General features: G+C 65.0%; 193 protein-coding genes, 3 tRNA genes, 2 other RNA genes and 1 pseudogene (1 of these 199 cut by a window edge). 106 read left to right on the top strand and 93 right to left on the bottom strand.

The annotated features are described in order from the left end of the window. The 3 genes from G572_RS0114215 to G572_RS0114205 form a co-directional block, all read right to left on the bottom strand. Nucleotides 1–498 carry the 5' portion of a LysR family transcriptional regulator gene (locus G572_RS0114215; protein WP_029059042.1) on the bottom strand. It extends 393 nt beyond the left edge of the window, so 498 of the gene's 891 nt are visible here — the first part of the coding sequence; it begins with the start codon at nt 496–498; its stop codon lies off the left edge, out of view. A 47-nt stretch (nt 499–545) separates the two neighbouring features. Next, on the bottom strand, nt 546–1,511 hold the full coding sequence (gene trxB, locus G572_RS0114210; protein WP_029059041.1) for a thioredoxin-disulfide reductase: 966 nt from the start codon (nt 1,509–1,511) through the stop codon (nt 546–548). 80 nt (nt 1,512–1,591) lie between these two features. Continuing rightward, a complete protein-coding gene (locus G572_RS0114205; RefSeq protein WP_029059040.1) occupies nt 1,592–2,596 on the bottom strand; it encodes a mitochondrial fission ELM1 family protein in 1,005 nt (334 codons plus the stop codon). A gap of 180 nt (nt 2,597–2,776) precedes the next feature. Between G572_RS0114205 and G572_RS0114200 the strand changes: the two genes are divergently transcribed. Further along, nucleotides 2,777–3,253, top strand: a complete 477-nt coding sequence (locus tag G572_RS0114200) for an Lrp/AsnC family transcriptional regulator (protein WP_029059039.1) — start codon at nt 2,777–2,779, stop codon at nt 3,251–3,253. A 1,312-nt stretch (nt 3,254–4,565) separates the two neighbouring features. On the opposite strand, the gene greA is transcribed toward G572_RS0114200, so the two are convergent. The 3 genes from greA to G572_RS23980 all read right to left on the bottom strand — a co-directional run bounded on the left by greA (nt 4,566) and on the right by G572_RS23980 (nt 8,928). Next, nucleotides 4,566–5,039, bottom strand: coding sequence for a transcription elongation factor GreA (greA, locus tag G572_RS0114195; RefSeq protein ID WP_029059038.1), 474 nt, complete (start codon nt 5,037–5,039; stop codon nt 4,566–4,568). Between the two features lie 93 nt (nt 5,040–5,132). Further along, entirely contained in the window at nt 5,133–8,447 is a 3,315-nt protein-coding gene (gene carB / locus G572_RS0114190; RefSeq protein ID WP_029059037.1) for a carbamoyl-phosphate synthase large subunit, read from the bottom strand. Nucleotides 8,448–8,613: 166 nt separating this feature from the next. Continuing rightward, complete coding sequence (locus G572_RS23980) at nt 8,614–8,928, bottom strand: helix-turn-helix domain-containing protein (RefSeq protein WP_245566225.1); 315 nt, start codon at nt 8,926–8,928, stop codon at nt 8,614–8,616. 328 nt (nt 8,929–9,256) lie between these two features. Here G572_RS23980 and G572_RS0114180 point away from each other — a divergent pair, with 328 nt between their 5' ends. Together G572_RS0114180 and G572_RS0114175 are read left to right on the top strand one after the other, a co-directional pair. Further along, complete coding sequence (locus tag G572_RS0114180) at nt 9,257–10,405, top strand: helix-turn-helix transcriptional regulator (RefSeq protein ID WP_169391322.1); 1,149 nt, start codon at nt 9,257–9,259, stop codon at nt 10,403–10,405. 483 nt (nt 10,406–10,888) lie between these two features. Continuing rightward, complete coding sequence (locus G572_RS0114175) at nt 10,889–11,341, top strand: MerR family transcriptional regulator (protein ID WP_051242625.1); 453 nt, start codon at nt 10,889–10,891, stop codon at nt 11,339–11,341. A gap of 129 nt (nt 11,342–11,470) precedes the next feature. On the opposite strand, the gene carA is transcribed toward G572_RS0114175, so the two are convergent. Next, nucleotides 11,471–12,682 carry a glutamine-hydrolyzing carbamoyl-phosphate synthase small subunit gene (gene carA, locus G572_RS0114170; RefSeq protein ID WP_029059034.1) on the bottom strand — a complete coding sequence of 404 codons (1,212 nt, stop codon included), beginning with the start codon at nt 12,680–12,682 and terminating at the stop codon, nt 11,471–11,473. 244 nt (nt 12,683–12,926) lie between these two features. On the opposite strand from carA, the gene G572_RS0114165 reads away from it, so the two are divergent. From G572_RS0114165 to G572_RS23970, 4 genes are all read left to right on the top strand, one after another. Next, entirely contained in the window at nt 12,927–13,382 is a 456-nt protein-coding gene (locus tag G572_RS0114165; RefSeq protein WP_029059033.1) for a GatB/YqeY domain-containing protein, read from the top strand. A 172-nt stretch (nt 13,383–13,554) separates the two neighbouring features. Next, a complete protein-coding gene (gene dnaG, locus G572_RS23975) occupies nt 13,555–15,567 on the top strand; it encodes a DNA primase (protein ID WP_051242398.1) in 2,013 nt (670 codons plus the stop codon). A gap of 486 nt (nt 15,568–16,053) precedes the next feature. After that, on the top strand, nt 16,054–18,096 hold the full coding sequence (gene rpoD / locus G572_RS0114155; protein WP_029059032.1) for an RNA polymerase sigma factor RpoD: 2,043 nt from the start codon (nt 16,054–16,056) through the stop codon (nt 18,094–18,096). Between the two features lie 160 nt (nt 18,097–18,256). Then, nucleotides 18,257–19,717 carry a DUF930 domain-containing protein gene (locus tag G572_RS23970; protein ID WP_037546889.1) on the top strand — a complete coding sequence of 487 codons (1,461 nt, stop codon included), beginning with the start codon at nt 18,257–18,259 and terminating at the stop codon, nt 19,715–19,717. Between the two features lie 375 nt (nt 19,718–20,092). Here the strand turns inward: G572_RS23970 and G572_RS0114135 are convergent, their stop codons facing one another. Continuing rightward, complete coding sequence (locus G572_RS0114135) at nt 20,093–20,476, bottom strand: GFA family protein (RefSeq protein WP_029059030.1); 384 nt, start codon at nt 20,474–20,476, stop codon at nt 20,093–20,095. Nucleotides 20,477–20,658: 182 nt separating this feature from the next. Between G572_RS0114135 and G572_RS0114130 the strand changes: the two genes are divergently transcribed. The 3 genes from G572_RS0114130 to G572_RS0114120 all read left to right on the top strand — a co-directional run bounded on the left by G572_RS0114130 (nt 20,659) and on the right by G572_RS0114120 (nt 22,627). Then, nucleotides 20,659–21,000, top strand: coding sequence for an ArsR/SmtB family transcription factor (locus tag G572_RS0114130; protein WP_037546887.1), 342 nt, complete (start codon nt 20,659–20,661; stop codon nt 20,998–21,000). Next, nucleotides 20,993–22,108 carry a permease gene (locus G572_RS0114125; protein ID WP_084650146.1) on the top strand — a complete coding sequence of 372 codons (1,116 nt, stop codon included), beginning with the start codon at nt 20,993–20,995 and terminating at the stop codon, nt 22,106–22,108. The genes G572_RS0114130 and G572_RS0114125 overlap by 8 nt, the downstream gene beginning before the upstream one ends. 108 nt (nt 22,109–22,216) lie before the next feature. Beyond that, complete coding sequence (locus G572_RS0114120) at nt 22,217–22,627, top strand: ketosteroid isomerase-related protein (protein WP_029059027.1); 411 nt, start codon at nt 22,217–22,219, stop codon at nt 22,625–22,627. A gap of 13 nt (nt 22,628–22,640) precedes the next feature. Here the strand turns inward: G572_RS0114120 and G572_RS0114115 are convergent, their stop codons facing one another. Then, nucleotides 22,641–23,303, bottom strand: a complete 663-nt coding sequence (locus tag G572_RS0114115) for a dimethylsulfonioproprionate lyase family protein (RefSeq protein WP_029059026.1) — start codon at nt 23,301–23,303, stop codon at nt 22,641–22,643. Nucleotides 23,304–23,485: 182 nt separating this feature from the next. Here G572_RS0114115 and G572_RS0114110 point away from each other — a divergent pair, with 182 nt between their 5' ends. Continuing rightward, nucleotides 23,486–24,583 (top strand): NAD(P)/FAD-dependent oxidoreductase, encoded by a 1,098-nt coding sequence (locus tag G572_RS0114110; RefSeq protein ID WP_029059025.1) that lies wholly within the window; start codon nt 23,486–23,488, stop codon nt 24,581–24,583. A gap of 104 nt (nt 24,584–24,687) precedes the next feature. On the opposite strand, the gene G572_RS23965 is transcribed toward G572_RS0114110, so the two are convergent. The 4 genes from G572_RS23965 to speD all read right to left on the bottom strand — a co-directional run bounded on the left by G572_RS23965 (nt 24,688) and on the right by speD (nt 26,963). Beyond that, nucleotides 24,688–25,035: a helix-turn-helix domain-containing protein gene (locus G572_RS23965; protein WP_037546883.1), complete on the bottom strand. Its 348-nt coding sequence runs from the start codon at nt 25,033–25,035 to the stop codon at nt 24,688–24,690. Between the two features lies 1 nt (nt 25,036). Further along, a complete protein-coding gene (locus G572_RS0114100; protein ID WP_029059024.1) occupies nt 25,037–25,381 on the bottom strand; it encodes a type II toxin-antitoxin system RelE/ParE family toxin in 345 nt (114 codons plus the stop codon). Nucleotides 25,382–25,593: 212 nt separating this feature from the next. Then, nucleotides 25,594–26,469 (bottom strand): polyamine aminopropyltransferase, encoded by an 876-nt coding sequence (gene speE / locus G572_RS0114095; RefSeq protein WP_029059023.1) that lies wholly within the window; start codon nt 26,467–26,469, stop codon nt 25,594–25,596. After that, a complete protein-coding gene (gene speD / locus G572_RS0114090) occupies nt 26,466–26,963 on the bottom strand; it encodes an adenosylmethionine decarboxylase (RefSeq protein ID WP_425423442.1) in 498 nt (165 codons plus the stop codon). Before speD ends, speE begins: the two co-directional genes overlap by 4 nt. Before the next feature lie 203 nt (nt 26,964–27,166). Here speD and G572_RS0114085 point away from each other — a divergent pair, with 203 nt between their 5' ends. Then, nucleotides 27,167–27,748, top strand: a complete 582-nt coding sequence (locus tag G572_RS0114085) for a GNAT family N-acetyltransferase (RefSeq protein WP_245566224.1) — start codon at nt 27,167–27,169, stop codon at nt 27,746–27,748. Nucleotides 27,749–27,812: 64 nt separating this feature from the next. Here G572_RS0114085 and G572_RS0114080 read toward each other — a convergent pair whose 3' ends face one another. Continuing rightward, nucleotides 27,813–28,547 carry an SIMPL domain-containing protein gene (locus G572_RS0114080; RefSeq protein WP_029059020.1) on the bottom strand — a complete coding sequence of 245 codons (735 nt, stop codon included), beginning with the start codon at nt 28,545–28,547 and terminating at the stop codon, nt 27,813–27,815. An 83-nt stretch (nt 28,548–28,630) separates the two neighbouring features. After that, nucleotides 28,631–29,704 (bottom strand): AI-2E family transporter, encoded by a 1,074-nt coding sequence (locus G572_RS0114075; RefSeq protein WP_029059019.1) that lies wholly within the window; start codon nt 29,702–29,704, stop codon nt 28,631–28,633. 229 nt (nt 29,705–29,933) lie between these two features. Here G572_RS0114075 and G572_RS0114070 point away from each other — a divergent pair. The 7 genes from G572_RS0114070 (at nt 29,934) to G572_RS0114035 (ending at nt 37,410) form a co-directional block, all read left to right on the top strand. Beyond that, nucleotides 29,934–30,010: transfer RNA gene (locus G572_RS0114070), tRNA-Ile, on the top strand. A 585-nt stretch (nt 30,011–30,595) separates the two neighbouring features. Continuing rightward, nucleotides 30,596–31,645, top strand: a complete 1,050-nt coding sequence (locus tag G572_RS25535; RefSeq protein WP_029059018.1) for a helix-turn-helix domain-containing protein — start codon at nt 30,596–30,598, stop codon at nt 31,643–31,645. Nucleotides 31,646–31,701: 56 nt separating this feature from the next. Further along, nucleotides 31,702–32,451 (top strand): DUF481 domain-containing protein, encoded by a 750-nt coding sequence (locus G572_RS26285; RefSeq protein ID WP_156884618.1) that lies wholly within the window; start codon nt 31,702–31,704, stop codon nt 32,449–32,451. A gap of 64 nt (nt 32,452–32,515) precedes the next feature. Then, the gene (locus G572_RS23955) at nt 32,516–33,241 is read left to right on the top strand and encodes a DUF2092 domain-containing protein (RefSeq protein WP_051242393.1); all 726 of its coding nucleotides are present in this window, start codon (nt 32,516–32,518) and stop codon (nt 33,239–33,241) included. Between the two features lie 5 nt (nt 33,242–33,246). Beyond that, nucleotides 33,247–33,570 carry a DUF6515 family protein gene (locus tag G572_RS0114045; RefSeq protein ID WP_037547133.1) on the top strand — a complete coding sequence of 108 codons (324 nt, stop codon included), beginning with the start codon at nt 33,247–33,249 and terminating at the stop codon, nt 33,568–33,570. A gap of 66 nt (nt 33,571–33,636) precedes the next feature. After that, nucleotides 33,637–36,153 (top strand): arylsulfatase, encoded by a 2,517-nt coding sequence (locus G572_RS0114040; RefSeq protein ID WP_051242620.1) that lies wholly within the window; start codon nt 33,637–33,639, stop codon nt 36,151–36,153. Between the two features lie 15 nt (nt 36,154–36,168). Further along, complete coding sequence (locus G572_RS0114035; RefSeq protein ID WP_245566223.1) at nt 36,169–37,410, top strand: formylglycine-generating enzyme family protein; 1,242 nt, start codon at nt 36,169–36,171, stop codon at nt 37,408–37,410. 555 nt (nt 37,411–37,965) lie between these two features. Here the strand turns inward: G572_RS0114035 and G572_RS25530 are convergent. Then, a complete protein-coding gene (locus G572_RS25530; RefSeq protein WP_051242391.1) occupies nt 37,966–41,193 on the bottom strand; it encodes a sensor domain-containing protein in 3,228 nt (1,075 codons plus the stop codon). 309 nt (nt 41,194–41,502) lie between these two features. Between G572_RS25530 and G572_RS0114020 the strand changes: the two genes are divergently transcribed. After that, nucleotides 41,503–41,579 (top strand) — tRNA-Arg (locus G572_RS0114020). A 484-nt stretch (nt 41,580–42,063) separates the two neighbouring features. Here the strand turns inward: G572_RS0114020 and G572_RS0114015 are convergent. Next, the gene (locus tag G572_RS0114015; RefSeq protein WP_037546881.1) at nt 42,064–42,321 is read right to left on the bottom strand and encodes a hypothetical protein; all 258 of its coding nucleotides are present in this window, start codon (nt 42,319–42,321) and stop codon (nt 42,064–42,066) included. 204 nt (nt 42,322–42,525) lie between these two features. Between G572_RS0114015 and ettA the strand changes: the two genes are divergently transcribed. Together ettA and G572_RS0114005 are read left to right on the top strand one after the other, a co-directional pair. After that, nucleotides 42,526–44,181 (top strand): energy-dependent translational throttle protein EttA, encoded by a 1,656-nt coding sequence (ettA, locus tag G572_RS0114010; RefSeq protein WP_029059012.1) that lies wholly within the window; start codon nt 42,526–42,528, stop codon nt 44,179–44,181. Between the two features lie 189 nt (nt 44,182–44,370). Beyond that, complete coding sequence (locus tag G572_RS0114005; RefSeq protein ID WP_029059011.1) at nt 44,371–44,988, top strand: MOSC domain-containing protein; 618 nt, start codon at nt 44,371–44,373, stop codon at nt 44,986–44,988. A 4-nt stretch (nt 44,989–44,992) separates the two neighbouring features. Here the strand turns inward: G572_RS0114005 and G572_RS0114000 are convergent, their stop codons facing one another. From G572_RS0114000 to G572_RS23940, 3 genes are read right to left on the bottom strand one after another with little or no spacing between them, the layout of a single operon-like run. Continuing rightward, nucleotides 44,993–45,277: a DUF2293 domain-containing protein gene (locus tag G572_RS0114000; RefSeq protein WP_245566222.1), complete on the bottom strand. Its 285-nt coding sequence runs from the start codon at nt 45,275–45,277 to the stop codon at nt 44,993–44,995. Nucleotides 45,278–45,320: 43 nt separating this feature from the next. Further along, nucleotides 45,321–45,941 (bottom strand): helix-turn-helix transcriptional regulator, encoded by a 621-nt coding sequence (locus G572_RS25525; protein ID WP_029059009.1) that lies wholly within the window; start codon nt 45,939–45,941, stop codon nt 45,321–45,323. Nucleotides 45,942–45,973: 32 nt separating this feature from the next. Beyond that, nucleotides 45,974–46,915, bottom strand: a complete 942-nt coding sequence (locus tag G572_RS23940) for a hydrogen peroxide-inducible genes activator (protein WP_051242387.1) — start codon at nt 46,913–46,915, stop codon at nt 45,974–45,976. A gap of 154 nt (nt 46,916–47,069) precedes the next feature. Between G572_RS23940 and G572_RS23935 the strand changes: the two genes are divergently transcribed. Further along, nucleotides 47,070–48,137: an acyltransferase family protein gene (locus G572_RS23935; RefSeq protein WP_051242385.1), complete on the top strand. Its 1,068-nt coding sequence runs from the start codon at nt 47,070–47,072 to the stop codon at nt 48,135–48,137. 4 nt (nt 48,138–48,141) lie between these two features. Here the strand turns inward: G572_RS23935 and tsaA are convergent, their stop codons facing one another. Further along, nucleotides 48,142–48,579, bottom strand: coding sequence for a tRNA (N6-threonylcarbamoyladenosine(37)-N6)-methyltransferase TrmO (gene tsaA / locus G572_RS0113980; protein ID WP_245566221.1), 438 nt, complete (start codon nt 48,577–48,579; stop codon nt 48,142–48,144). Between the two features lie 356 nt (nt 48,580–48,935). On the opposite strand from tsaA, the gene G572_RS0113975 reads away from it, so the two are divergent. From G572_RS0113975 to G572_RS23930, 7 genes are all read left to right on the top strand, one after another. Continuing rightward, the gene (locus G572_RS0113975) at nt 48,936–49,958 is read left to right on the top strand and encodes a DUF2336 domain-containing protein (protein ID WP_208979119.1); all 1,023 of its coding nucleotides are present in this window, start codon (nt 48,936–48,938) and stop codon (nt 49,956–49,958) included. A 148-nt stretch (nt 49,959–50,106) separates the two neighbouring features. After that, entirely contained in the window at nt 50,107–52,407 is a 2,301-nt protein-coding gene (locus G572_RS0113970; RefSeq protein WP_051242383.1) for a mechanosensitive ion channel family protein, read from the top strand. Nucleotides 52,408–52,810: 403 nt separating this feature from the next. Further along, nucleotides 52,811–53,836 (top strand): ArsR/SmtB family transcription factor, encoded by a 1,026-nt coding sequence (locus G572_RS0113965; RefSeq protein WP_029059005.1) that lies wholly within the window; start codon nt 52,811–52,813, stop codon nt 53,834–53,836. A 1-nt stretch (nt 53,837) separates the two neighbouring features. Further along, on the top strand, nt 53,838–54,752 hold the full coding sequence (metF, locus tag G572_RS0113960) for a methylenetetrahydrofolate reductase [NAD(P)H] (protein ID WP_029059004.1): 915 nt from the start codon (nt 53,838–53,840) through the stop codon (nt 54,750–54,752). 8 nt (nt 54,753–54,760) lie between these two features. Then, nucleotides 54,761–58,492, top strand: a complete 3,732-nt coding sequence (gene metH / locus G572_RS0113955) for a methionine synthase (protein ID WP_029059003.1) — start codon at nt 54,761–54,763, stop codon at nt 58,490–58,492. A 189-nt stretch (nt 58,493–58,681) separates the two neighbouring features. Next, the gene (locus G572_RS0113950; RefSeq protein WP_029059002.1) at nt 58,682–59,296 is read left to right on the top strand and encodes an FMN-dependent NADH-azoreductase; all 615 of its coding nucleotides are present in this window, start codon (nt 58,682–58,684) and stop codon (nt 59,294–59,296) included. Nucleotides 59,297–59,982: 686 nt separating this feature from the next. Then, nucleotides 59,983–61,059, top strand: a complete 1,077-nt coding sequence (locus tag G572_RS23930) for a DUF2336 domain-containing protein (protein ID WP_051242382.1) — start codon at nt 59,983–59,985, stop codon at nt 61,057–61,059. Between the two features lie 24 nt (nt 61,060–61,083). Here G572_RS23930 and G572_RS0113935 read toward each other — a convergent pair whose 3' ends face one another. From G572_RS0113935 to G572_RS25985, 4 genes are all read right to left on the bottom strand, one after another. Continuing rightward, the gene (locus G572_RS0113935; RefSeq protein ID WP_029059001.1) at nt 61,084–62,346 is read right to left on the bottom strand and encodes an amidase; all 1,263 of its coding nucleotides are present in this window, start codon (nt 62,344–62,346) and stop codon (nt 61,084–61,086) included. Between the two features lie 66 nt (nt 62,347–62,412). After that, the gene (gene ppk2 / locus G572_RS0113930) at nt 62,413–63,465 is read right to left on the bottom strand and encodes a polyphosphate kinase 2 (RefSeq protein WP_037546880.1); all 1,053 of its coding nucleotides are present in this window, start codon (nt 63,463–63,465) and stop codon (nt 62,413–62,415) included. Between the two features lie 184 nt (nt 63,466–63,649). Continuing rightward, complete coding sequence (locus tag G572_RS0113925) at nt 63,650–64,180, bottom strand: BA14K family protein (RefSeq protein ID WP_029058999.1); 531 nt, start codon at nt 64,178–64,180, stop codon at nt 63,650–63,652. A 112-nt stretch (nt 64,181–64,292) separates the two neighbouring features. After that, nucleotides 64,293–64,844, bottom strand: coding sequence for a BA14K family protein (locus G572_RS25985; protein ID WP_245566220.1), 552 nt, complete (start codon nt 64,842–64,844; stop codon nt 64,293–64,295). Nucleotides 64,845–65,083: 239 nt separating this feature from the next. On the opposite strand from G572_RS25985, the gene G572_RS0113915 reads away from it, so the two are divergent. From G572_RS0113915 to G572_RS0113905, 3 genes are all read left to right on the top strand, one after another. Further along, nucleotides 65,084–65,872: a HugZ family pyridoxamine 5'-phosphate oxidase gene (locus G572_RS0113915; RefSeq protein ID WP_245566219.1), complete on the top strand. Its 789-nt coding sequence runs from the start codon at nt 65,084–65,086 to the stop codon at nt 65,870–65,872. Between the two features lie 53 nt (nt 65,873–65,925). Next, a complete protein-coding gene (locus tag G572_RS23920; RefSeq protein WP_037547120.1) occupies nt 65,926–66,858 on the top strand; it encodes a phospholipase in 933 nt (310 codons plus the stop codon). A gap of 64 nt (nt 66,859–66,922) precedes the next feature. Continuing rightward, nucleotides 66,923–67,309 carry an MAPEG family protein gene (locus tag G572_RS0113905; protein ID WP_029058997.1) on the top strand — a complete coding sequence of 129 codons (387 nt, stop codon included), beginning with the start codon at nt 66,923–66,925 and terminating at the stop codon, nt 67,307–67,309. Between the two features lie 70 nt (nt 67,310–67,379). Here the strand turns inward: G572_RS0113905 and G572_RS0113900 are convergent, their stop codons facing one another. The 6 genes from G572_RS0113900 to G572_RS0113875 form a co-directional block, all read right to left on the bottom strand. Further along, the gene (locus tag G572_RS0113900; RefSeq protein ID WP_208979118.1) at nt 67,380–69,143 is read right to left on the bottom strand and encodes a methyl-accepting chemotaxis protein; all 1,764 of its coding nucleotides are present in this window, start codon (nt 69,141–69,143) and stop codon (nt 67,380–67,382) included. A gap of 346 nt (nt 69,144–69,489) precedes the next feature. Continuing rightward, nucleotides 69,490–73,092, bottom strand: coding sequence for a hydantoinase B/oxoprolinase family protein (locus tag G572_RS0113895; RefSeq protein WP_029058995.1), 3,603 nt, complete (start codon nt 73,090–73,092; stop codon nt 69,490–69,492). Between the two features lie 226 nt (nt 73,093–73,318). After that, nucleotides 73,319–74,626: a TRAP transporter large permease gene (locus G572_RS0113890; protein WP_029058994.1), complete on the bottom strand. Its 1,308-nt coding sequence runs from the start codon at nt 74,624–74,626 to the stop codon at nt 73,319–73,321. 5 nt (nt 74,627–74,631) lie between these two features. Continuing rightward, complete coding sequence (locus tag G572_RS0113885; RefSeq protein ID WP_029058993.1) at nt 74,632–75,165, bottom strand: TRAP transporter small permease; 534 nt, start codon at nt 75,163–75,165, stop codon at nt 74,632–74,634. 108 nt (nt 75,166–75,273) lie between these two features. Further along, complete coding sequence (locus G572_RS0113880; RefSeq protein ID WP_029058992.1) at nt 75,274–76,272, bottom strand: TRAP transporter substrate-binding protein; 999 nt, start codon at nt 76,270–76,272, stop codon at nt 75,274–75,276. Nucleotides 76,273–76,395: 123 nt separating this feature from the next. Next, complete coding sequence (locus G572_RS0113875; RefSeq protein WP_029058991.1) at nt 76,396–77,649, bottom strand: NAD(P)/FAD-dependent oxidoreductase; 1,254 nt, start codon at nt 77,647–77,649, stop codon at nt 76,396–76,398. A gap of 242 nt (nt 77,650–77,891) precedes the next feature. Between G572_RS0113875 and G572_RS0113870 the strand changes: the two genes are divergently transcribed. Both G572_RS0113870 and G572_RS0113865 read left to right on the top strand, forming a co-directional pair. Further along, nucleotides 77,892–78,611 (top strand): aspartate/glutamate racemase family protein, encoded by a 720-nt coding sequence (locus tag G572_RS0113870; protein ID WP_029058990.1) that lies wholly within the window; start codon nt 77,892–77,894, stop codon nt 78,609–78,611. 69 nt (nt 78,612–78,680) lie between these two features. Next, on the top strand, nt 78,681–79,223 hold the full coding sequence (locus G572_RS0113865) for a winged helix DNA-binding protein (RefSeq protein WP_029058989.1): 543 nt from the start codon (nt 78,681–78,683) through the stop codon (nt 79,221–79,223). A 50-nt stretch (nt 79,224–79,273) separates the two neighbouring features. On the opposite strand, the gene G572_RS25520 is transcribed toward G572_RS0113865, so the two are convergent. After that, entirely contained in the window at nt 79,274–81,409 is a 2,136-nt protein-coding gene (locus G572_RS25520; RefSeq protein ID WP_208979117.1) for a putative bifunctional diguanylate cyclase/phosphodiesterase, read from the bottom strand. A 161-nt stretch (nt 81,410–81,570) separates the two neighbouring features. On the opposite strand from G572_RS25520, the gene G572_RS0113855 reads away from it, so the two are divergent. The 4 genes from G572_RS0113855 (at nt 81,571) to G572_RS23910 (ending at nt 85,440) form a co-directional block, all read left to right on the top strand. Continuing rightward, a complete protein-coding gene (locus G572_RS0113855) occupies nt 81,571–82,986 on the top strand; it encodes a class II fumarate hydratase (protein ID WP_037547113.1) in 1,416 nt (471 codons plus the stop codon). Nucleotides 82,987–83,191: 205 nt separating this feature from the next. Further along, a complete protein-coding gene (locus G572_RS0113850) occupies nt 83,192–83,890 on the top strand; it encodes a J domain-containing protein (RefSeq protein WP_029058987.1) in 699 nt (232 codons plus the stop codon). Nucleotides 83,891–83,966: 76 nt separating this feature from the next. Continuing rightward, the gene (locus G572_RS0113845; RefSeq protein WP_029058986.1) at nt 83,967–84,728 is read left to right on the top strand and encodes an N-acetylmuramoyl-L-alanine amidase; all 762 of its coding nucleotides are present in this window, start codon (nt 83,967–83,969) and stop codon (nt 84,726–84,728) included. Nucleotides 84,729–84,942: 214 nt separating this feature from the next. Further along, nucleotides 84,943–85,440 carry a lytic transglycosylase domain-containing protein gene (locus G572_RS23910; RefSeq protein WP_084650266.1) on the top strand — a complete coding sequence of 166 codons (498 nt, stop codon included), beginning with the start codon at nt 84,943–84,945 and terminating at the stop codon, nt 85,438–85,440. 5 nt (nt 85,441–85,445) lie between these two features. Here the strand turns inward: G572_RS23910 and G572_RS0113835 are convergent, their stop codons facing one another. Together G572_RS0113835 and G572_RS23905 are read right to left on the bottom strand one after the other, a co-directional pair. Continuing rightward, on the bottom strand, nt 85,446–86,084 hold the full coding sequence (locus G572_RS0113835; RefSeq protein ID WP_029058985.1) for an FMN-binding negative transcriptional regulator: 639 nt from the start codon (nt 86,082–86,084) through the stop codon (nt 85,446–85,448). Then, a complete protein-coding gene (locus G572_RS23905; RefSeq protein WP_084650138.1) occupies nt 86,084–86,794 on the bottom strand; it encodes a pyridoxamine 5'-phosphate oxidase family protein in 711 nt (236 codons plus the stop codon). The genes G572_RS0113835 and G572_RS23905 overlap by 1 nt, the downstream gene beginning before the upstream one ends. Nucleotides 86,795–86,903: 109 nt before the next feature. Here G572_RS23905 and pdxR point away from each other — a divergent pair, with 109 nt between their 5' ends. The 22 genes from pdxR to G572_RS0113720 all read left to right on the top strand — a co-directional run bounded on the left by pdxR (nt 86,904) and on the right by G572_RS0113720 (nt 118,049). Next, nucleotides 86,904–88,358, top strand: coding sequence for a MocR-like pyridoxine biosynthesis transcription factor PdxR (gene pdxR, locus G572_RS23900; RefSeq protein WP_029058984.1), 1,455 nt, complete (start codon nt 86,904–86,906; stop codon nt 88,356–88,358). Between the two features lie 62 nt (nt 88,359–88,420). Further along, nucleotides 88,421–88,816: RNase P RNA component class A (gene rnpB / locus G572_RS25615), an RNA gene on the top strand. Between the two features lie 518 nt (nt 88,817–89,334). Then, the gene (locus tag G572_RS0113820) at nt 89,335–89,796 is read left to right on the top strand and encodes a division/cell wall cluster transcriptional repressor MraZ (protein ID WP_029058983.1); all 462 of its coding nucleotides are present in this window, start codon (nt 89,335–89,337) and stop codon (nt 89,794–89,796) included. Continuing rightward, nucleotides 89,793–90,833: a 16S rRNA (cytosine(1402)-N(4))-methyltransferase RsmH gene (gene rsmH / locus G572_RS0113815; protein ID WP_029058982.1), complete on the top strand. Its 1,041-nt coding sequence runs from the start codon at nt 89,793–89,795 to the stop codon at nt 90,831–90,833. The genes G572_RS0113820 and rsmH overlap by 4 nt, the downstream gene beginning before the upstream one ends. A 4-nt stretch (nt 90,834–90,837) precedes the next feature. Next, on the top strand, nt 90,838–91,194 hold the full coding sequence (gene ftsL / locus G572_RS0113810; protein ID WP_029058981.1) for a cell division protein FtsL: 357 nt from the start codon (nt 90,838–90,840) through the stop codon (nt 91,192–91,194). A gap of 10 nt (nt 91,195–91,204) precedes the next feature. Next, the gene (locus tag G572_RS0113805; protein WP_029058980.1) at nt 91,205–92,920 is read left to right on the top strand and encodes a peptidoglycan D,D-transpeptidase FtsI family protein; all 1,716 of its coding nucleotides are present in this window, start codon (nt 91,205–91,207) and stop codon (nt 92,918–92,920) included. An 82-nt stretch (nt 92,921–93,002) separates the two neighbouring features. Continuing rightward, a complete protein-coding gene (locus G572_RS26780) occupies nt 93,003–96,716 on the top strand; it encodes a UDP-N-acetylmuramoylalanyl-D-glutamyl-2,6-diaminopimelate--D-alanyl-D-alanine ligase (protein ID WP_037546877.1) in 3,714 nt (1,237 codons plus the stop codon). A gap of 8 nt (nt 96,717–96,724) precedes the next feature. Then, entirely contained in the window at nt 96,725–97,810 is a 1,086-nt protein-coding gene (mraY, locus tag G572_RS0113790) for a phospho-N-acetylmuramoyl-pentapeptide-transferase (RefSeq protein ID WP_029058979.1), read from the top strand. 4 nt (nt 97,811–97,814) lie between these two features. Then, entirely contained in the window at nt 97,815–99,224 is a 1,410-nt protein-coding gene (gene murD, locus G572_RS23890) for a UDP-N-acetylmuramoyl-L-alanine--D-glutamate ligase (RefSeq protein ID WP_037546875.1), read from the top strand. Then, nucleotides 99,224–100,381 (top strand): FtsW/RodA/SpoVE family cell cycle protein, encoded by a 1,158-nt coding sequence (locus G572_RS0113780; RefSeq protein ID WP_029058978.1) that lies wholly within the window; start codon nt 99,224–99,226, stop codon nt 100,379–100,381. Before murD ends, G572_RS0113780 begins: the two co-directional genes overlap by 1 nt. Nucleotides 100,382–100,389: 8 nt before the next feature. Further along, entirely contained in the window at nt 100,390–101,535 is a 1,146-nt protein-coding gene (gene murG, locus G572_RS23885; protein WP_051242377.1) for an undecaprenyldiphospho-muramoylpentapeptide beta-N-acetylglucosaminyltransferase, read from the top strand. Next, entirely contained in the window at nt 101,532–102,962 is a 1,431-nt protein-coding gene (gene murC / locus G572_RS0113770; RefSeq protein ID WP_029058977.1) for a UDP-N-acetylmuramate--L-alanine ligase, read from the top strand. The genes murG and murC overlap by 4 nt, the downstream gene beginning before the upstream one ends. Next, nucleotides 102,959–103,945 (top strand): UDP-N-acetylmuramate dehydrogenase, encoded by a 987-nt coding sequence (gene murB / locus G572_RS0113765; RefSeq protein WP_029058976.1) that lies wholly within the window; start codon nt 102,959–102,961, stop codon nt 103,943–103,945. The genes murC and murB overlap by 4 nt, the downstream gene beginning before the upstream one ends. Then, nucleotides 103,938–104,867 carry a D-alanine--D-alanine ligase gene (locus tag G572_RS0113760; protein WP_029058975.1) on the top strand — a complete coding sequence of 310 codons (930 nt, stop codon included), beginning with the start codon at nt 103,938–103,940 and terminating at the stop codon, nt 104,865–104,867. Before murB ends, G572_RS0113760 begins: the two co-directional genes overlap by 8 nt. Beyond that, the gene (locus tag G572_RS23880) at nt 104,855–105,769 is read left to right on the top strand and encodes a cell division protein FtsQ/DivIB (protein ID WP_029058974.1); all 915 of its coding nucleotides are present in this window, start codon (nt 104,855–104,857) and stop codon (nt 105,767–105,769) included. The genes G572_RS0113760 and G572_RS23880 overlap by 13 nt, the downstream gene beginning before the upstream one ends. Then, the gene (gene ftsA / locus G572_RS0113750; RefSeq protein ID WP_029058973.1) at nt 105,766–107,088 is read left to right on the top strand and encodes a cell division protein FtsA; all 1,323 of its coding nucleotides are present in this window, start codon (nt 105,766–105,768) and stop codon (nt 107,086–107,088) included. Before G572_RS23880 ends, ftsA begins: the two co-directional genes overlap by 4 nt. A gap of 104 nt (nt 107,089–107,192) precedes the next feature. Further along, nucleotides 107,193–108,974 carry a cell division protein FtsZ gene (gene ftsZ, locus G572_RS0113745; RefSeq protein WP_029058972.1) on the top strand — a complete coding sequence of 594 codons (1,782 nt, stop codon included), beginning with the start codon at nt 107,193–107,195 and terminating at the stop codon, nt 108,972–108,974. Nucleotides 108,975–109,250: 276 nt separating this feature from the next. Continuing rightward, nucleotides 109,251–110,207: a UDP-3-O-acyl-N-acetylglucosamine deacetylase gene (gene lpxC, locus G572_RS0113740; RefSeq protein ID WP_029058971.1), complete on the top strand. Its 957-nt coding sequence runs from the start codon at nt 109,251–109,253 to the stop codon at nt 110,205–110,207. A gap of 321 nt (nt 110,208–110,528) precedes the next feature. Next, nucleotides 110,529–111,347 carry an outer membrane protein assembly factor BamD gene (locus tag G572_RS0113735; RefSeq protein WP_029058970.1) on the top strand — a complete coding sequence of 273 codons (819 nt, stop codon included), beginning with the start codon at nt 110,529–110,531 and terminating at the stop codon, nt 111,345–111,347. A gap of 87 nt (nt 111,348–111,434) precedes the next feature. Beyond that, entirely contained in the window at nt 111,435–113,111 is a 1,677-nt protein-coding gene (gene recN, locus G572_RS0113730) for a DNA repair protein RecN (RefSeq protein ID WP_029058969.1), read from the top strand. 179 nt (nt 113,112–113,290) lie between these two features. Beyond that, on the top strand, nt 113,291–115,477 hold the full coding sequence (ligA, locus tag G572_RS0113725; RefSeq protein ID WP_029058968.1) for an NAD-dependent DNA ligase LigA: 2,187 nt from the start codon (nt 113,291–113,293) through the stop codon (nt 115,475–115,477). A gap of 124 nt (nt 115,478–115,601) precedes the next feature. Continuing rightward, the gene (locus G572_RS0113720; RefSeq protein ID WP_029058967.1) at nt 115,602–118,049 is read left to right on the top strand and encodes an ATP-dependent helicase; all 2,448 of its coding nucleotides are present in this window, start codon (nt 115,602–115,604) and stop codon (nt 118,047–118,049) included. Nucleotides 118,050–118,064: 15 nt separating this feature from the next. Here the strand turns inward: G572_RS0113720 and G572_RS23875 are convergent, their stop codons facing one another. Continuing rightward, entirely contained in the window at nt 118,065–118,682 is a 618-nt protein-coding gene (locus tag G572_RS23875) for a tetratricopeptide repeat protein (protein WP_169391319.1), read from the bottom strand. A gap of 143 nt (nt 118,683–118,825) precedes the next feature. Between G572_RS23875 and G572_RS0113710 the strand changes: the two genes are divergently transcribed. Beyond that, nucleotides 118,826–120,625 carry a cation:proton antiporter gene (locus tag G572_RS0113710; RefSeq protein WP_029058966.1) on the top strand — a complete coding sequence of 600 codons (1,800 nt, stop codon included), beginning with the start codon at nt 118,826–118,828 and terminating at the stop codon, nt 120,623–120,625. Between the two features lie 75 nt (nt 120,626–120,700). Continuing rightward, nucleotides 120,701–121,591, top strand: coding sequence for a 50S ribosomal protein L11 methyltransferase (locus G572_RS0113705; RefSeq protein ID WP_029058965.1), 891 nt, complete (start codon nt 120,701–120,703; stop codon nt 121,589–121,591). Nucleotides 121,592–121,678: 87 nt separating this feature from the next. On the opposite strand, the gene G572_RS23870 is transcribed toward G572_RS0113705, so the two are convergent. Further along, a complete protein-coding gene (locus G572_RS23870; protein ID WP_037546872.1) occupies nt 121,679–121,903 on the bottom strand; it encodes a hypothetical protein in 225 nt (74 codons plus the stop codon). Nucleotides 121,904–122,180: 277 nt separating this feature from the next. Between G572_RS23870 and G572_RS0113695 the strand changes: the two genes are divergently transcribed. Further along, a complete protein-coding gene (locus G572_RS0113695; RefSeq protein WP_029058964.1) occupies nt 122,181–123,995 on the top strand; it encodes an aminopeptidase P family protein in 1,815 nt (604 codons plus the stop codon). A gap of 21 nt (nt 123,996–124,016) precedes the next feature. On the opposite strand, the gene G572_RS0113690 is transcribed toward G572_RS0113695, so the two are convergent. Both G572_RS0113690 and G572_RS0113685 read right to left on the bottom strand, forming a co-directional pair. Further along, on the bottom strand, nt 124,017–125,660 hold the full coding sequence (locus G572_RS0113690) for a chloride channel protein (protein ID WP_037546869.1): 1,644 nt from the start codon (nt 125,658–125,660) through the stop codon (nt 124,017–124,019). 34 nt (nt 125,661–125,694) lie between these two features. Next, nucleotides 125,695–126,189, bottom strand: coding sequence for a thioesterase family protein (locus G572_RS0113685; RefSeq protein WP_029058962.1), 495 nt, complete (start codon nt 126,187–126,189; stop codon nt 125,695–125,697). Nucleotides 126,190–126,387: 198 nt separating this feature from the next. On the opposite strand from G572_RS0113685, the gene G572_RS0113680 reads away from it, so the two are divergent. Both G572_RS0113680 and G572_RS23865 read left to right on the top strand, forming a co-directional pair. Next, nucleotides 126,388–127,803 (top strand): FAD-binding oxidoreductase, encoded by a 1,416-nt coding sequence (locus tag G572_RS0113680; protein ID WP_029058961.1) that lies wholly within the window; start codon nt 126,388–126,390, stop codon nt 127,801–127,803. 43 nt (nt 127,804–127,846) lie between these two features. Beyond that, nucleotides 127,847–131,743, top strand: a complete 3,897-nt coding sequence (locus G572_RS23865; RefSeq protein WP_342664769.1) for an AsmA family protein — start codon at nt 127,847–127,849, stop codon at nt 131,741–131,743. Between the two features lie 48 nt (nt 131,744–131,791). On the opposite strand, the gene G572_RS25980 is transcribed toward G572_RS23865, so the two are convergent. The 4 genes from G572_RS25980 to ssrA all read right to left on the bottom strand — a co-directional run bounded on the left by G572_RS25980 (nt 131,792) and on the right by ssrA (nt 133,526). Further along, nucleotides 131,792–132,031: a ribbon-helix-helix domain-containing protein gene (locus G572_RS25980; protein WP_029058960.1), complete on the bottom strand. Its 240-nt coding sequence runs from the start codon at nt 132,029–132,031 to the stop codon at nt 131,792–131,794. Nucleotides 132,032–132,074: 43 nt separating this feature from the next. Next, the gene (locus G572_RS23860; protein WP_037546865.1) at nt 132,075–132,335 is read right to left on the bottom strand and encodes a DUF4169 family protein; all 261 of its coding nucleotides are present in this window, start codon (nt 132,333–132,335) and stop codon (nt 132,075–132,077) included. A gap of 22 nt (nt 132,336–132,357) precedes the next feature. Next, a complete protein-coding gene (locus tag G572_RS0113660) occupies nt 132,358–132,972 on the bottom strand; it encodes an SspB family protein (protein WP_029058959.1) in 615 nt (204 codons plus the stop codon). Between the two features lie 186 nt (nt 132,973–133,158). Then, nucleotides 133,159–133,526: a transfer-messenger RNA gene (gene ssrA / locus G572_RS25975) on the bottom strand. A gap of 113 nt (nt 133,527–133,639) precedes the next feature. Here ssrA and G572_RS0113655 point away from each other — a divergent pair. Both G572_RS0113655 and G572_RS0113650 read left to right on the top strand, forming a co-directional pair. Further along, nucleotides 133,640–134,140 carry a YHS domain-containing (seleno)protein gene (locus G572_RS0113655; protein ID WP_029058958.1) on the top strand — a complete coding sequence of 167 codons (501 nt, stop codon included), beginning with the start codon at nt 133,640–133,642 and terminating at the stop codon, nt 134,138–134,140. A 152-nt stretch (nt 134,141–134,292) separates the two neighbouring features. After that, nucleotides 134,293–135,087 carry a thymidylate synthase gene (locus tag G572_RS0113650; RefSeq protein WP_029058957.1) on the top strand — a complete coding sequence of 265 codons (795 nt, stop codon included), beginning with the start codon at nt 134,293–134,295 and terminating at the stop codon, nt 135,085–135,087. A gap of 116 nt (nt 135,088–135,203) precedes the next feature. Here G572_RS0113650 and G572_RS0113645 read toward each other — a convergent pair whose 3' ends face one another. From G572_RS0113645 to G572_RS0113620, 6 genes are all read right to left on the bottom strand, one after another. Next, nucleotides 135,204–136,475 (bottom strand): adenylate/guanylate cyclase domain-containing protein, encoded by a 1,272-nt coding sequence (locus G572_RS0113645; RefSeq protein WP_029058956.1) that lies wholly within the window; start codon nt 136,473–136,475, stop codon nt 135,204–135,206. A 48-nt stretch (nt 136,476–136,523) separates the two neighbouring features. Beyond that, nucleotides 136,524–137,285, bottom strand: a complete 762-nt coding sequence (locus G572_RS0113640; RefSeq protein WP_029058955.1) for an ABC transporter permease — start codon at nt 137,283–137,285, stop codon at nt 136,524–136,526. Beyond that, nucleotides 137,282–138,208, bottom strand: a complete 927-nt coding sequence (locus G572_RS0113635; RefSeq protein ID WP_029058954.1) for an ABC transporter ATP-binding protein — start codon at nt 138,206–138,208, stop codon at nt 137,282–137,284. Before G572_RS0113635 ends, G572_RS0113640 begins: the two co-directional genes overlap by 4 nt. A gap of 148 nt (nt 138,209–138,356) precedes the next feature. Further along, complete coding sequence (locus G572_RS0113630) at nt 138,357–138,746, bottom strand: hypothetical protein (RefSeq protein ID WP_029058953.1); 390 nt, start codon at nt 138,744–138,746, stop codon at nt 138,357–138,359. 140 nt (nt 138,747–138,886) lie between these two features. Beyond that, nucleotides 138,887–139,477, bottom strand: a complete 591-nt coding sequence (locus G572_RS0113625; RefSeq protein WP_037546863.1) for an OmpA family protein — start codon at nt 139,475–139,477, stop codon at nt 138,887–138,889. Nucleotides 139,478–139,517: 40 nt separating this feature from the next. Continuing rightward, entirely contained in the window at nt 139,518–139,943 is a 426-nt protein-coding gene (locus G572_RS0113620) for a cysteine rich repeat-containing protein (RefSeq protein ID WP_037546860.1), read from the bottom strand. A gap of 175 nt (nt 139,944–140,118) precedes the next feature. Between G572_RS0113620 and speB the strand changes: the two genes are divergently transcribed. Beyond that, a complete protein-coding gene (speB, locus tag G572_RS0113615) occupies nt 140,119–141,090 on the top strand; it encodes an agmatinase (RefSeq protein WP_029058950.1) in 972 nt (323 codons plus the stop codon). An 87-nt stretch (nt 141,091–141,177) separates the two neighbouring features. On the opposite strand, the gene G572_RS0113610 is transcribed toward speB, so the two are convergent. Then, nucleotides 141,178–141,253: transfer RNA gene (locus G572_RS0113610), tRNA-Lys, on the bottom strand. 603 nt (nt 141,254–141,856) lie between these two features. On the opposite strand from G572_RS0113610, the gene G572_RS0113605 reads away from it, so the two are divergent. The 4 genes from G572_RS0113605 (at nt 141,857) to G572_RS0113590 (ending at nt 146,143) form a co-directional block, all read left to right on the top strand. Further along, a complete protein-coding gene (locus tag G572_RS0113605) occupies nt 141,857–143,623 on the top strand; it encodes an acetolactate synthase 3 large subunit (RefSeq protein ID WP_029058949.1) in 1,767 nt (588 codons plus the stop codon). A gap of 27 nt (nt 143,624–143,650) precedes the next feature. Next, nucleotides 143,651–144,223, top strand: coding sequence for an acetolactate synthase small subunit (gene ilvN / locus G572_RS0113600; RefSeq protein ID WP_029058948.1), 573 nt, complete (start codon nt 143,651–143,653; stop codon nt 144,221–144,223). 89 nt (nt 144,224–144,312) lie between these two features. Beyond that, nucleotides 144,313–144,462 carry a hypothetical protein gene (locus G572_RS26280; RefSeq protein ID WP_156884612.1) on the top strand — a complete coding sequence of 50 codons (150 nt, stop codon included), beginning with the start codon at nt 144,313–144,315 and terminating at the stop codon, nt 144,460–144,462. Nucleotides 144,463–144,595: 133 nt separating this feature from the next. Continuing rightward, on the top strand, nt 144,596–146,143 hold the full coding sequence (locus G572_RS0113590; protein ID WP_029058947.1) for a 2-isopropylmalate synthase: 1,548 nt from the start codon (nt 144,596–144,598) through the stop codon (nt 146,141–146,143). A 111-nt stretch (nt 146,144–146,254) separates the two neighbouring features. On the opposite strand, the gene G572_RS0113585 is transcribed toward G572_RS0113590, so the two are convergent. Both G572_RS0113585 and miaA read right to left on the bottom strand, forming a co-directional pair. Next, nucleotides 146,255–146,824 (bottom strand): GNAT family N-acetyltransferase, encoded by a 570-nt coding sequence (locus G572_RS0113585; RefSeq protein ID WP_051242369.1) that lies wholly within the window; start codon nt 146,822–146,824, stop codon nt 146,255–146,257. A gap of 219 nt (nt 146,825–147,043) precedes the next feature. Further along, on the bottom strand, nt 147,044–147,967 hold the full coding sequence (miaA, locus tag G572_RS0113580) for a tRNA (adenosine(37)-N6)-dimethylallyltransferase MiaA (RefSeq protein WP_029058945.1): 924 nt from the start codon (nt 147,965–147,967) through the stop codon (nt 147,044–147,046). Nucleotides 147,968–147,996: 29 nt separating this feature from the next. Here miaA and serB point away from each other — a divergent pair, with 29 nt between their 5' ends. Further along, entirely contained in the window at nt 147,997–148,890 is an 894-nt protein-coding gene (gene serB / locus G572_RS0113575) for a phosphoserine phosphatase SerB (protein ID WP_029058944.1), read from the top strand. Nucleotides 148,891–148,985: 95 nt separating this feature from the next. On the opposite strand, the gene G572_RS0113570 is transcribed toward serB, so the two are convergent. From G572_RS0113570 to G572_RS0113515, 12 genes are all read right to left on the bottom strand, one after another. Continuing rightward, entirely contained in the window at nt 148,986–150,515 is a 1,530-nt protein-coding gene (locus G572_RS0113570; RefSeq protein WP_084650260.1) for a DegQ family serine endoprotease, read from the bottom strand. A 138-nt stretch (nt 150,516–150,653) separates the two neighbouring features. Further along, the gene (locus G572_RS0113565; RefSeq protein ID WP_029058942.1) at nt 150,654–150,839 is read right to left on the bottom strand and encodes a DUF2065 domain-containing protein; all 186 of its coding nucleotides are present in this window, start codon (nt 150,837–150,839) and stop codon (nt 150,654–150,656) included. Continuing rightward, complete coding sequence (hflC, locus tag G572_RS23855; protein ID WP_037546859.1) at nt 150,836–151,789, bottom strand: protease modulator HflC; 954 nt, start codon at nt 151,787–151,789, stop codon at nt 150,836–150,838. Before hflC ends, G572_RS0113565 begins: the two co-directional genes overlap by 4 nt. Beyond that, nucleotides 151,789–152,973, bottom strand: coding sequence for an FtsH protease activity modulator HflK (gene hflK, locus G572_RS0113555; RefSeq protein ID WP_029058941.1), 1,185 nt, complete (start codon nt 152,971–152,973; stop codon nt 151,789–151,791). Before hflK ends, hflC begins: the two co-directional genes overlap by 1 nt. 236 nt (nt 152,974–153,209) lie before the next feature. Continuing rightward, a complete protein-coding gene (locus G572_RS0113550) occupies nt 153,210–154,463 on the bottom strand; it encodes a flavin monoamine oxidase family protein (RefSeq protein ID WP_029058940.1) in 1,254 nt (417 codons plus the stop codon). A 28-nt stretch (nt 154,464–154,491) separates the two neighbouring features. After that, nucleotides 154,492–155,334: an S-formylglutathione hydrolase gene (gene fghA, locus G572_RS0113545; protein ID WP_029058939.1), complete on the bottom strand. Its 843-nt coding sequence runs from the start codon at nt 155,332–155,334 to the stop codon at nt 154,492–154,494. Beyond that, the gene (locus tag G572_RS23850; RefSeq protein WP_245566217.1) at nt 155,331–155,882 is read right to left on the bottom strand and encodes a GNAT family N-acetyltransferase; all 552 of its coding nucleotides are present in this window, start codon (nt 155,880–155,882) and stop codon (nt 155,331–155,333) included. The genes fghA and G572_RS23850 overlap by 4 nt, the downstream gene beginning before the upstream one ends. Further along, nucleotides 155,879–156,295 carry a helix-turn-helix domain-containing protein gene (locus tag G572_RS0113535; protein WP_029058938.1) on the bottom strand — a complete coding sequence of 139 codons (417 nt, stop codon included), beginning with the start codon at nt 156,293–156,295 and terminating at the stop codon, nt 155,879–155,881. Before G572_RS0113535 ends, G572_RS23850 begins: the two co-directional genes overlap by 4 nt. Before the next feature lie 58 nt (nt 156,296–156,353). Next, nucleotides 156,354–157,466: an S-(hydroxymethyl)glutathione dehydrogenase/class III alcohol dehydrogenase gene (locus tag G572_RS0113530; RefSeq protein ID WP_029058937.1), complete on the bottom strand. Its 1,113-nt coding sequence runs from the start codon at nt 157,464–157,466 to the stop codon at nt 156,354–156,356. A 178-nt stretch (nt 157,467–157,644) separates the two neighbouring features. Next, nucleotides 157,645–158,199 carry a dihydrofolate reductase gene (locus G572_RS0113525; RefSeq protein WP_156884610.1) on the bottom strand — a complete coding sequence of 185 codons (555 nt, stop codon included), beginning with the start codon at nt 158,197–158,199 and terminating at the stop codon, nt 157,645–157,647. A 320-nt stretch (nt 158,200–158,519) separates the two neighbouring features. After that, the gene (gene ilvC, locus G572_RS0113520) at nt 158,520–159,539 is read right to left on the bottom strand and encodes a ketol-acid reductoisomerase (protein ID WP_029058935.1); all 1,020 of its coding nucleotides are present in this window, start codon (nt 159,537–159,539) and stop codon (nt 158,520–158,522) included. 66 nt (nt 159,540–159,605) lie between these two features. Continuing rightward, nucleotides 159,606–160,253, bottom strand: a complete 648-nt coding sequence (locus G572_RS0113515) for a TetR/AcrR family transcriptional regulator (RefSeq protein WP_029058934.1) — start codon at nt 160,251–160,253, stop codon at nt 159,606–159,608. 1,210 nt (nt 160,254–161,463) lie between these two features. Here G572_RS0113515 and G572_RS0113505 point away from each other — a divergent pair. From G572_RS0113505 to G572_RS26830, 7 genes and pseudogenes are all read left to right on the top strand, one after another. Further along, nucleotides 161,464–162,219, top strand: a complete 756-nt coding sequence (locus G572_RS0113505) for a class I SAM-dependent methyltransferase (protein WP_029058933.1) — start codon at nt 161,464–161,466, stop codon at nt 162,217–162,219. Nucleotides 162,220–162,251: 32 nt separating this feature from the next. After that, a complete protein-coding gene (locus G572_RS23845; RefSeq protein WP_208979115.1) occupies nt 162,252–163,397 on the top strand; it encodes a peptidogalycan biosysnthesis protein in 1,146 nt (381 codons plus the stop codon). 11 nt (nt 163,398–163,408) lie between these two features. Further along, entirely contained in the window at nt 163,409–163,765 is a 357-nt protein-coding gene (locus G572_RS25970; RefSeq protein ID WP_084650132.1) for a hypothetical protein, read from the top strand. Further along, nucleotides 163,758–164,306: a pyridoxamine 5'-phosphate oxidase family protein gene (locus G572_RS0113490; RefSeq protein ID WP_051242608.1), complete on the top strand. Its 549-nt coding sequence runs from the start codon at nt 163,758–163,760 to the stop codon at nt 164,304–164,306. The genes G572_RS25970 and G572_RS0113490 overlap by 8 nt, the downstream gene beginning before the upstream one ends. Beyond that, nucleotides 164,306–165,001, top strand: coding sequence for an N-acetylmannosamine-6-phosphate 2-epimerase (locus G572_RS0113485; RefSeq protein ID WP_208979114.1), 696 nt, complete (start codon nt 164,306–164,308; stop codon nt 164,999–165,001). Before G572_RS0113490 ends, G572_RS0113485 begins: the two co-directional genes overlap by 1 nt. A 96-nt stretch (nt 165,002–165,097) precedes the next feature. Beyond that, nucleotides 165,098–165,279: pseudogene (locus G572_RS26835) on the top strand (transposase); the annotation flags it as partial. Continuing rightward, nucleotides 165,252–165,416, top strand: a complete 165-nt coding sequence (locus tag G572_RS26830; RefSeq protein WP_037546852.1) for a transposase — start codon at nt 165,252–165,254, stop codon at nt 165,414–165,416. The pseudogene G572_RS26835 and the gene G572_RS26830, both read left to right, overlap by 28 nt. A 1-nt stretch (nt 165,417) precedes the next feature. Here G572_RS26830 and G572_RS0113470 read toward each other — a convergent pair whose 3' ends face one another. After that, entirely contained in the window at nt 165,418–166,329 is a 912-nt protein-coding gene (locus G572_RS0113470) for a PhzF family phenazine biosynthesis protein (RefSeq protein WP_029058928.1), read from the bottom strand. A 234-nt stretch (nt 166,330–166,563) separates the two neighbouring features. Between G572_RS0113470 and G572_RS0113465 the strand changes: the two genes are divergently transcribed. Together G572_RS0113465 and trhO are read left to right on the top strand one after the other, a co-directional pair. After that, nucleotides 166,564–167,277 (top strand): SDR family NAD(P)-dependent oxidoreductase, encoded by a 714-nt coding sequence (locus G572_RS0113465; protein ID WP_029058927.1) that lies wholly within the window; start codon nt 166,564–166,566, stop codon nt 167,275–167,277. A gap of 98 nt (nt 167,278–167,375) precedes the next feature. After that, entirely contained in the window at nt 167,376–168,164 is a 789-nt protein-coding gene (gene trhO, locus G572_RS23830; RefSeq protein WP_084650257.1) for an oxygen-dependent tRNA uridine(34) hydroxylase TrhO, read from the top strand. A gap of 46 nt (nt 168,165–168,210) precedes the next feature. Here trhO and G572_RS0113455 read toward each other — a convergent pair whose 3' ends face one another. The 4 genes from G572_RS0113455 to G572_RS0113440 all read right to left on the bottom strand — a co-directional run bounded on the left by G572_RS0113455 (nt 168,211) and on the right by G572_RS0113440 (nt 171,077). Continuing rightward, a complete protein-coding gene (locus G572_RS0113455; RefSeq protein ID WP_029058926.1) occupies nt 168,211–168,591 on the bottom strand; it encodes a SpoIIAA family protein in 381 nt (126 codons plus the stop codon). A 328-nt stretch (nt 168,592–168,919) separates the two neighbouring features. Beyond that, nucleotides 168,920–169,819: an SMP-30/gluconolactonase/LRE family protein gene (locus G572_RS23825; protein WP_051242365.1), complete on the bottom strand. Its 900-nt coding sequence runs from the start codon at nt 169,817–169,819 to the stop codon at nt 168,920–168,922. Between the two features lie 155 nt (nt 169,820–169,974). Continuing rightward, a complete protein-coding gene (locus G572_RS23820) occupies nt 169,975–170,466 on the bottom strand; it encodes a response regulator (RefSeq protein ID WP_084650130.1) in 492 nt (163 codons plus the stop codon). Between the two features lie 113 nt (nt 170,467–170,579). Further along, the gene (locus G572_RS0113440; RefSeq protein WP_029058925.1) at nt 170,580–171,077 is read right to left on the bottom strand and encodes an Lrp/AsnC family transcriptional regulator; all 498 of its coding nucleotides are present in this window, start codon (nt 171,075–171,077) and stop codon (nt 170,580–170,582) included. Nucleotides 171,078–171,238: 161 nt separating this feature from the next. Here G572_RS0113440 and ald point away from each other — a divergent pair, with 161 nt between their 5' ends. Then, nucleotides 171,239–172,372, top strand: coding sequence for an alanine dehydrogenase (gene ald, locus G572_RS0113435; RefSeq protein WP_029058924.1), 1,134 nt, complete (start codon nt 171,239–171,241; stop codon nt 172,370–172,372). A gap of 139 nt (nt 172,373–172,511) precedes the next feature. On the opposite strand, the gene G572_RS0113430 is transcribed toward ald, so the two are convergent. The 13 genes from G572_RS0113430 to G572_RS0113370 all read right to left on the bottom strand — a co-directional run bounded on the left by G572_RS0113430 (nt 172,512) and on the right by G572_RS0113370 (nt 184,978). Continuing rightward, nucleotides 172,512–172,781, bottom strand: a complete 270-nt coding sequence (locus G572_RS0113430; RefSeq protein ID WP_029058923.1) for a glycine zipper domain-containing protein — start codon at nt 172,779–172,781, stop codon at nt 172,512–172,514. Between the two features lie 97 nt (nt 172,782–172,878). Next, on the bottom strand, nt 172,879–173,148 hold the full coding sequence (locus G572_RS0113425) for a glycine zipper domain-containing protein (protein WP_029058922.1): 270 nt from the start codon (nt 173,146–173,148) through the stop codon (nt 172,879–172,881). Between the two features lie 157 nt (nt 173,149–173,305). Continuing rightward, nucleotides 173,306–174,946, bottom strand: coding sequence for a glucose-6-phosphate isomerase (gene pgi, locus G572_RS0113420; RefSeq protein WP_029058921.1), 1,641 nt, complete (start codon nt 174,944–174,946; stop codon nt 173,306–173,308). A gap of 45 nt (nt 174,947–174,991) precedes the next feature. Continuing rightward, complete coding sequence (locus G572_RS26560; RefSeq protein ID WP_029058920.1) at nt 174,992–175,216, bottom strand: hypothetical protein; 225 nt, start codon at nt 175,214–175,216, stop codon at nt 174,992–174,994. Next, nucleotides 175,213–175,512, bottom strand: coding sequence for a hypothetical protein (locus tag G572_RS26555; RefSeq protein ID WP_208979113.1), 300 nt, complete (start codon nt 175,510–175,512; stop codon nt 175,213–175,215). The genes G572_RS26560 and G572_RS26555 overlap by 4 nt, the downstream gene beginning before the upstream one ends. A 127-nt stretch (nt 175,513–175,639) precedes the next feature. Continuing rightward, nucleotides 175,640–176,275: a bifunctional 4-hydroxy-2-oxoglutarate aldolase/2-dehydro-3-deoxy-phosphogluconate aldolase gene (gene eda / locus G572_RS0113405; protein ID WP_029058918.1), complete on the bottom strand. Its 636-nt coding sequence runs from the start codon at nt 176,273–176,275 to the stop codon at nt 175,640–175,642. 27 nt (nt 176,276–176,302) lie between these two features. After that, nucleotides 176,303–178,123, bottom strand: a complete 1,821-nt coding sequence (edd, locus tag G572_RS0113400; protein WP_029058917.1) for a phosphogluconate dehydratase — start codon at nt 178,121–178,123, stop codon at nt 176,303–176,305. 154 nt (nt 178,124–178,277) lie between these two features. Continuing rightward, on the bottom strand, nt 178,278–179,750 hold the full coding sequence (gene zwf / locus G572_RS0113395; protein ID WP_029058916.1) for a glucose-6-phosphate dehydrogenase: 1,473 nt from the start codon (nt 179,748–179,750) through the stop codon (nt 178,278–178,280). A 10-nt stretch (nt 179,751–179,760) separates the two neighbouring features. After that, the gene (locus G572_RS0113390; protein WP_029058915.1) at nt 179,761–180,705 is read right to left on the bottom strand and encodes a carbohydrate kinase family protein; all 945 of its coding nucleotides are present in this window, start codon (nt 180,703–180,705) and stop codon (nt 179,761–179,763) included. Next, a complete protein-coding gene (locus G572_RS0113385) occupies nt 180,702–181,505 on the bottom strand; it encodes an ATP-binding cassette domain-containing protein (protein WP_029058914.1) in 804 nt (267 codons plus the stop codon). The genes G572_RS0113390 and G572_RS0113385 overlap by 4 nt, the downstream gene beginning before the upstream one ends. Beyond that, complete coding sequence (locus G572_RS0113380) at nt 181,502–182,578, bottom strand: ABC transporter permease (RefSeq protein WP_029058913.1); 1,077 nt, start codon at nt 182,576–182,578, stop codon at nt 181,502–181,504. The genes G572_RS0113385 and G572_RS0113380 overlap by 4 nt, the downstream gene beginning before the upstream one ends. A gap of 104 nt (nt 182,579–182,682) precedes the next feature. Beyond that, nucleotides 182,683–183,699 (bottom strand): sugar ABC transporter substrate-binding protein, encoded by a 1,017-nt coding sequence (locus tag G572_RS0113375; protein ID WP_029058912.1) that lies wholly within the window; start codon nt 183,697–183,699, stop codon nt 182,683–182,685. 64 nt (nt 183,700–183,763) lie between these two features. Next, a complete protein-coding gene (locus tag G572_RS0113370) occupies nt 183,764–184,978 on the bottom strand; it encodes an ROK family protein (RefSeq protein WP_245566216.1) in 1,215 nt (404 codons plus the stop codon). Between the two features lie 367 nt (nt 184,979–185,345). On the opposite strand from G572_RS0113370, the gene ade reads away from it, so the two are divergent. The 3 genes from ade (at nt 185,346) to G572_RS0113355 (ending at nt 189,932) form a co-directional block, all read left to right on the top strand. Next, entirely contained in the window at nt 185,346–187,067 is a 1,722-nt protein-coding gene (gene ade, locus G572_RS0113365) for an adenine deaminase (protein ID WP_029058910.1), read from the top strand. A gap of 202 nt (nt 187,068–187,269) precedes the next feature. After that, nucleotides 187,270–188,943 (top strand): long-chain-fatty-acid--CoA ligase, encoded by a 1,674-nt coding sequence (locus tag G572_RS0113360; protein ID WP_029058909.1) that lies wholly within the window; start codon nt 187,270–187,272, stop codon nt 188,941–188,943. A gap of 119 nt (nt 188,944–189,062) precedes the next feature. Next, nucleotides 189,063–189,932 (top strand): helix-turn-helix transcriptional regulator, encoded by an 870-nt coding sequence (locus G572_RS0113355; RefSeq protein WP_029058908.1) that lies wholly within the window; start codon nt 189,063–189,065, stop codon nt 189,930–189,932. Between the two features lie 94 nt (nt 189,933–190,026). On the opposite strand, the gene G572_RS23815 is transcribed toward G572_RS0113355, so the two are convergent. Beyond that, on the bottom strand, nt 190,027–190,992 hold the full coding sequence (locus tag G572_RS23815) for a DMT family transporter (RefSeq protein WP_037546847.1): 966 nt from the start codon (nt 190,990–190,992) through the stop codon (nt 190,027–190,029). Nucleotides 190,993–191,398: 406 nt separating this feature from the next. Here G572_RS23815 and G572_RS0113345 point away from each other — a divergent pair, with 406 nt between their 5' ends. Together G572_RS0113345 and G572_RS0113340 are read left to right on the top strand one after the other, a co-directional pair. Next, the gene (locus G572_RS0113345; protein WP_029058907.1) at nt 191,399–193,702 is read left to right on the top strand and encodes a xanthine dehydrogenase family protein molybdopterin-binding subunit; all 2,304 of its coding nucleotides are present in this window, start codon (nt 191,399–191,401) and stop codon (nt 193,700–193,702) included. Between the two features lie 230 nt (nt 193,703–193,932). Continuing rightward, entirely contained in the window at nt 193,933–194,883 is a 951-nt protein-coding gene (locus tag G572_RS0113340; RefSeq protein WP_051242361.1) for a DMT family transporter, read from the top strand. Between the two features lie 37 nt (nt 194,884–194,920). Here the strand turns inward: G572_RS0113340 and G572_RS0113335 are convergent, their stop codons facing one another. Then, the gene (locus G572_RS0113335) at nt 194,921–195,157 is read right to left on the bottom strand and encodes an Lrp/AsnC ligand binding domain-containing protein (protein WP_029058905.1); all 237 of its coding nucleotides are present in this window, start codon (nt 195,155–195,157) and stop codon (nt 194,921–194,923) included. 287 nt (nt 195,158–195,444) lie between these two features. Here G572_RS0113335 and G572_RS0113330 point away from each other — a divergent pair, with 287 nt between their 5' ends. Continuing rightward, entirely contained in the window at nt 195,445–196,632 is a 1,188-nt protein-coding gene (locus G572_RS0113330) for a TRAP transporter substrate-binding protein (RefSeq protein ID WP_084650255.1), read from the top strand. 54 nt (nt 196,633–196,686) lie between these two features. Here G572_RS0113330 and G572_RS23810 read toward each other — a convergent pair whose 3' ends face one another. Then, complete coding sequence (locus tag G572_RS23810) at nt 196,687–197,391, bottom strand: TetR/AcrR family transcriptional regulator (RefSeq protein WP_051242358.1); 705 nt, start codon at nt 197,389–197,391, stop codon at nt 196,687–196,689. Between the two features lie 325 nt (nt 197,392–197,716). Here G572_RS23810 and G572_RS23805 point away from each other — a divergent pair, with 325 nt between their 5' ends. The 3 genes from G572_RS23805 (at nt 197,717) to G572_RS23800 (ending at nt 203,827) form a co-directional block, all read left to right on the top strand. Further along, the gene (locus tag G572_RS23805; RefSeq protein WP_169391317.1) at nt 197,717–198,868 is read left to right on the top strand and encodes an efflux RND transporter periplasmic adaptor subunit; all 1,152 of its coding nucleotides are present in this window, start codon (nt 197,717–197,719) and stop codon (nt 198,866–198,868) included. After that, nucleotides 198,865–202,047 (top strand): efflux RND transporter permease subunit, encoded by a 3,183-nt coding sequence (locus G572_RS0113315; protein ID WP_029058903.1) that lies wholly within the window; start codon nt 198,865–198,867, stop codon nt 202,045–202,047. The genes G572_RS23805 and G572_RS0113315 overlap by 4 nt, the downstream gene beginning before the upstream one ends. A 457-nt stretch (nt 202,048–202,504) precedes the next feature. Further along, nucleotides 202,505–203,827 carry an OmpP1/FadL family transporter gene (locus tag G572_RS23800; RefSeq protein WP_051242355.1) on the top strand — a complete coding sequence of 441 codons (1,323 nt, stop codon included), beginning with the start codon at nt 202,505–202,507 and terminating at the stop codon, nt 203,825–203,827. Nucleotides 203,828–203,895: 68 nt separating this feature from the next. Here the strand turns inward: G572_RS23800 and G572_RS0113305 are convergent, their stop codons facing one another. Continuing rightward, the gene (locus tag G572_RS0113305) at nt 203,896–204,675 is read right to left on the bottom strand and encodes an SDR family oxidoreductase (RefSeq protein WP_029058902.1); all 780 of its coding nucleotides are present in this window, start codon (nt 204,673–204,675) and stop codon (nt 203,896–203,898) included. A 183-nt stretch (nt 204,676–204,858) separates the two neighbouring features. Between G572_RS0113305 and G572_RS0113300 the strand changes: the two genes are divergently transcribed. The 3 genes from G572_RS0113300 (at nt 204,859) to G572_RS0113290 (ending at nt 207,774) form a co-directional block, all read left to right on the top strand. Continuing rightward, nucleotides 204,859–205,662 (top strand): UDP-2,3-diacylglucosamine diphosphatase, encoded by an 804-nt coding sequence (locus G572_RS0113300; protein ID WP_029058901.1) that lies wholly within the window; start codon nt 204,859–204,861, stop codon nt 205,660–205,662. After that, a complete protein-coding gene (locus G572_RS0113295) occupies nt 205,659–206,693 on the top strand; it encodes a glycosyltransferase family 4 protein (RefSeq protein WP_029058900.1) in 1,035 nt (344 codons plus the stop codon). The genes G572_RS0113300 and G572_RS0113295 overlap by 4 nt, the downstream gene beginning before the upstream one ends. A gap of 88 nt (nt 206,694–206,781) precedes the next feature. Beyond that, entirely contained in the window at nt 206,782–207,774 is a 993-nt protein-coding gene (locus G572_RS0113290; RefSeq protein ID WP_425423436.1) for a threonine ammonia-lyase, read from the top strand. 12 nt (nt 207,775–207,786) lie between these two features. Here the strand turns inward: G572_RS0113290 and G572_RS23795 are convergent, their stop codons facing one another. Together G572_RS23795 and G572_RS0113280 are read right to left on the bottom strand one after the other, a co-directional pair. Next, nucleotides 207,787–208,836: a DUF2336 domain-containing protein gene (locus G572_RS23795; protein ID WP_051242354.1), complete on the bottom strand. Its 1,050-nt coding sequence runs from the start codon at nt 208,834–208,836 to the stop codon at nt 207,787–207,789. A 254-nt stretch (nt 208,837–209,090) separates the two neighbouring features. After that, nucleotides 209,091–210,302 (bottom strand): protein phosphatase CheZ, encoded by a 1,212-nt coding sequence (locus G572_RS0113280; protein WP_029058898.1) that lies wholly within the window; start codon nt 210,300–210,302, stop codon nt 209,091–209,093. Between the two features lie 122 nt (nt 210,303–210,424). Here G572_RS0113280 and G572_RS23790 point away from each other — a divergent pair, with 122 nt between their 5' ends. Further along, nucleotides 210,425–211,582, top strand: a complete 1,158-nt coding sequence (locus G572_RS23790) for an MFS transporter (protein WP_051242351.1) — start codon at nt 210,425–210,427, stop codon at nt 211,580–211,582. A gap of 43 nt (nt 211,583–211,625) precedes the next feature. Here G572_RS23790 and dgcA read toward each other — a convergent pair whose 3' ends face one another. Together dgcA and dgcN are read right to left on the bottom strand one after the other, a co-directional pair. After that, the gene (dgcA, locus tag G572_RS0113270; protein WP_029058897.1) at nt 211,626–212,609 is read right to left on the bottom strand and encodes an N-acetyl-D-Glu racemase DgcA; all 984 of its coding nucleotides are present in this window, start codon (nt 212,607–212,609) and stop codon (nt 211,626–211,628) included. Further along, entirely contained in the window at nt 212,606–213,619 is a 1,014-nt protein-coding gene (dgcN, locus tag G572_RS0113265) for an N-acetyltransferase DgcN (protein ID WP_029058896.1), read from the bottom strand. The genes dgcA and dgcN overlap by 4 nt, the downstream gene beginning before the upstream one ends. Before the next feature lie 228 nt (nt 213,620–213,847). On the opposite strand from dgcN, the gene G572_RS0113260 reads away from it, so the two are divergent. From G572_RS0113260 to G572_RS26275, 6 genes are all read left to right on the top strand, one after another. Continuing rightward, nucleotides 213,848–214,993 carry an ABC transporter permease gene (locus tag G572_RS0113260; protein WP_029058895.1) on the top strand — a complete coding sequence of 382 codons (1,146 nt, stop codon included), beginning with the start codon at nt 213,848–213,850 and terminating at the stop codon, nt 214,991–214,993. Next, a complete protein-coding gene (locus tag G572_RS0113255; RefSeq protein ID WP_084650124.1) occupies nt 214,994–215,824 on the top strand; it encodes an ABC transporter ATP-binding protein in 831 nt (276 codons plus the stop codon). It abuts the gene before it with no gap. Nucleotides 215,825–215,857: 33 nt separating this feature from the next. Further along, nucleotides 215,858–217,507 (top strand): MlaD family protein, encoded by a 1,650-nt coding sequence (locus G572_RS0113250; RefSeq protein WP_029058893.1) that lies wholly within the window; start codon nt 215,858–215,860, stop codon nt 217,505–217,507. 118 nt (nt 217,508–217,625) lie between these two features. Continuing rightward, nucleotides 217,626–218,228: an ABC-type transport auxiliary lipoprotein family protein gene (locus G572_RS0113245; protein ID WP_029058892.1), complete on the top strand. Its 603-nt coding sequence runs from the start codon at nt 217,626–217,628 to the stop codon at nt 218,226–218,228. 412 nt (nt 218,229–218,640) lie between these two features. Further along, a complete protein-coding gene (locus G572_RS0113240) occupies nt 218,641–219,807 on the top strand; it encodes a hypothetical protein (protein WP_051242349.1) in 1,167 nt (388 codons plus the stop codon). Further along, on the top strand, nt 219,807–220,952 hold the full coding sequence (locus G572_RS26275; RefSeq protein ID WP_156884608.1) for a hypothetical protein: 1,146 nt from the start codon (nt 219,807–219,809) through the stop codon (nt 220,950–220,952). Before G572_RS0113240 ends, G572_RS26275 begins: the two co-directional genes overlap by 1 nt. A gap of 135 nt (nt 220,953–221,087) precedes the next feature. Here the strand turns inward: G572_RS26275 and G572_RS0113225 are convergent, their stop codons facing one another. Next, complete coding sequence (locus tag G572_RS0113225; protein ID WP_029058889.1) at nt 221,088–226,646, bottom strand: apolipoprotein A-IV repeat region-like domain-containing protein; 5,559 nt, start codon at nt 226,644–226,646, stop codon at nt 221,088–221,090. A gap of 38 nt (nt 226,647–226,684) precedes the next feature. Between G572_RS0113225 and G572_RS26550 the strand changes: the two genes are divergently transcribed. The 3 genes from G572_RS26550 (at nt 226,685) to G572_RS0113210 (ending at nt 228,259) form a co-directional block, all read left to right on the top strand. Next, nucleotides 226,685–227,203, top strand: coding sequence for a hypothetical protein (locus tag G572_RS26550; RefSeq protein ID WP_208979112.1), 519 nt, complete (start codon nt 226,685–226,687; stop codon nt 227,201–227,203). Nucleotides 227,204–227,473: 270 nt separating this feature from the next. Beyond that, a complete protein-coding gene (locus G572_RS0113215) occupies nt 227,474–227,824 on the top strand; it encodes an Hpt domain-containing protein (protein WP_156884606.1) in 351 nt (116 codons plus the stop codon). Nucleotides 227,825–227,938: 114 nt separating this feature from the next. Beyond that, nucleotides 227,939–228,259, top strand: coding sequence for a 2Fe-2S iron-sulfur cluster-binding protein (locus G572_RS0113210; RefSeq protein ID WP_029058886.1), 321 nt, complete (start codon nt 227,939–227,941; stop codon nt 228,257–228,259). Between the two features lie 34 nt (nt 228,260–228,293). Here G572_RS0113210 and G572_RS0113205 read toward each other — a convergent pair whose 3' ends face one another. From G572_RS0113205 to G572_RS0113195, 3 genes are all read right to left on the bottom strand, one after another. Then, nucleotides 228,294–229,592, bottom strand: coding sequence for an MFS transporter (locus G572_RS0113205; RefSeq protein ID WP_208979111.1), 1,299 nt, complete (start codon nt 229,590–229,592; stop codon nt 228,294–228,296). Nucleotides 229,593–229,777: 185 nt separating this feature from the next. Continuing rightward, complete coding sequence (locus G572_RS26270) at nt 229,778–229,939, bottom strand: hypothetical protein (protein ID WP_156884604.1); 162 nt, start codon at nt 229,937–229,939, stop codon at nt 229,778–229,780. A gap of 3 nt (nt 229,940–229,942) precedes the next feature. Next, nucleotides 229,943–230,371 (bottom strand): hypothetical protein, encoded by a 429-nt coding sequence (locus tag G572_RS0113195; protein WP_029058884.1) that lies wholly within the window; start codon nt 230,369–230,371, stop codon nt 229,943–229,945. Between the last annotated feature and the right edge of the window lie 315 nt (nt 230,372–230,686).

Genomic DNA, 230,686 nt, shown 5'->3' with positions numbered 1-230,686 from the left:
CGCGAACAGATGGAAATGCACCGTGAACAGCTTGCGCTGGATCAGGTCCGGCTGGGTCGGCTGGCGCAGGCGGATGGCGACATCGGCCTCGCGCATGCCGAGATCGAGCTCGTCGTCGTCGAAAATGAGCCTGAGTTCCATCTCCGGATAGAGATCCAAGAACTCGTTCAGCCGCTGTGTCAGCCAGGTCGAGCCGAGGCCCACCGTGGTGGTGATCCGCAGAACGCCGCTCGGTTTCTCGCGGCTGTCGGTGAGGCGCGACTGCGCGGCCTCCAGCTTCATGAAGACCTCGCGCGCGGTGCGGTAAAGCACCTCGCCCTGTTCGGTCAGCAAGAGCCCGCGCGCATGGCGATGGAACAGCGGGACCTTGAGGTCGTGCTCCAGCGCGCTCACCTGCCGGCTGACCGCCGACTGGCTCATGTTCAGCGTGTCGCCCGCGTGGGTGAAACTTCCCGCTTGCGCCGCAGCATGAAAGATGCGGAGTTTGTCCCAGTCCAACGGCACAGTGACCAGCCTTTGTTCGTTCTTTTGCGTAGGTCGGAAGTCTATTCGGCCGCTTCGGCTTCTGCAACGTCCAGTGCGGCGAGATAGCGTTCGGCTTCAAGTGCTGCCATGCAGCCCATTCCGGCCGCGGTGACCGCCTGGCGGTAGATCTCGTCGGTGACGTCGCCGGCGGCGTAAACGCCGGGGATCGAGGTCTGCGTGCTGTCCGGCGCGGTCCAGATGTAGCCCGACGGCTTCATCTCGATCTGGTCCTTGAAGAGCTCCACGGCCGGGGCGTGGCCGATGGCGACGAAGAAGCCGTCGCCCGCGATCTCGCTGGTCTCGCCGGTCTTGACGTTGCGGATCCGTGCGCCGGTCACCGCCTTGGGAACCCCGCCACCGAGCACCTCTTCCACCACGCTGTCCCAGACCACCTCGATCTTGGGGTTCTTCTCCAGCCGGTCCTGCAGGATGCGTTCGGCGCGGAATTCGTCGCGCCGGTGCACGACCGTCACCTTGGAGGCGAGATTGGCGAGGTAGAGCGCCTCTTCCACGGCGGTGTTGCCGCCGCCGACCACGATGACCTCCTTGCCCCGGTAGAAGAAGCCGTCGCAGGTGGCGCAGGCCGAGACGCCGGCGCCCATGAAGGCGTCCTCGGAGGGAATGCCGAGCCACTTGGCCTGCGCGCCGGTCGCGATCACCAGCGCGTCGGTGGTGTAGACCGTGCCGCTGTCGCCGGTCAGGCGCACGGGGCGGGTGGAGAGATCGGCCTCGAGGATCGTGTCGTAGATGATTTCGGTGCCGACGTTTTCCGCCTGCTTGCGCATTTCCTCCATCAGCCAGGGGCCCTGGATCGGATCGGCGAAGCCTGGATAGTTTTCCACCTCGGTGGTGATCGTGAGCTGGCCGCCGGGCTGGATGCCGGTGACGAGCGCCGGCTCGAGCATGGCGCGCGCGGCATAGACGGCGGCGGTATAGCCGGCCGGGCCGGATCCGACGATCAGGAGCTTGTGATGCTGTTCGGTCATGGTCGCACTCTCCTTAAAAAGCCGGGCCTTCGAAAAGGCGGGGTCTCCGGCGTCTCCCGGTGGCTGGCGTGCGGCGCCGGCTAGCGGATGCCGGCGCGATGCGTCGCGTAGGCCCATTTGATCGCCTGGGCGATCCGCGGGGTTGAATCGATTGGCTCGTAGGTAGTCGTTTTCAATCGTCCAGGGAAGGGGTGGACGGCACCAATGCGCGTCAATGCCTCCAGAAACACGTTGAATTTTCTGTGTCCGCCGGACGGATGAAACACATGGACCGGCCGACCGGTCGCCAGGGCCTCGCCGATCATGTTGGCGGAGTCGGCGGTGGCGACGATGGCATCGGCATTGGCCAGGTACTGAAGCAGCGGATTTTCGCCTTCGCCCGACCACGCCACATGGTCCGGCGATGTGGCAAGGGGCGCGAGTGCGTCCAGCAGCGGCTGTGGCGTGCGCCGGGACGGCGTGATCATCAAGCGCGCACCGTCGTCGGCGATCCGCTCCAGCCCCTCGACAAACCGGGTGACGTCCAGATCCAGGAACCGGTGCGTGCGGCTGTCGCCACCGACCAGCACCGCGACGCGCGGATGCGCCAGGGCGGCGATGTCGGGGAGGGGGGCTGCGCGCGCGGCCTCGATGCGCGCCTGCGAAAAGCGGTGCGGGCCGCTTGCCGTCACCAGCACGTTGTCGCCGCGCAATCTGTCATGCTCGGCGACCCAGATCAGGTCGGCCGCCTTGGTGCCGATGCGCGGGTCCTTGAGAAACACGGTGAAGGTCCGCCCCCCGCTGTCGCGCTTGATCCGCGCCAGATAGGCCACGGCGCGCCTGCCCGAGGCAATCGCGATGTCGGGGAAGGGCGGCGCGATCGGCGAGCCGGGCTTGTCGGGCGCGTCGCGCGGGTCGATGCCGGTCCAGGGCATCAGCCAGCTCCAGGGCGCGCGCGGCGCCACGCGGCGGAGTTCATGGGGGCGGCCCCCGAGCGCTTCCGCCACGCCAATGCACTGGGTCTCGTCGCCGGCCTTGCCGTCGCTGACGATCCAGATCCTTGCGTCGTCCACAGCCGTTTCGCTTTCGTGATATTTCTTGTTCATGCCGCTCGTTGTTACACTATTGCAGACTTACGCAAAAAATCATAAGCCGCTAAGAAAGAAGACGAGGTTCGCCGCCTGTCCGGCGCGGAGCCTGAAAGCCGCTGCGTGAGGCGTGCGCCAGGCATGACTGCGTGCCCGCGCGCCGCCCGTCTGTGCCAGTGATTTGCAAAGGAGACCAGTGTGAAAATCCGCCTCGATGCGATTGATTGGCACATTTTGAACGAGCTGCAGGCCGATGGACGCATCACCAATGTGGAGCTTGCGCGCCGCGTCGGAATTTCCGCGCCGCCCTGCCTTCGCCGGGTGCGGGCGCTGGAGGAGGCCGGCCTCATTCGCGGCTACCGCACGCTGCTCGACGAAAAGCAGCTCGGCTACGAGGTCACCGCCTTTGCCATGGTCGGCCTGCACAGCCAGACCGAGGCCGACCTCATTGCCTTCGAGAAGACGGCGAACGGCTGGCCCGAGGTGCGCGAATGCTACATGCTGTCGGGCGAGGTCGACTTTTTGCTCAAATGCGTGGTGCCGGACCTGCAGAGCTTCCAGAACTTTATCATCCGCGACCTCACCGCCGCCTCCAACGTCGACAGCGTCCGCACGGCGCTGACGATCCGCCAGACCAAGAACGACCCGGTCGTGCCGATGAAGGAACTGGGGTGAGGGGGGCTGCGCCTTCTGTTTTCTCGTCCTATCGACATCCTTCGATTTCAGCAGATCCAAACTCCGTCACACGGTCGCATCCGAAGAGGCGGCGGACACCTGTCTGCCTTCGCCCGACGCAGGCTCACCGCTGGCCCCACACCCCTTTCCTCCCCAACCCAAGGACGGTTGGTTCGGTTGGCGGGGCGCTCGACCACCCTCCGCCGTCATCGGCAGGATCGTGGGCGCCGCCCGCGCCGCGCGCCCCACTTCGGTCGAGGTTGCCAATGGATCCCGGATCGGGTCCGGGATGACGCCGGTGTGTGGAGCAGCACCTGCGGTTCTCATGTTTGCTGTGCGTCTCTGCGGCTGGAACCGGCGTGAACGCGGGGCAGGGGCGTTGAGCGGCTTTGCGCCTTCTTTCAGAATAGCGAGATGATCGTCGAACACCGCGCGGTCTCTTTGGTGTTTGGCGGCGCTTCGACGCTATCCCGGACCCGATGCCATTGACTTCGCTGGGGGCTTCGACCGTGCCCACTCTCCGCCCGTCATCCCGGACCCGATCCGGGATCCATTCGTTTGCAGAGCGATTGCGGTGTGAAGGGGCGGACCGGCTTGTGTCCTGAGTTGACCGCGTAGCGGCGGGATCCGCTTGTCGGCACCGAATTGGATGTGAGCCTGGCACCCAATAGCGGCGTCAACCGACAGCCTCCCTTCGCCGGCATGTCCGCGCAGACTGCCAGCGCCGCGCGCCCCCACTTCGGCCGAGGTTGCCAATGGATCCCGGATCGGGTCCGGGATGACGCCGGTGCGCGGGGCGGTCGTCGTGCCTGTCGGGTGCCGGTCGCGACATCCGTTCCTCCGGGCTGCCGGCTTGCCGGTCAGTCTTGCGGGAGGACGACAGGGGCGGGGATACCGCGTGTGACGGATGTCGTACAGGACCCGGCCGGCGCGTGCCGTTGCAAGGCGCGTGCATCCGGTTCGGAGTGGCGATGTTATCCCCGATTTGGCGGTTCGGCGGGCGCGGGGACAAGTTCTCGCGGGTCATTTTTCTGGGCGACAGCAGGGCCTCGGGGACAAGTCCGCCTGTGGCCGCCGGTCCCGGGCCGGACCGATCCGCACCACCCGAACGGCAACTCGATCAATATCGCCAACCGGACTCGCAACTTTCGCAAAATCGCGCGCAAAACTACGCGATCTTGCAAGCGCCGCGATCAACCGCGCGCAAGTGCCTCGCCGAAAACGTAAAACGCCGCCCGGAAGTTTTCCGCGCGGCGTTTCGTTACGTGTCTCGTTCGCGCCGGAGGGGCACAGCTCGGGCGCGGCTCCGACGTCAGCTGTAGGTGACGTTGATGATCTCATAGGCGTGCGCGCCGCCGGGGGCCGTGACCTCGACGGTGTCGCCGATGGCCTTGCCGATGAGCGCGCGGGCGATCGGCGAGGAGATCGAGATGCGGCCGAGCTTCACGTCGGCCTCGACGTCGCCGACGATCATGTATTTCTTCTCTTCCTCGGTGTCCTCGTCGACGAGGGTCACCGTGGCGCCGAACTTCACCGTGTCACCCGACAGCTTGGTCACATCGATGACCTCGGCGCGGCCGAGCTTGTCCTCAAGCTCGCTGATGCGGCCCTCGTTCAGGCTCTGCTGTTCCTTCGCGGCATGATATTCCGCGTTTTCCGAAAGGTCGCCGTGCGCGCGCGCCTCCGAGATCGCCTGAATGATGCGCGGCCGCTCCTCGGAAGTGCGCTGCTTCAGTTCCTTCTCCAGCATGGTGTAGCCGGCGCTTGTCATCGGAACTTTTTCCATAGGTCTCCGACCCTTCACTTGCGCACGCCGAATTGCCGGCGCGCGATAAAAGACACTCGCCCGGCCGGGATTCCCGGTCGGGACGCTCTGAATTCAGGTCTGCGCGAAATAGGCCTGCAAGGGGAACACTTCAAGGTGGCCTGAAGCGTATGCCTCGATCCCTTTCGCCGCCGCGATGGCGCCCGCCAAGGTCGTGTAGTAGGGAACCTTGTGCAAGAGGGCCGCGCGGCGCATTGACCGGCTGTCGGAGAGGGCCTGCGCCCCTTCGGTCGTGTTAAAGACCAGCTGAACCTCTCCGTTCTTGATAGCATCGACGATGTGCGGTCGCCCTTCAAGCACCTTGTTCACCTTGTCGCAGGAAATTCCGCGTTCCTCCAGGAAGGCCTGTGTGCCGTGCGTGGCGATGACCCGAAAGCCCAGCCCGGCGAGCCGGCCGATGGGATCGAGAACCCGCTCCTTGTCGGCATCGCGCACGGAGACGAAGACCGTGCCGCTGGTCGGAACGCGGGCGCCGGCGCCGAGCTGCGACTTGGCGAAGGCGACCTCGAAGCTCCGGCTCAGGCCCATCACCTCGCCGGTGGAGCGCATCTCCGGGCCGAGCACCGTGTCGACGCCCTGGAAGCGGGCGAAGGGGAAGACGGCCTCCTTGACCGCGACATGCTTCAACTCCGGCAGCTCGAGCGCGAAATCGGCGAGCTTTTCACCCGCCATGACGCGCGCCGCGATCTTGGCGATGGGATGGCCGATGGTCTTGGCGACGAAGGGCACCGTGCGCGATGCGCGCGGATTGACCTCGAGCACGAAGATGTCGCCGTTTCGGATCGCGAATTGCACGTTCATCAGACCGCCGACGCCGAGGCCCTTGGCGAGCGCCTTGGCCTGGCGGGTGAGCTCCTCGATGGTGTCCGCCGACAGGGAATGCGGCGGCAGCGAGCAGGCGCTGTCGCCGGAGTGGATGCCGGCTTCCTCGATGTGCTCCATGATGCCGCAGACGAAGACATCCGTTCCGTCCGAAATCGCGTCGACATCGACCTCGATGGCGCCGTCGAGATAACGGTCGAACAAGAGCGGGTTCTTGCCGAGAACCGTGTTGATCTGCCCCGTCTTGTCGTTGGGGTACTTGGCGCGCACGTCGCCCGGCACCAGCTCGGGGAGCGTGCCGAGCAGATAGGCGTTGAGCGCATCCTCGTCGCGGATGATCTGCATCGCGCGTCCGCCCAGCACATAGGAGGGGCGCACGACGAGCGGCAGGCCGAGGTCGGCGACGATCAGACGGCTCTGCTCGACCGAATAGGCGATGCCGTTCTGCGGCTGCTTGAGGCCGAGCTTGTGCAACAGCTTCTGGAAGCGGTCGCGGTCTTCCGCCAGATCGATCATGTCGGGCGATGTGCCGAGGATCGGCACGTCGGCATCCAGCAGCGCCTGGGCGAGCTTCAGCGGCGTTTGGCCGCCGAACTGCACGATGACGCCGTGCAGCGTGCCCTTGGTCTTTTCGACCTTGATGATCTCCAGCACGTCTTCCGCCGTCAGCGGCTCGAAATAGAGCCGGTCGGAGGTGTCGTAGTCGGTCGACACGGTCTCCGGGTTGCAGTTGATCATGATGGTTTCGAAGCCGGCGTCCTGCAGCGCGAAGGCGGCGTGACAGCAGCAATAGTCGAACTCGATGCCCTGGCCGATCCGGTTGGGACCGCCGCCCAGGATCACCACCTTCTTGCGGTCGCTCGGATCGGCCTCGTCGGCCAGCTTGCCGGCGAAAGACGGCTCGTAGCTGGAATACATATAGGCGGTCGGCGAGGCGAATTCGGCCGCGCAGGTGTCGATGCGCTTGTAGACCGGATGCACGTCGAGGCGCGTGCGCAAGGCCTGCACGTCGCGCTCCTCCAGCCCGGCGAGCGAGGCGAGCCGCGCATCGGCAAAGCCCATCGACTTCAGCTTGCGCATCCCTTCCGCGTGATCGGGCAGGCCGTGGGTGCGGATCTTCTCCTCCATCTCGACGATCCCCTGGATCTGTCGCAGGAACCACGGGTCGATGTGGCAGGAGCGGTAGATCTGGTCGAGGTCCATGCCGAGCCGCACGGCCTGTGCCACCTTGAGCAGGCGGTCGGGCGTGGGCGAGGCGAGGGCCGCGCGAATGGCATTCTTGTCGTCGTTCTGACCGAGCCCCGGGATCTCGACCTCATTCAGGCCGTCGAGGCCGGTTTCCAGGCCGCGCAGGGCCTTTTGCAGGCTTTCGGCAAAGGTCCGGCCGATGGCCATCACCTCGCCGACGGATTTCATCGCGGTGGTCAGCAGCGGTTCGGCGCCCGGGAACTTCTCGAAGGCGAAGCGCGGGATCTTGGTGACGACATAGTCGATGGACGGCTCGAAGGAGGCCGGCGTCGCACCGCCGGTGATGTCGTTCTCCAACTCGTCGAGCGTATAGCCGACGGCGAGCTTCGCCGCGATCTTGGCGATCGGGAAGCCGGTTGCCTTGGAGGCAAGCGCGGAGGAGCGCGACACGCGCGGGTTCATCTCGATGACGATCAGCCGGCCGTTTTCCGGATTGACCGCGAACTGCACGTTCGAGCCGCCGGTCTCGACACCGATCTCGCGCAGGACCGCCAGCGAGGCGTCGCGCATGATCTGGTATTCCTTGTCGGTCAGCGTCAGTGCCGGCGCGACGGTGATGCTGTCGCCGGTGTGAACGCCCATCGGGTCGATGTTCTCGATGGAGCAGATGATGATGCAATTGTCCGCCTTGTCGCGGACGACCTCCATCTCGTACTCCTTCCAGCCGATCACCGATTCCTCGACGAGCACCTCGGTCGTCGGCGAGGCGTCGAGGCCGCGCTCGATGATGTCGAGGTACTCTTCCCGATTGTAGGCGATGCCGCCGCCGGTGCCGCCGAGCGTGAAGGAGGGCCGGATGATCGTCGGCAGGCCGATGTCGTCGAGCGCGTCGAGCGCCTCCGACAGCGAATGGGCAAGCCGGGAGCGCGGTGTCTCAAGGCCGATCTTGTCCATCGCCTGGCGGAAGAGTTCGCGGTCCTCGGCCTTGTCGATAGCCTCCGCCGTCGCGCCGATCATCTCGACGCCGAATTTTTCCAGGACGCCCATCTTGCGCAGGGACAGCGCGCAGTTGAGCGCGGTCTGGCCGCCCATCGTGGGAAGCAGCGCGTCGGGACGCTCCTTCTCGATGATCTGGGCGACGATTTCCGGCGTGATCGGCTCGATGTAGGTCGCATCCGCCAGATCCGGGTCGGTCATGATCGTTGCCGGATTGGAGTTCACCAGAATCGTGCGGTAGCCTTCCTCGCGCAGCGCCTTGCAGGCCTGGGTCCCGGAGTAGTCGAACTCGCAGGCTTGCCCGATGACGATCGGCCCTGCTCCGATGATCAGAATTGAGGAAATATCTGTGCGTTTGGGCATGTGTGGCTCGCAAGACTTCGCCCGCATCCGCCGCTTTGCGGCGGGACGGGAGGGTGAGGTGACGGCAAATGGGTCGGCTGAACGGGGCTTATAGGCAAAAAGCGCGGGTTGCGAAACCCCATCGCTGGCATGATACCATGTCTAAATCGGTGTTCGGAGCGGGACGTCAGTCCCGCCCGGAGGATTCCGCATCCGGATCGGCTTCCGGCGGCTGCGCCGGGGCGGGGATCGCGACCGTCGCGCTGCCGTTGAAATCGTCGATGCCGCTGGAAATGGCGAAACAGGCAAGGCGGACCGACTTGGGGATCTCGACCGGCCGTCCGTCCCGGTCGCCCTTTTCGTAATACTGGATCATCCGCTTCTTCAAGCCGAGCCGATCGGCCGCGTCTTTCTGCTTCAGTCCCAGCGCCTTGCGCCACAGGCGAAACCGTTCCGGCGTCATGGTCTCGAAGCTTTCATCAAAACCCGTCGTCGCTTTCATTCTCGTTTCCGGACCCGAAGACGCTCGGTTCCTGCTCCCGTGGTCGTTTCCCCCCGCGTCAGTCCTGCCCGCGCGATCAGGACGCGTGCATGACCAAGGGTGCGCCAATGAATCGACCCTCTTCGGGAAAATGTCAAACCCACCCCCGCGGCGCGCGATGTTTACCCCGTTTGGGGATAGAGCCCGGCCCGGATCATTCCGGACTGGACCTCATCGAGAATTTGTTGATAAATACTTAAGTCTGGCTTGACGAGGTTGCCGGTTTGCCACCCGCGCTCCGGTCGTTGTCTTGAACGCCCGGCGATTTCCGATCGATGGAACAATGCTCATGTCCGCGCGCAATGGCCCTCCGGCCTTGAGTGATACGCTTCTTATCCATTCGCGGGCCCAGGCGGGGCTGGCGGATTACTGCAGCGTGCGCGGCGTTCCCTACGAGCGGGTGATGCGCGAGAACGGTCTCGATGAGCTGCGCGCGCCGATGACTCTCGGCGATCACATCAGCCTGCGTGCCCATGCACGCGCGCTGGAGGTCTGCGCCGCCTATTCCGGAGACGAGACCTTCGCGCTCAATTGGTCGAAATTTGCCGGTCCGGGGCGCGACGACACGGTTTCGCTTGCCTTGCGCTATGCGCCGGACTTCCTGACGGCGCTGCAGACGACCGCGAGATTCATTTGCATCGTGCTCGACCTGGCAGAGGTTCGCGCCAAACACGCGAGCGGCCATGCCTCGATCGCCTTCGCCCTGTCGCCGGAAATCGTCTGTCGCGACCAGTTGACCGACCGGACCGTCAGCAAGACCTTCATGCGTCTGCAACAGGTCAGCAGCGAAGGCGTGCGGCTGTCCAAGGTGACGCTTGCACGCAGTCGTCCGGCATCGGTCCAGGCCTATGAAGACTTTTTCGGCGTGCCGGTCAGTTTCGATGCGCCGGTAAACTGCCTTCGCTACGAAGTCGGCGATGCCCGGCAGTCCAACCCGATGCGCCACGACGATCTCTTCGCCGCCCTTTGCGAGTTGAACCGGCGCCGCCTCGACGACAGGCGCAGGGCCGAGGACTTTACCGCAAGGGTCTGCGACGCCATTGCGGAGCGGGTTTCCGATCCCGGACTGACCGCTTCCACCGTGGCCGGTGCGCTGGCGATCAGCGTGCGGGCATTGCAGCGCCGTTTGCAGGAGCGCGGACAGACGTTCCAGGGGCTTCACGATGCGGTGCGCCAGCGCATGGCCGTCGATCTTCTCGGGTATACCGGTATGCCGGTGTCTGAAATCGCCTACCGGCTCGGGTTTTCGGCAACCGGCAATTTTTCGCGCGCGGCACGTCGCTGGTTCGGGTGCCCGCCGTCGGCATGGCGACTGGGCCAGAGCGGCGCAAGCAGCATCGGCCGACGGTTGCCGCCCCGTCTTGCGGGCGCCGAAACGCAAGCCATGGTTTCATGTTGCGACGGTATACCGTTGTCGGATGGCGACACGCATTCCTGATTCGGCCGGCCTTCATGATGCCCTCTCTATGCGGTCGATAGAATCGATATTCCGTTTTTTATGTTCGCAATCCAAGTTTTTTGATTTTCGATTATTCCCTTTGGCAAGTTGATTCCTTTTCATTCAGGGCGAATTCTTTTGTGAATACAACGTGAGGTTATGATAAAAAATTATTGAGACATAATTCAATTTTATTGATCGATGCGATTTTTTCATATCTTGCGCGGCAGCTCGGGTTTTTCTCGAGTTTGTGCGCTATCTGGTTTGCGCGGATAAAAATCTGGCGCGTTCGGAGAACGTGCTTGACCGTCTTCGATGGCATACTGCCGTTTGGGAATGTCTGATGCCTCCTGTAACCCGGTTACGACCGGTGGGGTGGCTGGGATGTTCGCCGAGGGTGACCGCGCTTGCGGTCGGGTGCGGAGGATCCTCCGCAATCTTCGTCGCACGACGCGACAGATCGGGAAAACGATGAGTATCGGAATGCTGAAATTGTCGGAAAACTCAGTCGCAGTACCGGACCTGGCTGGTCCGATCCGTATTGATCCGTCCGATGACGCAAAGCTGTCCATCGCCGAAATGGCGGACACATTCGGTGTGACGTTGCGCGCATTGCGTTTCTATGAGGAGAAGGGGTTGCTGAACCCTGAGCGTCGTGGCGCCCGGCGACACTATGGCCCGCGTGATGTGGGCCGCATGCGCGTGATCCTTCAGGCCAAGCGGGTTGGCCTGACCCTGACGGAAATCCGCGAAGTCATTTCCCTGGTCGAGGGCAGGCAGGCGCGTGAAACGCAGCTCAAGGCGCTGCGCGAAATCTGTGCGCGCCAGGACGAGATCCTGAAGGAACAGCAGGCGCAGATCGTCGAGCAGGTCGATGAAATGAACGGCGTGCTGGGTGCGCTCGACGACCTGATCAAGTCCGGAGCAAATGCCTGAGACCTGCAGGGGCGCCCGGACCGGGCGGCATCGGCGGGTTTGACTGATGACAATCTGAAACAAAAAAGCGCCGCGGGTTCACCGCGGCGCTTTTTTGTCGTTCCCCCATGAGCGGGGGAGGCAGGTCGATCAGGCGACGGCGTCCTTTTCCGGCAGCGCGGTCTCGCCCCTGCGCGCGCGCATCAGGTTCGTGAAGCGGCGGAAGAGGTAGTGGCTGTCGCGCGGACCGGGCGAGGCCTCCGGATGATACTGGACGGAGAACACCGGCTGGCCCTTGAGCCGCAGGCCGCAATTGGAGCCGTCGAACAGCGACACATGCGTCTCCTCGACGGTCTCGGGAAGCGAAGCGCCGTCGACGGCGAAGCCGTGGTTCATCGAGGTGATCTCGACCTTGCCGGTGGTGCGGTCGAACACCGGATGGTTCGCGCCGTGATGGCCCTGATGCATCTTGACGGTGCCCGCGCCCAGCGCCAGCGCCAGCATCTGGTGACCGAGGCAGATTCCGAAGACAGGAAGGCCGCTGTCGACCAGGTCGCGAATGACCGGCACCGCGTAATCGCCGGTTGCGGCCGGGTCGCCGGGACCGTTCGACAGGAAAATTCCGTCGGCATCGCGTGCCAGAACGTCCTGTGCGCTCGCGGTGGCGGGAAGCACGGTGACCTCGCAGCCGGCGTCCGTCAGGAGCCGCAGGATGTTGCGCTTGATGCCATAGTCGATCGCGACGACCTTGAACGGGCCGCCGTCGCGCGTCGCATAGCCCTTTTCCCATTCCCAGGGCGTTTCGGACCAGGGATAGCTCTGGCCTGCGGTGACATCCTTCGCCAGGTCCATGCCGACAAGGCCGGGCCAGTTCGCCGCGGCAAGCTTGAGCGCGTCGAGATCGAAGTTGCCGTCGGGATCATGGGCGATCACGGCGTTGGCTGAACCGCTCTCGCGAATGAGCGCGGTCAGCGCGCGCGTGTCGACGCCCGAGAGGCCGACAATGCCACGTGCCTTCATCCAGTCGTTGAAGTGACGCGTCGCGCGGTAGTTTGCAGGCTCGGTCACATCCGCGCGCACGATCGCGCCGCGCACGCCGGAGGCCGCCGCCATGTTGACCGTCTCGACGTCTTCCTCGTTGGTCCCCACGTTGCCGATGTGGGGAAACGTGAAAGTGACGATCTGGCCGGCGTAGGACGGATCCGTGAGGATCTCCTCGTAGCCGGTCAGCGCGGTGTTGAAACAGACTTCGGCACAGGCCTGGCCGGTGGCGCCAAAGCCCTGGCCCTCGATCACGGTCCCGTCGGCCAGGACCAATACGGCCGTGGTCGGCGTCGCAGACCAGACGTCAGCGGTCGTCATATCTTGCTTTCTCGATCACAAAGGTGACAAGGTTGAGCGCTCGAGGCGCCTTGACTGTGCACGGCTGAAGTGTCAACGGTGCGTCAATCGCGGCACTTTATGGGATGCCAGCGCAGTGGTCAACACTCGGACTGTTAAAAATAATCATAAGAAATCAAATAGATAGGTCTATATCTCGCTTGGACATGCTGCCGTGTGACGGTTTTTGGCAGCGCCCATCGGCGAGCAAACGGCAGGGCAGGTCATGCGGGAACGGATTGATGCGGCGCTTCGCCAGGCGGTGGAGACCAACGACAAGCGCCGGGCTGCAACACTGCGGCTGCTGCTTGCGGCGATCCAGGATCGGGAGTCGCGCTCTCGCGAGCTCGGTCGCGACGGGATCAAGGACGCCGACCTTCAGGAAATCCTCGACAAGATGGTGGCTCAGCGCAGCCGCTCGATCCGGGATTTCGAGGAGGCCGGCCAGCTCGAGCTTGCCGAACAGGAGCGCGACGAGGTCGCCGTGATCCGCGAGTTCCTGCCGAAGCAGTTCGACGATCACGCCATGCGCGAGGCCTGCGAGGACATCGTGCGCGACATCAGCGCCAAGGGCCTGCGTGACATGGGGCGCTGCATGAGCGCGCTGAAGACCCGTTATCCGGGCCAGATGGATTTCGTCCGGGCGAGCTGCGTCGTGAAGGACCTTCTGCGCAGCGAGTAGGCGGCCCCTGCGCCGCCCTGTATGTGCGCACAGGCTTTCCACCGCTATGCATCGCTGGTGAAACCGCCGGCGCGTTGCTGTAAACTCTCCGCCAGAGGTTCGCTCCGCCGCGCATCGGTGGAGCCTGCCGACAGATACCGGCCCTGAACCCGGCCTCCTGACAGGACCCGATATGCGCTTTTCGCCCGGCTTGCTCGACGAGATCCGAGACCGTCTCCCGTTGTCGGAGGTGGTGGCGCGGCGCGTGAGCTGGGACCGCCGCAAGACCCAGGCCGCGCGCGGCGACTATTGGGCCTGCTGTCCGTTTCACCAGGAAAAGACGCCGAGTTTTCACGTCGACGACCGGCGTGGCCGCTACAAGTGTTTCGGCTGCGGCGCGTCGGGCGATCACTTTCGCTTCCTGACGGAAACCGAGGGCCTGTCGTTTCCCGAAGCCGTCGAGCGGCTGGCCGATCAGTCCGGGGTGTCCTTGCCCGCGCCCGATCCGCGCGAAGCCGCGCGCGCCCAGCAACGTGCGAGCCTTGCCGAGATCTGCGAGATGGCGGCGCGTTTCTTTCAGGACAATCTCGCGACATCCGGCGGCGAGGCGGCGCGTGCCTATGTGCGCAAGCGTCGCCTGTTGCCGGAGACCTTGCGTGAATTCCGCTTCGGCTATGCCCCGAACGGGCGCGACGCGCTGAAACGGCACCTCATCGGCAAGGGGGTCGAGGAGGCGGCGATGATCGAGGCGGGGCTCGTCATTCGCCCCGACGACGGACGCCCCACCTACGACCGGTTCCGCAACCGGCTGATGATCCCGATCCAGGACGATCGCGGCCGCGTTATCGCCTTCGGCGGACGCACGCTCGATCCCGACGGCCAGCCCAAATACCTGAACTCCCCGGAAACGCCGCTGTTTCACAAGGGCGCGATGGTCTTCAACTTTCACCGCGCCCGCGAACCGGCCCACAAGAGCGGGCAGGCCATCGTGGTGGAAGGCTATATGGACGCCATCGCCATCTGGCAGGCGGGCATGCGCAATGTGGTCGCGGCGCTCGGTACGGCCTTCACCGAGGAGCAGATCGGCCGGCTGTGGCGGCTGGCGCCGGAGCCGACGATCTGTTTCGACGGCGATGCGGCCGGTGTCGCCGCCGCACATCGGGCGGTCGACCGGATTCTGCCGGGGCTCAAGAGCGGCTATTCCTTCGGCTTCGTCTTCCTGCCCGACGGCAAGGACCCTGACGACCTGATTTCCGCCGGCGGCGCCGACGCCTTTGCCCGCGAGCTCGACGCAAGCCTTCCGCTGATCGACGTGCTGTGGGCGCGCGAGGTCGATGCCGCGCGCATCGACACGCCGGAACGCCGCGCGGCGCTGGAAAAGAGCCTCGACGACCTGACCCGCACCATCGCCGAGGAGAGGGTCAAGCGCGGATACCAGCTCGACATCCGGCTCAGGCTGTCCAACCTGTTTTACCGCCAGGCACGGGCCCAGCGCGCGGGCGGCAGTCCCGGACGTGGCGGCGGAGGCGGCAGGCGCCCGGGCGATCCGGCGGCCGAACCCTCGGTGCCGGCGCGCGGCGGCGATCTTCCCGACGGCACGATGTTCGGCAACGAGCGCATTCTGTGCGGGCTTTGCCTGAAGTATCCCGACCTTCTGGAACACAACGTGGAGCGCATCAGCACGGCCGGACTGAGCGATCCGCTGCATGCGCGCTTTCGCGACGAATTGTGCCGCATCGCCACCGAGCTTCAGGAAGTCCCGGTGAGTGCCTTTTTCGAAACGCTGGATTCAAGTTTCTACCAGATCCTGTCCGAGGTCTTCGAAGAGGAAGAGCGCACGGCGGGCGTTCCGCTGCGCGGCGATCCGAAGCTTCGTGCCCGGTTTCAGGATCTCAAGCAGCGGCTGCCGATCCTGCGCCACGATCCGCCTCTCGACTTCATCGAGGATCTGTTCGCGCATTATCTGGATGCGCTGGAGGTGCGGGCGCTGGAGCAGGAGCTCGACGCGGAAATGGCGGCGCTGGAGGACGGGCTGGAGGAAGCCGACTGGCAGCGCATTCGCGCGCAGTCGCAGGATCTCGCCCGCCGGCGCGAGGAATGCGCGCGCGACGAGCAGGAATTGGCGGAAAAGGCGCGTGGCCTGCGCTCCTCGCGTCAGACTGTCGGCGCCGGTGCGGCGGCCGCCGCGGTCGCCTCGTCGCGTTGAGGCCCGGGCGTGACAAGGCGGACGGACGCGATCGTCGGGGAAACAGGCGTCGAATCGATTGACGTGCGACGAATCACTCTTGCGAATCCGGCGTGTTGCGCTAAATACAGCTAAGTGACAGCGTCCCGAGCCGCGCCCCGCCCATGTCCAATGCGAGACTGGCACCCAAGCGGCCTGAAATCACCTTGCTGTCCGACGCCCTTATGCGAAGCCGGTTGCCGACACGGATGCGTGCGCGCGACGCTGGTACGGGTTGCGGCTTGTCGAATCGATCTGCAGGGTTAAGTGGCACTTAACGGACACCGACTAGAGATAATGTTTCAAAGCCTGGAAACGTTCCGAGGAACGAAAGCCGGGCAAGGATAAACGTGCGTGGCGCGACAGGGCATGGCGGCGATGGACCCCGCAGCCCGGCCGGACGCTGATGCACCGAGACGAAACGCGACAGCGCCAGGCCCCGCGAGGCCGGCGGCGCCGGAGAAAAATATGGCAGTGAAAGCAACCCAGGCGGACGAATCCCAGGAACCTTCCGGCGAGACGACCGACGGCCCCCTGCTCGATCTCTCCGATGCCGCCGTCAAGCGGATGATCAAGCTCGCCAAGAAGCGCGGCTACGTCACCTATGAAGAGCTGAACGAGGTTCTGCCGTCCGAAGAGGTCACTTCGGAGCAGATCGAGGACACGATGTCGATGCTCTCCGACATGGGCATCAATGTCATCGAGGAAGAAGAGGCGGAAGAGGCCGCCGGCGAGGGCGCTGCCGGCACCGATGTCGTGGAGGCTGCGCCGACCGCCGTTGCCAAGACCACGACCAAGGAGCCGACCGACAGGACCGACGATCCCGTGCGCATGTACCTGCGCGAGATGGGGTCGGTGGAGCTTCTGTCGCGCGAGGGCGAGATCGCCATCGCCAAGCGCATCGAGGCCGGCCGCGAGGCGATGATCGCCGGGCTGTGCGAAAGCCCGTTGACCTTCCAGGCCATCATCATCTGGCGCGACGAACTCAACGAGGGCAAGGTCCTTCTGCGCGACATCATCGACCTGGAAGCGACCTATTCCGGCCCGGACTTCAAGCCCGAGGGCGCCGAGGACGAAACCGACGGCGACGGGGAAGAGAACGGCGAGGCGGCGTCCGGCTCGCCGGCGGCCGCTGCTCCCGGCGCGCGCCCCGCGCCCGCCGGTGAGGCCGAGGCCAAGACCGAGGGCGAGACCGACGGCGACGCCGACAATGGCGATGACGATGACGACGAGTTCGAGGCCAACATCTCGCTTTCCGCGATGGAGGCCGAGCTGAAGCCGAAGGTCCTGGAGACCTTCGACAGCATCGCCGACGAATACAAGAAGCTGCGCCGCCTGCAGGACCAGCTTGTCGAGAACAAGCTCGCCAACAAGACGCTGACGCCCTCGCAGGAACGCCGCTACAAGAAGCTCAAGGAAGACATCGTCGTCGATGTGAAGAGCCTGTCGCTCAACCAGCAGCGTATCGACAATCTGGTCGCGCAGCTCTACGACATCAACAAGCGTCTGATGGGCTACGAGGGCCGTCTGCTGCGGCTCGCCGACAGCCATGGCGTCGATCGCACCGACTTCCTCAAGCAGTATCAGGGCAACGAGCTCGACCCGAACTGGATCCGCAAGGTTGCGAACCTGTCGTCCAGGGGCTGGAAGAACTTCGTCGCCGGCGAGAAGGAAGGGATCCGCGATCTGCGTCAGGAGATCCAGAACCTCGCCTCGCAGACCGGGCTGGAGACGACGGAGTTCCGCCGCATCGTCTCCATGGTCCAGAAGGGCGAGCGCGAGGCGCGCATCGCCAAGAAGGAAATGGTCGAGGCGAACCTCAGGCTCGTGATCTCGATTGCCAAGAAATACACCAACCGCGGCCTGCAGTTCCTGGATCTCATCCAGGAAGGCAACATCGGGTTGATGAAGGCGGTCGACAAGTTCGAGTACCGGCGCGGCTACAAGTTCTCCACCTATGCCACCTGGTGGATCCGGCAGGCGATCACCCGTTCTATCGCCGATCAGGCCCGCACGATCCGCATTCCGGTGCACATGATAGAGACGATCAACAAGATCGTGCGCACCTCGCGCCAGATGCTGCATGAGATCGGCCGCGAGCCGACCCCGGAGGAGCTGGCCGAAAAGCTGCAGATGCCGCTGGAGAAGGTCCGCAAGGTTCTCAAGATCGCCAAGGAGCCGATCTCGCTCGAAACGCCGATCGGCGACGAGGAGGACAGCCACCTCGGCGATTTCATCGAGGACAAGAACGCGGTCCTGCCGATCGACGCGGCGATCCAGTCGAACCTGCGCGAGACGACGACGCGCGTGCTCGCCTCGCTCACGCCGCGCGAGGAGCGCGTGCTGCGCATGCGCTTCGGCATCGGCATGAACACCGATCACACGCTGGAAGAGGTCGGCCAGCAGTTCTCGGTCACCCGCGAGCGTATCCGCCAGATCGAGGCCAAGGCGCTCAGGAAGCTCAAGCACCCGAGCCGCTCGCGCAAGCTGCGCTCGTTCCTCGACAGCTGATCGGCTCTTGCGCTTGATACAGAAAGAACCCGGCGGCGACGCCGGGTTTTTCATTTTGATGCCCCCTTCGGCTGCGTTATTGACTCCGTCGTGCCGCTCCACGAGCCTTGCGGCCTTGCATCTCTCCTGACCCGGCTTGCAGCCAGAAGGTGCCGCCCCCGTGGTTTCCACGCCCTCCGATTTGCCCGAGATCGTGCCCGGCCCCGCGCCCCCGCGCGAGGACGGCCGGCCGGGTTCCAGGCTCTTTCTTGTCGGCGTCGCCGCATCTCTGTTGTTGCACGCACTGATCGTGCTCCTTTTCATCGAGACGCCGCCGCGCGACATGGAAACGCCGGAAGCCGAAGAGCCGATCGAGGTGGTGCTGGTGCCGCCGCCGCAAGCCCCCACGCCGGAAGAGGAGCAGGCCGAAGAAGAGCCTGCCGCCGAAGAGCCTGCGCCAGAACCGGAACCCGAGCCGGAACAGGAAGAAGAGGACGCGGAAGAGCCCGCGCCTGAACCTGCTCCGGAGGAAATCCAGGAAGAGCCGGACCCCGAGCAGCCGGAACCCGAGGCGCCGCCGGCATCGGTTCCGGACGCTGACAGCCTGCCGGTGTTGCAGCCGGTCGAGGAGTTTGCAGAGGAAGCAAGCGAGGCCGCCGGCGGGGAAGACGGCGAGCCGCGCGACGGGGCACTGACACCCGCCGAGGACGAAACGCCGCCGGACGAGCCGGCCGGCGAGGACGGGGATGCCGAGGCCGCCGAGACGCTTGAGACGCCGCAGCCCGATGAGGCGGAGCCGGTCGTGCCGGATCCGGTGACGGAGACGCCGGCCGAGACCGAAGCCGAGACCGAAGCCGGGACGGAGGCCGATCCCGCCGCAGCCGAAGAGCCACTGGTGGAAGACGCGCCGGCGGACGAAACGCCCGCCGAGGACGTATCAGCCGAGGAAGCGTCTGCCGAGGAAGAGGCCGAGACGGCAGAGGCGGTCGCGGAGCCGGCACCCGAGGAGGTCTCGCCGGAGAGCGATATCATTGCGGGACCGGAGGAAGAGGGCGAAACGGCCCCGGTCGGCGAGACGGTTGTGGAGGAGGCGCCTGCGAGCGCACCGGAGGCCGACGGGCTGTCTGGCGCCATTGCGACCACCTTGCCGCGCGCCAAGCCGCCGCTGCCGCCGGGGGCCTTGCGGGCCGCGGAGCGGGCGGCCGAGCAAGGCGATCTGCCACCGGGCGTCCGGCTGCCCGGAAATGCGGCGGAACCGGCGCGGCGGCCCGGCGCACCGCGCCTTGCCCGCTCGCGGGAGCTCTTTTCCGACCGGATTCTCGGAGATTCCCGCACGCGCACGGCGATGGCCGGCATGTCGGGGCCGCAGCGGCTCAATCTCCTGTGCCTGACGGAGTTGCGCGCGCAGATCCGCGATCTCTACCCCGACCGCCCGGCGGAAATCCTGCCCTCCTTCCGCCCGCAACCGGGAACGGTGCTGGCGCCTGTGCGCGCCGCCTATCGCTCGCGCGGGGTCTGGTACGACCTCGATTTCCGCTGCGAGACCGACCCGGCCGTGACGCGCGTGGAAACCTTCTCCTTCCGCGTCGGCCCGCCGGTGCCTAGGAGCCAGTGGCAGTCGCGCGGCTTCCCGCAGAATTGAGGGGGGAGGGCGGCGGCGTGGCCGCCGAGGCTGAGGGCGCGAAGGGACAGCGGGTCGCGGCTCACGCGCTGTTTGGGACGGCCGCGCGCACCGCAGTCCCGTGCAGCGGTCCGTGGTTGCCCGATCATCACGGCACGAGGAACGGCGTTCGGCCTTGGCGAGCCGTGTTTCGCAGCAGTTAGCCCCATCCTCCGGGGATGGAGCCCGGCGTTTCGCTGGCGCTTGCCCGGGGTGACGCTGAGGAGGAAGCGGCCTCTGTCGACACCCCTTGCACGACCAATTGGAACACGCGAAACTCGCCGCGTTTTCAATCGAGGCGCGCGTATTGGCCGACAAGGATTTCGCCGACTGGTTCTGGTGAGATCACCGCTCGGGCTAGCTCCCATCCTCCTCCCGGTCCCTCTCATGGCGCGTCAGGCCGGGGAAGGGCGGGAGCCAGGTTTCGCGGCGGGTGGTCCAGAGTTCGTAGGTCGGGGTGAAGCGGTTCGGGTCGTCGAGCACGCCGAGGTTGATTTCGATCTCGTTGCCGCTTCTGGAGAAGACCGAGGAGCCGCAGCGCGGGCAGAAGCAGCGGCCCTCGTAGTCGCCAAAGGCGCCGTCGACCGTGACGGCGTCCGCCGGGTAGACGGCAGAGGCATGAAACAGTGCGCCGTGGAACTTGCGGCAGTCGAGGCAATGGCACAGGCCGACCCGATCCGGTTCGCCGTGTGCCGAGATCCGCAAGCCGCCGCACAGGCATCCGCCTCTGGTCTCGTCCATCCCGGTGATCCTTCCGATGCGTCGTCGACGCTATCTGACCCGCGTCGTGGCGCGAAATCAAATGCATCTCCTGCCCGGCGTCCGTGCAAGGTCCGGTCGGGCCGGCATGAAGGACTGGCGCCCGTTCCGGCGCGGCCGGTTTTGCGCTTGCATTCGGCAAATAAAACTATAAAACTAGTTTTATGGAAAAAGAGAGACTTCACATCGAGGAAGCGGCCCAGGGGTTTGCGGCCATCGGATCGGAGGCGCGGCTGGCCGTTGTGCTTGCGCTCGTTCGGGCCGGGCGGGCGGGGCTGACTGTCGGCGACATTCAGGAGCGCACCGGCATGGCCGCCTCGACGCTTGCCCATCACCTGCGGTTCCTCGCCGCCGGCGGGCTGATTGCGCAGGAAAAGGCCGGCCGCTCCGTGATCAACCGGGCGGCGTTCGACCGGCTGAAGGATCTGGCCGGCTTCATCCTTTCGCAATGCTGCGCCGACGAATGGTCGCCGGGCGCGGAGCAGAAGGACACGACAGATGGCTGACACGACCTCCGCCGGATCGGGCGAAACCGGCTGCTGCGGCCCGAAGACCGATGCCGGCGCGGGGCCGGTTGCCGCGCCGCGGACGCCGCAAATCTCCTGGAGCGGGCTGAAACCCTGGCTGCTGACGCCCTGGAGCCTTGTCGTCGCTCTTCCCTTGCTGGTTCTCATGCTCGACCCGGGCGAGGCGGGCGGCATCGTGAGTTTTGCCGCGCGCGCGTTTGCCGCCACGCTGCCCTATGTGCTGGTCGCCGTCCTGCTGATCGCAGGACTAAAGGCCACCGGCGCGCAGGCTCTGGTCGGGCGCGCGTTCGAGGGCCGCGAGACACAGGCGATCTTGCTGGCCGCGCTGTTCGGCGGGTTGGCGCCTTTCTGTTCCTGTCAGGTCGTGCCTTTCATTGCCGGGCTTTTGGCCGTCGGCGCGCCCTTGCCCGCGATCATGGCGTTCTGGCTGTCGTCGCCCTTGATCGATCCGCCGACGCTCCTGATCACGGCGGCAGCCCTCGGCTGGCCCTTCGCCATCGCCAAGGCGGTCTTCGCCGTCGCGCTCGGCCTGTTCGGCGGCTTCGCGGTCAAGGCGATGACGGCCGGCGGGGCCTTTGCCAATCCCGCGCGCGCGATTTCGGCCGGCGGATGCTGCAGCAAGCCGGCCCCTGGCGGCGCGCCGCACTGGCGCTTCTGGAACGAGGCCCCGCGCCGCGCGGTTTTTGGCGAGGAATTGCGGGTCAACGCGCTCTTTCTGGCGAAGTGGCTGGCGCTTGCCTATGTGTTGGAAGCGCTGCTCGTCACCTATGTGCCCGCCGACCTGATTGCCCGTGTGATCGGCGGCGGCGGAGTGGTGTCCATCGTCCTCGCAGCCCTCGTCGGCATGCCGGCCTATCTCAACAGCTATGTCGCGCCGCCGCTGCTGGCCGGTCTCCTCGAGCAGGGCATGTCCTCGGGCGCGGCGATGTCCTTCATGATCGCCGGTGCGGTCAGCTCCGTGCCCGCCATGGCGGCCGTCTGGTCGCTGGTGCGCCTGCCGGTCTTTGCCGCCTATATCGGTCTCGGCCTTGTCGGCGCGATTGTCTCCGGCGTGCTGTTTCAGGCGCTCATGACCGCGGGGCTTTGATCCGGCAACAGCGGGCTTGCCATCGGCGGAGATGGCGGACACACTCCGCCGCGCCCGTTTCGCTTCGGCGAAGGGATCTCCCGCCAACGCCCTTTTCCGGATGCTCCCATGACCGTCGACACCACCCGCGCTCTGATCGAAACCTATTTCGCCGCTTTCAATGCAGGCGACACGGCGAAGATGGCGAGCCTTGTCACCGAGGATGTCGCTCATGACGTCAACCAGGGCGAGCGGCGCATCGGGCGCGAGGCCTTTGCGGCGTTCAACGCGCATATGACCCGCTGCTACCGCGAGGAATTGTCGGAGATGGTGATCTTCGTCACCGGCGACGGCGCGCGGGCGGCGGCCGAATTCATCGTGTCCGGCACCTATCTCGTCACCGACGACGGGCTTCCCGAGGCAAGCGGCCAGACCTACCGCCTGCCGGCGGGAACCTTCTTCGAGATCCGCGACGGAAAAATCGCGCGCATCACCACGTATTACAATCTCACGGACTGGAGCGCGCAGGTCGTCGGCTGAGGCCGGAGCCGCATCACGTCTTCTTGCGGGGACGCGAGAACACCATCTTCTGGTTGGCGAGCAACTCCGGCGGCCCGGACCAGGCATAGGCAAGCAGCGCCGGCTCGGTCTTCGACACCGTGATGCGGTGGGTGTGTTCGGGCGGGTTGAAGATCATCGAGCCCGGCGCATAGACGCCCTGGTGGTTTTCCGAAACACTGCCCGACAGGCAGATGTAGCTTTCCGAAATCCGGTCGTGCGCGTGGGCGGGATAGGTGCATCCCGGCGCGAAGAGCACGAGACCCAGGATCACCTCGTTGGTGAGCACCGGCCCGTTCGGTCCGCAGACTTCCGCATAGGCGAAGGTTCGCTCCAGACCCTTGGGGATCTTCTCGTAGCCATATTGCCAGACAAGCTGCGGCGAGATCGATTCCACCGCGCGGATGAAGGTCGCGGTGCGTTCCAGCCGCCCCTCGTCGAGCGCGCGTTTCAGGTGGGCGGTGACGGGCTTGTGCGCCGGCTCGCCGAAGCGCACTTCCGCGTTCGACTTCAGGACGCGGCTGATCGCCTCGCGCACGCCGCGCTGATGGGCGCGGATCTTGTCGCTGCCGCCCGACGACATGTGCCGGTAGAGCTCATAGTATTCCCGAAGCAGATAGCCGAGATCGGGAATCCGGGAGAGGGTGGTCTCGCTCATCTGGAAGGTGGCTCCAAGGCGCCGGACGGGCCATCCCGACGGCTGTGGTGACGCTCACGGTGCCGCGACAATCGACTGTGGGCAAGAAAGAGTTTCGCGCGCTCTCCGCCTATCGGACGGGCGGTTCGCAGGCATAGGCTCGCTGCAGGATCGCACGCGAGGTTTCAAGGAAGGACGGCAGGATGAAAGCGATCGTCGTGGGTGCCGGGATTTCCGGGCTTTGCACCGCCTGGGCGCTGGCAAAAAAAGGCGTCGAGGTCACGCTGCTGGAACAGGGGCCGATCCCCAATCCGCTGTCGGCCTCCGGCGACCAGCACCGCATCATCCGCCGCGCCTATGGCGGGCAGACCGGCTATCAGCGGCGCATCGGCGCCGCCTATGACGTCTGGGATGCGCTGTGGGACGATCTCGGCGCCAAGCATCTGGTCGATACCGGCTTCCTGATCGTGTCGCAGACCGGACGCGACGAGGCGGTCGACTATCGTCAGGGGCTGGTCGACGGCGGCTTTCCGGTGGAGGATTTTTCGCCGGCGGACGCGGCAGCACGTTATCCGTTCCTCGATGCGGATACGATCCACAGCGCGGCCTTCAGCCCGGAGGGCGGCGTGCTCTTGTGCCAAAGGATCGCGGCCGGAATTCGGGACTGGCTCGGGCGTTCGGGTGCGGAGGTGCGGGAAAACGCGCGCGTGACGGCCGTGGATGCGGACAAGGGCCGGGTCACGCTCGCAACAGGCGAAGAGCTTGCGGCGGACCATGTGGTGGTGACCGCAGGCGCCTGGGTGCTGGACCTGTTTCCAGCCCTTGCCGCCTCGCTGACGAGCTACCGCACGGCGGTCGCCTATCTGGCGCCACCGGAGGATCTGCGCGCGGCCTGGGAGGCGGCGCCCGCGATCCTCGACGTCGGCGGCACGGTCGACGGCTATGTCCTGCCGCCGGTGGCGGGAACGGGGCTGAAGGTGGGGGCGGGCGTTCACAAGGTTCCGTGCAAGGCCGATGACCGGCGCGTGCCGGAACCGGGCGAGGGCGAGCGGTTGCGCGACCTCTTCGGCCCGCCGTTCGCGCGCATCGAGGACTATCGCGTCACCGAGGTGGTGACCTGCGCCTATACGTTCACCCGCGACGAGCATTTTTTTGCGTCTCTGGCGCCGCGCGCGACCGTCGTCTCGGCCTGTTCCGGCCACGGCTACAAGTTCGGCGCGGCGGTCGGCCGACGGGTGGCCGAAGGGGTTACCGGCGGCGACCGCGAGACGATGCGCGCCTGGCTCGAGGCGCGCGACTGACGCCGCCATCGCCGCGCGGCAAAAAGGGCGGCAAAAGAAAAGGGCGGCATTGCTGCCGCCCCGGTGTTGCTTCGTAGAGCCCGATCAAGCGGGAAAGCGCCGTTTTATGCTGCGACATGGACCCGTTTCCGCGCGCTGGCAATGGCGAGACGACCGTGTTCGGTCGGAGTCCGCTTCTTCTTGATCACGATGTCGATGTCGCGTCCAAGCTTCAAGAGCATGCGGATCAGCCTGTCCGAGGTGATGCCGTCGAGCTTTCCGTTCAAGATCTTCGAGACATGAGATTGCGGGATTCCGAGGATCTCGCCTGCCTCGCGCTGGGTAAGATGACGGTGTTTGACAATCGATGCCACCTGGATCGCGAGGGCGGCCTTGAAGTCAAGTTCGCCGGCGTCTTCCAGCCCAAGGTCATCGAAGACATTTCCGCTTCCTTCGACAACTGTCTCGTTCATGTCACTTGTCTTTCTTGTAATCCGCTTCGGCCAGCTTGATGCGGGATTTGATCAGAGCAAGATCCAGTTTGGATGTCTTGATGCCGGTCTTCGATTTTTTCTGAAATGCATGAAGCACATAGACGATGCCCTTCAGACGAAGAAGATAGACGCAGCGGTAGGTGTCGCCGTCGTGATTGTCCACGATCTCAAGAACACCGGACCCAAATCCCTTGAGCGGTTTTGCGCTCCCCGCCTTCAAGCCGGATTGGGCATATCTCAATGCGGTGCCCATATCGCGTTTCACTTCGGGCGGAAAAGCCCGCATTTTCTCCTGTGAGTCACCGACCCATCGGCATGGCTTCATGCTTCCTTCCCTGAAATATACTCATTTCAGTATAAAAAATCAATTGGTGCGCCACAGGGCGCATCGCCCGGCGCGCAAGTCGCGACGGCGCACGCAAAGGAGTGTATCAAAGCTGCATACGCGACTTTTGGTAGCATTGCCTTATGAGGGCACAAAAGAAAAGGGCGGCATCGCTGCCGCCCTCGTTTGTCTCGCAGGTGCGGACGTCCGGCTCAGCCGGCGTCGGTCCGCCCGTCCTTCACCGCATCGAGAATGAAGCGGGGCAGGGCGAAGGCTGCGGCATGCACCTCCGGCGTGTAGTAACGCGTGTCGAGGCCGGCGGCCTCGAAGCGGCGGGTCAGTTCATCCACCGGCACCTTGCGCAGATCCGCGTTGTCGGTGGCCCAGCCAAGCGCCATATGTCCGCCGAAATAGGTCGGAATGGCCGCGACATAGGCGTAGGCATCCGTGTAGATCTTCGAGAAATGCCGGATCGAGGTGACCAGTTCGTCGCGCTGCAGGAAGGGTACGCCGTTTTGCGTGACCAGAACGCCGCCGGGCTTCAGGCAACGATGCACCGCACGGTAGAACTCCTCGGTAAAGAGTACGGCGCCCGGTCCCATCGGATCGGTGCTGTCGACCAACACCACATCGAAGCGGCGGTCGGTCTCGGCGACGAAGCGCGCACCGTCGGCAATCACCAGATCGAAGCGCTCGTCGTCGAAGACGGGCGCATTGAACTCGGCGAAGTGCTCCCTGGAGAAATCCACCACGGCTTCGTCGATCTCGACCTGGGTCAGCCGTTCGATGCCCGGATGCTTCAGCGCTTCCTCGGCCATGCCGCAATCGCCACCGCCGACGATCAGCACCTCGGATGCCGCGCCATGCGCCAGGATCGGCACATGCGCCATCATCTCGTGGTAGATGAACTCGTCCGCGGTCGTGACCTGGGTGATGCCGTCGAGCATCAGCACCTTTCCGAAGACCCGGTTCTCGAAGAGAACCAGGTCCTGATGTTCGGAGCGATCCTGATACAGGATGGTGTCGCAGCCGTATTTGACCTCGACGCCGGGATAGAGTGTCTCGTTGAAGACAAGCCCGCCGCTCATGCGACCTCCTTGCCGCGAAGCAGTTCGCTTACTTCGGCGCGTCCGGGCGCAAAGGCGCGCTTGAGCACCTCGACGCATTTTTCCGGCTGCGCGTCGCCGCACATGAAGACATCGAAGGCGGCATAGCCGGCCTCGGGCCAGGTGTGCACCGAGATGTGGCTTTCCGCCAGCACCGCGACACCGCTCACGCCTTCCGGCTGAAAGGGGTGCAGATGAATGTGCAGCAAGGTCGCACCGGCCTCCTCGACACAGGCCCTGAGCGCTTCCTCGATATAGGGAAGGTCGTCAAGACGCTCTGCGTCGTATAGGTCGATGATCAGGTGCGATCCCGCACAACGCACGCCGTCCTTCTCGATAAAATGGTCGAGCCGGTCGTCTTGCGCATGAGATGCAGGCGCGGATACTTGAGTGGTGTCTTCCGTATGGGTGGTGCTTCTTGGCTCGATGAAGGTGGACGTATCCACGGCTTCTCTTTCACGAGCCTCCAAGTCCATCCCCAATTGGAAGAGGCCGTCGTCAGACATGGCGGTCTCCCCAACCAGTAGATGAAACCCGGGTACAGTCCCGAAGGCGTAGCCTCTAAGGTGTTTCGGGTTTAAATGCAATGCGAATTTCGCATTTCCGGCATGCAGATAATGGATGTCGGTCTGCTCACAAGGAAAAGCGACGAAATAAGATGGCTTTGCGAATTGTTTCTTTGACGGCTAGCGAAATCGAAGGTGTGCTTCCCGCGCTTGCCAAATTGAGGGTCGGCGTTTTTCAGGCCTGGCCGTATCTTTATCAAGGATCGCTCGCCTACGAGGAAGATTATCTCGCGCGCTACGCCGTCTCTCCCGGAGCCGTCGTCGTTGCCGCCTTCGACGCGGAAGACCTCGTGGGAGCCGCGACTGGGCAGCCGCTGTCCGGAGAGGTCGACGACTTTCGCGCGCCTTTCGTGGAAGCGGGTCTCGACCCGGCGGCGTATTTTTACTTTGCGGAATCCGTTCTCGATCCGGCCTACCGCGGCAAGGGGGTGGGCCATGCGTTCTTCGACCGGCGCGAGGCGCATGCCCGGGCCCTCGGGTTCGACCATGCCGCTTTTTGCGCGGTGATCCGCGACGATGCCGATCCGCGCAAGCCGGCCGGTTATCGCCCGCTCGATCCGTTCTGGACGAAGCGCGGCTACCGGCCCGTCGCGGGCCTGACCGTCGGCTTCGACTGGCCGGATCTCGGCGAGACGCACAACAGCCGCAAGCGGCTGCAGGTCTGGGTCCGCGACGGGCTGGGCGCGAAGACGTGAAAAGACGCGGGCCTTTGCGGGCCCGCGTCCTGTTCCGGTCGGTTTGCGGCGTGTCGGGAGGGCTTTACTGCGCCAGTTCCCAGGTCACGTTGATGCGCACCTGAAGGCTGGTCTCGCCCGCCTCGACCGGCGCGGGCGCGCCGTCTGCTGCCATTTCCGCGCGGGCCATCATCATCTGCGGGCGCGGGCCGCCGAAATCCTGCTCGTTGATCGACAGCACCCGGCCGAGTTCGACGCCGGCGGCTTCGGCGTAAAGCTTTGCCTTGCGCATTGCGTCGGCCATCGCGGCCTTGCGGGCCTCGTCCTTCAGACTGTCGGCGTCGCTGACGATGAAGGAAATGCCGCCGATCTGATTGGCGCCGTCGCGCACCATCGCATCGAGCAGCGCGCCGAGGTTGGCAAGCTCGCGGACCCGCACCGTGACGTTGTTGGTGACGCGGTAGCCGAAGACTTCCGACCGGTATTCGTCGGGCTCGGTGGTTTTCAGCCGGCGGTAGCGCGGGGAGACGGAAAAGCCCGACGTCTGGATGTCGCGGCTCTCGATGCCGGCGGCCTTGATGCGCGCGACCACCGCGCTCATGGCGGCTGTGTTCGCCGTCATTGCCTCGCCGGCGGTTTCGGCATCGCTGACGACGCCGCTTTGCACCATCGCCATGTCGGGGGCGGCGGAGACGCTTGCCTGGCCCACCATGTCGATCGTCGCCGTGCGCGGCGTCTCCTGGGCGCTTGCGGCGCCCACCGTGAGGAAGAGCGCTGCGGCGCAGGCGGTGACGAGGGAGCGGGTGGGGGAAACGCGCATGATTTTACTCCTGATGATCCCTGGTGCGGGGAAAGAAACGGTGGCGACCTTTTCCGCGAAATGCGGCAGGTGAAAGGCAGCGGTCAGAGATCGGCCAAGGGGGCGTGGGGGGAGATCGGCTCGCCGACATCGCCATCGGCCGACAGGAGCACGGCGATGGGCCTGGAACCTGGAAACTGCGCGCAGATAATCAGCACCATGACGGTCAGCGGCACGCAGAGCACCATGCCTGTCACCCCCCAGATCGAGCCCCAGAAAGCGAGCGACAACATGATCACCAGTCCGGACAGGTTCAGGCTGTTGCCCATCAGGCGCGGTTCCAGAAGGTTGCCGATCGAAAACTGGATGGTTCCGAGACCCAGGCTGATGATGAAGAACGGCGTGAGCGTGTCGAAATAGACGAGCGCCAGCAGGCTCGGAAAGATTACCGAAATCAGCGAGCCGATCGTGGGAATGTAGTTCAAGAGGAAGGCGATGAAGCCGAAGAGTGCTGCATAGGGAAGCCCGAGGAGCATCAAGAGCCCGCTGGTAAGCAGGCCGGTGAGCACGCTGACCGCCGTCTTGATGCCGAGATAGTGGCGCAGTGCCTCGGCGAGGCGGTCGCGCACCTTGAACACCATCTCCGCACGCCCGGGCGAGACGAACAGGCGCGCCATCTTGCGGTCGAAGGTGGACTGTTCGAGCAGAAGGAACAGGACGTAAATGAACACGAGCGACGCCGATCCCGCGATCGTGGTGATGGCGTTCGCGCCGGCGCTGATCGCCTGGTTGAACGCATTGTCGGGCATGAGGTCGCGCAGGGCCAGCGGGTCGGTCAGCCCGAAGCGGGTCGAATAGGTCTTCAGGAGCGCGTCGAGACGGGTCTGGTAGACCGGGGCGTCGCGCGCCAGTTCCGTCAGGTTCGCGGTGACCACGTCGACCACCATGGAGGAGACGCCGAAAATCACGGCAAGGGCCGCCGGCAGCGCGATCGCCCGCGGCAGGTGGCAGGGTCCGAAGGGGATCGCGCGCACCGCCGCCGACAATGCGTTGATCAGATACCAGACCAGCAGTGCGATCACGAAGGGCAGCAGCAGCGCCCGGCCGATGAACAGCAGCCAGCCGACAAGCGTGATCGAGACGAGCACGAGCGCGACAGTTGTGGGAAAACGAGGCATGGCGTCTCTCTGGCGGGCTTTGGCCCGCGCACCATCGATGGCGGGCTTCGGGAAATCCTGACCGGTTCAGCTTTTGGCGCGCTTCGCGGCGCAATGCAACTGCCCGACCGTGTGCGGTGCCATGCGGGATTTCGTGGACGGGTCGCCGTCGACGTCGCGGCCTTCTTGTCAGCACTTGTCGAGCTGGGGTAGGAAGACAGGCGCACCGCCGGTTCAAGCCGCCGCTGCGGGGCCTGTAGCTCAATTGGTTAGAGCCGTCCGCTCATAACGGATTGGTTGGGGGTTCGAGTCCCTCCGGGCCCACCATCTTCTCTTTTTCGGGTTACAATTCAAAAAGGTATTGAATTTCATATCCTTGTTTTTCAGTTTCCGGTTTTTCGTCGGCGACCGCCTCAACCTGATCAATTCGGTTCAATTGCATTTCTGGTTACGCTCCACGGCGCTTGCCGATGGAACAGCCTCAATCTCGAGCCGGCGGCCGTCGTGCCGAAACTGTGGGGTGCACGTCAGACCAGCCTGACGAAGCTCACGGTTCTTCCGTTCTATGGCCTTCATCTTCTCGCCATTTCCCTCGGGAGGCAGGCTGGAACACTGCCATCAATCCCAGACCTCTTGACCCATTCGTTCAGCGTGTGCGCCGCACTGCCGTTCGCCGCGCAGATCGACATGATCTCCCGATAGCGGAAGCTGTGCTGGCCCTGGTGATCCGGCACCGAACGCAGCGCACGCTCGCGGACCTCGGGACAAGACCTGTTCGTGGTCTTGCTCATCGCGGCTTCAGCCTACTCAGGAGTTGAAGCCTCCGGCCAACCCGTCGCTGTGGAATTGCTCGGAATTCTGCCGAAACAAGACTAAGCTGCCGTAGCGACAGGGGAGGCGCCAAACGACAATATGATTCCCATTGTTCCAACCATTCGGGCTGGCGTGTTCGCACCGATATTGCGGTGGGTCTCCGATCACGGCCTTCCCGTTGAAACGTTCCTGCGTGACGCGGCACTCGGCGATTCGATCGCTGAAGATTTGGAGGGCTTCGCGCCGATCATGAATGGCGTGGAGATGCTCCGACTTTTGGGAAGAGCAGAAGGCGCCGACGTTTTCTGCCGTATAGGAGCAACGACAGACTTCAGCGAGGTGGGGGCAATCGGCCGCATTGCCCGGTCGCGGCGGACGCCACGTGGCGCGCTGCTCGCGGTCGCCGATTTCATGCCGAGGCACAGCACCCACGAGGTTTTTGCGGTTCATGATGTTCCAGGCGGAATACGCGTGATCGACAAGTGGACTCTTGCATTCGACGCGGAAGCCCAGCATTTCGTCCATCAATATGTTGCAGCCCTCGTTCATTCGATCTGCGCTGCCTGCTCGCAGCAGCGTCCATTGTTTTCTCGGGTCGAAATCGTTCCGCACCCGACGGCTGGCGTCGATCACCTCGCGCGATGGTTCGGGCGGGTCGAGGCCGCAAGCGAACCGCGCCTCGTGATCGACATTCCCACCCGTGTGGCCGATGCCCGGGCGGACAGTGTCGTCTATGACGATGACCGGCTGCTCCGGGGTCAGCCTGTGGTTCTGAGTGAGGTCGACTTCATCGCTTCTTTGCGTTGGACGATCCAGGCGCTGATGGGTGCGGGGGCCGTTTCGATCAAGGATGTCGCCCGTGCAGTGAACGTTACGCCGCGTACGTTGCAGAGACGTCTCGCCGAGGCCGGTGTTCCGTTTTCCGACCTTCTCGACGAGACACGGCGGGACATCGCGTTGCACCTGCTCGGGTCAAGCCGGCTGTCCATTGCCGAGGTGGCAGAGCGTCTTGGATACACCAACGCCTCGGCACTTTCCCGCGCAGTCCGCCGCTGGACCGGACAGTCTCCCCGGCATCTTCGGGCACAGGCGCACTCGGATCGCGGTTGCAAGGAGAAGAAAATCGCAATCGGTGGCGCGGAAAGATAAATTGGAGTCTCGCCGGCGGCTTATCCTCTGAGGTGGATGCACCTTCAGAGGTCAAGATGACTCCGGTGAAGCTTCTTTCATTCTTAATGCTGCTCACGCCCGGTTTCGCTCATGCCCAGGACTGGTCGGACGATTGGAGCGGTCGGGTCACACTTTATGGCTGGCTGACGGCGGCGGAGATTGACAGCCGCGTCCCGCTTCGCGGCGGCGGCAGTCTCGATAGCAGCGTGTCCGCGGGCATCGGCGACATTCTCCAATCACTGGATTTCGCCGCCTTCGCCAATGCCGAGGTGCGGCGGGGGCGGTTTCTGCTTCTCGGCGACTTGATGTACGCCAAGTTGTCGACCGACGGCACGGGGGCTGCCGGAGCCAGTGTGAAAACCGGTTTGAAGACTTTCATCGGCACAGGCGCGGTCGGCTGGCAGTTCTGGTCGAATGACCGGGCCAGATTCGATGTCTTCGGCGGCGCGCGGATCGTCTCGACCGAGATCGACGTAGCGCGCCGCGGCCTTCTCACGGCGCAGAGCGGATCGGACTCCCAGACTTTCGTCGATCCGTTGATCGGATTGCGCGCAGGATATCAGCTGACGGACCGGATCGAACTTCGCGGCTCCGCCGATGTCGGCGGCTTCGGGGTCGGTTCGGACTTTTCGTGGGAGGCGTTCGTGGGAGGCTCATACGGCTTTACCGAACGCATCCGCGGCGAACTGGGCTTCCGCTACCTCTCCATCGACTACAAGAACAATGGCGTTGCGGTCGACATGGAACTCTATGGCCCGACTATCGGCCTTTCGGTGGTGTTCTGACATGGTGGATAAACTCTCCATACCGACGCGGCGTTGCTGGTCTCCCAGTGGAGCTTGGCGCTGCATGACGGCGACAATTCTTTCCGCTTTTCTGGTCGCGCAGCCCCTGGGGGCGGCGGAGATCGATCCCGACGCCGAAGACGTGTTGCGGGGAATGTGCGAGGCGCTTGGTGGTCTCGAGGCGTTCACGGTCACCTCCGCCGCATCGACGGAAGTGATCCTGCAAGACGGGCGCAAGCTGCAACTCGTCGCGACGACCAATGCGATCGTGGACCGCGGCGCGGGCTTCAGGTTCACGCGGCAGGGCGCTTTCGGTGCCGTGGAAGTTGTCTTTGACGGTGCGACGCTGACAGTCTGGTCCGAGGCGACCGGCGGCTATGCCGCAACGCAGGCGGCGGGCGATCTCGATGCCGGGCTCGACGCTTTGCTCGCGACCTTCGGCGAGAGTGCAGCAGGCGGGGCCGATCTGCTCTATGCGGACCCCTGCAGCAACCTGATGAACGGGGTCGACCGCGGCGACTATATCGGGGTTGCCAACATCGACGGGCAGTCTGCCCATCACATCTACTACCGCGCGGCGGAGCACGACTGGCAGCTCTGGATTTCGACGGAGGCGCCGGCGTTGCCCGTCCGCTACGTCATCACCTCCAAATGGGTGACGGGCGCGCCGCAATTCATCGCGCAGTTCCGGGACTGGTCGCTCGGGGCACAGGATGACTTTGCGTTCGCGGCACCGGAGGGCGCGCGCGAGCTGGGGTCGGCCGAGGTCGTTCTTGAGGGAGTGAAGTGATGCCGATGCGCGGAAGACCGATCTCATGCTTGCTCGGTATCGCCGCATTCGCGGCTGTGCTCACGTTTGAGTCCGATCCGGCGATCTGGCCGGTCTCGGGTCTGGTCTCCAGCGCCGAGGCACGCCTCGGTCGTCCGATGACGCCTGTCAGCGCCGCCGGCGTTGCCCGGCGCACCACGCGGCGTGTCGTCCGGCGTACGGCCGTCTACGTGTCCACGCTGCCGAGGGGGTGCGGCACTGTCGTGGTCAACGGCATGAGCCTCTACAGCTGCGGCGGCGTCTACTACCAAGCCCACGGGAACCAGTATGTGGTCGTAGAAGTCCGGTAACCGGAAACCGGGCGCAACGGTTGCTGGGTCGATCACCAGGGGAACAGCATGAAGGGAACCGACACCATGAGGGATGCTCGAGACTTTGCCGCCATATTCGTCCTGTCGTCGACCATCGGAATAGCCGCTCTCGCCGGCGCTTCGGCACAGCAAGTGACCGGAACACCCGGAGCTCCCAATGCCACAACAACGATTGACGGCCGTCAGCTGCCGCCGCCGCCGCCCGAGTTCGGGGGAGAAATCAAGGAGCAGGCGCTGCAGTCGACGCAATGGTGGCCGCCGCGTGTGGTGCCGCCCGAGGGCGCGCCGAACGTGCTCGTTATCATTACCGATGATTCCGGCTTCGGCGTGCCGAGCACCTTCGGAGGAGTGATCCCGACCGCCGCCATGGATCAACTCGCCAAGGAAGGTCTGCGCTTCACCGGCATTCACTCCACCGCGCTGTGTTCGCCCACCCGCGCAGCGTTGCTGACGGGGCGCAATCATCATACTGCGGGCTTCGGCGTGATCTCGGAGCAATCGACGGGTTTTCCCAGCTACAACAGCATCATCGAGCCCGACAAGGCGACCATCGGTCGGACCTTGCGCGATCATGGCTATGCCACCTCCTGGTTCGGCAAGAACCACAATGTGCCTGCCTTCGCAGCCAGTCAGGCGGGCCCTTTCACGCAATGGCCGGTCGGAATGGGCTTCGAGTATTTCTACGGTTTCGTCGGCGGCGACGCGAACCAGTGGCAACCCAACCTGTTCCGCAACACCACCCAGATCTATCCCTTCGAGGGAAAACCGGGCTGGAACCTGACCACCGGAATGGCTGATGACGCCATACGCCATATCACCGAGCTGAACCAGATCGATCCCTCCAAGCCCTTCTTCGTCAAGTTCGCTCCAGGTGGCGTTCACGCACCGCACCATCCGACACCGGAATGGGTGGAGAAGATCCAGAAGCTGGAACTCTTCGACGAGGGCTACGAGGAACTTCGTCAGACCATCTTCGAAAACCAGAAGAAGATGGGCTACGTTCCCGCCGACGCCAAGCTCGCGCCCTGGCCGGATGCCGACATCCTGAAGCCTTGGGACAGTCTGACGGACGACGAAAAGAAGCTCTTCATCCGACAGGTCGAAATTTTTGCAGCCTATGTGGCTTACACCGACCATGAGATCGGTCGCGTGATCCAGGCGATCCGCGACATGGGCAAGTTCGATGACACGCTGATCATCTACATCAACGGCGACAACGGCACGAGCGCGGAGGGCGGCCCGCTCGGCACGCCGAACGAGGTGGCTTTCTTCAACGGCCTGAATGCGATCCCGGCGGAAACACAGCTGAAATTCTACGACGAGTGGGGAACCGAGCAGACGTACAATCATATGTCGGCCGGCTGGTCCTGGGCGTTCAATACCCCGTTCGACTGGTTCAAGCAGAACGCCTCGCGGCTCGGGGGCGTCCGCCAGAACATGGTCGTTTCCTGGCCGAACCGCATCACAGACGCGGGCGGCGTGCGCGACCAGTTCATGCATGTCGTCGACGTAACGCCGACGATCCTCGACGCTACGGGGATCCCGGCGCCCGAGATCGTGGACGGCATTCCGCAGGCCCCGATCGATGGCGTCAGCTTCGCCTATACTTTCGACGCGGCCAATACCGATGCCCCGAGCGCGCGGCGGACCCAGTATTTCGAGATGATGGGGCAATGGGCGCTCTATCATGACGGCTGGCTGTTGAGCACGCAGGTGAACCGCGCGCCGTGGCAGGCGTTCGGCGCGGCCAACGCCGATCCGCTGAACAACCAGGTCTTGCAACTCTACGACCTGACGACCGATCCCAACCAAACCACCGACGTCGCGGCGGACAATCCCGACAAGGTGACAGAGCTGAAGGCGATCTTCATCGAGGAGGCCAAGAAGAACAACGTCTTCCCGATGGACGCCTCGGTGGCCGCCCGAGTGATCTCGCCCCGCCCGAACATCACCGCCGGGCGGACCGAGTTCGTCTATACCCAGCCGATGGTCGGTCTGCCGCAGGGAAGCTCGCCGTTGCTGCTCAACACGTCCTACACCATCACCGCGGAGATCGAGGTGCCCGAAGGCGGCGCCGAGGGCATGATCCTGACCTCGGGCGGGCGCTTCGGGGGCTACGGCTTCTATCTGAAGGACAGCAAGCCTGTGTTCCTTTGGAACCTCGTCGACCTCAATCGCATCCGTTGGGAGGCGCCGGAAGCGCTGCCTCCCGGCAAGCATACGCTCGAGTTCGAGTTCACCTATGACGGGCTCGGGGTCGGCACGCTTGCCTACAACGATATGACCGGTCTCGGCGCGTCGGGAACCGGCACGTTGAGGGTGAATGGCACGGCGGTGCAGACGCAGAAGATGGACCGCACGCTCGGGATGATCCTGCAATGGGACGAGTCCTTCGACATCGGGTCCGATACGCTGACCGGGGTGTACGATGCGGACTACACGCCACCCTTCCCGCTGACGGCAAAGCTGGAGAGACTGACCATCGAGGTCGACCGTCCGCAGCTTTCCGAGGCCGACAAGGCGCGTCTGGAAGCGGCGTTGCGGGCTGCGTCCGACAACTGAGCCCAGGTCTCCAAAGTGCTCCGCCCGGCGTCGGTGCCGGGCGGGTTCGCCGGCTCGCCCACAAGTGCGGGATGGCCGGAAAAGAGCCCGGAGGAACCGGATACGTTGTTTTCCTTCTTCATGCGGTCCCGCGTGCCGCTCATCGCCGCCGGGATTTTGTCGCGCGCGGCACCGGCGCTAGCCCAGCCGCTGGACGGTTCGCCGGCCGATCCGCGCCACACGTATTCGACTGCGATGCCAGACGGCATCGCGGCGCCCGACGTGGCTCAGACGCGACTGGGGAGCCTGCGCTTCTTGGTGACCGCATGTCTGCGCACGGCGACCCTTGCCTGCCTCTTGCTGCCCGCCGCCGCTGCGGCGTCGGACATGGTCCTGATCGAGGGCGGGACATACCGGATGGGATCGGAGACGTATTATCGCGAGGAGGGGCCTATGCGTGAGGTCACCGTGGGGCCGTTCCTTATCGGCCGGACGGAGGTGACCAACGCAAGGTTCCGCGAATTTGTGGAGGCGACCGGCTATGTCACCACCGCAGAGCGCGGCTTTGAGGCTGCCGAACGCCCCGGCTGGCCGCCCGAACTGCTCGAGCCTGGCTCCATGGTCTTTGCCCAGCCGAAAGAGCACGTGCACGTCAACAACCCGAACCAATGGTGGCGATGGGTTCCCGGTGCCAGTTGGCGCGCTCCCGAAGGCCCCGGCAGCACGATCCGCGGGCGCGACGATCATCCGGTCGTGCAGGTTTCGCCCGAGGATGCCGAAGCCTTTGCGGCATGGGCGGGCGGGCGCCTGCCAACCGAGGCGGAATGGGAAATGGCCGCCCGTGGCGGGGTTTTCGACGATCCCTTTTGGGACGAACCCTTCGACCCGGTCACCGGTTGGAGGGCGAACACCTGGCAGGGGCAATTTCCCGCCACCGATCTCGCCGACGATGGCCATCATGGCACGGCGCCCGTCGCGAGTTTCCCGCCGAACGACTATGGCCTCTACGACATGCTCGGCAACGTCTGGGAGTATGTTGCAGACTGGTGGGTCCCGGCGCATCCCGACCGCGCCGAGACAGATCCCGACGGTCCGCCCGAGACGCTTGCAGCCCGCTTCTCACACCCCGAGATCGGCGCGCGACGGGTGATCAAGGGCGGATCCTGGCTCTGCGCGCCCTCTTACTGTTTGCGCTACCGCCCCGCCGCCCGGCAACCGGCCGAGCGCGGCCTCGGGTCGAACCATATCGGCTTCCGGATCGTGAAGGACGCCGGGTGATAGCCGGGCGACAGCCCCTTCGTCCGCTTCGCTCCAATTGACGCCCTCGGCTTTCATTTTCTGCTGCCGCAGACGTCGGCCGGTGCTCCGGTCTCGTCACGGCGGGGCGCCCAGTCCGCGTCGCGGACACGTTCGCAGGCGTCTTCCAGTGTCGCTTCAGCATTGCGAGCGGTCCGTCGATTTCCGCCTCGCAAAGCCAAGGTCCCTGCGCTGCGCCCTCAAGGTCCAAGGGCTCTTTCGTTCTGCGTTCGGTCGCTGATATGCCGTCGAAGCGGCCTTTGGGGCTTTCCGGGCCTCGTCGTCGGCGCCCCCCCCGATCCCGCACCCGTCTTGATTTCTCGCCCTTCACCGCTTTGACGGGATCGTCTGGCAGAAGCCGGACATCAGGAAATGCAAACCTTACAGGGTCACTGGAGGGCTGTGCATCGCTTGTCAGCCCATCTCGCTGTCGCAAGCCGGTTGGCATACAGGTCGCCTGCAAAGCGGCGGCTGAAGATCCGGAAAACATGAAGTTTTGAAAGTGTGTGCCTTTTCCTTCCGGGTCCCGCTTGCGTGTCACCCTGGCAGGCGCGGGGGGCTTTGGCAGAAGGCGGCGATGTCGGTCGTCGGCCGGCCGATCAGGTAGCCCTGGACGAAGTCGCAGCCGCAATCGCCAAGGAAGGAGAGCTGTGCGGGGCTTTCCACCCCTTCGGCGACCACCGTCATGCCGAGACTGTGGGCGAGGTCGACGATCGAGCGCACGATCACCGCATCGCCCCCGCCGTCACCCACGTTGTCGACGAAGGACTTGTCGATCTTGAGTCTGGAGACGGGGAAACGCTTCAGGTGGGCGAGCGAGGCATAGCCTGTGCCGAAATCGTCCATCGCGATGGTGAAGCCCATGGCCCGCAACCGCTCCAGCGTCGCGGCCAACCGGTCGGTCGCCTTGTCGAGCAACACCGTTTCGGTGACCTCGAGCTCCAGCCGGGACGGCGTCAGGTCGAATCGGGCCAGGCATTTCTCCAGCCAGGCGGGAAAGCCCGGGTCCTTGAGCTGCGAGGTGGCGACATTGACCGCGATGTGACCCGGCGCGGCGCCGCCGGCCCCGTCCAGGATCTGAAGGTGCCTGCAGGCTTCCTGGATGATGCATTGGCCAAGCTGGACGCCAAGGCCGGTCTCCTCCGCAACGGACACGAACTCCAGCGGCGATACCGGCGTGTCTTCGTAGGTCCAGCGCGCCAGCGCCTCGAAGGAGAACACGTCCGCTCGGGTCATGGACACGATTGGCTGAAGTGCCACGCAGATCTGGCCTCTTGGAATGCCGGCCCGAAGGGCTTCCGCAAGGGCGTGGCGCCGTTCCACCCGGCGGCGCAGGTCGGGATTGAAAAGGGTCCAGCCGTTCCGCCCGCGCGCCTTGGTCTGATAAAGCGCGATGTCGGCATTCTTCAAAAGGTCCGGGGCGGTCGTGCCGTCCTGCGGGTAGACGGCAACCCCGAGGGACACGCCCGCCCGCAGGCGATTGCCCTCGAAGGTCACCGGCCGGCTCAACAAGGCGTGCATGGTGTCGATCACGTCATCCAAGCCATCCGCCGTTCGGTGTCCGGCAAGCAGAAGGGCGAATTCGTCACCGCCAAGCCGGGCGACATGGCCGTCGTGACCGACCAGCGTGCGCAGCCGCTCCGCGACCGCGATCAGCAGCTTGTCGCCCGCGTCGTGGCCCAGCGTGTCGTTGACCGTCTTGAAGTGGTCGAGATCGACGATCACCACTGCGCCCGTGGAGCCGTCGTCCGCGGCGCGCACAAGCGCCGCCTCGATTTCGCGCATCACGACCGAACGCACGGCCAGCTTGGTCAGCCCGTCGGTCTCGGCGATGGCCCGGATCGCCAGTTCCGCCTGTTTCACGGCCGTGATGTCGGTGTGAACGCCGACGGTCACCCCGGACGCCGAACGCCGTTCGCGAATCTGGAGCCAGCGCCCGTCCGCCAACTGCTGGACCTCGCCGTCCATCGCCGGGTTGCCGTGGCTCTCGAGCCGTGCCGCCATCCAGCGCGCATGGTCCTGCGCCGACAAACCCGAATGGGCGTAGTGGCCTGCGGCAAGCCCCCTGCGCAGAATGTCCTCGAAGCGGGCGCCGAGGTGGACGGCCGCGGCCGCCTGGCCGTGAAGATCGAGCGAGGACCGGTTGAAGAGGATCAGCCGGTTGTCGGCGTCATACGCCTCGATCGCGTCGGGAATGGTGTCGATTACATCCTGAAGCAGCGCCCGCGCCTCGTGCAGTTCGCGGCGCTGCTCTTCATCCTGTGTGATGTCGATGAAACTGGTGATGACCTCGATGTCGTCGCCGATGTCCGGCGTGGCGATGCGGGCGTTCACCTGCAACCAGCGGACGCGACCGTCCGGCAGGCGGATCCCGACGGTGTCGTTGCGAATCTCCTTTCCGGTGCGCAAGGCGACGGAGGAGGGCATTTCCGCGGCAGGGCGGGGGCGCCCATCCGGATAAAGGGTCGCCCAGCGCGGGTCGGCCCGGGCACGGCCTGTCATCTGGTCCTCGGTCTGCTCCAGCAGCCGGCAGGCCTCCGGGTTGCAGCCGATGATGGCTCCGCTGGCGTCATGGCGCAGAATGCCGGCGGCGATGTTTTCGATGATGGCGCTGGTGCGCTCACGGGCCTGGATCAGATCGGTCACATCCGTTTGGACGCCGACAAACCCCTCGATGTGTCCGCCGGTGCCCATGATCGGCTGGACCGTGAGGTCGATCCAGTAAAGACGGCCAGATTTCGAGCGGTTCAGCAGTTGTCGGCGGATTTCGCGTCTGGCGTCAATCGCCGCACCGATGGCCGCGACCGTCCCGGAATCGGTGCGCGCGCATTGCAGCAGGTCACCCGGCTTCTTGCCGCGTGCTTCGGCAAAACTGTATTCGGTCTGGCGCTCGAACGCCGCGTTCACCCATTCGATGCGTCCCTGGAGGTCGCACAGGATCACCGAGCTGTCGATGGCGCGGAGCACGATGTCGGAGCGGCGGAGCTGGCGCGACATGTCCTCGCGGGCCGTGACGTCACGGGCGACACCGCGGTAGCCGGTGAACGCGCCGGCGGCGTCATGCGTGGGCCGGCAACTGATCTCGATCCAGAGGATGCGACCGTCTTGCCGGGGGAGGGGGAACACCGCGTCGGAGATCGGCTGGTGCGCTTCCATTCGCGCCCGGTTGACTTCGCATTCGCAAAAATGCGCGGGATCGCAGGAAGCGAGGTCCCAGAGCCGTGCGCCGATCCAGCCGGAGAAATCCAGTCCGAGCCGGGCCCCGTCGCCCAAAACCTCGGTGAAGCGGTGATCGGCATCCGTCTCCCAGACCCAGTCGGAGGACACGTCGAGATAGTCGCGCAGACGTCCGTGTGCGCGCTGGAGATGCGCCTCCGCTCGCGTGCGCAGGGTCTGGTCGACCGACACGCCGACCCCGCCGACGATCTCGCCTTTGACCACGATGGGCGAGATCGTTGTCTCCGAGGACACCCGCCCGCGGGCCGTGTCCATCTCGCGTTCGTAACGGACCTCTTCCCCGCCGACGACCTTCAGGTGCATCGCGAGCCACTCGTGGCCGAGCGCGCCGCCGATCGCCGCTTCCGACGGGGAGAGGCCGGTCATGTCCCCGAAGGTGTCGCTGTCGAGCGTGTTCTGGAAGACGTAGCGACCTTGCCGGTCGAAAATCCAGGCGGGTTGACCGAGCGCACGCAGCGCCGCGATCAGGCTGTCGCAATGCCGGAGGATGTCGTGATCCGGTTTCGAGCCGGATTGCAGTCCGTCCATCGCACACTCCGCCGCTGGCATCCGGGCAGGTCTGGACATCGGTGCCCCGGAACCGTCGGTTCAACTGGTGACTTGCAGATAACCACAGCGGTGCATGAGTCGTTAGTGAAACTTTCCATGCGGCATGCAACTTTTAGCGGCAGGACCGGCCGCAGAGTCGGCGGCCGCGATCGCGGGCCACGAGCCGCCGCGTCACCGTGGCAGGCCCGGTGCCGTCATCTTGCGCCCGGGTCGGACGTTTCCGTAACGATGGAAATTGATTTTTCACACCGGTTTGGTATCAGGGCGTCAGGAACGCGTGTGAGCGCAGGTCCCGTAGCTCAGCAGGATAGAGCATCAGATTCCTAATCTGAGGGTCGCAGGTTCGAATCCTGCCGGGATCACCACTTCCTCTTCCCTGTCGTCCACCGCCGCGATCTGCTGAAGCGCCCGATGTGCCGCCGCCATGGCACCGGGGTCCGGAAGTTCCGGTTGGAGCGCGCGTGCGCCCTGGACCGCCCTGTCGGCGCGCGGCGGCGCGTCCGGACATCCCGACCATTGGTCCACCCAAAGCAATGACCAGCTCATTGGTTCCCCCCCCTTTGATTGCCAGGCTCCATTCCCGGCCCGCGCGCTTGCCGGTCGGCTTCGCTCGGGGGCGGGACGTTGCAGGTCATGGTAAAAACCCGAGGGACCTTGCGCAAGGGTTGCATGAATAGTCAACTGCAATCCGGATTCGGGCGCGATCCGGTGGGTTTTCCTGGCATGGAACGCAGGCGCGCGACCACGCGCGGCACCCGCTTTTCGCGCGGGCGCGTCGCACACGGGCGCGGTCCTCCGGGGCCGGAAAGCGGGTGCTGTCGCTGGGTCCGCTCCGTCAGGCGCTGCGCGTCAGCAGCTGTTGGGACGTTGCGGACCGAGGTCGATCTGGCATTCGTTGGTGAGCGCGCCGATCGCGGCGCCGCCAACGGCACCCGCGGCCGCGCCGACAAGAACGGGACCGCCCGCTACCGCCAGGACACCCGCGCCGGCGGCCGTGCCGATGGCTCCGCCCGTCACGCCGCGCTCGAAACGGTTCGAGCCGCAGGCGCTGACCATCAGCGCGAGAGCGAGAATGCCGGCAATGCCGGCGGATCGAGGAAGACGCATGACACACATCCTTGGGGTTTGCCCAGCCCGCGGCGATCCTGACGCTGCTTGGTGAACGGGAGGTAAACGCGGCGGCGCGCATGGGCCGGCCCGACGACCGTCCGCCCCGGGCCGACGCGGGCCGGGCCTTGCTCCCGGGCGGCGCTTCGACTAAGACATCCTCCCAGTTTCCCCTCACCTGTATCAGCGGAGTGGCAGGCACCTATGGCGCGCCAGTTCATCTATCACATGCACGGTCTCACCAAGACCTACACGGGTGGCAAGAAGGTTCTCGACGGGATCCATCTGTCGTTCTACCCGGACGCGAAAATCGGCATCCTCGGCCCCAACGGCGCCGGCAAGTCGACGCTTCTGCGGATCATGGCCGGCCTCGACAAGGAATTCACCGGCGAAGCCTGGGCGGCCGACGGCGCCAAGATCGGGTATCTGCCGCAGGAGCCGCAGCTCGACGAGAGCAAGACGGTCCTGGAAAACGTCATGCTCGGCGTTGCCGACAAGCAGGCCATCCTCGACCGCTACAACGAATTGATGATGAACTATTCCGACGAGACGGCGGAAGAGGGCGCCAAGCTCCAGGACATCATCGACAGCCAGAACCTGTGGGATCTGGAATCGCAGGTCGAGATGGCGATGGAAGCCTTGCGCTGCCCGCCCGCCGACTGGCCGGTCGACAATCTGTCGGGCGGCGAGCGTCGTCGCGTGGCGCTGTGCAAGCTGCTCCTCGACCAGCCCGATCTTCTGCTCCTCGACGAGCCGACCAACCACCTTGACGCGGAAACCGTGAACTGGCTTGAAAAGCACCTTCGGGAATATCCCGGCTCCGTGCTGATCATCACCCACGACCGCTACTTCCTCGACAATGTCACCGGCTGGATCCTGGAACTCGACCGCGGCCACGGCATTCCCTACGAGGGCAATTACACCGCCTATCTGGAAAAGAAGGCGAAGCGGCTGGAGCAGGAATCGCGCGAGGATGTCGCCCGCCAGCGCGCCCTTTCGCGCGAGCGCGAGTGGATGGGCATGAGCCCGAAGGCGCGCCAGACCAAGTCCAAGGCCCGCATCAAGGCCTATGACGAGCTGCTCAAGGCCAACGAAGACCGCCTCAGCAACCCGAATGCGCAGATCGTCATTCCCGCCGGGCCGCGGCTCGGGCAGAATGTCATCGATGTCGAGAACATCTCCAAGGCCTATGGCGACAAGCTCCTGATCGACGACCTGTCGTTCCAGCTTCCGCCCGGCGGCATCGTCGGTGTGATCGGCCCCAACGGTGCCGGCAAGTCGACCCTGTTCCGCATGCTCACCGGTCAGGAAACGCCGGACAGCGGCAACCTGGTCATCGGAGAGACGGTCAAGCTCGGTTACGTCGACCAGTCCCGCGACACGCTCGACCCGAACAAGACGGTTTGGGAGGAAATCGCGGGCGGCCAGGAGGTGATCTATCTCGGCAAGAAGGAGATCAACTCGCGCGCCTATTGCTCGTCCTTCAACTTCAAGGGCGGCGATCAGCAGCAGAAGGTCGGTTCGCTTTCCGGCGGTCAGCGCAACCGCGTGCATCTGGCCAAGATCCTGAAGTCGGGCGCCAACGTCCTTCTGCTCGACGAACCGACCAACGATCTCGACACCGAGACGCTGGCAGCGCTGGAAGACGCGCTTGAGGATTTCGCCGGCTGCGCCGTCGTGATCAGCCACGATCGCATGTTCATGGACCGTCTGGCGACGCATATGCTGGCGTTCGAGGGCAACAGCCACGTGGAGTGGTTCGAAGGAAACTTCGAGGACTACGAGAAGGACAAGATCCGCCGCCTCGGCGCGGATGCCGCCAATCCGCAGCGCATCAAATACAAGCCGCTGACGCGCTGATCCTTCTCGCTGATAGCTTGAATACCGCCAACGGCGGGCCCGACCGGGCCCGCCGTTTTGGTTCGCGCCCGGGCACGGGCTGTCCGCGCCGTCGGCACCCGGGTTTTCTTTCCGGCCGGTTTCGTCTTTAAAGAGCGGCAGGATGCGAATGGCGGCGGAGGTCGCCGGCAGAGGCGAGGGCGGCGCGCGATGACTGCGGATCTTTTCGGACGGGAAACCACCGACGACCTCGAGATCGAGCCGGCGCGCAAGGTGAGGGGCCTGGTCTCCAGGGTCTATGCGACCCCCGATCCCGACGACTTCCAGACCCGCTGGACGGCCGCCCTGAAACTCGGCTTCGAGGGGATTGCAGGCGACCGCCATGCCGGCTTCACCCGCAAGTCGGGCGGGCGGGAGCCCTGGTATGCGCGCGGCACGGAGATGTGCAACGAGCGCCAGATCTCCATCGTCTCGCTGGAAGAACTTGCCGCGATCGCCGAAGCCATGGATGTCGAACGTGTCGACGCCGGCTGGATTGGCGCCAATGTCCTGACCGAAGGGCTGCCGCGGCTGACGCTGCTTCCGCCGCGCACGCGGATGGTCTTCGCGGGCGGGGTGGTGCTGCGCGTTGACGGCGACAACAGTCCGTGCCGCATCGCGGGTGGCGCGATTGCCGCGCAGTATCCGGACCGGGAGGGGCTGGACCTGATGTTCGCCAGGCTTGCCCGGCGGCAGCGCGGCCTCGTCGCCTATGTCGAACGTCCCGGCGTGATCCGGCCCGGCGAAGAGGTCGTCGCCCATGTGCCCGAGCACTGGCTCTACCGCTGAGGCGTCAGACCGCGTCTTCCTCGGCCGTGAGGCGGCGTGCCGATCCCCAGCCTTCCAGCACGGCGTTCATGTCGTCGATGACGAAAAAGCGGGCCGCGTCCCGGTCGTAGCCGTCGTCGAGGAGCGCGTCATAGTCGGTGTGCTCATGGCGCACATGCGCCGACAGCGCCTGCCAGAGCGCGATGGACGGCGGCAGATGGCGCAGATGGCCGGCAAGCGCCGTCTCGATCACAGGTTCTGAATCGGCAAATGGGATGCGTGGCGCAAGCAGGCGGAGCTGTTTGCGCATCTCCTTTTGCCGTCTGGTGCCTCCCCGTTGCATCCCGAGCTCTTCAGACAAGCCGCGCCATCAGGGCGGCGAACTCCGCGCGGCTGGCGACACCGAGTTTGGCGTAGATCGTCTTTCGATGCGTGCGCAGCGTGTTCGCGCTGATGTTCAGCCCTTCGGCGATTTCCGTCTCGGTCCTGGGAGAGGCGAGCGACGCGGCCACCGCCGTTTCGCGCTGCGTGAGCGAAAACACCATGCGCAGCCGGGCGCCCAATGCGGCCGGCACCATGTCCAGATGCGTCAGGATCAGGATCGCGCAGGTGGCCGGTGGGCAGGGCGTGGCGGAGGGCAGTGCGACGGGATGAAGTTCGGCCAGCAGCGGCCGCGTGGCGGTGGCCAGCGTCATGTCGAGCGCCTGTTTCGTGCCGCCGGTGGGATCGAGTACGGCGAAGAGCGCGCCGGAAAACGCGCGCTGGGCGATCGGATTGACAAATTCCAGCCGGTCGCCGGTGCGGTCGCAGGGCGTGAACAGGTTTTTCGTCTCTCTGAGCTGCCTGGCGAAGTCGTTTTGCGCGGTAACCCTGGCCATGCGGTCGAGGACGAAGGCGGCGCGCGCCTGCGTGTCCAGGACGCGGAAAAGCACGGCTATGCCGCCGAGGGTGGAAACGTCGGTGCCTACGATCATGGCGGCGATTGCGACGTGCCCGGACTACAATGTCAAGATGCTGTCGCAGGCAATCCCCGGTTGCCGTGGGGCGGGGCGGGGGGCGACTGCCCAAGGGCGCCGAGGATGCACGCCCCGAGCGCATCGAAATCCTGCTTGCGCGGCGACGAGCGGCGCCAGGCAAGGCCGACACTGCGTTGCGGTTGCGGATCGGTGAAACGCAGCAGGCTGACCCGGTCGTCCCGCACCTCCACCGACGCACAAAGCTCGGGCAGAAGCGTTACCCCGTAGCCCGCGGCCACCATCTGCATCACCGTCGACAGGCTCGTCGCGCCGAAGGTCGAACGGCCTTCCGGACGCACGCCCTCGCAATAGTTCAGCGCCTGGTCGCGCAGGCAGTGGCCTTCCTCAAGCAAAAGAAGTGTCGATCCGTCGACGCTCGACGGGGGAACCCGCGTGCGTTCGTCGAGATCGGGGCGGTTGCGCACGGCAAGCAGGAAGCGGTCGTCGAACAGCGCGCGGCTTTCGATGTCGGTTCCCTCGAGCGGAAGAGCGGCAAGGATGACATCGAGATTGCCCTGATTGAGCTCGCTCAGAAGTCCCTGCGTCAAGGTTTCGCGCACCTGCAGGTCGACATTCGGGTAGGCCTGCGTCAGTGCCGGCAGCACACGCGGCAGCAGGTAGGGCGCGATCGAGGGGATGATGCCGAGCCGCAGCGATCCCGTCAGCACTTCGCCGGCGTGACGTCCGTAGTCGAGCAGGTCGCGGGTTTCGGCCAGGATGCGCGCGGCCCGTCGGGCGATCTCGCGGCCCTGTTCCGTCAGGCGCACGGCATTGGGCTGGCGCTCGACCAGCGCAATGCCGAGCGTTGCCTCGAGTTCGCGGATCTGCATCGAGAGCGCGGGTTGCGACACCGACACCGCATCGGCGGCACGGCCGAAGTGCAGATGCCGGGCAAGGGCGTCGAAATAGCGAAGCTGTCTGAGCGTGAGCATCTTCGACAAGTATTCTTATCGATGACGCAAATCAATGTGGCTGTGCCTGATGGGGTTGGCGGGGGCGGCAAATGGACGGCCCCGCGGGAACTTTCAACTCCCCTTAACCCGCATCCGGGATGCTGCGTCATGTGTGTGCAAGGGGATTGAGAGCATGAACACGGCCACCCGCCGCCCCGGACTGGATGTGTTGCGGGTCCTGGCCGTCGCAGCCGTCGCCTGGTTCCATTTCGGCTTTCGAATGCAGGTCACCGGCGAGGCGGGGCCGCTGATGGCGGTGGAGCCGGGCGAACTGGCGCGTTACGGCTATCTCGGCGTGTCGATCTTTTTCGCCATTTCCGGCTATGTCATCTCGATCTCGACGGAGGGGCGCGACGCCTATGGTTTCGCGGTCGCGCGCGTCGCGCGCCTGTGGCCGACGTTTGTCGTGTGCATGAGCCTGACCGCATTGGTGATGCTTGCCGTGCCCGGTCTCGGGCTTCCGGCGGGCCTTGCGCCCTATCTGGCAAACCTGACGATGCTGGCGCCGTTCCTCGGGCAGCCCTTCATGGACGGGGCCTATTGGTCCATCGTCGTGGAAATCATCTTCTATGCCTGGGTGGGGCTGTTGATGGTGGTGCGGGTGTGGCGCAACTGGCAGGTCTGGATCGCGGCCGTCTGGCTGGTGATCGCGGCGCTCGACCTGGCGGTTTTCGGAAGCGACTTGTTGCGCCGCCTGCTGCTCACCGATTTCGCCGGCTTTTTCGCCTTCGGCATGATGTTGCGCGCCCTGGAGCGCAAGGAGGCGGCAGCCGGGGTCGTGCTCGTTGCAGCCTTCGTGCAGTCGCTCGCCGGAGCGGCGGCGTTTGCGGCCCGGCTTCCCGACCTCTATGTCGGCGCGGCGTTTTCGGTTCCGGTCGTTCTGGGAAGCGTTGCCGGCGGGCTGGCGATGCTTGTCCTGCTGGTGCGGCTGCCGGCGCGTGCGCTGCCGGTTGCCGCCGTCTCGCTTGCCGGGCGGGCGACCTACCCCTTCTATCTGCTGCATCAGCATATCGGGTATGCGGCGTATTTCCTGTTCGTGCCGATCCTCGGCTTCGCGGTCACGTCAATGGCGCTGATCGCGAGCCTGATCGCGGCCGCGCTTCTCGTCTCGCTCGTCGTGGAGACGCCCGCAGCACGGGGCGTGCGCGCGCTCGGCGCCGGGCTGCGGTCGTTCGCCCTGGCCCGGATCAGGGCCGCCTGAAGCGCTAACCCTCACGCCAGCCCACGCGGGCCTGCGGCACGCTGTCGGTGCCGGCGAAATAGGGCTTGATGTCGATCAGCGGCGTGCCGTTCACGCAATCCAGACCGCGCGCGTCGAACCCGTCGTTGCGCATCGTCACCAGTTCCACGACCGAAAGCGCGACCGGATTCGGCCGGATCGGCGAGCGCAGCGCGAAACTGCCGTGGGTCTTCTCGGTGAAGGACGGCGCCTGAACGATCAGGTCGCGGCGGGCCTCATGCATCCAGTAGAGCCGATAGAGATGGCTGCAGGTTTCCACCGACGCCAGTCCTTCACGGAACGCCTGCCGGACATGGACCCGGCAAACGGCCTCGCTGCCGCGCCCGTTGCGGGGGCAGTCGCGCGTCGTCTTCCAGGGCGTCTCGATGTGACCGATGAACACAAGGCCGGCGTCCACAGGCATGTTTGCCGGGTCCGTCGCCAAAAACTTTTCTCCAGGCCTTGGCGGTTTTTCCAAGGGTGGGGTCATTCGATCCTCCCGGTGTCGGTCGCGATGCGCCGCGTCGCGCGCATGGTTCCCCGAAACCGGTGATTTGTCATCCGTCGCGATCCCGATACTTCGAAATTTAGCAAAAACTGGCGAAAATTTTATTCTTGTTCGTTTTAAGAGATAGTAAGTATTTACGGATGTCGATTTATTTTTGTTCATTTGGTGCGTGCTATTCATCGAATCGTGAATTCAGGATCTATAGCAAGGCAATGGTGATCATGGCGAATACGGAGCTTGTAAACTTCGAGGCCTTGGCGCGGGAAGGCGATATGTCTCGGCGCAACGATCTGGCGCGGAACGTCGCGACGCTCTTTTCGTTCACCTCGGAGACCTGTTCGGACGAGCAGATCGAAACCTACGACCATGTGTTGGTGAAACTGTCGGACATGGTTGAGGCGCAAGCGCGCGAGTTTATCGCCGACCGGTTGGCAAAATTGCGCCGCGCGCCCGAAAAGACGGTGCGCAGGTTGGCGCAGGACGACATTTCGGTTGCCCGTCCCTTGCTCGAAAGCTCCACCGTGCTTCGCGACGTCGACCTGATCGAGATTGCCCGCGACTGCGGCGACGATCACCGCATGGCGATTGCCACCCGCGATATTCTGTCCGAACTGGTCACGGACGTGCTTGTCGACGAGGGCAGCGTGCCGGTGAAGCGGGCGGTTGCCGAAAATGCGGGTGCGAGCCTGTCGTCCGGCGGTGTGTCCCGGCTCCTGGATGCGGCCGGGATCGATGAGGATCTGCAGCTTGCCCTTGCCGAACGCGCCGATCTGCAGGAAGCGGAAATCTCGCGTCTCGCCGAGCTGGCCGGCGAACGCGTGCGCATCCGTCTGTTCGAGGCGGTGAGCTCGGGAGCGGAAGCGATGCCGGCGGCGGCGAAGGCGGCGGCGCAACGCCTGTCGAACGAGTTCTGGCTGCAGCGCTATGATTTCGAGACGGCCATGGGCCGGGTCCTTGCGGTCGCCCGCGGTCCCGGACTGGACGAGCAGACCCTGCTGCGGTTTGCCGAGGACGACCGTTTCGCCGAGGTCGTGGCGGTTTTCGCCATGCTGGGCGACATCGGACTGGAAGAGGCGAAGCACTGGATGGTGCGGCTCGACACCGATCCTTTCCTGATCGTGGCAAAGGCCTGCGGACTGCATGTGGCGACCGTCGACAAGCTTCTGACCATCGGTCCGTGGCGCTACCGCCTGCCGGCGGCCGAGCGGGCCAGGGTGGTCGAGCGCTATGCGTCGATCATTCCGCAGTCGGCACGCCTGCTGCTCAACGAGTGGCAGGGCCGGCTGGCGAGTTGATTTCGCAACCCGGCACGGTTCAGGCGGAAAACGGGGAGAGCATTCGCAGTTCCCCGGTTGTTGCGTGGATTTGTCGCACGGTTCCGACTAGTCTTGCCCCAAGAAAACCGGCGCCTGTCGCGCGTGGATTTTTTCGGGGATAGACCAGATGACAAAGAAAAACGACCTGCGGTGCCCGAAAGGGTTTCGAGGTCTGGCCCTTGCTGTTCTTGCGGTTGCGATCGCGGCCTTTTTCGGGTCGGTGAGTGACGGTGCCTTTGCGCAGGGGGCGGGAGGCACGGCCGCGCCGCCGTCCACCGTCCAGACGGCCGCGCAACCGGCGGCCGATGCCGCCGCCGGTCCGAGCAGGATGACCCGGACCTTCGAGGTGCGCGATGCGTTCGAACGCACGCTGGCGGCGGCGACGGATTTTCCCAGCCTTGCGCGTCAGACGCTGATTCAGCGCTCCCCCGATGGAACGCTTGGCTGGCTCTGGACCACCGGGCTGGTGCTGCTGATCGGGATCGCGGCCGGCACCGCAGCCCTGCGGCTGACGGAACGTTGGGGCCAGCACAGGTTTTTGCATCTCTACAGCCCCGACCCGTCGGACCGGGCCACCAAGATTGCCTTCCTGTTCACACGCGCGCTGGTGATGGGCGTGGCCGCGCTGGCATTCATGGCTGTCGCGACCGTGGTGGTGCTGGCGGGGGTGTCCGGTCACGACCCCTCCCGTGCGTCGGCATTTATCGGTCTTGAATCCCTATTCGTCGTCCTGCTGTTGCGCCTTGTCTTTCTCAATGTCTTCGCGCCGGGTGCGTCGGCCTATCGGCTGCTGCGGCTGGACGACGGCGATGCGCATGGTCTCTACCGCTCCCTGATTGCGGTTGCAGGGGTGGCCTACGCGTTTTTCGGCCTGTGCAGATGGATGGCGCTCATGGGGCTCGATCCCAACGCCCACAAACTGGCGCTGATCGGGACCACGGCCTTCAGTTGTCTGGCGCTGAGCGCCGTCGTCATTGTCTACCGCAAACCGATCACCCGGCTGGTGTCGGGGCCGGATGCGGATGCAGCGGGTCGCGAGGCGTGGCGCCGCAGCCTGACGCTCTTGTGGCTGCCCGTCACCGTCGTGTATTTCCTCGGCGCCTTTCTGGTGACGTCCGTTCGGGTCCTGCTTGAAAAGCCGGCGGCGCTCGGACTGGTCGGCGCGCCGGTCTTCTGTCTGCTGGTCTTTGCCGTTCTCTATGGCCTCATGGTTCTGGCGATCGACAGGTGGCTTTTGCCCCGCCTGGACAGCGAGGCGGCGCGCGAAAAGGCGGAACAGGATCTGTTGCGCGCGGCCGCAAGCGAGGGCGAACCCGCCGAGCCTGCCGCCGTGGAGGCCCAGGCCCATGCGGAAACGCTTGAGGCGGAGGCCGCTCGCAAGCCCTATCGCGCATTGCTCGATCATGGCGCGGCGATCATCGCCCTTGTCGCGGCGGTGGCGTATCTGTTGACGGCCTGGGGCGTTCCGCTCGTTGGCGATGCGTCGATTGCCACCAACCTGTTCGAGATCGGCGTGATCGTCTTCATCGGCCACATGGCCTATCGGGCCACCGCCTTGACGATCGACAGCCAGATCAAGAAAGAGGTCTCGTCGCCCGACAAGGCAACCGACGACAACGAGATCGGCGGGGCCGGCGAAAGCCGGCTGGCGACCCTGCTGCCGATCTTCCGCAATTTCCTGCTGATCTCCATTGTGGTGATCGCCGGCATGATCGCCCTGTCGCAAATCGGCGTGAATATCGCTCCGCTCTTCGCCGGCGCCGGTGTCGTCGGTCTGGCGGTCGGCTTTGGTGCGCAAACGCTCATTCGCGACATTTTCTCCGGGGCGTTCTTTCTGGTCGACGATGCCTTTCGCAAGGGCGAATACATCGACATCGGCGACGTGAAGGGGACGGTGGAGAAAATCTCGATCCGCTCGATGCAGCTTCGCCATCACAACGGGCCGCTGAACACCGTGCCCTTCGGCGAGATCAAGTTTGTGAAAAACTACTCGCGCGACTGGGCGGTGATGAAACTCGCCTTCCGCGTCACCTATGACACCGACGTTGAGAAGATGCGCAAGCTGATCAAGAAGTTCGGCCAGGGGCTGCTCGAGCATCCCGAATACGGGCCGAAGTTCCTGCAGCCGGTGAAGTCGCAGGGCGTCACGGCGCTCGAGGATTCGGCGATGATCGTGCGCGTCAAGTTCATGACCCGGCCGGGCGACCAGTTCGAATTGCGCAAGGTGGTCTATGCCGGCATCCGCGACCTGTGCGAGCGCGAGGGCATCCATTTCGCCCACCGCGAGGTCACCGTTCGCGTGTCTCAGGATCCCAACGATCAGCGCGAATTTTCCGAAGCGGAGAAAAAGGCGATTGGCGGCGCCGTGCTTCCGACACTGGAAGACGGGCAAGCGCCCGGCACGGCGGCGGCCGCCGACGGCCGCTAGCCGGCCGCTGTCGGGAACGGTCGTAGGGCGCGAAATGCACTCGACAAAACGGGGTGCCGGCATGTCCGGCACCCCGTCAGGCTGCTGACAAAGGTGGAGTTGCTCCAGGCGTCATACCGGGCAAGCGTCAGCGCGACCCGGTATCGGAGAGCCAAAGGCCTATAATTTTCGAGCCAAAAGAAGCCGACAGGCAGTGCTTCCCCGATCCCGGCTCTCATTGCATTCGGCCGGGATGACGATTCTTCAGGGGTTTTCATCACTCTGACGGGGTGCCGGCATGTCCGGCACCCCGTTTCCGCATTGCGGGATCGCAAGGGATCCGTCGCCGCCGGAAACGCAAGGCTTGAACGGCGTGCGATATAGGTATAAAGATATCTTTATATCTTAGTCACAAGGGTTCGGCATGTCCGACATTACACAGACCAGCCTCGATCAACTCAGCCTTGAAAGCCTTCTCGCCGGCCTGCGCAACGCTGGCGAGGCGACGCGCCTGAGGCTTCTGGCGCTGTTGGCGGATGGCGAACTGACGGTCAAGGACGCCACCGTCATTCTTGGCCAGAGCCAGCCGCGCATCTCGCGCCATCTCAAGCTTCTGACGGAGGCCGGCCTGGTGCAGCGGTTTCCCGAGGGCGCCTGGGTGTTCTATCGCCTCGGTGACGGGGCAATGGGCGATCTGGTTCGTCTGCTTCTGTCGCGCCTCGATCCGCAGGACGCGGTGCTGGCCGGGGACCGCGTGCGGCTTGCCGCGACGCGCCGCGCCAAGGCGGAAGCGGCGGCGGCCTTCTTCGCCTCCAAGGCCAAGACCTGGGACCAGGAGCGCTCGCTTCATGTGCCCGAGGCCGCGGTGGAGGAGGCGATCCGCACGGCCATCGGCGACAGGCCCTTCGGCTCCATGCTGGATCTCGGCACCGGCACCGGCAGTCTGCTGTCGCTTCTGAGCGATCAATACGGCCAGGCGCTCGGTATCGACGCCAGCCACGACATGCTGACCGTCGCCCGCGCCAATCTGGCGCGCCAGGGCGTGAAGAGCGCGCAGGTGCGCCAGGGCGACATTCACGCGCTCAACGTTCCCACCGACAGTTTCGACCTGATCTCGATCCATCAGGTGCTGCATTATCTCGACGATCCCGGCCGCGCCATCGAGGAGGCGGCGCGTGCGCTGCGCCCCGGCGGGCGCCTGCTGATCGTCGATTTCGCACCGCATAATCTCGAATTCCTGCGCGATACCCACGCCCACCGGCGCCTGGGCTTCGCGCATGAGCAAATGGACCGATGGCTTGGCGATGCCGGCCTCGATGTCACTCTCACCCGCGATCTGGCGCCTGAAGCCGGGGATGCCGATCGCCTCACCGTCACCATCTGGCTGGCCCGCGATCCGCGCATTGTGTCGGATCTGCCGGAGCTCAACATGACCCAGGAGGTCGCCTGACATGCCGTCCACTGACAAGTTCCGCCGCTTCGAGCTCGGCTCGGGTACAGATGTCTCCGTGTCCTTCGAGTTTTTCCCGCCCAAGTCGGAAAAGATGGAAGCCTCGTTGTGGCGCGCGGTGCAGCGGTTGCAGCCGTTGTCGCCGAACTTCGTGTCGGTCACCTATGGCGCGGGCGGTTCGACGCGCGAGCGCACCCACCGCACGGTGGAACGCATCCTGCGCGAGACCGATCTTGCGCCGGCCGCGCATCTGACCTGCGTCGGCTCCTCGCGCGATGAGGTCGACGCCATCGTGCGCGACTACCAGGCGCTCGGCGTCAAGCACATCGTGGCGCTGCGCGGCGATCCGGTGGAGGGCATCGGCGCAATCTACAAGCCGCAGCCCGACGGCTACGCCTATTCCTGCGATCTGGTGGAAGGCATTCGCCGCGTCGGCGATTTCGAGGTCTCCGTCTCCGCCTATCCCGAGCGCCATCCCGAAAGCCCGGACTGGTCGACCGAGATCGACAACCTGAAGCGCAAGGTCGACGCCGGCGCGACACGGGCGATCACCCAGTATTTCTTCGACAACGACCTGTTCGAGACCTTCATGGAAAAGGTCCGCGCGGCCGGGATCGACATCCCGATCGTCCCGGGAATTCTGCCGATCGTCAATTTCGAGACGACCATGGTGTTTTCCGCGAAATGCGGCACCTCGATCCCGGACTGGCTGGTGCGGCGCTTCGCCGGGCTCGACCAGGACGTGGAGACGCGCAAGCTGGTCGCCTCCGCGGTCGCCTGCGAGCAGGTGCTCGATCTGGTCGACCGGGGCGTAAGCGACTTTCATTTCTACACGATGAACCGTGCCGAACTGACCTATGCGATCTGTCACACGCTGGGCCTGCGCCCGGCGCCGGAAGAAAAGCAGGCGGCCTGAGAGCAGACATGACCAATTCAAAGAACGCAGCGGCGATCCTCAATGCCGCCGCCCGCGAGCGCATTCTCGTTCTCGATGGCGGCATGGGGACGATGATCCAGGACCTGAAGCTGGACGAGGCCGGGTTTCGCGGCGACCGCTTCAAGGACTGGAAAAGCGACCTGCAGGGCAACAACGACCTCTTGAACCTGACCCAGGGCGCGGCGATCCGCGACATCCACGTGGCCTATCTGGAGGCCGGCGCGGACATCGTCGAGACCAACACCTTCTCCTCCACCACCATCGCCCAGGCCGATTACGGCATGGAGGAGATCGCCTACGAGTTGAACCTTGAGGGCGCGCGGGTGGCGCGGGCCGCCTGCGACATCGTGACAGAACGCGAGCCCCATCGTCCGCGCTTCGTCGCCGGCGCGCTCGGGCCGACGAACCGGACGCTGTCGATCTCGCCGGACGTCAACAATCCGGGCTTTCGCGCGGTCTCCTTCGACGAAATGAAGGTCGCCTATGCGCAAGCCACGCGCGGACTGATCGAGGGCGGCGCCGACCTGCTTCTGGTCGAGACGATCTTCGACACGCTGAACGCCAAGGCCGCGCTCTTTGCCATCGACGAGGTGTTTGAGGACATCGGGCGCAAGCTGCCGGTGATGATCTCCGGCACCATCACGGATCTGTCGGGACGCACGCTGTCGGGCCAGACGCCGGAGGCGTTCTGGAATTCGCTGCGCCATTCGAGCCCCTTCTCCTTCGGGCTGAACTGCGCGCTGGGCGCCAAGGAAATGCGCGCCCATGTTGCCGAGCTGTCGCGCATCTGCGACACGCTGGTCAGCGCCTATCCGAACGCCGGCCTGCCCAACGAATTCGGCGAATACGACGAAAGCCCCGAGGCGATGGCCGATCTGGTCGGCGAGTTTGCCAAGAGCGGCCTGGTCAACATCGTCGGCGGCTGCTGCGGCACGACGCCGGAGCACATCCGCGCGATCGCCGAGGCGGTGGCGCCGCATGCGCCGCGCGCGCTTGCCGAGCCCCCCTGTCGCATGCGTCTCTCCGGTCTTGAGCCCTTTGTGATCACGCCGGAGACGAATTTCGTCAACGTCGGCGAGCGCACCAACGTCACCGGCTCCGCGCGGTTTCGCAAGCTGATCAAGAACGGCGACTATGACACCGCGCTGGAGGTTGCCCGCAGCCAGGTGGAAAACGGCGCCCAGATCATCGACGTCAACATGGACGAGGGACTGCTCGATTCCCAGGACGCGATGGTCACCTTCCTGAACCTTGTTGCGGCCGAGCCGGACATCGCCCGCGTTCCGGTGATGATCGACAGCTCCAAGTGGGAGGTGATCGAGGCCGGGCTGAAGTGCGTCCAGGGCAAGGCGGTGGTCAACTCCATCTCCATGAAGGAGGGGGTCGAGGCTTTCATCGCCCAGGCGAAGCTGGTGCGCCGCTACGGGGCCGCCGTTGTCGTCATGGCGTTCGACGAGGACGGACAGGCGGATACCCAGGCGCGCAAGACCGAGATCTGCAAGCGCTCCTATGAGCTGCTCGTCAACGAGGTCGGCTTCCCGCCGGAAGACATCATCTTCGACCCCAACGTCTTCGCGGTCGCGACCGGCATTCCCGAGCACGACAACTACGGCGTCGATTTCATCGAGGCGACGCGCTTCATCCGTGAGAACCTGCCGCATGCGCATGTGTCGGGCGGCGTGTCGAACCTGTCGTTCTCCTTCCGCGGCAACGAGCCGGTGCGCGAGGCGATGCACTCCGTGTTCCTGTATCATGCCATTCAGGCGGGCATGGACATGGGCATCGTCAACGCCGGCCAGCTTGCCGTCTATGACGACCTCGACGCCGAACTGCGCGATCTCGCCGAGGACATCGTGCTCAACCGCCGCTCGGATGCGACCGACCGGCTGCTGGATGCGGCCGAGCGCTTCAAGGGCAAGGGCGGCAAGCAGCGGGTTCAGGATCTCGCCTGGCGCGAGTGGCCCGTCGGCAAGCGTCTCGAGCATGCGCTGATCAACGGCATCACCGATTACATCGACACCGACGTGGAAGAGGCGCGTGCGTCCGCGACACGTCCGCTGCATGTGATCGAGGGACCGCTGATGGACGGCATGAACGTCGTCGGCGACCTTTTCGGCGCCGGCAAGATGTTCCTGCCGCAGGTGGTGAAATCCGCCCGCGTGATGAAGCAGGCGGTTGCCTATCTGATGCCCTACATGGAAGCGGAGAAGCGCGAGCAGGGCATCGAGGACATGCCGAGCAACGGCAGGATTCTGATGGCCACCGTCAAGGGCGACGTTCACGACATCGGCAAGAACATCGTCGGCGTCGTGCTCCAGTGCAACAATTTCGACGTTGTCGATCTCGGCGTCATGGTGCCGGCGGCGAAGATCCTGGAAACGGCAAAGAAGGAAAAGGTCGATATCATCGGCCTGTCCGGCCTGATCACGCCGTCGCTCGACGAGATGTGCAACGTCGCGGCCGAGATGGAACGCGAAGGCTTCGACGTGCCGCTGCTGATCGGCGGGGCGACCACGAGCCTGATCCACACGGCTGTGAAGATCCACCCGAACTACAAGCGCTCGCAGGCGGTCTATGTCACCGATGCGAGCCGGGCGGTCGGCGTCGTCTCCAAGCTCATGAGCGAGGACAATCGCGACGGCTACATCGAGGGCGTGCGCGCGGAATACGTCAAGGCGGCGGAAACCCATGCGCGCTCGCGCTCGGGCGGCAAGCGCACGTCGCTTGCCCAGGCGCGGAGCAACAGCTTCAAGCCGGGTTTCGACGCCTATACGCCCGTCGCCCCGTCCTTCCTGGGGACGAAGGTCATCGACGACGTGTCGCTTGAGGATCTTGCGAGCGCCATCGACTGGACGCCCTTCTTCTCCACCTGGGAGATCAAGGGCACCTATCCGGCTGTCCTGACCGACAACCGCTACGGACCGGCGGCCACGGCTCTGTTCGACGATGCGCGGCGCATGCTCGACGAGATCGTCCGCGACCGTCTCCTGACCCCGAAGGGGGTGGTCGGCTTCTGGCCGGCGGCGAGCCGGGGCGACGACATCGTGCTGTTCGAGGATGAAGAGCGCGCGCGCGAGCGAACCGTGCTGCACACGCTGCGCCAGCAGATGCAGCGCGGGCAGGGCGGGCGCGCCAACCTGGCGCTTTCGGATTTCGTCGCCGGCGAGGACAGCGGCATTGCCGATTATCTCGGCGGCTTCGCGGTCACGGCCGGTCACGGCGAGGACGAGCTTGTCTCGCGCCACGTCGAGGCAGACGACGACTACAACAAGATCCTGGCCCAGGCGCTCAGCGACCGTCTGGCGGAAGCCTTCGCCGAACGGCTGCACGAACGGGTGCGCAAGACGCTTTGGGGCTATGCGCCGGACGAGGCTCTCGCCGTCGAGGACCTCATTGCCGAGCGCTACCAGGGCATTCGCCCGGCACCGGGCTATCCCGCCCAGCCCGATCACACCGAAAAGGGCACGCTGTTCGATCTGATGGACGCGCCGAACACCGCCGGCATCATTCTCACCGAGAGCTATGCCATGTGGCCGGGGTCGTCCGTGTCGGGTCTCTATTTCGCTCATCCCGACAGCCATTACTTCGGCGTCGGACGCATCGAGCGCGACCAGATCGAGGATTATGCGGCGCGCAAGGGCTGGGACCTGGCAACGGCGGAGCGCTGGCTGGCGCCGATCCTCAACTACGATCCGGTGAAGCTGGAAGCGGCGGAGTAGAATTCGCCCGTCGTCCGGACACACGATCCGTAGGCCCGCGCGGAACGCCTCCGCGCGGGCGTTTTTTCACGTCCCCCGGGCTGAATAGATCGTTCACAAAACATGGGCTAATCCGTTTTGGTTCTTGGCCATATCTTCAGATGCAAGAAACGGTGTCGCCTTCGACCCCGCAAACTTCTGGAGAATGAGATGACCAGTTCCCTGACGATCCTGAGGGTCGATTCGTCCGCCCGTCGCCAGGATTCCGTGACCCGCCGTCTGACGGACCGCACTATTGCCGGCCTCGCCGAAAGCGGTTCCGGGGTCACCACCGTCGTTCGCGACGTTGCCGCCGGCCTGCCCGTTGTCGATGAGGGCTGGGTGGGTGCGAATTTCACCGCCCCGGCTGACCGCACGGCGGAGCAGGCGGCGCGGCTTGCGCTGTCCGACACGCTGGTCGCCGAGGTCAAGGCCGCCGACGTGCTTGTCATCGGCGTGCCGATGTACAATTTCGGCATTCCCGCCGCGCTGAAGGCCTGGGTGGATCTGGTCGCCCGCGTGGGCGTAACGTTCCGCTACACGGAGAACGGAGCGGAAGGTCTGCTGACGGGCAAGCGGGCCATACTGGTGCTTGCCTCCGGCGGGACAGCGGTCGGGTCGGAGATCGATTTCGCCACCGGCTTTCTCAAGCACATCCTGGGCTTCATCGGCATCACCGACGTGACGGTGATTGCAGCCGACCGGCTCCTGTTCGGCGCGGAAGAGCGCCTGGCCGAAGCCGAGGACGACCTGCGCGCGGCGACAACGCGCCCGATCGCGGCCTGAGACGCCGGCGATCTTTGTTCTGCGGGGTCATCGGTCCGTCATCTGCGCGTGCGATATCGCAAGTGCGCGTGCGATATCGCAAGACAATCCGCCGTGGCAGCTGCGGGGCGTGATCCCGTCGGACTCTTCAGACCGAGCGGTAGACTGAGCGGTGTCCGGCAGCTTGGAACGGAAAGCGAAGAAACGGCAAGCGGAGCGTTTCGCTGATTGAAACGCTCCGCAGAAGTGTCCCGCGCGTGGAGCGCGGTCTGTCTCATGTGGCGTCCGGGCGCCTAGAGAAGCCCGACCACAATCGCAGCCACGAAGACAAAGGCGGCGAAAACGGCGAGTACATTCAGATTGCGGACAAGTGTCATGGTTTGGCCTCCCGCATTCCTTCTATGTGTTAATGGTATGTTACCCGCGCGGTCGCGCAAAGCGAAAAAGATGCTGCGCTGCAATGCACACGGGGCAAATTTTTGCGGAGCGGGCCTGTTCTGCGCGCTGGCCCGCCAACTTGGGTGTGTGGCGGCGCGACAACGCGTCGCGGCCTGTTGCCGGCCCGGCAGTGGAGCGCGCGAATGCACCTTCGATCTTCCGTAGCGTTGGAAGCGGAGTACTGGCGTCGATTTGTGTTTTAGCCGGTTAACGAGAATGAAACCTCATCAAATTATTTTTTTCCTGAAACGCTCGTGAAGGAAAACACAATGAATGCGACGCAGCTGGCAGAGTTGGCGCGCAACGGTTCCGCCGAAAGTACGGGTGAACTGGTCTCGGCGCTCACGGACTTGTTCTGTCGAGCTCCGGACGATGAGCGCGAGCGTGTCAGTCTTGTGTTCGGAGACATCGTGTTGCGCGTGCTCGACCGGCTCGAGTGCGCGGCGCGCTCCGCGTTGTCGCAGCGGATCGCGGACGACGACGGCGCACCGAAGGACCTGCTCAAGGCGCTGGGCGCGGATCAGGACCTCGACGTTGCAGCCCCCGTGCTTGAGCAGGGGCGCGGATTGTCCGACCAGGACTTCGCGGAGATTGCGGAAGGGGCTCCCGCAAGTCATTTGCTGGTGCTGTCGCAGCGCAAGGCGATCAAGCCCGTGCTGACCCGGGTTCTGGCGCAGCGGGGCGAACCGCAGGTGCTGCACGCATTGACCCGCAATCATTCCGCCGTGATCGGCGTGGATTCCTTCGATCTTCTGGTCGCGCGGGCGCGCAAGGACATGGAGCTTCAGCAGGCCCTTAGCGAACGGGTGGATCTGCCCGAAAGCTCGGCGGAGCGCCTTGTGCCCTTCCTGTCGCGCGAGCTGGCGCAGCGTATCAAGGACCTCAATGTCAACGAAGTGCTGGTCAAGGCGATTGCCGAACGCGCCGCGCGGGAGGTCGAGATCCAGTTGCGCGAGTTCAACGGCGCCAAGTCGAAGACCGAGCAGCTGATCGATGCCGCAGTTGCCGGCTCCGTTCCCATCGATACGGCGGTTGTCGCTTTCGCGGACAAGGATCGCGCCTTCGAGCTTGGGCAGCTTCTGGCCCGCACCGTCGACTGGCCCGACAATGTCGTGGTGCCGCTGGTGTTTCGCGAGGACGACATGCCGATCCTGTTCCTCTGCCGGCTCGGCGGGGTTTCCGACGAGGCCTACATGCGGATCGTGCGCATGCGCGCCAAGCGGATGCGCCTGTCGTCCTCGGCCTCGAGCGAGGCGATGCGCAAATACGGGGACCTCACCGAAGAGGCGGCCCGCGTTGCCTTCAAGGCGATGGCGCAGAAAATGAAACTTCCCGCCAAGGCCTGATTGCGCAGCAAGCGACGGTCCGGCTCAATTGTCCGCAGCGGCGGCAACGCACTTTTCAAGCCAGTGCGCGGCCTTCAGCATCTTGCCGTCCGCCCCGACCGCGCCGATGGTCTGAACGCCGAGCGGCAGTCCTGTCGCACCCGTCATGCCCGGAACATTGGCCGAGGGTGCCCCGATCAGCGTCCAGACACGGTTGAAAACCGACGAGCCCGTCGAGGCCAGCCCGATGGGAGCCGCGCCCGGCGCTGAGGGTGTCACCAGCACATCCACCTCCGACAGGATGTCGGCGAAGGCGCGGCGCGCCTGGTCGGCGGTGCGTTGCGCGTCGTCATAGGCGGTTGCGGTGATGGCGGCGCCGGCGTCGAGCGTCTGTCGCAGAACCGGGCTCAGTTTTTCCGGACAGAGATCCACTTCCGCGGCGAGCGCGCGGGTGGCTTCATAGTCCTGGATCGTCTGATGTGCGGCAAAGGCCTCGCGAAGGACCGGCGGCAGCGCGACCGGCCTGATCGCGGCGCCGGCGCGTTCGGCGGCGATGCGCACGCGTTCGAGCGCGACCGCCATTTCCTCGTCGGCCTGCGCCCAGGGTTGCGGCTCGACGAAGCCGAGGCGCGGCGGTGCCGGCACTTCACCATCCACCCGCCAGTCGCGGTCGGCCAGCACGCCGGCACCGAACGCGGCGTCGGCGATGCTCCTTGCGAAAATGCCGACGGTATCGAGCGACCAGGAGAAGATCTTGACGCCGACCGTCGGCAGGCAGCCGAAGCTCGGCTTGAAGCCTGCGATCCCGCAAAACGCGGCCGGGCGCACAACGGAGCCGCCCGTCTGGGTGCCAAGCCCGAGGGGAAAGAAGCCGGCCGCGACGCCGGCGGCCGATCCGGACGAGGAGCCGCCCGGCGTGTGTTCCAGATTGTGCGGGTTGCGCGTCGGGCCGGGGCTGAAGAAGGCAAACTCCGTCGTGACCGTCTTGCCGACGATCGTGGCGCCCGCCCGGCGCGCGAGCGCGACGACGGCCGCATCGACGGCGGGGCGATACCCCTGGTGGATGGCGGAGCCGTAGGCGGTTGCCCGGTCGCCGGTCTCGATGTTGTCCTTCACGCCGATCGGCATGCCGGCAAGGGGGCCGTAGGCGCCGTGCGCGGCTGTCCGCGCAGCGGCAATATCCACCGAGACGAAGGCGCCGATCTCCTCCTCCCGTCGGGCAATTGCCGCTTCGACTTCGTCGTAGAGCGCGTCGAGCGACAGGGTGCCTGCGTCCAGTCTGCGTGCGACGTCAAGGGCTGACAGCATCGATTCCTCCCAAATCTGGAATCAGATCTTGCCGACAATCTCAGGGACTTCAAGCATTTGCAGCAACTAGCCGCCGCGTTTTTTCTCCGGATGCAGTGTCTTTCCGAGAATATGGCTGTCGCGGCCGATCACGTGGGAGCTGGTCCCGACTATCAGGTTGTCGGGTGCACGCACGACCGAAAGGTCCTTGTTCGGATAGGGCAGGTTCGCCAGGAAATGCCGCATGCAGTTCAGCCGGGCGCGCTTCTTGTCGTCCGACTTGACCACGGTCCAGGGCGCGTCGGCGGTGTCGGTGTAGAAGAACATCGCCTCCTTGGCCTCGGTGTAGTCATCCCACAGATCCATCGACGCCCGGTCGATGGGCGAGAGCTTCCACTGTTTCAGCGGATCCGTCTCGCGCGCCTTGAAGCGGCGACGCTGTTCCTCGCGCGAGACCGAGAACCAGTACTTGAACAGGCGGATTCCGGATTGGGCCAGCATCTGTTCGAACTGCGGGCACTGGCGCATGAAGTCGAGGTAGTCGTTCGGCGTGCAGAAATTCATCACCCGCTCGACGCCGGCGCGATTGTACCAGGAGCGGTCGAAGAAAACGATTTCGCCGCCGGCGGGAAGCCATTCGATGTAACGCTGAAAGTACCACTGCGTGCGTTCGCGGTCGGACGGTTTGGTCAGGGCAACCACCCGCGCGGCCCGCGGGTTCATGTGTTCCATGAAGCGTTTGATGGTGCCGCCCTTGCCGGCTGCGTCGCGTCCCTCGAACAGAAGAACGACCTTCTGGCCGGTTTCTTCCACCCAGCGCTGGGCCTTCAGGAGTTCCACCTGGAGCGCGGCCTTCTGGGTCTCGTAGGCCTTGCGGCGCATCTTGTCGGCATAGGGATAGGCGCCGCTCTCGAAAATGTCGCGCACGGCCTGCGGGTCGTGGCGCAGCGCGGCAAGCGTGTGGCGGCGCGCCGCACCGGCCTCGATTGCCTTGCGGTGCCGGACCTCGGCATTTTCCTCGGCCGCATCGGCGCCGTCGTCGACCGCCTGTGGCTGTTGTGTCGCCTCGACGGCAGGCTTGTCGTTCTGCAAGGTGTCGGGATCGATGGGGGTGGTGTCGTCGGTCTTTTGTGCCGGCATTGCAAGGTCCGCCTTGTCTGGTGTCCGGCCTGAAGGCCGGTTCTCGTTACCGGACAAGATGTATCACGCTGCGGCAGGCGTGTCGTTGACACCGGTCAAACCGTTGGGTCGATGTGCGGATACGGCTTCGCCGGCAAGGGGATCTTGCCGGCGAAACGCGAGGGGCGGGGGAGGTGGCGTTGGGTCAGCGGCAGAGCTTCTGCTGGCCGGAGTAGGCCGTGAAGCGTCCGGTGCGCGGGTTGAAGCTCTTGTACTTGGCGTCGCAGTAGCGATACCACTCGGGGGTCCAGGGCGCCGGGCGGTTTGCGCCGACGACAACGGGGGCTGCCGGGCGGTAGCGACGTGTGTCGCGCGCCGGGCCGTAGTTGCGCGGATGGCGGGGCGCATAGACCGGATCTTGGTCGATGTATTCGGGACCGCTCATCGCCGACCCGAGAAAGGCGCCGGCGGCAAGACCGATTACGCCAATGGCCAGCGCCGCGCCGATGTCGTCATTGTTCCGGTTGCGATTGCGATGGCGGTTGTTGTGGCGGTTTTGATGGCGATTGCCGCGGTTGGGCCGGACGGCCTGATGTTGGCCGCCACCATGGTTGCGCCATTGCTTGCGACCGCCACCGGCCTCGGCGACGGAAAAGGAAGGGAGCAACATCGCACCGGCGAGCGTGGCGACGAGAAGGCGGGAGGACAGGCTCTGGAATCTGGTGGACGCGGACATGTGGGCGGCTCCTTCGGTGTGTCGCTGTAACGACGATGACCCGAAGATGCCACCCGGCAGTTGAACCGGTCCTGAGACAGGCGTTCATGCGCCGTTCAGGAAAGCGACCGCGTCAGCGGCAGAACCGGTAGCGCCCGGAATAGGCGAGGTAATAGCCGGTGCGCGGATTGAAGCTGCGGTACTTGCGCGAGCAGTAGGCATACCATTCCGGCGTCCAGGCGGCCCTCCCGCGATAGCCGTGCCGCGCCGGCGGCGCATAGCGCCGGGGGGCAAGTGCCTGCTGCGCGATCAGGCCTGTGGCAAGGCCGATGATCCCGGCCGCCGCGGCACCGTTTCCGCCATAGCCGAAATAGACGCCGCTGCCGTACCGCGGCGCCCCGCGGTAGCGGCGATAGGGCCTGTAGGCGCGGTGCGGTCGATAGGCACGGTGCGGTCGATAGGCGCGTCGCGGCGCATGCCGGTAAAGGCGCTGGCCACGATGACGGCGCACCCCGTAGCCTCCCGCATAGGGCTTGCTGAGCACTGTGTCGGGTTGCGCGGACGCGGTTTGCGGCGCAAGCGGCATCGCGAGTGCAAGCGCAAGCGCGCCGGCAAGACCGAGACGCAGGCCGGCCCATCGTGTGCCGGCACGGGATGTGCGGACAAGGCGCGGAACAAGGGACATGACGGGTCTCCTTTCACAAACGGATCGGCCGGCGCGACAAGGGCCGCCAATCGTGCCATTTGGAGACATGGACGGCTTTCAATGTGGCAGGAGCGTGGCCCGTTGGCGCCGCGCGCGCCGCGATGAGCCGCCGCGGCATGCCGCTCGGGGTTTGCATTGCATCGTGAGCGCGGGCAAAACAGACGCGACGCGCGGGCGGGCGAACACAAGGTCCGGGTGCCCGCAAGGAAAGCGCGATCTTGTTGTTTGGAGGCCCTGCCATCGCCAACGGCACGAAGAAAACCGATCCGATCCGGCCCACGGACGATGCGGCGCGCACGTTGGCGCGCGATCTGCTACGCCGCGCCCGCTTCGGCGCGCTGGGCGTGCTCGACCCGCAGGACGGATCGCCCTTCGTGTCGCGCGTCGCGCTCGCCACCGAGATGGACGGCACGCCGGTGATGCTGATTTCAACGCTGTCCCGGCACACGCAGGCATTGGAGGCGGATCCGCGATGTTCGCTTTTGGTCGGCGAACCCGGCAAGGGCGATCCGCTCGCCCATCCGCGCCTCACTCTGGTCGGCACGGCCACACCGGTTGCGGCGGACGACCCGGTCCACCGCCATGTCCGGCGGCGCTATCTCATGCGCCACCCCAAGGCGAAGCTCTATGCCGATTTCGCCGATTTTTCCTTCTTTCGGGTCAGAGTTGAGCGCGCCAGCCTCAACGGCGGCTTCGGAAAGGCCTATGAGCTGATGCCTTCGGATTTGCTGTTGGAGCGCACGGGCCTTGCGGAATTCATGGAGATCGAAGCCCCGGCCATCGCCCACATGCAAGCCGATCATGCCGATGCCGTGCGGCTTTATGCCCAAGAGCTGGCACGGGCGGGCGAGGGGGCGTGGTCGCTTTCCTCGCTCGATCCGCAGGGGCTCGATTTTGTCGACGGCGACCGCGTCGCACGGCTCGCCTTCGAGCCGCCCCTGGTTCGGGCGGAAGAGCTTCGCCCGCGTCTCGTTGACCTTGCGAAACAGGCCCGAGAGGGGGAATGATCCTTTTGCGACCGATGTTCGACAATGACGCGACCTTGAGGGAGACCCGACGCGTGACTTCCAGTTTCCGCTTTCTACGCAGCCTTCGGCACGGGTGCTCCCGCGCCGGCGTTGTCGTTTTCGCCCTCGCCCTGTGCATGGGGGTGTCCGCCCCGGCGGCGGCGCAATACAGGCTCGCGCCGTTCAAGGACCGCCTCTTCGATTATCCGGGCATGCTTGCCGGCAAGCCGCAGGATTCCTTTGTCATCGTCGACTACGACAAGCGCCGCGACATCCACCGCCGGGACAAGGTGTGGGAGCGGCAGGTGCATGGCGAATATGTCTCGATGAAACCCCGCGGCACGCAGGAGGACCTGACGCTCTCCGCCAACGGCCGCACGATCAGTTACATGCGTGTGGGTCGGCCGCGTGGCGCAAAGTCGATCGTGATTTACGTGCACGGGCAAGGCGGTAACAGATTTCAGGGAATGAATGACGTCAGTTTCGGCGGAAATTTCAATCGCATCAAGAACCTGATGGTCCGCAATTCCGGCATTTATCTGACGCTCGACGTCAAGGATTTCAAGGGGCAGGGCGAGGCCGACGTCAAGGCGTTGATGCGTCACTACACCCGCCAGTCGCCGGGCGCACGCGTCTATGTCGCCTGCGGATCGATGGGCGGCGCGCTGTGCTGGCGGCTGGCCAAGGATGGCGCGGCGTCTTCGATGCTCGGCGGGGTTCTCTTGATGGGATCGACCTGGGACGAGGGGTTCCTGTCCAGCGCCACCTTTCGCAACGCCCGCCTGCCGGTCTATTTCGGCCACGGAAGCTGGGACAAGGTCTATGACTGGAAGAAGCAGGCCGGCTTCTTCGAACGGCTCAAGGCGCGCAATCCGCGCTATCCGGCCCGGTTCGCGCTGTTCGAGACGGGAACCCACGGAACGCCGATCCGCATGACCGACTGGCGTCTGATTCTCAACTGGATGTTCGCCGCGACCGGCCGGTAGACGGCACCTGCCCGCCACCTTGCGACACGCCCCGTCGGGTCGCGCTTCAACCGGAGGACCTCCAATGGTCGCGATCACCTCTGTCTACGCCGCCGTTTTCGCGCTGTTCTTTCTTGTCCTGAGCGCCCGTGTGGCGCGCAGCCGGGTCAAGACGCTGACAGCGCTTGGCGACGGCGGCGATCCGGGTCTCTTGCGCCGGATCCGCGTCCAGGCGAACGCCGCGGAATATGGTCCGCTAGCGCTGCTCCTTGCCGCTATGGCGGAAATCCAGGGCGCGCCCGGCTTGCTGGTTCATGTGCTCGGCCTGTCGTTGCTCGGCGGACGTTTCCTGCATGCCTATGGGGTATCGCAGGAAAACGAGAGGATCGCGATCCGCGTTTGCGGGATGACCCTCACCTTCGCCAGCATCGCGGTGGGCGCGCTCGCGCTCCTTTGGCTGGGACTGGTGTGACGGTCTCACTTTTGGTCCCAGAAACCGTTCCGGCACGCGGCTCCGGTCGTGTCGCGGGACGGCGGTGCCGTTACGCCGCGCGGATGTTGCCCAGAAACGTATCCAGTTCCTGCTGAAGCAGGGTGGACTGTTCGCACAGGCTTTCGACCGTCGACAGCACCTGCCGGGCACCGGCGCTCGAATCGACGGCACGGGAACTGACCGAGCTGATCGTGCGGGTGATCTCGCTGCTTCCGGCCGCGACTTCGCTGACATTGCGCGCGATTTCGGCCGTGACGGCGGTCTGTTCCTCAACCGCGGAGGCGATGGAGGAGATCTGGTCGTTGATCTGGTTGATCGCCTCGACGACGGCGGAAATCGACCGCGAGGTGTTCGCCGCGCCCGTTTGCATCGCCTGCACCTGGGAGCTGATGTCCTCGGTCGCCTGTCCGGTCTGCCCGGCAAGCGCCTTGACCTCTCCGGCAACGACGGCAAAACCCTTGCCGGCCTCGCCAGCACGGGCCGCCTCGATGGTGGCGTTCAGCGCCAGCAGGTTGGTCTGGTCCGAAATGTCGTTGATGAGCTTGACCACGTCGTCGATCCGGCTGGCGGACTCGGACAGGCCCGTCACGGTCTCGCTCGAATGGCGGGCGTTTTGGTTGGTTTGCCCGGTTGCGGAGAGCGCGGCGGTCACCTGGCGGCTGATTTCGGCGATCGAGGCGGAGAGTTCCTCCGCGGCGCTTGCGACGGTCTGGACGCCGGTCGAGGATTGTTCGGCCGCGGCCGACACGGTGCCGGCGTTGCTGGAGGTCAGTTCCGCGTTTTCGGCCATTTGCCGCGCGGTCGCCTGCAGTTCCATGACGGCTGCGGTGATGCCGTTCGACACGCGCTTGACGGTCGTCTCGAGATTATCGGCCAGACGCATGGTGGCCTCGCGCTTTTCCAGCTCGATGCGCTCTTCCTCCTCCTTGGCTTGAGCGTGAAGGCGCTGGATCTCGATGGTCTTTTCGCGAAATTCCGCAAACGCCGTCGCCAGCTCGCCGATCTCGCCCCCGGCGCGGATGTCCAGTTTTACCGACGTGTCGTTTTGTGCGAGCCGGTTCAGCGCGTTGACGACGGCCTTGAGCGGGCGGCTGATTCCGAAGACCGCGATCAGGATCGCAAGCCCGAGCCCCGCGACGATGGCGACGAGCGAAACCATGCCCATCAGCATGAGGCCCTGTTCCTCGTGGGCCCGGGCGGTCTGGCTGGATTCGGTCATGAAGCGGTTCAGCTGCTCGCTGAGCGCGGCAAGTTCGGCGTTCAGGCGCGCCTGTTCGATCTCAAGGTCGGCGGACAGCCTCTCCGCACTCGGCATGTCACCCGAGCGCAGATGCTCGACGATTTCGTGGATGTGTTCGTCATAGGCCTTGTGTTCGATCTCGATCTTCTTCAATTGCGCGAGAACGTCGGTGTATTTGGCGCGCTGTGCGTCGGTCTGGGCGATCGCTATCCCTTTTCCCGCGATCTCTTCGGCGAGAAGAATTTCCGCCTCGACCTTCGAGGCGAGTGCGAACAGCGTGTCCGCCAGACGGTCCATTTCGCCAGCCGCCGACGCGGTAGACACATTTCCAACGCGCAGGAGCCGCTCGACCAGGAGGGCCTGTTCGAGCTGGTGCAGGCTCACCTTCGAGACATTCGTCGTCAGGGGGACGGTTTCCTCGGCGATCTCTTCCAGTTCCTGGCCGATTCCATTCATCTGCGTCAGGCCGACGCCGGCGATGACAATCATCATGATGCTCAGGAACCCGACCAGCCCGAGGACTTTGGCGGATACGGTTGAAAGATCTGGTTTTCCGATTGCGTTGATCTGCATCGTGCTGCTCTTCTGCCGCACCGGGCATTCATCGAGGGTTGTGTCGCATCCACCCATTACGCAGAGTAAATTGTAAACATTCGATAATTTATGTATCTATTGGGATTGAATTGTTGCATATACTGAACTTCAAGAGTGAAATCACCAATACTCTCAATTGCTTATTTGAATTGCATTTTTTTCGAAATCTACCTGTGATTTCAATTCGGTCGGTTCGAATGCATGTTGTCCTTGTCGGAATCGCCTGATTCGCAGATATGCGAAACGCAAAAAAACCGGCCCCCGCGTGGCGGAGGCCGGTTCCTTTTTCTCGGATTGTTCGCCGGGGAGGGCGGGCGCCTGTTGATCAGGCCTTGCCCCATCCGCCCGCCGTCGGGGTGATGACGGTCACGGCCTCGCCCGCCTTCAGCACGGTCTGGTCGCAGCCCTTCAGTTCTTCCGTGGTTCCGTCGGCGCGGCGCACCAGCGTCCGACCGAGTTCACCGTCATTGCCGCCCTCCATGCCTTTCGGCGACAGGGTGCGATGCGACGACAGGATCGCCAGTTCCATTTCCTCCAGGAAGCGGATCGTGCGCTTCGTGCCGTTGCCGGCCGACCATTTGCCCGTGCCGCCCGATCCCTCGCGGATGTGGAAGTCCTCCAGCAGAACCGGGTAGCGGAATTCCAGCACCTCCGGATCGGTCAGGCGCGAGTTGGTCATGTGCACATGCACGCCGTCCGTGCCGTTGAAGCCGGGACCGGCGGGCGAGCCGGAGCACAGCGTCTCGTAGTACTGGTGGGTGTCGTTGCCGAAGGTCAGATTGTTCATCGTGCCCTGGCTGTTGGCCATGGCCTTCAGCGCGCCGAAGAGCGCATTGGTGACGTGCTGGCTTGTCTCCACATTGCCGGCAACGACGGCTGCCGGGTAGGTCGGCTTGAGCATGCAGCCGTCCGGGATGACGATGTTGATCGGACGCAGGCAGCCCGCGTTCATCGGGATGTGGCCTTCCACCATCACGCGGAAGCAGTAAAGCACCGCCGCGCGGGTGACCGGTTCGGGCGCGTTGAAGTTGTTCGCCTTCACCTCGCTCGTGCCGGTGAAGTCGACGGTCGCCTCGCGGCTCTCCTTGTCGACGGTGATCTTCACCTTGATCACCGCGCCCTGATCGGTCGGATACTCGAAGGAGCTGTCGGCAAGCGCCTCGATCACCCGGCGCACGCTTTCCTCGGCGTTGTCCTGGACGTGGCCCATGTAGGCCTGCACGACGTCGAGGCCGAAGTGGGCGACCATCTTGCGCAGTTCCTTCACGCCCTTTTCGTTGGCCGCGATCTGCGCCTTCAGGTCGGCGACGTTCTGGGTGGCGTTGCGAACCGGCCACGGATGATCGGTCAAAAGCTCGACAAGCGCTTCCTCGCGGAACCGGCCCTGATCGACGAGTTTGAAGTTGTCGATGAGCACGCCTTCCTCGTCCACCGTGGTGGCGAGCGGGGTCATGGAGCCGGGCGCCGAGCCGCCGACGTCGGCATGGTGGCCGCGCGAGGCCGCCCAGAACAGGATCTCCTTGCCCGCGTCGTCGAAGACGGGCGACACCACGGTGATGTCGGGCAGGTGGGTGCCGCCGTTATAGGGCGCGTTGAGCGCGAAGACGTCGCCGGGCCTGATCTTGCCCTCGTTGAGCTTGATCACGGTCTCGACCGAGCGGTCCATCGACCCCAGGTGGACCGGCATGTGCGGCGCGTTGGCGACGAGTGCGCCGGAGGCGTCGAACACCGCGCAGGAGAAGTCGAGCCGCTCCTTCACGTTGACCGAATAGGCGGTGTTTTGCAGCGTCACGCCCATCTGTTCGGCGATCGACATGAAGAGGTTGTTGAAGACCTCGAGCATGACCGGATCGGCCTTGGTGCCGATGGCCTCGACGCGGGCAAGCGTTTCCACCCGCTTCAGCACGACGTGATCCTTGGCGGTGATCTCCGCTTCCCAGCCCGGCTCGACGACGATGGTCTGATGCGGCTCGATGATGAGGGCGGGCCCCTTCACCGTGTTGCCGGGCTTCAGGTCGTCGCGGGCAAAGAAGCCGGCGTCATGCCAGTCGCCGCCGGCGAAGATTTCACCGGTTTCCCGTGCCGTCGGGACGTTGTCGTTGAGCGGTCCGTCCTCTTCGGCGATGCCGGAACCGCCGCCGACCGATTCCACTTCGAGCGCTTCCACGACGATCGGCTTGTTTTCGTAGACGAAGCCGAACTGGGCGCGGTGCGCTTCCGCGAAGGCCGCGACCATGGCGTCGATGTCGTTTTCGACATAGGCAACGGCGATCGGCGTGTCGGTTCCCTCGTAGCGCAGCAAGGCGCGCGGGAGGTCGCGGACCTCGGATGCGGGCACCCCTTGCGAGGAGACCTCCTTGCGGGTCTCGTCGCGCAGCTTGCCGGCAAGCGTCGCGAGATCGGCGAGCGCGCCGTCTTCCAGACGCCGCACGACCGCCTGCTGGCGGGTGGCGCGAATGTCGGCGAGCCCCATGCCGTAGGCGGAGAGGATGCCCGAAAGCGGATGGACGATCACCGTGGTCATGCCAAGGCTGTCGGCGACCGAACAGGCGTGCTGGCCGCCGGCGCCGCCGAAGCAGGTCAGCGCATAGTCGGTGACGTCATAGCCGCGCTGCACGGAGATCTTCTTGATGGCGTTGGCCATGTTTTCAACGGCGATCTTGAGGAAGCCTTCCGCGACCTCCGCGCCGGTGCGCCCGTCGCCGATCTCGGCGGCCATCGTCTCGAATTTCTCGACCACCGCGTCGCGGTCGAGCGGCTCGTCGCGGCCCGGTCCGAAGATCCTCGGGAAGAAGTCCGGGCGCAGCTTGCCGACCATGACATTGGCGTCGGTGACGGCGAGCTGGCCGCCGCGCCGGTAGCAGGCGGGACCGGGATTGGCGCCGGCGCTGTCGGGACCGACCTGAAAGCGGCCGTCCTTGTAGTGAAGGATCGATCCGCCGCCGGCCGCGACCGTGTGGATCATCATCATCGGCGCGCGCATCCGCACGCCCGCGACTTCCGTCTCGAAGGCGCGTTCGTATTCGCCGTTGAAGTGGGAAACGTCCGTCGAGGTGCCGCCCATGTCGAAGCCGATGACGGCATCGAAGCCGGCCATCTTCGAGGTTTCCACCGCGCCGACAACGCCGCCGGCGGGACCGGAGAGAATGGCGTCCTTGCCCTGGAACAGGTCCGCCGCCGTCAGGCCGCCCGACGACTGCATGAACATCAGCCGGCAGTCGGTGCCCTCGATCTGCAGCTCGCTTGCGACCTGTTCGACGTAGCGGCGCAGGATCGGCGAGAGATAGGCGTCGACCACGGTGGTGTCGCCGCGCCCGACGAGCTTCATCAGCGGCGAGACCTCGTGGCTGACGGAGACCTGGGTGAAGCCGATCTTGCGGGCGACCTCGGCGACGCGCCGCTCGTGCTCGGGAAAGGCGTAGGCATGCATGAAGACGATTGCCGCGGAGCGGATGCCGCTGTCGAAGGCGGCCTTGAGCTCCGTCTCGACGGCGGCGAGGTCCGGTTCGCCCTCGACCGTGCCGTCGGCGCGCACGCGCTCACTGACCTCGACGACGCGCTCGTAGAGCAGTTCCGGCTTGATGATTTCCTTGGCAAAGATGTCGGGGCGTGCCTGGTAGCCGATCTCCAGTGCGTCGCGGAAGCCCCGGGTGGTGATCAGAAGCGTGCGGTCGCCCTTGCGCTCCAGCAGCGCATTGGTGGCAACGGTGGTGCCCATCTTGACGGCGGAGATCTTCTCGGCCGGGATACGCTCGTCGGGGGCGATCTCCATCAGGTCGCGAATGCCCTGGATGGCGGCATCGCGATAGGCTTCCGGGTTCTCCGAGAGCACCTTGTGCGCCTTGATCCCGCCGTCGGGGGTGCGCGCCACGATGTCGGTGAAGGTGCCGCCACGGTCGATCCAGAAATCCCACTTCGCGCTCGTCATGATGCGTGTCTCCCAGTTTGTCCTTGGCCGTCATGGTCGCGCTGCGCGTCCCGCAAACGCTGCACCTTCGGCAATGCCTCGCCCTCATTCCAATAATTTATCGATAAAATGTCAACGAAAAACCGTTGCGGAAATTTTGCCGTTCTCCCGGCCGATATGCAAAACGCCCCGCTCGACAGGCAAACGGGGCGTTTTCGATGAGGCTATTCGTGACAGGTTTTCCCTTTCACGGGCGGTTGCGCATGTTGTCGGGAAGCCAGGTGGCGAGTTCCGGAACGGCGATCAGCACGAAGACCATCGCCACCATGATCGCGAACATCGGCAGGGCCGCCTTGGAGATATAGCCCATCTCGTGCCGGGTGATGCCCTGGAGCACGAAGAGGTTGAAGCCGATCGGCGGGGTGATCTGCGCCATTTCCACGACGATCACCACGAAGATGCCGAACCAGATCATGTCGATGCCGGCGGCGCGCACCATCGGCTCCACCACGGCCATCGTCAGCACCACGGCGGAGATGCCGTCGAGAAAGCAGCCGATGACGATGTAGAAGACGAGAAGCGCCATCAAGAGTTCAAAGCGCGACAACTCCATCGAGGCGATGAATTCCGCAATCGCACGCGGCAGCCCGGTGAAGCCCATCGACAGCGTCAGGAAGGCAGCGCCCGCGAGAATCAGCGCGATCATCGCGGAAGTGCGGGTTGCACCCATCAGGCTGTCGATGAAGGTCTTCCAGTTGAGCGATCCCTGCCAGGCGGCGAGGGTGAGCGCTCCGATCACGCCGATGGCAGCGGCCTCCGTCGCCGTTGCAAGGCCTGCATACATCGAGCCGATCACGGTGAGGATCAGCATCATCACCGGGATCAGGAAGCGGGCATTGCGGACCTTTTCCGTGAAGGTCATGGGCGGCTCGGGGTCCGGCTTGTAGTTTTTCGACAGCTTCGCGTAGATCGCCACATAGCCCATGAACATGGCGGCGAGCACGAGCCCCGGCAGGACGCCGGCCATGAACAGCTTGGTGATGGATTCGTTGATGGTCACCCCGTAGACGATCAGGATCAGCGAGGGCGGGATCATCAGCCCGAGCGTCGCAGCGCCCGCGAGCGTGCCGATCACCATGTGTTCGGGATAATTGCGTCGCCTGAGTTCGGGGATCGACATCTTGCCGACCGTCGTCAACGTCGCGGCCGAGGAGCCGGAGACGGCGGCGAACACCGTGCAGCCGACGATGTTGGTGTGAACGAGCCCGCCCGGCAGGCGTGCCATGAAGGGCGACAGGCCCTTGAACATGTCCTCCGACAGGCGCGTTCGATAGAGGATTTCGCCCATCCAGATGAACAGCGGCAGGGCCGTCAGCGTCCAGGACGACGACGAGGCCCAGATCACCGTGATCATGGCATCGCCCGCCGGGCGGGAGGTGAAGAGTTCCACGCCGACGAAGGCAACGCCGACGAGGGCGAGACCGACCCAGACACCGGTGCCGAGAAGCAGGAACAGGACGAAAAGGAAGAGGATGACGGGGGCGAGCGATTCCATGGCCATCACTCTCCGTGGCTCTGTTCGGCGGTGTCGGACTCAATGCCCGCATCGCCAAGGAAAAGAACGCGGATGAAATGGTCGGTCATCGCAATGGCAAGCAGCACGGACCCGGCCGCCATGGCCGTTTGCGGGATCCATAGCGGGGTCGCATCCTGTCCCTGGCTGATGTCGTTGAATTTCCACGACCAGTAGGTCGCCTTGATCGCGTAGCGGGCGAGGAACCAGGCAAGCGCCGTGCCGATGGCGAAACACCAGATTTCCAGCCAGCGGCGCCCGGACCCGAGCGCGTTGAGCAAGATGCTGACGCGGATGTGGGCGCCGCGGTTGAGCGCATGGGCAAAGGCGAAGAAGGAGGCCGCCGCCATGGCGTAGCCGGCGTAGCTTGTGGCGCCGGGAAAGGTCAGTCCGGTCCAGCGCGCCACCATCTGGCCCACGATGATTGCGAGAATCGCGACGAGGCTGAGGGCGGCAAGCGCGCCGCCGAGGAGATACAGGCCGTCCAGGAACCGGCGCAATCCGCGTCCGAGAGCTGTCATGGGTCCGTCCGATGGTTTGGTGGCAAGCCGGCGTTCGGGCCGGTGCCGGACGCAAGGGACGGCGGCCGCGAAGACGCGCTTCGCGGCCGCCGGAGCATTTCGCCCTTGTTACTTCGCCTTGTAGGCGTCGACGATGGCCTTGCCCTTGTCGCCGGCCGACTCAAGCCATTCAGCCGTCATCGTCTCGCCGATCTTGGCCAGATCCGCCTTGAGCCGGTCGCTCGGGTCGGCGACCGTCATGCCGTTGGACGCCAGCCCCTCCAGCGTGAGGGTGGTGTAGGCCTTGGCCTTCTCCAGACCTTCCGCCTCGGCGGTGTCGGCACAGCCGCGCACGACGTCCTTGTTGGCGTCGGACAGACCGTCCCAGGCGTCCTTGTTCACCATCACGGCGTTGCGCGGCAGCCAGGCGTCGACCGCATAGAAATGCGAGACGTTTTCCCAAAGCTTGCGGTCATAGCCGGTGGCGCCGGAGGAGATCATCGATTCCGCGACGCCGGTGGCGAAGGCCTGCGAGACTTCCGCCGCCTCGATCTGCACCGGCAGCATGCCGGTCAGTTCGGCGAGTTTTGCGGTCGCGGCGTTGTAGGCGCGGAACTTCAGGCCTTCCATGTCGGCCACCGAATCGACCGGCTTGTTGAAATACATGCCCTGGGGCGGCCACGGCACGGTGTAGAGCATCACCAGGTTCTGCTCTTCCAGCGCGGAGCCGACAGCCTCTTCGGCCGCCGACCAAAGATTGACGCTGTCGTCGAAGGAGGTGGCGAGGAAGGGAATGCTGTCGATTCCGAACAGAGGGTCCTCATTGGCATGGGCGGACAGCAGGCGCTCGCCGATCTGCACCTGGCCGGTCTGGATCGCGCGCTTGATTTCCGCGCCGCCGAACAGCGATCCGCCCGGATGGGTGACGATCTCGATGGCGCCGCCGGTGCCGTCCGTGACGCAGGCCGCGAAAACCGCCGCGTTCTCGGAATGGAAGTTGGAGGCCGAATAGGCCAGCGGCATGTCCCATTTTTCCGCCGAGGCCGGCGCGGCGAAGGCCACCGCGACAAGGGCGGTCGAGGCCAGGGCTGCCGAAGCAAGGCGGGGGGCTTTGACGAGTGTCTTCATTTTCTGTTTCTCCTCCAGTTTTGCGCGCCTCGCCTTTGAGCGGGGGCGCGAAATCTGTCTCCAGGTTACCGGCTTTGCGCCGGATCTCTTGTTGTTGCGGCCGGGGGCGCGCGTGCATTCACTCTAGACGGCGAACCGTTCGGGCGAATAGGGGGCGATGTCGATGTTGGGCGGACGACCTGCAACGAGATCGGCAACGAGCCGGCCGCTGCGCGGGCCGCCGGTCAGGCCGACATGGTGGTGTCCGAAGGCCATCAGCACATCCTTGTGACGCGGCGAGGGGCCGATGACGGGAATGGAATCGGCCGGCGCCGGACGGTGGCCCATCCAGCGGGTGAGCGACTTCCATTTCAGCGCCGGCATCGCCCGCCGGGCCTGGCTCTCCAGCACCTTGAAGGGGGCATCGCTCGGCCCGGCGTCCAGCCCGCCGAACTCGACGATGCCGGCCAGGCGGATGCGGCCGTCCATCGGGGTGGCGACGAATTTTCCGGCCGTCATCATCAGCGGTGCGCAAGGGTAGGCGCTGGGCGCCTCCAACTCCAGGTGGTAGCCGCGTTCGCTTTCCATCGGCACGTCGATGCCGAGCTGGCGGCCGAGATCCTTCGACCAGACACCGGCGGCGAGCACCGCGCGGTCGCAATCGATGGCGCCGGCATCGCTCTCAAGGGCCGCGAGCCGACCGTCCTCGAAGCGAAACCCGCGAATGTCGGCGCGCTGGATGCGCCCGCCGAGGCTTTCGAAATGGGTGGCGAGATCCGCCACATAGCGGCCCGGGTCGCCGATCACGCCATGGTGCGGCAGGCGGACGGCAAAGCGGTTGTCCGGCCCGATCAGCGGCTCGTAATCCTGGAGTGCGCCGTTTTCCAGTGTGTCCCAGCGAAAGCCGGCCGCGCGGCGCAGCGTCCAGGCGAAACCGTCGGCCTCGAAAGCGGCCCGGTCGCGGTAGACATAGAGATAGTCGCTTTCACGCAACCAGCGTTCCGCGCCGGTTCCCCTCGCGAGCGCCTGGTGCTGTTCGAGGCTGTCGCCGATCACGGGCAGAAGCGCGGTGGCGATGCGGGCTGTTTCCGCTTCCGTGCAATGGGACAGGTATTTCCCCAGCCAGGGCAGGAGTTTGGGAAGATAGGACCAGCGCAGGAAAAGCGGGCTCTGGCGGTCGAGAAGCATGCGCGGCGCCTTGGCCGGCAGCCCCGGCACCGTCACCGGCACAACCGCGCAGGAGGCCAGCACGCCGCCATTGCCGTGAGAGGTCGCTTCTCCGGGCGCGATCCGGTCGACAAGGGTCACGTCGTGCCCGTCGCGCGCGAGCCAGATCGCGGTTGCGACGCCGACAATGCCGGCTCCGATGACGGCCACGTTCAAACGCTTGTCGTTCACGCAGTCCCCCCTTGCGCACGTTCCAGGGAGTGTCCTTTCTGACAGGGCCTCTGTCAATAATTTGTCGATAACTTCTCGGTATATTTGAGAGGTTGCATAATGTTTCGCGCGCAACCTATTTCCGGAGTGCCAGGCTCCCCGGGCGCTTGACCTCGGCCGCGTTGCGCCGTCTTCTCGTGCCCTTGCCAAAACGGGGTGCGGTCGGCCCGTGACCTCGGGTGCTGCCAATGGACATGTGAACGATGGTTTCCAGCTTTGACACCCCGCGTCCCGCCGTCGGCATCCTGATGCTCGACACACGGTTTCCGCGCATTCCCGGCGATATCGGCAACGCGCGGAGTTTCGATTTTCCCGTCCGCTATGCCGTCGTGCCGCAGGCCTCGCCGACCCGGGTGGTCGAGGAGCGGGCGGAGGGGCTGCTTGAGGCCTTCGTGACCGCCGGCCGCGCGCTCGTGCGCGAAGGCGTTGGCGGCATCACCACCTCCTGCGGATTGCTGTCGCTGTTTCAGGACGAACTGAAGGCGGCGCTCGGCGTGCCGGTTGCCGCGTCCTCGCTGATGCAGGTGCCCTTCGTCGACCGACTGCTGCCGCCGGGCCGGCGGTGCGGCATTCTCACCATCTCCGCGCCGGCGCTGACGGGCGCGCATCTCGATGCCGCAGGGTGCGCGCGCGACACGCCGGTCGGCGGAACGGAAGGCGGGCGCGTCTTTACCCGCGCCATTCTCGACAATGCAGCTCAATTCGATGTGGCCGCTGCGCGCGCCGACAATGTGCTTGGCGCGCGCGCGCTGGTCGATCGGCATCCGGAGGTGGGCGCGATCGTGCTGGAGTGCACGAATATGGCGCCCTATGCGGCCGATATCGCGGAGGCCACCGGCCTGCCGGTCTATTCCATTGTCAGTTTCATCAATTGGTTTCAGGCCGGACTGGCTCCTTTGCGCTTTCCGGTGCCGGAGGGCTGATCCCCGGTTGCCCTTGCGGCGTTTCCTGCCGTAGCCTGACAGCCCGTTGCACGCGAGGCAGAAAGCTTGATGTCAGATCCGCTCCCAACCGCCGATGGCCCGCACGGTGGTGTCGGCCCGGTCGTCTCCGCCGCCCATCTCGCCTCGGGCGCGATGCCCGCGCTTTCGGAGGTGGAATTCGCGATGACCATGATGGTCAACGCCTATCACCGCTGGATGGTGCGCTGCATGGCGGCCGCCGGTGCGCCCGGCATGAGTCCGCTCGACACGCTGGTGCTGCATTCCGTCAATCACCGCGGGCGGCCGAAGTCGCTTGCCGACATCTGTCTCGTCCTCAACATCGAGGACACGCACACGGTCACTTATGCGCTGAAGAAGCTGCAAAAGGCGAAGCTCGTCGAGACGGGACGGCGGGGCAAGGAAAAGACCGTTGCGATCACCGCTGCGGGCGAGGCCACTTGCATGGAGTACCGCCGCCTGCGCGAGGCGCTTCTGGTCGAGCCGGTCAAGGATCTGGGAATGGACGAGGTCGAACTGTCGCGTCTCGCCGCGATGCTGCGCTCCGTGTCCGGCCACTACGACCAGGCCGCCCGTGCCGCCGCGGCGATGTAGGCTGCCGAAGACGCCGGCCACGGGGTTGGCTGCGTCAAAGTTTCTCGGGATCAGGCGACTTGCGTCCTGACGGTCTCGGTCTTCTGGCCGGCCGTGGCGGTGTCGTCGTCTTCCGCGCCCGCGTCGGGTTCGGCATCAAGATCCAGCACCGGGACCCGCGCCTGGGCGGTGGCCGGATCGTTTTCCGTAAGGTCCATCGGCCGGCCGAGCAGGAAGCCCTGGACCTTGTCGCAGCCGGTGGCGCGCAGCAGGGTCACCTGGTCCTCGTTCTCCACGCCCTCGGCGGTGATGGTGACACCGAGCGAACGCCCCAGCCCGACGATGGACGCCACGACGGCGTCGGTCGTGCGGTTCTTGCCCAGCGTCGCCACGAAGGAACGGTCGATCTTGATCGTGTCGAAGGGGAAGCGCGACAGGTAGCTCAGGCTGGAATAGCCCGTGCCGAAATCGTCCATGGCAACAGATACGCCCATCTCGCGCACATGGGTCAGCGTCTTCACCACCGCCTCGGTATCGGAAATCAAAAGGCTTTCCGTGATCTCGATTTCCAGCCGGCCCGGTTCGAGACCGCTTGTCGCAAGCGCCTGGGCCACGCGTTCCTCGGTCTTGCCCGGCCGGAACTGTGCCGGAGAGACGTTGACCGCAATCGTCAGCGATACATCCGTCCAGGCTGCGGCCTCCACGCAGGCCCGGTTGAGCACCCAGGAGCCGATTTCCTCGATCAGCCCGGCTTCCTCCGCGATGGGAATGAAGACGGTCGGCGAGATCGTCCCCTTTTCGGGATGTTCCCAGCGCAGCAGCGTCTCATAGCCGGACAGGCGAAGGTCGCCGAGCGCGAATTGCGGCTGGTACAGGAGGCGGAACTCGTCCTGCGCCAGCGCCTGTCGCAGATCCGCCTCCAGCTCCTTGCGCCGCTGCGCCTCGGCATCCATGTCCGGGGAGTACCATTTGAACGTCGAGCGGCCGGAGTGTTTGGCCCGGTAAAGTGCAAGGTCGGCGCAATGCAGCAGCCGCGATGCCCGCCAGGTCGCCTCGCGGGCCTGCGCCACGCCGATCGACAGGGAGATCTGGAGATCCTTGCCGCTGATCCTCGTCGGTGTGCGGGTCGCCTCGATCATGGTTGCCGCGAGGCGCGTCAGCGTTTTGCGGTCGGTGTCGGTCGCGATCAGGACCGCGAACTCGTCGCCGGAAAGCCGCGCCACGGTGTGATTGCCGAAAACCGAGCGCAGCCGGTCCGAAATGACCTGCAGGAACAGGTCGCCCACGGCATGGCCGTGGGTGTCGTTGATCTTCTTGAATTTGTCGACGTCGATCAGCATCACGGCGATGTTCGTCGCCTTGGCATGAGCCAGACGCAGCGCCTCGTTGAGCTTGGTCGCAAAGACCGTGCGGTTGGGCAGGCCGGTCAGCGCATCGTGATGGGCGAGGAACTGGATTGTCTGGCTGTCCTTGAGCCGGTCGCGAAAACGCACCCAAACGAAGAAGCCGGCAAGCAGCATCGCGGTGGCGCAAAGCCCAATCAGGATCGCAAGGCCGAACCGGAGAAACTCCGTCAGAAAGACACCGGTCGTCGCCTGGTCCTGGATGAGCACGATGGCACCGGCGATCTGCGAGCCGTTGAGGATCGGCAGGGCGATCAGGCTCGGTTCGCTCGGCGGGCCGATCAGGTTGTGCGCGACCTCGATGGCGGGTTGCCGGGTTGCGAGCATCTCCTTCAGCAAGGGCAGAAGGCCGGAAGTGGACCCGGTCTTGCGCGTGCGCCCGTCGGCGGGAAGCGTCCCTTCCCGGCGGCCGGCAAGCGCTTCGCTCGCGTCCCCGGCGGCGAACCAGACAACGGACCGGGCGTGCATGTCGTCATGGACAAGGAGGTGGCGCAGGAACCCGTCGACCAGATGCTCGAGTTTGGCCGGCGCCACATACGGCATCTCACTGTCGGGGGCGTCCGAGTTCCAGGTGTCGATGGAGGAGCGAAGGCCGGATCTGACCGCGGACGAATTTGCCGTGCTGCCTCCGGCGGTCTTGATGTAGTCTTGCAACTCGCGTTCGAAGCGCGTGGCTGCATCCATCGCGTCACGGGCGTAAAGGGAGTGGGAAAACCACAGGTTCGCGCCGTGGATTGCACCCGCGAAGGTCACCACGATCATAAATCCGGCGAAAACTCCCGCCAGTTTCCCGATATTGCGCACGTCTTTCACCCTGTTTCCCCCCGAACCGGGAGGTCATCCCCAAGCCTGGAAGATTATGACAGGGGGAAGTTTCCAGACCCTGAATCCAGATGGCGCCCGCCGGTCGGTTTGACGCCTGCTCCCGGGACGCCTTGAGGGCAACATACGACAAGGAGATTTCGATGATCACGGGACCGACACGCCGCGAGACAGACTCCATGGGCGCCGTCGAGGTGCCGGCCGAGCGATACTGGGGCGCGCAGACGGAACGCGCGCGCCACAATTTCGCGATCGGACGGGAGGGCTTTCCCATCGAGATCGTCCATGCGCTTGCACGGATCAAGGCCGCCGCCGCCCGCGCCAATCTCCAGCTCGGGACCCTGGACGCGGACCGGGCGCGGCTGATCGTCGCCGCTGCGGAGGAGATCGTCGCAGCCCGTCACGACGGCGAGTTTCCCCTGAGCGTGTGGATGACCGGGTCCGGCACCCAGGCCAACATGAACGTCAACGAGGTGATCGCCAACCGGGCGATCGAGATGACCGGCGGGACGCTCGGAGCCAAGGACCCGGTTCATCCCAACGATCACGTCAATCGTTCGCAATCCTCCAACGACGTCGTGCCGACCGCGCTCAATATCGCCGCAGCGGTCATGATCGAGACGCGGGTGATTCCGGCGGTGCGTCTCCTGCGCGATGCGCTGCGCGCCAAGGCGGAGGCCTGGTCGGGTCTGGTCAAGATCGGCCGCACGCATATGCAGGACGCGGTGCCGATGACGCTCGGCCAGGAGTTCGCAGGCTACGCCGGCATGCTCGACGACAATCTCGCGCGGCTCGCCTTCGCCCGCGACGGGCTGATGCCGCTCGCCATCGGCGGGACGGCGGTGGGGACCGGTCTCAATGCGCCGGACGGCTTCGACAGGATGGTGGCGGAGGATCTTGCCAACCAGACCGGACTGCCGTTTCGGACCGCGACCAACAAGTTCACGGTGATGGGGGCGCATGACGCGATGGTGATGGCGTCGGGCGTGTTGCGCACGCTGGCCGTGTCCTTGCACAAGATCGCCAATGACATTCGGCTTTTGTCCTGCGGCCCGCGCGCCGGTTTCGCCGAGCTTCTCCTGCCGGAAAACGAACCCGGCTCCTCGATCATGCCGGGCAAGGTCAATCCGACCCAATGCGAGGCGCTGGCGATGCTGACGCTGGAGGTTTGCGGGCTGGATGCGGCAACGGGGATGGCCGGCGCCGGCGGTCTGCTGGAGATGAACGTCTACAAGCCGCTGATCGGCTATAACGTCGTGACCGGCTGCCGGCTGCTCGCCGACGGCATGGAGCATTTCACCCGCCACGCCATCGAGGGAACGCAGGCCAACGAGGCCCGGCTGGCGCAAACCGTGTCGCAGTCCTTGATGCTGGTGACCGCGCTGACCCCGGAGATCGGCTACGACAAGGCGGCGGAGATCGCCCATCACGCGCATCACGAGGGCACCACCTTGCGCGAGGCGGCGCTGGCGCTCGGCCATGTCGATGCGGAGACCTTCGACCGGATCGTCGACGCGGGTGCGATGACCGGGGCAATGCCGGCACCGGGCCCCTCCTGAAGAACCGTGCCGCCGGGTCTCAACCGGCGCGTGAAGCTGTGCTATCAGGCAGGGGAACGCCAATTCGCGAGTCGGGGCAATCATCATGAAGCGACGTGACAATCCGGTCGGGGGTGAGCCGGAAGGCGGGGCGCGCACCGCAGCGGCGCGTGCCGGCTGCCGGCTTCGCTGCGTCTCGCATCAGAGCGGATAGGGGCCGGCCACCGTGAGCATCTGGTCCCGCATCAGCATGATTGCCGCGCAGATCGGCGCCGGCGGCATTCACGTGGTCGACCGCATCGTCCAGTTCATCGTCACGGCGGGCGACGGACGCGAGGACCGCTCGGTCGCCTTTACCGTGGCGATGATCGCGCTCTCGGCCAAGATGGCAAAGGCGGATGGCGTCGTCACCGGCGAAGAGGAAATCGCCTTTCTCGACGTCTTCGACATCCCGGAGGGCGAAGAACGCAATGTCGCGCGGCTGTTCAATCTGGCCAAGCAGGATGTCGCCGGGTTCGAAACCTATGCGGAGCGGCTGGCCGCGCTCTTTCCCGAAGAATCCGACATCCGCATCGACATTCTCGACGTGCTGTTTCACATCGCCAAGGCCGATGGCGTGGTGCATGAGCACGAGGTGGCCTATCTGCGCCGGGTCGCGGAGATCTTCGGGCTGGACGCGCGCGCTTTCGACCAGATCGTGGCGCGGCACACCCGCGACGGCGCCGACCCCTATGTCATGCTCGGCATCGGCCCGGAGGCCTCGGATGCCGAGATCAAGCGCCATTACCGCAAGCTCGTCACCGAGACCCATCCCGACCGGCTGGTGGCACGTGGCGTGCCGGAGGAGTTCGTGCGCATCGCCAGCGACCGTCTGGCGGCGCTGAACGGCGCCTATGCCAAGATCGAAGCCGAACGCGGGATGTGATTTCCAACGAAGCGCTGGACAGCGCGCGGGCGCGGCGGTATCGCCGCGCCATCGCTTTACCCCGAACGGATCCCGCATGAGCCAGAAGACGGACACCTCCCTGCCGGCGCGCCTGCGCCCCTCGCCGAACCACGCCGCGCGCCCGGACGGATGCCGGATCGACACGCTGATCCTGCACTACACCGGCATGACCGGCGCGGAGGCGGCGATCCGGCGGCTGTGCGACCCGCGCGCCGAGGTCTCGGCGCATTACGTCGTCGAAGAAGACGGCGCGCTGCACCAACTCGTGCCGGAGGCACGCCGCGCCTGGCATGCGGGCGTCTCCTTCTGGCAGGGCGCCCGCAATCTCAACGACCGCTCCATCGGCGTCGAGATCGTCAATCCGGGCCATGAAAACGGCTATCGGCCGTTCCCGGGCGACCAGGTCGAGGTGGTCGCCGCGCTTTGCCTCGATATCTGCCGGCGGCACGACATCCCTGCCGAGCGGGTGCTGGCGCATTCCGACGTCGCACCGGCGCGCAAGGAAGATCCGGGCGAGCTGTTTCCCTGGGATGCGCTCGCGCGTGCCGGCGTGGGCCAGTGGCTGGAGCCCGAGCCGATCTCCGGGGGGCGTTTTTTCCAGCAGGGCGACAGCGGTCAGCCGGTCGAGGCGTTGCAGTCGATGCTGGCGCTCTTTGGCTATGAGGTCGCAATCGACGGCGTCTACGATACGGCAACGCGTCTGGCGGTCACCGCGTTCCAGCGTCATTTCCGCCCTGAGCGGGTCGACGGCATCGCGGACATGTCGACGATCACGAGCCTTCACCGATTGTTGCAAAACAGGCCCGCGTCAGCCTAGTCGAGAGAGGGATCAAAGAGGGGACAACCCCTCGCCGCGTTCTCGTGCAATTCGTGCCAAGATCTCGCCATAGAGTCCAAAATCACCAGTTTCCTGCGCAATTTCGCCAATTTCTACGTAACATTTCGTGATTTTTAGCGCCGGATTTTGGACTTACCCCAGCGTCATACCCCCGCCCTCACAACGACGACGAATGGTCTTGAAGGTCGAGTACATGACGATTGCAAACCGCACGAAACTCATCGCAGCGCTTTTTCTGGGGCTGGCCGCCGGCGCCTGCCAATCTTCGGCGGTGTCCACGACGACGGTCAATCCGGCGATTCTGGAGGCCGGCGCGAAGGCGCAGAAGTACGATGCGATGATCCGTGCCGAGGCAAAAAAGCACGGAATTTCCGCCGATCTCGCTCACGCCATCGTGCGGGTCGAAAGCAATTACAATCCCAAGGCGCGCGGCCGCGCCGGTGAAATCGGGCTGATGCAGATCAAGCCCCAGACGGCACGCGGCGAAGGCTTTCGCGGCGGTGCGCGCGCGCTCTACGATCCCAAGACCAACATCAAATACGGCATGAGCTATCTGGCGGGCGCCCACAAGCGCGCCGGCGGCGACCTGTGCGGCACGATCCTGCGCTACAACGCCGGCCACTACGCTAAGCGCATGAACCCGGTCAGCCGCCGCTATTGCTCCAAGGTCAAGCGCCTGCTCGACAGCTAGGACACTCAGGTTCCGGGCGGGTCCGTCGGGATGAGCCGCGCCAGTGCGCGCGCCGCTTCCCGCGATGCTCCCGAAAGCCCGCGCACCGTGCCGGCCCTGTCGGCGGCGCTTTTGGCCTGGTTGAGTTTCCAGACCCCGTCGAGCGCCTCGACACGCATCTCGATGCCGACGATCCCGCGCAGCATCCGCTCGATATAGTCGGCCGGCGGGTCGGTCATCGCCCAGGGCTCGGCCTGATCGGCCTCGTTCTGGTCGGTGAGGGCATCGAGCATGGCGGTGAGCGCCGCCGGGTCGTCGATGGTGGAAAGCTGCCCGCGCGCCTCGACGGCGATATAGGCCCAGGTGGGAACCGCCTTGCCGGTTTCGCGCTTGGTCTCGTACCAGCCGGGCGAGACATAGGCATGCGGCCCCTGAAACAGCACCAGCGCCGGAATTCCGTTTCCGATCACGCGCCAATGCGGATTGGCGCGGGCGACGTGACCGCGCAGTCGAACCGCGCCATCGGCCTGTTCGTCGACCACCATCGGCACCTGGGTGCAGGCGAGGCCACCTTCGCCGGTGAACACGGCGGCAAGCCGGACCTCGCGCATTGCCTCGATCAGCATGGCGCGGTCCGTGACACGGCTCGCCCCGCTTGCATACATCAGTCGTTTTCTCCATCCGGTCTTGTCGGAGCGTTGCGGGCGTTTATGAAAGCGTCGAGGGAGGCGGGGCGCGGCACGGATGTCGCGAGGGCCGGATCGGGGTGCACCGCCATAGCCCGTCTGGCAACATCGATCACCCCGGCCCAGATCGGCAATGCGTAATCCTCCGCGTCATCGACCGGCGGACCGTCCCGCCGCTTCATCGTGATGTGGTCGACATCGAGCGCGATTACGCCGGTGGCGCGTTCTTCCTTGGCGCTCATCGGGCGAACTTCGTCCCAGCGCCCGGGCAAGAGGTGATCGGTCAACGCAACGAGTGCTTGATGCTTTTCCGCCGGGTCGGCCACCTGCCGGGCGGCGCCATGCGCCATGACACAGCGATAGTTCATGGAATGGTGGAAGGCCGACCGCGCCAGAACCAGTCCGTCGAGCAGGGTCGCCGTCAGGCAGACCGGAACGCCGCCGCCAAGCTGCTTGACGATCCGGGTCGCCCTGGCACCATGGAGGTAGATCGTCTCGCCGATCCGCGCATGGATCATCGGGATCACCATTGGACGTCCGGCGTCGATGAAGCCGACGTGCGAGAGAGCCGCCCGGTCCAGCACGGCCCAGGCTTCGGCGCTTTCCGACACCGCGCGTTTGCGTGCCCTGATCCTTGCATGGGACGGGGGCCGGGGTTCGGATGCGGTGGGTGTCGCGGTCTCGTTCATGATGCTGTCCCTGATTTCGTGTGCCTTGGGCCTTTTCCTCGACAGGCGGAATGTGCCATGCAAGTGGCTCCTGAAAAGTGCCGCTTTTCATTTTTTGAAAGTTCCAGTTATGGAGACCGCCGGTCTTTCCCTGTCGCGTGACAGCGCTGTTCCGCTGTCGGAGCAGATCTATCGGGGCTTGCGTTCGGCAATTGGCGACGGGCGTTTGCCGGCAGGCGGCAAGCTGCCCTCCAGCCGCAGGCTTGCGGGCGCGCTGGAGGTGTCGCGCAACACGGTGACGGCGGCCTATGAGCTGCTCGTCGCCGAAGGGGTCGTGACGGTGCGCCCGGGGGCGGCCCCGCGCATCGCCGAGACGCTTCCCCGGATGCCAACAGAGGCGCGGGACGGGCCGCCGCCGGAAAGATCCGCGCTGTCGCAGCGCGGGCAACGTGCGGCAGCCAATCCCTGGGCGGCGACCGGCAGGATCACCGGCGGCCGGCTCGAACCCGGCACACCGGCGCTCGATTGCTTTCCGCGCGATGCCTGGGGACGCTGCCTGCGCCGGGCCGCGCGCACGATCCCCTCCGCCGGCCTGTTTTACGATCAACCTTCCGGGCTCACTGTCCTGAAAGAGGTTCTGGCGCGCTACCTTGCGGCGGAGCGCGGGGTGCGGGCCCGTTCCGACACCATCCTGATCACGCCTTCGACGCAGGCCGGCCTGTCGTTGCTTGCCACCTGTCTCGCCGACCCCGGAGACACGGTGTGGCTGGAGGATCCCGGCTATCTCGGCGCCAGGGCGGCCTTTACCACCGCCGGATTGCGCATCGCGGCGATGCCGGTCGACGAACACGGCGCGGATGTGTCGGCGATGGCCGATCCGGCGATGCCGCCGCGCCTGATCTACGTGACGCCGTCGCATCAGTATCCGATGGGCGCGCGCATGCCCTTGCCGCGCCGGCTCGCGCTGCTGGAAACGGCCAGGCGCAGCGGAGCGGTCGTGCTTGAGGACGATTACGACAGCGAGTTCCTGTTCGAAGGCCGTCCTGTCGCCGCCTTGCAGGGGCTCGCCGAAGGGACGGAGGCGATCTATCTCGGCACCTTTGCCAAGAGCATGATCCCGGGCCTGCGGCTCGCCTATATGGTGGTGCCGCCGCATCTGGTCGCGCCGCTCGCCGCCGCGCAGCGTGCCGCCGGCCTTTATGCCGGGGCGATCCCGCAGGCGGCGCTCGCCGATTTCATCGACGGAGGGCTCTTCCGCGCCCATCTGAAGCGGATCAGGACGCTCTACCGCACGCGGGGTCGCTTTCTGGCCGGCGCCTTGCGGGCCGCGCTCGGCAACCGGGTTCAGGTGGCGGATCCGGTCGGTGGCGTCCAGCTGGCGGCCCGGTTTGCTGGGGGCGTCGACGACCGGCGCCTCGCGGACGCGGTGAACGCGCGCGGGTTCGGTGTGGCCGCCCTGTCCGCCTATGCGCTGGAAGCAGACGCGCGCGGCCTTGTGATCGGCTTTGCATCGGCGACGCAAGCCGATGCCGCCGCTTGCGTCGCGGCGGTGGCGGCGGCGCTCGACGCGCAGCGGTCCGGTTGAAATGATCCGTCGGACGAAAGGGTTGCTTGACCGCGGCGCGGGCGACGCTTAGGTGTCGCGGGTCAGTCGGCTGGACGGCCGCTCCCGCAAGCACGGAAACGTCGCGGGGGAGGAAAGTCCGGGCTCCACGGAAAAACGGTGCCGGGTAACGCCCGGCGGGGGCAACCCCAGGGAAAGTGCCACAGAAAGCAAACCGCCGGGGCTCAGGCCCCGGTAAGGGTGAAAGGGTGGGGTAAGAGCCCACCGCGCGACCGGTAACGGAAGCGGCACGGTAAACCCCACCGGGAGCAAAACCGAATAGGGGCGACGCGGAACCTCGCGGTTCCGGCCCGTTTCCAGGCCAGTCGCCCGGGTAGGTTGCGTGAGGCGTTCGGCAACGAACGTCCCAGATGAATGGTCGTCGCGTGCGGCGCTTGCGCCGCGCCATACAGAACCCGGCTTAGAGGCCGACTGACATTTTCCCCGCTTCCAGCATTTTTCGGCGCGCGTCCCGCCGTCTCGCCCATGCCGTCCCGCTCCAGACCATCCCATGCCGATCCATGCCCGATGGGGGCTTCAGCGCGTCGGCGGCGCGGAACCGGTAACGGTCCGTTTACCATCGGTGGCGAAGCTGTGGAGCGATGTGCGCCGCAGCATTGGGATTTTGCGTCCGGAATCGCGGATTTGTGCGCCGCACGTGCCATTTTGTTTTTCGCAACTCATTCTTAAGCTTAACCGTGGATAACTGTTTTACGGCGCACCATACGCCTTGGGGAGGGGAGTCAAACCATCGGATTCCATTGACGCCCATGAGGTCCCATGCTATCCCAAATCATCCCGTTTCGACGTGAGGCGGCGGGTCAAAGGCAAACAACGGATCAGGGAAGAGTTCCGACCGCAGCGGGGGTCGCTGCGGTGCGCGTTATCCGTTTGTCCGGTGAGTGGGGGTTTGGCTGGAGCCGGGCAGTAGCTGTCCGGCCGTGGGGCGAGAGATCGAATGGCCGGCTTCGTGTCGCATTACACAAATCGGCTCGACGCCAAGGGGCGCGTTTCCGTTCCTGCGCCTTTTCGTCAGGCGCTTGTGCGCGACGGTTTCGAAGGTCTCTACTGCTTTCCCTCTCCGCATCATCCGGCAATCGATGCCGGTGGAAATCAACTCGTTGCCCAGATCGAGAAGCGTCTGCTTGGCGTCGCCACACTGACGGAGGATCACGATGCCCTGTCGACGGCCTTCTACGGCGCCAGCGAAACCCTGAAGATCGATGGCGACGGTCGGGTGATGCTCAGCGAGGAGCAGCGCCACCATGCCTGTCTCGACACTCAGGTCACCTTCGTCGGGCAGGGGTACAAGTTTCAGATCTGGGAGCCGGAGCGGTTCCGGGCGCATCGCGCGGACGCGATGAAGCGCGCCATGGACGTGCTGGCCCAGCAATCGGCAAAAGCGGCGGGGGCTGCATGATGGCCGCAGCGACCCGACCCGACAGTTCCGAAGCGTCACCGAAACGGCCCCATGTGCCGGTGCTTCTGGCGGAAGTGCTCGACGCGCTCGCCGCAAGACCCGGCGACACAATTGTCGATGGCACCTTCGGCGCCGGCGGCTATTCCCGCGCGATCCTGGAAACCGGTGCGAGGGTTGTCGCCATCGACCGCGATCCCGACGCGATTGCCGGCGGCGCGCCGCTCGTCGCGCAGTCGGCTGGCCGTCTCGATCTGGTCGAGGGGCGGTTCTCCGACCTTGACGCGCATGTGCGCGCCCTTGGCCTGTCGGCCGTGGAAGGGGTGGTGCTCGATCTTGGCGTCTCCTCGATGCAGCTCGATCAGGCGGAGCGCGGGTTTTCGTTTCGCAACGACGGTCCGCTCGACATGCGCATGGAACGAAAAGGGCTGTCCGCTGCGGATGTCGCCAACTTGATGCCGCAGCGCGACCTGACCCGGGTGATCGGCATTCTGGGCGAGGAAAAGCGCGCGTCCGCGGTGTCGCGGGCCATCTGCGACCGTCGCGCGCAGGCGCCGTTTGCGCGTACGTCCGATCTGGCGGCGGTCGTCGAGAAAGTCGTCGGCCGCTCGTTCAAGGGCAAGCAGATCCACCCGGCGACGCGCACCTTCCAGGCGCTGCGCATGTATGTGAACCGCGAGCTGGAGCAGATCGTCGATGCGTTGGCGGCTGCCGAGCGGATCCTGGCTCCGGGCGGGCGTCTGGTCGTCGTGACCTTCCACAGCCTGGAGGACCGGATCGTCAAGCGCTTCCTGGCCGATCGCACAAGGACACGTGCCGGCGGATCGCGCCATCTGCCGGAAACCGACGTGCCGCCGCCGACCTTCGAGCTCGCCTTCAAGGGCGCGCGCGAGGCGGGCGAGACCGAGGTCCGCGACAATCCGCGCGCGCGCTCGGCACGTTTGCGGGCGGGCTTGCGCACCGACGCGCCGGCACGAACCGACATGCCGGACAATCTCGGCGTTCCGCGCCTTGCCTCCCTCGAGCAGGCGGAAGGGTAGAGCGATGACACGCTACTTGAACGTTTTTCTGGTGATCGGCGTGCTGGCCGCGGCGGCCACCGTCTACGACATGAAGCACGATGCGGAGCGGGCGGCGGAGCGCGTCGCCAATCTGCAGCAGCGCATCGACGAGGAGCGCGAGCAGCTCAAGCTTCTGCGTGCCGAATGGAGCCTGCTGAACGATCCGGGCCGCCTGCAGCGACTGGTCGAACGCTACAACGACCACCTTAACCTTCAACCGCTGGAGGTCGAGCAGATCACCCGCATCGAGGATGTGCCGATCAAGCCGATGCAGCTCGAGCCGATCGGCGGTCCGTCGTCGCTCGGCGGCTATGCCGGCGCGCAGCCGGTGGTGAGATAGGGGAGCCGAGATGACGAAGAACGATCAGCCCGTCTCCTTTCTCCAGCGCCGTACGGTCGGCGAGCGGCATGTGCCGCGCGGCCCCTCCACGCGGGCCGTGCGTTCGCGCGTCTATATGGCCATGGGCGTTTTCGCGCTGGTCTATCTCGCCATCGGCGGCCGGCTGATCATGCTCGGGATGAGCGAGGAGGCGGAGACCGCCTCCTACATCTCGGCCCAGGACAGTGTTGCCGCCTCGCGTCCGGATCTCCTCGACCGCAACGGCCAGATCCTAGCGACCGACATCAAGACCGCCTCGCTCTATGCGGAGCCGCGCAAGATCATCGATGTCGACGAGGCACTGGAAGGCATCGCCAGCGTTCTGCCTGACCTTGGAACCGACGCCGTGCGCCGGCGGCTCGCCAGCAATGCCGGCTTCATCTGGTTGAAGCGCGAACTGACACCGCGCCAGCGCACAAGGCTCCACGATCTCGGCATTCCGGGCATCGGTTTCCTGGAGGAAAACAGCCGCTTTTATCCGGGCGGCCCGACCGCAAGCCACATCGTCGGCTCGGTCAATGTCGACAACAAGGGCATCTCCGGGATGGAGCTTGCCGTCGACAAGGCCTGGCTCGGCGATCTCCAGGAACTCGGGTTCGCGAGCGACCGCCGTCCGATGGAGGGCGTCAGCCTCTCCGTGGATCTTCGGGTCCAGCACGTGGTGCGCGACGAACTGGCGAAAGCGCTGGAGCGTTACCGGGCAATCGCCGGCATCGGCATCGTGCTCGACGTGCACACAGGCGAAGTCGTTGGCATGTCGTCGCTCCCCGACTTCGATCCCAACGACCGGGCGCAGGCACTGGAGAAGAACCGCCTCAACCGTGCCACCGGCGGTGTGTTCGAGATGGGGTCCGTGTTCAAGGGCTTTACCGTCGCCATGGCGCTCGACAGCGGCAAGGTGACGATGGACGACAGTTTCGACGCCACGCGTCCCTTGCGCGTCGGCCGCCGCACGATCAACGACTTTTACGGAAAGCGCCGCATTCTCTCGGTCGCGGAGACCTTCATCTATTCGTCCAACATCGGAACGGCGAAGATGATGCTGGCCGCGGGTGTCGATACGCAGCAGGCTTTCATGGAGCGCATCGGGCTGACCACGCGCATGGAGACGGAGCTTCCGGAGGTCGCGACGCCGCTGCTGCCGCCGAAGTGGAACGAACTTGCCGCGATGACAATCTCCTTCGGTCACGGCATTTCCGTCACCCCGATGCAGACGGCGGTGGCAACCGCCGCACTTGTCAACGGCGGACGGCTCATTCCCCCGACGTTCACGCCGCGCAGCGAGGCGGAGGCGAGAAAGCTCGCCCAACAGGTGATCGATCCCAAGACGAGCGAGATCATGCGCTACCTGTTCCGTCTCAACGTGCTGAAAGGATCCGGCCGTCGCGCCGAGGTTCCCGGTTATGTGGTCGGCGGCAAGACCGGTACGGCGGAGAAGATCGAGAACGGCCGCTATGTGAACGGCAAGCGTCGCAACTCCTTCCTGTCCGCCTTTCCGATGGACGATCCGCGCTACGTCGTGCTGGTCGTGCTCGACGAACCCAAATCCGAGCGCGAGGGCGTCGGCGCCACCGCCGGCCTGAACACCGCGCCCACGACATCCGCGATTATTCGGCGCATTGCCCCCACATTGGGTGTTTTGCCCAAATTCGGAGATAAAACGGAGACCGTTTCAATCGCCTACTGACCGGAGCCGTCGCGAACCGGGGTCGCACCAAAGGTTCGCGTCTTCTCCCGATGACGACGCACACAAGATATTGGCGCACAAAATGCTGCTCAAGGACCTCGCCGGCGAACAGGTGCTCGCCGCACCCGAGTTCGAAACCGAAATCGCCGGATTGTCCGCCGACAGCCGAACGGTCTCGCACGGATACCTCTTCGCTGCCCTGAAGGGCGCGACGAGCGACGGAACCCGGTTTATCGAAGACGCACGCACCGCCGGAGCGGGCGCCGTGCTTGTCGGCGCGGATGTGCCGGCTGAAACCCTTTCAAGCCTTGGCGACGGCTTTCCCGTCATCGTCAGCGACGATCCGCGCCGTACCCTGGCGCTGATGGCCGCGCGGTTCCACGCCGGTCAGCCCGACACGGTTGTCGCGGTGACCGGAACCAGCGGCAAGACGTCGGTTGCGGTCTTTGCGCGGCAGATCTTTGCCGCCGCCGGCAACAAGGCGGCAAGCCTCGGCACCATCGGAACGGTGACGAGCGCCGGTGCGAATTACGGCGGGTTGACGACGCCCGACCCGGTCTCGTTGCACGAAACCCTGGCGCGCCTCGCGCATGACCGCATTACCCATGCCGCCCTGGAAGCCTCCAGCCATGGTCTCGACCAGCGCCGGCTCGACGGCGTGCGCTTCGCGGCGGCGGGGTTCACCAATCTCGGGCGCGATCATCTCGATTATCACGCGGGCGTCGAAGACTATCTCGCTGCCAAGCTGCGCCTGTTCGACACGCTGCTTCCGGATGGTCGCCCTGTCGTTCTGGAGCCGGAGGCGCCCTATGCCGACCGGGTGATGGCGGTGGCGCGCGATCGCGGGTTGCCGCTCTTCACCGTCGGCGACGGCGGGTCGGACATCGCGCTCAGGGACATTCGTCACGACGGGTTCGTCCAGATCCTGAGCCTGGAGACGGACGCCGGGCCGCGCGAGATCCGGCTGCCGCTGGCCGGGAGGTTCCAGGTCTCCAACGCGCTGATCGCGGCGGGCCTGGCGATTGCCGGTGGCGTCAAGACCGATGTGGCGCTGGAGGCGCTGGAAAATCTCGAAGGTGCGCCGGGACGGCTGGAACTTGTCGGCGAGAGCGACGATGGCGCGCTGGTCTTCGTCGACTACGCCCACAAGCCGGATGCGCTCGACACGGCGCTTGCCGCGCTGCGTCCCTTTACAAAGGGCCGGCTGATTGTGGTCTTCGGCGCCGGCGGCGACCGCGATGCGGGCAAGCGGTCCCTGATGGGGGCGGCCGCTGCGCGTCAGGCGGACGTCGTGATCGTCACCGACGACAATCCGCGCAGCGAGAATCCGGCCGCGATCCGCGCCGCAATCGTCGAGGCCGCACCCGGCGCGCTGGAAATCGGCGATCGGCGGGATGCCATCGAGGCCGCGGTCGGCATGTTGCAGGCAGGCGACGTGCTGTGTATCGCCGGCAAGGGACACGAGCCGGGGCAGACCGTCGGCACCGAGGTTCTTCCGTTTTCCGATCATGCGGTCGCGCGCGATGCCCTTGCCGCCATCGCGGAGAGCGACCTGTTCGCCGCCTCCGAGGACGAGGGGGGAGATTTCGAGCTCGACTTTGCAACCCTGCTGTCCGGCGAGGCACCCCGGGAGCACCGGGAGGTTGCGGTCGGGGAAAAGGCTGCGGAAGAGACGTCTGCAGAGGGCCTCGACGCGAACATCACGTCGCTGGACGATGAACTCGCGGCAGCTCTTTTCGATGAACTCGGCGGCGACATCGGCCGAAACGAGGGCAACGTGCCCGCCGCAGCTGCGGAACCCGGGCAGACCGACGAAGGGATCTTCGCCGATGCCGGCGCGGTCCCGCAAGACGATACCGGGCCCGCCGCCGACGTCGTCGGCGAAGCGGACGGCGAAGTCGATGCGGATGACGCGGTCAGTGCCGCTAGCGTAGACGATGCCCTGTTCGCCGATGGCGAGGACGCGGGCGTTTCCGATACGCGGGCGGCGGATGGCGAAGACGACAACGAAAACGCGGGCGAGCCAGGCGAGGTGGAAGCCGAGGCCGACATCCGCACCGACACCGAGGTCGACGAACCCGATGTCTTGGCGACCGGTATCGGTGAGGGCGAGCCTGGCGAGGCGGAGGAAACGGAACTCCGCGAAGAGAACGTCGACGCCCTTTCGCAGCCGACCGAGACCGACGCGGAGGATCAGACCGACCCGGAAGACCGGACCGACCTGGAAGACCGGACCGACGCGGAAGACCGGACCGGCGCGCCGCTTGATATTGCGGATGCGGTGCTCCCTGCCGCTGCGGCGGCGGCTGCAATGGCTGCGACCGAGCCGGTGTCGCAGTCGTTCGAGCCGCTTCCCGAGCCCGACGACGCGCGCCCCTTGTGGACGCTGGAGGAAATGGTCGCGGCCACGGGCGGACGCATCGAGGGCGTGGACGCCGACACGCGGATCCACGGTCTTTCCATCGACAGTCGCACGATCGAGCCGGGAGAGGCGTTTCTGGCGATTGTCGGCGAACGTTTCGACGGTCACGATTTCGCGGGCGCCGCCCTTGAGGCCGGCGCGGCGCTGGCGATCGTGGCCGAGGCCCGCCGTCCCGATCTGCCCAAGACGGGGCGCTATCTGATTGTCGAGGACGCACTGGAGGGGCTGCGCGATCTGGCGCGGGCGTCACGGGCGCGCAGCCGGGCGCGGATCGTCGCGGTCACCGGCTCGGTCGGCAAGACCAGCACCAAGGACATGCTGAAGCTGGCGCTGGACCCGTCGGGCAAGACCCACGCGCCGGTGGCCTCCTTCAACAATCATTGGGGCGTGCCCTTGACGCTGGCGCGCATGCCGGCGGACACCGCCTTCGGTGTCTTCGAGATCGGGATGAACCACGCCGGCGAAATCACGCCGCTCGTGCAGATGGTGCGTCCGCATGTTGCCGTCATCACCACGGTCGCGGCGGTGCATCTGGAGTTCTTCGGCTCGGTCGAGCGGATCGCGCAGGCCAAGGGCGAGATCTTTCTCGGGCTCGAGCCGGGCGGGCTGGTGCTGCTCAACCGTGACAACGATCAGATCGACCTGCTGACCTTTTTGGCCAAGAGCGCCGGCGTCAGGCGCATCGCCACCTTCGGGCGCGACGGGCCCGCCGACGCGCAGGCCGAAAAGGTCTCCGCGCAGGTCGCCTGCAGCTCCATCTCCGGGCAGATTTTCGACCAGCCGATCACCTTCAAGGTGGGCGCGCCGGGCCTGCATCTGGTGACCAACAGCCTTGCGGTGCTTGCGGCGGTGTCGGAACTCGGCGGCGACCTCGCGCTCGCGGGCCTCGCGCTTGCGGGCTTTCGTGCCCCCAAGGGGCGCGGCGCGCAGGTGAGCCTGCGCTTGCCGGAGGGGCAGGCGACGGTGATCGATGAAAGCTACAATGCCAATCCGGCCTCCGTGCGGGCGGCGCTCTCCCTTTTGAAGGAGACGCCGATTTCGCGGCCCGGCCGGCGCATCGCTGTGCTCGGCGACATGCTCGAGCTCGGCGAGGCGGAAGGACGCCTGCATGCCGACCTGCTCGGACCGGTCACGGAAAGCGACGCGGATCTCGTCTATTGCGTCGGCGCGCGAATGCACGAACTCTGGACCCTCTTGCCGAAGCACTTGCGCGGCGCTTATTCCGAAGAAGCGGCGAGCCTGCGCCCGCTGCTTATGGAGGATGTGCGCCCCGGTGACGTGATCATGATCAAGGGGTCGCTCGGCACCCGGATGGGGCCGCTCGTCGAGGCGCTCAAGCGCGAATTTCCCGTCGAGGACGACGGAGCCGAATAGGACGCCCGATGCTGTATTTTCTCGTCGAATTCGCCGATCAGTTTTCCGCGCTCAACGTGTTTCGTTACATCACGTTCCGAACCGGCGGCGCGATCATGACGGCACTGCTGTTCATCTTCCTGTTCGGGCCGATGATCATCAACTCCCTGCGTTCGCGCCAGGGGCATGGACAGCCGATCCGCGCCGACGGGCCGCAAAGTCATCTCCTGACCAAGAAGGGCACGCCGACGATGGGCGGGCTGATGATCCTGTCGGGGATGCTCGTGGCGACGCTGCTGTGGGCCAATCTTCTCAACCCCTACACGTGGATCGTTCTCGGCGTGACCGTCTGCTTCGGCCTGATCGGTTTCTATGACGACTTCCTCAAGGTCGCGAAGGCCTCGCACAAGGGATTCAGCGGGCGGATGCGCCTCGGCCTCGAATTCGTCATCGCCGGAACGGCGGCCTTTTGCGTTACGCTGCTCGAGGGCGATGTCTACGGAACATCCATCGGTTTTCCCTTCTTCAAGGATCTCGCGATCAACCTCGGGATCTTCTTCATTCCCTTCGCGGCCTTCGTCGTCGTCGGGGCGGGCAATGCCGTCAATCTGACCGACGGTCTGGACGGTCTGGCCATCGTGCCGGTGATGATCGCGTCCGCCTCCTTCGGCCTGATCGCCTATCTGACGGGCAACGCGGTGTTTTCGGAGTATCTCCAGATCCACCACGTTCCGGGCGCCGGCGAACTCGCCGTCCTGTGCGGCGCGGTGATCGGGGCGGGGCTCGGCTTCCTGTGGTTCAACGCGCCGCCGGCGGCGATCTTCATGGGTGACACCGGCTCGCTGGCGCTCGGCGGCATGCTGGGTGCCATTGCGGTCGCCACCAAGCACGAGGTGGTGCTCGCCATCATCGGCGGCCTTTTCGTGCTGGAAGCGGTCTCGGTAATCGTGCAGGTCGCCTCCTTCAAGCTCACCGGCAAGCGCGTCTTCAAGATGGCGCCGATCCACCATCATTTCGAGCATCTCGGCTGGACCGAAAGCCAGGTGGTGATCCGTTTCTGGATCATCGCCGTGGTGCTGGCGCTGGTCGGGCTTGCAACGCTGAAGCTGAGGTGAGCGCATGATCTCGGCTACCTCCTTCGCGGATCGCGACGTTGCCCTGTTCGGGCTCGGCGCCTCGGGCCTGTCGGCGGCGCATGCGCTCCTGTCCGGGGGCGCGCGCGTGCACGCCTTCGACGACATGCCCGAACGCCGTCAGACGGCGGCGTCGTCGGGGATCCCGGTCGTCGACCTGAAGTCGACGAACTGGTCGAAATTCGATGCATTGGTGCTGGCCCCGGGCGTGCCGCTCACGCATCCGACACCGCACTGGAGCGTCAATTTCGCCCGCCAGCAGGGCATTCCGGTGATCGGCGACATCGAGTTGTTCTGCCGGGAGCGCAAGCGGCTTGCACCCGACGCCCCTTTCGTCGCGATCACCGGCACCAACGGCAAGTCGACCACCACCGCGCTGATCAGCCATTGCCTTGCCCATGCCGGCCACGACGTGGCGATGGGCGGCAACATCGGGGTGCCGATCCTCGACCTGCTGCCGCCGGCGCGCGGGCGGGTTCATGTGGTCGAATGCTCCTCCTATCAGATCGATCTCGCGCCGAGCCTCGATCCCTCCATCGGAGTGTTGCTGAACATCACCCCGGACCACCTCGACCGGCACGGGTCGCTCGAACATTATGCCGCGGTGAAGGAACGGCTGATCGCCGGAAGCCGGCTTGCGGTCGTGGGGGTCGATGACGGACTGAGCGCGGTCGTGGCGGACCGGGCGGAGCAGGCCGGGCACGAGACGCTGCGTCTGTGCGTGCGTCATCCGGTGACCCACGGGGTCTATGCCGAGGGGAGCAAGCTCCATGTCGCCGAAGACGGCGCGCAGCGCGAATTCTACGATCTGGCCCCGGTGACCTCGCTGCGCGGAGCACATAACGCGCAGAATGCGGCGGCGGCCGTTGCCGTCTGCCGGGCGCTCGGGCTCACCGACAAGGCGATCCATGCAGGGCTCGCCTGTTTCCCGGGGCTTGCCCATCGCATGCAGGTGGTCGGGCGGCAGGGGGTGGTGCTTTTCGTCAACGACAGCAAGGCGACCAATGCCGATGCGGCGGAGCGTGCGCTGACCAGTTTCGAGCGCATCTACTGGATCGCGGGCGGTCGGGCCAAGGCCGGCGGCATTGCGCCGCTTGCGCCGCATTTCCCCCGGATCGCAAAAGCATATCTCATCGGTGAGGCGGCGGAGGACTTTTCGGGCGTGCTGGACGGGCATGTCCCGTTCGAACGCTCGGGAACGCTTGGGGCGGCCGTCGAGGCGGCTGCGCGGGACGCTGCCGCAGACACGCGCGCGGAGGCCGGGGAAGCTGTCGTTTTGCTTTCGCCCGCCTGTTCGTCCTTCGACCATTTCCCGGACTTCGAGGCTCGCGGGCGTGCCTTCGTCGATGCCGTGCGCCGCATCGTGCCGCAGGCGAACGAACAGGAGAGCGTGTGATGGTAAGCCGTGCCGACAGAAGCCCGTTCGCGGAATGGCTGTGGACCGTCGACCGCTACCTCTTTGCGGGGTTCGTGATCCTGATGATCGGCGGGGTCGTGCTGTCGTTCGCGGCAAGCCCGGCGGTCGCCGAACGCCTCGGCATCGACAGCTATCATTTCATCAAGCGTCAGGCGATCTTCCTGGTGCCCGCCCTTGCGCTGATGCTCGGCGTTTCCGCGCTTAGTCCGCGCATGGTGCGCCGGGTTGCGCTCGTTGTCTTTGCGGTGTCGCTGGTCCTGATGGTTGCGACGCTTTTCATCGGCATGGAAGCCAAGGGCGCGCGGCGCTGGGTGATGATCCTCGGCTTTTCGATCCAGCCCTCGGAGTTCCTGAAACCCGCGCTGATCGTGCTGGTGGCCTTTCTTCTGTCGGAAGGCGGACGGCGGCCCGAGGTGCCGGGATCGCTGTTTTCGATCCTGCTGTTCGTCATGTCGTCGGCGCTTCTTGTCGCCCAGCCCGACTTCGGCCAGACGATGCTGCTGATGCTCGTTTTCGCGGCGCTGTTCTTTCTCAACGGGTTGCCGTGGGTGGCGATCGTTCCCATCGGCGCGGTCGGCGCCGGTGGCATCCTCGCCGCCTACATGACGCTGCCGCACGTGCAAAGCCGCGTCGACCGGTTCCTCGATCCAAGCTCTGGCGACACGTTCAACGTTGACCGGGCAATCGAGGCCTTCGTTTCGGGGAGCTGGTTCGGGCGCGGTCCGGGGGAGGGAACGATCAAGCGGGTGCTGCCGGAAAGCCATACGGACTTCATTTTCGCCGTGGCGGCGGAGGAATTCGGCATTCTGGTCTGTTTGATCCTCGTGCTCGTCTTCACCTTCGTCGTGTTGCGCGGGCTCGGCCATGCCGCGCGCGACACCGATCCGTTCGGACGGCTCGCGACGGCGGGCCTGATGGTTCTCTTCGGCATCCAGTCCTGCATCAACATGGCGGTGAACCTGAACCTGATGCCGGCCAAGGGCATGACGCTCCCCTTCATTTCCTACGGCGGCTCGTCGCTGCTGGCGACGGCCTTGTCGATGGGCTTCGTGCTGGCGCTGACCCGGCGGCGCCCGCAGGCCTCGCGTTCCGACAGCGTGGTCGTGTCGCGGCTGTCGCCGGCCAAACTGACCTGAGAGCAGGCATGGCACAGACCTTTCTCCTCACCGCCGGCGGAACCGGCGGCCATCTGTTTCCGGCCCAGGCGCTTGCCGCCGAGCTGATCCGGCGCGGGCATGTCGTGGAGCTGGCGACCGACCAGCGGGTCGGCGCCTATGGCGCGGATTTCCCGGCGCGCAATGTTCATGTGATTTCGTCGGCGACGCTTGCCGGGCGCAATCCGGTCGCGCTGGCGCGCACCGCCTACAGGCTGGCGCGCGGCACGTGGCAGGCACGCGGCGTGATAAAGCTGCTCAAGCCCGATGCCGTGGTCGGCTTTGGCGGCTATCCGACATTTCCACCGATGTTCGCGGCGTTTCTGGCCGGCGTGCCGAGCGTGCTGCATGAGGCGAACGCCGTGATGGGGCGAGCCAACCGCATGCTGGCCGGACGGGTCAGTGCCATTGCGACGAGTTTTCCGCTCGTCGGCGAGGCGGCCGGCGCCTATCCGCAAAAGACCGTGCAGACCGGCAACCCGGTGCGCGATGCGGTGATCGCGGCATCCGGAACACCCTATGACCTTCCGCAGGACGGCGGCGCGTTCCAGCTTCTGGTCTTCGGCGGGTCGCAGGGCGCGCGGTTCTTTTCCGATTGCCTTCCGCCGGCGCTGGAGTGTCTGCCGGCTGAAACGCGGGCGCGGATCCGGCTGGTGCAGCAGTGCCGTCCGGAGGACATCGACCGGGTGCGAAGCGCATTCGAACGAATTGGAATCGTTGCCGAACTCGCGCCGTTTTTCCCCGATATGGCAGAGAGAATCGCGGCATCGCATCTGGTGGTCTGCCGGTCGGGCGCCTCCAGCGTCAGCGAGCTTTCGGTGATCGGGCGCCCGTCGGTTCTGGTGCCTTTGCCGCATGCGCTCGACAACGACCAGGGACGCAATGCCGATATTCTCGCCCGCGCGGGCGGCGCCTGGCCGGTCGCGCAATCCGAACTCGATCCGGCGCGCCTGGCCGCTCTTGTCACGGAGCTGATGGCGGACCCCGGGCGTCTTGCGGAGGCTGCGGACAGCGCGAAACGCGCCGGCCGCCCCGACGCGGTGCGCCGGCTCGCCGATCTTGCCGAACACATCGCCTCCGGCGGGCCGCTGCGCACGACCGATACGCGACACACATCATCAGGAGACGCATCATGAAGATGCCCCAGGACATCGGCCCGGTTCATTTCATCGGGATCGGAGGCATCGGCATGAGCGGCATCGCCGAAGTGCTGCACACGCTCGGCTACACCGTTCAGGGGTCCGATCTGTCGGAAAGCGCCAACGTCAAGCGGTTGCGCGAAAAGGGCATCGCGGTGAAGGTCGGCCATACCGCCGAAAATCTCGGGACGGCGCGCGTCGTCGTGGTGTCGTCGGCGATCCGCCGCGACAACCCCGAGCTCACGGCCGCGCGTGACAAGTTCCTGCCGGTGGTGCGGCGCGCGGAAATGCTTGCGGAGCTGATGCGCTTCAAGCAGGCGATCGCCGTCGGCGGCACTCATGGCAAGACCACGACCACCTCGATCATCGCGGCGCTTCTCGATGCCGGCGGACTCGATCCGACCGTGATCAACGGTGGCATCATCAACGCCTATGGCACCAATGCGCGCATGGGCAAGGGCGACTGGATGGTGGTGGAGGCGGATGAGTCCGACGGCACCTTCGTCAAGCTGCCGGCAGATGTCGCGGTGGTGACCAACATCGATCCCGAGCATCTCGACCATTACGGCGACTTCGAGGGCGTGCGCTCCGCCTTTCACCAGTTCGTGGAGAACGTGCCCTTCTACGGGTTCGCGGTGATGTGCCTCGACCATCCGGAAGTCCAGGCGATGGTCGGGCGCATCGAGGACCGGCAGGTGATCACATACGGGCAAAACCGCCAGGCGGACGTGCGCTTCTTCGATCTGGCCAATCGCGGCGTGAATTCCATCTTCTCGGTGGAATTGCGCGACCGGCTGAGCGGCACCAGCGAGGTTATCGAAAGCCTGACGCTGCCGATGCCGGGCCTTCACAACGTGTCCAACGCGGTGGCCGCCGTCGCCGTGGCGTGGAAACTGGGCATCGATGCATCGCGCATCCGCCAGGGCCTCGCAAGCTTCGGCGGCGTGAAGCGGCGGTTCACCCACACCGGCAACGCCGGCGGCATCGATGTCTTCGACGACTATGCCCATCACCCGGTGGAGATCCGCGCGGTTCTGGCCGCCGCCCGGGCCGTCGCCACCGGCGAGGTCATCGCTGTCGTGCAACCGCACCGTTACACGCGGCTGGAAAGCCTCTTCGACGAGTTTTCCGGCTGTTTCAACGATGCCGATCACGTGATCTGCGCGCCCGTCTATGCCGCCGGGGAACAGCCGAGCGCGGGCATCGATCACGGCGCGCTTGCCAACGGCATCCGCGCCAGCGGCCACCGCAACGTCCACACCATCGAGGGTGAGGGCGATCTTGCCGGCTGCATCGCGGGCATCGCCTCGCCCGGCGACTATGTGGTGTGTCTTGGCGCGGGAAGCATCTCGCAATGGGCGCAGGTGCTGCCGGACGCCATCGCCCGGGCGCTCGAGAGCAAGACCAGCGGTGGGGCCTCGTGAGCGGGGCCGATCTCATTTCCCGTCACGGGCTCGATCGCATCGGCCTGCGCGGCAGGCTGACGGCCGACGTGGCGCTGTCGAGCGTTACGTGGTTTCGCGTCGGCGGGCCGGCGGAGCTTTTGTTCCAGCCGGCCGACACGGACGACCTCGCGCTGTTCCTGGCGCATCTGCCGGGCGACGTTCCGGTCCTTCCCATCGGTCTGGGGTCCAACCTTCTGGTGCGCGACGGCGGCATCGACGGCGTCGTCATCCGTCTCGGTGCGCGCGGCTTCGGCCATATCGAAATGCTGGAGGATGGCAGCATCCTGGCCGGCGCGGCGGTTCCGGACCGGCGGCTCGCCGAGGCGGCCGCAAGCGCGGGGCAGGGCGGCTTTGCCTTTTACGCCGGCATTCCCGGCGGCATCGGCGGGGCGCTGCGCATGAACGCCGGCGCGCATGGCAGCGAAACCTGCGAGATCATGCAGGACCTCACGGCCGTGACGCGGGCCGGCGAGATCGTGACGCTCACCAATGCCGAGATGTCCTACCGATACCGCCACAGCGGACAGCCGGCCGAGATGATCTTCACGCAAGGCCGGTTTCGCGGCGTGTCGCGCGATGAGGCAGACATACGCCGCGAGATGGCGGAGGTCGGCGCGCATCGCGAGGCGGCCCAGCCGATCCGCGAGAAAACGGGTGGCTCGACCTTCAAGAACCCCCACGGCCATTCGGCGTGGAAGCTGGTCGATGCGGCCGGGTGCCGTGGCCTGCAGATCGGCGGCGCGCGCATGTCGGACATGCACTGCAATTTCATGATCAACACGGGCGAGGCCACGGCGCACGACCTGGAGATGCTGGGCGAGACCGTTCGGGCCAAGGTGCTTGAGACGAGCAATGTTGCGCTTGAGTGGGAGATCAAGCGCCTCGGGCGCTTTGGCGGGAAAGCGCCGGCGATCGCGCCGTTTCTCGGCCGTGAACAGGGAGAGGCCGCAGCCCATGGCTGACACAAAACACGTCGCCGTCCTGATGGGCGGCTGGTCGTCGGAACGGCCGGTCAGCCTCAATTCGGGCGAGGGCTGCGCGGGGGCGCTTGAGCGGGCCGGCTACCGTGTGACGCGGGTCGACGTCGGCCGCGACATCGCCGAGGTGCTGACACGGGTAAAGCCGGATGTCGCCTTCAACGCCCTGCACGGCCCCTTCGGCGAGGACGGCTGCATCCAGGGGCTCCTGGAGATCCTCGGCATTCCCTATACGCATTCGGGTGTGGCGTCGTCTGCGCTTGCCATGGACAAGGAAAAGGCCAAGGCGGTGATGAAGTCCGCCGGCATCCCTGTTGCCGCCCACAAGGTTCTCCACAGACTTGAAGCGGGCAAGGCGCATGCGCTGCCGCCGCCCTATGTCGCAAAGCCTGTTGCGGAAGGGTCATCCTTCGGCGTGCTGATCGTCAGGGAAGGCGCGGAGCATCCGCCGCAGGAGCTTTTCCGCGACGACTGGCCCTATGGCGACACCGTGATGGTGGAGCGTTACATCCCCGGTCGCGAGCTCACCTGTGCCGTCATGGGCAATGTCGCGCTTGGCGTTACCGAAGTGATGCCGAAGGGTCACGGCTTCTATGATTATGAGGCCAAATACGCCCCAGGCGGATCACAACACGTCCTGCCGGCGGAAATTTCACCATTTGTTTACCAAGAAGTACAGAAACTCAGTCTCAGGGCGCATCAGGCGCTCGGTTGCAAGGGCGTTACACGGGCGGATTTTCGCTTCGACGAGCAGCCGACAGGCGGTGGCGAACTGATCTGTCTGGAAGTGAACACACAGCCCGGGATGACTGAAACCTCGCTTGTGCCGGAGATCGCGGCCCACGCAGGACACTCCTTTGAAGAGCTGACAAGCTGGATGGTGGAGAACGCAAGTTGCGGACGTTAAAGGCAAAATGGGCACGGAACGGTGACCTGCCGATCGAGGTGGCGCTTGCGCCGCGCGGTCGCGGCGTCGCGCGTTTGCACCGTCGCCCGTTGTGGCGCGCCGCCGGCGTGCTGCAGGATTTGCCGCGCTGGACGGGCACCGCCGGCGCCGTCGCCTTCCTCGGTTTAACGATTGCTTACGGAGTTGCGCTCGGCGGTTACGGACGAATGGTGAGCGAATCACTCACCTCCGCAGCCGGTTTTCAGATCGCCGCCGTCAAATTGTCGGGGCAGAAGGAAACCACGGAATTCGAAATTCTCGAGGCGCTGGAAATCCAGCAGGGAACCTCGCTTGCCCTGTTCGACGCCTCGGCGGCGCGCGAGCGGCTGTCGCATATTCCCTGGGTCGACGCGGTCTCGGTCCAGAAGCTCTATCCCGGCACGCTTCAGGTGCGCATCGACGAGCGCGAGGCCTATGCGCTGTGGCAGCGCGGCGATCTGCTGTCGGTGATCGATTCCAAGGGGCGGGTGATCAGCGACGACGTCGACGGGCGTTACGCCAACCTCTTGATGCTGATCGGCCATGGCGCGCAATACCGGGGCCGTGAGGTGCTCGACGCGCTCGATGCCGTGCCGGAGCTCAGGGTGCGGGTGCGTGCGGCGCGCCTGGTGTCCGACCGGCGCTGGGATCTGCTTTTGGAAAACGGCATCACCTTGCGGCTTCCCGAGGAAGGGGTGGCCCGGGCACTGGCCGACGTCGTGACGATGGACGCGGAAAACGGCCTGCTGGCCCGCGACATCGCCATGATCGACCTTCGCCTGCAGGACCGGGTTGTGGTGCGGCTCACCGACGAGGCGGCGGTGCGGCGCAAGGCCGGCACGCCGGATGCGGCCAACAGGCGCCGCTCGGGGGCCGACACATGACGCAGCGCAACGCTCCCATCTATCTTCCGCGCATGCGCCCGCTCCCGTCCCGGCGGGCGGTGGTCGTTTCCGTGCTCGACATCGGCTCGACCAAGGTGTGCTGTCTCATCGCCAAGCTGACGCCGCGCGGCGACGACGGCGTGCTGCCCGGCCGTACCCATTCCATCGAGGTTCTGGGGTACGGCTATCAGCGCTCGCGCGGGCTGAAGAGCGGCGTCGTCGTCGATATGGACGCGGCCGAACAGGCCATTCGTCTGTCCGTCGATGCGGCCGAGCGCATGGCCGGGTTGACGGTGGAATCGTTGATCACCAATGTGACCTGCGGGCGGCTCGGATCGGAAATCATCACGGCGAGCGTCGGACTTGCCGGCGAGTCCGTTTGCGAGGCGGACATCCAGCGCGTGCTCTCGGCGGGAAGTGCGCACACGGTCGCAGACGACCGCGCGGTGATGCATGCGCTGCCGATCTCCTACACGCTCGACGGCAATCGCGGCATGCGCGATCCGCGCGGCATGATGGGGCGCCGCCTTGGCGTCGACATGCAGGTCGCAACCGCCGAGATCGCACCGGTGCGCAATCTTGAGCTTTGCATCAACCGCGGTCACCTGGCCGTGGAGACGATGGTGGCGACGCCCTATGCGAGCGGCCTGTCCACGCTGGTGGAAGACGAGACGGAACTGGGGGTTGCCTGCGTCGACATGGGCGGCGGCACCACGACGCTCTCGGTTTTTGTCGAGGGGCAAATGGTGCATCTCGACGCGATCGCGGTCGGTGGCCATCACGTCACGATGGATATCGCCCGGGCGCTGTCGACGCGTCTGGCCGACGCGGAGCGGATCAAGACGCTGCAGGGATCGGCGCTGCCAAGCCATTCCGACGACCGGGATTTCATCTCGGTGCCGCCGGTGGATGCCGACAGCGACCTGCCGATCCAGGTGCCGCGGTCCACGCTGACACGGGTAATCGTGCCGCGCGTGGAAGAAATTCTGGAACTGGTGCGCGACCGTCTCACGGCCTCCGGCTTCGCCGGACGCGTGGGCAAGCGCATCGTGCTGACGGGCGGCGCCAGCCAGCTCACGGGCCTCAGCGATGTGGCCCGCCGGGTGCTGGGCCGTCAGGTACGGCTCGGCCGGCCGCTCGGGATCGCCGGGCTGCCGGAAGCCGCAAAGGGGCCGGCGTTCGCGGCGGCCGTCGGGTTGCTGATCTATCCCCAGGTGGCGCAGGTCGAACAGTTCGAGCCGCGCAACCTGAGGGGACGCTGGAACCTCGGTTCCGGCGCGCTGGCGCGGGTCGGCAACTGGATACGCGAGAGTTTCTGAGGCGGGCAACCGCCTCGGGATGCACCGGCTCGCCGGTGCGATTTGAGGGAAACGAGGAATGAGGCGGATGTCCAGAAAGGGCATCCAGGGGTCGCGAGGAAGCCATGACCATCAATTTGCAAATGCCTGACCTTCAGGAACTGAAGCCCAGAATTACGGTGTTCGGCGTCGGCGGAGCCGGCGGCAATGCCGTCAACAACATGATCCAGGCCGGCCTGCAGGGCTGCGACTTCGTCGTCGCAAACACCGACGCACAGGCTCTTGCCAGCAACCATTCCGACCGCGTCGTCCAGATGGGCGTCGCCGTGACGGAAGGGCTCGGCGCCGGGTCGCAGCCGGACGTCGGCGCTGCCGCCGCCGAAGAAGTGATCGACGAGATCAACGACCATCTGTCGGGCTCGCACATGGTGTTCATCACCGCCGGCATGGGCGGCGGCACCGGCACGGGCGCGGCTCCCGTCATCGCACGCGCGGCGCGCGAGATGGGAATACTCACTGTCGGCGTCGTGACCAAGCCGTTCCAGTTCGAGGGCGTGCGCCGCATGCGCATTGCCGAAGCCGGCATCATCGAGCTGCAGAAGGCGGTCGATACGCTGATCGTCATTCCGAACCAGAACCTGTTCCGCATTGCCAATGCGCAGACCACCTTCGCCGACGCCTTCGCGATGGCCGACCAGGTGCTCTACTCCGGTGTTGCCTGCATCACCGACCTGATGGTCAAGGAAGGCCTCATCAACCTCGACTTCGCCGATGTGCGCTCGATCATGCGCGGCATGGGCAAGGCGATGATGGGCACGGGCGAGGCCTCCGGCGACAAGCGCGCCATGCAGGCCGCGGAAGCTGCGATCGCCAATCCGCTGCTCGATGAAACCTCGATGAAGGGCGCGCGCGGCCTGCTGATCTCGATCACCGGCGGCAACGACCTGACGCTGTTCGAGCTGGACGAGGCTGCCACCCGCATTCGCGAGGAGGTCGATTCCGACGCCAACATTATACTGGGCGCAACCTTCGATGAGAGCCTCGACGGCATCATCCGGGTCTCCGTCGTTGCGACCGGCATCGACAAGGACCTTCGCGAGGACGTGTCTCCGGCCGAAGCGCGCATGGCGGAACTGACCGAACGGCTCAAGACCATCGCCGATCCGGCCGACCAGCCCAAGGCCGAGGCGTCGCAGGCACCGCAGGCGTCCAAGCCCGCGCCGCAGCAGCCGCGCACCGGCGCACCTGTACGCGCTGCCGCCGTGCAGCGTCTCGAGCAGGAGCTGGAGATCCCCGAGCCGGTCAAGGCCTCGACCGACCCGGATGTCGAGATCGCGCCGTTTTCCCCGGCTCCCGACATGATGGAAAAGGCCGCGCCGGTCGATGATTTCGACACGGATCCGCAGGCCGAAAGCATTGCCGAGCAGCCGGCCGTCCAGCCGTATATTCCGCCGGTGGCGGAAACGACGGCGCAGCCGACGCGCATGCCCTCCATCGAGGACTTCCCGCCGGTCGCCCAGCGTGAAATGCGCGCCCATGGGGCCGCGGATCATGAGGAGCACGGTGATGAACGCCGTCCGATGGGCCTGTTGCGTCGTCTCGCCAGCGGTCTGACCCGCAAGGAAGACGAGGAAGACACGGACTATGGTCACGCTCCGGAACAGGCTCCGGCACCGCGCGCGGTGCATCCGGCGCCCGCACCGGCGCCCGAGGCTCCGCGTCCGGTCCAGCAGCCGCAGCAGGCGGCAGCCCGTCCTGCCGCACCGCGCCCGGCCCAGCCGCGTCCGGCCCAGCAGGGCGCTGCCGGCCAGCTCGACCTGACCGGCCGCAGCGCGCCGCAGCCGCGCACCATGTCCGAGGACGACCAGTTGGAGATCCCTGCGTTCCTTCGCCGCCAGGCGAACTGATCGCGGGATCCCCGCGACCCTTCCTCGTATTGCGGACGATCCGGCCCCTCACCGGATCGTCCGCACCCTTTTTGAAATTATCCCTTTTGAATCAGGCGTCTAAAATTTAAGACTTCGTTACATACCGTAACAAAGCTTTATTTAGACCCGTCCCCTCCTGCTTGTATGTTGCACCTGCGATCGAGGAGGTCGCGCCGGCGGCGCATGATTCGTGCCGCCCTGGCAAGACCCTCCCGGATCGTCGCTTCCGCGGTTCGCAAACAGGACGATCGACTGATGAAAAGAGGCTCCGACCGGCAAACCACGCTCGCTGGCTCCGTATCCCTCAAGGGTATCGGTGTGCATTCCGGCGGCCCGGCCGAAGTTGCCCTTCATCCGGCCGATGCCGGCACGGGCATCGTCTTCGCCGTCCAGCATCCCGAAACCGGCCGCGACATCGAGATTCCGGCGCATTGGCGCGCCGTCACCGCCACCTCCCTTTGCACCGTTGTCGGCGATCCGAAGGCAGGCGGCGTTTCCACCGTCGAACATCTGATGGCGGCCCTCAGGGGGCTTGGCGTCGACAATGCGGTCGTCGAGCTCGACGGTCCGGAAATGCCGATCATGGACGGCAGCTCGGCCGCCTTCGTCGCGGCGATCGAGCGCGTGGGCCTGCGCACCCTGTCCGCCGCCCGCCGCTACGTGCGCATCAAGAAGACGGTGCGTGTCGATCAGGGCAACGCCTGGTGCGAATTGCGCCCCTTCGACGGTTGCCGCTTCGATGTCACCATCGATTTCGACGCCGAGGTGATCGGTCGCCAGCGTCTCGTGGTCGATCTTACGCCGGACGCCTTCCGTAGCGAGCTTTCCCGCGCACGCACCTTCGGGTCGGTGCAGGATGTCGAGAAACTGTGGTCCATGGGCTTTGCGCTCGGGTCCTCGCTGGAAAATTCCGTCGCGATCTCGGAGGGCCGTGTTCTCAATCCGGAAGGCACGCGCTGGCACGACGAATTCGTCCGCCACAAGATGCTGGATGCCGTCGGCGATCTCGCGCTTGCGGGGCTTCCCTTCATCGGCGCCTATCATTCCTACAAGGGCGGTCACCGTATGAACCACGCGATCCTCGTCGAATTGTTCGACAAGGCGGGCGCGGATGCGTTCGAGATCGTCGAGGGGCAGTTCGACCGTGCGCCGGTCATGGTCAGCGGCGGCGAGCATCGCCCGCTGATGGCAGCGGGCCAGTCCGCGTCCTAGCCAGCGCGATGCGCTCCAGCGGACCCGCGCCACGAACCCCTTGAGCTTCGGCCACAAAAAAGCGACAAATTGCCCGCACATGACGTGACGCGGCCGGGTGTTATCCGGTACAACACGGTCTCGCGCCCGTGATGCCGTGTCTGACAGGGCCGTGCAACGACAGGGGCTTCGGGTGGCCGCGCCAGGCTCCGCGAACCGGCCGTACAGTCGCATCGCACGATGCGACATGTCACGGTCCGCGAGATGTGACGTGTCAAGGAGAGTGAAAACGTGAAGGCGGCTTTGCCCAAATCCACCGCGACGAACGCGCGGACGCGCCGCATGCGCCGGTCCGTCGCCGCCGTGCTCGCTGTCGCGAGCCTGTCGCTCGCAGCCTGTTCGTCCACAAGCTCCGACGACGATTTCGCCACCAACGACACGCCGGCGGAGGTGCTCTACAATGAGGGGCTGGCGCTGCGAAACGAAGGGCGGCTGAGCGACGCGCGGGTCAAGTTCGAAGAGGTGGACAAGCTCCACCCCTATTCCGAATATTCGCGCAAGGCGCTGATCAATCTCGCCTATCTCAATTATTCAAGCGGCAAGTTCACCGAGGCGATCACCGCTGCCAAACGCTTCACCACGCTTTATCCCGGCAACGAGGACAGCGCCTACGCGCTCTACATCATCGGCCAGTCCTATCACAAGCAGATCCCGGACGTGACCCGCGACCAGGAGATGACCCAGCGCGCGATGGCCGCCTATGGCGAGCTTGTGCAGCGCTATCCCGATTCCGAATATGCGGAAGATGCGCGTACCAAGATCCGGATCGCGCAGGACCAGCTGGCCGGCAAGGAGATGGAGGTCGGGCGCTACTACCTGAAGCGCGGCCACCAGATCGCCGCGATCAATCGCTTCAAGGTGGTGGTCACCAATTACCAGACGACCCGCCACATCGAGGAAGCCCTGTTCCGGCTGACGGAAAGCTACTACGCGCTCGGCGTCATCAACGAGGCGCAGACGGCGGCGGCCGTTCTCGGGCACAATTTCCCGGACAGCCAGTGGTACAAGGACGCCTACAGTCTGCTGAAGACCGGCGGCTATTCGCCCGACGCGGATTCCGGCAGCTGGATCAGCCGGGCGTTCAGCGGTATTTCGCTTTAAGGGGCGGGGTTTCCCGCGCCCGCGTTCTGTCCCCGGGCCGTCGCGCGTCTTGCGCGGTGCGCCTCAATCGATCCGGTCCTTGCACGCATGCTCGCTGCGCTTGCCATCCGAGATATCGTCCTGATCGACCGGCTCGACCTCGTGTTCGGGCCGGGCATGTCGGTCTTGACCGGCGAGACGGGCGCGGGCAAATCCATCCTGCTCGATTCCCTGAGCCTGGCGCTCGGCGGGCGCGGCGATGCCGGTCTCGTGCGCCACGGGCAGGCGCAGGGACAGGTCACAGCCGCCTTCGACGTGCCGATGGCTCATCCCGTGCGCCGGATCCTGCAGGCTCATGATCTCGAAGCCGATGGCGATGTCATCCTGCGCCGGGTGCAGGCGGAGGACGGACGCAGCCGTGCGTTCATCAACGATGCGCCGGTGAGCGTTTCGCTGCTCCGGCAGGTCGGTAGCCAGCTCGTCGAAATTCACGGCCAGAACGAGTCCCGCGCCTATATCGATCCGGCGGAACATCGCCGGCTGCTCGATTCCTTCGCCGAATGCGCGGCCGACGTCGCCGACGTCAGCGAGGCCTTCTCCGCCATGCGCAAGGCGCAAAAGGCGCTGAAGGACCAGGAAGAGCGCATCGAGGCGGCGCGCCGCGAGGCCGATTACCTGCGCGCCGCGGCCGAAGAACTCGCAACCCTCAATCCCCAGGAGGGCGAGGAGGAAGAGCTTGCCGCCAAACGCCAGTCGATGATGCAGGTGGAAAAGATCGCCGGCGACCTCGGCGAGGCCTTCGACCTGCTCAACGGCAATGGGTCTCCGATCGGCGAGATTGCCTCGCTTTGGCGGCGGCTGGAACGCAAGGTGGAGCAGGCGCCGGAGCTTCTGACCGCGCCGGCCGCCAATCTGGCGGAAGCGCTCGACCGGCTGGAGGACGCCCGCGCCGGGCTCGAGGCCTCGCTGCGCGAAACGGAGTTCGACCCCAAGTCGCTGGAGATGACGGAAGAGCGGCTCTTCGCGCTGCGTGCCGCGTCGCGCAAGTATCAGGTGCCGGTGGAGGAATTGCCGCGCGTGCGGGCGAAGTTCGATGCGGATCTGGCAGCGCTCGACGCGGGCGAGGAGGCCTTGGCGGGCCTTGCCGAGACCGCGCGGGCAACCGTTGCCGCCTATGACGCATGCGCTGCGGCGCTGTCGGCCAAGCGGCGAAGCGCGGCGGCCGGACTTGAAGCGGCGGTCGGCGCCGAATTGCCGGATCTCAAGCTCGACCGTGCCCGGTTCCTCGTCAACATGGAGAGCGACCCGGAACAACGCACCCGCGACGGCATCGACCAGATCGAGTTCTGGGTCCAGACCAATCCGGGCACCAAGCCCGGTCCGATGATGAAGGTGGCCTCGGGCGGGGAGCTTTCGCGCTTCCTTCTGGCGCTGAAGGTGTCTCTGGCGGACAAGGGGTCCGCGCCGACACTGGTGTTCGACGAGATCGATACGGGCGTCGGCGGGGCCGTGGCCGAGGCCATCGGCAACCGGCTGGCGCGGCTTGCCGGCAAGGTCCAGGTGCTGACCGTGACCCATGCGCCGCAGGTCGCCGCGCGCGCGGGCGGTCATTTCCTGATCCTCAAGGAAGATACGGACGAGGAGCGGGTGGCGACAAGGGTGCGGCGGATCGACGTTGCGCATCGCCGCGAGGAAATCGCCCGCATGCTCGCCGGCGCGACGATCACCGACGAAGCCCGCGCCGCAGCGGACCGCCTGCTGGCCGACGCGCCGGCCGAGGGCTGACGCGGGCGTTCGTCCGTCCAGCTTCGGGCGCACGGGGGCCCGGTTGCCTCGCTCCCGGGAAAATCATCCCCAACGCAAATTGTGCCACGGCTCGTCTGCTGCTGAGTTTCGCCCTATCTTGCGAGCAGGCGGGAGAAGCCTCCCGCCGATCCGTCAGTCAAAGAGCCCAAGCCGCGTCCATGTCCGCCAAATCGAATTCCGATACCGACCTTGCCGCCCGCGCCGTCGATGACCTGACGCTTGAGGAAGCGGCAAGCGAACTGGAGCGGCTCGCCGCCGAGATCGCCGAACACGACCGGCGTTATCACGGCGAGGATGCGCCGGAGATCTCGGATGCGGACTACGATGCGCTGAAACGGCGCAACGATGCCATCGAGGCGCGGTTTCCAACGCTTCAACGCAGCGACAGCCCGTCCTTGCGGGTGGGAACGGCGCCGGCGGAAGGGTTCGGCAAGGTCACCCATGCGCTGCCGATGCTCTCGCTCGACAATGCGTTTTCCGACGAGGACGTGCGCGATTTCGTCGGCCGGCTGCGGCGGTTCCTGAAGATCGACCCGCTCGCGGGCGCGATCGTGCTGACGGCGGAGCCGAAGATCGACGGCCTGTCCTTGTCGCTGCGCTACGAGGCGGGCCGGCTGGTGAGCGCTGCAACGCGCGGCGACGGAACCGTGGGCGAGAATGTCACCGCCAACGCCCGCACCATCGACGATATCCCGACGAAACTGCCCGACGGCGTGCCGGAGGTCGTGGAGGTGCGCGGCGAAGTCTACATGCACCACGACGACTTCCGCGCGCTCAACGCGCGCATGGAAGCGCAGGGCACCCGCATTTTCGCCAATCCGCGCAATGCGGCGGCCGGCAGCTTGCGACAACTCAATTCCGAGGTGACCCGTTCGCGCCCCTTGCGCTTCTTCGCCTATGCCTGGGGCGAGATGAGCGCGGTACCCTGCGATACCCAGTTCGACATGGTGCAGAGGCTGGGAGACTGGGGCTTTTCCATCAACAGCCGCATGCGCCGCTGCGACAGCGTCGAGGATGTGCTCGCGGTCTATCATGCAATCGAGGAAGAGCGCGCGCTGCTTGGCTATGACATCGACGGCATGGTCTACAAGGTCGACCGGCTCGACCTGCAGGCGCGCCTCGGGTTTGTCTCCCGGGCGCCCCGCTGGGCAATCGCGCACAAGTTTCCGGCCGAAAAGGCCTTCACGGTCCTGAACGACATCGAGATCCAGGTCGGACGCACCGGCGCGTTGACGCCGGTCGCCAAGCTGGAACCGGTGACGGTCGGGGGCGTCGTCGTGTCTAACGCGACGCTTCACAACGAGGATTACATCAAGGGGATCGGACAGGACGGCGGTCCCTTGCGCGGCGGCAAGGATATCCGCAAGGGCGACACGGTGCAGATCCAGCGCGCCGGCGATGTCATTCCGCAGATCATCGACGTCGATCTGGACAAGCGACCGGAGAGCGCTGAAGCCTATGTCTTTCCCACCGTCTGTCCGGCCTGCGACAGCCACGCGGTGCGCGATGTCAACGCCGCAAGCGGGCGCATCGACGCGGTGCGCCGCTGCACCGGCGGACTGATCTGCCCGGCGCAGGCAAAGGAAAAACTGAAACATTTCGTCTCGCGGCTCGCCTTCGACATCGACGGTCTCGGCGACAAGCAGGTGGAGTTCTTCTTCGATCTGCCCACGGACGAAGGCGGCATCCGTCAGCCGGCCGATATCTTCACGCTCGCCGAACGCGATGCCGCCTCGCAGTTCAAGAAGCTCAGGAACCGCGACGGCTGGGGCGAGACCAGCGCCGCCAACCTTTTCGCCGCCATCGAGGCGCGGCGCGAGGTGCCGCTCAACCGCTTCATCTATGCGCTCGGCATCCGTCATGTCGGCGAGGGCAACGCCAAGCTGCTGGCCCGGCACTACGGCTCGTGGGCGGCTTTCGCCACGGCGATGGAGCAGGCCGGCGAGACCGGCTCCGATGCCTGGACGGAGTTGCTCGACATCGACGGTGTCGGAGAGACGGTGGCGCGCGCCGTGGTCGAGTTCTTCGCGGAGGGGCACAATCGCGATGCCGTGTCGGCATTGCTGGAAAAGGTTCACCCGCAGGACATGGCGAGGGCGGACAGCGGAGACAGTCCTGTCGCCGGCAAGACGCTGGTCTTCACCGGGTCGCTGGAAAAGATGAGCCGCGACGAGGCCAAGGCGCGGGCGGAAGCGCTTGGAGCGAAAGTGTCGGGCTCGGTGTCGAAGAAGACGGATCTCGTGATTGCCGGCCCCGGTGCCGGCTCGAAGCTGAAAAAGGCGACGGATCTGGGCGTCGAGGTGATCAGCGAGGACGACTGGATCGAGATGGCCGGCGGCAGCTGAACGTCCCGTCTGCGGGTGTCTTTGCGCGCCGCCCCTCCCAAGTGAGGGGGAAGTTGCTATATTGGTCCAAATAGCGAACAGATTCGCGCGAGCGCACATCCAACCCGTCGAGACAAGATCCTGCATGCCCGATTTCCCCGGTGACGACAGCTCCCGAGTTCCGGCTCCGGCCGATGCAAGCCGTCACGCCGGTGCTCCGCCGGCGCCCGGCGGCAGCATCGCCGCGCGCGCCCGCGCCGCAATGGCGCGTCCGGCAACGGCCGCGCCCTATCTGGAAGGCCTCAATCCGGAGCAGGCCGAGGCGGTGGAAACCGTCGACGGTCCCGTTTTGGTGCTTGCGGGGGCGGGAACCGGCAAGACCAAGGTGCTGACGACGCGCATCGGACATATCCTTGCGACGCGGCGCGCCTTCCCCAGCCAGATCCTGGCGGTGACCTTCACCAACAAGGCCGCGCGGGAAATGAAGGAGCGCATCGCCCGGCTGATCGGCGACGGCGCGGAAGGGATGCCCTGGCTCGGCACCTTTCATTCCATCTGCGTCAAGATCCTGCGCCGTCACGCCGAACTCGTCGGCCTGAAGTCCGGCTTTTCCATTCTCGATACCGACGACCAGATCCGGCTGATCAAGCAGATCATCCAGGCCGAGGGGCTGGACGACAAGCGCTGGACGGCGCGCGCCTTCGCCGGAATGCTCGACGGCTGGAAGAACCGCGGCCTGACGCCGGAGCAGATCCCGGAAGGCGAGGCGCGGGCCTTTGCCAACGGACGGGGGCGTGATCTCTATGCGCAGTATCAGGAGCGCCTGTCGATCCTCAACGCCGCCGATTTCGGCGATCTGCTTTTGCATGTGATCACGCTGTTTCGTGCGCATCCCGACATTCTGGCCGAGTATCAGCGCCGTTTCGTCTACATGCTCGTCGACGAGTATCAGGACACCAATATCGCCCAGTATCTGTTCCTGCGGCTTCTGGCGCAGGGCAACACCAACATCTGCTGCGTCGGCGACGACGACCAGTCGATCTACGGCTGGCGCGGGGCGGAGGTCGACAACATCCTGCGCTTCGAGCACGACTTCCCGGGCGCCAAGGTGGTGCGGCTGGAGCGAAACTACCGCTCGACCAGCCACATTCTCGCGGCCGCCTCCCATCTGATCGCCCACAACGAGGGACGGCTCGGCAAGACGCTGTTCACCGATGTGGTCGACGACACCGAAGAGGACATGCGCGTCACGGTGGCGGCCGTGTGGGATTCCGAGGAAGAGGCGCGTGCCATCGGCGACGAGGTGGAAGCGCTTCAGGCCAGGGGGCACAGCCTGGAATCCATGGCGATCCTGGTGCGGGCCTCGTTCCAGATGCGCGAGTTCGAGGACCGTTTCGTCACGCTTGGCGTGAACTATCGTGTCGTCGGCGGGCCGCGCTTCTACGAGCGCATGGAAATCCGCGATGCCATGGCCTATTTCCGCTGCATCGTGCAGCCGGCGGACGATCTTGCCTTCGAGCGGATCGTCAACACGCCGAAGCGCGGTCTGGGCGAAGCGAGCCTGAAGCTTGTGCACGCCTATGCGCGCGCCAACCGCATTCCGCTGATGCAGGCGGCTTCCGATCTCTGCCAGACGGAGGAGCTCAGGCCGAAGGCGCGCACGGCGCTGAAGACGCTGCTTGCGGATTTCGACCGGTGGCGCGACCAGGTCCCCACGATGTCGCACACCGACCTTGCCGAGATCGTGCTGGACGAGTCCGGTTACACCGAGATGTGGCGCGCGGACCGGTCTGCGGAAGCGCCGGGTCGGCTCGACAACCTCAAGGAGCTCGTGCGCTCCATGGAGGAATTTGAATCGCTGCCGGGTTTTCTGGAGCATATCTCGCTGGTGATGGACCGCGATGCCCAGGGCGATTCCGAGGCGCTTTCGATCATGACGCTGCATTCCGCCAAGGGCCTGGAATTCGACACCGTGTTCCTGCCCGGCTGGGAGGAGGGGCTGTTTCCGCACCAGCGTGCGCTCGACGAAAGCGGCCGGGCGGGGCTGGAGGAAGAACGCCGGCTCGCCTATGTCGGGCTGACGCGCGCGCGGCGGCGGGCGAAGATCTGGTTCGCGTCCAACCGGCGCATTCACGGACTGTGGCAATCGACCGTTCCGTCGCGGTTTCTCGATGAACTTCCCTCCGATCACGTCGAGGTTGTCGAGCCGTCTGCGAATTATGGCGGATACGGCGGCGGCGGATATGGCGCCAGCCGTTTCGACACGCGCGATCCCTTTCAGGCCAGCTATTCGACGCCGGGCTGGCAGCGGGCGAAGCGGGCGCAAGCCGGCGGAGGATCGTCAAGCGGCGGGTTCGCCGGACGCATGGGCGGATCCGAACGGCGCGGGCAGGGCGGGCCACGCACGATCGAGGGCGAGTTGGTGGCCAAGTCCGTCGCCGACGTGCCCTCGACCTTCGACATGGGCGAGCGGGTGTTTCACATCAAGTTCGGTTATGGCGAAGTTGTCGGCATCGAGGGCAACAAGCTGACCGTCCAGTTCGACAAGGCGGGCCGCAAGAAGGTGCTCGACAGTTTCCTCGAGCAGCACTGAGGATTTCGCGGGCCGTCACAGCGGCTGACCGGCGGGCGGCTCGTCTTTCCGGTCCGGCAGCGGGATCAGCATGTGACGTTCCCGGATGAACGGGTAGAGCGCCACGGCCTCCCGCAGGACCTTCTGACCCAGTTGCATGCGACCCTGGCCCATGAGAATGCGGGCCTTGCCGCTCATGGCGCCGAAATGGCGCGGCTCCAGCACCAGTGCCTTGTCGAGGTCCGCGAGTGCGGCGTCGAATTTTTGCTGAAGGAACAGCACGAAGGCGCGCTGGTTCCAGCCCTCGGCATAGTCGGGCGCCTTTGCCACCACGTCGTTCAGGATCAGCCGGGCGCCCTCGAAGTCATATTGGCTGCGTTTGCGCATGGCCTCGCGGGTCATCGCGTTGACCTCCGGCGTGGGCGCGGCATCGACCCAGTTCTCCCAGATTTCTCCCTCGATCCTGCGAGCCGCAGGTTCTGTTTCCGCCGCCTTGAGGGCTGCGAAGAGCGCATCCATGTCGGCTTTCGCCGGCGCAAGAGCGAGGACGAACGCGACCGCCACCGCGCTCAGCACGCGGGCGAGCGCAGCGCAAGGCGGCAGGCCGGCTTTCGGGTGTCCCAAGTCGCTTGTCCTGGTCTGGCGTTTGGTCATGCGCGTTCTCCCGGGTTTTGCGGGTCTCGCCGGCCCGGCTGGTCCCCCGCCATTGACTTGGCTCGGCATGCAGGCAAGCTTTCAGCCAAATCAATCGGCCCGCGTCATTTCGCGCGAAACAGTATCGGGAGTTTTTCGCGCGCATGTCCAATGTCGTGACCGCCGTTGCCATGATCGCCACCGCCGGTGTTGCCGCCCAATGGCTCGCCTGGCGCTTTCAGCTTCCCGCCATCGTGTTGTTGCTGGCCGCCGGGGCGCTGGCGGGGCCGGTGACGGGGTTCGTGCAGCCGGACGTGCAGTTCGCCGGACTGGTTCAGCCGCTGGTGGCCGTTGCGGTCGCGATCATCCTCTTCGAGGGCGGGCTGACGCTGAATTTCCACGAGATCGCCGGCACCTCCAAGGCGGTGCGGCGGATCGTCTTCATCGGCGCGCCCGTGGCCTTCGTGCTGGGATCGGCCAATGCCTATTACGTCGCGGAGCTGAGCCTGTGGCCGGCACTGATCTTCGCCGGCATTCTGGTGGTCACGGGGCCGACGGTGATCATTCCCTTGCTGAGACAGGCGAAGCTTGCCAAGCGGCCGGCGGCACTCCTGCGTTGGGAAGCGATCCTCGCGGATCCGCTCGGTGCCTTGATCGCGGTCTTCGTGTTCGAGGCATTTCTGGTCGTCTCCGGACAGCATCACGTCGATATGCTGCTCATGCGCATCGCGCTGGCGCTGGTGCTCGGTCTTGCCGGCGGGTGGTTCGCGGGGCGCGGGCTGGTCTGGGCCTTCGTCAACGGTCATGTCCCGGAATACCTCAAGATCCCGGTCATTCTCACCACGGTCCTCGGCACCTATGCGATCTCAAACGCGGTGCTGGAGGAAAGCGGCCTGCTGACCGTCACCATGCTTGGCCTGGCGCTTGGCAACTCGCGCATCGCGTCGCTTGGAGAGGTCAAGCGCTTCAAGGAGACCATGACGATCCTGCTGGTGTCGGGGGTCTTCATCATTCTCACCGCCTCGCTGGAGCCGGCGGCGCTTGTGTCCGCCTTCGAGCCGCGCACGCTGGCGTTTGTCGTGTTGCTGCTCTTCGTCGTGCGACCGGTTTCGGTCTGGCTGGCGACGGTTGGAACGGGGCTCAGTGCGAAGGAACGGCTTCTCGTCGGCTGGATCGCGCCGCGTGGCGTGGTCGCGGTCGCCGTATCGGGCCTCTTCGCCGGGCTGCTGGTCGGGCGGGGGATCGAGGATGGCGCGCGGCTCGTGCCGCTCGCCTTTTCGGTGGTTGTCGTGACCGTGATCGCACACGGGTTTTCCATCGCGCCGCTGGCGCGCGCGCTCGGCCTGTCGTCCGGGGCCGGAGCGGGGCTTTTGATCGTCGGCGCCAACCGCTTCACGGTCGCGCTTGCCGAAAAATTCGGCCAGAAGGAAATCCCGGTCCTCGTTTCGGATCGCAACTGGCGCCGGTTGCGGCATGCGCGCAACGCCGGGGTGCCGACGCATTTCGGCGAGATCCTGTCGGAGGTGGCCGAGCACACCATTTCGCTGGCGCCCTACAGCCATCTGCTCGCGGCCAGCGACAACGACGACTACAACGCGCTGATCTGCACGAACTTCGGTCCGGAGATCGGCCGGGCGGAAGTGTTGCAGATCGGCCGCGACGATGCGGAGGGCACGCAGCACCGCCAGTTGATGGTGACGCTCGGCGGCCGCCCCTATCTGGGCGCCTGCGGCGGCATCGAGGCGCTCGACGCGCGTCTTGCGGAAGGCTGGAAGGTGTCGGCAACGACCTTGAGCGAAACCTATGGCAAGGACCGCTTCCTCGAGGCGCGCGCGCAGGAGGCGATCAGCCTGTTTCTCCTGTCCGCCGGCGGAAAGCTGCGGCCCGAGCCGGATCTTTCGCAGGCGACGCTGAAGTCCGGCGACACGGTCTTCAGCCTGGTGCCACCCGAAAACGACGCGTAAGCCCTGTTTGCGATTGCTACGCCTTTGTCCCGGGGGCTATAGGGCAGGCGCATCTTTTCCCAGGCCGGAGCCTTCATGACAACCATACGCGTGCGCATCACCGCCCTGGAATCCGAGGCCAAGCGCATCTACGAGCTGCTGGTCCGCGATTTCGAGGACGACGGCAATCCTGTCACCGTGTTTGAATCATCGCCCGACGGGCGGCACTGGACGGCCGAGATCCTGCTGTTCGACATGAGCGCGGACGAGGCGCGGGAAATGGTTCGCGACCGTTTGGGCGCGGATGCTTTCGCCGCCCCCGTCGAGGCCGAGCCGCTCGACGACATCAACTGGGTGGAGAAGAGCCTGGAGGGCCTGTCGCCGGTGCGTGCCGGGCGCTTCTTCGTGCATGGCCGGCACGACCGCGACAAGCGTCCGGTCAACGGGATTTCGCTTGAGATCGAGGCCGCTCTTGCCTTCGGCACGGGGCACCATGGCACCACGGCCGGCTGCCTGATCGAGATCGACCGGCTGTTGTCCCGCCGTCGCTACGACTGCATGCTGGATCTGGGTACGGGAACCGGCGTGCTGGCGATTGCAATGGCGCGGTTGGCGCGCCAGCCGGTGCTGGCAACCGATATCGATCCCGTGGCGACGCGCACGGCGGCCGAAAACGCCGTCCACAACGGCGTTGGACGGCTCGTGCATGCGGTGACCGCAGCCGGAGCGGAGGCCCGCATCTTCGCCGAGCAGGGCCCGTTCGATCTTGTGGTGGCGAATATTCTCGCGCGTCCCCTGATGCGCATGGCGGTGGCCGTGTCGCGCTGCATGGCGGATGAGGCAACACTCATCCTTTCCGGACTGCGGACGGAGGACGGACCGCGCATTCTTTTCGCCTATGGCACGCAAGGCTTCCACCTTTCGCGCAGGCAGGACCGCGACGGCTGGTTGACGCTGACGCTGGTGCGGGGGCGACGGGACCCCTGAGCCTGTCGGTCCGGCGAAGCAGGCAATAAAAAACCCGGCCGAATGGCCGGGTTTTTTCGTCGGACCGCCGATGTGACGGTGCGATTGTCAGAATACCGAGGAAGCGGATCCCTGACGTTCCAGTTCCGCGCGGTCGTAGCCGTAGGCCGCGAGCGTCGCATCGTCGAGCGACAGCAGGTAGCCGTTGACGTAGCGGCGGGCCTGACGCTCGCGCGCGGTCACCAGCGACGAGAAGGCGCGATGCATGAAGCCCTTGGACGAGCCGCGCGAAGCGCCGGCATGCGAAGTCGATGTGAAGGTGGCGATGGCCATGATGTGTCTCTCCGGTTCGAGGTCTCTTGAGAAAGAGCTTCCTCCCTTGAATTCTTGACACTGAGTATGGTGACCCCGGCCGCATCCGAAAAGAGCATTAAGTGCATGGCTGTGCTGCGATTGCTGCATGTGCGAATTCATAATATTGCAATGCGGTATGGATGTGGGGCCGGATGGCGTTGCATATTTGCGGTCTTGCACAGGAGTTGGGCGGTCTGCCTGGAGGCGGTGCACAAACGGCTTTCGCTTGATCCTGAGTTGATCTAGCGTTTGGCGCATGTTTCAGACCTTCGACAGCATGATCGACCCCTCCGTTGGTTCCGCGCGTTGCGCGGCGCTGCGGCAAGACCTCGTCCGGCGCAAGCTGGACGGCTTCCTCATTCCGCGCGGCGATGCGCATCAGGGCGAATATGTGCCGCCGTCCGACGCGCGGCTGGAATGGCTTACGGGCTTCGCCGGTTCCGCGGGTATCGCGGTTGTTCTCGCCGACGAGGCGGCGATCTTTGTCGACGGGCGCTACACCATTCAGGTGCGCGAGCAGGTCGACACGGCAGTCTTCACCCCGATGCATCTGATCGAGACCCCGCCCGCGGACTGGCTCGAGGCGACGCTCAAGCCGGGTGCGCGACTTGGCTACGATCCGATGCTTCACACGATTTCGGGCGCCCGCCGGTTCAAGGCCGCCTGCGTGGCGGCGGGTGCCGAGCTGGTTGCGGTTGCCGAAAATCCGGTCGATGCAGTGTGGAGCGACCGTCCCGCGCCGCCGCTCGGCCCCGTTGCTGCCCATCCGGAAGCGCTGGCCGGCGAGGCGGCATCCGACAAGATCGCGCGCATGGGCGCAAAGGTCGGCGAGGCGCGGGCCGATGCCTTCGTATTGACCCAGCCCGATTCCATCGCCTGGCTGCTCAACATTCGCGGCAGCGATGTCTCGCATACGCCCCTGCCGCTTTCCTTCGCGATCCTACCGGCGACGGGACGCCCGCGTCTTTTCATCGATGGCCGCAAGCTCAGCAATTCCGTGCGCGATCACCTGTCCGGCCTTGCCGAGGTCGAGGAGCCGGCCGGGCTCGTTCCGGCGCTCACGGAGATGGGCGCTGCGGGGGCGACCGTCATGCTTGATCCCGATTGGGCGGGCGACGCGCTCGCAACGGCGGTGATCGAGGCCGGCGGCAGTATCAAGGAGGGCGCGGATCCGATCACCCGCGCCAAGGCCGTGAAAAGCGAGGCGGAAGTCGCCGGCGCCCGGGCGGCGCATCTGCGCGACGGCGCTGCCTATGCCCGTTTCCTCGCCTGGTTCGACAGGGCAATCCTCGAAGGCCCACTCGACGAGATCGGCGTTGCAGAGAAGCTGGAGGCGTTTCGCGCCGAAACGGGTGTGCTCAAGGAGATCTCCTTCGACAGCATTTCCGCCGCCGGTCCCAATGCCGCGATCTGCCACTACCGCGTCGACCGCCAGAGCAACCAGGTCATTCCGCCGGACAGCCTGTTCCTGATCGATTCCGGCGCGCAATATGAAGACGGCACGACCGACATCACCCGCACGCTTGCCGTTGGATCCGTGTCGAAGGAGATGAAACGCCATTTCACGCTGGTGCTTAAAGGGCACATTGCGATTGCGACCGCGCGTTTCCCGAGGGGCACCAGCGGCGCACAGATCGACGCGCTCGCGCGCATTGATCTTTGGAAGGCCGGCCTTGATTTCGACCATGGGACCGGTCACGGCGTCGGGTCCTATCTCTCGGTGCACGAGGGGCCGCAGCGCATCGCCAAGACCGGCCATGTAGCGCTGGAAGCCGGCATGATCGTTTCCAACGAGCCGGGCTACTACAAGGCCGGAAGCCACGGCATCCGCATCGAAAACCTGGAACTGGTGACGGGGCCGGGCGACATCGAGGGCGGCGAACGGGCGATGCTCGGCTTCGAGGCGTTGACGCTTGCCCCCATCGACCGGCGGCTGATCGACACACAAATGCTCGGCCCTGACGAACAGGCCTGGGTCGACCGCTATCACGCCCGCGTCCTGGCCGAGATCGGCCCGCTGGTGGACGCCGAGACGAAAGCCTGGCTCGAAAAGGCGACGTCACCGCTGTGAGGAGGCGGGCGGGGCGCCCGCTCAGCGGTGTTCCTCGACCTGGTTGTTGATCAGTTCGGCATTGAAGAAGCGCAGCGCCCGCACATGAGTTGCGTGGCCGATCACCCGTGTCGCATCGGCCCCGTCCACCACCGGCAGTCGGTTTCGGCCGCTGTCGTCGAAAACCTTCAGCGCGGTTTCCAGCGTATCCGTCAGATGAAGGTAGGGCTCGCCGGCTGCCGGATCGAATTCGCCCGGCTCCGCATCCTCCGCCAGCCGCTCCACGAAGTCGGAGACATGAACGATACGCACCAGCCATTTGTGGGCGCCCTCGTGCAGCATCACCCCGCGCATCTCCAGTTGCCAGTGGAAGTAGGAGCGCCCGTGAACGGCCTGGGTCAGGCCCGTCGCGATCGAGACCGTGATCAGCAGGGCGATGGACAGCGCATAGCCGCCCGTCAGCTCGAAGACGATCATCGTGGTTGAAAACGGCGCGCCGAGAACGGCGGCCGCCACCGCGCCCATGCCGAGGATCGCATAGAGCCCGTGCGAGGAGGCAAGCTCGGGAAAGACGGCGGCGGCGATCAGGCCGAAGGCACCGCCGCACATCGCTCCGAGATAGAGCGCGGGGGAGAAGATGCCGCCGCCGAAACGCGAGGCGAGCGTGATGGAGGTCGCCGCGGTCTTGGCCACCAGAAGGATCAGCAACGTCGTCAGCGGAAGCTGGTGCTTCAGCGCCGCGTCGGTCGCCTCGTAGCCGACGCCCAGGACCTCGGGATAGGCGATGGCAATCGCGCCGACTGCGAATCCGCCGAGCGTCGGGCGGAGCCACAGCGGCATGGGGATGTTGCGCGCGACCCAGTCGGAGCCGATCAGCGCGAACTGGAAGAGAACGGCAACGGCGGCACAGGTGAGGCCGAGAAGCGCGAAGGCGGGAACCTCCAAAAGCGAGGTGATCTGGTACTGCGGGATGACGAAGGCGACGACATCGCCGAACCAGGCCTGCGCCATCAGCGTGCCAAGCACCGAGGCGATGACGATGGGCACAAAGGCGGTCAGCGCATAATGGCCGAGAATGACCTCATGGGCGAAAAGCACGCCGGCGATGGGGGCGTTGAAGGAGGCGGAGACGGCGCTTGCCACGCCGCAGGCGAGCAACATGCGCCGGGCCGCATCCGGAAGCCGGAACGTCTGGCAAAGCGCGGTGCCGATGGTCGCGCCGAGATGCACGACCGGTCCCTCGCGACCCGCGCTGGCGCCGCTGCCAAGCGAGAGCGCGGTGACGAAGGCGGAGGAAAGCCCGGGCCACAGCGCAAGGCCGCGTCCTCCTTGCGCGCGCGCCTCGATCACGTCGGCAACGCCCCCGGCGCGCTGTTTCGGCTGGATGAAGGTCAGGTAGAGGCCGACGAGGAAGCCGCCCGCCGCCGGTGCGATCAGGACCATCCACCATGGCACTCCGGCCACGGCCGAGACCACCGTTTCCGCCGAGGAGCCAAGCCATGTCCACTGGATGGCGCCGATGGCGAGGCGAAACAGGATCGCGGCGGCGGCCGTGAGCACGCCGATCACGATCGCCAGCGCCCAGACCAGCGGAAGGCGCGTCGTGCGGAACAACCGGATGTTCGGCTCGATCCAGCGCACGGCGATCACCGGCAGGCGTTTTACTATCGTTGGCAGGCGGATCATGGATCGGGATCCGTTTGCGCCGGGCGGTCCCGCCCTAGCGTTTTGTGATCGAAATCCGGCGGCCGGCGCGCTCCGGGCGGCCGAGCACCGCATGGGCTTGTTTCATCCGCTCCAGTTTCTCGCGAACATCGTCGGGCCAGGGTGCGACCTTGCGAGCGCCCATGTCGACATGCAGCGAGACCTGTTCCGAGGTCGCGGACAGGAATCCTTCCTCGGCATGATAGAGTTCCTGATAGAGATGCGCCCGTTTCTCGTCGAAATCAACGAGTTGAACGGTGGCATACACCGGAGAATGCTCTTCCAGCTCGCGCAGGTAGCAAAGATGGACCTCGGCGGTGAAGAAGGAGGCGTTGCGGCTCGCGACATACTCCGGCCCGAGACCGAGACTGATGAAAGCCTCGTCGATGCAGGTGTCGAACAGGACGTTGTAATAGGCCATGTTGAGGTGGCCGTTGTAGTCGAGCCACTCGCTCTTGACCGTTTGCAGCGAGCCCTTGAAGGGGGCACCCTGCGGGGAGGCGGTTGTCATGGTCCTGCTCTTTCGTTCGGGGTGAATGGGAAACGGCGCAAAAGGCAGGCCGATGCTCGGAAGTCTTTGGCCGGGATGGCCGTTTTTGCTAGTGTGCGCCAAACCTAGTCCGAGGGTGCGCGCGAAGGCAAATCCCGCCGCTGCACACTCGCCGTTCCATTGGGAAACGGTAAGAAGCCAAGGGATCTGGAGACGTCGATGACGCTTGCCTCGATGCAAATGCCGGTGGAGCGAAACGAGAAGGGAATCGGCGTCGCGCTGCAAGTGCTTGCGCAGCGCTTCGGCGAGCGGTTTTCCGCAGCCGCCGCCGTGCGTGAGCAGCATGCGCATACGACGACCTGGCTGCCCAACCAGGCGCCGGACGCCGTCATCTTCGCCCATTCCACCGAGGAGGTTGCCGAGGCCGTGCGCATTTGCGCCGAGCACAAGGTGCCGGTGATCGCCTTCGGCACGGGGTCGTCGCTGGAAGGCCATGTCAACGCGCCGGCGGGCGGCGTGTGCATTGACATGTCGCAGATGGACCAGGTGCTCCAGGTGAACGCCGAGGATCTCGATTGCACGGTTCAGGCCGGCGTCACCCGTACACGGCTCAACGAGCATCTGCGCGATACCGGGCTTTTCTTTCCCATCGATCCGGGTGCGGATGCGAGCCTTGGCGGCATGGCCGCGACACGCGCGTCGGGCACCAACGCGGTGCGCTACGGCACGATGAAGGACACGGTGATGGCGCTGACGGCCGTGATGGCCGATGGCACCGTCGTTCACACCGGCGGGCGGGCGCGCAAGTCGTCGGCCGGCTACGATCTGACGCGTCTGCTCGTCGGCTCGGAAGGGACGCTCGGCATCATCACCGAGGTGACGCTCAGGCTTCATGGCATTCCCGAGGCGGTGTCGGGGGGCGTGTGCCCGTTCCCCGATCTGGAGAGCGCCTGCAACGCCGTGATCATGACCATCCAGTGCGGCCTGCCGGTGGCGCGCATCGAGTTGCTCGACGCCATGCAGGTCCGGGCCTGCAACGCCTATTCCAAGCTTGACCTCGCCGAGACGCCGACGCTCTTCGTGGAGTTTCACGGCACGCCGGCCGGCGTGCGCGAACAAAGCGAGCTCTTCGGCGAGATTGCCCGCGACAGCGGCGGTGGCGACTTCGTCTGGGCGACACAGGCGGAAGACCGCACCAAGCTGTGGAAGGCCCGCCACGATGCCTATTGGGCGGCGATGGGCTTGCGGCCCGGCGCCAAGGGGGTGTCGACCGATGTCTGCGTGCCGATCTCCAGGCTCGCCGAATGCATCGGCGAAACCAACAGCGATATCGAGCGCCTTGGCCTGACGGCGCCTCTGGTCGGTCATGTCGGCGACGGAAATTTCCACGTTCTGGTTCTCGTCGACACCGACAATCCGAAGGAAATCGAGACGACGGAAGACTTCATCGAACGGCTGAACTGGCGCGCCATCGAGATGGGCGGCACCTGCACCGGCGAACACGGCGTGGGGCAGGGTAAGATGAAATATCTGGCGCGCGAGCATGGCGCGGGCCTCGGCGTGATGCGCGCCATCAAGACGGCACTCGATCCCGACAATATTCTCAACCCCGGCAAGATCGTGCCGGCGGCGTGAGCGCGATGGGGATTTCCACGCGCATGATTGAGGGAGAAGGCTTCTGAATTCGATCTACATTACGATCGGCCTGAGCGTGATCGCGGTGCTTCTCGCCGCGCTCATCGGCCCGTTCTTCGTCGACTGGACCGCCTATCGCAGCACCTTCGAGGAGTACGGCGAACGCCTGCTCGGTCACCGTGTCGCGGTGATGGGCGATGCGGAGATGCGCCTGCTGCCGACCCCGACGCTGACCTTCTCGGACGTGCGCGTCGGCGAACCGGAGGATCCGCTGCTCGCCGTGTCGCGCTTTGGCGTGCGCATCGAACTGCCGCCACTTCTGAAGGGCGAGGTCAGGATCATCGACATGACGCTCGACGAACCGTCGCTGCGGCTCTCGCTCGACGAAGAGGGCCGTCTCGACTGGTTCACGGGCCTCAATCGCGATGGCTATCTGCGCGATGTCGACCCGGATCTGGTGATGCTGGAACGCGCGACCATTCGCGACGGACGGGTGACCGTGATCGATGCGCGCAGCGGGCAAAGCCACGTCCTCGACGATATCGACCTGCTGGTCGGCGCGCGCTCGCTGCTGGGACCCTACAAGCTCGACGGAATGGTGAGCCACAAGGGCCGGCGCGCGACCGTGGTGCTGGCGACCGGACGGCGCGATGCCGAGGGCGCGTTGCGGCTCAGGGCCGGGATCACGCCGGTTTCCGTCCCCGTCGACCTCGTGATGGACGGGAAGGTCTCGCTGGAAGAGGGGCGGCCCGCCTATGAAGGCGCCTATACGCTGAACTCCGTCATGACCGAGGAAACAGTGGCACCGCGCTGGGTCAGCGAAGGGACATTCGCGCTCGATGTTGCCCGGCTCGTTCTGTCGAAGGCGACCCTGCGCTACGGTCCCGAAGACCGTCCGGTCACGCTGGAAGGCGGTCTGGAGGTTGCCTTTTCCACGCCGGCCCGTTTCGACTTCACCGGCGCGGCCAAACAGATCGATCTCGACCGGATCGCCGGCCGCGGGCCGCAAGACCCGCTTTCGCCGGGCGAGGCGGGCGGCCTGCTGCTGACCGCGCTGCAGGGATTGCCGCATCCGCCGATCGACGGGCGGATCGCGCTCGACGTGCCCGCCGTTGTGGCCGGCGGCGGGTTGGTTCAGGACGTGCGGCTTGAAGCCGAGCGTCTGGCGAGCGGCTGGCGGCTGACCGAGGTCTCGGGGCAAATGCCCGGCCGAAGCCCGTTTCTCGTGCGCGGCGATCTGGAACTTCGCCCGCGCGCGGGGTTTAGGGGCGACTTCGCGGCGTCTGTCGCCCAGCCCAATGTCTTCGCCGACTGGTGGCGGCAGGGCATCGTGCTCGATGCCGTCGTCGATCCCTTTGCACTGGAAAGCCGGATCGAGGCATCGCCCGCCGGGCTGGCGCTCACCGATCTCGTGTTCGAACTTGCCGGTGAGCAGGGACGCGGGGCGATCAGTTATCGTGAGCCGCGCAGCGGGCCGCCGGTCTTCGAAGCCGATCTCGATGCCGATCTGCTGGATGCCGATCAGGCGGCGTTGCTGGCGCGGCTTTTCCTCGGCGGTGACAAGGGCATTTTCGAAAACCTGGGCAAGAGCGCAACCCAGGTGGCGCTCAGGCTTTTTGCACAAAAGCTGAAAGTGCGCGATCTCGTCGCCTCGTCGATTGCGCTGCGCGCGTCCTACGAGGGCGATACGCTTGCCATCGAGGATCTGACGGTGGCCGACCTTGCCGGTGCGCGGCTCGGCGCAAGCGGGCGGATCACAGATCTGTCCACCGCTCCGGCAGGCGCCATGCAGCTGACGGTCGATGCCGACCGGCTGGGCGGTGTCGCGACGCTTCTGGAAACCGTGCTGCCGAACGCCGACACGCTCGCGCTCTTCACCGACCGGCCGGAGCTCTTCGCGCCAGCCAGGCTCGATGTCGCGTTCCAGGGCGAGGCGGCGGGTGGCAATGCGAAAGCCGGCACACAGGCGACCGTTACCGTGTCGGGCACCGCGGGCGGCACCGCGGTCGATGTCGGCCTCGGCCTGCGCGGACGCATGGACGCGTGGCGCGATGCCGATCTGGATTTCGAGGCCGGCTTCACTGCCGCGGATGGCGGCGACTTGCTGCGCCAGTTGGGCCTGACCGTCCTTCCCGTTTCGCAGCTCGGCGAGGCGCGGATCGAGCTGGGCGGCGCGGGCATCGCGCAGCAGGGGCTCGACGGCTACGCACGGCTTTATCTGGACGATGCGTCGCTGGTCGGCGTCGGCACGTTGCGCCTGCCCGACGGCGCACCGGCAGGTTACGACGCGGATCTTCGCGCCAAGGCGCCGGATCTCCTGCCGCTTACCCTTGTGACGGGGCGCCTCCCGTCGTTGTCGAGTTCCGTCGGGGATGTCGATCTGGTGGCGACACTGGAGGGAGAGGGCGACGCCTTTTCGCTGCGCGGCCTGTCCGGACGGGTCGCCGGCACCGAGGTGGACGCCGATCTTGAGGTCGATCTCCGGCGCAACGTTTCCAACCTGCTGCCGCAGCTGCGCGGGACCGCAGCGCTTTCCGTGCTCGATCCGGCAGCGCTCGGCGACCTTCTGCTTGGCGCCGACCAGTTGACGGTTGCCGGAAGCGGTGCGGAGTGGCCGGCGATTGCCTTCGGTCCACCGGTCGTGACGGGCGTGGATATCGCGCTCGACGTGACCGCCGCACGCATGCCGCTTGCCGGAGGTCTCGAGGCCAGCGACATGAGCGGGACGCTGGGTCTGAAGGAACACTCTCTGACGCTGGACGTGGCGGAGGCGGGCCTTGCCGGCGGGCGGCTTTCGGGTGCTTTCGCCCTCAAGCGTACCGGCGGGCAGGCCGGGCTCACGGCGTCGCTGCGTGTCGAGGACGGTGCGCTCGGCGATTTCATCTGGCGTCGCAACGCCCGTCCGGTGGCTACGGGACGGATGAACCTGTCGCTCGATCTGGAGGGCACGGGGCGCTCGCTGGCCGGGATCGTGTCGGGTCTGTCCGGCGGAGCGACCGTGTCCATCCGCGACGGTGAAATCCGGGGCGTCAATCCTCAGGCCTTCGATCTGGTGATCCGCGCGGCCGATGCCGGACTGGAACTGGATGACGAGGCCATTCGCGCGGCCTTCGAAAGCTATCTGGACGCGGGACGGCTGCCCTTTGCCGCGCTTGAGGCGGGCGCGACCGTTGCCGGCGGCGTGGTGCGAGTAAGCAATGTGACGCTCGACAATGCCCGCGCCACCGTCTTCGGCAATGCCCAGATCGATCTCGATGCGCGGACGATCGACAGCGATTTCTCGCTCAAGGTCGATCCAGGCGCGGAGGCGGTTACCGGCGCGGAGCCCGAGGTCGGGCTGGTGTTTTCCGGTGCGCTCGCCGATCCCGGGCGGACGATCGATATCGCACCCTTCACCGCCTTCCTGACCCTGCGCGCCTTCGAACGCGAGGTGCGCCGCATCGAGGAGCTACAGGCGGAAATCGATGCGCGCGAAAGCGCCATGGAAGAGCGCACCTTGCAGCTGCAACGCGAAAAGCGCCGGGAAGATGCCAAGAAGCGGCTTGAGGGCGATCCGGAACCGGCTGCGCCCCAACCCCGGCCCGAGGTCCGGGACGAGGCGGCGGCGTCTCCGCGGGAACCCGCGATCGATTCTCCCGCGAGCCCGGGCGTCACGGCACCGACCGCCCCGCGCGCTCCGGCGGTCGCGCGCCCATCCGCGCCATCGGCACCGGCGATGCCGAGGAGCCGGGAGGCGCAGTCCGAACCGGGTCGGGCGGGAGCGCCGTCTGGCGACACCGGCTTCGGCGACAGGATTCGCTCGGCTCTGGAACAGATCGACGCGACAGGGCAGGTGGCGCCGTCTGAAACGGAACCGGGTGACTCGCAAACGGGCGAGCCCTTGCGCCTGTTGCCCCCGCTCGATCCGCCGGTCTTCATCGACGTCACGCCGGACCGCTAGGGCGGGCCCACGCCCCGAAGCGCGTGGACGCGGTTTCGAACCGCGTCGTCACGACATCGCGCCGCCGTTTCTGTAGAAGGCAAGGGCCGCCACACGCAGGGCCGAGGAAAGGGCAGGCGCATCGCTTACCGGATCGAGGTGTCGCGCATCGTCAATGCCGGCGACTAGGGTCGGCAGGCTCACGCCATCGCGCGCGGCCATGGCGTCCAGCGCCTCCCAGAACTCAGGTTCGAGCGCCAGGCTGGTCCGGTGTCCGTGCAGGGTGAGGGAGCGTTTTACCAGTCGCACGAGATTTCCCCGCCGCGCGAGGCGCAGGCTGCGGCGGCAACGCTCATGCGTCGGTGTCCGCGTCCGGTGTGTCTGTCAGGGGCGCGCGCGCGCAATTCCCGCGCTCTTCGTCTCCGGCCGCCTCGGCCTTGCGCAAATGCGCATCGATCCGGCGCTCGGTGCGTTCGGCTTCCGACTTGCTGCGGTCGCGCTCGGCTTTCGTGCGACCGAAGACCACACGATTTTCAGCCGCGCGCGTTTCCTTGTCCCGCCGTTTGCGGGTCTTGCGGGCCTTGCGCAGATTGATGATGTCGCCGCCGGTCATCGCCGTGCCCGCTCAAGCCCGGTCAGGGCTTCTTGCGAAAGGCGTCGAGCGACACGACGTCGGCGCTCGCCGCATCGTCGTCCTTGGTCTTGTCGGCATCGTCGGCGCTGGCGTCTGCAGTCTTTTCGGCCGGCTTCCGGCCCTTGGCCTTGTCGGTTTTCGACTTGGCGGGCTTTGGGGCGTCGCCGGACAGCGCATCGTCGATTTCCGACAGCGTGGCTTCCGCCCGCTCCTGGTCGCGCGCGGCATCGACGAGTTCGTCGGGAAGCTCTTCCGCTGTCTTGCCCGGTTCGAACTCCAGCGCAAACTGCACGGACGGGTCGAAGAACCCCTTGATCGAGGAAAACGGGACGAACAGTTTTTCGGGAATGCCGCCGAACGACAGGCCGACCTCGAACGCATGGTCGGTCACGGTCAGGTCCCAGAACTGGTGTTGAAGCACCACCGTCATCTCGGTCGGATAGCGTTCGTGCAGGCGCGGGGAGATGCGTACCCCCGGCGCGTTGGTGTCGAAGGCGATGTAGAAATGGTGCTCGCCCGGCAGCCCGATGCGGACCACCTCGGTCAGGATCTTGCGAACGGCGCCGCGAAGCGCGTCCTGAATGACGATGTCGTAGCGGATCAGGTCTTCGGCCATTTTTTTTGCAACTGCCGGTCTTTGGAATCACTCTGGCGCCCAACATGGCCTGTGGCGGGCGAGATGAAAAGGCTTCCAGGCCGCCTTGCGCCATTCTTTTGCGCCGTCGCCGCAAGAGGGATGTCCCGAAGGCGTTCAGGACACGGGAAACCGCGCTTTCCGACGTCAAAAGTCAGGCGAAAAAGAAGTGGAGGCTTCTGTTGCCAGGTGCCTCCGGACCCCGCCTGAAGGTGCTAACCAGCAGGACTTAGTGGACTACCGGCACTGCATTACGCAGCGACAGCGTTGTCCATAGCATAGTTGTCATTTGCAACTATTGAGACGGCCCGATAACGGCGGAACCATGCCGGACGAAAGAAAAGCCTTTACACCCTCGTCGATCCTATTTCGCCCCCCCGAAGCCCGCCTGTTCCGCTTTCGCGAGACGGGCTTGGGTGGAGGCGCCGGGTACCGCCCCCGGGTCCGATAGGCTTATTACGCAGTCCGTTTATCGTCATAGTCAGCTTGCGCCGACAGGACACAATATAGGCAGTCCCCTTGCGGATGAAAAGGGGTCTGTCTCGCGCGCTTGTGAGTGGGTGTCATTGGCGCGGCGGATTGGGCCGGCGTAGTCTGTGGCGAGTGGGGGCTTTGCACCGATTATCGCGTTCACCGAGGAGCGGCAGCCATGGCAGGTTTGTCCAGACGTCGAATTCTGATTGCAGGTGCCGTGCTGGCCGGGGGGGCGACAGCCGCCGGATTTGGTGCGGCGCGCGCCGGGTGGTTCGGGTTTGGCGACACCGATACCGGCCCGGTCTTCACCGGGATCGTCGATGGCGTGGCCGTCGGCGGCTACGATCCGGTCGCCTATTTCACGCAAGGCAAGCCCGTGGAAGGATCGCGCGACTTCACCGCGACCCACCGCGGCGCCGAATGGCGCTTCGCCAGCGCCGCCAACCGCGAGGCCTTTCTGGCCGAGCCGGAAAAATACGCCCCGGCCTATGGCGGTTACTGTTCCTGGGCGATCGCGCAAGGCAAGCTCGCCAAGGGTGATCCGCAGAACTGGGACATCGTCGAGGGGCGGCTTTATCTCAATTACAACGACGATATCCAGGCGCGCTGGAAGGCGGATGTCCCGGGGTTCATCGCCACGGCGAACGGAAACTGGCCGGATCTCGCCGAGAAATAGACTGCGCACGTGCCTTTGCCGACGCGCACGCGGTGGATTGCGGGTGAAACGCGGCCCGGCTTCCTGCCGCGCCTCTTGCGCGCTTGTCGTTGGCGCAGTCGCGCGCGACACTCCGGTCTCAGACGAATCGACCTTCGGACGGGACGGGCAAGGTGCGCCAGTATCACGACCTCATGCAGCGGATCCTCGACGAGGGGACGACGAAGACCGACCGAACGGGCACGGGTACGCTGTCCGTCTTCGGCCATCAGATGCGCTTCGACCTCGCGGACGGCTTTCCGATGGTCACGACCAAGAAGCTTCATCTGAAGTCCATCGTCCATGAACTCCTGTGGTTCCTCGCCGGCGACACCAACATCGCCTACCTGAAGGAAAACGGCGTTCGTATCTGGGACGAATGGGCCGACGAGAACGGCGACCTCGGCCCGGTCTACGGTTATCAGTGGCGCTCGTGGCCCGCGCCCGACGGCGGCTCGGTCGACCAGATCGCCAAGCTCATAGACATGATCCGCAAAACGCCGGACAGCCGCCGGTTGATGGTGTCGGCCTGGAACCCGGCGCTCGTCGACGAGATGGCGCTGCCGCCGTGCCATGCGCTGTTCCAGTTCTATGTCGCCGACGGAAAGCTCTCCTGCCAGCTCTACCAGCGTTCGGCGGACGTGTTTCTCGGCGTGCCGTTCAACATCGCCTCCTATGCGCTGTTGACGATGATGGTGGCGCAGGTGACGGGGTATCAGCCGGGAGACTTCGTGCATTCCTTCGGCGATGCGCATCTCTACCTGAACCATCTGGACCAGGCCCGCGAGCAGCTCTCGCGCGCGCCGCGCGCCCTGCCGACGATGACGCTGAACCCGGATGTGAAAGACCTCTTCGCCTTCCGCTTCGAGGACTTTGCCCTCACCGGTTACGATCCGTACCCGCATATCAAGGCAGCGGTTGCCGTTTGAACCGCTGCGAGCAGAGCGGTCGCATTCCGGTCACGCCTCTTTCGGTACGTGAGGCCCGGTCCGCGTCTTTCGGTGCGTGAGGCCCGGTCACGCCTCTATCTGTGCGTGAGGCCCGGTCACGCCTCCTTCGGCGCATAAAGCGCGACCGCGTCGCTCACGCCGCGCAACGGATGCGGACCCATCGCCTCAAGCGGTGTCGTGACCAGCCGCGCGACAGCCTCGGACAGAAGAATCGGACGGCCCAGTGTCTTGGTAAGGTTCTCGATACGGCTTGCCGTGTTCACCGCGCGCCCGATCACCGTAAAGTCGAGCCGTTCCACGCCTCCGATATTGCCGAAGAACACACGGCCCTCGTGCAGGCCGATCCCGCTTCGAAGCGGTGGAAGGGACTTTCCGCCGTCGGTCCGGGAAAGCGCATCGACCGCTGCGAGCGCGGCGCGCGCGGCGTGAAGCGCGGCGTCGGCAGCGGATTCGGGGCTTTCGAAACGGTCGTAGGAAAAGACCGCAAGCAGGCCGTCGCCGATGAATTTCAGGACCTCCCCGTTGGCGTTCGAAATCGCTTCCACAACAGCGCCGAAATAGGAATTCAGGCTGCTGATCACGATGCCCGGATCGAGGCGGTCGGTCATGTCGGTGAAGCCGCGCAGGTCCGATACCCAGACGACGGCGTCGATCGGGACCCCGTCGCCGCGCCGGATGGAGCCGTCGAGCACCCGTTCTCCGGCCGCGCGACCGAGGTAGGTCGTCACCACATTGGCGGCGAGCTTTTCGGCGATGTAGCGTTCGACGTGAAGAGCGAAGATCCGCAAGGCACCGATGAAGCGGTCGGCGCTTTCTGCCGGAAAGCCTTCCGGTCGTTTGGTGGCGACGGTCATGGCATTGTGATAGCGCCCGCCTGTTCTCAGGGGCATTGCGACATATTCGCTGAAGCCGGCCCTCGCCAGCTCGGCCACCAGCGGATGACGCGCGACCGCGCGCGCGTCGGACATGCGGGTGCGCACCGTCTCGCCATGCTCGATCACCTGGTAGAGCGGGTTCTTGCGATAGGCGTCGGAGGCAAGCGTTTCCTGCGCCACCTTGATCTCGTCGCACAGCCGGTCGTTTCGCTCCCAATTGAAGCCGAAGCCGTAAAGCTGCGGGTGCAGCGTCCCGATGTGGAGGCTCGCGCGATCGAGCGGAAGGCCGGCATCGATCAGCCGCCAGACGAAATCCTCGAACAGATAGAGGAGATCGCTCTGGTCGAGCGCTGCGGTGAGCAGCCAGTCCTCGATGTCATCTCGAAAGCCGTTGGGTGGCGGCGCATCGGCGTAGCGACGGGAGCGACGCACCAGGGTCACGGAGGCTGCATAGGTGCGGCCCGAGGAGGTCGCCCGCTCGTCGCTTGTCATGCCCCCCTCCCTTGACGTCGCCGTCGTTCGCGCGCCGTGGCAACGCGCCTATGCCCTCAGGCGCCAGCCGGTCTTGAAGATCCAGCTGATCACGGCAAGACAGATCACCAGGAACAGGAACGTCATGAAGACGCTCAGCCCGATGCTCACGTCCGCCTGGCCGTAGAAGCTCCAGCGGAAGCCGCTGATCAGATAGACCACCGGATTGAACAGCGTGACCGTCTGCCAGAAGGGTGGCAGCATGTTGATCGAATAGAAGCTCCCGCCCAGGAACGCGAGCGGCGTGACCACCAGCAGCGGCACGAACTGCAGCTTTTCGAAATTGTCGGCCCAGATGCCGAGAATGAAGCCCAGAAGCGCGAAAGTGACCGCCGTCAGGATCAGGAACAGCAGCATCCAGACCGGGTGCTGGATGTCGAGCGGCACGAACAGATGGGCCGTTGCCAGGATGATCAGGCCGACCAACAAGGATTTCGTCGCCGCCGCGCCGACATAGGCGATGACGATCTCCAGATAGGAGATGGGCGCCGACAAGACCTCGTAGATCGTGCCGGTGAAGCGCGGGAAGTAGATCCCGAAGGAGGCGTTGCTGACGCTTTGGGTGAGCAGCGACAGCATGATCAGCCCGGGCACGATGAAGGCGCCGTAGCTGACGCCGTCGACCTCGTCGATGCGCGAGCCGATGGCCGCGCCGAAGACGACGAAGTAGAGCGATGTGGACAGGACCGGCGAGACGATGCTCTGGAACAGCGTGCGGCCGGTGCGCGCCATCTCGAAACGGTAGATGGCCTTGATGGCGTGGAAATTCATGACGGGGCCTTCACGAGATTGACGAAGATGTCCTCAAGCGAGCTTTGTCGCGTCTGCAGGTCGCGGAAGCGGATACCGGCGGCATGCAGATCCTTCAGGAGCGTGGTGATGCCGGTGCGTTCGGCCTGGGTGTCATAGGTGTAGACCAGGGTTTCGCCGTTTTGGCCGAGTTCCAGACCGCGTTCTGCAAGCGTCTCGGGGACAGCCTCCAGCGGCTCGGAAAGATGCAGGATGAGCTGCTTGCGACCAAGCTTGCGCATCAGCTCGATCTTGTCCTCCACCAGGATGATCTCGCCGCCGTTAATGACGCCGACGCGGTCGGCCAGATCCTCCGCCTCCTCGATGTAGTGGGTTGTCAGGATGATGGTGACGCCGGTCTCCTGCAGGCGCCGGACGACCCGCCACATGTCGCGGCGCAGCTCCACGTCGACGCCGGCGGTCGGCTCATCGAGGAAAAGCAGGCGCGGCTCATGGGCAAGAGCCTTGGCGATCAGCACCCGGCGTTTCATCCCCCCGGACAGGGTGATCAGCTTGTTGTTGCGCTTGTCCCACAGCGACAGGTCCTTCAGCACCTTTTCCACGATCGCGTGGTTCTTCGGCTTGCCGAACAGGCCTCGGCTGAAGTTCACCGTCGCCCAGACGGTCTCGAAGGAATCGGTGGTCAGTTCCTGTGGCACGAGGCCGATCTCGGCACGGGCGGCACGGAAATCGCGGGCAATGTCATGGCCGTCGACAGTGACGGTGCCGCCACTGGCGTTGACGATGCCGCAGATGATGCTGATCAGGGTCGTCTTGCCGGCGCCATTGGGGCCGAGCAGCGCGAAGAGCTCGCCGCGTTTGATCTCGAGATCGATGCCCTTCAGGGCATGGAACCCGGTGTCATAGGTCTTTGAAAGATTGGAGATCTTCAGGATCGGAGACATCAATGGGTCTTTGCTTGCTGGAAACCTGGACGGGGAGGCCGCATCACGACAGAGGGCGCGTCCCCGATCACCGGAAAACGTGTGCGGAGCATATAGGGATGCGCCGGCGCTTCAACCATCGTGTGGCAGGAGGGGAGGCGGGCGCCCTTCAGTGAATGCCACCGAACCAGCGGTCCGCGCTTGCGCGTTCACGCAGTTGCTCCCGGCGCGCGTCCTCGATCCATCGGATGGGTTTCAGTTTTGCGGTCACGCATCCGGTCGGCAAGGAGCCGCTGGCGGTTCTCAGCGGCACAATGAGGCGTTCGCAGGGAAGTTCCATCTGCCGACCCGCGAGGTCTCGCGTTGTCACGGACATGATGTCGAGACTGGGGATGCCGGCGATCGCCGCGCGATAGCCCAATGCCGCGCTGCGCTCCAGATCCGTGTCGGGCGTGTGTTCCTCGACAATTGCCGCGCGCGCCCAGGCCGCACCGAAACACCCGGCGACGAAGGACTGCGGTCCAACCGCCAGCAGGTCCGGAAGGCCTTGATATCGCATTGCACTATGCCGCGATCCAGCGCCGCAGGCTGAGGGGCATCACCTCGTTCACGGTTTCGCCTTTCGGGGGGCGGGGGTGGCACTCAGTCACCCGCCCAACCGGGGCCGGTCAAGGCGGCCCCGGTTGATTGTGCGACGGGTCAGAAACCGACGTTGATCAGCTGAACGCGCCGGTTGATCGCGCCGTCCGGGTTGGACGGGTCGCGCAACTGCTCTTCGCCAAGGCCGATGGCCTCCAGCTGTTCGGGGGGGACGAAGAAGGTCGTCACCAGCGCCTCGCGGATCGCATCGGCCCGGCGTTGCGAGAGCTTCAGGTTGTACTCGCGTTTTCCCTTGGCATCGGTGTGGCCGACGACAAAGAAAATCTGCCCCCAGAGATAAGGCGTGTGCAGGGCATCGGCGATCACGCCGATGGTCTCATAGGATTCCGGCCGGATCCGGTCGGAATCGAAATCGAAGGTGATCTCGACGTTGAACTGGCGCAGCCTTGCAAGTTGCGCGGAGATCGGCAGCGACGTGGTCGCATTGTCGCCGGGAAACTGATGAATGTTCTGCAGCGCCTGGGCACGAACATCGGCGGCATTGATTTCCGCCTTGTTCTGGGCGCCCTGCAGGCTGTTGACGATCTCGTTGCGCGACAATTGGGTCTGCGCCTGCACGTCGCTTGCTGCAAAGGAAAGGGCCAGCGGCAGGGCAACAAGCGAGGCCGAAAGAACTCGGGAGATTTTCAAAACGCGTCCTCCAAAGGGGTGCGATCGATCGGGGAAAGGTTCAGCGGTAACCGGCATCGTCGATGGCCTGGTTGCACGCGGCCCTGACCGAGGGTTCGGCCTTCAACAGGCAGCGCAGAACGTGCCCCTTGCCCGGCTGAACGCCACTGCAAAGCTGGCGGATGTCCCGATCGCAGATATTCATCACGACCGATTGCGCGGCAAGTCGGGTCTGCAGGGAAACGTAGACGCCTGCATAATCCGCCTTGCAACGGGGAGAAATGCGCGCCTCATTCTCGGCAAGGCACTTCTGGATGCGTCCGTTGCCGATGTTGGCGGACTTGCAATACTTCTGGATATCCTCGCCGCAACTCGAACTCAGGATCTTGATGGCATCGGCAAAACCGATGGTCTGGGCTTGTGCGCCCTGCGTGTGGATCAGGGTACCGGCCAGTAAAAAAATGGCCGCCCAAAGTGATTTTGACATTCGTGTCCTCCCGGGGATGCCTTTTGCCGCCCATCGGCGAAAAGCTCCGAATTGTCATCTTATTCCAAAGGCATGAAAGTTCCACATTGATACTTGTCACAGGAAACGCGCGTGCGTTGCGAGCGTCCGCCGATCCTGACAGGATGCCGCGTCGCAAAAGGGGAGACGGGAACAAATGAGCGGACATTCCAACCAGACGGGCCGGCTGAACCTCCCCTTCGTCGGGATCGCGACCTTCGGCAAGCGTCCCTATTGCGAGGACTGGTCGCGAATCGACGCCGATGTTGCGGTGCTTGGAGCGCCCTTCGATTTCGGCACGCAGTTTCGCCCCGGCGCGCGTTTCGGGCCGCGCGCCATCCGCGAGGCGTCGACGTTGTTTTCCTTCGGTCATGCGGGGGCCTATGACCACGAAGACGACGTGACCTATCTGCCCGAGAGCGTTCGGATCGTGGATCTCGGCGACGCCGACATCGTGCATACCGACACGGTGGCGAGCCATGCCAATATCGCGGCCGGCGTGCGCGCAATGCTGGAGGCGGGGGCTTTTCCGGTGGTGCTTGGCGGCGACCATTCGGTGAACATCCCCTGCATCGATGCCTTTGAAGGGCACGGGCCGATCCATATTCTGCAAATCGATGCGCATCTCGATTTCGTCGACGAGCGCCACGGCGTGCGCAACGGTCACGGCAATCCGATGCGTCGCGCCGCGGAGAAGGACTATGTGACCGGGCTGACCCAGGTCGGCATCCGCAACGTGTCTTCCACGACGCGGGACGGCTATGAGGCGGCGCGCGGTTTCGGCTCGGACATCCTGTCGGTGCGCCAGATGCGCAAGCTCGGGCCGGAGGGCGTGATCGCACGGATCCCGGACGGCGCGCGCGTCTATGTCACGCTCGACATCGACGGGTTTTGTCCCTCGATCGCGCCGGGAACGGGAACGCCCAGCCACGGCGGCTTTCTCTACTACGAGGTGCTGGAGATGTTGCAGGCGCTCAGCCGTCGCCACGAGGTGGTCGGCATCGACCTGGTGGAAGTGGCGCCGGACTACGACCAGACAGGCTCGACCGCGACCCTCGCGGCGCAGATCCTGCTGAATTTTCTGGGGTTCGTGTTTCACGCGCGAAGCCAGGGGCAGGTGCCCGGCTGACGGCAGGAGCGTGCATCGCAACGGCTTGCTCACGGCGCAGTGAACGCGCCTTGCGAAGGAAGTCTTGTCATTTCAAGGAGAAGAGAGTGGTGGGTGCACGGGGATTCGAACCCAGGACCGGCTGATTAAGAGTCAGCTGCTCTACCAACTGAGCTATACACCCACGGCCAATGCGGCCACACGGCGGGAGCGGCAATGGCCCGCGCCGTGGAGTGGGTATATACAAAGCCCTGCGGGGCGTTGCAAGAGGGTTTTCGCGTTTCGCGCCGCCTGACTTGCGAAGCTGGGGATATTCCGGCCGCATGCAGACTGGCGGCCGGCCGGGAGGAGGCGGGCGCATCTGCCGAAATGGCCGTGAGAAGCCGGATGGCTGCAACATTCGACAAGTTTTACCGTTCCAATGCGAAATTTCCTGACATAGCGCTTGACCCCTTGGGAGGGCGCGTCTAGTTTGCGCGGCGTCGGGTGACGGTTGTGCGCGCGGGATGTAAGTCCCGACGGACGGACCGGACGAGACACCGGCAAAACGGGAGTGATACGAATGATGGGCTTCACGCTCATTCTTGTAGGCGGGGCGCGCGCGAACGGGACGAGGTAACACTCGCCTCCCGACGAACCAGCGCGCACAAGGCCTCCTCGGGGGCCTTTTTTATTGCCTGAAGGTCGTATCCGGATTGTTCGCCGCACTGACGGCGGGCCCGTTGCGCCAGAACAGAACGATGACATGTGTCGAGACAGCAAGCTGCGATAATCGAGGAAAACGACAATGAAGCGCGAGATGACCGGCGCCGAGATGGTGCTCCAGGCACTCAAGGATCAGGGGGTCCAGCATGTGTTCGGCTACCCCGGTGGTGCCGTGCTTCCGATTTACGACGAAATTATCCAGCAGGATGACGTAGCGCATGTTCTCGTGCGTCACGAGCAGGGCGCCGGCCACGCGGCCGAAGGCTATGCCCGCTCAACCGGCAAGCCCGGCGTCGTGCTCGTTACCTCCGGTCCCGGTGCGACCAACATGGTCACGGCGCTGACCGATGCGATGCTCGATTCGATCCCGATGGTCTGCATCACCGGTCAGGTCCCGACGCATCTGATCGGCAACGATGCCTTCCAGGAATGCGACACCGTCGGCATCACCCGGCCCTGCACCAAGCACAACTGGCTGGTGCGCGACATCAAGGACCTGCCGCGCATCCTGCATGAGGCCTTCTATGTCGCGACAGCCGGGCGGCCTGGCCCGGTCGTCGTCGATATCCCCAAGGACGTGCAGTTCGCCACCGGCACCTACGAGGCGCCCGGAACCGTCGCGCACAAGAGCTACCGCCCGCGCGTGAAGGGCGACATGGACGCGATCCGCAGCGCCATCGAGCTTCTCGCGCGGGCGCGCCGGCCGATCCTCTATACCGGCGGCGGCGTGATCAATTCCGGCACCGCGGCGTGCCACCTGCTGCGCGAATTCGCCGAGATGACCGGCATTCCGGTGACCTCGACGCTGATGGGCCTTGGCGCCTATCCGGCCTCGGGCAAGGAGTGGCTCGGCATGCTTGGCATGCACGGCACTTATGAAGCCAACATGGCAATGCACGATTGCGACGTCATGGTGAACATCGGTGCGCGCTTCGACGACCGCATCACCGGGCGTCTCGATGCCTTTTCGCCGAACTCGCTGAAGGTGCACATCGACATCGACCCGTCGTCGATCAACAAGACGGTGAAGGTCGATATCCCCATCGTCGGCGATGTCGGTCATGTTCTGGAGGACATGGTGCGGCTCTGGCGCAGCGGCGGCCATTCGCTCAACGCCGAGGGACAGAAGGACTGGTGGGCGCAGATCGACACCTGGCGGGCGCGCAACTCGCTGGCCTATCGTCCGACCGACGACATCATCATGCCGCAATACGCGATCCAGCGGCTCTATGAGCTGACCAAGGACCGGGAGACCTATGTCTCCACCGAGGTCGGCCAGCACCAGATGTGGGCGGCGCAGTTCTACGGGTTTGAATCCCCGAACCGCTGGCTGACGTCCGGCGGTCTCGGGACCATGGGTTACGGCCTTCCGGCGGCCATCGGCGCGCAGGTCGCCCATCCCGATGCGTTGTGCGTCGACATTGCCGGCGACGCCTCGATCCTGATGAACATTCAGGAGATGTCGACAGCGGTCCAGTTCGGTCTGCCGGTCAAGGTGTTCATCCTGAACAACCAGTACATGGGCATGGTGCGGCAGTGGCAGCAGCTCCTGCACGGAAACCGGCTGTCGAACTCCTACATGGAAAGCCTTCCCGACTTCGTGAAGCTGGCGGAAGCCTATGGCGGCCACGGGATCCGGGTGGAGAAGCCCGGCGATCTGGACGGTGCGATCGAGGAAATGATCGCGACGCCGAAGCCGGTGATCTTCGATTGCCGGGTCGCCAGCCTCGCCAATTGCTTCCCGATGATCCCCTCCGGCAAGGCGCACAACGAGATGCTTCTGCCCGACGAGGCCAACGACGAAGCGGTGGCCGCGGCCATTTCCTCCGAAGGCAAGGCGCTGGTCTGACGGCAGCGAGAAGCGGGAACAAAGACAATGAACGCACAGAACCTGAACGCGCCGTCCGCCTACTTCATGGCCGAGGTGAGCGAAATCTCCGAAAGCCACACGCTGTCGGTCCTCGTCGACAACGAGCCGGGCGTTCTCGCCCGGGTGATCGGCCTGTTTTCCGGACGCGGCTACAACATCGACAGCCTCACCGTGTCGGAGACGGAGCACGAAAAGCACCTGTCGCGCATCACCATCGTGACCACCGGAACGCCGATGGTGATCGAGCAGATCCACCATCAACTGGAACGGCTGGTGCCGGTGCACCGGGTCACCAACCTGACGGTCGACGCCCGCCGGCGGAACTTCGAAAAGCCGCTTGAGCGCGAGCTTGTGCTCATCAAGGTCGCCGGCGTCGGCGAAAAGCGTCTCGAGGCGCTGCGCCTGGCGGACGCCTTCCGTGCGACGGTGATCGATGCGACGGCGGAGCATTTCGTCTTCGAGATCACCGGCCGCACCAACAAGGTGGAGCAGTTTATCGGCATCTTGAAGCCGCTCGGTCTGGTGGAGGTGTCTCGCTCGGGCGTTGCGGCGCTGCAGCGCGGTCCCGACGGACTTTGACATAGGCCGCGCCGGTGCTTGCATCGGCGCGGTGTTTCGGCTACCAAATTGTTAACGATTTGGTCAGGCTTTGCGGCGACCCTTGAGGGATGCGCCGCGAATGCCCGGCGCAGCAGACCAAGGGAAACGAGATCCGCATGATCGCCGCTGGCACCATTGCCGCTACCGCGATCGACGCGCACACCCTGCGCGGCGGCCCGCTGTCGCTTGCCGGTCTTCTCCTCCTTATCAGCCCCTGAGCGCTGACTGCTTCCGCCATGACCGGGAGCGGGCACTCAGGGGAGCCAGCACCATTCCCAGGAACTGATATCGACAAGGTCCGCGCACGCCAAGAGTGCGGCGACCGACCCGGCTAAAGAGGAAACCCGACCCATGTCCGGCCAGGATCACGTTTTCATCTTCGACACCACCTTGCGCGACGGCGAACAGTCGCCCGGCGCCTCCATGACGCTGGAAGAAAAGCTCCAGGTCGCCGAAATCCTCGACGAAATGGGCGTCGACATCATCGAGGCCGGGTTCCCGATCGCCTCCAACGGCGACTTCGAGGCGGTCAGCGAGATCGCCAAGCGCTCCAAGCGCTCGGTAATCACCGGTCTCGCCCGCGCGATCCATGCGGATATCGACCGGGCGGGAGATGCGGTGCGCCATGCCGAACGCGGCCGCATCCACACCTTCGTGTCGACCTCTCCGATCCATCTGGAACACCAGATGAAAAAGACCGAGGCGCAGGTGCTCGACATCATCACCGACACGGTGACGCGCGCCCGCAACCTGATCGACGACGTGGAATGGTCGGCGATGGACGCCACCCGCACGCCGATCGAGTATCTGTGCCGCTGCGTGGACGCCGCCATTCGCGCCGGCGCCACGACGATCAACCTGCCGGATACGGTCGGCTATGCGACGCCGGACGAATACAAGGCGATGTTCGAACAGATCCGAGAGAACGTGCCGGATGCCGACAAGGCGATCTTCTCCGTGCATTGCCACAACGACCTGGGGCTGGCGGTCGCCAATTCTCTCTCCGGTGTTGCCGGCGGGGCACGCCAGATCGAGTGCACGATCAACGGTCTGGGCGAGCGGGCCGGTAACGCCGCGCTGGAAGAGATCGTGATGGCGCTCAGGACGCGCTCCGACGTGTTGCCCTACGATTGCCGCGTCGATCCGAAGTTCCTGACGCGGGCTTCCAAGCTGGTTTCCGCCGTCTCCGGCTTCCCGGTCCAGTACAACAAGGCCATCGTCGGCAAGAATGCGTTTGCGCATGAAAGCGGCATCCACCAGGACGGCATGCTGAAGAACGCCGAGACCTACGAGATCATGCGTCCCGAGGACGTCGGCGTTCGTGCGACCTCGCTGGTCATGGGCAAGCATTCCGGCCGGCACGCCTTCCGCCAGAAGCTGGAGGAACTGGGCTACGAGATCGGCGACAATGCCTTCGAGGAGGCGTTCCGCCGCTTCAAGGAGCTGGCCGACCGCAAGAAGCATGTCTACGACGAGGACATCGAGGCGCTGGTCGAAAACGAGATCGCGACCCAGGGCGAACAGATCAAGGTGATCGCGCTGACCGTGATCGCGGGGACCGGCGGGCCGCAGAAGGCGATCCTGACGATGGACGTCGACGGCAAGCACGAGACACGCGAGTGCTCCGGCGACGGTCCGGTCGATGCGACCTTCAACGCCATCAAGGCCATCGTGCCGCATGAAGCGAAGCTCTCGCTCTACCAGGTGCATGCGGTGACCGAGGGAACGGATGCGCAGGGCGAGGTCTCCGTGCGGCTCGAGGCCAACGGACGCATCTCCACCGGAAAGGGCGCCGATACCGACACGCTGGTCGCCTCCGCCCGGGCCTATGTCTCGGCGCTCAACAAGCTGATCGCCCGGCAGAACCGCCCGGACCATCAGGAGTTGAAGGCGGTCTGAGGTCCAGCCCCGACCGGCTGCCGTCGTCTGCAGCCTTCAGGATGACAGAACGCCCTGCGCTCGATGGATCGCAGGGCGTTTTTTACAGGAGGCGGCTGGTTGGACGCGGATCTAGCCGGCGTTCGACGCAAAGCGTTTTGCAAGCGCCGGCGAGAGGATCTGCAGGCAATCGAAGGCCGCGTCGTCGATGACCATGCGCTGGCGCTGGCGGAAGCCGTTGCCTTCCATCATCCGGCGCGCCGGTTCGTTGCCGGCCGCCACGAAGGCGATGAGATGGGTGAAATAGGTGGTGTCGAAGAACCACTCCACGAGGGCGTCCGCCAACTCGGAAGCGTAGCCCTTGCCCCAGAATTCGGACTTTAGGCAAATGCTGAGCGCCACTTCCGAGGTTTCTGGATAAACGGAAAAGCCGGCGCGCCCGGCAAAGCTGCCGTCGTCCAGCGAGGCCTTCCACTGGCTGAAGCCGCGCCGTTCCTGTCCGGTCACATAGTCGCTGAGATGGCGTTTCGCGTCGTCGCGGGTATGGATGATTTCATGCGATCCGAGAAAGCGGTTCACCTGCGGATCGCAATGCAGGGCGTAGAGATCGGCAAGATCCTCCTCGGCAAAGGTCGTCAAAACCAGCCGGGGCGTGGTCAGGATCGTGTTCGACGGCATTCCGTCCTCCTGCGGTGTCGTCACGGCGCCTGGGTCTCCAACGGAATCGTCCAGGCGTCTTCATGCGGCATTTCGACTGCATGCCGTCACCGTGGCCGGGCGTTTTTCGCCTCTGGTTAAACCGCGATTCGCGAACATGCGCGCCGGAAACCCGACATGGGACGGCAATGCCGACCCTGCGGGAAACTGGCTACCCGCCTATTGTGCGCAAAGCATGGCAATGCAATTTATGAGAGAATTGTATCACACTCCGCTCGTCAGTTGTGTGACGAGTTCATCCATTGTTGCACGGCTCGGGTCGGCCCGGGGCCAGTTTGCGAGTTGCCCGCGAAAGAATGTTTCCTGCCGCTTGGCAAATTGGCGCGTTTGCGCGACGCCGCGCTCGACGGCGTTGGCAAGGCCTGCATCCATGTCCGGCAGGGCGCCCAGATCGCGCACGCCGATGGCCTTCATGGCGGGCAGGGCGGGGGAGAGGCCCCGCGCCATCAGCCGACGCGCTTCGGAGATTGCGCCGGCCGCGAGCATTGCCTCGAACCGCGCGGCGATGCGCGCATGCAGCCAGCGACGGGGCGGCGCCAGAATCACCCGGGGAGCGTCGCTACCGACAAGCGGCGTTCCCGTCTGGCGTTGCCAGTAAAGCAGGGAGTGGCCGCTGCTTTCGATGACTTCCAGCGCGCGGGTGATGCGTTGGGTGTCGCCGGGTTCAAGACGTGCGGCCATCTCCGGGTCCCGGTCCTTGAGACGGGCATGCAGGTCCCCGCGCGTGCTCTCCAGCGCCAGGGCCCGCAGTCGCTCGCGAACGGCGTCGTCGATTGGCGGCACGCTGGAAAGTCCCGAGGTGAGGGCGCGAAAATACAGACCCGTTCCCCCGACGAGGATCGCGGCGCGCGCCTGCGCGCGTGCCTCCGCCAGAACTGCCGTGACATCGGCAAGCCAGCGCGCCACGGAATAGGGGGCCGCGGCATCAACGTGGCCGTAAAGCCGGTGCTCGGCGCGCGCCAGGTCATCCGCTCCGGGACGTGCCGAGAGGATGGAGAGGTCCCGGTAGACCTGCATGCTGTCGGCATTGACCACCAGCCCGCCCGTCTTTTCCGCCAGGGCGAGGGCGAGCGCCGACTTGCCGCTGGCGGTCGGCCCGGCTATCAACGTTACCGCTTGAGCCCCCATCCAATTCCTCCGTTAGGCAGGTTCCGCCGATGACCCTGGTTGCCACCCTGATCGCCGATCCGCAGCGTCCGGTTCTCGACGCCAAGCTTCTGGATGCCGCGCGAGCCGTTCTGCCCGAGGGCACGCAAACCGTCACGCTCGATGCCGGGCGCGCCGCGGACCTGCTGTTCAACGCCGATCCGGCAAGCGCGCAGGCCTTCGATGCGGCCCTGCGCAACGTGCTTGGCGAACTGCCGGTTGACCTTCTTGTGCAGAAGCGTGCGGGAAGACGCAAGCGCCTGCTGATCGCGGACATGGATTCCACCATGATCGGGCAGGAATGCATCGACGAACTGGCTGATGCACTGGACAAGAAGGCGGCGATCGCCGCCATCACCGAACGGGCCATGCGCGGCGAGCTTGAGTTCGCACCTGCGCTGCGGGAGCGGGCGGCAATGCTTCGCGGCCTCGACGCCTCGGTGATCGAAACCGTTTTGGAGAGACAGATCACGCTGACGCCCGGCGCCCGCACCCTGGTGCAGACGATGCGCCGCGACGGTGCCTATTGCGCCCTGGTTTCGGGCGGCTTCACCGCCTTCACCGAAGCGATTGCCGACAGGATCGGGTTTCACGAAAACCGTGCCAACACGCTGGTCGTCGCCGATGGCAAGCTCACGGGCGAGGTTGGTGAGCCGATCCTCGGGCGCGAGGCCAAGCGCGAGCGGTTGGAAACTCTTCTGGCGGAGCAGGGACTGGCGGCTGAGGACGCGATTGCCGTTGGCGACGGTGCAAACGACCTGGCAATGATCGCACGTGCCGGTCTGGGCGTTGCCTATCATGCAAAGCCCTCGGTCGCTGCCGCAGCGGATGCGCGAATCGACCATGGCGATCTGAGTGCCCTGTTGTACCTGCAAGGCTATGCGAAGGCCGATTTCGCCGAATAGGCTGAAACCGGTCCCGGAACGGATACGAAAAAGGGGCCGCGGCGGTGAGCGCGGCCCCTTTTGTCTTTATGGCGAGCGGCCAATGGCCGGACGGCTCAATCCCCGATCGGAACGGGGATGAAGCGCACCTCGCCCTGGGCGTTGGAGATCAGCAGCAGCGCCAGGCGGCGGCCTTCTTCCTTCAGGGTCTTGATCCGGGCAGCGACATCGGCCGGTGCGCGGACGGCTTCTTGTGCCACCTCGACGATCACGTCGCCGGCGCTGATGCGCTTTTCGGCCGCGTCGGAACCGGCCTCGACCTCGCTCACCACCACGCCCTCGACGTCTTCCGCGATGGAGTGCTTCTGGCGTAGTTCGTCGCTCATCGGCGCGAGCATCATGCCGAGCATCGAGGAGGCTTTGGGAGCGTCATCTGCCGGGGCTTCGTTCGAGGACCCCGCATCGGCGATATCGGCCTCTTCAAGCCGACCGAGGGTGACCTGAAGTGTCACTTCCGTTTCCTTGCGCAGGACGACGACATTCACTTCCTCGCCGACGGGCGTGTCGGCCACCATGCGCGGAAGATCGCGCATGGAGGGAACGCGTTCGCCGTTGAACTCGACGATCACGTCGCCGGCGGTCAGCCCCGCGTCCTCGGCCGGGCCGCCTTCGGTGATACCGGCGACGAGCGCGCCTTCGGTTTCCGACATGCCGAGGCTTTCGGCGATTTCGTCTGTGACTTCCTGGATGCGCACACCAAGCCAGCCGCGGCGGGTCTCGCCGAACTCGCGCAACTGGGCAATGACCTGGATCGCTGTCTGGGACGGAATGGCAAAGCCGATGCCGATCGAGCCGCCGGACGGCGAAATGATCGCCGTGTTGATGCCGATCACTTCGCCCAGCTCGTTGAACAGCGGACCGCCAGAATTGCCCCGGTTGATGGAGGCGTCGGTCTGCAGATAATTGTCATAAGGGCCGGAATTGATGTCGCGGTTGCGGGCGGACACGATGCCGGTGGTGACCGTGCCGCCCAGGCCGAAGGGGTTGCCGATTGCCATCACCCAGTCGCCGACCCGCATCTTTTCCGAATCGCCGAATGCGACGGCCTTCAGAGGACCGTCAGGATCGACCTTGAGTACGGCGAGATCGGTCTTGGGGTCCGTGCCGATCACCTCGGCGGCAAGCTTGCTGCCGTCGTTGAAATTGACGGTGATCTCGTCGGCGCCCTCGATCACGTGGTTGTTGGTGATGATGATGCCTTCGGTGCCGTCGAGCACGAAGCCCGAGCCCAGCGATTGAACCCGGCGCGGACGATTGGTGTTGTCGCGGTTCTGGCGGTTGAAGAATTCGTCGAAGAACTCCTGGAAGGGCGACCCGTCGGGAACCTGCGGCAGGGGCACCGAGCGCTGGCCGGTCACATTCTGCGCGGTGGAAATGTTGACCACTGAATCGAGACGGGATTCCGCGAGATCGGGAACCGACTCCGGTCCGTGTGCCAGCGCCGGGCGCGGATCGGCGACAAGGCTCGTGGCGCCAAGCGCGAAGGTCAGTGTCAGAACGGCGGCGGCGCGGGCGAACCGCCGCGCGCCGGACGTCTTGGTGTGGGATGCGTCGTCGCGGGTCGTCAACGCGCCTTGAGGTGTCATCAGGGCCATTGGCCGTCGTCCTCCAGTGCCTTCATCGTGACGTCGGGTGTTGCCGGCGCCGGTTGATAGTCTATCCCCGATCGCTTGGGCGGGGAAACCGTTGCGGTCCCCCGTTCCCCCGGGTTTCGCACGGGGCGGTCAGCCCCGCACAAGCCATACGATACAGACCCCGATGGCCAGCGCGGCGACACCGCCGCCGCGCAGGATGTTGTCCGGCATGTCCAGCATTTGCCGGATTGCCTGTTTCATCGCGCCCGGGGCCAGCGCGTAGAGGGTTCCCTCCAGCGCCAGCACCAGTCCGAGCGCGACCCACAGATCGCTCACTGCGCGGGGGCCGCGGGCGCCTCAGTCCGGGCCGCGGGCGCCGCCGGCATTTCCGTGGCCGGTACGCGCGTGGGCGTCAGTTCGGTTCCGCGCGGGTCGCGGAAGTAGCGGAAGAACTCCGAGTTCGGCGACAGCACCATGGAGGTTTCGCCAGACTCCAGCCCGGCCGCATAGGCCTGCATCGAGCGGTAGAAGGAGAAGAACTCCGGATCTTCGCTGAAGGCATCGGCGAAGATGTTCGTCCGCTCCGCATCGCCGTCACCGCGCATGATTTCCGCATCGCGGTTTGCCTCGGCGATCAGCACCGTTGCATCGCGATCGGCGCGCGAGCGGATCCTGCGGGCCTGTTCCTCACCCTGGGCGCGAAGCTCCGTCGCCTCGCGCTGACGCTCCGTCTGCATGCGGCGGAAAATCGCGTCCGAGTTGGTTTGCGGCAGATCCGCGCGGCGGATCTTGACGTCGATGACCTCGATTCCGATCGGCGCGGCGCGAATCGCGACGTCTTCACGGATCTCGTCCATCAGCTCGGCACGTTCGTCGCGCACCACCTGCACGAAGGTCGCCCGCGCCAGCACCGAGCGCAGGCTCGACTGTAGGAAGGTGGACAGACGCTGGTTCGCCTCGTTGATGTTGTTCACCGTCTGGTAGAACAGCACCGGGTCGGTGATGCGGTAACGGGCAAAGGCGTCCACGATGAGCCGCTTCTTGTCCGAGGCGATGGCCTCGATCGGCGGCATGTTCAGGTCGAGCACGCGCTTGTCGAAGAAACGCACGTTCTGGACGAAGGGGATCTTGAACTTGAGGCCTGCCTCCTGCTCGCTCTTGCGGATTTCACCGAACTGGAGCACCAGCGCCTGCTGGTCCGGGTTGATGATGTAGACCGAAAGATATGCGGTAAATGCCAGCGCCGCGATGAGCAGGGCGCCGAGTCCGAAAAGACCGTTCTTCATTACTGGTTGCCTCCGCTGCGGGCGGCGCCCTGGGACCTGTTGAGCTGGTCGAGCGGGAGATAAGGCACGATGCCTCCGGTTCCGCCGACATTGTCGTCGATGATGATCTTGTTGTTGGCGCCCAGAACCTTCTCGAGCGTTTCAAGATACAGACGCTCGCGCGTCACGTTCGGCGCCTTGCGGTACTCCTGGAGAACCTTGGTGAAGCGCTGTGCCTGACCGTTGGCTTCCGCAACCGTCTGGTCGCGATAGGCATTCGCCGCTTCCAGCACCCGGGCCGCCTCACCGCGCGCTTCCGGCACGATCCGGTTCGCATAGGTCTGGGCCTCGTTCTGGATGCGCTCCTGATCGGCACGGGCCGCCTGGACGTCACGGAAGGCGTCGATGACCTGCTGCGGCGGGTCGACCTTCTGCATCTGAACCTCGGTCACTTCGACGCCGGCGCCATAACCGTCCAGGGCCGTTTGCATCAGGGTGCGCACCGCTTCCTGGATCGGCGACCGGTTTTCGCCGAGAATCGCGTCGATGTTGCTCTCGCCCACAACCTCGCGCATGGCGCTTTCGGCCACGGCCTTCACCGTGCCCTCGGGGTCCTGGATGTTGAACAGGTAGTTGGACACACCCTCCGGCGTGTTGCGGATGCGCCACTGCACCTTGAAGTCAACGTCGACGATGTTTTCGTCGCCGGTGAGCATCAGGCTTTCTTCCTGCACGTCCTGTGCCGTCACGCGCGAACCGCGCACGGTTTCGCGGAGCCCGACGGTGATTTCGCGAATGCGCAGGACTTCCGGCGTGAACACCGAGCCGAGCGGATACGGCCAGTTGTAGTTCAGGCCGGGAGGCGTCTGGGCGGTCACCTCGCCGAGCACCAGCTCGACGCCGACCTGGCCTTGTTCGACCCGGTAGAAGCCGTTGGCGAACCAGATGCCGATCACCACGACGATCGCGAGCAGGATGCCCTTGAAGCCGAGATTTCCGCCGCCGGGAAGCACGGTCTTGAGGGTGTTCTGGCTGCGTTTGAGGAGTTCTTCCAGATCCGGCGGATTGCCGCCGCCGCCGCCGCCGCCGCGCTGGGGACCGCCGCCCCACGGACCGCCGCCGCCGCCACCGCCCGATCCGCCCCACGGACCGCCGTTGCCGCCGCCTTTCCAGCCGCCGCCGCCGTTCTGGTTGCTCCAAGGCATCAAGACATCCTTCGCTGGGGAGCCCGCCGCCGTTCGCGCCGGGGTCCGGTTGTATCCTTGCGCCCCAAAGGGGCCTTGTCGGGTTATAGGAACTTCGACCGGCGCTTTCAATGAAGCGTGTCGGCTGCCTCTCTCCCTGGCACCGAATTGGAGACCGCGGCCTTGCTTGTCAATGCGTGCGGAGCGGGGCCTGTCGGTTCCCGCGGTTTTTCGACGCCGATTTTCGCCGCTATGGTTTACCCGCTTTGCGCCAGCGCGGCCCGGGCGGCGTCAATGCCGCTCCGGCGGGCGCCGTGCGCGGTGGAAAAGGCGTGTTCCGACACGGCCTCGCCAGCCAGAAAGACGCCGCCGTCGATGGGGACCCGCAAGGTGGCGCGCGCTCCCGCATGCCCCGGACGCGCACAGGAGTAGGCGCCCCGAATATGGGGGTCCGAGGTCCAATGCGTCGCGGTGGCGCGGCGGATGCGCGTGGCGATGGCACTGCCGAAGACGTCCTTGAGAGCCGCGAGGCCGAAGTCGACCATGGCCGGCTCCCCGTCGGCCTCGAGCTTCCGCGCGGTTTCGCCGCACAACTGGCCGACAATCACCGGCTGTGCAAAATGGTTGACGACGAAGTTGATCGGCGCGCGAGTTCGGTCGTCCAGGTCCAGGGTATCGATATAGGAGGTGTCGGCGAAATCGGGGATCGGCGCGTCCAGCAGAAAGGCGACCTTTTCCGCAACCCCGGTCGGGCAGTTCGCGGCGGCGTCCGTCACAGCATCGGGCAACGCCGGAACGAAGCGGATTGCCCCGGAGGCCAGCACGTTGGTGGAGACGGTGAGAATGACGCTGCGGGCGCGCAAGGTGCCACGGCTGGTTTCGACACGGATCGGTGAGGTGGAGCGGTCGATCGCCCGCACCTCGACGCCAAGATGCACGGGCACTTGCGCGCCCGCGCTGGCGATCAGCGCGCCATAGCCCGACACGACCGGCCAGTTTTCGCCGGTATCGGCATAGGCCGCCAGATCGAGGGTGGAGATCTCTTCCGGAGGCAGCGCGGAGAGCAGCGTCATCCAGTGCCGGGCAAGCGGCCACCAGGGGCCGGCTGTGTCGCAGACACTTTGCGCATCGACGTCGCGTCCCGCTTCGCCGGCCCCGTCGGCTGCCGCAAATGCCGCCTCGACGGCATCCCAGGCCGTCCTGGTCGTCGCCGCATCCGCCTTTTCGCCGGCCAGGTAAAGGCCGCTGGAGCGCCGGGTCCCCAGGCGCCGATAATCGACGCCCAGCCGGTCCGCGATCTCGCGGAACGGGTTGTGCGATGCGCTGTGCATCCAGTGGCAGCCCCGGTCGAAGGGGATGCCGGGAAAAATGCGCTCGTCCGTCCAGGCGCGACCGCCGACGCGGTCCTTTGCCTCCAGAACGGCGAAGGAGACGCCGGCTTGTGCGAGTGCTTCTCCGGCGGCAAGCCCTGCGGCACCCGCGCCGATGACGATCACGTCGTAGTCGGACATTGGTTCTCCGAAAGTCGGGGCTTGAAAATCAGCCGGTCAGGCGTTCGGCGTGCCAGGCCATGTGGTCGGGCATGAAGGTGGACACGAAGTAGTAGGAATGGTCGTAGCCGCCCTGCATGCGCAGGGTCAGCTCGACGTCCGCCTCGCGGCAGGCCGCGTCGAAGGCCCAGGGCTTGAGCTGCTCTTTCAGGAAGCCGTCGGCGGATCCCTGATCGATCAGGATATCGCGTTCCCAGCCGGTGTCTCGAACCAGATGGCAGGCGTCATGTGCTTGCCAGGCCTTGCGGTCGGTTCCGAGATAGGCGCCGAGCGTCTTTTCGCCCCAGGGGCAGTTCACCGGATTGACGATGGGGGCGAAGGCGGAGACCGAACGGAAGAGATCGGGATACTTCATCGCAAGCGTCAGCGCGCCGTGTCCGCCCATGGAATGGCCGGTGATGCCGATGGCGCTGTCCCAGACCGGCAGCTGGTCCGTGACAAGCCCCATCAGTTCGTCGGCCACATAGCTTTCCATCCGGAAATGCGGCGCCCAGGGGGATTGTGTGGCATCGACGTAAAAGCCGGCGCCCTGGCCAAGATCGTAGGCGTCGTCATTGGCGACGCCTTCGCCGCGCGGGCTGGTGTCGGGCGCGATCACGATCATGGCGTTTTCGGCTGCAAGCCGCTGGTAGCCGGCCTTGGCCGTGGCGTTTTCCCAGGTGCAGGTCAGGCCGGAGAGATAGACCAGCGTCGGGCAGGCCTCGCCGCGCAGGGCTTCCGCCGGCAGAAAGGCGGCGAATTCCATCGCGGTGCCGGTGGCGGTGGAGGCGTGGCGATACACGCGCTGCTCGCCGCCGAAGGCGCGGGCGCGGGAAACAAGATCGAGCGTCATGAAGGGGCAGTCTCCGAAGCATATGGGTGACGGTCTCGCGCGGTCCCGATCTCCGCCGGGCGGCGCATGTCGATATGGGGAATGCCGTCCTCGTCGTAAATCTCAGAGACGGGCTTGAAGCCGAGGCCGGCATAAAAGCGTTGCAGATGTGCCTGGGCGGACAGGTCCACCGGCCGGGCGGGCCAGCGCGCGCGGGCACGTTCGATGCCGGCCTTCACAAGACCGCTCGCGAGACCGAGGCCACGCCAGTCCGGCGCCGTTGCGATCCGTCCGAGACGCGGCGCTCCGTCTGGGTCCGGCGGCAGCAGCCGCAGACAGGCGACAAGTGTTCCCGCATCCGTCTCGAGCAGAAGGTGATCGGCGTCGGGGTCGCGCCCGTCGATCTCGGCATAGGGGCAGTCCTGTTCGACCACGAAAATGTCGACGCGCAGCCGGAACAGGGCGTGAATGCGCCCGGGCGACAGGTCGTCGAGGCCGGCCCAGAGCGCCGCCAGCCGCGGCCGGCCCTCAAGCGCAGGCAGCGCAACCGGGGTTTCAGTCCGGTTCACGAGTGCCCGGCCGCCTCGTCGGCCTGTGACCGGGCCGCCTGCGCCAGACGCCCGATCTGCTCTTCCAGGCGGTCGAGCGCCTCGCCGGTGCGCTCATGCGTGTCGCGCAGGTTTTTCAGGCTTGCCGCGATCAACGAAAGTTCCGTCGTCATCGGCTCGTCGGCCGGCGCCCCGCCGACGCCATAAAGCAGCCACGTCGGACTGACGGCGAGAAAACCGGCAAGCATGGTCAGCCGGTTGGCACGCGGTTCCGAACGCCCGGTTTCCCATGCCGTGACCGTCGCGGTCTTGATGCCCAGGCGGCGGGCAAGCTGCGCACCGCTGAAGTTGGCCGCCTCGCGCGCCCGGCGGATCCGGCCGCCGATGGAGTCCATGTCGCGGGTTTCCGACCACATCGATTCCGGTTCGCTCATTGCGGAAGCTCCTCAGGTTGCACGCATGCGGGCTTGCGCCGCCGCGTCAGGGACAGGTTCAGTCGTAGAGGACGACCGAGCGGATCGACTTGCCTTCATGCATCAGGTCGAAACCGTGGTTGATTTCCTCGAGCGGCATGGTGTGGGTGATCATCGGGTCGATCTCGATCTTGCCGTCCATGTACCAGTCGACGATCTTGGGCACGTCGGTGCGGCCGCGCGCGCCGCCGAAGGCCGTGCCGCGCCAGGACCGGCCGGTGACCAGCTGGAAGGGGCGGGTGGAGATTTCCGCGCCCGCCGCGGCGACGCCGATGATGATCGATTCGCCCCAGCCCTTGTGCGCCGCCTCCAGGGCGTTGCGCATCACGCCGACATTGCCGGTCGCGTCGAAGGTATAGTCGGCGCCGCCCTTGGTCAGATCGACGAGATAGGGCACGAGATCGCCCTCGACCTCGTTCGGATTGACGAAATGGGTCATGCCGAAGCGTTCCGCCATTTCCTTCTTGCTGTCGTTGATGTCGACGCCGACGATCATGTTGGCGCCGACGAGACGCGCGCCCTGGATCACGTTGAGGCCGATGCCGCCGAGACCGAAGACGATGACGTTGGAGCCGGGTTCGACCTTGGCGGTGTTGATCACCGCGCCGATGCCCGTCGTCACGCCGCAGCCGATGTAGCAGATCTTCTCGAAGGGGGCGTCCTGGCGCACCTTGGCGAGCGCGATCTCCGGCAGGACCGTGAAATTGGCGAAGGTCGAGGTGCCCATGTAGTGGAAGATCTTCTCGCCGTTCAGCGTGAAGCGCGACGACCCGTCCGGCATGACGCCCGCGCCTTGCGTCGAGCGGATCTTCTGGCACAGGTTGGTCTTCGGGTTGAGGCAGTACTCGCACTCGCGGCATTCGGGCGTGTAGAGCGGGATCACGTGGTCGCCGGGCTTCAGGCTGGTCACGCCCTTGCCGACCTCGCGCACGATGCCGGCGCCCTCATGGCCGAGGATCGCGGGAAACAGCCCTTCCGGGTCGGCGCCGGAGCGGGTGAATTCGTCGGTGTGGCAAATGCCGGTGGCCTTGACCTCGACCAGAACCTCGAAGGCCTTCGGGCCTTCCAGCTCGACGGTCTCGATCGTCAGGGGTTTGCCGGCCTGCCAGGCCACGGCGGCGCGTACGTCCATGTCTCGTCCTCCAAAAGGGTCGTTGCGGCCGCGTGGCGGCCGCCTGTTCTGTGCCCGATCCTAGGCAGGCTTTGCGGTGAACGAAAGGGCGCAAGCCGACGCACATCGGCGCAGACGCGACAAAGGGGCCGTTCGGCGAACGGGCAGCGCTGCGCGAGTTGTGGAAAACAGCCGTTTTTCAGCGCTTGCGCCGATAGCTCAGGAACGTCACGTCCGTGCTGTCTTTCGCTCCACGCTCCGGGGTTTCGCGGGCGACCTCCTGCCAGACGCGTTCGTCGATCTGCGGAAAATGCGCATCGCCATCGGGGCTTGCGTGAACCTGCGTGATTTCCAGCCGGTCGGCGCGGGGCAGGGCGGCTGCATAGATCTCGCCGCCGCCAACGACCATCACCGCATCGACGCCGTCGGCTGAAGCGATCCCGGCTGCACGTTCGAGAGCGGCGTCGAGCGAGGGGGCGGTGACGACGCCCTCGCGGGTCCAGTCGGGATCGCGGGTGACGACGAGGGTGGTGCGTCCGGGAAGCGGTCGGCCGATGGACTCGAAGGTCTTGCGGCCCATGATCATCGGATGGCCAAGGGTCAGGCGCTTGAACCGCTTGAGGTCGGAGGACAGCCGCCACGGCATGTCGCCCTTCGCGCCGATGACGCCGTTTTCCGCAACGGCCGCGACGAGGACGAGAGCAGGGGCGGAGGGCGCGGCGGGACTTGCGGACACGGGCTGGCCTTTGTTCATTGGGAGGTTGGTCTTTACGGATCGGGAAATAGCACAAAAACGGCCCGCGCGGAGGCGGGCCGTTTCGTTTCGTGTGGATCGCCTGAAGCGGCGAGGCCGCTTGGTTGCGCTCCTTGTCGAGAGGCGCGTTCGACTTGATCCCCCCGCGTCCTGCCCGCTTGGGCAGGCGCAGAGGAAAGAGAGCCGTGGATCGGCCGCGAACTGGAGCGCTTAGTTGCGCTCCTTGTCGAGAGGCGCGTTCGACTTGATCCCCCCGCGTCCTGCCCGCTTGGGCAGGCGCAGAGGAAAGAGAGCCGTGGATCGGCCGCGAACTGGAGCGCTTAGTTGCGCTCCTTGTCGACCAGGGCGTTCGACTTGATCCACGGCATCATGCCGCGCAGCTTCTCGCCGACTTCCTCGATCTGGTGACGGTCGTTGAGACGACGGGTCGCCTTGAAGCGGGCCTGACCGCCCTTGCATTCCTGCATCCACTCCGAGGTGAACTTGCCGGTCTGGATGTCGGTGAGGATGCGCTTCATCTCCGCCTTGGTCTCCGACGTCACGACGCGCGGGCCGGACATGTACTCACCCCATTCGGCCGTGTTGGAGATGGAGTAGTTCATGTTGGCGATGCCGCCCTCGTAGATCAGGTCGACGATGAGCTTCACTTCGTGCAGGCACTCGAAATAGGCCATTTCCGGTGCGTAGCCGGCCTCGACCAGGGTTTCGAAGCCGGCGCGGATCAGTTCCACGAGGCCGCCGCACAGAACCGCCTGCTCGCCGAAGAGGTCGGTTTCGCACTCTTCCTGGAAGGTGGTCTCGATGATGCCCGAACGGCCGCCGCCGACGCCCGATGCATAGGCAAGGCCGAGGTCGAGCGCGTTGCCGGATGCGTCCTGGTGAACGGCGACGAGGCACGGCACGCCGCCGCCCTTCTCGTATTCGCCGCGCACGGTGTGGCCCGGGCCCTTCGGCGCGATCATCAGGACGTCGACCGTGGACTTCGCCTCGATCAGGCCGAAATGGACGTTGAGGCCGTGGGCAAAGGCAATTGCCGCGCCGTCACGGATGTTGTCGGCGATGTGGTCCTTGTAGATGTCGGCCTGGAGCTCGTCCGGGGTGGCCATCATCATCAGGTCGGCCCAGCCGGCGGCGTCCGCGACGCTCATGACCTTGAGACCGTCGGCCTCGACCTTGTGCGCGGTCGTCGAACCGGGGCGCAGGGCGACGACGACGTCGGCGACGCCGCTGTCCTTCAGGTTCAGCGCATGGGCACGGCCCTGCGAGCCATAGCCGATGACGGCGACCTTCCTGGACTTGATCAGATTGAGATCGGCATCACGATCGTAATAAACGCGCATTGTTGGATACTCCCGTTTGGCGTTTCATGCTTGGGCGCCGGTTGGCCGGCGTCCGGGGTTTTGGCGTCAGCCCGCAGGACGGCCCGTTTTCTGGGCGTCCGGCGGGAAGAGGGTGAGAAACTGGTCGACCGACAGGTTTGCCCGCGCCGCGAAGTCGGCCTCCGCGCCCTCAGGTTCCTGGCCGAGCAGCCAGCGGCCGTGGGCGTCGCGCACGATCAGCCCGTAGAGCGTGCGATAGGCCTCCGTCGCGTCGACGGCTGCAATGTGCCCCTGTGCGGCACCGGCCTCCAGCAGCACGCGGGCACGGGTCGCGATCCTGAGACGCCCGCGCTCCAGCAGAAGACGGCCGAGCGGCGAGCCCTCGCGGCTTGCCTGGCCGATGGCCAGCCGGTTGAGTGCAAGCGACGTGTCGCCGGCCAGCACCGTCAGCAGATCCTCGGCAAATGTGACGAGCCGCTCGCGAAAGGCGGATGCGCTCAGTTCGTCGTCGTTTTCATGCGGCACGCGCACCTTGGAGGCCTGATGCGCGACAATGGCAGCCAACAGTCCGTCGCGGTCGCCGAACCAGCGATACAGGCTCTCCTTGGAGCAATTGGCCGCCCGCGCGACGGCTGCCGTCGTCAACGCCTTCTCACCGCCCTCGACCACAAGCCGCAGCGCCGAGGCGAGGACCTCGTTCTGGCGGGGCGTGAATTCGGGGGCGGGAGCGGTCATCGGGGCGGGGCGGTCCGTGTCGGCCGGTTTTCGGAGAGGTTCATATCGATTGCGTACCGTACGGTACGGTTCGGCGGCGACAATGCGCCGGAAGATGCCTTCCGTCAAGCGGGAAAATGGCGAGCCGGTTCAGTCGTTGCACCGGATGGAAAGCCGCCGCCCGGGCTGGAGGTGACCCTGCAAGACCGGACGCTATCGGCGTCCCTGTCCGTAGCGAGGGGGTGAGGCGGCTGCCGCGACCGTCGAAGCGTTTCCGCTCGCGATCTGGAAACGAATGGGCTTCGGGGCGTGGCTTCGCATTGCCCAGAATGACACGCGGAGGGGGAGGGGTCTGCGCGCCTGGCGCCCCTAGATGAACACCCCGCCCTTGGAGACGATCACCGCCTGGCCGCCAATGCGCGCGGCGTGGCGTGCGCCGCCCCACGAGGACATTTTCGCGGCGCTCAATGCGCCGTTTTTCGACGACGCTTGTCCCGCGCCCGTGCTCGGGCGTCATGCGCGGGCGCGCAAGGCGTTGCGGCGGGCACTGCCTGCCGGGACGCTTGCGCAGATCGAGACGGTGCTGGCGGTTGCAGGGGGCTGCCGGCTGCGGGGGCATGCGGCCCGACACCTGCCGGGCCGACATCATCGCTGTGCTTGGCGACGCCTGAGCGGTTACGGCAAGAGGGAGGGCGAGAAGAGGGGCGAGCCGTCGCGTATACTTGGTAATTTGCGGCGGCTGTCGAAACGGCCCTGTCGGGACGGGGCCGAAAACATATCCGGTGCCAGGCGCGTCCGACCACATGCCTTGCTGGCGCTGACCTTCCTGGGCGCAGAGTGCATCTGCGGTTTCGACCGACATCGCATCGGCGTTGATGGCGTAACAGCCCCTGACGATATTGATGTGCCAGGGTGGGAAAACAGCAGGCCTCAGGGCATTTGTGCAGCTACGGCCTGTATCCCTTATGTTCGCTCGTGGCGGCGCAACCAATCAGGGTGATATATATAAAGTCTCCTTATAGTTGCAATTTTTGATATTTTTCGATAGGATTGAAGAAGCTGTCGAATTATCCTGGCTAAGAAATGTTGTGAGCGTCCGAAAGAGGGAGAGACACTGTCTACCAGCGCCGCTCATTCGAAGAATTCGAGAATAGAGACCCAGTAAATTTGAACGGGTGAAGTGCGCCTAAATTCGTTTTGCCAGCGCATAGTGGGAGAGGGGCCGATTCTTATGGGCAACGAAAACGCTGAGCAGTTCAATGAGCTCGCCGGTCTATATGAAGACATGGCGGAATGGCCATTTCGCAAGGACATCGAAATTCCCACCGTATTGCAGACAATTGGCGATGTCGAAGGTCTGTCTGTCCTCGATTTCGGGTGTGGTACCGGAATGTATTCTCGCTGGCTGAAGCAACGTGGCGCCGCCAAAGTTGTGGGTTACGATCCGACGGTCGGGATGCTGAACTACGCACGACGCCGGGCGGAAAAAGAGGGGCTCGACATTTCCTTCGTCTCAGAGCTGAAGCCGGGCCTTCGCGGCCAGTTTGATCTTGTTCTTGCCGTCTATGTACTTCCCTACGCGTCCACAGCGGCCGAGTTGCAGGCGATGTGCAACGAGATGGTCGGCTTGTTGCGCCCTGGCGGGCGCCTCGTCACGCTTCCGATCCATCCGTCCTACGATCCGCACGCCAACTACTATGAGGCCTACGGGTTCCGCCTAATTGCCGATGACCCTGAGGACCCGTTTGCGGACGGTGGGGGTGTAACGCTTGAGCTCTGCATGAGCGGGCAGCAGGGTAAAGTGGCGGCGTGGTACTGGTCCGCAAGTTCTCTGGAGCGGGCGATGGACGAGGCGGGCATCAAATCGCTGGAGTGGCGCGAGCTGGTTGCCCCTGCATATCCGACAATAGAACAGGCCCCCGAGTCACTACATGCTTATCTTCAGAAGCCGCACTCGAATATCATTGTAGGCATACGGGGCCGGTAGCAATGTCTCTTCAGCTTAGGGAGGAGCTACCGGTGGCAGTTTGCTCTGTGAATTCTATGAAATTGGGCGACGTTGATGAGCACGAATGGGATGCTCTTGTCAGTGATGAGAATTTTTACAACGGTTACCGCTGGCTGAAGGCATTGGGGCACGCATTGGGTGAAACGGACGTGTTTATCGCCCGTGGGCCGGCGGGTCTCATCGCTGGATGCGCGCATTGGGAAGGAGAGCCGTCGTCGGAAATGTTCTCACTGTCACATTATGTGACGGATTTCGCCGGCCCTTGGCATCGAGAGTTTCTTTGGCTTGGCGGACGTCGCAACACGCATAACGAGATTGCCTGCATTCAGGGCGTAGGAAGGCAAGATGCCTTGGCAGCATTGGGCAGCTATGCCGCTGATTATGCTGAGGAACATGGATATGCCGGCTTCGTGATGCCGTATATGCCTTTCGGAGCGGCTGAAGAATTCGCAAACGCCGTCGGAGGGACAGCCGTTTTGCATTCCGCCGAAGCGTCGCTCGGTGTCCCTGAAAAGGGTTTGGCCGATGTACTGGAACGCATGCGCAAGCATGACCGTGTTCAATGCAAATCGGAGATCTCGACTTTCCGGCGCCTGGGAGGTGAGGTCGAATGGGTTTCTCTGGAGGAGTTTGACGATGCGGTGGCCGCTGATCTTATTGCGCAAAATAGATCCAAGTACGGCAGTACGCAGGGGCGCGAATGGATGCGAAGGATGCTTGCAGGGCAGAGGAGGGCCGGAATTTCACGACTTGGCAAGGTGGCCATGTCCAAGCGCGGGCAAAACATCACCGCATTGACCGTTTTCTACCACTTTGGTCGCGCGCTCTACCCCCGGTATTTCGGGGCCGACTACAGTTTCAACCTCAAGGATTTCAGGTATTTTGTTCTATGTTACTATGAATCCCTTGATTATGCGGCCGCTAATGGTTTTTCGAAACTACGATTTTCGATTTCGGCCTTGCGGGCAAAGGTGAAGCGCGGTGCGGAAATCGAGCCGCAGGCCTTCGTTATAAAATGTGTGGGCGGCAATGATATCTGCCCAGACGATGCGCGGCGGCACAATCGTCGATTCCTTGATCGATACCACACGGATTTTGCTGGCCACCTCAGCCACGACTGGAATTTGATCGAGGCCCGACGAAGCCCGGTTAGCTAAGGAGACGTTCTGTGTTGCATCTTGTTTATCAGCTTCACCCCACCCGCCACGCACGTTCGAATTTGAAAGAGTTCTGGACCTGGGTCAGTGATCGGGAGAAATGGTTCTATCGCGATCTCGAGATGGTAAGTAACCCTCGTTGGTATATTTGTACCGTCGGCTCCAACGTTCACTCCATCGAACACACGATCTCATTTGAAGATGAGGCGGCTTGGGGGCTGTATCGCCGAGAAGTCTCGCGCCGATCGAAGGACTCCGCATGGGAGAAACGTCGCATCGAGCAGGATTTATGGTGGGAGATCTCCGAGGCCCGACTGCTCAATGACGCACCAATTATGCGTGAAAATGAGGGGCAAGCGAATGGCTGAGCTTATTGCCGCCCGCCAAAGGGTTGAGTTCTTGCTAAGAACGGCGCGGTTTGTGACGCTTGCGACTGCGGATCCCGAAACGGGTCCGTGGGCGTCCACCGTGAACTACATCCTGTGTGAGGACAATGATATTCGATTGCTCTGGTATTCAATGCGGGATGCACAGCACTCACGCAATATCGAAAGAACATCTGCCATTTCCGGTTCGATATTCCGAACGGATCTTACACCGGAGCAATCGCCACTCGGCTTGGACGGGGTTCAGTTTTCGGGACATTGCCGAGCCGTTCCCGTTGCGAGGGTGGCGAATGTGCATGAAGAATATTATCGGCTTAATTTTCCGGACGAGGCGCTGCGAAAGCAGTGGATGCTTCCGCTCGATCAGTTCACGGGAGCGGGACCACGCCGCTTCTACGAGTTCGTTCTGGAAAAGATGTGGTTGCTGGATATTGAGAGATGGCTCCTGGATAAAGAAGATCGCCGTTTCGAGGTCAACCTGAATGAGCTTGCGGCGTCGAACCCCACATCCGGTGGCGAATAGTGATTGAGCTATTCCAAAAGCTCCATCGCGGTCTCGTTGTCTCTTGCCAGGCTCTCCCCGGCGAACCTCTGTTCGGGCAGATGTTTGCTATGGCCAGGGCTGCGGTCGAGGGCGGGGCGTCGGGCGTGCTTCTGAATGGGTACGAAGACATCGTTCTGGCAAAAGCCGCTTTGGATGTCCCGGTTATCGGTGTTGTGACGCACGCCTACTCTGACGCGGAGGTGGACCTAACGCCGACCGTCGAGGAAGTTACCGCGATCATGCGGGCAGGGGCCGATATGATCGCCTGTGAGGCAACCAACCGCAGGCGCCCCGAAGGGGAAACAATCGATACATTCTACGAGAAATGCAGGCGTCGTTTCCCGCAGGGCATTCTCATCGCTGAGGTGGCTACCGTGGAAGAGGCGATCCAGGCACGGCAGCTTGGCTTTGATTGTATATCCACCGCAGCTTACGGATACACGCCGGAGACTGCGGGCCGCAGGCTGCCCACGGACGATTTTGCTGCGTTTCGCGATATTCGCCAGGTTGTCACAGATTGTCCTGTGATTGGAGAAGGCGGGATTACTTCTCCCGATCACGCAGTGCGGCTTCTCGAACTGGGAGCCGATTTCTTGGTCGTCGGTAGCTGCATCACGCGCCCGCAAGCAATCACTGAACGCTTCACGAACGCTATGCAGCAGCAAGCGATGTGAACCGCGCCGGGTTTGCCGGAGGCTGATTTCGGTTAGGTCGCGTTGACAAAAGGGATGCACATCGGGCTTTGAGCACGATTCAAGCTGGTATCTGCGATGAAGACCAGCTTGGCGCGAGGCTTGATGTCGGATGAGGAATGGCGTTCCTTGAGCGGTTCATCCTGACAGCCCGCGCCCCGAACGGACGCAAACCCGCCAACCACCGCCTTGTTCTTGACGGGATTTTCTGGATTGCCCGGACCGGCGCGCCATGGCGCGATCTGCCGGAAGAGCTCGGCTAGTGGTCGAGCGGTGCTTCAACAAGCTCAAGAACGCCAGACGCGTCGCAACACGCTACGATAAGACGGCTGAGAGCTTCCTGAGGTTCGTCGACATCACGTCCATCCGCCTTTGGATCCGCCATTCGTCAACATGACCTAGATGAACAACTCGCCCTTGGAGACGATCACCGCCTGGCCGCCGATGCGCGCGGCGTGGAGCGCGCCGGCCTCGATATCGAGTTCCAGATCGATCAGCGAGGGGCGCCCCATGTCGTAGCCCTGTTCGATCCGCACATAATGCGTGCCGTCGGTTGGCTTGTCGAAATGGCGCACGACGCCGGCGAAGGCGGCGGCTGCGGAGCCGGTTGCGGGGTCTTCGTAGATCCCCATTGCGGGGCTGAACATACGGGCCGAAAACGTGCCGTCATGCGTCGTTGTCTGGCGACAGTAAACGTAGACCGCTGCGCCGCCGTCGCCGCCGTAGGCATCCTGCCAATAGGCCTGGACGGGACGTGCGCGCGACAGCGCCTCGAGGTTGGCGACAGGCACGAAGGCGAAGGCGACGCCGGCCTCGAAGGCGGACGGGCGATGGTTCTCGAAGCCGATCTCGTTGGGTTCAAGTGAAAGGCTTGCCGCGATGATCTCTTTGTCGCCCAGCGGATCGGCGGGGCGCGCGAGCTTGGGCACGTCGAATTCGGCAAAGCCGGCCGCGCCGTTTTTCAGAACCACCCCGCAGCGCACGTTTCCGACGGCTTCTTCGAGCACGACCATGGCGTTCTGGTCGTCGTCGGTGTCGCCGAAGCGCTGACGTGCCAGAAGGATCGCGGTGCCGACGGTCGGGTGGCCGGCAAAGGGCAATTCCTTAGCGGGGGTGAAAATCCGCAGTTTTGCCGAGTGGGCGGGGTTCTCCGGCGGCAGCACGAACACTGTCTCCGACAGATTGAACTCGCGCGCGATTGACTGCATCCGGGCGTCCGACAGGCCCTCCGCGTCCAGAACGACCGCAAGCGGATTTCCCGCAAGGGCCTGATTCGTGAAGACGTCGAGGACGTAGAACCGTCGTGCCATCGTGCGCATTCCCCTGTTTCTCTTGTCGCTGTTGTCGCAGTGCCCGAGGGCGGGCGGACAGACTGTCGCATGCTGGGGCCGGCGTTGCCAGCGCCGGACGCGACTTCGCGGCCGGTCATCGTCAACCAAAGGTTAACAAAACACGCCGGGCCGGTCGCCCCTTGCGCTTTTTCCGCCGCAGGAGGGAGGGGGAGGCGCGTGAACCGGTCGGCGAAATCGGCCGTAGGACGTGCCATGACCTTCTCTCTCAACAGTTTTCCGCCCGGCGGGCATGCCGTTGTCATCGGCTCGAGCGGCGGGATCGGCGCTGCGTTTGTCGATGCACTGGAAGCCTCCGGCCGGTTCGACGCTGTGATCGGCCTGTCGCGGCGCACGGACCCGCCCCTCGATCTTCTGGACGAAGCGAGCATCGAGACCGCGGCGGCTTTCGTGAAGAAACAGGGTGCGCTGCGCCTGGTCGTCGATGCGACCGGCATTCTGTCCGACGAGAAGATGTCACCGGAAAAGGCGCTCAGGCAGATCGATCCCGCGCAGATGGCCCGCTCCTATGCGATCAATGCCATCGGCCCGGCGCTTCTCCTGAAACATTTCGGGCCGGCAATGGCGCGCGAGGGCAAGTCTGTGTTCGCAACGCTCTCCGCCAAGGTCGGCAGCATCTCCGACAACGGGCTCGGCGGCTGGATCAGCTACCGGGCGGCAAAGGCCGGCCTCAACCAGATCGTCAGGACGGCCTCCATCGAACTGGGCCGCCGGGCACCGGAGCTTGTCGTGCTGGCGCTTCATCCAGGCACGGTCGACACCGGCCTGTCGAAGCCCTTCGCCAAGGCGGGCCTTGACGTGCAGCCGCCGCCGGTCGCCGTGGCTCGGCTCCTGTCGGTGGTCGAGGGGGCGGATGCGTCGCAGACTGGCGGCTTCGTCAGCTATACGGGCGAACGGCTGCCCTGGTAGGAAAGCGGGAGCCGGGACGTCGTTGCGCGCGAGGCGGTCGGGAGTGTAAAAGGCCGGACTGCCGACCGGCAGCACCGTCCGTCATGTTCGGGATCCGCATGTCCGATTTTCGCGTTTCAGCCTTCTATCATTTCGCAGCGCTCGACGATTTCGCCGCCCTCAAGGCACCGATCGCCGCGCTTGCCTGCGGCGCCGGCGTGCGCGGCTCGGTCCTGCTCGCGGCGGAAGGCGTCAACGGCACGATTGCCGGCACGGATGAGGGGGTGGAAGCGGTGCTCTCGCATTTGCGCGCCGATCCGCGCCTGGCGGGGCTGCAGGACAAGAGCTCACGGGCCGAGCGCATGCCGTTCAAGCGGCTGAAGGTGCGGTTGAAGCGCGAGATCGTGTCGCTCGGGGTCGACGGCATCGATCCGGTCGAAAAGGTTGGCACCTATGTGGCGCCTGAGGACTGGAATGCGCTGCTCCAGGACCCGGACGTGGTGCTGGTCGACACCCGCAACGACTATGAGATCGCCTTCGGTACGTTCGAAGGGGCGGTATCGCCCGAAACGCGGAGTTTCCGCTCGTTTCCCGAATGGGTGAAAACCGCGCCGGCGATGGCCAACAAGCCCAGGGTCGCGATGTTTTGCACCGGCGGCATCCGCTGCGAGAAGGCGACGTCGCTGTTGCTGGAGGAAGGCTTCGGAGAGGTTTACCACCTCGATGGCGGCATCCTGAATTACCTGGAGCGGGTGCCGCGCGAGGAGAGCCTGTGGCGCGGCGATTGTTTCGTCTTCGACGAGCGCATCGCAGTCGATCACGACCTGACACCGACCTGGGGCGAGGGCGCACCGGAAGACGCGCATGAGGTGCTGCCGCGTGCCGTGATCGAGGGTGGAAAAGGCTGAAGGCCGCGCCGCCGCGCGCCGGCGGCTCGCAACTGCGCTCAGCCCGTCATTCGCCTTGCGGGCCTGCGTTCAGTCCCAGCCAGGCATGCGCCTCCGCTTCCTTTTCCAGCGGGAAAAACCGCGTTTCGGCCTTTGTGAAAGGGGCGGACAGCCTGGTTGCCCAGTCCTCGAGCCGCCCCTCGCCGACGACGGCGATCCGCCCGAAGTCGTTGAGGTGTTTGAGATCGAATTTCAGCTCCTGCCAAAGCGCTCCGATCTCCCAGCCCCTGAAGTCCTCAAGGCGGACCAGCACCCGGAGCGCGCCGTTCGCCAGATCCAGGGCATGCTCCAGTTCGGGAACGGCGCTTTCGTAGTCCTGCGTCGTCAATGTGCCGGACGCGCGTATCACGATGAGATCTTTTCCCGTGACATGCTCGATCACGATCATCGGTTCTTCCTCTCCCACTTCCCGGTTGTTCACGGAAGCGCGGCTGGTCCGCCGCACAGGCGTCGTGGCGTTCGCTCACCTTGAGGTCGGTGTTCGATCGGTCTTTCGCAAGCCGGTCCTGTTTCAAATCGACGTGTCGGGACAAGCGAAGGGGGCGCCGTGACGGGAGAGAACGCACGACAAACGCCATGTCTTCCGTCTCTGCAACGATCCACATCACGGTGTTTTTTCGGCAGGGGAGCGTGCGCGTTTGCAGAACTGGCCGGATGGGCGGCGATCTGCGTGCACCGGCGAAAGGCGCAAGGGAACCGCTCGGTGGCGTCAAAGCCTATAATTCGAACAGATATCCCGGCAGGCCGCGGGCATCGGGATCCAGCGAAAACACCAGCCCGGATTGCGTGTCCTCCCCCGCCGCGTTCGGGTCGAGCGGAGGCCGCAGGCTGGTGACGACGAGCGTGTCGAGCTCGGGCCCGCAAAAACACGGCATCGTCGGTCGCGGCACCGGCATTTTCAGCGTCTCGACAAGGCGGCCGTCCGGCGAGAAGCGGTTGACGACGCCGGCCGAGACGCCGGCTGACCAGTAACATCCGCCGGCATCCACCGTGCCGCCATCCGGCCGTCCGCTGTCGTTGGCCATCTGCGCGAAGAGGCGGCGGTTGGCGCAGGCACCGGTTTGCGGGTCGAAGTCCCAGGCCTCGATCAGGCCGGGCCGGCTGTCGGCGTGATAGAGCGTGCGCCCGTCGGGCGACCAGGCCAGTCCGTTGGAGACCGTGACCCCGTCCACCACGCGCGTGCAGCCGCCGTGCCGGTCGACCCGGTAGAGAGCTGCGATCGGTTGCCGGTCGGGCCGGTCGTCCATGGTGCCGATCCAGAATGCGCCGTCCGGGCCGACCTTGCCGTCGTTCAGCCGGGTGCGGGTGTCGTCTTCCTCGATGGACACGAGCGGCTCGAAGCTTTCCTTGCCAAGGTGATAGAGACCCACCCGGTCGCGCAGCGCGACGACCAGGACATCGGGATCGCCCGTCAGGCCGAAGGAGCCGATGACGTCCGGCATCTTGCGGATCGTCTCGGCACCGCTTGCCCAGTCTCGCGCGATCAACCGTTTTCCGGGAATGTCGCACCAGAAGAGCGTCTGACTGCGATGGTCCCAGGTCGGACTTTCGGCAAGGTCGCTGCGGATGTCGCTCAGTCGGGTGACGGTGGCGGTGTTTTGGCGGGGGCGGGTCATGACAAACCTTCGCGTGTGCGGAGGGAAAATCGGGTGACGGATCCCATGTGTCGGATGAAACTGCGCCGCGATCAAGGGCGGGCCGGTTTCGCCGGGGGGAGGCGGGGCGCCTCAACACGGCCGACACGGCAGGGCTGTCATCCGCGGCCGGGATGTCAGCCGGCCGCCTGCCGCCGGGGGCGGGCGTCGTCGGGGACCGGAACGCCGAGCCAGGTCTCACGCACATTGCGAACGAGGACTTCCAGCCTTTCCATCGTGTCCGGCTTGGTCAGGAGCGCGTTGGCGCCGGCCCGGCGAGCCTGATCGGCGATTTCGGCATCGTCGGTGGTGGTCAGTATCAGGATGGGCGTTGCGGCAAACATGGGCCGCGCCCTGAGAACAGCGAGAAGGTCGATGCCGGAGAGGCCCGGCATGTTGATGTCGAGCACGATCAGGTCCGGCATTCGGCGCCCGGCGCTTCGTGCCTCGCCAATCCATTCAAGAGCAGCCGTGCCGCCCTGTTTCGCGACAACATCCAGCGTATGGCCGTCCGGCATGGCTTTGCGAAACAGGCGTTCGACAAGCCAAATGTCGTCCTCGTCGTCATCGACGAGAAGGACGGTCAAGGAGGCCGCGCTGGGCAGCCCTCTGGTTTCGAGCATAGCCATTTTGCCGAATCTTCAAGGTGCACAATGTCTGTTTTACCTATCCTATCAGCAATACTCCTGATTTCCCACCGGTCAGCGATGACGGGCGTCACCGTGACTTTTGGCAGGTCGCACTAAGTCCGGGGCGCGGGTGCGCTTTCGCGGGGCGCGGGTGACAGCGAAAAGGCGGTGCTTTTGGCGATGGTGCGGATTGCGAAGGAGGAGCGCATCCGCGACACGCCGGGAAGCCGGGCGAGATGGTCGCGGTGGATGTGCTCGAAATGCGTCGGGTCGGCCGCCGCGATGCGCAGCATGTAGTCCGCATCGCCAGCCATCAGATAGCACTCCATGATTTCCGGGGATTGCGCGACCGCCTGCTCGAAGGCGGTGAGAACCTCGTTCGACTGCGAGTTCAGCGAGATCTCGACGAAAATGTCCATTCGCCGGCCGATCCGGTCCTGATTGAGAAGCGCCACATAGCGTTCGATAACGCCAGCCTCTTCCAGAGCCCTGACCCGGCGAAGGCAAGCGGAGGGGGACAGGCCGACGGCATCGGCCAGCTCACTGTTGGCGATGCGTCCGTCGCTCTGCAGGCGCGTCAGGATGTGCCGGTCGATTCGGTCGAAAGGCATGCTCAAGTCTCCACCGCATATAATTTCATTGACCAAGGGGAATATGCGTCAAAATTGCGTCAAATCCGCAAAATCTGTCAAGTTCGCAAGCACATTCGGTGAAACACGGCCTATCCTTTAGGGCATGGGAGTGTTTTGACATTTGGTAGGAGGAGACCAACATGCGCATCGGTGTTCCAAAGGAAATCAAGAATCACGAGTATCGCGTCGGGCTGACGCCCGAGAGCGTGCGCGAGCTTGTCGCGAACGGACATGACGTCGTCATCGAGACCCAGGCGGGAGCGGGCATCGGTGCGGGAGACGAGGTCTATCAGACCGCAGGTGCGCGCATTCTGGCGACCGCGGCGGAGGTGTTCGAGGCCGCGCAGATGATCGTCAAGGTCAAGGAGCCGCAGGCCGTCGAGCGCGCCATGCTGCGTCCCGACCATATTCTCTTCACCTATCTCCATCTTGCCCCCGACGCCGCCCAGACGGCGGACCTCGTCAAGTCGGGCGCGACCTGCATCGCCTATGAGACCGTGACCGACGGGCGCGGCGGGTTGCCGCTTCTGGCGCCGATGTCACAGGTTGCCGGCCGACTTTCGGTGCAGGCGGGGGCTACGGCGCTCGAGCGGGCCCATGGCGGCGCGGGCATGCTTCTTGGCGGCGTTCCCGGCGTTGCACCGGCGAAGGTTGTCGTCATCGGCGGCGGTGTCGTTGGCGCGCATGCCATCACCATGGCGCTGGGCCTTGGCGCCGACGTGACGGTCCTCGACCGGTCCATCGACGTGCTCGGGTCGCTGTCGTCACGCTTCGGCGCGGCGCTGCGCACCGTCTATTCAACGCGTGCGGCGGTCGAGGAATATGTGCTCGACGCCGATCTGGTGATCGGCGCGGTGCTCGTCGCCGGGGCTGCCGCCCCCAAGCTGGTTACCGCCGATCATGTTCGCCGGATGAAGGCGGGCTCGGTGCTGGTGGATGTTGCCATCGATCAGGGGGGGTGCTTCGAGACCTCCCACGCGACAACCCACGCCGAGCCGACCTATGTCGTCGACGAGGTCGTGCATTATTGCGTCGCCAACATGCCGGGCGCGGTGCCGAAGACCTCCGCCCACGCGCTCAACAATGCGACGCTGCCCTTCACGCTGGCGCTTGCCAACAACGGCTACAAAAAGGCCCTGAGCGATAATCCGCATCTCTTGAACGGACTGAACGTTCACGCGGGTCGGGTCACCGTCAAGGCCGTGGCCGACGCGCTCGGCTACGATTATGTCAGCCCGCAGGACGCCTTGGCGGAGGTTGCCGCCGCGGCCTGACGAGGGCCGGATTGGCGTGCGCCGCCTGGTGGAGGCGGCGACAGAAAACAAAAAGCCCGGCCGGAGATCCCGGTCGGGCTTTTCTTCATTATTGTTGCGCCGGGGGCCAGCTCGTGGCCGGACGCGATCCCGGAGGGCCTTACGGGCAGACAACCCGGTAACGACGGCCGTAGCGGTCGGTCGCGACGCAATTCTTCGGCGTGCTTGCCGCGCCGATGACACCGCCGCCGACACCGCCGATGGCTGCGCCGGCAAGCGCTGCACCGACGCCTCCGCCTGTTGCCGCGCCGATGGCCGCGCCGGTGGCGGCCCCGAGGCCACCGCCGACCAGAGTCCGGTCACGCTGGCTGTCCGATTGGCAGGCTGCCAGAAGCAGCGCAGTTGCCGAGACGAGAACGACTTTCTTCATTCAAACACACTCCAAGAGAATGCCGCCCACGCGGACACTTCGATCATCTATATACCGATATGGCCGTTAAAAGTCAGCCACCCCGGCGTCAAGCCTGTTACGGGCAGGCAACCCGGACACGGCGGCCGTAACGGTCGCGCGCAATGCAATTCTTCGGAGTCGTTGCCGACCCGACCATGGCGCCACCGACACCGCCGATCGCACCGCCGACGAGCGCGCCGCCGACATCGCCTGTCGCGGCCGCGCCCACGGCCGCGCCTGTTGCGGCACCAAGTCCGCCACCGACAAGGGTCCGGTCGCGCTGGCTGTCGGATTGACAGGCAACCAGCAGAAGTGCCGATGCGCTTACCAGTACAATCTTCAGCATTTGTTCGCTCCTCAATTCGTGCCTACCGTTGCTTGGCCGAGGTTAGATGCGACAGTGGTAGACGGTCTTGCCTCCATCTGTGCATCACACCATCAAAACCGCTTCCAGTCTAGGCCGGCCAAGTGGCGAGGCTGTGATCAGGGCTGTACACGCCCATTCAGTCTCGTGGAATTCGCGACTCTTCCATCCTCTTCAGCAGTCCCTCCGTGGACGGGTCGCGGCCGGTGATCGGGTCGCGGCCTTCGACCATGGGCAACAATTCGGAGGCAAGCGTCTTTCCAAGCTCGACTCCCCATTGGTCGAAGGAATTGATCCCCCAGAGAACGCCCTCGACGAAGACGCGGTGCTCATAGAGCGCGACCAGCCGGCCGAGCGCACTTGGGGTCAGCTTGTCGTAAACGAGCGTGATGGAGGGTTTGTTCCCCGGAAACACCTTGTGGGGGGCGAGGCGGCGCGCCTCCGCCGCGCTTGCGCCCTGTGCGAGAAGGACGGCCTCTGCCTCCTGACGCGTCTGTCCTTTCATCAAGGCTTCCGATTGCGCAAGGCAATTGGCGATGAGCAGCGCATGATGATCGGCAAGGTCTGGTTCGTGGCCGCGGGTCGCGACAATGAACTCGCACGGGATGACGTCGGTGCCCTGGTGCAGCAGCTGGTAGAAGGCGTGCTGCCCGTTGGTGCCCGGTTCCCCCCAGACCAGCGGTCCGGTTTTTTCCGCGACCGGGTCGCCCGACAGCGTGACGCGCTTGCCGTTCGATTCCATGTCGAGCTGTTGCAAATAGGCGGGAAGGCGGGCAAGCCGCTGGTCGTAGGGCAGGACGGCGCGAGCGGGAAAGCCGCACAGGTTGCGATGCCAGATGCCGGCAAGGCCCATCAGGACGGGCAGGTTCTTTTCCAGCGGGGCCGTGCGGAAATGCGTGTCCATGGCGTGCGCCCCGTCGAGGAAATGTCCGAATTCCTCCGCGCCTATGGCGATCATCACCGGCAGACCGATGGCCGACCAGACCGAGTAGCGTCCGCCGACCCAGTCCCAGAAACCGAACACCCGGCCTTCCTCGATGCCGAAGGCTGCGACCTTGTCGAGCGCGGTGGAGACGGCGGCGAAATGCGCAGACACCGCTTCTTCTCCGAGGCGCTCGACGATCCAGCGGCGGGCCGTGCGGGCGTTGGTCATGGTCTCGGTGGTCGTGAAGGTCTTGGAGGCGACGATGACCAGCGTGCGGGCGGGGTCGAGCCCGGCAAGCGTATCGGCGATATGCGCGCCGTCGACGTTGGAGACGAAATGCAGGCGCGGCCCGCCCGCATAGGGCGAGAGCGCCTGCGTAACCATGGCCGGCCCGAGATCCGATCCGCCAATGCCGATGTTGACGACATCGAGAATCGTCTTGCCGGAGCTGCCGACAAGCGTTCCGGAACGCACGCCATCGGCAAAGGCTTCCGCGCGCGCAAGCGTCTCGCGCACCTCGGGCATGACGTCGTGACCGTCGACCGGCATTGGCATGTCGCCGCGATTGCGCAGCGCCACATGCAGCACGGCGCGGCCTTCCGTCTCGTTGATCGCCTCTCCGGCAAACATCGCATCGCGACGGCTTTCCAGTCCGCGTGCGCGTGCAAAGTCTGCAAGGGATGCGATGGCCGTTTGGTCCCAGTGCATCTTGGAAAAGTCGATGAGCAGGTCGTCCAGCGTGACGGAAAGCCTGTTGAAGCGGTCGGGGTCGTCGTCGAAAATCCCGCGCAACCCCTTTTCCAGCAAGTCCGCGGCCCGATGTTTCAGGTCCTGGGGCATGTCAGGCTGCGTCATTCCGTGATCTCCTCCCGAGCGTAAAGTCTCTGCCGTCAGGCGACCCTAGGCCAGCAAAGCGGCGAAATACCAGCCATATGCGACGAGGCGTGCCAGACCGGCGATGCGGGGCATCTTGCGCATCGACAACAAGAGTGCGGCCAGCCCGACCGACGCGATCAGCATGACCGGTATATCGAATGCGACAATTTCGGCGGCAACGGGAATCGGCGCCAGCATCGCCGTGACCCCGAGAATGCCCAGAATGTTGAACGTGTTGGAGCCGATCACGCGTCTTCGAGAGGGGGCACGAGGAGGTCGCGCTCGCTTTCCAGCGCCATCACGGCGAGTTTCCAGGTGACAAAAGCCGCGCCGGGCACGATCAGGACGGCGACAATCGCCGTGCCGGCCGGGCCGAGCGACAGGAAGCCGGCGAGCGCCCAAAGCACCCCGAGTACGGAAATCCATATTTCGGCGGTAAACAGCACGACCGCGGATATGAAAACAAGGTAGAACGCAGCCCCGGGACGGGGGCGTTCGGCGGTGGCGGAAACCGCCGGTTCTGCGCCGGAAACCGAGCCTGACATGGCCGTCATCTTTGATGGGCGCGAGCATGAGCGCCCGCGGCTCAGGGCAGATGGGACGGCTCGGAGGTTTGCACAAGATGCCGTGAGCGGGCGCGGCGGATTTTTCCGATGCGCCCGACAGGAACACTCAGGCGAGGCGGGCCGCCTCGCGGGCGCGGCGCTCGATTCCCTCCCAGTCCTCCTCCGCGATGGCCTTGGCGTCCGCGATCCAGGAGCCGCCGACGCAGGTGACATTGGACAGGGCCAGATAGTCGGGCGCGCTTTTCAGCGTGATGCCGCCGGTCGGGCAGAATTTTGCCGTCGGCAGCGGCGCCCCGAGGGATTTCAGCAGCGCGATGCCGCCGACCGCTTCGGCGGGAAAGAGCTTCAGCCGCGAATAGCCGGCTTCGAGCAGGCGCATCACTTCCGACGCGGTGGACGCGCCCGGCAGCAGGGGCACATCGTGATCGGCCGCGGCGGCGAGCAGCCGGTCGGTCGCGCCGGGTGAGACGACGAAGCGGGACCCGGCCGCGACGGCCGCCTCATATTGCGCGGCGTCCAGCACGGTGCCGGCGCCGACGATGGCGCCCTCGACTTCGGCCGCGACGGCGCGGATCGCCTCAAGCGCCTTGGGTGTGCGCAGGGTGATCTCGATCGCCGGCAACCCGCCGCGCACCAGCGCCTTTGCCATCGGAACGGCCTTTGCGGGATCCTCCACGACCAGCACAGGGATCACGGGGGCGGCCTGCATCACTGTGTCGAGCTTGGCGGTGTCTTGCGTCATGTTCGGCTCCGGGGTGAAAAAGGCGCGTCAGGCGCCGAAGACATGCGCGCCTTCGTCGGCGGGGCCGGCTGCGGCGCGGAAGGCGGCGAAAAGGTCGCGACCGACCCCTTGCCGGTGGTCGGACAGATCGGCGGTCGCCGGTGTCCGGGCTTCGAAGTCCGCCGTATCCATCAACACCTCAAGACGCCCCGTCGCGGCGTCGATGCGCAGGAGATCGCCGTCGCGCACCTTCGCAATCGCGCCGCCGGTGACAGCCTCCGGCGTGACGTGGATGGCCGCCGGCACCTTGCCGGACGCACCCGACATGCGCCCGTCGGTGACAAGCGCCACCTTGAGCCCGCGATCCTGAAGGACGCCGAGCGTCGGGGTCAGCTGGTGCAGTTCCGGCATGCCGCAGGCGCGCGGTCCCTGGAACGGCAGCACGGCGATGAAATCCTCGGTGAGCTCGCCCGCCTTGAAGGCTTCGATCACGGCTGTTTGCGAGGTGAAGACGCGCGCCGGCGCTTCGATCGTCCGGCGTTCCGGCTTGACCGCCGATACCTTGATGACCGCGCGGCCGAGATTGCCGTCGAGCATTTTCAGTCCGCCATCCGGCTGGAACGGTTCCTTGACGGTGGAGAGAACCTTGGGATCGGCGCTGGTCTTTTCCGCCGGCTCCCAAACGACCGTCCCGTCTTCGGCAAGTTTGGCTTCGACGGCGTAGCCGGAAAGCCCGGTGCCATTGACCGTCTTGACGTCTTCGTGCAGCAGCCCTTCCGACAGGAGCTCGCCGATGAGATAGCCCATGCCGCCGGCCGCCTGGAAGTGGTTCACGTCGGCAAGCCCGTTGGGATAGATGCGCGCGATCAGCGGGATGATATCGGAGAGGTCGGAGATATCGCCCCAGGTGAGCTTGATCCCGGCCGCATTGGCCATCGCCACCAGGTGCATGGTGTGGTTTGTGGAGCCGCCGGTGGCATGCAAGCCGACGACGCCGTTGACGATGGCGCGCGCGTCGATCATCTCGCCGATGGGCGTGTAATTGTTGCCGAGTGCCGACAGCGCCAGCGCGCGTTTCGCGCCCTCGCGGGTCAGCGCGTCGCGCAGCGGGGTGTTGGGGTTGACGAAGCTGGCGCCGGGCAGGTGCAGCCCCATGATTTCCATCAGCATCTGGTTGGAATTGGCCGTGCCGTAGAAGGTGCAGGTGCCGGGGCTGTGGTAGGACTTGCTTTCCGATTCCAGCAGTTCCGCGCGGCCGATCTTGCCTTCCGCGTAGAGCTGGCGGGTCTTGGCCTTCTCGTCGTTGGGAAGGCCGGAGGGCATCGGCCCCGCCGGCAGGAAGACCGCCGGCAGATGGCCGAAGGAAAGCGCCGCGATCATCAGGCCGGGCACGATCTTGTCGCAAATGCCGAGATAGACGGCGGCGTCGAACATCTGGTGCGACAGGCCGACGGCGGCCGCCATGGCGATCACGTCGCGCGAGAACAACGACAGCTCCATGCCGGTCTGGCCCTGGGTGACGCCATCGCACATCGCCGGAACGCCGCCGGCGACCTGCGCCACGGCGCCGGCCTCGCGCGCGGCTTCGCGGATCAACTCGGGAAAGCGCTCGAACGGCTGATGGGCGGAGAGCATGTCATTGTAGGAGGTGACGATGCCAAGGTTCGCCACCACGTCGCCGGCGAGCCGCTCCTTGTCGGTGAGTCCGCAAGCGGCAAATCCATGCGCGAGGTTTCCGCAAGACAGGGTTCCGCGCTTCGGTCCGGCCTCTCCGGCGGCGCGGATACGCTCCAGATATCGCGCGCGGCTGTCGCGGCTACGCTCCTCGATGCGGGCGGTCACGTCGGAAATGGTGGAATGCACGGTCATGGCTGGCTCCATCCTTTCGGCACGGGCCGCCGATGCGGGGAGGACACAATGGCGGCGTCGGTGAAACCGGTTGGGCGTCCCAAACGATCGGCCTCACGTTTAAATCGATTTAAATTCTGGTTCAACGGCTAAGCCGGCTGCCGGTTCCCGCCGTCTAGATCAGGTCCTCGAACCAGGTGCGGCCGTCGCGCTCGATCAGGGCAATTGCCGCCGACGGTCCCCAAGTACCGGATGTGTAGCCCTTCGGCAGGTCTTTCAAGGTTGCCCAGTCCTCAAGGATCGGATCGACCCAGGCCCAGGCCGCCTCGACCTCGTCGCGGCGCATGAACAGCGTCTGGTTGCCCCGGATCACATCCATGATCAGCCGTTCGTAGGCATCGGGATTGCGCACCTTGAAGGCGGTGGCAAACGACATGTCGAGTGGGACTTGCCTGAGTCGCATCCCGCCGGGGCCGGGGTCCTTGATCATGATCTGCATGCGCACGCCCTCGTCGGGCTGCAGGCGGATCACAAGGCGGTTGGAGGAAATCGCGCCGGCTTCCGTTTCGAATATGGAATGGGGAATGGGACGAAACTGCACCACGATTTCCGAGACCCGCGCCGCCAGTCTCTTGCCGGTGCGCAGGTAGAAGGGCACGTTTGCCCATCGCCAGTTGGCGATTTCGGCCTTGATCGCGACGAAGGTCTCCGTCTGCGAGGTCGGATCGTCGAGTTCCTCCAGGTAGCCGCGCACAGCGCCGCCGGCCGACGCGCCCGCGCGATACTGGCCGCGCACGGTCGCCTTGCTCGCCATCTCGGCGTCCATTTGCTTCAGCGCCTTGAGGACCTTGAGCTTTTCGTCGCGAACGGAATCCGCGTCCATCGATTCCGGCGGTTCCATCGCCACTAGGCACAAGAGCTGGAGAATGTGGTTCTGCACCATGTCGCGCATTGCGCCGGCGGTGTCGTAGTAGCCGGCGCGGCCCTCGACGCCGAGCGATTCCGCAACCGTGATCTGGACATGGTCGATGTGGGCGGCGTTCCACAGCGGCTCGAACAGCGCGTTGGCGAAGCGCAGGGCCATCAGGTTCTGGACGGTTTCCTTGCCGAGGTAGTGGTCGATGCGGAAGATCTGGTCCTCGCGAAAGACCTCGCCGATGGCGGCATTGAGCGCGCGCGCCGATGCGCCGTCCTTGCCGATGGGTTTTTCGATGACGACGCGCGCGAGATCCGTGGTCAGGTCGTGCTCGCCGATGCGTTTGCAGATGGTGCCGAAGAAATCCGGCGAGACCGCCAGATAGAAGGCGCGCACCACGTCTTCGCGACCCTCCAGGCGTTCGGCGAGTTCCGGCCATCCGCGCGTTCCCGCCGCATCGACGGCGAGATAGCTCAGCCGAGCGAGAAACCGCTCCAGCGCGGGGGCTTCCACGTCGTCGACATGTTCGCGCACGGCCTCGTCGGCGAAAGCGCGATACTGTTCGTCGCTCATGTCGCGGCGCGAGCAGGCGATGATCCGCGCGTCCTCGGGGATCTGCCCGTCGAGATCGCGGTGATAGAGCGCGGGGAGAAGCTTGCGGTGGGCAAGGTCCCCCGTTGCTCCGAACACGATGAGATCGAACGGATCGACTTCGATGACGCGGGCGACCATGAGTGTCCTTTCAGCGGGAAACGGTGTCGAGAAGGTCGATTTCGGCGCGGCGGGGCAGGTCCGCGCCGCGTCGGGAGCAGGTGAGGGCAGCGGCTTGGGCCGCGAACCCCAGAAGGTCTATCATGTCACGCGGCGCCAGGTCTTCAAGGGCTGCACGGGAGCGGACACGGGTCTCGCCGAGCCGGGTCAGGAGGGCCGCCTGGAAAGTGTCGCCGGCCCCCACGGTGTCCGCAACCTTGATCTTTTCGCCCGGACTGTCGACCTGGTGACGGGCGGAGAACGCGGTGGCGCCGTCGCCTCCCTTGGTGATCACGACAAGGGCCGGCCCCTGTGCCAGCCAGATCTCGGCGAGCGTCTGCGGAGCGTCGCCCGGAAACATCAGCTCCAGATCCTCCAGACTGATCTTGAGCAGGTCGACATGCGGCAGATAGTCGGCGAAGCGCTTTCGCCAGGCGTCCAGATCGGGGGACACGGTCGGGCGCACGTTCGGATCATAGGCGATCATCCGGCGCCCGTGCTCGCGGGCGGCGAGCGCCAGCAGACTGTCGCCGACCGGCGGCACGAGGGCGGCGTAAGACCCGATCTGGACGGTGTCGACCGTGTCGGGCAGGTCGGGCAGGTCTGTCAGCTGCACCTGCCGGTCGGCCGCATCCTTGCCGTAAAAGCCGTAGGCGGGGCTGCCGCTGGCGTCGAGTCCGACGACGCTCAAGGTGGTGAGCGCATCCGTCTCAAGCGCGAAGGAGAGATCGACGCCTTCCGTATCCAGCGCGCCGCGCAGCCGCTGGCCGAAAAGGTCGCGCGACAGCGCGCCGAAAAAGGCGGCCGGCGTTCCGAGGCGGGCAAGACCGACGGCGACGTTGAACGGCGAGCCGCCGATCCTTGCATCGAGCGTCAGCCGCCCGCTTGTTTCGTCGGCGAAAAGATCGAACAGCGCTTCGCCGCAGACGAGGATCACGGGCCGGCCCCGTCTGCACGCTCCGCCGCCGGGGCGTCTGGCGGTTCCATCGCGCCGGTCATGATCGCGACCGCGTCCGACATGGAGTAGTCGGACGGCCGGATCACCGCGATCCGCCTGCCGAGCCTGTGAATGTGGATGCGGTCCGCGACCTCGAAGACATGCGGCATGTTGTGGGAGATCAGCACGATGGGAAGGCCGCGCGCCTTGACGTCGCGGATCAGCTCGAGCACGCGCCGGCTTTCCTTCACGCCAAGCGCGGCCGTCGGTTCGTCCATGATCACCACCTTGGACCCGAAGGCAGCGGCGCGCGCCACCGCCACCCCCTGGCGCTGGCCGCCCGACAGCGTCTCCACGGCCTGATTGATGTTCTGGATGGTCATCAGGCCAAGCTCGGACAGCTTGTCGCGGGCGATCCGCTCCATTTCCTTGCGGTCGAGCTTGCGGAAGATCTTGCCCATGAGTCCCGGCGCGCGCAATTCGCGGCCCATGAACAGATTGTCGGCGATGGAGAGCGCCGGCGACAGCGCGAGGTTCTGGTAGACGGTCTCGATGCCGGCGTCGCGCGCGCGCATCGGCGACGTGAAATGCACCGGCCGGCCTTCCAGCCGGATCTCGCCGGCGTCGGGCGTGACAGCGCCGGAGATCGCCTTGATGAGCGTCGATTTTCCCGCGCCGTTGTCGCCGATCACGGCCAGGACCTCGCCGGGGTAGAGATCGAAATCCGTGCGATCGAGGGCAACGACGCGCCCGTAGCGCTTGACCAGGCCACGGGCGGTGAGGATGGGTTCGCGGGTCATGCGGCCACCTTTCGAATCCACTGGTCGATGGCGACGGCGACGATGATCAGCACGCCGATGAGAAGGTAGGTCCACTGCGGATCGGTGCCGATCAGCCTGAGGCCGAGCGAGAATACGCCGACAATCAGCGCGCCGAACAGCATGCCGAGCACGGAGCCGCGTCCGCCGAAGAGCGAGATGCCGCCGATCACCACGGCGGTGATGGATTCGATGTTGGTGAACTGGCCGGTCGTCGGCGAGACGGAGCCGAGGCGGCCGATCATCACCCAGCCGGCAAGCGCGCAGATCAGACCGGCGAGCGTATAGACCGAGATCCGCATCCGGGCGACGCGCACGCCGGCAAGTTCGGCCGCGTCCGGGTCGTCGCCGATCGCCATGACATGGCGTCCCCAGGCGGTGTGGTTGAGCGCGTAATTCAACACAAGCACCAGGACGAAAAGCGCGATCACGCCATAGGTGAAGATGGCGCCGCCGATGTTGAATTTCTCGCCGAAGAACTGAAGAATCGGGGCCTGGGCCTCGATGTCCTGGCTGCGAATGGTCTCGTTGGCGGAAAAGAGAAAGTTGGTGGCGAGCACGATCTGCCACATGCCGAGCGTGACGATGAAGGGCGGCAGGCGCATCAGGGCGACCAGCATGCCGTTGATCATGCCGCAGAGCGCGCCGCAGGCGAGGCCGCACAGGACGGCGATTTCCGGCGGAAGACCGTAGCGGAAGGTGAACTGGCCCATTACCACGGAGGACAGCACCATGATCGCGCCGACCGAGAGGTCGATGCCGGCTGTGAGGATCACAAGGGACTGGGCGCAGCCGACGATGCCGACGATGGCGACCTGTTGAAGGATCAGGGTCAAAGCGAAGGGCGAGAAGAATTTCGAACCCAGAACAACCCCGAAGATTGCAACGGAGACGACCAGCACGATCAGCGGCACGAACTCAGGTCGTGCATGCAGCTTGTGCTGGATCGCGTCGAGCAACGAATGCCCTTGTCCGTCGAATGTTGCGACGTCGCCGGAGCGCGTTGCAAGACCCTCCCCGTAACCCTCCGCGTCGCGTGCATCCCTTTCGCTCATGATGTCCCTCCCAAGACCGCCGGGCCCCGGCGTTGTTCCAAGATGGGCGGGGCGGCTGGGGCCGCCCCGCGTCCGGGCGTTCCCGGCCTAGCGTGCGCGGGCAATCAGCCCCAGCACTTGTCCAGGCCTTCCTTGGTGTCGATGGAGGACACGCCCTCCACGGGCTTGTCGGTCACCAGCGCGACGCCGGTATCGAAGAACGTCTTGCCGGGTGTCGGCTCGGGCTTTTTGCCGGTGTCGGCAAAGGCCTTGATCGCCTCGATGCCGAGCGATGCCATCAGCAGCGGGTACTGCTGCGACGTGGCGCCGATGACGCCGTCGGCGACATTGCGCACGCCCGGGCACCCGCCGTCGACCGAGACGATCAGCACGTCGCTTTCCCGGCCCATGGCCTTCAGCGCCTCATAGGCGCCGGCGGCGGCCGGTTCGTTGATCGTGTAGACGACATTGATCGTCGGATCCTTGGTGAGAAGGTTCTCCATCGCCGTGCGGCCGCCTTCCTCGTTGCCGGCGGTGACGTCGTGGCCGACGATGCGGGGGTCGTCCTCGTCGCCCCAGCGGTTCGGATCCTTCACGTCGATGCCGAAGCCGGTCATGAACCCCTGGTCGCGCAACACGCCGACGGAGGGCTGGCTGACGGCGAGGTCGAGCATGGCGATGCGGGCGTTCGCCGCTTCGTCGCGGAGGCTCGCGGCGGCCCACTGGCCGATCAGTTCGCCGGCCTTGAAGTTGTCGGTCGCAAACGTCGCGTCGGCCGCGTCGATCGGCTCCAGCGGCGTGTCGAGGGCGATCACCAGAATGCCGGCGTCGCGGGCCTGGCGAACGCTGTCGACGATGGCCTTTGTGTCCGAGGCGGTGATCAGGATGCCCTTGGCGCCATCGGCGATGCAGGTTTCGATGGCAGCGACCTGCGCGTCATGGTCGCCGTCGATCCGGCCGGCATAGGACTTGAGCGTCATCCCGAGTTCTTCCGCCTTTGCGGTGGCGCCTTCCTTCATCTTCACGAAGAACGGATTGGTGTCCGTCTTTGTGACCAGGCAGGCATTCATGTCGGCGGCGAGCGCCGGTGTGGCGGCAACGGCTCCGACAATGGTTCCGGCAAGCATCAGATTGCGTAGCATGTCAGTCTCCTCCCAGTGGTCGTTTGACACAGCTTGTCTCCGCCGGCGTTGCCGGAGGAGGTCGTCAGGTGCCGCCCGCTGCCGCATGCGGTTGATCCGCATGTCTCGTTTGTGTGGCACCCTGTTTCGCCCCGCGTCCGGTCAGGATGGCGGTGCGCGGCGAATAGTTGAAAAAGATCGGCAGGTTGGAGGCACCTGCGGCCCCTGCGTCGGAGCCGAAGGATCCGCGCTGCAGACGCGGCGGGTTGCGCGCTTCCGGGGCGGCGGCCTCGAGCGCCGCCGCGAGGTCGTTCAGCAGGCGCGCGGCCAGGCCGCCATCGATATCAAAGTCGATCACGACGAGCGGCACGTCGAGCAGCGAGATTGCCGACCAGACGGCCGGCGCCAGGGCGGCGACGCAATCGTCGAGCCATTCGTCGACGGCGGGATGACCGTTTTCCACGGCAAGCTCGAGCTCGCCGCGCGTATCCGCCTGCACCCCGTGATGGGCGAGGTGGCGCTTGAGGGCGGAAAGCGAGGCACGGGTCAGGAGAATGTCCATTTCCCCGCGCGGGCGCGGAGAGGAAACCAGACGGCTCGGCGGAACCGGGATCATGGCAACGTCGCCGGCGTTGCCGTTGACGCCTTTCAGGCAATCGCCGCCGGTGACGACGCCGCCGCCGATCGCCGGCCCGAGGAACAGGTAGAGAAAATTGTCCGACAGCCGCCCTGCGCCGGAAAACAGCTCCGCTATGGCCGCCGCCGTGCCGTCGTTTTCGGAAAAGACGGGGTAGGCGATGGCGTCTTCGAGCAATGCGGTGAAGTCGACCTCGTCCCAGCGGCGGAAGGTTTCGGCCGGAAGACCGAGCTCGCGCAGCCAGGCCCCGAGATTGAAGGGCATCGCCAGCCCGACGCCTGCGATGCGGTCGCGCTCGTCCGGCTCGATCAGCTTGAGCAGCGTCGCGATATCGCCGGCGACCAGTTCGACCGCCCGTTCCGGGGTGGGGAGAAACCGGTCATGCGACTGGCGGCCGATAATACGGCCCGAGAAATCCGCGAGCACGGTCTCGATCGAGGTCCGGTCGAGACGCACGCCGAAACCATAAGCCCCCGATGCCGCGATCCGCAGCATGGTTGCCGGCTGACCGCGCCCGCCGTCATGGCGCTTGCCGAGGGTGTCGATCAGCCCGGCGGCCGTCAGCTCCTGAATGATGCCGCCGATGGCCGCGTTGGTCAGCTGGGCAAGCCGGGCAAGGTCCGCCTTGGATGCTTCTCCGACGCGCCGCAGGGCCTGGAGCACGATACGTTCGTTGTAACGACGCAGCTGCGCCGAATTGGAACCTTGACCGACGAGTGGACGTACGGGCACCATCAATCCCCTGACCGGCGTTTGTAACCGTCCGCGTACCGTGTGCCGGATGCGGGTGCGATTAATTAATTTATCTGATTTAATTAATTGCCGAAAAAATGATACTTGTCAAATATATTCTTTTGCGCTGAATGAATGTGCAGTCTGGGTGACGTTACGGCGTCTGCGCGTTCTGTCGACCGGTGTCCAGAGCGCTGGCATGGTTCGGCTTCGGCATGCGATATTCACGACGGGGCTGCGTCGCGACGTGCGGCGCGCACATCGTTCCTGCAAGCCGACACGCGTCACGGAGAATTCCATGCCCGACACCGCCGATACGCAAGAATTTCTCACCCGCGCCATTGCCGCCGGACGCGGCGAGGTCCCGGCCGATCTGGTGATCCGCAATGCGCGGCTGTTTTCGGTGATGGACGGTTCCGTGACGGAGTGCGACATCGCCATCGTCGGCGAGCGGATCGTCGGGACGCATGCGCGCTACAGTGGCGACCGGGAGATCGACGCGGACGGGCGCATCGTCGTTCCGGGCTTCATCGACACGCATCTGCATGTGGAATCCTCGCTGGTCACGCCGCTGGAGTTCGACCGCTGCGTGCTGCCGCATGGCGTGACCACGGCGATCTGCGATCCGCACGAGATCGCCAATGTGCTCGGCGCGGACGGCATTCGCTATTTTCTCGATGCCTCGGAGCGCACCGTGATGGACCTTCGGGTCAACCTGTCGTCCTGTGTCCCGGCAACCGCCTTCGAGACCGCCGGCGCCCGGCTCGAGATCGACGATCTTCTTCCGCTGCGCGCGCATGCACAGGTGATCGGCCTTGCGGAGTTCATGAATTTTCCAGGCGTGCTCAACCGCGACCCTGCGGTTATCGCAAAGCTTGCAGCCTTTCAGAATGGCCATATCGACGGGCATGCGCCGCTGGTGACGGGGCTCGACCTCAACGGCTATCTCGCGGCCCGGATCCGTACCGACCACGAGGCGACGACGGCCGAAGAGGCGCGGGAAAAGCTTGCCAAGGGCATGAGCGTGCTGATCCGCGAAGGCTCGGTGTCCAAGGACCTGGAGGCGCTCGCGGAGATCCTGACACCCGACACCGCCTCCTTCGTGTGTCTTTGCACCGACGACCGCAATCCGCTGGATATTGCCGAGGAAGGACATCTCGACAGCATGATCCGACGGCTGATCGGGCGGGGCGCACGGCCCCAGGACGCCTATCGCGCGGCAAGCTGGTCGGCGGCCATGGCCTTCGGCCTGCGCGACCGCGGGCTGGTCGCGCCGGGGTGGCGGGCGGATCTCGTGCTGCTCGACGATCTGGAGGACTGCCGTGTGCATTCGGTGATCGCCGCCGGTCGTCTGGTGGATGAGGCGGCGTTTGTCGAACGGACGCCGCTTGCGCCGGTCGGGCTGAAGAGCGTTCACTTGCGTCATATCGAGGAAGCGGATTTCGCGGTGCCGGCGGATGCCGCGAACGAGCGCGCGGTGATCGGCGTCGTGCCGGGGCGTATCATCACGGAACGGCTGAGCCGCACGCTGCCGGTCGGGGCCGGCACGGTCGCGGCCGATCCGGCGCAGGATGTCGCCAAGGTCGCCGTGGTGGAACGCCATGGCCGGACCGGGGGCATCGGCCGCGGCTTTGTCTCCGGTTTCGGCCTGATGCGGGGCGCCATCGCCTCTTCGGTCGGCCATGACAGCCACAACATCTGCGTGGTCGGGGTGGACGATGCGGCAATGGCGGCCGCGGTGAACCGGATCGCCGACCTGCAGGGCGGTTTCGTTGTCGCCGACGAGACCGGGGTGACGGCGGAACTTGCCCTTCCGGTCGCCGGCCTGATGAGCCTGGAGCCGTTCGAGACGGTCCGCCATCGGCTGGAGGATTTGCGCGCGGCGGCCAGGGCGCTGGGCTGCACGCTGGACGAACCGTTCCTCCAGGTGGCGTTCCTGCCGCTGCCGGTGATCCCGCATCTCAAGATCACCGACAAGGGGATGTTCGATGTCGACCGCTTTGCGCTGCTGGAGACGTGAACCGCCACGCGACGCGCGCCCGCCGCGACCGGCCGGTGGAGGATTGGATGTGCGCTCGCGTATCCTATCTGTAGGAGATACGGCCGTCGGTCGCCCGCATTTTCCGTTGACGTAAACGGAAGGCTTGGTCATGTTTCATGCTCGATGCGCCGGGGGAGACGGCGTGCCGCGCTTGTAAAAAGCATTCAGGGGAGGAGCATCCGTGACCGACGCGCAGAACTGGCTTGCCGATTTTCATCCAAAGCCGCTTCACGCCTACCTCGACGCCACGGTGCGCGATTTCGGCGCCCGGCCGGCGATGGATTTCTTGGGCAAGGGCTGGAGCTACTCCGAGATCGGCGCCATGGTCGCGCGCACGGCGGCCGGACTTCAGGACATGGGGATCGGCAAGGGCGACAAGGTGGGCCTGTGCCTTCCCAACACGCCCTACTATACGGTCTTCTACTTTGCCGTCCTCAGGATCGGCGGCATTATCGTCAACTTCAATCCGCTCTATGTGGAGCGTGAACTGTCGTTCCAGGCGCGTGACGCGGGCGTGCGCGTCATGGTCACGCTCGATCTCAAGGTGATCTACGACAAGGTCGAGGCGGTGCGCCGGGAAGGCTCGCTTGACACGATCATCGTCTGCCCGATGGCCGACATCCTGCCGCAGCCGAAGAAGCTGCTGTTCTCGCTGTTCAAGCGCAAGGAGCGCGCCGACATTCCCCGCGATGCGGCCCATCCAAGATACGCGGAGATCGCGCGCGACGGGAAGACGCCGACACCGGTCGAAATCGACCCGGTGACCGATATCGCTGTCTTTCAGTACACGGGCGGCACCACCGGCGTTCCCAAGGGAGCAATGCTGACCCACGCCAATCTGTCTGCCAATCTGGAGCAATTGCGCACGTTGTTTGCGGACGCCCGTCCGGGCGAGGAGAAGAAGCTGTGCGTGCTTCCGTTCTTCCATGTCTTCGCCATGACCGTGGCGCAGAACCTTCCCGTTTCCATCGGCGCGGAAATGGTGCTCCTGCCGCGTTTCGAACTGAAGATGCTGCTCGACACGATCAAGCGGAAAAAAATCACCCTGTTTCCGGGCGTTCCGACGATCTACACCGCGATCAACAGCTCTCCGGTGGCGCGCGGCTACGACCTGACGTCGATCAAGCTCTGCATTTCCGGCGGCGCTCCCTTGCCGGTCGAGGTGAAGGAGGAGTTCGAGGGCCGCACCGGCTGTATTCTGGTGGAGGGCTACGGCCTGACGGAGGCCTCGCCGCTGGTCACTGCCAATCCGCTCAACGAGAACCGGCGCTCCGGATCGATCGGCCTTGCCGCGCCGGGCACGACCATCGGATTCCGGGATCTGGATGATCTGACCCGGGATGCGCCGGAGGGCGAGAAGGGCGAGCTGGTCGTCTCGGGTCCGCAGGTCATGGCAGGCTACTACAATCGTCCGGAAGAAACCGCGCGGGCGCTGGAAGGCGGGGTGCTCCATACCGGCGACGTCGGCTACCGCGACAAGGATGGCTTCATCTATCTGGTCGACCGGATCAAGGACCTGATCCTGTGCTCGGGCTACAACGTCTATCCGCGCGTGATCGAGGAGGCGATTTACCAGCACCCCGCGGTGGAAGAGGTCATCGTCATCGCCATCCCCGACGCGTATCGTGGCCAGGCGCCCAAGGCCTTCGTGAAACTGCGCGAGGGCGAGGCGCTTGCCGAGGACGACCTGAAGACCTTCCTGAAGGGCCACCTGTCGGCGATCGAGCGTCCGCAGGAGATCGAGTTCCGCGACAGTCTGCCGAAGACGATGGTCGGCAAATTGTCGAAAAAGGAACTCGTCGAGGAAGAAGAGGCGCGTCGAGCCGATGCGGCCGCCTTCCAGGATCCGCGGTAACAAGGCTTGTACGCCCGCGTTGGCTCGGATGGCGGGTCGGCTCCTCCAGCTTGCGGCGGGGGCGGATGCTTGGCATTGTCGCGCGTCTCAAGTCTATGCAATTCAGGATGACCGGCCACATGACGGGCGAACTGCCGACCTATCTGACCACCCGTGAAATGGCCGACCTTCTCAGGGTCAAGGAACGCAAGATCTACGATCTGGCGGCAGCCGGCGAGATCCCGCACAGCCGCGCAACGGGAAAGCTGCTGTTTCCCCGCGAGGTGGTGCTGGCCTGGATCGACAATGCCAGCGAGGCACCGTCGCCCCATGCCCCGCGCCCGCCGGTGGTTTTGGGGAGCCACGACCCGTTGCTGGAATGGAGCCTGCGCGAATCGGGTTCGGGTCTGGCCGCCTTTTTCGACGGGAGCATGGACGGACTGGAGCGTTTCGAGCAGGGCGAAGGTGTCGGCGCCGGCCTGCATGTGGTTCAGGATGAGGGCTGGAACACCGAAGCGGTGGCTCGCCGGCTGAGGTTTCAGCCCGTCGCGCTGCTGCAATGGGCATGGCGCAGCCGCGGTTTCATCGTCCCTTCTGGAAATCCCGCGTCCGTATCCCGGCTTGCCGATGTGACACGTCTCAAGGTGGTGCAGCGCCAACCGCATGCGGGAAGCCGGCTTCTGCTGGACCGGCTTCTGGCGGAGGAGGGGCTGGGAGCCGGCGTGAGCGGACCGATGGCGCGCGACGAACGCGAGGCGGCCCTTGCGGTGCTCGATGGCAGCGCGGATGTGGCCTTCGGGCTGGAGGCATCGGCGCGCCAGTTCAAGCTCGATTTCATTCCGGTCTGTCAGGAGCGCTTCGATCTGATCGTCGGCCGCCGCGACTGGTTCGAGCCGCCGCTGCAGGCGCTGCAGGCGTTCACGCGCACGCCGGCGTTTGCGGACATGGCGAAGACGCTTGGCGGGTACCGGATCGAGGGCATCTGGACGCCTCTGTTCAACGGCGGCTGACAATCGGACGTCGGGCTTGTGCCGGACCGGCTCCGCCAGGGGTTACGGCGGATCGGCTCCGCCAGGGGTTACGGCGGACCGGCTCCGCCAGGGGTTACGGCGGATCGGCGCGCACGCCGTCCCGGGTTGCGATCCGGCGACCGAGCTGGGCTTCGCGCCAGACCGTGTAGAGCGAGCCGGCGATGATGAGGGCCGCGCCCGCGTAGGTCGCCAAAGCGGGCAGATCGCCGAACACCAGGAAGCCGATCACCGTGGCATAGAGCAGGCGCACGTAGTCGAGGGCGGCGAGTGCCGAAGCCTCACCGGCGCGGAAGGCGCGGATGTTGCACATCTGTCCCGCCCAGGAGACCATCCCGACGATCACGAGAAGCCCCAGTTCCCAGAGCGTTGGCGCGGTCCAGTTGTAGAGCGCGATCGGGAGCATGATCAGCCCGACGAAAACGGCCTGGTAGGTCAGTATCGTGACCGGGCGCTCGTGCTGCGACAACTTGCGGATCACGATCATCACGACGGCGGCGCCGGCGGCGCTGAGCACCGCAAGTCCGGCATAGAGATCGATCCCCGTGTCGCCGCCGGGGCGCAGAATGATCATCACGCCGACGAAACCGACCGCCGTCGCCGTCCAACGATGCCGTCCGACGGTCTCGCCCAGGAAAAAGATGGCGAAGATGGTGATGAAGAAGGTCTTGGAAAACGCAATGGCGGTTGCATCCGCGAGCGGCAGGTGAATGATCGCGGTAAAGCCCGCGAGCATTGCGGTCGAGGCGCACAGGATGCGCAAGACGTGCAGGCCCGGATGTCGTGTCGAAAGCGATCCGGGAAGACCGGAAATGATCGTCGGCGCGACGATGGCCGCCATCACGATTTGCCGGATCAGGATGATTTCGGCGACATGAAGCCGTTCGCCGAGGATCTTGATCAGCGTGACCATGACCGTGAAGAAGAGGCCCGCCACCAGCATCCACAATGTGCCGCGCAGGTTTCCCGGCAGGCTGGAAAGCCTGGCGTCGGCGGAACGATAGCGGTCGGCAAGGCCGGGACGCTGCGGGTTGGAGGCCATGAGGACGAAACCGGGGGTTTGGTCGACGTGCAGTGGTCAACCTGAGGGGAAGACCCTCAGCATAGACCCATCGTGCGGCAAAGAGGAAGGGCTTGCATGTTGTGCGCCGCGGTCGGATGCCGGGCCGGGCGCAGCGGGCAATCGCCATCGGGTCTTGGCGGCAGGCCCGGAATGCCGCTAAGGTCGGGGCAACGGATCCGGCTCGGCAACGGGCGTGCCTGGGCTTGTGCCGGCTCCTTCCTGCATCCGGCGTTTGGGACCCGCGCCCGCCCGCCCTTCATCCAAGACCGCAGCGCTGATGCAAACGCACCGTCGCCCTTGACCCTTTCGGCTGGAGCGTCATGTCGCGACAAGCGCAGGCTCACGATCATCGCAACGAGGCTTCCATAATGAATGAGATGGCGACATGAATGAGATGGCTCCCGGAAAATTCGGCATGGGTGCGCCCGTGCGGCGCAAGGAAGACACGGCGCTCATCACCGGCCACGGACGCTACACCGACGACATCCATCCGGACGGGGCGTTGCGGGCCTATGTGCTGCGCTCGTCGATGGCGCATGCCCGTATCAAGGTCGGCGACCTGGAAGACGCTCGCAACGCCGAGGGCGTCGCGATGGTGCTGACCGCCGCCGATGTTCCCGACCTCGGCATGATGCCCACCAAGGCCTCGGTCAAGCAGCCGGACGGCAGTGCGCCGGTCGTGCCGCCGCGCCCGGTGCTTGTGGTCGACACCGTGCGCCATGTCGGCGAACCCGTTGTCTTCATCGTGGCCGACACGCTGAACAACGCCAAGTCGGCGGCCGAACTGATCGAGATCGACTACGACCCGCTCGACGCGGTGGTCGACACCGCCGATGCGCTGTCGCCCGACGCACCGCTGGTGTGGCCCGATCGCGGCAGCAATCTCGCCTATACCGCCGAGATGGGCGATGCCGAGGCGACGCGGGCGGCCTTCGACACGGCGCATCACGTCACGCGGATCGAGATCGTCAACAACCGGCTGGTGTGCAACTACATGGAGCCGCGCAGCTGCATCGGCGAATTCGATGCAGGCAGCGGGCGCTATACGCTGACCGCCGGCACCCAGGGCGGCCATGGCATGCGCGACGTCATCGCCGGCGACATTCTGGGCATCGACGCCAAGGATCTGCGCGTGATCACGCCGGATGTCGGCGGCGGCTTCGGCACCAAGAATTTCGTCTATCCGGAATACCCGCTGGCCCTTGTCGCGGCGAAGCGGCTCGGCAAGCCGGTGAAATGGGTGTGCGAGCGCACCGAGCATTTCGTCGCCGATGCGCATGGTCGCGACAATCTGGCCGTCGCTGAAGTGGCGATGGATGCCGACGGGCGATTCCTGGCGCTCAAGGTCGACCTGATCGCGGCGATGGGCGCCTATCTGCACCAGTACGGGCCGTTCATTCCCTATCTCGGGCTGACGATGTCGACCGGTCTCTACGATATCCCGGCGATGCATGCCGAGCTGAAGGGCGTTTACACCCATACGACCGCAACGGATGCCTATCGTGGCGCGGGACGGCCGGAAGCCGCCTATCTGCTGGAGCGGCTGGTCGACAAGGCGGCCGCCGAAATGGACCTTTCGCCAGCCGAGATCCGCCGTCGCAACTTCATTGCAACCGAGGCCCTGCCCTACACCACGCCGACGGGCCGCATGTATGACACCGGCGAGTTCGCCGCCCATATGGACACGGCGCTTGCCGCAGCCGACTGGGACGGCTTCGAGGCGCGCGCGCAAGCCTCCCGCGATGCCGGCAGATATCGCGGCATCGGCATGGCGACTTATGTCGAGGCCTGCGCCTTCGCCGGTTCGGAGGAAGCGACGGTCGAGCTCGGGCTCGACGGATCGCTGACGCTTCTGATCGGCACCCAGTCGAACGGGCAGGGCCATGCGACCGCCTACGGGCAGATCATCGCCGAGCAGTTCGGCGTCGATCTCGACAAGATCACGACGATCCAGGGCGACACCGACCGTGTGCGAAAGGGCGGGGGCACCGGCGGGTCGCGCTCGATCCCGATCGGCCTGCCGTCCGTTCTCGAGGCGTCGAAGACGCTGGTGAAAAGGGTCAAGGACCTGGCGGCCGACAAGCTGGAGGTCGGTGTGGAAGATCTGGAGCTGACGGATGGCTCGGTGCGCGTCGTCGGCACCGATCGTGCCGTGACGCTTGCCGAGGTTGCTGCCGGTGCGGGTGAGCCGCTTGCCGCCCGTGAGGCGGTGAAACAGGCGGAGGCGACCTATCCGAACGGCACGCATGTCTGCGAGGTGGAGATCGACCCGGACACGGGCGAGACGACGCTTCTCGACTATGTCATCGTCGACGACTTCGGCGTGACCGTGAACCCGCTGCTGCTCGCCGGCCAGGTGCACGGCGGCGTGGTGCAGGCCATCGGCCAGGCGTTGATGGAGCACACCGTCTATGACGCGGACGGCCAGCTGATCAGCGCCTCTTTCCTCGACTACCAGATGCCGCGCGCCGGAGATATTCCCCATATCCGCTTCGAGACCCGCAACGTTCCGTCCACGACCAACGCGCTCGGCATCAAGGGCGCGGGCGAGGCCGGCACCATCGGCGCCTGCCCGGCGGTGATGAACGCGGTGAACGATGCATTGCGCCGTGGCGCGGGTGTCGCGCAGATCGAAATGCCGGCAACGCCGTCACGCGTCTGGGAGGCGATTGCCGCTGCGCGCAGCTGATCGCGATTGCGGGCCCGCAGGACGGCCCGCGTCGCAAACGGACGACGCAACCACCTGCGCCGTCCGTCGCGTTCCAGGCCATGCGCAACGCGCAGGGGTGGACTGCCGAGACGGATCGAGACCGAACCCTATTGATACCATAAATAAAAAGGGTAGCCTTTAGTCGTATCCTTGCCCGCCGCTGGTCCCGTCATGGCCCGCGCGATTGTATTTGAGTTGGAATTCCCCGCATGTCTTCGTCCCCCGCCGCCGACCTCAATTCGCACAATCCCAGACTTGGTATCGCGTTGAAGGTCGGGGCTACGCTCCTCTTCACCGGCATGGTCGCCCTGGTGAAGCTTCTGGAAGCGCGCTATCCGGTGGGGCAGGTCATCTTCGCCCGAAGCTTTTTCGGCCTGATCCCGGTGCTGGTCATGGTGTGGTGGCAGGGGGAGGGGCCGTCGGTGTTCAGGACGCGCCGCCCGCTGGGGCATATCGGTCGGGCGTTGATCGGCGGCTCGGCCATGGCAATGTGGTTTGCCGCTCTCGCCCGTCTGCCGTTGCCCGACGCGACGGCGATCAGCTTTTCCGCGCCGCTGATCACGGTCGCGCTCGCGGCGGTTATCCTGCGCGAGAAGGTCCGGTTCTATCGCTGGACGGCGGTGGTGATCGGCTTCCTGGGCATTCTGATCATCCTGTCGCCGCACCTGGGGGCCACGGCACCGACACAAGGCACCACCGAGGGCGCGATGCTGGCCTTTGCGGCTGCGGTGGCGATGGCGCTGGCGATGATCACCGTGCGTCGGCTGACCAACACGGAGCGCACGTCGACCATCGTGATCTGGTTCACCGGCGTGATGGCGGTCCTGTCGCTTGCAAGCGCGCCCTTCGGCTGGAAGATGCCGACGGGCGAGGATGCGCTGATGCTCGTCTCCATCGGCCTGTTCGGCGGAATCGGCCAGATCCTGCTGACCACGAGTTACCGCTTCGCCGATGCCTCGACGATCGCGCCCTTCGACTACACGACCATGATCTGGACCGTGATCGTCGGGTGGCTGGTCTTTTCGGAAGTGCCGACGCTGGAGGTGATCGCCGGGGCGATCATCGTGATCGGCGCAGGCGTTTTCGTCATCTTCCGCGAACGCCAGCTCGGGCTCGACCGGTCGAAGGAACGCCAGACGGTCACGCCCTCCAAGGTGTGACGGGCCAGGGGGTGACAGGTGCCGGAGGCCGGCCTTGTCAGAACGCCTTGAAGGTGATGATCGTCTTGGTGTCCTGGATGCCGTCGAAGGGATGGACCTTCTCGTTCACGAAATGGCCGATGTCGGCATTGTCATCGACATAGAATTTCACCATCAGGTCGTAGTCCCCGGCGGTCGAATAGATCTCCGAGGCGATTTCGGCATCGGCGATGGCGTTGGCCACCTGATAGGCTTTTCCCAGATGGCATTTGATCATCACGAAGAAGGGTATCATGGACGTCTCCCAGGCAGGGCCGGCGCCGGCGGCGCGAGAATCGTCCGACAGTGAAGCGGATGCGCTCAAGCGGAGCAAGGGGCCTTGCGCGTCGCCGCAGGCATACGTGCGCACGCCCGGTCATATCCCCGGTAAACATGGGTAAATTTTAATGAAGCGGGCCTTGCGAAGTTGCGGCCCATGCCCGAACCTGCCAAGAAAGCGGCGTGGTCACGCTGTTTTTCGCAATCGGCACGCCGCAAAGCAGGATGCAGGGTGACGCAACGCAAGGCGACGGAACAGGATCGATGAGCACCCAGGGGGCGAAACCGCCTCGGCGCCAAATCGGCGACGGCGGACCGCGACAACGCCGGCGCAGCGACACGCCGTCGGCGGTCCCCGCATCGGGGTCGGACCGAAGCGGCGGGATATCGCGCCGGGCGGCTCTCGGGCTTGCCGGCGCTGCGGCGGCAAGCGGACTTGCCGCGCCGGCCCTGGCGCAAACAACCATCGAATGGAAAATGGCCACCGCCTGGCCTGCGGACCTGGAAGGGCCGGGCCGGTCGGCACAGCGTATCTGCGATGCCATTGCGCTTCTGAGCGGTGGACGCATGCGCGTGCGGCTGTTTCCGGACGGTGAACTGGTGGCCGCGCCGGGCATCTTCGACACGGTCTCGGCCGGAACGGCGCAAATGGGGCATGCCGCCTCCGCCTATTGGCAGGCGAAGATGCCGGCCGCGGTGTTCTTCACCGCCGTGCCCTTCGGCTTACTGCCGCACGAGCACGTGACCTGGCTCGAGCAGGCCGGCGGCCAGGCGCTGTGGGACAAGCTTTACGCTCCCTACGGCGTGCGGCCCTTTCTGGCTGGAAACACCGGCGCCCAGATGGGCGGCTGGTTCACGCGGCCGGTCGAGACGCTCGATGACCTCAACGGCCTGAAGATCCGGATGCCGGGACTGGGTGGCGAGATCATGCGCCGGCTGGGCGCGACGCCGGTCTCCTTGCCGCCGGCGGAACTCGTTCAGGCGCTGGCCAGCGGGCTGATCGATGCCGCGGAATTCCTCGGTCCGGCGAGCGATCGCGCGCTCGGGTTCTCCAGTGCGACGAAACTCTATTATGCGCCAGGGTTCCACGATCCCAACGGTGCCAATGAGGTGCTTGTCAATTCGGTCGCCTTCGACGGGCTGGCCGACGATCTAAAGGCCGTCGTGATTGCCGCCTGTCGTGCCGAGACGCTTCAGTCGATGGCCGGCAGCGACTGGCGCAATGCCGAGGCGTTCCACGCACTGCAGACCGAGGACGGGGTGGAGGTGCGGGCCTATTCGCCGGAGATTCTCTCCGCACTGCGCGAAACCAGCATGCAGGTGGTGGCGAGTTTCGCCGACGCCGGCGGCCTTGATCGCGAGATTTACCAGAGCTATTCGCAAACGCTGCAAAGGCTGGCGCCCTGGAGTTCCGCCTCCACCCGGCTGTTTCTGGAAGGGCGTGAGGCCTGACGTGGCGGTCTGACGCGGGCCGTTGCCGGGCGACGCGCGTGAGCGCGTCACCGGTCAGACGGTCTGCTTGAGTTCCGCGGGCAGCGCGCGGAACCGACCATCGCGCAGGGCGGCGAGGGCGAAGTCCACCATCGGCTCGAACAGATGATCCTGCTGGCCTTCCGCAAAGCAGCGGCAGGTCTGCGCGACCAGCGCCGGATGGAAGAACATGATCAGCGAATGCTGAAACAGCATCGCCGAGGTTTCGACATCCTGTTCGGCAAATTCGCCCTTTGAGATCCCGTCGCGGATCACTTCCGCGAAGGCACTTCGCATCTGCGCCTTGTGGGTCTCGATTTCGTCCCAGGCTTCCTCCATCGCCGCCTCCAGAAGATCGTGGATCTTCCGGTTGTCGGCGTAGCGCTCGCGCATGTGGTGAAAGTGCCGGCGGACCATCTCGCGCAGCCGCTCGCAACAGGTCTGCGCTTTCTGTCCGGGGTCCGTGACCATCACGGAGCGCAGGTCGGCCGTCACCAGTCCGGTCACGGCTTTCGTCAACTCGGCCTTGGAGGCGAAAAAGCGATAGACGTTGGCGGGCGACATGCCGAGTTCGCGGGCGATGTCGGCGACCGTCGTCTTCTGATAGCCGTAGACGTGAAACAGCTTGCTCGCGGTCTCGACGATGCGCTGGCGCGTCTCGTGCGCCGCGCTGCTCGCGGTGCCGTCACGGGTCGCCGCCTGCAAGCGGTCGGATCTGGTCGTGTCCAGCGTGTCGCTCATGTGCGTAGGTCCTGATCCTTCTGCCATGGAAAACCGGCATAAATCCAAAGGGCACGCCGCGCGGCCGCAATTGTTTCGGCCGGAGGCACATCCGCCGGCCCCGAGCCTGCGTCGATGCGTCACGGTCCGACCGCAGGCCACGCGCCTGTCGCACCAACGATCCATCCACAATGGGAGGGAGTGTGTGACGCGTCAATGGCTGATGACTGATATATATTCTCTGACGATTGTTGACAATCATCATTTTCTGAACCTATCTCTTGACGTCGCGTCGTGTCGGCGATGCCGGTCGCGTCACCGCCCGGAAGGTCTCAGGAGCTGCTTGATGCATCGAAGTCCCCCTGTTCCCCGCTTTGCCTTTGCCCGTGCCGGTGTTCGCGCGGTGATCTCAGCGGTCGGTTTCGGGCTCCTTGCCGCCGCATGCCAGCCGGATTCCGGCGCTCCGTCCGAGACCGTGTCGCCGCGCACCGTCTGGGTCGAGCCGGTCGAGGCGGCAAGTGGCAGCGGCCTGTCCTATTCGGGCACCATCCGCGCGCGCAGCGATGCGCCGGTCGCCTTCAGGGTGGGCGGCAAGCTTTCGAACCGCCATGTCGACATCGGCGACCGGATTGCGGCCGGCGATGTGATCGCGCGTCTCGACCCCACCGATTTCGACGCCACCCGCAATGCGGAGCAGGCACAGGAGCGCGCCGCGCGGGCCGAGGCGGAACGCACGGCCGATGTCCTGGCCCGTATCGAGACGCTGAAGAAAAAGGGGCACGTCAGCCAGGCGGCCCTTGATGGCGCGCAGGCCGCCGCCGATGCCGCGGCCGAGGCGCTCAAGGCAGCCGGCGAACGCCGCCGGCTTGCGGAAAATCAGCGTGCCTACACCGTCCTCCGCGCCGATGTCGACGGTGTCGTGACCGCCGTTCTTGCCGAACCGGGCGAGGTTGTCGCGCTCGGGCAGCCTGTCGTCAGGGTCGCGGCGTCGCTTGGCCGCGAGGCCGAGGTCGCCATTCCCGAAGCGCATGTCGCGACGGTCTCGCGGGCCGAGGCGAGCGTCACGCTCTGGGCACTGCCCGGCAAGACGTTCCCCGCGCGGCTGCGCGAGCTGTCGCCGCAGGCAGACCAGGCCGCGCGCAGCTTCACGGCACGCTTCGCGCTTGAGGATCCGCAGGGGCTGGCAAGGCTTGGCATGACCGCGACCGTTCGCCTCGACCTGGCGGGCGAGGCGAAAGGCGTCGCCGTGCCGCTCTCCGCCGTCTGGTATCGCGGCGAGGACGCCTTCGTGTGGCGTGCCGCCCCGGGCGACAGCCGCGTCACGGCCGTCCCTGTCAGCGTTTTGCGGATCGACGCCGCGCGCGCCATCGTCGAAGGTGAGCTTGCACAGGACAGTCATGTCGTGAGCATGGGCGCGCACCGGCTTGACGCGGAGATGGCGGTGCGGGTGGTGGAGCGTGCACCCTCCGATCCGGTGCTGGTGGGAGCGCGGAAATGAGCCGCTTCAATCTCTCCGCCCTGGCGCTTCGGCATCAGACGCTTGTGCTTTTCTTCATTCTGGTGACGGCCGCCGCCGGCATCTGGGCTTATGGCAATCTCGGACGCAACGAGGATCCGGCCTTCACCGTGAAGGTGATGGTGGTCACGGCCGCCTGGCCCGGCGCAAGCGCGGTCGAGATGCAGGAGCAGGTCGCCGACCGGATCGAGACGCGGCTTCAAACCCTTCCCCATCTGGGGCGGCTGGAGACCTACACGCGCCCCGGCTTCATGGCGACGCAGATCGTTCTCGAAGACACCACGCCGCCCAAGGATGTGGAAGGCCTGTGGTATCAGGCGCGCAAGAAGGTTGGCGACATGCGCCGCGATCTGCCGCCTGACGTGCGCGGCCCCTTCTTCAACGACGAATATTCCGACGTCTACGTGCAGGTTCATGCGCTGACTGCGCCCGATGCCAACTGGTCCGAAATTTCCGATCTTGCCGAAATGGCGCGCCAGGGCTTCCTGTCGGTTCCGGGGGTGGAGAAGGTCCAGCTCTTCGGCGAACAGGACCAGAAGATCTTCGTCGAGATTTCCTACGCCAAGCTTGCGACGCTGGGGATTCCGGCGTCCGCGATCTTCGATGCGCTTTCTGCCCAGAATGCCGTGGCGCCCTCGGGCTCCGTCGATACGCCGAGCGAGACCGTTCAGGTGCGCGTCAGCGGCAGCCTCGGCGGCGTCCGTGCGGTGGCCGCAGTGCCGGTGAAGGCGGGCGGGGAAACGTTCCGGCTCGGCGACATTGCCACCGTGCGCCGCGGTATCGCCGATCCGCAAAGCTATCTCGCCCGCTACAATGGTACGGACGCGATCATGCTCGGCATTGCCATGTCCGACGGCGGCAACGTCCTGGAGCTCGGCGAACGCCTGGCGGAAAAGGCGGGGGAAATCCGCTCGCGCCTGCCCGTCGGCGCGCAATTGCATCAGGTCTCGAACCAGCCCGAGGTCGTGGAAGGGGCAATCGGACAGTTTCTGTTGAAGTTCGTCGCGGCGATTTCCATCGTCCTGATCGTCTCCTTCCTGTCGCTGGGGTTTCGCACCGGCGTGATCGTTGCCCTGTCGGTGCCGCTGACGCTCGCTGGAACCTTTGTCGTCATGCTGATGATGGGGATCGACCTGGAGCGCATTTCGCTGGGTGCGCTGATCCTGTCGCTGGGGCTTCTGGTCGACGATGCGATCATCGCCATCGAGATGATGGTGGTGAAAATCGAACAGGGCTGGGACCGGTTCCGGGCTGCGACCTTCGCGTGGGAATCGACCGCCTTTCCGATGCTCACGGGAACGCTGGTCACGGCGGCCGGGTTCCTGCCGGTCGGGTTCGCGCAGTCGGCAGCCGGCGAATATGCCGGCGGTATTTTCTGGGTGGTGACGGCGGCCTTGATCATTTCCTGGTTCGTCGCGGTGATCTTCACGCCCTATCTCGGGCTCAAGCTCTTGCCGCGCTCGCTGGAGCGACATGCGGCGGCGCGCGGCAACGCCGACGAGGACGCGATCTACCAGACGCGCGGGTACAACCGTTTGCGCCGGATGATCTCTGCGGCCGTGCGGTTTCGGGTGCCCGTCGTGCTGATTACCTTCGCGCTGCTGGCAACCGCCGGCTACGGCATGGGCTTCGTCAAGAAGCAGTTCTTCCCGAATTCCTCGCGCCCGGAGGTTCTGGTGGAGCTAAAGGGGCCGGAGGGCGCGTCCTTCGCGGCGACAGAACGTGCGACGCGCGAGCTCGAGACGCTTCTCGCAAAGAGCCCCGACGTCGACTATTTCACCACCTATATCGGCGCCGGCGCGCCGCGCTTCTTCCTGGCCTACAATCCGGCCCTTCCCAACCCGAGCTATGCGCTGATCCTCATCCAGTCGAAGGGCGGAGAGCACACAACACGCCTGGTGCAACAGCTGACGGCGCGCTTCGAGGCCTCGGAAAGTTCCGTGCGCGGGCGAGCCAACAAGCTCGAACTCGGGCCGCCGGTCGGTTTTCCGGTCCAGTTTCGCGTCGTCGGCCAGGACCGCGAGGAGGTGCGCGCGATTGCGGCGAAAGTGCGCAATGCGATGCGTGCAAACCCGGACACGCGCAATACCGAGCTGCAGTGGGGCGAGAAGGTCAAGACCGTGAAGCTGGAGGTCGACCAGGAGCGTGCCCGCGCGCTCGGCCTGTCGACGCGCGAGATCGCGCAGTCGCTTCAAACGCTTCTGTCCGGCGTCCAGGTCACCAGCCTGCGTGACGGCCGGCATGGGGTCGGGGTTGTGGTGCGTGCGTCGGAGGCGGAGCGCGCCGCGCTCGGCGCCATCGGCGATCTCGTCTTGAACGTGCGCGACGGGCGTGCTGTCCCCGTGTCGCAGGTGGCCCGTATCGAATATGTCTCCGAAGAGCCGATCCTGTGGCGGCGCAACCGCGAAACCGTGCTGACTGTGCGCGCCGACATCGTGCCCGGCGTGCAGGCGCCGGACGTGACGGCAGCGCTCCTGCCGCAGATGCGCGAGATCGAGGCGGGACTTGCGCCCGGTTATCGGATCGACGCGGGCGGAGCGGCGGAGGAATCCGCCAAGGCGAATGCGGCACTTGCCAAGGTGTTTCCAGTGATGCTGCTGGCAATGGCCGTCTTGATCATGCTGCAGATGCAGTCGTTTTCGAAGATGGTGATCGTTTTTCTCACGTTCCCGCTGGGGCTTGTCGGCGCGGTGGCGGCCCTCTTGATCGCGGACGCGCCCTTCGGCTTCGTCGCGATCCTCGGCGTGATCGCGCTGGGCGGCATGGTGATGCGCAACACGCTGATCCTCGCCGACCAGATCGAGCACGACCTGGCGGCGGGAGCGACGATGCGCACGGCCATCGTGGAATCGACCGTGCGCCGGTCGCGCCCGGTCATCCTGACGGCGCTGGCCGCCGTGCTGGCATTCGTTCCGCTGACCACAAACATCTTCTGGGGACCGATGGCGATCGCGATGATCGGCGGATTGACGGTGGCGACGGTTCTCACCCTTGTGTTTCTGCCGGCGCTCTATGCGCTGTGGTTCCGCCGCCGTCTCGACAAGAGCGAGGCGGAGGCATCCGGGAGTGCCGGCGCGCAAGACGCGACCGCCTCCGGTTCCCGTGACACGACAGAGCGCGAAACGGACCCCGCGCCGGCTCTGTCGCAGGCAGCGGAGTGACGGCCTCGTCGCTCCGCTGCCCCTGATTGCCTCCCGGCCTGCCGTTGGACCGACCGGTCCGCGATTCCGGCGATCGCGGACTGCCTTGGCGTCCCGGGACGCGCATTGATCCTCAAAGCTGCAGGATTGCGTGCCTTTCCTGCAACACCGCACAAACAATCCGGATTTTCCGACGGCGATATCGGATTTGATTAAAAATTGTGCAAACGCACACGCGGGTTTTCCAGCTTCAAAAAACTGACATGAAATGCCGCGTTCTCGCGCGCGCGGACCCTAATCTGCCAAAAGGTGTCGTTGGGGAATGGCCGAGAAACGGTGTTTTGTGCGCTGCAATACAGGGGTGGTCCTGTCAAAAATCGCGGTTGCCCGACGCTGTCCGCTCGATAACCTTACCAATACGTAATCGGTCGCCGGGAGATGCGACTGCTAGAATGTATTTGGAGGATCGAGACGCGGTATGGGGAAAAAGGTCAGGGCTTCGTTACTTTCTCTCACGGCCTTGGGGGCGGTCGTTACAGTCCAGCAGGCAGTTGCCGGTGGCTTTGCACTTCGCGAGCAAAGCTCATACTATCAGGGGATGTCCTTTGCGGGCTACGGCACAACCGGGCCGTCGATTTCGTCGATGTTCTGGAATCCGGCGACGCTGACCGGCGCCGGCGCAGGCTGGACGGTCGAGGCGCACAATACGGTGATCATGCCGACGGCGGAGATGAACGGCACCTTCACCTCATCGGGGGTGCCGCTTCCGCCTTTTGCAATCGTCTTGCCGGACAGTTCCGTGCCGTCCGGCGACATTGCGAACGACGCTTTCATTCCCGCAAGCTATGCGGCCTACCGGTTGAATGACCGCGCGGTTCTCGGCGTGTCGATCAATGCGCCCTTCGGTCTTGCAACCAAGCCGGCGGACAATTGGGCGGGGCAGTTCTATTCGCGGTCCTCGAAGGCACAGTCGATCAACGTAACGCCGACGCTCGCCTATGAGATCAACGACATGGTCTCCGTCGCGCTCGGCCTTCAGATCCAGCACTTCGCGGTGGCCCTGAAGCAGGCTGTTCCGAATGTCCCTGGCTTCCCGACAGCCGCTCTGGAAGGCGACGACATCGGCTTCGGTATCACGGCCGGTCTGACCCTGAAGCCGATGGAGGGCACAGAAATTGGTCTGGGCTATCGCTCCAGCGTTTTTCACGAGTTGGACGGTCAGCTTGCGGCGCCGACGGGTATCGCCGCGATCAATGCGCGGCTGAGCACGCCCGACATGGTGAACCTGTCGGTCAAACAGCGCGTGACCGATGCCTTTCGGGTCTTCGGTACCGTGGAATGGACCAACTGGAGCCGTTTGAGGTCCCCGCGGGTCACCCTGCAGGCGAATGGCGCGGTCGCGGAGACGCTGCAGTTCAACTATGACGACGGCTGGTACTTCGCGCTTGGCGGCGAATATGATTTCAACGAGCAGCTGACGCTGCGCGCAGGCGTTGGTTACGAACTGTCGCCGATTGACGACGCGATCCGGTCGACCCGCCTGCCGGACAACGACCGGCTGTGGCTGTCGGCCGGTGCTTCCTATCAGGTGTTCGACAACCTCGCGGTCGACCTTGGGTACACCTATATTCATACGGCCAACACCAAGGTCGACATCTCCGGTACTCACCAGGATTACAACCCTGCATTCGGCACGTATTCCTCGACGGTCGATGCCAATGTGAACATCGTTTCCGCGTCGATGCGCTATCGCTGGGGCGGGTCCCACGACATGCCGGCGGCGAATGCGCGCGGCTACTGACCAGCCATGGCGACAAGGTGACAGACGAGGCCGGCGGGGTGACCCGCCGGCTTTTTTCTTGGGAGGTCTCAGAAGGCGGCCGGATAGAGCCCGCCGTCGATGAGCACGTTCTGCCCCGTCACATAGGCGGCGTGGGCGGAACAGTAGAACGCGCAGATCTGGCCGAATTCCTCTGCCGTGCCGAAACGACCCGCCGGAATTTCGCCCGCCTGTGCGGCACGTATGTCCTCCACCGAGCGCCCGGACGCCTTGGCGGCAGCCTCGATGCCGCCCCGCAGCCGGTCGGTGTCCATCTTGCCGGGAAGCAGGTTGTTCACCGTCACGTTGCGGCTGGCGTAAGTGCGCCCGACGCCGGCGAGAAAGGCGGTGAGGCCGGCGCGCGCGCCGCTCGACAGATCGAGGCCGGCGAGCGGCATGCGCACGGTGATCGAGGTGATGTTGACGATCCGCCCGAAGCCGCGATCCGCCATGCCGTCGGCGACCTTTTGGATCATTTCGATGGGCGAGATCATGTTCTGGATCACGCCGTCGATCATCGCGTCGCGGTCGAGTTCGTGGTAGTCGCGCCGCGGCGGTCCGCCGTTGTTGTTGATGAGGATGTCGGGGGCCGGGCAGGCGGCGAGCAGTGTCTCCTGGCCCTCGCGGGTCGAGACATTGGCCGCGACCGGCGTGACCGTTGCGCCGGTGCGTTGCGCGATTTCATCGGCCGTACGCGCAAGGCGGTCGGCGTCGAGGCCGTTGACGATTACCTCGCAGCCGGCTTCCGCCAGCGCTTCGGCGCAGCCGCGTCCCAGCCCCCGGCTTGAGGCGCAGACGATGGCCTTGCGGCCCGAAATTCCCAGATCCATTCCCCTATCCTTATTCCATGCAGCGCGATTGACCGCGCGCCAAGCTGCTTTCGCACGTGTCTTCGTCCGTCGTCGGCGGACGGTGTGTTTGCCGGACGCGTGAAACCATCCGTGTGGCGATTGTCATATTTCTGAGACCGGAATCGCGCAAAAAGCCTCTTGTAATCTTGTCAGGAGCGCGACATGTCCGTCAAACCGGCCCCGCAGCATTTCCGGGCGATCTTTCTCTCCGATGTCCATCTTGGCACGCGCGGGTGTCAGGCGGAGATGCTTCTCGATTTTCTTCGCCATCACGATGCGGAGACGTTCTATCTTGTTGGCGACATCGTCGACGGGTGGCGTCTCAAACGGATGTGGTACTGGCCGCAGACCCACAACGATGTCGTTCAGAAGCTGATGCGCAAGGGCCGCAAGGGCGCGCGCATCGTCTATACGCCCGGCAACCACGACGAGTTCCTGCGCGATTTTCTCGGCACACACTTCGGCGGCATCGAGGTGATGGACGAGGCCTTGCATGAAACCGCCGACGGCCGGCGCTATCTGGTGATCCACGGCGACAAGTTCGATGTCGTGGTCCGGCATGCCAAGTGGCTCGCCTTCCTCGGCGACTGGGCCTATGTCACAGCGCTCAACCTGAACACCGGGCTGAACGTCGTGCGCCGACGGCTGGGGCTGACATACTGGTCGCTGTCGGCCTGGGCCAAGCTCAAGGTGAAGAACGCGGTGAGTTTCATCGGCAAGTTCGAGGAAACGCTTGCCAGCGAAGCGGCGCGTCAGGGCGTTGACGGCGTGATCTGCGGACACATCCATCATGCCGCCGATCACCACACTTTCGGCACCCACTACATCAACACCGGCGACTGGGTGGAAAGCTGCACGGCGATCGTCGAGCACCACGACGGCACCTTCGAGGTAATCGACTGGAGCCGGCCCGGGTCGAGCATCGTCGATGCAGACGTTCCCGTCCGCACCCCGGTGGCCGCATGAGGTCGCTCCTCGTCGTCAGCGACGCCTGGCATCCGCAGATCAACGGCGTGGTGCGCTCCATCGACCGCACGGCGGTTGAGCTGCGCCGGATCGGCGTGCGCGTTGAGGTGTTGTCGCCGGCCGATTTCTTCACCGTGCCTTGCCCGACCTATGGCGAAATCCGTTTGACGCTGACGACGGCCGGCGCGTTGCGCCGCCGCATCGCCGATCTCGACTGCGAGCACCTTCATATTGCGACGGAAGGTCCGCTCGGCCTGCTGGCGGCGCATGTGGCGCAAAAGGACGGCTCCGTCTTCACCACGAGCTATCACACCCGTTTTCCCGAATATCTGTCGGCTCGCGCGCCTGTCCCGTTGTCCTGGTCCTATGCGTGGCTGCGCCGCTTTCACAATGCGGGACGCGGCTGCATGGTCGCGACGAAGACGCTTGAGGACGATTTGCGCGGGCGCGGGTTTCGCAACCTGATGCGCTGGTCGCGCGGGGTCGACCACGAGCTGTTCCGCCCCTTCAAGGGCTCCGTCCTGCCCGCCGGGGTCAAGGGGCCGGTCTTCATGTATGTCGGCCGGGTTGCGGTGGAGAAGAACATTTCCGCCTTTCTCGATCTCAACCTTCCCGGCACCAGGGTCGTCGTCGGCGACGGTCCGCAACTGGCCGAGTTGCGCGCGCGCTATCCGCAGGTGGTCTTCACCGGGTCGCAAACCGGGGAGGCGCTCTCGCGCCACTATGCCAGTGCCGACGTGGTTGTGTTCCCGAGCCTGACCGACACCTTCGGCAACGTGCTGCTGGAGGCGCTTGCCTGCGGCGTGCCGGTCGCCGCCTATCCGGTGATGGGGCCGCTCGATATCGTCGGGGGAACCGACGTCGGCGTGCTTGACGACGATCTGGAAAAGGCCGCTCTTGCCGCGCTCGCCATCCCGCGCGACCGTTGCCGCGAAATGGCGCTCGGCTATACCTGGGAGCGCAGCACGCGGCAGTTCATCGACAATTGCAACGCGGCCAAAACGAACGAGGACCTGCGCGGCGCGGCGTGACGATTTCGTCTGCCGGTCTCTTCAATCCGGCTTCAAAGCCCGGGTGCAATCGTGTACCGCTGTCTCGACACTGCAGGGAGAGGGCGAGATGGACGCGATGACGACGACGTTGCCGGATTTTGAGGATGTACGTGCCGCGCGCGCGCGTATCGCCGGCGAGGCGGTGGTCACGCCGCTGTTGAACTCTCCCTATCTCGATGAACTCACCGGCGGGCGCATTCTGCTCAAGGCTGAAAATCTCCAACGCACCGGATCCTTCAAGTTTCGCGGCGCCTTCAACCGGCTGAGCCAGATTCCCGAAGCGGAACGCGGCCCCGGCGTCGTTGCCTGTTCGTCGGGAAATCATGCGCAAGGGGTGGCGGAAGCGGCCCGGATTCTGGGCATGCCCGCCACCATCGTGATGCCGGAGGATGCGCCCGAGGCGAAACTCGGCCGCACGCGGCGTTCGGGGGCGAGGGTCGTGACCTACAAGCGCGGTGTGGAAGACCGCGAAGCGATCGCCCTGGCACTTTGCGCGGAAACCGGCGCGACGATGGTGCATCCCTACAATGATCCCGGCGTCATCGCGGGGCAGGGGACGGCGGGTCTGGAAGCCGTCGAGCAGGCGGCCGCGCTCGGGCTTTCGCCCGATGCGATGCTCACCTGCGCCGGTGGCGGCGGGCTCACCGCCGGCATTGCCCTGGCGCTGGAAGCCATGGCCCCGGATTGCGAACTGCTTCCGGTCGAGCCGGCCGGTTTCGACGACTACGGACGCTCGCTCGTTGCCGGCGCGCGGATGACCAACGCGACTGAGGGCGGGTCGGTCTGCGATGCCATCCTGACGCCGACGCCCGGCGAGCGCTCCTTCGCCATCGTCAGCCGGCGCGCGACGCGCGGCCTGGTGGTGAGCGATGACGAGGCGCTGGCGGCGGTCGCCTTCGCCTTTCGCGAGCTGAAGCTTGTGGTGGAGCCGGGCGGCGCGGTGTGTCTTGCTGCCGTTCTCACCGGCAAGCTGCCGGTGAAGGGGCGCACGGTCGCGTTGACGCTCTCGGGCGGCAATATCGATCCCGAGATTCTGGCGCGGGCGCTGGCGCTCGACTGAGGCGCCGTTCGCTCAGTTGAAGGCGCGCGGGGTGCCCTGATGGCGCATCGTGCGGAAGGTATAGACCTCATGCGCGACGCTCGCGGTTCCCACCCCGAGCCACGCGCAGCGCATTTTCAAAAACCGGCCGTAGGTCTTGTGGCCGATGCCGGTTTCCTTCATCAGCATCGCGACCGCGCCGTCGGCCTGTGACGCGAAGGTGTCGCGCACGGTGCTGTCGCGCAGGTTGAGGTGGCGCGACACAAGCCAGATGATCGCGGTCATGTCCTCACGCTCCAGCAGCGTCAGCAGGATGTTTTCGAAGCTCAGCTCGCCGGAGGCGATCTGGATGCGGACTTCGTGCCTGGAAAAATGTTCGCCCTCGATCTCGAGACCCGCATCGGGATCGTCGAGCACGGCACGCTCGGCGATGCGGTCCAGCGCGTCCGGGTCGTCGAGCGCCTTTTCCAGCTCTGCCGGCATCAGCGGACAATCCGTCTCGCCGACCAGTTTCAGGTCTTCGCGAAATCCCTCGTCGCTGATGCAACGCTGGGCCATGGCGCCGAGCAGGCGCTGGTCGCCGTTCGACAGGATCAGCAACGCGAGCATCGCGCGGACCGCAAATTGCGCGCCGTCGTTTTGCAGGAGTGCGTTGACGACCGGGAAGGCTCCGCGCGCGATCAGCGCGTCGACGATTTTCGCCGGCACGTTCTCGCGGCGGGCGATGGCAAGGCGGTGCCGGTCGGAGCGGTTGCGCACGACGTCGACCAGCTTTGCGTCGCTGATCACCGGGGAATGCTCGAGAATCGCCTCGCTCAGGTCGAAAGCTTCGGTTGCCAGCCGATCGGCCAGTGCCGAGGTGATGCGGTCGGTGCGCGCAAGACGCACCACGATATCGAGACGCACGGAATGGTCGAGCTGATCGAAGACATCCAGCACGAGACTGGAGAAGAGAAAACGTTCGGTGTCGCTTGGGTCGCGTTCGAGTTTGTCGGCATACTGGGCGCTCAACAGGCGGACCAGTTCCGACCGTGCAGACGGTTCCCTGATCCTCGCCAGTTCCTCAAGACGCTCCCTGAACATGCTTGAACCGTTCCCTCCCGAAAAGCGGCCGACGATCCAAAAGTCCAGCTTTCGTCGTCAGCGATTCAAAGTACTTACCCGAATATCGTAAAAATGCTCATAAAAAATGAGAGAGTGTCGCAGCGGATTTTTCCCTTTCCGCAGTTGCCGATGAAGCGAGGGCGCCCTTCCGAACAGAAAGTGGGCGTCTCTGTCGCCCGGCAAAAGGCCGACGCGCGGTATCTTCAATGAAACTGCGGAACTGGAACCGCGTCCTAGCTGAACAGCGACTGGCGTTCGCCGGGAGAAAGCTCCTCGAGCGGATCGGCGGACGTATCGCCGGCTGCATCCTCGGCCCATTTCCGCTCCTCGTCGGCGTCGACCATCACGATGTCGTCGAGCAGGGGTGTCGGGATGACGGCCTCTTCGGAGGGGGCCGCATCGCCTCCGGCGGAACCGGAGGGGCGTTCGAACACATCGGCCGCGCCGAGATCGTCCTCGGATACCCCGTCCAGGCCTGCAAGCTCCGTCGGTGCCGCGTCGTCCGGTGTCTGAACGCCGCCATCGGCTTTCGCGAAAACGTCGGCTTCTTCTTCGGGCGCGTTTTCGGCGTCGGTGTTCCAGGAAACATCGCCGTCATCTTCATCGGTGCCATTGTCACCGTCGGCGGCGAACAGGGCGTCGATCTCATGTGCCTCGGCGGTCGCGCCGGCGAAGGCCGCGTCGGCCTGTTCCTGCGCGTTCATGGCGTTGTCGTCATGGTCCTCGACATCCGAGGATCCGGGGCCGAACATTTCATCGACGTCGTTCTGGTTGACGCCACGTCCCTCGAGCTGCGGCCCGTTGAGCAGGTGGGCGTCAGGGCGGCTGTCCTCGACAAGCTGGTGACCTTCGCTCTGGACGTCCTCGATGCCCCAGATGGAGATCATCAGGTTGATCCGCGATTCCAGATATTGCAACACCTGGACGATCTTCTGGGTGCGCTGCCCGGTCAGGTCCTGGAACGAGCAGGCCATGAAGATTTCGGTCGCGCGCGCGTCGATGTCGTCGCAAGCCGCTTCGTCCGCGCCGGATTCGCGCAGCGTCCAGGCGTGTTCCTGGATCGCTTCGGCGGCGGCGAGGATTTCCTGGGTCGCGCTTTCCGTCTTGGTGACGATGGCGTCGAGCTCGTTGGAGGCTTCGATGAAGCGGTTGCCGTCTTCCGCCTCGTGCTTGATGTTGGCGATCTCGCGCTTGGTGCGTTCGATCGCTTCCTGCATGTCCGCGATGTCGAGGCGGATGCGGTTGAGATCGGGCACCGTGCGGTCGCGCACCATCGCCTTCTCCAGCCGGCCGATTGCGTCGAGAACGACCTGCGTGTCGGGCTTTTGATGGCGACGCATGTATTCGTCGAGAAACCAGCGACCGCGGTCCGTCTCCGTCAGGGCCGTCAGGATCGCGTCGTAGTCGCTCTCCATCATCGCGCTGGGCGTGCCGTTTTCAGCCATGATCGTGATCCGCGTCGTGTTTTTCTGTCGGTCGGGGCGACTGCCGTGATCTTCCATGCATAATCGCCAAATCCTTAAAATCGGTATAGAAGACCGTCTCCCGCGCAATTCGGACCGGCGCCATGCCCCTGCGATTCCGGGTGGCAGCCCTTTTTGCCGCCTACTTCTTCGGCCTTGGCCTGTTTTTGCCGTTCTTTCCGCTCGTGCTCGCCGAGGCCGGCCTCGGAGCGGCGGAAATCGGCTCTCTTTTGGCCTTGCCGCTGCTGATTCGGCTGGTGGCGAACCCGCTTGTCAGCGCCCTGACGGACCGGTATCTGCGGCCCGGACAGGCAATCGCGATGCTGTCTGCGGTCGCCTGCGCCGGCTTCGGCGGATTGTTCTGGACGCAAGGGTTCTGGCCGACCGCGATCCTGCTTGCCGCCACGTCGCTTGCCTGGGGGCCGCTGGTGCCGATCAGCGATGCGCTGGCTGCCCGCGTCCAGCGGCAGGGCGACGGCGACTACGGCCGAATGCGCCTTTGGGGCTCGATCGCCTTTGTCGTCGCCAATCTCGCCGGGGGCCTTCTGGTCGCGGGCTGGACATCGTCGGTGGTGCTCGGCGGCATCCTCGCTGGCCTTGCGGTTTCCGCGGTGATTGGCTGGTATCTTCCGGTGCGGCGGCTGCGCGACGAACCGGCACGGGAGCAGGAGCCCACCGCCGGCGCAGCGCGCGGCGCGGATGCCCTTTACGCGCCAGCCTTCCTGATCGTCATCGCGGCCGTCGGCCTGGTTCAGGCAAGCCACGCGGCCTATTACGCGTTTTCGGCGCTCTACTGGTCGCGGGCCGGGCTGGGCGGGACCGAGGTCGGTTTGTTGTGGGGGCTCGGCGTTCTGACCGAAATCCTGCTGTTTTCGATGGCGGGCCGCATCGGGGCATGGATCGGAAGCGGCGGGCTTTTGGCGCTCGGGGCGGCGGCGGCCGTGGTGCGCTGGCTCGTCTTTCCGCTGGCGCTCGATCCTCTTGCCATCATTGCGATGCAGTTGTTGCACGGGCTGACGTTCGGAGCGACGCATCTGGGCGGGGTTGCCTATGTCGCGCGCATGGCACCGCCGCAATGGGCCGGCACGGCACAGGGCGTCGCGTCGACCGTCGTCGGGGTGATGAGCGCGGTCGCGACCGCGCTTGCCGGTGTGCTCTATGCGTCGGGCGCGGCGCCGGCGTTTTTCGCCATGGCCGGACTGGCTGGTCTCGGCGGCGTGCTGCTTTGCATCAGCCTGCTGTGGGGCCGCCCGCGCGGCTAGCGGCGGGGCTTCTCGCGAAGGAGCGCCCCGCCTGTCGGCGGGATCAGCCCCATAGGTCGGGGACCGGGGGGGAGATCAGGCTGCCGGAAAACACCAGCCCGGGCTTTCGGTCGCGCTCGAGCAAGAGCGGCGCGTCGAGGTCGACATAATCGGCCTGTTGCGCGGGAAGCGTTGCCGGGGCCATCGCAAGCGATGTGCCCAGCATGCAGCCCACCATGACCTTGAAGTCCATGGCGCGGGCTTTCTCCAGCAGGACAAGCGCTTCCGTGACACCGCCGGTCTTGTCGAGCTTGATGTTGACCGCGTCGTAGAGCGGTGCCAGTCGCTCCAGGTCCGCACTGGTGTGCAGGCTTTCGTCCGCACACACCGGGATCGGTCGCTTCAGGGTTGCCAGACTGCCGTCGCTGTCCGAGGGAAGCGGCTGTTCGATCAGCTCCACGCCGGCGGCCGCGCAGGCGGCCATGTTTTCGGCAAAGGTCTCCGCGCTCCAGGCTTCGTTCGCATCGACGATCAGCCGCGCCTCGGGGGCGGCGGCGCGCACCGCCGCGATGCGCGCGGGATCGCCTTCGCCGCCAAGCTTGACCTTGAGCAGCGGGCGCTCTTTCGCCTTTGCCGTGTCGGCGGCCATCTTGTCCGGCGTTCCGAGGCTGATGGTGAAGGCTGTCAGCATGTCGCGGGGAGCGTCGATACCCGCACAGGCAAACGCGGAGATGCCGGAGCGTTTGGCTTCGAGATCCCAGAAGGCGCAATCGAGCGCATTGCGCGCGGCCCCGGCGGGCATCGCCTGCTGCAGGCCCTCGCGCGTCAGGCCGCGCTCGATCTCCGGCCCCATCCTGGCGATGTCCGCCATGACGCCCTCGACGCTTTCGCCGTAGCGGGCGTAAGGCACGCATTCGCCCCGGCCCACATTCGGCCCTTCGGCAAGCGTGACGGTCACCACATGGGCATGGGTGCGGCTGCCGCGCGCGATTGTGAAACCGCCGGCGATCGGCCAGCTGTCGGTCTGGACGTCAAGTGCAATCGTCATGGCGCGCCGAACTCGCTTTCCAGCCGCACGACGATGCTCTCGCAGCCGAAACGCACCGGATCCGTTGCCGGCAGGTCGTAGTCGGCCGCGATTTCGGCCAGGCATTTCTTCGCGTCTTCCTCGGACAGGGCCGCGGTGTTGACGCAGATCCCGACGCAGCGGATTTCCGGGTTGGTCAGCTGACCGCAGGCAACCGTCATGTCGATGACCTGGCGAATCGTCGGCAGCGGTGTGTCGACGCCCCGCATCGTGGTGCGGGTCGGTTCGTGACAGACCACGAAGGCATCCGGCTGCGAGCCGTGCAGCAGGCCGAGCGTCACGCCGGCGAAAGAGGGATGAAACAGCGAGCCCTGCCCCTCGATCACGTCCCAGTGGTCGGGTTCGGCGGCCGGCGAGATCCATTCCGCAGCACCCGAGATGAAGTCGGCGACGACCGCGTCGAGCGACACGCCGCGCCCGGAAATGAAGATGCCGGTCTGGCCGGTGGCGCGGAAGTCGGCGTCATGGCCGCGCTCGCGCATGGCATGTTCCAGCGCAAGGGCCGCGTATTTCTTGCCGACCGAACAGTCGGTGCCGACGGCGAGCAGGCGCTTGCCGGTGCGCTTCGTCCCCTTGCCGGTGTCGAAACGGATTTCCGAATGGCGCACGTCGCGCAGATGACGGCCGGTGCGGGCCGCCGCGTCGCGGATTTCCGGAACGTCGGCCAGGCGCATGTGCAGGCCGCTGGCGACGTCCATGCCCGCATCCAGTGCCGCGACGATGGAGGCGACCCAGTGGTCGGGAAGCACACCGCCGGCATTGACCGCGCCGATGACCATCGTGCGGGCACCGGCACCGGCGGCTTCTTCCGGCGTCATGTCGGTCAGGCCGGCGTCGGCGGCGCAGCCCTCGAGCCGATGCTGGCCGATGCACCAGTCGCGGCGCCAGTCGACGATGCCCAGGCCGGTCTTGGCGGCCAGCGCATCGGGCACATCGCCGAGAAACAGCAGATAGGGATGGGCGATTTCCATGAAAGTGCTCCTGTGTCGAAGACAATGCGGCGTGGGTTGCGCGGGGAAGAATGAGGCTTCGACGCAACAAGGGGATGCCGAATGCCCTGTCCGTGCCAGTCTCCACAAGCCGATCTGGACGCTGACGTTGGCCGCAAGGTATACGTGGCGCATGGGACGCTCGGCAAGGGGGTGTCGCCGGTGTGTCAGCGAGACGGCGCCGGGTGCAGGGGAAGCGACGAAGCGCGTATGACGATTCACCCGGTCAAGGACATGCCGACGCTCACCGTCGAGGAGACGGACGACCTCTGCCGGATCGTTCCCGCCGGCGCGTGGACGATCCACGAGAGCGCCGCAATGGAGGCGCAACTCGCCGAGCTGAAGCTTCCCGACGGAGTGCGGCCGGTGATCGATTTCTCGCAGATCACCACGCTCGACACCGCCGGTGCCTGGCTCCTGCACAGGTTTCGGGGCGATCTCGATTATCGGGGCGTGCGCGTCGATCTTGAAAACCTCCGCCCCTCCCATCGTGTTCTGCTCGGCGAGGTCGAAAAGCACCATCCGCCGCCCTGGAAGCCCGAGCGGCGCCCGGCCTCCCTGGTCAGGATCCTGGAGACCACCGGACGCGAGGTCGTGGAAATCGGCAACGACGTGCGTTCGGTTCTGCATATCGTCGGGTCGCTGGTCAGCGTGTTGTCCGGTGTTTTTCTTCGGCCGCGGTCGCTGCGGTTGCCGTCCATCGCCAACCAGTTCGACCGCACCTGCATCGGTGCGGTTCCCATCATCCTGATGATGAGTTTCCTGATCGGCGCGATCATCTCGCAGCAGGGCGGGTTCTATCTTCGCCAGTTCGGCGCGGAGGTCTATGTTGTGGACCTTGCCGGCGTTCTGGTGTTGCGCGAGCTCGGCGTCATCCTGACCGCGATCATGGTCGCGGGCCGCTCCGGGTCCGCCTTTACCGCCGAAATCGGCTCGATGAAGATGCGCGAGGAAATCGACGCGCTGCATGTCATCGGCCTCAGGGTCACCGAAGTCCTGATTCTGCCACGCCTCCTGGCGCTTATCCTCGCGATGCCGGTGCTGACGTTTCTGTCCAACATCGCCGCGCTGTTCGGTGCGGGCCTCGTCAGCTGGTTCTATCTCGACATGGCGCCGCGCGTCTTTCTCGACCTGATGCAGGTCGCCGTCACGATCGACACGTTGATGGTGGGGCTGGTCAAGGCGCCCTTCATGGCGCTGATCATCGGTCTCGTCGCCTCCGTGGAGGGAATGAAGGTCGGCGGTTCGGCCGAGTCGCTCGGCAAGCACACCACCTTGTCCGTCGTGAAGGCGATCTTCATGGTGATCGTCGTCGACGGCCTGTTCGCCATCTTCTTTTCCTCGATCGGGATCTGAATGTCTGACGCCGCTCCGCCCACCGAATACGATACGGACCGCGACGCCGCCGAGGTGTCGGCCTTGTCCAAGCCGAGCGACGAGGTGATCCTGCATGCGCGGGGCGTGACCGTTGGCTTCGGTTCCACCATCGTGCTCCAGGATCTCGACCTCGACGTCTACCGGCGCGAGATCCTCGGCTTCGTCGGCGGGTCCGGCACCGGCAAGTCCGTCCTGATGCGCGCGATTCTGGGGCTTACGCCGCGCCGTGCCGGCGAGATCGAGGTGTTCGGCACCAATCTGGAGACGGCCTCGGACGCGCAGCGCCACGCCGTGGAGCGCCGCTGGGGCGTGCTGTTTCAGCAAGGCGCGCTGTTTTCCTCGCTGACGGTCCGGCAGAACATCCAGGTGCCGATGCTCGAGCACATGCGCATGTCCGACCGGCTGATGGACGAACTGGCGCTTTTGAAGATAGAGATGGTCGGCCTGCCGCGCTCGGCCGCCGACAAGTTTCCCTCGGAACTGTCGGGCGGGATGATCAAGCGCGCCAGCCTGGCGCGGGCGCTGGCGCTCGATCCCGACCTCGTCTTTCTGGACGAACCGACCTCCGGGCTCGATCCCATCGGCGCGGCCGCCTTCGACGACCTGGTGCTTAAACTGAGGGAGACGCTGGGGCTGACGGTCTATATGGTGACCCACGATCTGGACAGCCTGCATTCCATTTGCGACCGCGTCGCGGTATTAGGGGAAAAGCGGGTGCTGACCGCGGGCCCGATCGAGGAGCTGATGCGCTTCGACAACGACTGGGTGCAGGAATATTTCAATGGCGTTCGGGCGTTGCGACGCGTCTGACCGGGCGGGCTGGACTGAGGACTTGAGGTAGGAATGGAAACCCGCGCGAACTATGTGGCGATCGGCGCCTTCGTGTTCGTCACGATGTTCATCGGCTTTGCCTTTATCTACTGGCTTGGCAGCCGGTCGGAGGGACCGCGCGCGCTTCCCGTCAAGGTCATCTTCAACGGTGCGGTGACGGGCCTGTCCGTGGGCGGATCGGTCAATTTCAACGGCATCAAGGTCGGCGATGTCGGCTCGCTCGGGTTCGATCCCAAGGACCCCTCGGTGGTGATTGCCACCATCCGGGTCAATCCGACCACGCCGCTGCGCGCCGATGTCAAGGCGACGCTCGGGTTCCAGACGCTTTCGGGCATTGCCTATGTCGAGCTGTCCGGCGGGTCGCCGACATCGCCGCTGCTGCTGGATCCGGATGCCGAAAAACCGCCGGTGATCCATGCCGAGCGCTCCGCCTTCGAGGATATCGTCGAGGGCGCGCGCGACATTCTCTCGCGCGCCGACACCACGCTTGCCGCCGTCGAGCGCGTCGTGGAGGACAACCGCGACGACATCAGCGACATCATTTCCAACGCGCGGGTGTTTTCCGAAGCGCTTGCCAAGAACGCGGATGGCGTCGACACCTTCATGTCGAGCGTCGCCAGCACCGGCGAGGCACTGCAACAGCTCTCCGGACGGCTGGAGGGGCTCGTCGACAGCGCCACCGAGGTCGTTCAGGCCATCCCGCCGGAAAAGGTCACGCAGATCGTCGACAATGCCTCCCAGATCACGGCCAAGGTGGCCGGGGCGGCGGACGGTCTGACAAAGCTGATCGCCGATGCGGAAAAGGCGGCCAGCGATCTGGCGACGTTCACCGTCGGGCTGAACGAAAGCCTCTCGGAGTTCGACAAGGTCGTTACCGCGATCCGTCCCGAGGCGATTGCCGAGATCGTCGACAATGTCGCCGCCTTCTCCAAGGTGCTTGAGGATCGTTCCGACGACATCGACCGGCTCGTGGTGTCTTCCAGCCAGACCATGGAAAACATCGAGGCGGTGACCGCCATCGCGGTCGATCGCGAGAGCGACATCCGCGCTGTCATCGCAGACGCGCGCAAGATCTCCGACAAGCTGATCGGCACTGTCGAGCACGTCAACGGCATCCTGACGGCGGTCGATCCGCTGCGGGTGGAAAACGTGATCGCGTCGGTGGATCGCGTGACGTCGGGGCTTGCCGGGCGCACCGACACGATCACCCGCGCCATCGACCAGGCCGGGACGGCCGTCGACAATGTCACCGAATTCTCCGACAGCCTGAAGGGCCGGGGACCGGACATCGACCGCATCATTTCCGACGCCGAGGAGCTTGCGGCCACGCTGAACGCGACAGGTACGCGCGTGCAAGGCCTGGTCGCCAAGGTCGAGGCGATGGTCGATGCCGACGGCGAGGGGCTGATCACGGAAGCCACCAAGGCCGCCAGCGCCATTCGCAAGGTGGCGGATACGCTCGCCGAGCGCGTCGGGCCGATCACCACCGGACTTGAAAAATTCACCGTGCGCGGCTCGGCCGATTTCTCCGCCGCCATGGCGCAGCTCAACCGTACTTTGCTGGAGATCCAGCGCGCGGCAAGCAGTCTCAACAGCAATCCGCAGCGGGTGATCTTTGGCGGGTCGGACACACCGACCTTCGACGGAGCAAAGCGCCGATGAGCCGCGCGGACGGACGAGTGCCGACAGTGACGGCGGGCGCATGGGCGACAGATGTCGCGTCAGCCGTTACGGTGAAACCGAAAAACGCATATGCAACGCCACGGGGGCGCAAGCTACGATGAGTTTCGCAAGGATCTCGGCCGCCATCGTCGGCATGGCCCTGCTGATTTCGCTCGGCGGCTGTGCGGCCAACAACACGCCGGAGGCCTATTACGGGCTGAGCGCACCGACCGACCTGGAGACGCAGACCCGCTCCCGCTCCGGCGCGCGACAGGTGCTGGTGCCGGAGCCGCGCGCGCTGCAGGCGCTCGACACCGCCAATATCGCCGTCGTCGACGACGGCCCGGTCTACACGTACTTCCCCAAGGCCGCCTGGACGGACACGCTGCCCAAGGTGGTGCAGGCCAAGATGGTCCGCGCGCTGGAAAACACCCGCGGCCTGCGCGGCGTCGGCCTGCCGGGCGAGGGGCTCTTGATCGACTACCAGCTCCAGACCGACCTGCGCGCCTTCGAGCTGCGCGTCGACGGCCGCGACCGCGCCGTGGTCGAAATCATGGCGCGCCTCGTCAACGACCGCAACGGCCGCACCCGCGCCAGCCGCATCTTCCGCGCCGAGGCGCCCGCCAAGAGCACAAGCGTGCGCGACGCCGTCTCCGCGATGAATGCCGCCGCCGACGCGGTCCTGCGCGAAATGTCCGCCTGGGTGCTCGGGAACGTTTGAGGGGGGGCTGGTGACGGAGGAGGGTGCATGGCGCACTCGTATCTGGTCGCGCTCGCGACCGTTGCAATTTTTCAAGAAAACTAATGAACGCACTGCGGATGAGGTAATCAAGACACCGCTCTGTGTCGCCGGAAAAGATAAGTTGGGTGCTGACTTCTGCAGTGTGTAGCGCGAATCATCGAGATTCACTGCAAACGGACCTCGAAAAACCAGCCGAGGCTACTTTAACTTTTCTAGCATTGCTGAGCCTATCGTAAAATGGCTTCAGAGAGAGCTATGGAGATGGTGTCCAGGATGCTGCTTGCGCTTAAGTGAAGAGCAAGGGTAGCTTGGTTACATCGATCTGCCAGGCATAGCGTCACAAGAACTTTATCGCTTTAACCGTTCTACGCTCGAAATTTTGGGAACCAGAATGAAGATCATCGGTCACGGCAAAGACCTCCGCTCGGACACAAAAATCGTCTACGCGCAAGTGACGCCAAACGAGTACCTAGATATTGTCGGAAGCGACTATGGAAGTTTTGCAATTCAGAGAAAGCGCGAGACGCATAAGGCGTATGGTAGACTAAAGGACGATATTCGCCTTGGCGCCTCGTTGCCAACGATAACGCTAGCTCTAAAACCGGAATACGTTTCGAATGCTGAAAGGGTTCTTGAGAATATAGAAGAGTTGACTGATTTTCTTTCGAAGGCGGGGCGTTGTAATATTCTGGATGGATTGCAGCGAACCTATATTCTCGATGACTTGAAAAAGGAAAATTTTGAGTTCCTAGAAGGTCAAGAGCTTTTGTTGGAAATATGGATAGAGAGCGACTTAGAAAAGCTAGTATATAGAATTATTGTTCTGAATGCAGGGCAGAAACCTATGTCTGCAAGGCATCAGATTGAGCTCCTATTCGCTTCTCTGCATAGTGCTATTGAAGAGGAAATTGGAAACGTCAGTCTTGTAACCGAGAAGGATCAAAGACGGAGACGGAAGTCGAGGATTTATCCTCTGCAGGTGATCATATCCGGATACCAGGCATTTGTTTCTGGCACGACAGAGTTGAATAAAGATAACCTTATTTCTCAAAAACTACAGGTTGATAGCGCGCTCGACATGGGTGAAGAGAGTATACGGGAGCAATTCTCAGAATTCATCGATTACTTTAAGATCTATGCTGAGCTCGATGAGCAGGTGTTTAGGGTTTATTCAGGAGTCGCCGGTGGGGGCGACGATGACGAAGAAGAAAAGTCTAATCTTCGCTCACCGCATTGGCTAACGAGCGAAAACACTTGTATATCGTTCTTCGCATCCATCACTCAATATGCTGGAAACGGAAGCGTCGAAGTAAGTGCCGAAAAGAGTCGGCGAACAAAGGTGGCCTTGCAGGAATTAGTCAGGAAATTGTCGAACTCAGAACCGGGCACTGATCCCCTCCAGCTCGAAGCTCTGGACGCAATTCGAATGGGCAAGAGCGCTCGGAAGGTCAATGTTGGAACTTACACTCGTAGGCTTTTAGCAAATGGGCTGAAGGAGGTTTTCAGGGCTGAGGGCGATATTCAATTGTCTGCCGCTTGGAATTTGGCCGCTGATTAATGGACGCGCAAGAGCTAGAGGATGTCTTCCTGTCGGATGAGTTTAATGAAATCTTTGGCACTCAGGAAGATTTCGATCCTAAGGAAGTTGTAGATCACGAAAATTATTTAGAAATTGCAAGCTCCGGGGTGTTTCCGGTGCGCGCAATTTCTTCAATGCGCGACAGAAGCGTGACGAATGTGGACGTGCGTCATGAAGATTCTCGAGATTTGGGGCAGCTTCTTTTGCTCAAGGGGAAAGTTGTCGAAAATTTTTACTCTCTATCTTCCACAGAATTTTTAGCGTATTTGGCTGATGTTCCACAACAAGAATTTGGAGAGCCTGGGTATACATTTTCAAGTGACTATCTTGTAACGACAGATGTTCCGCCGGCTGAATACGACCAGGAACTTAGAGCGACTTCTGACATTTGGGGCGGCTTTAGCCACTATGTGAAGCCTTCAAATGTGAGTATTGCGTTTGAGAGTATAATCGCAAGCTCTAGGATTTTGATCCCATCCGAGCATCACTCCGAAGCTTTCGCAAGATACACATTCGCCCAGAATCCGTTTGAGAGGTTCTTGCGCCTATATCAATGCGTTGAGCTCCTCTTCGATACAATCACGGTTCTCAAGATCAAGAAACTGAACGCGGACATTCGCGACCTATCCGTAATTCTATCAGCTCATGGGACCAAGGAAGTTCATCGACTAGTCTCTATATCGTACGATTTCATCTACGACCACGAGCGCCTGGCTGAAAAGCTCACGCTAGTCTCTGGGTATGAGGGGCTGGCAAAGACCATTTTTGATGAGCATTCTAAAGACGGCAATCCAATTCCACCTTCCTCAAATCCTCCGCGGTGGTCGAGCGTAATAAACAGCTTGGGTGCGGGGCATTTTAACGAACACGATTTGAAGGTAAATAATACTTTAAAATCACAGGAGGACTATAAGTCTTTCATTTCGAAGCTCTCAGCGTATTGGATATACAGGGTTAGATGTTCCATCGCGCATAGTAGAATTGGGGAGTTCATATTGACCGAGTCGGAGGCTGATTTCGTCAGGTGCTTTGCGGAGCCTCTCTTGCTCGAGTTTTGCTCGCAAGTATTCTCATCGCAGGCCTTGAAGGACATTTGGCAGCCTGAAGCAGCGTCAGCTTCATGACAGCGAAGGGCTGGCTCCAACCCTTAGCTGCCCACAGTCTGTCTTCCCCCAATCTCTACCACCAATAAAAAAAGCGCGGCCCCTTTCGGAAGCCGCGCCTTCTTTCGTTTCGGTGCGTCGCCCTTGTGAGGCGGATCAGTCCAGACGGCCGCTGGCGTGGGCGAGCATCGTGTAGACCTTGCCGGTGTCCGACGTGAGATACGTCTGGCTCATGATGTTGTCGCGGTCGTTGCGCGACACCTGGGCCAGAAGCTGCTCGAAGTCGGTCAGATAACGGTCCACGGCGGCGCGGAACTCGCCGTCGCGGGCGTATTTCTGCCGGATCTCGTCGAAGGTCTGCTGACCCTGAAGCGTGTAGAGACGGCGGGTGAAGACATGCCGTTCGCCGCGCTTGTAGCGGTCCCACAGGTCGATGAAGGTCTCGTGGTCGATGGCGCGCGCAATGTCGATCGACAGCGAGTTGAGCGATTCCACCATCTGCAGCGGCGAGCGCGCCGCCTCGTCGTCCTGGCTGTCGGTGTCCTCGTCCTGCGAGGCGCGACGCAGCAGGTCTGAGACCCAGCCCTTGCCCTGCGGGGCGGAGGGCAGGGGGCTGCGGGTGTCGCCGCCCTTGTTCGGCGTCTGCGGCTCGAAGTCGCTCAGCGTCTTGCGGCGCAATTCGCCGCGCAACTCTCCGCGCTGCTGTTGGGGCGCCGGCTGCTGCGCGGCGGGTTGCTGCGGCGCCGGCTGCGGGGCCGAACGCGGTGCCGGCTCGGCCGGCTGGCGGGCCACGGAGGCAAGCGTTGCGCCGCCCGTTCCACCGGTTGCTCCGGCCGCGACCGTGCGGTCCCCGGCACGCGAGGTGTCGAGCGCGTTCGACTGGCGGGCGACGATCTCCGAGAGTTCGGACAGCGCGCGCACCTGCTCGCTCACCACCTTGCGCAGGGCCGAGGTGGACTGTTCCGCCTCTTCCGGCAGATCGAGAATGCCGCGCTTGAGCTCCGTGCGGGTCTTCTCCAGCTCGCGGTGGACGTCGCGGGCGACGTCGCGCATGCGTGTGGTTGCCTCGGTGAAGCGTTCGGAGGCTTCCGACAGGGTGCTCGACATTTCCGCGACCACATCGTCCTGCGCGGCACGGACCGCCTCGCGGGCCTTCTGGCCCTCGAGACCGGCCGACATGCGCATGGATTCGAACTGCTCGGTGACGGCCGCCGTTGCGGCTTCCGCGGCCGAGGTCAGCTGGCGGGTCACGTCGCGGCTCTTGCCGTCGGCGTTTTCCAGCATCTCCTCGAGCTGCTTGGAGAAGCCGCGCATCAGGCTGTCGACGGCTTCCGTCTTTGCCAGAAGCGTGTCGGCGACATCCTCGATGGCGGTCTTGCGCTCGCCGACGCGGCTTTCCACGGAGCGGTCGACTTCTTCCAGATGCTTGGCGGCATCGGTGAGATGGCGACCATGCTCTTCCAGACGCCCGGCAAGGCTCGACAGGTCGGACAGGACCGTGTCGGAGACCTTTTGCAGCACGCCGGTCTGTTCGGTGAGCGTGGAGGTCGAGCTGGTCGTCTCCGTCACCGCCCGGTCGATGGCCGTGCGGAACTCGCCCGCACTGCGCGACAGCGAGGTTTCCACCTTGCCGAGGTTGTCGTCGGCGTTGGCGAGCACATCGCTCAGCATGGTGTTCGACTGGTTGAGACGATCCAGCAGGCCGGTGATGTCGCTTTCCAGCTGCGACTTGGTATGGGTGAGGATCTCCGCCGCCGACGCGCTGCGCTCGTCGAGCCTGGAGACCAGATCGTCGCCGGCTTCCACCAGCTTGCGGGTGGCGTCCAGTCCGGTGCGGGCGAAGGTGTCGGTGACGTCCTTGCCCTTGACGGTGATCGCCTCGAGGATTGCGTCATGCACCTCCGAGACACGACCGGTGAGGTCGTTGGCGCGCTGCTCGATGGCCTCGACAAGCGCGTTGCCGTCGGTGCTGACGAGACCGGCAAGCGTGCCGGAGCGTTCCTCGAGCGCTGCATTGAGCGCTTCGGCACGCGCCACCAGATCGTCGGCGACCGCGTTGCCGCGTTCCGACAGGAGGTCGGCTGCCGCGCGCACCGCATTGGCGACCTGCGAGCGCACGCCATCGGCCTCGCCGGCCACGGTGTTGCGGATTTCCTCGATGGTGCGGGCAAGCACCATGCGGGCCTGCTCGCTTTCCGCGTTGAGCGTGCCGGAGACTTCCTGAACCGTGCGGGTGATCTCCTCGCGCGCCTTTTCGCTCTCGGTCCCGAGCGAGCCGTTCATGTCGGTCAGCGTGCCGACGAACATGGCCCGGGCCTTCTCGCTTTCGGCGGCAAGGCTGTGGGCGGCCTCGCTGATCGCGGCGAACAGAAGATCGCGGATCTTCTCGCTTTCGCCCGACATGGCGCCGGAGGCGTTGTTGAGGGCCTGGACGATGGCGTCCGCCGCCTTTTCGCTCTCGCTCTGCATGGCGCCGCGCGCCTCGCCGACCGAGCCGAGCACGATCTGGCGCAGGCGTGCGCCTTCGCCCTCGAGCTTGCGGGTGGCTTCATCCAGCGTGACCTCGACGGTCTCCTTGAGCTTGCCGCTCTCGCCGGTCAGCACGCCGGTCAGACGCTCCACCGTGCCGCCGGCCTCGGTGAGAACCTCCGACAGGGTGAGGCGTGCGCGTTCGCTCTCGCTCGTCAGCGTGCCGGAAATGGCCGCCAGACGGTCGGCGAGGATGCGTTCCAATTCGGCCGAGCGGTTGTCGAGGGTTTCCGCGACCTCGAACACCTTGGAGCCGAGCGACACGTTGATCTCCGCGATGCGGTCGGACAGCGTGTCGGTCAGGTCCTGGCTCTGGCGTGACAGCACCTGGCCGGCATCGGTCAGGCGCTGGTCGAGCGAATTCGACATTTCGGTCTGGCCGTCGACGAAGGCGGCGGCGATCTCGCGGGTCCGTGCGACCAGTGTCTCGCTGATCTGGCGGGCACGCGCGTCCAGTGCCTGGTCGATGCGGTCCGTGCCGGTCGACATGGTTTCGGCCAGATGCTCCGCCTTTTCCGACATGGAAACCGCGGCCAGTTCGACCTTTTCGCCGATGGAGGCCTCGAAGCTGACGAGGTGACGCTCGATGGTCTCCCCGATGGCTGCGGAGCGGTCGGACAGGTTGGTGCCGATTTCCTCGGCGCGCGCGCTCAGCGAGGCGCCGACTTCGTCGACCTTGTTGGACAGCTGGATGGTGATCGCCTCGGAGCGGTTCTCCAGCACGTCGGAGAGCGCGACGGTGCGTTCCGAAAGCGTCTTTTCGAACTGCTCCGTGCGGTTTTCCAGCGTGACCGCGAGCTTGCCGATGCCGCCGTCGAGCGTTTTGTCGAAGCCGTCGATGCGCTGGTCCAGCGTCTCGGCAAGCGTGGAGGAGCGCAGGTCGAGCGTCTTGCCGAAGCCGTCGATGCGCTGGTCCAGCGTCTCGGTAAGCGTGGAGGAGTGCAGGTCGAGCGTCGAGTTGAGCGATTCGATGCGCCCGTCGAGGGTCTCGCCAAGCTCGCGCGAACGACTGTCGACGGAGGCGACAAGCGCGTCGCCGCGTTCGCCGATGAGGTGTTCCATCTGCTCCAGGTGGCCGCTCAGGCTGAGTTGCAGGGTGCCGCCGCGCTCGGCAAGCGTGGCGTCCAGCCGGTCGCCGATTGCGTTCAGGTCGCCGGCGACGCGTTCGCCGCGCGAGCCGATGAGGTGGGCAAGCTCGGTGCCGGTCTCCGACAGCGTGCGGGCAAAATCGGACGTCTGGGACGACAGCGACGTGGTGAGCGCGCTGGAGGCATCTTCCAGCGAAACGCGGAAGGCGTTCGTCTGGTTGTCGATGATCGTCGCGATTTCCTTGCTGCGCTGCTCGAGGCGCTCGTCGAGCGCTTCGCCGTTGACCGAGATCGCCTCGTGGATCTTGTCGCCGACGGAGCCGAGCCGGTCGGCCAGTTCCGTGCCGCGCACGGTGATCGTCTCCGACAGGCTGCCGGCGGTTTCGTCCAGCTTGGAGGCGATTTCGCCGCCACGCAGCGACAGGTCGACCACGATGCTCTCGCCGGTGCCGCGCAGGATTTCCGCCACTTCCTCGGTGCGCGAGGACAGCGTCTCGACGATTTCCGCGCCCTTGACGGAAATGGTGTCGGTCACTTCCTGACCGCGCAGCGAAATGCTTTCCACGACCCGGTCGCCGGTTGCGGCGAGCGAGGTGTCGAGGCCGGTGACGCGGGTGTCGAGGGTCGACAGCAGGTCCTCGGTGCGGGTGGTGATCGTGTCGATCAGCTTGCCGCTGGTGAGCGACAGGCTGGCGGTGATCTCCTCGCCGCGGCTGGTGATGGTCTCGCCGACGCTCTGGCCGGTCGTGGTGAGCGCCTCGGTGATTTCCGAGCCGCGCAGCGACAGCGTGTCGACGATGGAGGTGCCGGTGGTGGCGAGCGTCTCGTTGATCTGGTCGCCGCGTTCGGTGAGCGTGGTGAACAGCGAGGTCGAGGTCTGCTCGAGGCGGTCGTTGATCTCAGCGCCGCGTGTGGTGAGCGTGTCGACGAACTCGGTCGCGGTGGAGGAGAAGCGGTCGTTGATCTCCGTGCCGCGGCTTTGCAGCGTTTCGGCGAATTCCGAGCCGGTGCGCGACATGTTCTCGACGAGGTCGTGGCCGGTGCCCGTCAGGCGCTCGACGTAGGTTTCGCCGTGGGAGGCGAGATTGTCGATCAGCTGGCCGCCGGCGGTGTTGAACGTGTCGGTGATTTCGCGCACGCGTCCGTCGACGGTGGCGGTCAGTTCGCCGACGCGCGAGTCGATGGCGCCGGTCAGGCGTTCGGTGGCCGTGTCGGCGATGGAGCTGATCTTGTCGGACGTGGCATCCAGCTGCGCTGCGAGGCTTTCATGCGCGCCGGTGATGGAATCGCGGACGCGATCGGCGTTGGAAACCACGGCTTCGCGCTGGGTCACCAGTTCGTCGATCAGCGAACGGATCTTGAGTTCATTGTCATTGTAGGAGCGTTCGAGCGAGGACACCTCGTTGTGTACGAGAACCTCCAGCTCGCTGGCGCGGGCAATCGCGCGCTCGATCCCGTCGCCCATGGCGGCGACTTCGCGACGGATCGCCTGGCCGACGCTGAGAATGGATTCCTTGGCGACATCCTCCGGCTCGGCCAGCCGCAGCGCGACTTCGGTCATGCCGCGCGCGACGATGCGCATTTCCTGGGCACGGAAGATCATCAGCGCCATGGCCCAGAAGAAGAGCACCGGCACGACGACCGCAACGGCGATCAGGATGAGCGAAGGCGAGGCCATGATGTCGTTGGCGGAGCCGACCGCCGCGACTTCGGCGGAAAAGGCGGAGGACGCGAGCCACCAGCCGCCGGCAATCCAGAGAATGCTGAGCGCGAGGGAAAACCAGAAAGGCGCCGAGGTCGGACGGCGCTGCAGGGCGTAGATCAGGTTGCCGATGGAGCGACGGTCGTCGTTGGCCGCCGATGTCGGTCGCCCGCCGCCGCGTCCGCGGCGGTTGCCGGAGCGGTTCGATTCCGGTTTGGCCGGGAGCGGCCCGCTTTCCGTGGCGCTGCTGTCCGCCGGGCGCGCGCTCGCATCGCTGCCCGCCGACGCGGTGGCGGCCTGCTGTTGGGTGTCGTCGCCGAAATCGATTTTCAGCGCCTCCTCGACTGCCGAAAGGGCAGCTTCGGCGGGATCTTTCGCCTTCGGGGGATTTGCCATCTTGAACTCGCCTCGCGTCCGTACTCGTTACACATCGGGTGACACGGCGCTTCTGGCGCCGCGAGACCTTGCACGGCACCACGGTTTCGGCATTCCTGCCGAAATCGAAAATCGTCGGGCGTGACCTTGGAAGCGTTGAAGGTCGGCCTCTGACCTTGGAACGCAACTCGCCCGAACTTGCCGCACCACCAAAGCTAATGACACAATCCACGCCCTGGAACAAGAATTTGCAGAGTCATGACAAGGAGATGGGTGGCATGAACGAGGGGAGGAAAGAGGCTGTCCGCGCGTCGTCGAAGCGACGGGTTGCAGGTCATGGCGCGATCAAAAAGCCGACACGGGCACAGGCGGCGTGGCTCGCGCGCGGCCTGTCGCAGGCCGGTGGCAAACTGCCGCTGTTCGATGCCGACGGACGCCGGATTTCGGAAAAGACGATCCGTGCCTGCATGGCCGCAGGCTGGGCAGAGCCTTGGTTTTCCAACCCAATCAAGCCTGACTGGCTCGTTTGCCGGCTGACGGATGCGGGGCGCGCGGTGGTGTCTGTTCGGCCCTCCTAGGCGCCTGCCGTGCCCGCCTGGCGGAGGCGGGAGCGGGGTCTGCCCTGGGCCGCCGGACCGTGACCACCGGACCGGTTCACGGCGGATCGAGACAATTCGTCAACGCGCGTTAACCAAAGATTCACTTTGTTGGACGGCCGTGGCCGGCGGGACGCCGATTTAACCCGATTTTCGTCATTTTTGCCGAGGCTTGCACTTGACACCGCGTTGCATTTCATCGGCACGCGGGCGCTGGAAACGCACGGAAGGGCAGCGGCGATGATGCAGGCAATGGCCACGAGCGAAACGAAGGAAGCGGCCGGGACGGGACCGGTCGATCTGGTCCATCTCCGCCGTCACACCCTCGGCAACCGCGATCTGGAGCGCGAGGTGCTTCGCCTCTTCGCCCGCCAGGCCGAGATCGCCATGCAGCGGATCAAGACGGTCACCGATCCGGCGGTGCTGCGGGAGAATGTGCACATCGTCAACGGATCGGCGAAAGGGGTCGGTGCGTGGAAGGTGGCGGATCGGGCGGATGCGGCCGAGCGCGCGTTGATCGACGGCAAGACGCCCGATCTTGCGCCCTTGCGCGCCGCGATCGAGGAAGCGGGCTTTTACATCGACGGTCTGCTGGAAGGCTGACGCGCCCTGCGTCACGGCGGATGCTTCGGGCGCGCAGCGCTTGACCTTTGGCGATGAACGGTTATGTCGGGATCGAACCGCATCCTTTCTCATTCATGCCGAGACCGTTCGCCCATGCCCAAGATCACCTACATCACCTCCGACGGCGCCGAGACTGTGGTGGAGGCCCCTGTCGGCTCCACGGTGATGGAAAACGCCATCAAGAACATGGTTCCCGGGATCGAGGCGGAATGCGGTGGGGCCTGCGCCTGCGCCACCTGCCACGTCTATGTCGATCCGTCCTGGGCCGAAAAGACCGGCTCGCCGGAGCCGATGGAAGAGGACATGCTGGACTTTGCCTATGACGTCCAGCCGACCTCGCGGTTGTCCTGCCAGATCAAGGTCAGCGATGCGCTCGACGGTCTCGTGGTGCGCGTCCCCGAACGCCAGGCCTGACGACCCCGTTATCGCGATGCGGCGCGCCGGGCGGTCATTCGGCCGGCGCCGGTGCTGCGCGTGAAAACAACGGCTCCACCTCGTGTCCGTCGTCCGGATCGCGCGGCACCATGCGTGCCAGCAGCAGGCTGACGAAGGCCATGGCCGCGCCGATCAGGAAGACGGCCGCCGGCGAGACCAGCCACACGAGGCCGAAAATCACCGGTATAACCACCGCCGCGATGTGGTTGATGGTGAAGGCGACGCCCGCTGTCGGCGCGATGTCGGCCGGATCGGCGATCTTCTGGAAGTAGGTCTTCATCGCGATGGCGATGGCGAAGAAGGCGTGGTCGATCACATAGAGCGCGCCCGCCAGCGTCGCGTTGGTGACGAAGGCATAGGTCACGAAGACGCCGATCAGCCCGATGTATTCCAATGTCAGCGCCGTCCGCTCTCCGACCTTGCCGATCCACGAGCCGATCTTGGGCGCGAGCACCATGTTGATTGCGCCGTTGAGCAAGAACAGCCCCGCGACCTCGTGCACGTCGTAGCCGAAGCGCTCGACCATCAGGAAGCCGGCGAAAACGGTGAAGATCTGCCGTCGCGCGCCGCCCATGAAGGTCAGCGCGTAGTAGAGCCAGTAGCGCTTGCGCAGGACCAGCGACTTGCGCTGCGGCACGCCCTCGCGAAACTGGGGAAAGGCGACGACGAGAAAGCCGACCACGGCGAGCGTCAGCAGCCCGGCGAAGAGGAAGACGGTGGAGAAGCTGAGCTGGAACGTCTTCCAGGCGACAAAGATGAGGCCGTAGGCGACCAGCTGGGCGAAGGCGCCGACCGCGATGATCTTGCCCATCCCCGCGGCGGCCTTGTCCTTGGGCAGCCACTGCAGCGACAGCGACTGGTTCATCGTCTCGTAATAGTGAAAGCCGACCGACATCACCAGGGTGGTCAGGTAAAAACCCCAGGCGGTCGGAAAATAGCCGGTTGCCGCGACGCCGACGCCAAGCAGCGCCAGCGAGACATAGGCGAGCGTCTGTTCGCGCATCACCAGCAGCAAGTAGATTGCGGTGAAGGCGAGGAAGCCGGGGATCTCGCGGATCGACTGCTGGATGCCGATCTCGCGGCCGGTGAAATCCAGCTCGTGCACCGCGAAATTGTTCATCAGGTTCCACCAGGCAGCGAAGGAAAGCTGCATGGCGGCGGCCATGATCATCAAGAGCATCAGCGGCGAGCGCCAGCCGGTGCCGGTGGGAACGCCCGTGGACGGCGGCGATCCCGGGAGACCCGCGCCGGCCTCCCGCGCGGCGGCGGCGGGAACCGGAGAGGGAGCGGCGGGGGCGGAGCGGTCTGACATCGGTCTCATCCGTTGGAAAAGGCAAGGTGGGCGTTGAAAAAGGCAAGGCGGGCGTTGAAAAAAGGCAAGGTGGGCTCGCCGCGTGCGGACCGCGTCCGGGCGGTGCCGGAGAGGACGCGGCGACGGGCCGTGTTGCTCTTGTCTATCGCGGCTCGAGCGATGCGTGTTATCGCTATTTTGTCAAATTATGTCGGTGAAGCGACGGCTCCATGGCTGACGACGGCGAGATCGTCGTCGCTTTTTCCGCCCGGATTGAAACCGGTCCCCGAGCGATAGCTGAAGCCGGTGACGCTGCTGCCGAACATCACCAGCCGTGCATCGGCATGGCCCGGCGGGGCAAGGATCAATGATTAGTCCAAGTATTCCATCGGGATCGGCGGGTAGCCTTCCCAGATTTCCACGCTCTTCCCCTCAATGTCTGTAAATATGGAGACTGTCTCGACCGGTTGGAATATGTCCGGACGAGACAGAAGGAAGCGGAAGACCGGATGGTTGATGTCTTCCACGCCGATGTCGACGAGCACCGTGTCCATGGAAGAGTCTGGGTAACGCGGCGAATAGCTGTCGTTGTCGTTGTCGTCGTCGTAGAGGACGTTGTCGATGACATCTATGCGGATTCCGTGAACCCTGGGCGGGGGATAGCTCCAATAGTCCCCATATTCGACGTCGCTGTCTTCCTCGAATGCGATGCCGGTTTCGCGTTCGATCAGATCGACGATCTCTTCCTGATCGGTGGTCCCGGTCTGATAGATGGCGTAGGCTCGAAAGCGCTTTTTCATGGGAGGATCCTGTAGGGGCCGCGCGTGGCGAGGAAGTTCCAGTCCCGGTAGATCATGATGGACACCTTGCGACCGCCTATTCCACCAAGAGTGGCCAGCATAAGGTCAAGCTCGAGTGTTTTGGCAACATCCGACCCCGGTTCAATTGGTTCCGTACGGCCTCCCGCTGCGCGGCTGTGCGCCTACCGTCAAGGCCGCCTCGTAAAGATGCGGGCTGACGACGGCGAGATCGTCGTCGCTTTTCCCGCCGGTATCGAAACTGGTCCCCGAGCGATAGCTGAAGCCGGTGACGCTGCTGCCGAACCTCACCAGCCG

Origin of the sequence: Stappia stellulata DSM 5886 (assembly GCF_000423705.1) — a bacterium.
GTDB lineage: Bacteria > Pseudomonadota > Alphaproteobacteria > Rhizobiales > Stappiaceae > Stappia > Stappia stellulata.
This window is presented reverse-complemented; position numbering and strand designations above follow the sequence as displayed.

Coding starts and splice junctions, on each gene's coding strand:
- trxB (WP_029059041.1), bottom strand. CDS start 1,511: ATGACCGAACAGCATCACAAGCTCCTGATCGTCGGATCCGGCCCGGCC.
- G572_RS0114205 (WP_029059040.1), bottom strand. CDS start 2,596: ATGAACAAGAAATATCACGAAAGCGAAACGGCTGTGGACGACGCAAGG.
- greA (WP_029059038.1), bottom strand. CDS start 5,039: ATGGAAAAAGTTCCGATGACAAGCGCCGGCTACACCATGCTGGAGAAG.
- carB (WP_029059037.1), bottom strand. CDS start 8,447: ATGCCCAAACGCACAGATATTTCCTCAATTCTGATCATCGGAGCAGGG.
- G572_RS23980 (WP_245566225.1), bottom strand. CDS start 8,928: ATGAAAGCGACGACGGGTTTTGATGAAAGCTTCGAGACCATGACGCCG.
- G572_RS0114180 (WP_169391322.1), top strand. CDS start 9,257: ATGTCCGCGCGCAATGGCCCTCCGGCCTTGAGTGATACGCTTCTTATC.
- G572_RS0114175 (WP_051242625.1), top strand. CDS start 10,889: ATGCTGAAATTGTCGGAAAACTCAGTCGCAGTACCGGACCTGGCTGGT.
- carA (WP_029059034.1), bottom strand. CDS start 12,682: ATGACGACCGCTGACGTCTGGTCTGCGACGCCGACCACGGCCGTATTG.
- G572_RS0114165 (WP_029059033.1), top strand. CDS start 12,927: ATGCGGGAACGGATTGATGCGGCGCTTCGCCAGGCGGTGGAGACCAAC.
- dnaG (WP_051242398.1), top strand. CDS start 13,555: ATGCGCTTTTCGCCCGGCTTGCTCGACGAGATCCGAGACCGTCTCCCG.
- rpoD (WP_029059032.1), top strand. CDS start 16,054: ATGGCAGTGAAAGCAACCCAGGCGGACGAATCCCAGGAACCTTCCGGC.
- G572_RS0114135 (WP_029059030.1), bottom strand. CDS start 20,476: ATGGACGAGACCAGAGGCGGATGCCTGTGCGGCGGCTTGCGGATCTCG.
- G572_RS0114130 (WP_037546887.1), top strand. CDS start 20,659: ATGGAAAAAGAGAGACTTCACATCGAGGAAGCGGCCCAGGGGTTTGCG.
- G572_RS0114125 (WP_084650146.1), top strand. CDS start 20,993: ATGGCTGACACGACCTCCGCCGGATCGGGCGAAACCGGCTGCTGCGGC.
- G572_RS0114120 (WP_029059027.1), top strand. CDS start 22,217: ATGACCGTCGACACCACCCGCGCTCTGATCGAAACCTATTTCGCCGCT.
- G572_RS0114115 (WP_029059026.1), bottom strand. CDS start 23,303: ATGAGCGAGACCACCCTCTCCCGGATTCCCGATCTCGGCTATCTGCTT.
- G572_RS0114110 (WP_029059025.1), top strand. CDS start 23,486: ATGAAAGCGATCGTCGTGGGTGCCGGGATTTCCGGGCTTTGCACCGCC.
- G572_RS23965 (WP_037546883.1), bottom strand. CDS start 25,035: ATGAACGAGACAGTTGTCGAAGGAAGCGGAAATGTCTTCGATGACCTT.
- G572_RS0114100 (WP_029059024.1), bottom strand. CDS start 25,381: ATGAAGCCATGCCGATGGGTCGGTGACTCACAGGAGAAAATGCGGGCT.
- speE (WP_029059023.1), bottom strand. CDS start 26,469: ATGAGCGGCGGGCTTGTCTTCAACGAGACACTCTATCCCGGCGTCGAG.
- speD (WP_425423442.1), bottom strand. CDS start 26,963: ATGGACTTGGAGGCTCGTGAAAGAGAAGCCGTGGATACGTCCACCTTC.
- G572_RS0114080 (WP_029059020.1), bottom strand. CDS start 28,547: ATGCGCGTTTCCCCCACCCGCTCCCTCGTCACCGCCTGCGCCGCAGCG.
- G572_RS0114075 (WP_029059019.1), bottom strand. CDS start 29,704: ATGCCTCGTTTTCCCACAACTGTCGCGCTCGTGCTCGTCTCGATCACG.
- G572_RS25535 (WP_029059018.1), top strand. CDS start 30,596: ATGATTCCCATTGTTCCAACCATTCGGGCTGGCGTGTTCGCACCGATA.
- G572_RS26285 (WP_156884618.1), top strand. CDS start 31,702: ATGACTCCGGTGAAGCTTCTTTCATTCTTAATGCTGCTCACGCCCGGT.
- G572_RS23955 (WP_051242393.1), top strand. CDS start 32,516: ATGACGGCGACAATTCTTTCCGCTTTTCTGGTCGCGCAGCCCCTGGGG.
- G572_RS0114045 (WP_037547133.1), top strand. CDS start 33,247: ATGCGCGGAAGACCGATCTCATGCTTGCTCGGTATCGCCGCATTCGCG.
- G572_RS0114040 (WP_051242620.1), top strand. CDS start 33,637: ATGAGGGATGCTCGAGACTTTGCCGCCATATTCGTCCTGTCGTCGACC.
- G572_RS25530 (WP_051242391.1), bottom strand. CDS start 41,193: ATGGACGGACTGCAATCCGGCTCGAAACCGGATCACGACATCCTCCGG.
- G572_RS0114015 (WP_037546881.1), bottom strand. CDS start 42,321: ATGCGTCTTCCTCGATCCGCCGGCATTGCCGGCATTCTCGCTCTCGCG.
- ettA (WP_029059012.1), top strand. CDS start 42,526: ATGGCGCGCCAGTTCATCTATCACATGCACGGTCTCACCAAGACCTAC.
- G572_RS0114005 (WP_029059011.1), top strand. CDS start 44,371: ATGACTGCGGATCTTTTCGGACGGGAAACCACCGACGACCTCGAGATC.
- G572_RS0114000 (WP_245566222.1), bottom strand. CDS start 45,277: ATGCGCAAACAGCTCCGCCTGCTTGCGCCACGCATCCCATTTGCCGAT.
- G572_RS25525 (WP_029059009.1), bottom strand. CDS start 45,941: ATGATCGTAGGCACCGACGTTTCCACCCTCGGCGGCATAGCCGTGCTT.
- G572_RS23940 (WP_051242387.1), bottom strand. CDS start 46,915: ATGCTCACGCTCAGACAGCTTCGCTATTTCGACGCCCTTGCCCGGCAT.
- G572_RS23935 (WP_051242385.1), top strand. CDS start 47,070: ATGAACACGGCCACCCGCCGCCCCGGACTGGATGTGTTGCGGGTCCTG.
- tsaA (WP_245566221.1), bottom strand. CDS start 48,579: ATGCCTGTGGACGCCGGCCTTGTGTTCATCGGTCACATCGAGACGCCC.
- G572_RS0113975 (WP_208979119.1), top strand. CDS start 48,936: ATGTCTCGGCGCAACGATCTGGCGCGGAACGTCGCGACGCTCTTTTCG.
- G572_RS0113970 (WP_051242383.1), top strand. CDS start 50,107: ATGACAAAGAAAAACGACCTGCGGTGCCCGAAAGGGTTTCGAGGTCTG.
- G572_RS0113965 (WP_029059005.1), top strand. CDS start 52,811: ATGTCCGACATTACACAGACCAGCCTCGATCAACTCAGCCTTGAAAGC.
- metF (WP_029059004.1), top strand. CDS start 53,838: ATGCCGTCCACTGACAAGTTCCGCCGCTTCGAGCTCGGCTCGGGTACA.
- metH (WP_029059003.1), top strand. CDS start 54,761: ATGACCAATTCAAAGAACGCAGCGGCGATCCTCAATGCCGCCGCCCGC.
- G572_RS0113950 (WP_029059002.1), top strand. CDS start 58,682: ATGACCAGTTCCCTGACGATCCTGAGGGTCGATTCGTCCGCCCGTCGC.
- G572_RS23930 (WP_051242382.1), top strand. CDS start 59,983: ATGAATGCGACGCAGCTGGCAGAGTTGGCGCGCAACGGTTCCGCCGAA.
- G572_RS0113935 (WP_029059001.1), bottom strand. CDS start 62,346: ATGCTGTCAGCCCTTGACGTCGCACGCAGACTGGACGCAGGCACCCTG.
- ppk2 (WP_037546880.1), bottom strand. CDS start 63,465: ATGCCGGCACAAAAGACCGACGACACCACCCCCATCGATCCCGACACC.
- G572_RS0113925 (WP_029058999.1), bottom strand. CDS start 64,180: ATGTCCGCGTCCACCAGATTCCAGAGCCTGTCCTCCCGCCTTCTCGTC.
- G572_RS25985 (WP_245566220.1), bottom strand. CDS start 64,844: ATGTCCCTTGTTCCGCGCCTTGTCCGCACATCCCGTGCCGGCACACGA.
- G572_RS0113905 (WP_029058997.1), top strand. CDS start 66,923: ATGGTCGCGATCACCTCTGTCTACGCCGCCGTTTTCGCGCTGTTCTTT.
- G572_RS0113900 (WP_208979118.1), bottom strand. CDS start 69,143: ATGCAGATCAACGCAATCGGAAAACCAGATCTTTCAACCGTATCCGCC.
- G572_RS0113895 (WP_029058995.1), bottom strand. CDS start 73,092: ATGACGAGCGCGAAGTGGGATTTCTGGATCGACCGTGGCGGCACCTTC.
- G572_RS0113890 (WP_029058994.1), bottom strand. CDS start 74,626: ATGGAATCGCTCGCCCCCGTCATCCTCTTCCTTTTCGTCCTGTTCCTG.
- G572_RS0113885 (WP_029058993.1), bottom strand. CDS start 75,165: ATGACAGCTCTCGGACGCGGATTGCGCCGGTTCCTGGACGGCCTGTAT.
- G572_RS0113880 (WP_029058992.1), bottom strand. CDS start 76,272: ATGAAGACACTCGTCAAAGCCCCCCGCCTTGCTTCGGCAGCCCTGGCC.
- G572_RS0113870 (WP_029058990.1), top strand. CDS start 77,892: ATGGTTTCCAGCTTTGACACCCCGCGTCCCGCCGTCGGCATCCTGATG.
- G572_RS0113865 (WP_029058989.1), top strand. CDS start 78,681: ATGTCAGATCCGCTCCCAACCGCCGATGGCCCGCACGGTGGTGTCGGC.
- G572_RS0113855 (WP_037547113.1), top strand. CDS start 81,571: ATGATCACGGGACCGACACGCCGCGAGACAGACTCCATGGGCGCCGTC.
- G572_RS0113845 (WP_029058986.1), top strand. CDS start 83,967: ATGAGCCAGAAGACGGACACCTCCCTGCCGGCGCGCCTGCGCCCCTCG.
- G572_RS23910 (WP_084650266.1), top strand. CDS start 84,943: ATGACGATTGCAAACCGCACGAAACTCATCGCAGCGCTTTTTCTGGGG.
- G572_RS0113835 (WP_029058985.1), bottom strand. CDS start 86,084: ATGTATGCAAGCGGGGCGAGCCGTGTCACGGACCGCGCCATGCTGATC.
- G572_RS23905 (WP_084650138.1), bottom strand. CDS start 86,794: ATGAACGAGACCGCGACACCCACCGCATCCGAACCCCGGCCCCCGTCC.
- pdxR (WP_029058984.1), top strand. CDS start 86,904: ATGGAGACCGCCGGTCTTTCCCTGTCGCGTGACAGCGCTGTTCCGCTG.
- G572_RS0113820 (WP_029058983.1), top strand. CDS start 89,335: ATGGCCGGCTTCGTGTCGCATTACACAAATCGGCTCGACGCCAAGGGG.
- rsmH (WP_029058982.1), top strand. CDS start 89,793: ATGATGGCCGCAGCGACCCGACCCGACAGTTCCGAAGCGTCACCGAAA.
- ftsL (WP_029058981.1), top strand. CDS start 90,838: ATGACACGCTACTTGAACGTTTTTCTGGTGATCGGCGTGCTGGCCGCG.
- G572_RS0113805 (WP_029058980.1), top strand. CDS start 91,205: ATGACGAAGAACGATCAGCCCGTCTCCTTTCTCCAGCGCCGTACGGTC.
- G572_RS26780 (WP_037546877.1), top strand. CDS start 93,003: ATGCTGCTCAAGGACCTCGCCGGCGAACAGGTGCTCGCCGCACCCGAG.
- mraY (WP_029058979.1), top strand. CDS start 96,725: ATGCTGTATTTTCTCGTCGAATTCGCCGATCAGTTTTCCGCGCTCAAC.
- murD (WP_037546875.1), top strand. CDS start 97,815: ATGATCTCGGCTACCTCCTTCGCGGATCGCGACGTTGCCCTGTTCGGG.
- G572_RS0113780 (WP_029058978.1), top strand. CDS start 99,224: ATGGTAAGCCGTGCCGACAGAAGCCCGTTCGCGGAATGGCTGTGGACC.
- murG (WP_051242377.1), top strand. CDS start 100,390: ATGGCACAGACCTTTCTCCTCACCGCCGGCGGAACCGGCGGCCATCTG.
- murC (WP_029058977.1), top strand. CDS start 101,532: ATGAAGATGCCCCAGGACATCGGCCCGGTTCATTTCATCGGGATCGGA.
- G572_RS0113760 (WP_029058975.1), top strand. CDS start 103,938: ATGGCTGACACAAAACACGTCGCCGTCCTGATGGGCGGCTGGTCGTCG.
- ftsA (WP_029058973.1), top strand. CDS start 105,766: ATGACGCAGCGCAACGCTCCCATCTATCTTCCGCGCATGCGCCCGCTC.
- ftsZ (WP_029058972.1), top strand. CDS start 107,193: ATGACCATCAATTTGCAAATGCCTGACCTTCAGGAACTGAAGCCCAGA.
- lpxC (WP_029058971.1), top strand. CDS start 109,251: ATGAAAAGAGGCTCCGACCGGCAAACCACGCTCGCTGGCTCCGTATCC.
- G572_RS0113735 (WP_029058970.1), top strand. CDS start 110,529: ATGCGCCGGTCCGTCGCCGCCGTGCTCGCTGTCGCGAGCCTGTCGCTC.
- recN (WP_029058969.1), top strand. CDS start 111,435: ATGCTCGCTGCGCTTGCCATCCGAGATATCGTCCTGATCGACCGGCTC.
- ligA (WP_029058968.1), top strand. CDS start 113,291: ATGTCCGCCAAATCGAATTCCGATACCGACCTTGCCGCCCGCGCCGTC.
- G572_RS0113720 (WP_029058967.1), top strand. CDS start 115,602: ATGCCCGATTTCCCCGGTGACGACAGCTCCCGAGTTCCGGCTCCGGCC.
- G572_RS23875 (WP_169391319.1), bottom strand. CDS start 118,682: ATGACCAAACGCCAGACCAGGACAAGCGACTTGGGACACCCGAAAGCC.
- G572_RS0113710 (WP_029058966.1), top strand. CDS start 118,826: ATGTCCAATGTCGTGACCGCCGTTGCCATGATCGCCACCGCCGGTGTT.
- G572_RS0113705 (WP_029058965.1), top strand. CDS start 120,701: ATGACAACCATACGCGTGCGCATCACCGCCCTGGAATCCGAGGCCAAG.
- G572_RS23870 (WP_037546872.1), bottom strand. CDS start 121,903: ATGGCCATCGCCACCTTCACATCGACTTCGCATGCCGGCGCTTCGCGC.
- G572_RS0113695 (WP_029058964.1), top strand. CDS start 122,181: ATGTTTCAGACCTTCGACAGCATGATCGACCCCTCCGTTGGTTCCGCG.
- G572_RS0113690 (WP_037546869.1), bottom strand. CDS start 125,660: ATGATCCGCCTGCCAACGATAGTAAAACGCCTGCCGGTGATCGCCGTG.
- G572_RS0113685 (WP_029058962.1), bottom strand. CDS start 126,189: ATGACAACCGCCTCCCCGCAGGGTGCCCCCTTCAAGGGCTCGCTGCAA.
- G572_RS0113680 (WP_029058961.1), top strand. CDS start 126,388: ATGACGCTTGCCTCGATGCAAATGCCGGTGGAGCGAAACGAGAAGGGA.
- G572_RS23860 (WP_037546865.1), bottom strand. CDS start 132,335: ATGACCGGCGGCGACATCATCAATCTGCGCAAGGCCCGCAAGACCCGC.
- G572_RS0113660 (WP_029058959.1), bottom strand. CDS start 132,972: ATGGCCGAAGACCTGATCCGCTACGACATCGTCATTCAGGACGCGCTT.
- G572_RS0113655 (WP_029058958.1), top strand. CDS start 133,640: ATGGCAGGTTTGTCCAGACGTCGAATTCTGATTGCAGGTGCCGTGCTG.
- G572_RS0113645 (WP_029058956.1), bottom strand. CDS start 136,475: ATGACAAGCGACGAGCGGGCGACCTCCTCGGGCCGCACCTATGCAGCC.
- G572_RS0113640 (WP_029058955.1), bottom strand. CDS start 137,285: ATGAATTTCCACGCCATCAAGGCCATCTACCGTTTCGAGATGGCGCGC.
- G572_RS0113635 (WP_029058954.1), bottom strand. CDS start 138,208: ATGTCTCCGATCCTGAAGATCTCCAATCTTTCAAAGACCTATGACACC.
- G572_RS0113630 (WP_029058953.1), bottom strand. CDS start 138,746: ATGCGATATCAAGGCCTTCCGGACCTGCTGGCGGTTGGACCGCAGTCC.
- G572_RS0113620 (WP_037546860.1), bottom strand. CDS start 139,943: ATGTCAAAATCACTTTGGGCGGCCATTTTTTTACTGGCCGGTACCCTG.
- speB (WP_029058950.1), top strand. CDS start 140,119: ATGAGCGGACATTCCAACCAGACGGGCCGGCTGAACCTCCCCTTCGTC.
- G572_RS0113605 (WP_029058949.1), top strand. CDS start 141,857: ATGAAGCGCGAGATGACCGGCGCCGAGATGGTGCTCCAGGCACTCAAG.
- ilvN (WP_029058948.1), top strand. CDS start 143,651: ATGAACGCACAGAACCTGAACGCGCCGTCCGCCTACTTCATGGCCGAG.
- G572_RS26280 (WP_156884612.1), top strand. CDS start 144,313: ATGCGCCGCGAATGCCCGGCGCAGCAGACCAAGGGAAACGAGATCCGC.
- G572_RS0113590 (WP_029058947.1), top strand. CDS start 144,596: ATGTCCGGCCAGGATCACGTTTTCATCTTCGACACCACCTTGCGCGAC.
- miaA (WP_029058945.1), bottom strand. CDS start 147,967: ATGGGGGCTCAAGCGGTAACGTTGATAGCCGGGCCGACCGCCAGCGGC.
- serB (WP_029058944.1), top strand. CDS start 147,997: ATGACCCTGGTTGCCACCCTGATCGCCGATCCGCAGCGTCCGGTTCTC.
- G572_RS0113570 (WP_084650260.1), bottom strand. CDS start 150,515: ATGACACCTCAAGGCGCGTTGACGACCCGCGACGACGCATCCCACACC.
- hflC (WP_037546859.1), bottom strand. CDS start 151,789: ATGAAGAACGGTCTTTTCGGACTCGGCGCCCTGCTCATCGCGGCGCTG.
- hflK (WP_029058941.1), bottom strand. CDS start 152,973: ATGCCTTGGAGCAACCAGAACGGCGGCGGCGGCTGGAAAGGCGGCGGC.
- G572_RS0113550 (WP_029058940.1), bottom strand. CDS start 154,463: ATGTCCGACTACGACGTGATCGTCATCGGCGCGGGTGCCGCAGGGCTT.
- fghA (WP_029058939.1), bottom strand. CDS start 155,334: ATGACGCTCGATCTTGTTTCCCGCGCCCGCGCCTTCGGCGGCGAGCAG.
- G572_RS0113535 (WP_029058938.1), bottom strand. CDS start 156,295: ATGAGCGAACCGGAATCGATGTGGTCGGAAACCCGCGACATGGACTCC.
- G572_RS0113530 (WP_029058937.1), bottom strand. CDS start 157,466: ATGGACGTACGCGCCGCCGTGGCCTGGCAGGCCGGCAAACCCCTGACG.
- G572_RS0113525 (WP_156884610.1), bottom strand. CDS start 158,199: ATGAACAAAGGCCAGCCCGTGTCCGCAAGTCCCGCCGCGCCCTCCGCC.
- ilvC (WP_029058935.1), bottom strand. CDS start 159,539: ATGCGCGTTTATTACGATCGTGATGCCGATCTCAATCTGATCAAGTCC.
- G572_RS0113515 (WP_029058934.1), bottom strand. CDS start 160,253: ATGACCGCTCCCGCCCCCGAATTCACGCCCCGCCAGAACGAGGTCCTC.
- G572_RS0113505 (WP_029058933.1), top strand. CDS start 161,464: ATGGGCAACGAAAACGCTGAGCAGTTCAATGAGCTCGCCGGTCTATAT.
- G572_RS0113490 (WP_051242608.1), top strand. CDS start 163,758: ATGGCTGAGCTTATTGCCGCCCGCCAAAGGGTTGAGTTCTTGCTAAGA.
- G572_RS26830 (WP_037546852.1), top strand. CDS start 165,252: ATGGCGCGATCTGCCGGAAGAGCTCGGCTAGTGGTCGAGCGGTGCTTC.
- G572_RS0113470 (WP_029058928.1), bottom strand. CDS start 166,329: ATGGCACGACGGTTCTACGTCCTCGACGTCTTCACGAATCAGGCCCTT.
- G572_RS0113465 (WP_029058927.1), top strand. CDS start 166,564: ATGACCTTCTCTCTCAACAGTTTTCCGCCCGGCGGGCATGCCGTTGTC.
- trhO (WP_084650257.1), top strand. CDS start 167,376: ATGTCCGATTTTCGCGTTTCAGCCTTCTATCATTTCGCAGCGCTCGAC.
- G572_RS0113455 (WP_029058926.1), bottom strand. CDS start 168,591: ATGATCGTGATCGAGCATGTCACGGGAAAAGATCTCATCGTGATACGC.
- G572_RS23825 (WP_051242365.1), bottom strand. CDS start 169,819: ATGACCCGCCCCCGCCAAAACACCGCCACCGTCACCCGACTGAGCGAC.
- G572_RS23820 (WP_084650130.1), bottom strand. CDS start 170,466: ATGGCTATGCTCGAAACCAGAGGGCTGCCCAGCGCGGCCTCCTTGACC.
- G572_RS0113440 (WP_029058925.1), bottom strand. CDS start 171,077: ATGCCTTTCGACCGAATCGACCGGCACATCCTGACGCGCCTGCAGAGC.
- ald (WP_029058924.1), top strand. CDS start 171,239: ATGCGCATCGGTGTTCCAAAGGAAATCAAGAATCACGAGTATCGCGTC.
- G572_RS0113430 (WP_029058923.1), bottom strand. CDS start 172,781: ATGAAGAAAGTCGTTCTCGTCTCGGCAACTGCGCTGCTTCTGGCAGCC.
- G572_RS0113425 (WP_029058922.1), bottom strand. CDS start 173,148: ATGCTGAAGATTGTACTGGTAAGCGCATCGGCACTTCTGCTGGTTGCC.
- pgi (WP_029058921.1), bottom strand. CDS start 174,946: ATGACGCAGCCTGACATGCCCCAGGACCTGAAACATCGGGCCGCGGAC.
- G572_RS26555 (WP_208979113.1), bottom strand. CDS start 175,512: ATGTCAGGCTCGGTTTCCGGCGCAGAACCGGCGGTTTCCGCCACCGCC.
- eda (WP_029058918.1), bottom strand. CDS start 176,275: ATGACGCAAGACACCGCCAAGCTCGACACAGTGATGCAGGCCGCCCCC.
- edd (WP_029058917.1), bottom strand. CDS start 178,123: ATGACCGTGCATTCCACCATTTCCGACGTGACCGCCCGCATCGAGGAG.
- zwf (WP_029058916.1), bottom strand. CDS start 179,750: ATGGTCGCCCGCGTCATCGAAGTCGATCCGTTCGATCTCATCGTGTTC.
- G572_RS0113385 (WP_029058914.1), bottom strand. CDS start 181,505: ATGACCCGCGAACCCATCCTCACCGCCCGTGGCCTGGTCAAGCGCTAC.
- G572_RS0113380 (WP_029058913.1), bottom strand. CDS start 182,578: ATGAGCGAAAGGGATGCACGCGACGCGGAGGGTTACGGGGAGGGTCTT.
- G572_RS0113375 (WP_029058912.1), bottom strand. CDS start 183,699: ATGCTACGCAATCTGATGCTTGCCGGAACCATTGTCGGAGCCGTTGCC.
- ade (WP_029058910.1), top strand. CDS start 185,346: ATGCCCGACACCGCCGATACGCAAGAATTTCTCACCCGCGCCATTGCC.
- G572_RS0113355 (WP_029058908.1), top strand. CDS start 189,063: ATGACGGGCGAACTGCCGACCTATCTGACCACCCGTGAAATGGCCGAC.
- G572_RS23815 (WP_037546847.1), bottom strand. CDS start 190,992: ATGGCCTCCAACCCGCAGCGTCCCGGCCTTGCCGACCGCTATCGTTCC.
- G572_RS0113345 (WP_029058907.1), top strand. CDS start 191,399: ATGAATGAGATGGCTCCCGGAAAATTCGGCATGGGTGCGCCCGTGCGG.
- G572_RS0113340 (WP_051242361.1), top strand. CDS start 193,933: ATGTCTTCGTCCCCCGCCGCCGACCTCAATTCGCACAATCCCAGACTT.
- G572_RS0113335 (WP_029058905.1), bottom strand. CDS start 195,157: ATGATACCCTTCTTCGTGATGATCAAATGCCATCTGGGAAAAGCCTAT.
- G572_RS0113330 (WP_084650255.1), top strand. CDS start 195,445: ATGAGCACCCAGGGGGCGAAACCGCCTCGGCGCCAAATCGGCGACGGC.
- G572_RS23810 (WP_051242358.1), bottom strand. CDS start 197,391: ATGAGCGACACGCTGGACACGACCAGATCCGACCGCTTGCAGGCGGCG.
- G572_RS23805 (WP_169391317.1), top strand. CDS start 197,717: ATGCATCGAAGTCCCCCTGTTCCCCGCTTTGCCTTTGCCCGTGCCGGT.
- G572_RS0113315 (WP_029058903.1), top strand. CDS start 198,865: ATGAGCCGCTTCAATCTCTCCGCCCTGGCGCTTCGGCATCAGACGCTT.
- G572_RS23800 (WP_051242355.1), top strand. CDS start 202,505: ATGGGGAAAAAGGTCAGGGCTTCGTTACTTTCTCTCACGGCCTTGGGG.
- G572_RS0113305 (WP_029058902.1), bottom strand. CDS start 204,675: ATGGATCTGGGAATTTCGGGCCGCAAGGCCATCGTCTGCGCCTCAAGC.
- G572_RS0113300 (WP_029058901.1), top strand. CDS start 204,859: ATGTCCGTCAAACCGGCCCCGCAGCATTTCCGGGCGATCTTTCTCTCC.
- G572_RS0113295 (WP_029058900.1), top strand. CDS start 205,659: ATGAGGTCGCTCCTCGTCGTCAGCGACGCCTGGCATCCGCAGATCAAC.
- G572_RS0113290 (WP_425423436.1), top strand. CDS start 206,782: ATGGACGCGATGACGACGACGTTGCCGGATTTTGAGGATGTACGTGCC.
- G572_RS23795 (WP_051242354.1), bottom strand. CDS start 208,836: ATGTTCAGGGAGCGTCTTGAGGAACTGGCGAGGATCAGGGAACCGTCT.
- G572_RS0113280 (WP_029058898.1), bottom strand. CDS start 210,302: ATGGCTGAAAACGGCACGCCCAGCGCGATGATGGAGAGCGACTACGAC.
- G572_RS23790 (WP_051242351.1), top strand. CDS start 210,425: ATGCCCCTGCGATTCCGGGTGGCAGCCCTTTTTGCCGCCTACTTCTTC.
- dgcA (WP_029058897.1), bottom strand. CDS start 212,609: ATGACGATTGCACTTGACGTCCAGACCGACAGCTGGCCGATCGCCGGC.
- dgcN (WP_029058896.1), bottom strand. CDS start 213,619: ATGGAAATCGCCCATCCCTATCTGCTGTTTCTCGGCGATGTGCCCGAT.
- G572_RS0113260 (WP_029058895.1), top strand. CDS start 213,848: ATGACGATTCACCCGGTCAAGGACATGCCGACGCTCACCGTCGAGGAG.
- G572_RS0113255 (WP_084650124.1), top strand. CDS start 214,994: ATGTCTGACGCCGCTCCGCCCACCGAATACGATACGGACCGCGACGCC.
- G572_RS0113250 (WP_029058893.1), top strand. CDS start 215,858: ATGGAAACCCGCGCGAACTATGTGGCGATCGGCGCCTTCGTGTTCGTC.
- G572_RS0113245 (WP_029058892.1), top strand. CDS start 217,626: ATGAGTTTCGCAAGGATCTCGGCCGCCATCGTCGGCATGGCCCTGCTG.
- G572_RS0113240 (WP_051242349.1), top strand. CDS start 218,641: ATGAAGATCATCGGTCACGGCAAAGACCTCCGCTCGGACACAAAAATC.
- G572_RS26275 (WP_156884608.1), top strand. CDS start 219,807: ATGGACGCGCAAGAGCTAGAGGATGTCTTCCTGTCGGATGAGTTTAAT.
- G572_RS0113225 (WP_029058889.1), bottom strand. CDS start 226,646: ATGGCAAATCCCCCGAAGGCGAAAGATCCCGCCGAAGCTGCCCTTTCG.
- G572_RS0113215 (WP_156884606.1), top strand. CDS start 227,474: ATGGCCACGAGCGAAACGAAGGAAGCGGCCGGGACGGGACCGGTCGAT.
- G572_RS0113210 (WP_029058886.1), top strand. CDS start 227,939: ATGCCCAAGATCACCTACATCACCTCCGACGGCGCCGAGACTGTGGTG.
- G572_RS0113205 (WP_208979111.1), bottom strand. CDS start 229,592: ATGTCAGACCGCTCCGCCCCCGCCGCTCCCTCTCCGGTTCCCGCCGCC.
- G572_RS0113195 (WP_029058884.1), bottom strand. CDS start 230,371: ATGAAAAAGCGCTTTCGAGCCTACGCCATCTATCAGACCGGGACCACC.